Consider the following 230686-nt stretch of genomic DNA (forward strand, 5'->3'; position numbering starts at 1 on the left):
TATTTTTACCCATCGTTATTTGAATTTTGCAACTCTAAATTACGATTATTTTAAGAAGCCATTAATTTGGCTTCTTTTTTTATCGGACAACAATGATTCATTACTTATTTGTTCCAAATAATTATCAGCCTATCCTTTTTCTTAATCTAAAATAAATTCAAGAAAAGAATTAGTAAGACTGTTACTTTTAACCTTTATGCTATGCTTTATTGACTATCAAATTAATCTTTTCAATTAAGAAACAACCACAATAAGAACCCCAGACAGTCAAAAAGAGTTTTTTATTAATCAATAAGAGTAATCATGTCCTCTTTACTTTTTCTTACTTTAACTAGGTTCACTAACCAGTCATTTTCAGCGTCTCTGTAACCTATTGGTAGAATAACACAACTTCTAAGACCTTTTTCTCTAAGGTTTAAAATTTTGTCTAATTCATCAGGATCAAAACCTTCCATTGGTGTGCTATCAACTGCTTCAAAAGCTGCAGCTGCTATTGCTTGAGAAAAAGCAATATATGCTTGTCTTGCTGCATGTTCAAAATTAACTTGCGGATCTCTTTGTGGATAGGTACTCAATAACATTTGACGGTAATTTTCCCATCCTTCATTTGTTCCACCACGTTGTTCATTTGTAAGATCAAACATGGTATTGATGCGTTCTGCAGTGTAAGTATCCCAAGCAGCAAATACTAATAGATGTGAACAGTCAGTAATCACTGATTGATTCCATCCAATAGCTCTAATTTTTTCTTTAATCTCTTGATTGGTTACTACCATAATTTCAAAAGGTTGCAATCCGCTAGATGTAGGAGCTAAAATTGCGGCTTCAAGAATGTTATCTACTTTCTCTTGTGCCACTTTTTGTCCGTTCATTGCTTTTGCAGCATAACGCCATCTTAATTTGTCTAATAATTCCATTGTTCTTTTTATTTATGTTTTGATTTGTTATTCTAATCTCTATTCTAATTCTAAAATCGCTGCTCTGTTTGTTGTTTTATAAATCAAGCATTTAATCGGATACTGTCCCAAGCGGCTTGTAGCGCTTCATTTATAATTTCTCTATCCAAAGGGCAAACCCCTCTACTTTCCATATTCATTAAAAAAGACATGGGATAAACCGTGTAGGCATACAGCAAATACGGAGAAATATTCTTTATGATTCCGTATTTTTTTCCTTGTTCCCACAAATCAAAAAGCGGTACCATCTCTTTCAAGCCTTTTTGCCTTGTTACTTCATCAATCATGGGCGTGTTATCGCATTGTGATAAAAAGGAAGCGTCTTCTTTATAGTTCAGTTTATAATCAGCCATGGCTAACCATATCTTTTCAAAGCTTTCCTTAACTGGATTTTCTGGTTTATATTCTTTAAAAGCTGCTTTAGCAAAAGTAGTTTTTACATCTAAATACAATTGATTCACTAAATCTTGCTTGCTTTCAAAATAGAGATAAATTGTTGCAGGCGAAACATTAGCTATTTTAGCCACTTTTGCCATTGATGCACTTTGGATTCCGCCATTATTGACCAAGCCTAAAGTTGCCTTCAAGAGTGCAGTACGTTTGTCTTTACTTTTTTGTAGCAATGCCATAATTAATGCTTATTTATAATAAATTGATTTCAGTTTCCAACTTATTCCAATGAAAATAAATTGTATTGGTAAACGAATTAATGCTGCTTGATGACTTCCTATTGCAGGAGCATCTGAAAAAACATCCCAAACATGTATGGGTAAAAAAACAAGCATTAAAATTAATAACCCTAGCGCCCCCATACCTTCTGATTGTTTGAATAATAACATTAAACCAATGGCAATTTCGATTATTCCAGAAATATAAATTATTGCAACTTTAAAAGTCAAAAAATCAGGTACAAACGGACTATAAAATGCGGTATTTGTAAAATGTTGCACTCCGCCGTAAATCATAAAAATTGCCATCACTATTTTGATTACTTTCCAAAACACCACTGCTTTACTATTCATTTTCTTGTTATTTTTAGAATACAAATATATTTAAAAAAGAATGAACGTTCATAAATTTACAGTTAATTAGCATTTATTTAATATTGAAGATCATTTTAATAATAAGGATAGTAAAACATACTAGGATTAAGTATTTCTTTGGCTTAGCCAAAAAAATAACCACAAAATCATTTACTTAATTAAAATACTTAAGCACTACATTACAGGCTGATACAACAATAATCCTTTTTAACAATCTGCTTAAGTATTTATTGAAAGATTAAACTTTTAACGTGATATTTTTAGATCAAACCATGCCTAACAGGAAATTAACATCAAAAACCCAAATACTATTTATGTTAATTTTTTGTTAAAGGAAAATTAAACAAGCGTTTAAATTAAACAGTTGTTTAATTTTGCACTGTAAATAAAATATGATGGCTAGTACAACTGATTTTACCGACAAACAAATTCATATTCTCCAAGTAGCCGAAACGCTATTTGCTGAGAAAGGGTTTGATGGTACTTCTATTAGAACGATAGCTAAGGCAGCTAAGATCAATATTGCCATGGTATCGTATTATTTTGGATCAAAAGAACGTCTCTTAGAATCACTAGTGATCTTTAGAACGACTAATTTAAAATTGTTAATTGATAATTTATTAGCGCAGGAAGGGAAACCTATTGAAAAGGTAAATAAGTTGATCGAAATTTACATTCATCAAATAAACGCCAACAAAGGGATTTATAGAATATTACATTTTGAAGTTGCTACTAAAAAGCGTGATTTAAACATCAAAGCCTTTAATGATTTAAAGAAAAGTAACCTTAAATCTTTAGAGATAATTATCAAGCAAGGACAAGCAGAAGGCGCTTTTAATAAAGAGGTTTCTATTCAATTAGTAACTCCAACAATTTTAGGTACTTTTTTTCATTTTCATATGAATAAAGAATATTTTGTTGAAATATTAAACCTAACAACCGAAGAATTATACAACAATTACATATTAACCAATCTGACAAAACACATTCAACAAACAATCAAAGCACTTCTTATATATGAAAGTTAGTCAATTCATGCTTTTTGGAATTTTCTTCATTGGAATTTCCTCAGTACAAGCACAAGAGAAAACAAGTTTAACATTAGATGAAGCCATTCACTTAGCTTGGGAGAAAAGCAACCAAGTTTCGCTGGCCAATACTAAAGTAGAAACTAAAAAACAGGAGTTACAATCCGTTAAAAATAGTAGCTATCCAGATTTAAAAATTTCTGGGCAATACCAATATTTAACTAATGCATCTGTAGATTTTAAATTAAATAACAGTGCAAGCAGTACAACTGCTGGTAGTCCGTCTATTAATCAATTATTAGTAGGTCAAGTAAATGCTAGTTTGCCTGTCTTTGCTGGTTTCAAAATTCAAAATAGCATTAAAGCTTACCATCATTTATATGAAGCTGAAAGTGCTAACGCATTGCAAACTAAGGAAGATATTGCGATGCAAGTAGTGAATTATTATGCTGCACTTTATAAAGCAGAAAAAACCGTTGAATTATTAAAAGAAAATCAAAAAAGCGCTGAACAACGTGTTACTGATTTTTTAGCTTTAGAAAAAAACGGAATTATTCCGCGTAACGATTTACTTAAATCGCAATTACAAGCTTCTAAAGTGCAACTTTCATTAGATAATGCAAAAAGTAATTTGAACGTGATTAATTTTGAATTAGTGAACCTTTTAAAAATGGATCCTAGTACCCAATTAACAATCAAAGAAAGTGACTTTGCTGACTTTCAAATGAACAACATCCCTACTACTGATGCTAGCGCATTTGAGAATCGTAAGGATTTAGAAGCGGTTCGTTTACAACAACAAGCAAGTTTAGATTACATTAAAGTTGCTAAAAGCGGATACTATCCTTCTATTGCAATCATAGGTGGTTACACTGCTTTAGACCTTAAAAATGTCATTACAGTTCAAAATGCGATGAACATAGGTGTAGGAATATCTTATGACTTAAGTGGGATTCTTAAAAACAGTACAACAGTAAAAATTGCAGAGAGCAAAGCATTAGAAGTTAAAAATCATGAAGCTTTGTTAACGGACCAGATCAAAATCCAAGTTCAAAAATCAATTGAAGATTATGACTTAGCTTTAAAGCAAGACATTGTGTACAACCAAGCTGTTGAACAAGCATCAGAAAACTACCGAATTATTAAAGACAAATACGATAATGGATTATCTGACACTAATGATTTATTAGAAGCAGATGTTGATCAATTAGAGTCAAAAATTAATAAGACATTGTCAAAGGCAAATGTTATTCAAAAATATTATGAACTGCTTACTGTAAGCGGACAATTAAACCAAACCTTCAATCTTTCAAAAATATAATCAGTACCAAAATGGAAAAGAAAAAAACAAATAAAAAGTTTATCATAATTATTACTTCACTAGTTTTATTAGGTGTTGCTTATGGTTCTTACAAATACATTCACTCCCTTTCTCACGAAACTACTGATGATGCTCAGGTTGAAAAAAACATGAACCCAATTATCCCAAGAGTATCAGGGTATGTGTCTAAAGTATATATCAAAGACAATGATTTTGTAAAAAAAGGAGATACTTTGTTTACAATTGACAAGAAGGATTACCAATTAAAAATTGACGAAGCAACAGCGGCATTGGCTGCAGCCGAAGGAAATTTTCAAGTTTCAAAAGCTGATGCAGGAAGTATTTTAGCCTCTGTATCTGTATCTGACGCAAATGTAAGATCAGCAGCTGGAAATATCGAAACTGCAAAAATTAGACTGGGTCGTGCCACTAGTGATTTTGCTCGTTATGAAAACTTATATAAAACGCATACCATTACTAAACAACAGTATGAGCAAGCTTTAGCCGCTAAACAAGAAGCAGAAAGTCAAGTACGTATTTTACAACAACAAGAAAAAGCAAGTTCTTTTCAAACGTCTGTAATTAAAGCTAAAGGAAACGTTTCTAACAAACAAACAGATGTTGCTGCTGCAAATATTAAAAGAGCACAAGCAATGCTTGAAACTGCTCAATTGAATTTGACATATACAGTAATTACCGCTGCAATTGATGGTCAGGTTTCAAAAATTGATATCCAACCAGGACAACTTGTTCAACCAGGGCAATCTCTTTTTTATATCATCAATAATACTGAAGCTTGGGTTGTAGCTAACTTTAAAGAAACGCAATTGAATAAAATGGTTACAGGTCAAAAAGTAACTATTAAAGTAGATGCTTACCCTGATTATGACTTTAAAGGAACACTTACTTCATTCTCACCTGCAACAGGATCACGTTTCTCTATTTTGCCTCCTGATAATGCTACAGGTAACTTTGTAAAAACAATTCAACGTTTACCCGTAAAAATTAGCATTGATGCTGATAATGATATCGAAAAAATAAAACTATTGCGTCCAGGTATGAATGTGGATGTTGATGTACATATAAAATAAAATGGTACAAGGACAAGGACAAGACGATTTAGTAGAATATGGCTTTAGAAGGGTTATTATTACAATTACTGCTGTACTATGTGCATTGCTAGAAATTGTTGATACCACTATTGTTAATGTTGCGCTAACAAATATGAGAGGAAGTCTTGGGGCTACACTTACAGATGTTGCTTGGGTAATTACTGCCTACGCTATAGCAAATGTTATTGTAATTCCTATGACGAGCTGGTTGTCACAACAGTTTGGTCGACGTAATTATTTTGCGGTTTCTATTATTATATTTACCGTTGCCTCTTTTTTATGTGGTAATGCAACAAATATTTGGGAGCTAGTAGCATTTAGGTTCATACAAGGTCTAGGTGGAGGAGCATTACTTGTAACCGCACAAACCATAATCACCGAAAGTTATCCCATGGCAAAACGTGGAATGGCACAGGCTATTTACGGTATGGGGGTTATTGTTGGGCCTACATTAGGACCACCATTAGGAGGTTATTTAGTAGATCATTTTTCATGGCCGTATATTTTTTATATCAACATTCCTCTAGGAATTATAGCTACACTTTTAACATTAAGCTTTGTAAAAAGTCCTAAATATGGTGAAAAACTAAAATCAAATCAAGTAGATTGGTACGGTATTATATTGTTAGCTTCATTCATTGGTTCTTTACAATTTGTTCTAGAACACGGGCAACAAGACGACTGGTTCAATAATAATTTGATTGTCGCACTAAGTGTGGTATCGGTTTTTGGATTAATATTATTCATCTGGAGACAGTTAACCTATAAGCACCCTATTGTAAATTTAAGCGTTCTTAAAGATGGTAATTTAAGAATAGGAACTTTAATGAGTTTCATCTTAGGATTTGGTCTCTACGGTTCTACCTTAATTATACCTATTTATACACAATCCATTTTAGGATGGACTGCAACAGATGCTGGTTTATTATTAATCCCAGGATCAATAACAACTGCGTTCATGATGCCTATCATAGGTAAATTGATTCAGCGTGGTGTACCACAAGGGTATATGGTTGGTGGTGGTTTTTTTGTGTTTTTTCTCTTTACTTTGATGATGCACAATGCCATGACACCTGATACTGGTGTTGAACATTTATATTGGTCATTAATATTAAGAGGAATTGGACTGGGACTATTATTTGTACCTATTTCAACCTTAGCATTATCAACACTTTCTGGTCAAAATATTGGTGAAGGTGCTGCTTTCACTGGAATGATGCGTCAATTAGGAGGTTCATTTGGTATTGCAATTATCACCACATTTATCACCCGTTTTAATCAAAAACATCGTGTAGATCTAGTTGCTCACCTTGACGGTACAAGATACCAAATTCAAGAACGTTTGAACTTGTTGCAAAAAGGATTCATGTCTAAAGGATACACTGCTAATGAAGCTTTGAAAAAAGCATACCAAGCAATTGATTATACTGTAATGAAACAAAGTGCCGTTTTATCATATATGGACATTTTTTATTATTTAGGAATTATGTTCTTATTTTGTATTCCTATTATCTTTTTAATCAAAAAAGGAAAAAATAAAATCGACCCTGCTGATGCCATGCATTAATTAAATAGCTTAAATTCATAAAAAAACTTCGCTAAAAACATTCTTTAATAGAGTGTTCTTAGCGAAGTTTTTATTTATAATAGTTTTTTATTTTTTTTATCGAAAACCCTACATTATCGTGTGAAGACAATATGATTTCCCTTAGAAAGATTAGCATCAAATTGATAACCATCATAGTTAAATCCTTTTAAGTCATCAATAGTTTTAGCATTTGTATCAATAATATATCGCACCATCATTCCGCGTGCTTTTTTTGCATAGAAACTAATTATTTTAAGTTTTCCATCCTTATAATCTTTAAAATCAGGTGTAATTACAGGAACTTTTAGTGCTTTTACATCTACTGCCGAAAAATATTCATTACTTGCAAGATTTACAAACAGCTCGTCATCTTCCAACTCTTTGTTTAAGCTATTAGTAATTGTTTTTTTCCAAAACTCATATAAATTTGCTGCTTCATCAATAGGCAATTTGGTTCCCATTTCTAAACGGTAAGCTTGGATTAAATCCAAAGGTTTTAAAACACCGTACAAACCCGATAAAATTCGTAATTGATCTTGTAGTAAATCAATTTTATTGGAAGGAATAGAATATGCATCTAAACCAGTATAAACATCTCCATCAAAAGTATAAATTGCAGGACGTGCATTTTCAGTAGTAAAAGGCGTTTTCCAGTCTTGATTACGTTGCCAGTTTAAGTCAGCTAACTTATCAGATATATGCATTAATTCAGACAATTGTTTTGGAGATTCTTTCTTCAAAACCTTCTGGATTTGTCTGGATTCTTTCAAAAACAAAGACTCCGTATATTTAGTGGTAGGCAATTCTTTATCAAAATTTAAAGACTTAGCCGGTGATATTACAATTTTCATAGTCAGAATATTTCTGGTTGTTTTAATATAAGCCAAAAATACAAATTGAAAACTAAAAAACAGGAAGCCTTAAATTGAATTGTTCAATAAGGCAATAGAAATTTTAAATATAAGCTGCTTAATTGTAGCATTTCAGCCTGGTTCTAAAGTTTTTATTAATAAGACAAAATAATATTTTACTACAAAAAAAGAGCTTTGGCTACAGCCAAAAAAAACTATTCTTCATTTCTTTAACCAACATTGAAAATTCTAAAAAGTCATTACTAATCTTAATCAAGCCTTAAGAATAATGACACTATTTGAATTACATAATCAGCTACTTTTATCCCTATTTTAAAATGAATAATTAAAGCATAATTAGCTGTCTTTTAAACCTATTAATTTCAAATAAAAATAAAATGATTCGTATAAAAAATGTTGTAGTACTATTGCTAAATCTTATTTTTATAAATACGATCCACGCACAAATGCAAGTAGAAAAAGACACTGTAAACGTTGCTATTTCTAAAAAAAGTAATTTCAGCTACAAGCAACTTATTGTTCCTGTCGCACTTATGTCTTATGGACTTATTGGGATAGAAAGTGACTATATTAAAGGGGTTAATAGCGAAATCAGTGAAGAAGTGGTTGAGAATATAGATCGCAAAATATCTATTGATGACTTTTCACAATACGCTCCTGCAGCAGCTGTTTATGGCTTGAATGCAATGGGAATTAAAGGAAAACACAATTTAAAAGACCGAAGTATTATCCTAGGTTCTTCATTTTTACTAATGTCGGCTACGGTATTAATTTTAAAATCTTCCACAAAAATTGAACGTCCTGACGGAAGCAGTAAAAACTCTTTTCCATCTGGTCACACGGCAACCGCCTTTGCAGGAGCGGAGTTTTTATGGCAAGAGTACAAAGATGTTTCTATCTGGTACGGAATTTCAGGGTACATTGTAGCTTCAGGTACGGGTATTTTCAGAATTTACAACGATCGTCACTGGCTGACAGATGTAGCCATGGGTGCTGGAATAGGAATTCTAAGTACTAAAATCGCTTATTGGACCTTCCCTCTATTAAACAAAAAAAATAAAAATCCCGAAATAAATACCACTACTACTAACAACAACACAACCATGATTGTTCCTTTTTACAATGGCAAACAAGGCGGATTAAGTATGGTAATAAATTTAAAATAAATATAATTTACACTATTCTAAACTACCTCTTGTAGGTTTAAAATAGTTTGTTTTCCTATTTCAAAACTGCCGCTTATTAACAAACAATTAGGGTTCTAACAACCCAATAAAAGCAGCCTTTATGTATCTTTGTACTACTACATAAATTCTTTTTTCATTCTCTAAAAAAGGAACTCTTAAAGTAACACAGACTGGCCGTAAATAGTAGTTAGCATAGTCTTTAGAACATACAAATATGAAAAATAATTTCAATACAATCCCATTATCCATATTAGATTTAGCTGTAGTTCTTGCAGGTAAAACACCAGCACAATCTTTTAAAAATAGTGTGAGTTTAGCACAAAAAGCAGAGTCGTTAGATTACCACCGTTTCTGGTTAGCTGAACACCACAACATGCCGCACATTGCCAGTTCAGCAACGAGTATTTTAATCGCTCATGTAGCCGAAAATACTAAAAAAATCAGAGTAGGTTCTGGTGGAATCATGTTGCCTAATCACTCCCCGTTAATGATCGCAGAACAATTTGGCACCTTAGCCACATTATTTCCTGGAAGAATTGATTTAGGAGTAGGAAGAGCACCTGGAACAGACCAATTGACCTCTAGAGCATTGCAGCGAAACGATCAAGCTGCTTATGAATTCCCAAAAACGGTTCAAGAACTTCAAGAATACCTTTCAGCAGAAAATAGCCATGCGGCTGTACGAGCAATTCCAGGAGAGGGATTAGATATTCCTATTTGGATTTTAGGTTCTAGTACTGATAGTGCTAAACTTGCTGCAGCAATGGGACTTCCATATGCGTTTGCTAGTCATTTTGCTCCGCAACAATTAAAACAAGCATTGTCTATCTATAGAAATAATTTTAAGCCTTCAGTACATTTAAAAGAACCCTACGTTATTGCTTGCGTTAACGTAACTGCGGCTGAAACAAATGAAGAAGCTAGAATTCTAGCCACCTCAATGGAAAAAATTTTCTTGGGAATTCTAACAAACAACCGCCAACCATTACAGCCCGCAGATCCTAATTTTAAAGTTATTGACGAAGCTAAACAAGTGATGCAACAGTTTTTAGAATATTCTTTTGTGGGAAGCCCTACTGAAATAAAAGAGGCTTTATCAAACTTTGTAAACGATACCCAAGTAGATGAATTGATGATTGTATCCCACATTTATGATCATGATGCCCGCTTAAAATCGTATGAAATTGTAAAAGAATTACAAGAAAAATAATAAAACATACAAATAAAAACCTAATACATTAAGCACTAATTATTTATTTGGTTTTTAATATAGCACAACAGAAAAATTAGAGTTAAACTTGATGAAAATTCAATAAAACAAAATTTCTGTTGTGCTATTGTTATATAAAAAAGCCAAAAATTGGTTAATATTTATGAATAACTACGGGTGGTTTACTAACAATTTGCCTATTTTTGTAAATCGGGTAATTATCCCGCATAACCTAATACTAATTGACATCATCTGTCAAAAATAAATACATAAAGACCGTGCACATGAAAAGAAAAATGAAGAAGACCATTAAGAAAATTTACAATGGAGACTTATTTAAAGAATTTTTTGATAATGAAAAAGCAACTGGATTAATCTTAATCGCATGTACTTTAGTATCATTAATCATGGCAAATTCTATATTTGGGAACCAGTATTTACACACTTGGCACAGCAAATTTGCAGGAGAAAGCCTTGAGTATTGGATTAATGATGGTTTAATGACTATTTTCTTTTTATTGATAGGTCTTGAATTAAAAAGGGAGATTAATAACGGAGAATTATCAAATATTAAAGATGCTTTATTACCAATATTTGCAGCAATAGGCGGAATGTTTATTCCTGCAGGATTGTATTTACTGTTTAATTACGGTACTGTTACCCATTCAGGAGCCGGAATTCCTATGGCTACAGATATTGCTTTTGCATTAGGAATTTTATCCCTTTTAGGAAATCGTGTGCCACTTTCTTTAAAAATATTCTTAACCGCTCTAGCTGTAATTGATGATTTAGGAGCGATCTTAGTAATTGCTATTTTTTATACAAAAACAATCGTATGGTTGAATTTATTCATTGCATTAGCTGTATTTGCTGGTTTACTTGTAATGAACCGTATGAAAGTACGTAGCTTAACTCTTTACCTACTTGGTGGAGTTGTTATGTGGTGGTTTATGCTACATTCAGGTATTCACGCTACAATTACAGGAGTATTACTTGCCTTTACAATTCCGTTTTGCAATGGTGAAAAAGACTCTATTTTTTCACAATTAGAAAGAGCTTTACACAAGCCAGTAGGTTTCTTTATCTTGCCTCTTTTTGCTTTAGCAAATACCGCAATAATTGTTAGTTCTGATATTGGAGAAACATTAGCGCAGCATTACAGCATCGGAATCGCTTTAGGATTAATAGTAGGAAAACCACTAGGTATTTTCTTCTTTAGCTTTTTAGCAGTTAAATTAGGTGTTTGTAAACTGCCAGCTGATTTAAACTGGAAAACCATTGCTAGTGTTGGATTCTTAGGTGGAATAGGGTTTACAATGTCAATTTTTATTACCCTACTAGCTTTTGATGATCAAACTATCATAAATAATGCTAAATTTGTGATCTTATTATCTTCATTAGTAGCTGGTCTTTTAGGATTCATGCTACTAAAAAGTACCTTAAAACAGGAAAAAATTGAAAGCACTAATTGATAAATTACTTGATTACATCAACTTAAACGCGGGAGAAGATGATAAATACAGGGTATTAGAAAATGTAACATCTAATATTTCCTTTAGAGGTTCAAACCTTTGGATTTTAGCGTGTGCTATTGTTATTGCTTCTATTGGGTTAAATGTTAACTCAACAGCCGTAATTATTGGTGCGATGCTTATTTCTCCATTAATGGGACCAATTATTGGTGCTGGTTTTGGACTGGGTATTTTTGATTTTGATTTGCTAAAAAAGTCTTTAAAAAACCTTTTAGTAGCAACCGTAGTTGGTCTAGTTGTATCAGCAGTTTACTTTTATATTAGTCCGTTTAAGGAAACGCAACCTGAATTACTATCTAGAACAGCACCTAATATCTATGATATTCTAATTGCTTTCTCAGGTGGTTTAGTAGGGGCAATTGCAATTACTAGAGTCGAAAAAGGGAATCCAATTCCTGGTGTTGCTATTGCGACTGCATTAATGCCTCCGCTGTGTACAGCAGGATACGGTATTGCAATAGGAAGTATGAAGTTCTTTTTTGGGGCAATATACCTCTACTCTATCAATTGTGTATTCATTTGTATTTCAACCTTTTTCATTGTTACTTTCTTAAAATACCCTAAGAAAAAACAATTAGAGGAAAAAAATGAGAAGAAAGTAAAATACATTATTACTACGTTAATCACTATTTTGATATTGCCAAGCATCTATTTTGCTTACCAATTATTCGAACAAAAAAATTACCAACATCAAATAGATGTTTTTATCGAAAATGAATTCTCTAACAAAGGAATTGCCATTTTATATAAGAAAACAAAATTTACCGAAAGTCCTAAAAAATTAGAGCTTGGTTTTTTAAGTAAAAAATTTACCGACAAACAAATTAAAGGCTTTAATGAGAAGTTAAAAGAGTATAATATTCCAAATACTAAACTGACTGTACTTCAAGATACAACCGACTTAAAAACGGATATATTAAACGAAATAAAATACAACAAGTCTGTATTGAGTGAAAAAGATGTTGCCATTTTAAGTCTTAAGAAAGAAATTCAAGCCAATAAATACGATAACAAAGCGTTGCTTGGAGAAATAAGAATTTTATTTCCAGAGGTAGAAAACATTGCGGTTTCTAATCATACTTTTAATGAAAGTACTGACAGCACAAGTACCATTCCGGTATTGATTTATAAAAGTAAGCTACCTTTAAATGACCAAAACACCATAAAACTTACTAACTGGTTGCAGCAACGTCTTTCTAAAAAAGAAATAGAGCTTTACAGACAACCACTAAAAGTAGTCAAAAAGCTAGAAACTGTAACTAAAAAGCCAGTCGTTAAAAAGAAATAACATTTTTACTAAACATAAAAAAGTCCGCTCTAGAGCGGACTTTTTGTATTCTAAAACTGTATTATCAATAATACATCAGCTTATTTAGGATCTAATACTAATGCAATACGTGCTATGCAATCATCATAATGGTAACGCGTTTCAGTATTCAAAGCTCCTTTTTTAGCGGTTGCTAATTGTGTTTTCAAAGCTTTTAATTCTCCTCTAACTAAAGCTCTCACATCAGATTGTGACACATTATAATAATCATCTCTCCTGCCTGTTGATTTGATTTCTTCTTGCATTAAATACGCCATTCTTTCTATGTAAGCCCTTTGTAAATTTCTACGATAAATAGTCACATTTGCTACAGCACTAGCCTCTTTCCAAATTCCTTGACGCATATCGCGAAACAAATCTAAGGCTTTGTAATTAGCCGTCCCCTGAACTTCTGCGTCTATTAAGCGACCAATACGGTCAAAACTTAATAATGAATTTAAGTGACGTGCTTGTAAACTCCTAAAACGTTCTGTATATCCTGCATAATCAATATTCTGTAAAGTTTGCATGTTGATTAACCAGGTAGGTGATGCAAAAGCATTTTCTTGCAACCAAGCCATTGCTTCTTGCTGTTGCGCTTTAGGGACTACTGAATAAACAGCTCCTTTTTGGTTTGGCTTTTTAGTATCTTCATGTACCCCACCTATATTAGTCACAACATGACCTATATAACGGCTCCATACACTTAAAAACTCCCCATACAATTCGCTTAAATCTTCATAATTATTGGTTGCATCACTCGTCCATTCTGATAAATGTTCTCCTACGTAGCGCAAGTTTTTCAAACCGTAAGTACTCGCTTTCATCGAATTACTTCCTATGTCTTCCGTTTGTGAACTAGGATCAAAACTGCTGCTTTGTTTTCCGTATTTATAAATTGGATCACCCGCTTTTTCTAGAATCCATTGATCAAGTGTTGCTACTTCAGCTTCTGGAGATGTAACATCAGGAATCATACGATATCCCCAATTAACAGCATAATGGTCGTAAGGTCCCATCTGGCGAATAAATCGCACACCTTTGTCACCTGGCTGGGCAATATAATTAAAACGAGCATAATCCATTAAACTAGCTGCTATTCCGTTTTTTTGCGTGAATTCGCCATCTCTATAACTCTCCACATCATAAGCGCAACTTGCACCCATATTGTGCGGAAAACCAAGCGCGTGTCCTACTTCATGAGCTATCACAAAACGCATCATTTCGCCCATTTCTTCCTCACTGGTATTTAACGTTCTTGCACTTGGGTTTGCTGCTCCAGTTTCTAATAAGTAACGATTTCTATACGAACGTAAGTGGTTGTGGTACCAGATAATATCACTTTCTATAATTTCACCTGTTCTTGGGTCAGAGATACTTGGTCCAACTGCATTTCGAGTAGTACTTGCCACATATCTTACAACAGAGTAACGCATATCTTCAGGGCTAAAATCAGGATCTTCCTCTTTAGTAGGAGGATCTTTAGCTATAATAGCATTTTTAAAACCTGCTGTTTCAAATGGCTTTTGCCATTCTTCAATTCCTGCTTTGATGTATTTTCGTAGTTTTTCAGGCGTTGCAGGATCAATGTAATAAACAATTGGCTTGATTGGCTCTACCAGCTCCCCTTTTGCGTAAGCGATAGGATCTTTAGGCTCTAACCTCCATCGGCGAATGTACGTTTTGTTATCTGATTTTAGTTCTTCACTATTATAATCGTACTGACTCATTGTAAACCAGCCTACCCTAGGATCAGCTAATCGTGGTTGCATTAATTTTTCGGGCAATAAAATCATCGATTGATTCATTTGCACACTTATCGTTTCTGAGTCTTGTAAAACAGGTGGTTTGGCCGCATTGTAAGTAAAATCTTGAATCACTTCAATATTCATAGGAAAACTACGCATGGTATTGATAAAACTACGTGATTCATCTAAACCTTTGACCTTGTAAGATTCCCGCATATTTGCCGAAATTCCGCTGATTGATTTAACATCAGTACTGTAAAACTTAGTCACATCAATTACTGTATTCAAGGAATCTTTACTAAAAGCCACAATATCAAAAGCAAATAATGTAGGCTCGTAATTGTTGTTCTTTACCGAAATGCTAATAGGCAAACTATCATTTGCAACAGCGGCATAGGACTTTATTTTTATTAAAATCTTATCTTGAAAACGCTGCCAAACAATCAATTGCTCATTCGTTTCTGAACCCGCATTTACATAACCTCCACCTAAATTAGATGGTAGTTTAGACAGCCTACTTACCAGCAACATGTCTTTATCAAGTAGTGCATTTGGGATCTCAAAAAAGTATTTTTTATCAACTTTATGCACCGTAAACAAACCCGGATCAGAGATTGCATCCTTAGTAATCACCTTGCTGTATTCCTTAATTGTGGTCTCAGGTTTTTTTTCTGCAGGAGCAACTACTTCTGTTTTTTTGTTCTTTTTCTCGCGTTTATGCCACTCTTTTTGGGCAACTGTTATGTTTGGCACAAATAAAAATCCAGCCAAAGTCGTCAAAATGAATATTTTTCTCATTTATTGGTTATTAATGATTAATCAATCTCAAAAATAAATTTAAGCTAGGCTATTCTGCATTTTTTGCAGTTATTTAACGTATAATTAACGATTATATTTAATTTTACTACCTCTTTTATCTTAGTATTTGGGCGTGCCCTTACAGGTCGGGTTTTTCGCTACAATCTCCCGAAAAAACGGGAGGATTTTCACTACACCCCCTCACGCAAATCGCGTTTAAAAAGAAATAAAATTGCAACTACAGCTCCTAAAAATTCAAAACATTTTCCGAACTTTGATTTTTAAAAACGAACAAGCATAATGGATTTATTCAGTACCCAACCGGATCAAGACATCAATTTATTACCACATGATGGCACCGTAAATTATTACGGCACATTAATGACAGTGGCAAAGGCAAATGAATATTTGAAAGCCTTACTCGAAACTATTGATTGGAAAAATGATGAAGCAATTATCTTTGGCAAACTAATTATTACCAAACGAAAAGTAGCTTGGTATGGTGATATTCCGTTTAAATACACTTATTCAAACACCACAAAACAAGCCTTGCCGTGGACAAAGGAATTAATAGAATTAAAAAAAATAGCCGAAGATAAAACGGGTGAAACTTATAATTCATGCCTACTCAATTTATATCATGATGGTAATGAAGGTATGGCTTGGCACAGTGACGCCGAGAAAGATCTAAAAAAAAATGGTGCAATTGCTTCGTTAAGTTTTGGTGCTGAAAGAAAATTTGCTTTTAAACACAAAACAACAAAAGAAACAATAACTAGAGTCTTACAAAACGGAAGTTTACTCGTCATGAAAGATCAAACACAAAGCCACTGGTTACATCGCCTGCCTCCTACTAAACTGATTACTAAGCCTCGCGTTAATCTTACTTTTAGAACTATTGTTGTTGGTTCATAATAGTTTATTTTTAAAAACGTTACATTAGGTATTGTTAAAGTAATTTTTTAATTGGTTATTTGTCTTATCAAATTATAGCCAAAAGTCATTTATAAACCAGCAACAAAAAATAAAATGAAACTAAATTTTATTAAAACCATATTACTAGTATTTATAACGATATTCTTCTTTTCTTGTTCAAAACAAGATGACACAAATTCACCCGAAGCTTACTCTCCTGAGACAACTTTAGAACCAGGTACAAATGCAAATACCGAAGTAAGCCTAACAGCAATTACAATAACGGGAGCTGTAAAATCAGGTTATAAAATTGTAATGTTTGATACACAACCTATAAATGGAGCAAGTTTACCACCTACAATAATGGAGGTTACAACTGACGCAAACGGATTTTCATTTTTTGATTTGACTGCATTAATCACAAATAAAATTGCTCAAACTTACTATTTTGAAGTTTTTGAACAAGTTGGTACAGATTATGTTTGGAAAAGTCAATCCCACTATACTGTTGATTTATCTAAAGGTACCATAGCAAAAAGCGCTATTATTGTAGATTAAATAACTTCAGTAGCAAGTGCTATTAAATATAAAAAAACTTATGCTCGATTTTATCGAGCATTTTTTTTGTTTATAAACATACTTAACCTCAGTTTAGTATTTTAAAATTATAATTTATTAGTGCAGTACGGAGCTGTTTTAAATTTTTCTTATACTTTTAAAACAAGAAAAAAGAGTTACTATTAAAATCACGTTTACACTATTGCAGTCAAAAACAATTGTAAAGCAGTACACCTTGATAGTGGCTCCTTTAGAACAGAAGCTCATACACTTTACTTAAAAGAAGGCTTTACCATAAGTGCCTCTCATTTTAGTAAAATTATTAGTGAATCTTAAAATCACGAAATTTAAATATAATCTACTATTGCTAAAAATTGACAAACCTAAATATTATTTAGAAATGATTGCATTGTGCTCTTTTTTAATTATAATTTCTGTTGTTCTATGAATCGAAATTTCCACTAATAATTGTAATAATTCCTTATTTATTGTTAGTATTAATTCCTATTTTTGTACAAATTACATCATTATGCTGAAAATTGGAGTATTAGGTGCTGGTCACTTAGGAAAAATACATTTACGACTATTACAACAATCTGAAAAATATGAATTAGTTGGTTTTTACGACCCTAATCAAGAAAATGCCGATAAAATATCTAAAGAATTTGGTTACAAACACTTTAGTACAATAGCCTCACTTATTCATGCTGTTGATGTTATCGACATTGTTACTCCTACATTATCGCATTATAAATGTGCTAAAGTAGCCATCAAATCAGGGAAACATGTTTTTATTGAAAAACCCATTTCGAATACTATTGAGGAAGCTGATGAAATTATTGCGCTAGCTAATGAGTATAACGTTAAAGGACAAGTAGGACACGTAGAGCGTTTTAACCCTGCCTTCATTGCTACAAAAGGCATGATTGAAAACCCAATGTTTATTGAAACACATCGTTTGGCTGAATTTAATCCCCGTGGTACTGATGTACCAGTTGTATTGGATTTAATGATTCACGATATTGATGTGATTTTGAGTGTAGTAAAGTCAAAAGTAAAAAATATTAGCGCCAGCGGAGTTTCGGTAATAAGTGATACGCCCGATATTGCAAATGCTCGTATCGAATTTGAAAATGGTTGTGTTGCTAATTTAACAGCAAGCAGAATTTCAATGAAAAACATGCGAAAAACACGTTTCTTTCAAAAAGATGCCTACATCTCTGTTGACTTCTTAGAGAAAAAATGTGAAGTTGTAAAAATGAAAGATGCACCTGAAGTACCTGGTGATTTTGATATGATTTTACAAAATGCAGAAGGAGTCAAAAAACAAATCTATTTTTCTAATCCTGATGTAGAGCAAAACAATGCAATACTAGATGAATTAGAAACTTTTGCAGATGCAATTACAAACAACACAACGCCAGTGGTGACTTTAGAACAAGCAACAGCCGCTTTAAAAGTAGCCTACCAAATTATTGATTGTTTTGATAAATAAAAATACAATTCGGATTTAAAAGTTAAACGAGAAAACTTTAAAATTAAACATACTTTAAATGAAAATAATAGCAGTAATAGGTGCAGGAACAATGGGTAACGGAATTGCTCATACGTTTGCACAAAGCGGTTTTACCGTAAAACTAATCGATGTTTCAGAGAAATCATTAGATAAAGGAATGGCAACTATTGCCGCAAACCTTGACAGAATGGTTACAAAAGGAACTATTTCTCAAGAAGATAAAGCAAAAACAATAACTAATATTATCACTTACACTGATATCAAAGATGGTGTTGTAGGTGCTGATTTAGTTGTTGAAGCGGCTACTGAAAATGTAGCATTAAAACTGGAGATTTTTAAGCAATTAAATGAAGCTTGTGCTCACAATACTATTTTAGCAACAAATACATCTTCTATTTCAATAACTCAAATTGGTGCAGTAGTTACACATCCTGAACGCGTTATTGGAATGCATTTTATGAATCCGGTGCCCATCATGAAATTAGTCGAAATCATTCGTGGATACAATACAAGCGATGAAGTAACTAAAAATATCATGTCTTTATCCGAAAAATTAGGAAAAACTCCTGTTGAAGTCAACGATTATCCTGGTTTTGTGGCTAATAGAATATTGATGCCAATGATCAATGAAGCGATTGAAACATTATACAATAAAGTAGCTGGAGTTTATGAAATAGACACGGTTATGAAATTAGGAATGGGACACCCAATGGGACCTTTACAACTTGCTGATTTCATTGGTCTAGACGTATGTTTAGCTATCTTGAATGTAATGTATGATGGTTTCAAAAATCCAAAATATGCCCCTTGCCCATTATTAGTAAATATGGTACGTGCAGGAAAATTAGGAGTGAAATCTGGTGAAGGTTTTTATGACTACGCCGAAAGCAAAAAAGCGGAAAAAGTTTCTAAACAATTTATATAGTTTAAAATGTCCAAAAGTAGTCTGACTTAATTTAAGTCTCCTACTACTTTTGGACTTTTATTCTTGACCCATTATGGCAAAAATAATTCCTTTTAAAGCCGTTCGTCCTACTCGTGATAAGGTATGCTTAGTAACTTGTCGTTCTTATGAAGAGTATGTCACTGCAGAGCTGGCAGCACAATTAGATTTTAATCCATTGTCTTTTTTACATGTTATAAAACCAGCGTATAACAATCAAGAAACGGTTACTTTTGAAAAAAGATACCGACAAGTCCATCAAAAATACCAAGATTTTAAAACTGAAAATATATTAGTAAAGGATAAAAAACCCGCAATATACATTCATAAAATTGTAACTAAAACACAATCTTTTACCGGAATAATTGTAGGCGCTAATATTGACGATTACCGCAATAATAAAATTAAAAAACACGAAGAAACCTTGGCTTTTAGAGTGCGATTACTCAAAGAGTACATGAAATATTCAGCGTTTAATACGGAGCCCGTTTTAATGACTTATCCGGATAATAAACAAATTGAGGAATGGATTTATAATCAAACGCAAAAATTAGCTGATCTTGAATTTTCGACTACAAAAAAAGAGATTAATTATTTATGGAAAATAGATGATTCGTTAGAAATCAACTGGATTCAAACTATTTTTTCTAAGATTGACTCGCTTTACATTGCTGATGGACACCATCGTACTGAAGCAGCGCGATTATTATCCGAAGAAAATCCAAATGATGACAACAAAGCACATCTATTGAGTTATTTAATTTCTGAAAACAACATTAAAATCTACGAGTTCAATCGTTTAGTTAAAGATTTAAATGGATTAAGCAAACTGGATTTTATTACCGCATTAAATACAAATTTTATTGTCGAAAATAAATACCAACAGCCGTATCAACCTGCTGCAAAACATGAATTTGGGATGTATCTTGATGATGAGTTTTATAGTTTAAAACTTAAAAACGAAATTAAAAATACTGCTGACGCTCTAGAAAGCCTGGACACACAAATAATTTACAATATGGTTTTGTTACCTCTTTTAGCAATAAAAGATTTGCGTAATGACGAGCGCATTGAGTATGTCTCTGGTAAACAATCTATTCTAGAATTAAAAAAGCAAATTGACGAAGGCGATTTTGAAGTAGCATTCACTCTATTCCCTTCTAATATTAATGAAATAAAGGCTCTGGCAGATAATAATTTGATTATGCCACCAAAAAGTACGTATATTGAACCTAAGTTTAGAAGCGGAATCGTAGTTTATGAACTTTAGAAAATAACAATAGCATAAAAAGCATCTCATGGCAATAGCAAGTAATTTACAAAATATAAAAGCAACACTTCCTGAAAACGTAACCCTTGTTGCTGTGTCAAAAACAAAACCTGTTTCTGATTTAATGGAGGCTTATGATGCTGGTCAACGTATCTTTGGTGAGAATAAAATTCAGGAAATGGCTGACAAATGGGAGCAAATGCCCAAAGACATATTATGGCACATGATAGGACATGTACAAACCAATAAAGTGAAGTTTATGGCACCGTTTGTGCAATTAGTTCATGGTGTAGACAGCTTAAAACTATTACAAGAAATAAACAAACAAGCAGCAAAAAATGACCGCATAATTGCTTGTTTATTGCAAATACATATCGCTGAAGAAGAAACTAAATTTGGCCTTGATAAAACCGAACTACAAGCTATTCTAGCATCTGATGCTTTTCACGAAATGAAAAACATTAAGGTTATTGGATTAATGGGAATGGCAACATTCACAGATAACAAAAACCAAGTTAAAAAAGAGTTCTTGCATTTAAAAAGTCTCTTTGATGAATTTAAAAATCAACCTACTGAAAACTGCCAATTAAGTACTGTTTCAATGGGAATGTCTGGTGATTACCAACTAGCTGTTGAATGTGGGAGCACCATGGTTCGTGTAGGAAGCAGTATCTTTGGAGGAAGAAATTGATTTACGATTAAAGCGTTTCTGATTTATAATTTCAATTGACTATAAGCCCAAGCAATAGTCTAAAAGCGTCGCTTTTGAAAATTAAAAAAAACTAAAAATGGAACACTTTAATCCTCAACTTTAAACAAAAAAATTTGTACGCAATATTAGACATAGAAACAACTGGAGGCGCATTTAACGAGGAAGGAATCACTGAAATTGCCATCTATAAATATGATGGCCATGAAATCGTGGATCAGTTCATTAGTTTAGTGAATCCTGAAATTCCTATTCAGCCCTTTGTAGTCAAACTAACCGGAATTAATAATTCAATGTTGGTATCTGCCCCAAAGTTTTATGAAATAGCCAAACGCATCATTGAAATCACTGATGATTGCGTTATTGTAGCCCACAACGCCGACTTTGATTATCGTATTTTAAGAACTGAATTTAGACGTTTAGGATATGATTTTACCATGAAAACACTTTGCACTGTAGAGTTATCAAAGAAATTATTACCTGAACAACCCTCACACAGTTTAGGCAAATTAGTGCGGGCTTTAGGAATCCCTATGGCTGACAGGCACCGTGCAAGTGGCGATGCATTAGCGACAGTCAAATTGTTCCAAATGTTGTTAGAAAAAGATGTTGACAAGGAAATTGTAAAAGACTTTATCAAACTAAAAATTGAAAAAGGAATTGCGCCTAAATTACTAGACATCATTAATAGTCTTCCCACAAAAACGGGGGTTTACTATATTCACAATGAAAAAGGGGATCTTATTTACATTGGGAAAAGTAAAAACATCAAAAAAAGAATCAATCAGCACTTTACTGGAATAACCACTAGTGCTAAAAAAATTCAAGCCGAAGTTTTTACCGTGACTTACGAGGAAACTGGTAGTGAACTTGTTGCACTATTAAAAGAAAGTCAAGAAATTAAGATTCATAAACCCAGATACAACCGTGCACAACGAAAAAATATTTTTCAATGGGCTCTATATCCAGAGATGGATAAAAACGGTTATCTAAATCTAAAATTACTAAAGGCCGACGGTAGAAAAAAAGAAATCACCTCATTTACGACACTTAATGAAGGTAAGAATGTACTTTTTAAAATCACCGAAAAATATAAATTATGTCAAAAACTTACTGGTTTATACGAAAGTAAAGCCGCCTGTTTTCAATATAAAATTAAAGAGTGTGACGGCGCTTGTATTGGTGAAATCACTCCACAAGAATATAATGCTAGAGTAAAAGATTTTATTACTAATAGTGAGTTTGAAAGCCAAAACATGGTGATTATTGACCGCGGTAGAAAAGTGAGCGAACGCAGTGCTGTACTTATCGAAAACGGAATCTATAAAGGCTATGCTTTTTATGACTTAAACTATCAAATTAATAAAATCGATATTCTGAAAAATATTTTGATCCCAATGCAAAATAACCGCGATACTAAAAATATTATTCAAGGTTACCTAAGGAGAGATAAAAGCCATAAAATTATAAAGTTCTAAACTAATTTCATTGCTATAAATGAACCAAAGCAAATCACAATACGAGATCTTTAGGCAAAAAGTGCATATCATTATTTATGGTACAAGCACTAAAGCGGGACGTTTATTTGATTTAATACTGCTAGGACTCATCCTACTCAGTGTGGTTTTAGTAATGATGGAAACCGTAGCTTCTTTTGATCTAAAATACCATTCCGAACTCGTTTTTCTTGAATGGGCAATTACCATTTTCTTTACTTTAGAATATTTTTTGCGCATTATTTCAATAAATAAACCCTGGAAATATATCTTTAGTTTCTACGGTATTATTGACTTACTCGCTATTTTACCCATGTATATGTCCATTTTCTTTGTAGGAACCAGTATTTTTAGTGTGGTTCGCTCCTTGCGATTGTTGCGATTATTTAAGATTTTGAACCATCCACAGTTTACAAATCAGTCGGTGCAATTAAAACAAGCCATTAATGCAAGTCGAGGCAAAATCGTAGTATTCATCTATTTTGTGCTTATTATAACCATTATAATCGGCTCAATTATGTACGTTGTAGAAGGTAAAGAAAGTGGTTTCACAAGTATTCCTGCTAGTATCTACTGGACCATTGTAACGCTCACCACGGTGGGTTACGGAGACATTTCACCTGTTACCCCTTTAGGTCAATTTATTGCCTCCTTTGTAATGATTTTAGGGTACGGTATTATCGCGGTGCCTACCGGTATTGTAACAGCCGAAATCGCTAAAAACAGTCAGAAACCCTCAACTAACTCTCAAAATCCTTGCGTAGGTTGTGGCGCTGAAGATTATCCCATTAAAGCAAATTTTTGCCATAATTGCGGACACGAACTTTAAATTACAACCCAAACAAATACATCTAATTAGGAGCTATTTCCAGCTATCCATTACAACTCCTCCTTTGCAATTTGTATTTCTAAACCATAAAAGGAGCTTCTAAAGGCGCTCTTTTTCGGTAAGAAATACTAACTTGCAGGCGTCCGGGGTTTCCATTATTATCTGGGCTAAAAAAAGATATGAAACACTTAATAACCATCATTGGACCTACAGCTATTGGTAAAACTGCCCTGAGTATTCTTGTGGCAAATCACTTTAAATGTGAAATAGTTTCTTGCGATAGCCGACAGTTTTTTAAGGAAATGACCATTGGTACTGCAGTTCCCTCTACATCAGAATTAGCTGCTGCACCACATCATTTTATCCAGAATAAATCAATTTTCGAGAATTATACTGTAGGTGATTTCGAGAAAGAAGCCATTGCAAAAATTGATGCATTATTCTTAACTAATGATTATGTAGTTCTGGTAGGCGGATCTGGACTGTATGTCAACGCCGTTTTAAAAGGCTTTGATGAATTTCCAGAAATTGATGGTACCATCAGAGAAACGGTAACTGCCCAATATGAAAAATTGGGAATTCATTATTTACAAGAGCAGTTAAAAACTCTTGATAATAATTATTACGAATTCTTGACTGTAGACAATCCACAAACCTTGCAAAACCCACAACGTATGATGCGTTTTGTAGAAGTTTGTTTGGGTTCAGGAAAACCATATTCCTCTTTTTTAAACCAAAAGAAAAACAGTCGCAACTTCACTCCTATTGTTATAGGTTTGGAAGCCGATAGGAAGGTAATGTACAACCGCATAAATGAGCGTGTAAATATTATGCTGAATGAAGGCTTGCTTAACGAAGCCAAAATATTATATCCAAATAAGGCTTTGAATGCTTTGCAAACGGTAGGTTATCGGGAATTATTCAGTTATTTTGACAAAGAAATTACTTTAGAATTTGCGATTGAAGAAATCAAGAAAAACACTAGACGTTTTGCTAAACGCCAATTAACATGGTTCAAGCGTGATGAAGAAACCGAATGGTTTGATTTTGAAACACCTTACCAAACAATATTTGATTATATTAAAACGAAAATCTAAACACAACACCTTACTACAAAACAATATTATTTCATGCCAATAAGTCCAAATTTCACCTCAGTTTTAAGTAAAGACTGGGAGATCAATTTTTCGCAATGCATGCCTAATGGCTATTTAAAATACACTGATTTATGCAATATTTTACAGTTAACTGCTGCTGCACATTCTGACATGGGTGGAATAAGTTTTTCGGATATGCAAGAATTTAATCAAGCTTGGGTTTTAAGTAGAATGCGTGTAGAAGTTGCGGCTTTACCTAAATGGAGAGATATTGTAACAGTAACTACATGGATCAATACTTTAGAAAACTCTCGTTCTATACGTGCGTTAGAAGTTCATGTTAACGGAAAAAAAATTATAGGATCAGAGACTTTTTGGGCTGTTTTCAATACTGAAAGACGTCGCCCAGAAGCGTTGAGTCTTCCTCATGAACACTTTGAGTTATACCCTGAAAAGAAAGCAACTGTAGCAGGTTTTTCTAAAATAAATATTAGTAGTGAGAAAGAAGAACTTTTTGAAAAAACAGTAAGCTTATCTGATTTAGATATTGTCAATCATGTCAATAATGTTAAATATCTAGAATGGTGTATTGATCTTATGGATGCAAAGCTAATCTTAGGTCAGAAGATAAAAAGTTTTGAGATGAATTTTTTAAAAGAATTATCTTTAAAAGACAAAGTTGTTATTCATGAAAATGTGGCCGATGATGCTATTATCTTTAGTATTTCTAAGGAAGACAAAAACAGTTTTGCATTACAACTTAATCTTAAATAGCAGGATTGCATTAACCCTGACTGCAATGAAAAGCATTTTGAAATAAAAAAAATGAATTTCCTGATTAAAAAAAGCGACCAGCGGAAGCTCTTTTTTAGTCATTGGAAATTCTTTTTTTATGAGAAATCTTGTAATGTAAGGCAGGAATAGTTACAAAAAAAAAGGCTCCAATTTCTCGAAGCCTTTATTCTATTTATACTGTTTTGATTATACAGTTTTGTTTTTTACAACTAATCTAAATCCTTCACCGTGAATATTTAGCACCTCTACATTTTCATCTAACTTAAGATACTTTCTTAATTTAGCAATGTAAACATCCATACTTCTTGAGGTAAAGTAATTGTCGTCTCTCCAAATTTTAGTCAATGCTAATTCTCTTGGCATTAAGTCGTTTTCGTGAAGAATCAACATTTTTAATAATTCATTTTCTTTTGGAGACAATTTAATAGGCTCTTGATCCATAAAAGTCAAGAATCTTAATTTAGAATTCAGGTGGAATTTACCAATATTGAATTCAAACTGTACTTGCTCTGTTTTAACGTCAGAAGATTTTCTTTGAATAATTGCTTTGATTTTCATCAACAATACTTCAGAGTCAAAAGGTTTATTCAAGTAATCATCAGCACCTGCTTTGTATCCTTTTAACACATCTTCTTTCATTGATTTAGCCGTTAGGAAAATAATAGGCACTTCGCTATTTTTCTCTCTAATTTCTTTAGCCAATGTGTATCCATCTTTGTAAGGCATCATTACATCAAGAATACATAAATCGTAAGTATCCTTTTTGAATTTTTCAAAACCTTCCATTCCGTTTTTAGCTAAAATAACTTCAAAGTCATTAAGCATTAAATAGTCTTTTAATACTGCCCCAAAGTTAAGGTCGTCTTCTACTAGAAGTATTTTTTTATTTATAGTTTCCATATTTCTTAATTTATTAGTGGTATTTTTATTATGAATGTGCTTCCTTTTCCTTTTTCGCTTTCTACGTAAACTTGACCATTGTGGTCTTCTACAATTCTCTTTACATAAGCTAATCCTAAACCGTGCCCTTTTACATTGTGAATGTCACCAGTGTGTTCTCTATAGAATTTTTCAAACACTCTTTTTTGAGCTATTTTACTCATTCCTAACCCATTATCCTTAACTTTTATAAGAATCATGTCTTTTATATTTTCTGTAAAAACTTCAATATGTGGCACATCTGGCGAATATTTAATTGCATTTTCAAGAACATTAACCAGTACATTTGTAAAATGTACTTCATTGATTAAAACCGTTGTTCTAGCTGCATTGAAGTGGCTTACTATTTCTCCTCCTCTATCTTCAAGAATTAAATTAACGTGCTCTATTGCATCATTAATCACTTCTACAACATCACTCGATTCTTTTTCAATATCTAATTCTTTTTTCTCTAGTTTTGAAATTCGCAATACATTTTCTACTTGAGCATGCATGCGTTTATTTTCATCCCGAATCATTTGCAAATACTTCATTACCTTCTCTCGGTCATCAATTATTTTTGGGTTTTTTATAGCATCTAGAGCAAGATTTATTGTTGCAATAGGTGTTTTAAACTCATGTGTCATGTTATTAATAAAATCTGTTTTGATTTCAGAAATTTGACGCTGACGTATTAATTGATTCAATGCACTCGAATAAGCAATGAGGATAATTAATGTGAAAATAATTGAAAGAACGCTTAAACTTATTAACTCTGACAATAAGAATTTCTTCTTATGCGGAAAACTAACCAATAACTTGTATTTTTCGTTCCCTTCATTATCAGTATACACTGGAGTAGAATAGGTTGTCTCTTTATCATATTTAAAATCGGCTGACTTAATTGCAGTGGCGATACCATTACTATAAATTCCGAATTCAAATTTTGTCTTAACACCAAATTGTTCTAACTCCTTTTTTATTAATTTCTCTAGTGTAACTTTAGAAACTCTTTCATCTAGCGGCATTGCAGCTGCAATATCTTTGTATGAAATTTCAAACTGTACTTTGTCTAATACATCCAGATTACCTGATTTTTCAATAGTAACGTCAGGAAGTAAATTCTGCTGTAAATTAGATTTATCAACTCCGTTATTATTATAAACTTCAGTTACTCTTTTAGAACTAAAATTTTTAAATTTCTCATTACTGAACTTTTTATTGAACAGTGAGGCAGAGATATCAAAATCTTCGGATATAATACTATTAGAATAAACAATTGTCTTGTTTGTCTTTGTATTTCTTTGAACGTAATAAAATTCAGTCAGGTCCTCTTTTTTAGGAATTTTACCCGTACTGTCCTTAATTCGATTGTATCTATCGTAAAATGTATAAGCTTCTTGTTTTTGCAATTTATCAGCAACGTTACCAATAACTTGCGTTACATGAAATTTAAATTGTTCATCATTATTCTTGAACGAATTATTAAACCAATATACTTGTACAAGTATTATCCCAATTAAGGATAAACTCATCAATAAAACCAGTAACCTAAAAAAAAGTTTATTCATCAGAACAAAATTAACATTTTAACAGTATGAATGATAATCTATTAACCAAACATTAACATCTAGTTGCTGTTTTGTTTAATCAATAAAATTTTATGAATTTCTTCGACTTTTAACATTGCCGACTCCAGATCTACATTTTCTATAACAAAATCACTTTTTGCGACACGCATTTCGTCCGTCCATTGCGAATTAATGCGTTTTAACACTAATTCCCTATTAGAATTATCTCGATCAATAACACGCTGAATTCTAGACTCTAAAGGTGCTGTAACACAAATAATTTGATCACAGTTTTTATAATTTCCACTTTCAAACAATATAGCCGCTTCATAAATTATATAGGGCTGATTATGATGTAACAAAAGCCATTCGTCAAAATGTTCTCTAACAGCAGGATGAACTATTGCGTTCAACTGCTGTAATTTATCTGGATCATTAAACACAATGTCGGCTAACATTTGTCGGTTAAGGGTATTATTTTCAAAAATGTGTCCTCCAAAAGCCTTTTTTAGTGCTTTTATTAAGATTTCTGACTGCATAACTGTCCTAGCTTCATCATCGGCAATGTAAATAGGAACACCTAACGACAAAAAATATTTTGCAATTGTTGTCTTACCACTACCAATTCCTCCTGTTAGTCCAATAATTTTTGTCATACTATAATTTAAAAAATAATTCAGGAAAAGCTTCTTGTGGCTTTTGCTTTAAAAGGATCACTTTACCATACGATTCTATAAAACCGGTACCGTAACCAAAAAACTGTTTCCACACAGCAACTACTGATAAATAACCAATCTTGACACTTTTATTTTGAAAACTAGCAGTAAGGAAGATAATTATAAAATAGATGAAATACAATTTCAATAAAATGTCATAGGTGAAAACCAATAATAAAACCGCTAATCCAAATCCAAGTATAAATACCGATGGAAAGAAAAATGTCAATTTATTGTATTTAGGATACCAACTATTTAATATTGGTCTTGCTTTACCAAATTTATTTACTTGCACTGAGAACTTTCCCCAATCTATCCTTCTCTTATGATATACATACGCATTCAGGAAGAGTTTGGTTTCAAAACCAAGATTCCATAAACGTATGGATAAGTCTGGGTCCTCTCCAGGATGAATATTTCCAAATCCATTTGAGGCTTCAAAAGCTTTTCTTGAAATCCCCATATTGAAACTTCTGGGTTGGAATTTATCAATTTTTTCAGATCCACCGCGAATTCCGCCCGTAGTTAAAAAGGAGGTCATCGCAAAATTAATTGCTTTTTGAATATCCGAAAAACTATCCAAAGCTTTATCAGGACCACCAAAACAGTCTACATAATTATTCGCCAAGGCTTTATCCACTTCTGATAAATACTGTTGCGGAATAATGCAATCCGAATCAAAAATGATAAAATAGTCTCCTTTTGCTTTTCGCATTCCGTAATTTCGTGAATCACCAGGACCTGAATTTTCTTTAAAATAATAAGAAATAGACAAGCGATCTGTATATTTTTGAACAATATCTTCGCAACGTATTGAGGAACCGTCTTCAACAAGTACAACTTCAAAAGCGGCTTTATAATCAGTTTGCACTAAACTTTGTAAAAGCTCATCAACTTCATCTGGTCGATTATAAACAGGAATAATCAAAGAAAACAACATAAATACTATGTGGTATTAGTTAAAATAAAAGGGATAAATAAGGGCGCAAAGATATACTTTTTAACAATATCAATAAAAAAACCACCACTAATATAGTGATGGTTTTACTAAACATTATATATAATTTTCATTACTACTCAAACATTTCCATGACATGTTGACTAACGCCTACATTAGAAAATCCGCCATCATGTAATAAGTTTTGCAACGTAACCATTCTAGTCAAATCAGAGAACATTGAAACGGTGTAATTAGCACAATCTAGCGCCGAAGCATTTCCTAATGGAGCCATTTTATCAGCAAAAGACAAGAATCCATCAAAACCTTTCACTCCCTGTCCTGCTCTTGTAGGCGTAGGAGATTGTGAAATTGTATTGACACGTACTTTTTTATCTCTACCAAAAAAGTAACCAAAACTACGAGCAACCGATTCTAAAAAAGCTTTATTATCAGCCATGTCGTTATAGTCTGGAAAAACTCGTTGTGCCGCCATATAGGACAAAGCAACAATACTTCCCCATTCATTCATGGCGTCTTTTTTATACAAAACCTGCATTACTTTATGAAAAGAAACCGCAGAGACATTCCACCCTTTTTCAGTAAAATCATAATTTTGATTCGTATAGTGATTCCCCTTACGAACATTCACTGACATCCCGATAGAGTGCAAAATAAAATCAATTTTACCCCCAAGAATATCCACCGCTTGATCTACTAAATTCTCTAAATCAGCAACTGATGTTGCATCAGCATCAATAATTTGGGAACCTGTCTTTAAAGCCAATGCGTCGATATTACCTAACCTTCTTGCAGCAGCTGCATTTGTCAAAACAAACACACCGCCTTCTTCATGAACACGTTCGGCGGTTTTCCAAGCAATTGAGTTTTCGTCCAAGGCACCAAAAATGATTCCTCTTTTTCCTTTTAATAAATTATACATAGTTCACTATTTTATAAAAACATCCAAAAGTACACAATCCATTATTGGCTTGCAAACAGCTTTCCTTTTTTGCTATTAGGACCACAATAGTTATAGTTTGCAGAAACAGTCGTCCCGCCATTCGCTATATTTCCAATTAACAAAAACTACGGCACAAAAGCCTTGTTTTTCTAAATTGCAAGATGCCACTACTGTCGGGGGTAGTTGACAAATTCTAATTATTTATTAATTTACAAAGAGTAGCTGCTAATTAATAAATTGATTAAGATGTCCTTTTATAAAATACAACCTACTTTTAGTCAAATCGCTAATACGACCAGCCATAATATTACTCTGAATTGTTCCTCCTCCTGAATATTCTGTTTTTGTGATAATACCAATTAACTCGTCTTCACTGTCCCTGAATTTTATCCAATTTCTTTGAGAAATTTTTAATTTCTCTTGATCTTTAGGCTGTAATTTTTTCATCAAAATAGCGTAATACTTATTTAGCAACTTATCGTAATCCTTATTAAGATCCACTATCGCTGAAGTCATTCCTGCAGTAGAGTAATCAACTTCTACTTTTTTATCTGCCAATTTTTCAGCACGGTAAATATCTGTTTCAAATTCGTTGTCTAATGAAAAATCAGCACCTGCATTTCTTTTAATTAATGAATCTTTAAATTTAAGGGCTTGTTTATCAACTTGGGCTTCAATTTCGGCAAGTTTAGCGGGAGTAAGTCCATCTTGCGCATTGACAAAAGTTGCTGATAATAATAAAAATAATAGCAATCTAGATTTCATAAGTATCTTTTAGAGGTGATTTTATAATTTATAGAGCAAAAGCAATTTTTTAATCGAAGTGAATTAAGCTTTATGCTAACAATGAAACTAAAGTAGTAAAATGATCTAAAACAGATACCTAAAATTATATTAAAAAAAACAGAAATTACCTTTTACAAGTTACTTCTGTTCAAATAATTTATTTATCAACGTACTTTGTAATCACTTGAGAAAAACAATTACGCAAAATAATTCTTCTTATTATTTCAAATAAAGATTAATTCCAATTACAATACCAGCCCAAAATCCTAATCCAAGTGAAATTAAAAATAAGTTAACTACTTTTTTAGTATTTATATTTTCCATAATTCTATAGTTTTTTTTTTTTAAATAATATACATTTAGCAATAGCATTTTTCAGTACTCAATACATAAAATCTATAGATGTGAAGTTAGATAAAATTACCTAAAAACAAAATCCTAAAACATTATTAATTCACAAATCTCCGTTTTTAGCCGTGACAGCAGTGTTATCCTTGTGGCGGTGGCACTTATGCCGCCACAAGATATAACGAATGGCGCGATATTGCTTATTGAATTACTTATTGTTGATGCTCCTAAAAAAAAAACCTTACTTTAATTGGTTTGAACCGCATAAAATAAGGTGTTTATATGAATGAAAAAATGGTATTACTTAATACTTTCTACTGCTACCATTTCGTTTGCATCTGCTTTGTAATCTACTCCTTCAAATCCAAACCCGAATAAGTTATGAAAATCACTTCTGTACCCTTCTAAATCTCCTAATTCGGCTAAATTTTCAGTTGTAGCTTCTTGCCATAATTTGGCTATTTTTTCTTGAACATCTGGACGCATTTCCCAGTCGTCAATACGAATCCTACCTTTTTCATCTGTAGCAATTTCTTTTCCAGAGTACAATCTATCTGCGTATAAACGTTGAATTTGCTCGATACATCCCTCGTGAATTCCTTCTTCTTTCATTATTTTGTACAATAAAGAAATATACAACGGAATAACTGGAATCGCAGAACTTGCTTGAGTTACTAATGCTTTATTTACAGATACGTATGCTTTACCATTAATATCCGCAAGGCTATCAGTGATTGTAAAAGCGGTAGCTTCCAGGTCGTCTTTTGCACGACCAATAGTTCCTTTTCTATAAACAGCCTCAGTCAATGATGGCCCAATATAAGAGTAAGCAACTGTTGTAGCACCTGGTGCTAGTAAATTTTCTGCTTTTAAAGCATCGATCCACATAGCCCAGTCTTCACCTCCCATTACCTTAACCGTATTTTCAATATCATCACCTGCAGCAGGCTCTATAGATATTTCAGACACTTTTCCAGAATGGAAATCAACTGTTTTATTTGTAAATTTATCTCCAATAGGTTTTAAAACCGAACGGTGTAAAACTCCTGTTTTTGGGTCTAAACGCACTGGCGAAGCCAAGCTATAAACAATCAAATCCACTTGTCCTAAGTCGGCTTTAATTAAATCTAAGGTTTGTTTTTTTACTTCATCAGAAAAAGCATCTCCGTTAACACTCTTAGCATACAAACCTGCTTTGTGCGCTTCTTTTTCAAAAGCAGCAGAGTTGTACCAACCTGGAGAAGCAGTTCTTCCTTCAGTAGGTGGTTTTTCAAAAAACACTCCAATAGTTGCAGCATTTGATCCAAAAGCACTTGAAATTCTTGAAGCCAAACCAAAACCTGTAGAAGCACCTATAACTAGTACTTTTTTTGCTCCGTTTATTGCTCCTTTTGATTTAATGTATTCAATTTGATTTTTTACATTTTGTTCGCATCCATCAGGGTGGGCTGTCAAACAAATAAATCCTCTCATTCTAGGTTCTATAATCATTTTGTATATTTTATTCGGTGAATTTTTATTTTATGTGGTATTTAATGTAATCAATTTAGATTATTTGTTAAGAACAAATATAATCAAAATTCTAGTTCAGCAAGGCTTTTGCATGATTTAGAGCAGAATCAGAAACGACAGTTCCCGATAACATTTGCGCAATTTCTACAATACGTTCTTCATTAGATAACAATTTAAGCTCTGATTGTGTATCCTCACCTACTGTTGATTTAAAAACCTTAAAATGTACATTTCCTTTGGCTGCAATTTGTGGTAAATGGGTAATGGCAAAGATTTGCATTGTTTTACTCATTTCTTTCATGATCTCACCCATTTTAATAGCGATCTCACCAGAGACTCCTGTATCTATTTCATCAAAAATTAATGTTGGTAATTTAGAATAATGAGCTAAAATTGCTTTTACCGCAAGCATGATTCTAGACATTTCCCCACCAGAAGCCACTTTTCTAAGCAAACCAAAATCGGTACCTTTATTTGCTGCAAAAAGGAATTGCAATTCATCTTTTCCATTAGCAAAATAAGATTCTCCTTGCGTTACTTGAATGTCAAAACGCACGTTAGGCATTCCTAAAGTATCTAATATTGTAATTAATTTATTGGTCAAAACAGGAATAGCAATTAGTCTATTATCATGGATACTTGTAGCATAATTATCTAAAATAATTGCTTTTTCTTGTATCGAAAGTGTCAATTTCTCAATATCAGATTCCAAGTTTCCTAGCTCAGATATTGCATCGTCTAATTGCGATTGAATTTCTAACAAACCATCTACAGAATCTACTTGATGCTTTTTTTGTAAGTTGTAAATTAGTTGTAATTTTTGATTAATAAATTCCAATTGTTCTGGGTCATTAATCAGTTTATCAGTACAACGATCTAATTCTTCGGTAATATCGTCCAATTCAATTACTAAACTTGATACACGCTCTAACAATACGCTGTAATCAGGTGAATAAGCTGCTATTTTTTGCATAGCCACCTTGATTTCCTTTAAATTATGAAGCACTCCTATTTGTTCCTCATTGGCTATAGCCAATGATTTATCTAGCGCTTCCTTAATTATTTCGACATTGTTTAGTTTTTCAAATTCCTCTTCAAGAAGCTCTTGCTCTCCTGATTTTAAATTTGCTTCAACAAGTTCATTCAGCAAGAAGGTTTTGTACTCCTGCTCTTTAATCGCTTCTGCTTGTTTTTTTATAAAGCTATTTAGTTTTGATTTATCTGCTTTATATCCATTAAGGGTTGATTGGTATTCTTGAATACTATCTTGATTTTTAGCAATAGCATCAATAATTTCAAACTGCACATTTTCATCAGATAATTCTCTAGTTTGCTGTTGCGAATGAATATCAATCAAAAATATGGTTAGTTCCTGCAATAATTGAAGGTTTACAGGACTGTCATTAATAAACGCACGAGATTTTCCAGAAGGAAGAATCTCACGTCTAATAATTGTATCTGACTCGTAATCTAAATCGTTATCCTTAAAAAAGGAAGCTAACTTGTATTTTGAAATTTCAAAATGTGCTTCAATAACACATTTATCGTCTTTATTTTTAAGCGAAGATAAGTCGGCTCTTTTTCCTTGGATTAATCCTAAAGCACCTAATATAATAGATTTTCCAGCACCAGTTTCTCCAGTAATAATTGAAAATCCTTTTGAGAAATCAATACTTAACTTTTCAATTAGCGCATAATTTTTTATAGATAATGAAGTAATCATGTGGCTGTTTTTGAAGTAATAAAATTATAATTGTAAAGGTACTGAAATTTAAAATTTAATAGCGGCCCATTTTGTTGAGTTCAACGGCGACACTCTATTTAAATTTTCAGTTAAATCAGCAATGTTTATGGAAGGACCTCCTGAAAAAATAGATACAATCTCATCCGACTTAGAGTCAAAAAACACACGTGTTAAAAAAGCATTAGGCTTTACTGAATTTAGTTTTCCTATGTTAAAAAGGGATGCTTTTATTTTTTCTTTGGCTGTTTTTAAATCTTGCGCCATCATATCTAAACCACTATGATACTCAAAAGACGTTTTACGTATATCAGTATAGGTAGGCGATAATAAATCATTAATTAAAAAATACCTGTTGTCATTACCGTCAATTTGACTCCATCCTTTGTAACCACTTTGTTGTGCCACGCTAGCAATGTTTTGGGCAATTTCTAGGTTATCACTACCAGACTCTAATACAAAAGTATCAGCATCTAACCCTAGAATAACATAGCTATAAAACGAAACTATAGAAACTAAATTAGAACTAAAACTATTTTGATTGAAAATCAAGTTCTCAAATTCTGTATAATTAAACGAGAAATTCTTGTCATTAAAGTTTAAAACTGGCGAAGAATAAGATGAATTATAAATTGGTCTCGCTGATTGTACTTGTATTGTTGCACTAAACTGATCTGAATTGTTAGACAAAATAGTAATATACATTGAGCAATTAATTTTCTCGTTTTGTTTTAAATTTTGTCCTGTCCAGTCGGTTTTATTCACAAACTCCGTAAGTGAGGTTTGTAAAGTTTTAAAAACCTGTTGGTTTGTATTATTTATTTTTTGCGAATTGACAGTAACAGTACAATTTAACTGTTGCGCATTGACAGTTCCAAATAAAAATAACACGAAAAGTACAAGTAGTTTATTCATTAAAATAGGCTATAACTTTGTTTAAAATATCATCTGCAACCGCTTCTTTTGATTTTAATTCCATAGGTTCTATCTTGAAATTTTTATCAATAAAAGTAACTTTATTTGTTGGTTGTCCAAAACCTGCTCCTAAATCTTGTAACGAATTAAGAACAATCAAATCTAAGTTTTTTTTCTGGATTTTACCCTTTGCATTTTCAATTTCATTTTCGGTTTCTAAAGCAAAACCTATTAAAAACTGCTTTTGCTTGATTGCTCCTAGTGAAGCCAAAATATCTTTTGTTTTTTCTAGCTCAACTACAAAGTTATCAGGTGCCTTTTTTATTTTTTGAGTAGCGACTGTTTTAGGCCTATAATCTGCAACCGCAGCAGCAGCAATAGCAACATCTACATCATTAAAATAGTCATGGCAAGCATCATACATTTCTTGTGCTGTTATCACATTAATCACTTTCACATTAGCATTTGTAGCCTTAAACCTTGTAGGTCCAGCAACTAACACTACTGAAGCGCCTAATTGTGCGGCAGCATTTGCAATGTCAAAACCCATTTTTCCAGAAGAATGGTTTCCTATGAAACGTACAGGATCTATTGCTTCGTATGTGGGACCTGCAGTAATTAGTATTTTTTTTCCTTTTAGAGGTAATTTACTTTCTAAATCGGCTTCCAGAAAGGCAATAATATTTTCTGGCTCAGCCATTCTACCTTCTCCAGAAAGACCGCTAGCTAATTCTCCACTTTCGGCAGGAATTATGGTATTCCCAAATTGATGTAATGCTTTAAAACTAGAAATTGTAGAGGGATGCTTGTACATATCTAAGTCCATTGCAGGTGCAAAATATACTGGACATTTTACTGATAGATACGTAGCTATAAGTAAGTTATCACAATTCCCGTAAGCCATTTTAGATAATGTATTTGCTGTTGCGGGCGCAACAACCATTAAATCTGCCCACAGGCCTAGCTCAACATGATTATTCCACTTTTCATTTTCATCATCTTGATTAAAAAAACTAGAATGAACTGGATTTTTAGATAAAGTAGATAATGTAAGTGGGGTGACAAAATCCTTAGAAGCAGGTGTCATTATCACTTGGACATGTGCACCTGCTTTTATAAAAAGTCTCACTAAAGATGCCGTTTTATAGGCGGCAATTCCACCAGATACTCCTAGTAAAACTTTTTTACCGCTTAAAACTGACATAGTAGTGTTATTTAGTTGAATCTCTATGGTAAATTTTACCGTCTAACCATTCTTGAACCGCTAATGCGTGTGGCTTAGGTAATTTTTCGTAGAATTTTGAAACTTCAATTTGCTCTTTGTTTTCAAAAACTTCCTCAAGACTATCATTATATGTAGCAAACTCTTCTAGCTTCTCTGTTAATTCTTTTTTGATTTCAGAATTAATTTGGTTTGCTCTTTTAGCCATAATGGTTATCGCTTCATACACATTACCAGTAGGTTCTTCAATAACAGTTTTATTGTATGTTATTGTATTTACTGGAGCATTCGTCTTTTTTAAATCCATGACTTTATTTATTTGTAAATTTTTGTAAATCTTGTTCCACTCTAACTAACATTTCGTCAGCCTTTTCTTTATACTTAGTATCAACCTTGTATTTAACTAAATTAGCATATGCTGTTTTAGCTACTAATAATCTTTCTTCTTTTTTACTTTCGATACTATTGATCCCTAATTTATAAGCAGAATCTAATCTATAAAACAAAGCATCTTCTTTGTATACCGTACCTGGATAATCAGCAACAAAATTGTCCAAAGCTACAATAGCCGATTTAAAATCAGAAATTGTATTGTATCCTTTAGCGTTTTCATAAACTTTTTTCTCAATCTTAGCTGTTAATGATTGAAGTGTTTTATTTGCTTCCTCAGTATATTCTGAGTTAGGGTAATTATCTATAAACGCTTGTAATTTATCAATTGCCTTGAACGTATCTACTTGGTCTAAACTATAAACCGGAGATAACATTGAGTAACTTTTTGCTCCTAAATAAGCTGACTCTTGCAGTTTTTCACTTTTAGGATAACTAGAAACAAAACTTTCAAACTGATATCCTGACAAATTAAATTGTTTTGTTTTATAGTAGGACTGAGCAAACATATAAAACAATTTCTCCGCTTGCGGTTTCCCTCTATATGCAGGAGCAATTTGTTCGAAAAGACGAATTGCTTTAGTATACTTCCCAGCTTCGTACATTTCTGTTCCTATTGCAAATTTTGCTGCAACGTCATCTTTTTTAAGCGCTTTTTGGTATTCATTACAAGAAGCAAAAAGGACTGCAAGAAGCAATAGAGATATAAATTTTTTCATTTTTTTGTTTTTTTTATCTATGAATTGCAAACAATCCACAAAAAACCTTACCGAAGTTTCGGTGGCAAATTTAGTTATTAATTTAGCTACTACAAAATATTTCTTTATTTAAAAAAAACTCCTGTTTTATGGTCTTATTTATCTATGTTTTCAATAAATTGTGCAATTCTTTTTGCGAGTGATGCATCTACTTTTACTAATGGCAAACGAACAAAACTATCAGCTATTCCTAAAGCTTCAAAAACTTGTTTAATTCCTGCTGGATTTCCTTGTTCAAAGATCATATCAATGCAGTCTGCTATAAGATAATGCAATTTGTACGCTTCATTTACTTTGCGATTCAATCCTAAACGAATCATTTCAGAGAATTCTTTTGGAAAACCTTGCCCAATAACTGAGATTACTCCTGCTCCACCAGCAAGAACCATTGGTAATGCAATCATATCGTCTCCTGATATAACTAGAAAATCTTCAGGTTTGTCTTTAATTATTTGCATTGCTTGTACTAAGTCACCAGCAGCTTCTTTGATTGCTACGATATTTTTAAAATCATTAGCCAAACGCAAAACTGTTTTTGGCAACATATTGCTTGATGTTCTACCGGGTACATTATAAATGATAATTGGAAGAGGTGAAGCTTCTGAAATTGCTTTAAAATGCTGGTAAATTCCTTCTTGTGTAGGTTTATTATAAAATGGAGATACTGATAATATTGCAACAAAGTCAGAAAAATCTCTTGTGTTCAATTCTTCAACAATTTTTCTAGTATCATTCCCTCCTACTCCTAAAACTAAAGGCAATCTTCCTTTATTTGCATCAACAACAGTTTTTATTACTAACTCTTTCTCTTCTTGAGACAGCGTAGCATTCTCAGCGGTTGTTCCTAAAACGACTAGATATTCAATTCCGCCATCAACAGAAAAATTAACAATTCTGCTTAATGCATCTGTATCGATTGAAAAATCTTCTTTAAAAGGCGTTACAAGGGCAACACCAGTTCCTATTAATGATTGCATGTAGATTATATTTTATTTAATATTTTTAAATACCTGAATAATTCTTGAATAAAAACCAAGTAGTTTTCTGTTTTAGTATTTATTGTCAAATCATTCAAGTGTTTGTTACTGTTTGCAAATCCAACTTTAAAATGGGCTTTAGAAAAAAGCGTTGTCGCTAACAATGTTGGCCGCTCTTGTTCATAATAACTAATCAACAAATCAAATTCTTTGTTCATAAAAGAGCTTGCAGCGGCACCGTTTAGTTCGCCATTCCAATTTAAATTTTTAGATCCAAAAGTGGGATGCGATGCACTTACACTTTTTTTATTGCTAAAAATTAATACCGATATATTCTCTTTTAAAACTCCTTGACTCGTTAAAGCATCCAGTATTTTTTGTATTTCAAAAAAACAATTTAGATCTAAAAGTAAGCCAACTGTTTTTACGGTACCAGCAACAGTTTTGCCTTTTACATTTTGCAAACTATTTTTTAATATTCTTTTTACCGAAAAATCTTTTATAAAACTTAAAAACATACTATTTTTACTCGCTTACAAAATTAATTAATTAAGTCACATTATAAATGGTAAATCTAAAAAAGTATAACGACGTTTTAAAACTTTTTGTTATATTCTTAACATTTTTTTTTATTCTCTCTTGCAGTAACAAAACACTTCACTTAACTAAAATTGAAGGCAAACAACTTCCTATTACTGAATCAGCAGCTTCAAACGCTAATAATGAACTCAGTAACACTATAGAAAACTATATTGCTCCCTATAGAGATCATATCAATAAAGATCTTGATAGCATTCTTGCTTACTGTCCAGTAACACTCGATAAAAAGTCAGTTAATTACCAATCAACCATAGGAAATATGATGGCTGATGTTGTTTTAAGGAAAGGAAACGTAGTTTTTGAAAAGAGAGAGAACAAAAGTATCTCTATTTGCATCTTAAATAACGGCGGAATTAGGGCTATTTTACCTAAAGGAAACGTAACTGCTCGAAATGGTTTTGAAATTATGCCTTTTGAAAACAGCCTTGTAGTTATTGCATTGAGAGCTGCTCAAATTCAGGAATTGATTGCGTATTTCATTAAAGAAAAACAAGCGCACCCTCTAGCAGGTTTGACTTTTACAATTGATAAAAACAGTAAACCACAAAATATTTTGGTACAAGGGAAACCTTTAGTAGCTAATCAATTATATTATGTAGGTACAAATGATTACTTAGCAAATGGAGGTGATAACATGACTTTTTTTAGTAAAGGAGAACATACTTACGATTTAGATTATAAATTAAGGAATATCCTTATTGATTATTTTAAAGAAGTGGATACAATTACCGCTAGACAAGATAACAGAATACTTGTTGAATAACAAATTATTATTAAAAAACGATTTTTATAGCCCCGATAGTAATGAAAATCCTTTTTTATCTCTTGTTTTGAGATAAAAAAGATTGTAATGGATAGCGGGAAATAGCTCCAAATAAAACAAAAATGAAAAGAAGAGATTTTATAGAAAAAACAGCTGCTGGTACAGCAATGGTAGGTTTAGGGTTGTCATTGAGTAGTTTTAAAACTGTTGATATTAAGCATTTAACTATTTTACACACTAATGATGTACACAGTCATATTGATCCTTTTCCTGCTGATGATCCTCGAAATGCAAATATGGGTGGAGTTGCTAGAAGAGCGGCTTTGATTGAAACGATTAGACAAGAAAATCCGAATGTTTTACTGCTTGATGCTGGGGATATTTTTCAAGGAACGCCTTATTTTAATTATTATGGCGGAGAATTAGAATTCAAGTTAATGAGTATGATGAAATATGACCTCTCTACTATTGGGAATCATGATTTTGATAATGGGATACCAGGTTTATACGCTCAAATGCCACATGCTAAATTTGAATTTATATCAGCCAATTACGATTTTAAAAATACATTGATGGACGGGCTCGTAAAACCCTACAAGGTGTTTATGAAAAACGGAATTAAAGTGGGTGTTTTTGGTCTTGGTGTTAAGCTTGACGGTTTAGTAGACAAGAAAATGTATGGTGAAACGGTTTACAATGATCCTGTGGAGACTAGCCATGAAATGGTACGAATCTTAAAACAGGAACAAAAATGTGATCTTGTGGTATGTTTATCGCATTTAGGTTATGAGTACAAGAACGATAAAGAGATGATTTGTGATTTAAACTTGGCTGCACTTACACAAGATATTGACTTAATCATAGGCGGACACACACATACTTTTTTAGACAAACCTACCGTTGTTAAAAACCTTGTAGGAAAGGACGTTTTAGTAAACCAAGTAGGTTGTTACGGAATTAACTTGGGTAGAATTGATTTTTATTTTGATTCTAATAACAATAAAGCTAGCGAAGGAGCAGCAATTCTAGTCTAATTTCACCATTTCTTTTTTATGCGAAATAAAGAAATTAACTACGAAATAATAGGTAAAAACTTGTGTAAATATTTGGATGAAGTCGAAAAGGTTAAACGCTAAATAAAATTTATTGATGATATAAAAGCAGTCAGAAAACACAAAGAAAATTACTGACATCAATAAGTTCACAGTAACATTTGTAGCTTTTCTGCTGTATTCAACAATTGCAATACAAAGCAAGGTTTCTAATATGATGCTATAAAATACTAAAAACGACATATTAGTTTGCATTTTCTCAAACTTTAAACTGAGAATGAAATAGGCTAAAGTCGTCAAAAGAAATACAATTAATGCTATCAAAAGTACATTATACTTGTGTTTTAGATTAATTTTTATAAAACTAGGGAATATGTAGTATAATAACAGAATATAGGAGACTAGGAAACATATTATTTGCCCAGTCTCAAAATTATTTGGCGATATTAATCTATAAATATCGCCTATAAAACTAAAACCAAAAAAACCAGCTTTTACAAAATCTATTTTATAATTAGTCGTGCTTAAATAGTACAATGCTATTGATGGCACGATAAAAATTTTAGACCATAACATATAGCCATCTTGACCTACTGTATTGAATAAGATTGTAGCAATACAAGCCGAAAAATATAAAACGATACTAAGCGTATTAATTTTCATTTAAAATTTTTATAAAATCATCTTCTGTTAAAATAGCAATATTCAATTTATTTGCTTTTTCAAGCTTTGCTGGTCCCATATTATCTCCTGCAATAACATAGTCTGTTTTTGACGAGATAGAACTCCCTACTTTACCACCATTGTCTTCTATTGCTTTTTTTAACTCGTCACGAGAAAATTTCTCAAAAACACCCGAAACCACAAATACCTTACCCGTTAATATAGTTGTTGCATTAGGATTTACTTTTTCGACGATTTCAAACTGAATTCCGAACTGCTTAAGTTCGTTAATAATTTTTACATTTTCTTCATTAGCGAAAAAATCTATGACGCTTTGTGCAATGCGCTCTCCAATTTCATCTACTAAAACCAACTCCATTAAGGTTGCTTGACTTAAGGCTTCAATATTCTTGTAATGTTTCGCTAATTTTTTAGCCACAGTTTCTCCCACAAAACGAATTCCTAAAGCATACAACACGCTTTCAAACGGAATATCTTTAGATTTTATTACACCATTGACTAAGTTTTCTGCAGATTTTTGTGCCATTCTTTCCAAAGGAAGAATTTGCTCCACGGTCAAACTATATAAGTCGGCGTAATTATGTACTAATCCATTATTATAAAGTAGTGCTACCGTTTCACCACCTAAGCCTTCAATATCCATTGCTTTTCTCGAAATATAATGCTGGATTCTACCAATTATTTGTGGTGGACAGCCATAGTAATTAGGACAATAGTGGTTTGCTTCACCTGGGTTTCTCACCAACTCTGTGTTGCACTCAGGGCAATGCGTTATATAAACCGTTTTCTCTGTATTTAATGGTCGTTTGGTTAAATCAACAGCGATAATTTTAGGAATAATCTCCCCTCCTTTTTCTACAAAAACGGTATCGCCTACGCGAATGTCTAACTTTTCTATTTGATCAGCATTGTGCAACGAAGCGCGTTTTACAATGGTTCCAGCAAGTTGTACAGCTTGTAAATTTGCCACCGGAGTAATAGCTCCAGTGCGACCTACTTGGTAAGAAATAGAATTTAAAATAGTCGAAACCTGCTCCGACTTGAATTTATACGCCATTGCCCAGCGAGGGGATTTAGCAGTATACCCTAATTCCTCTTGGTACTGAAAGCTATTTACTTTAACAACTACACCATCAGTTTCATAAGGTAAATCATGTCTATGTATATCCCAATAATCTATAAATTGAAAAACTTCCTCTAAATTATTAGCAAGTTTAGCTTCATTAGGAACTTTAAACCCCCAATCTCTAGCTGATTTTAGTCCGTCATATTGCGATTGGAAAGGCAATTTAGTACCAATTAAAAAGTAAAGTAAACAATCTAAGGGTCTTTTAGCTACTTCTGCACTGTCTTGTAATTTTAAACTTCCTGAAGCAGTATTTCTTGGATTAGAATAAGGTGTTTCACCAATTTCGATTAATTCTTGATTCATTTTTTCGAATCCTGCAAAAGGCAATATAATCTCCCCTCTTACATCAAACTTATCCGGAAAATCTCCTTTTAATTCTAATGGAATTGATCGTATTGTTTTTATATTGTTAGTCACATCGTCACCTTGAAAGCCATCGCCACGTGTAACAGCACGTTTTAACTTTCCGTTTTCATAGGTAATACTTATTGATGCTCCATCATATTTAAGTTCACAGGTGTAGGATAACGCAACTTCACCTAATACTTTTTGAATACGTTTTTCCCACTCCATTAAATCCTCTTTAGAGTACGAATTATCTAATGAATACATGCGGTATTCATGAGGAACAGTTTTGAAGTTTTTAGTAATACTCCCTCCAACTCGTTGTGTAGGTGAGCTTTCATCAAAATATTCAGGGTATTTATTTTCTAAATCTTGAAGTTGCTTTAATTTGGTATCAAAATCATAATCAGATATTGTGGGGTTGTCCAGAACATAGTAATTATAATTATGAAGATTTAACTCTTCACGTAAAGATTGAATGGTTTTTATGCTATCCATAAAATAAAAAATTGGCTATTTTAGTGCTTTAAAATTGCGCACTAAAATAACCAATTAATAATGAATTCTATCAATATTACCCTTCAATAATTGAATTAATTTGTTTGTATAATTGTCCGTCACTTAAAAAAGCTCCTTGCTGAATTAATGCAAAAAGAGAACTGTTACGCTCTTCAGAAAATTCTTTCTTACCAGTTTTCATTTCAATTGTTTCTGTAAACATATTATCACTTAACCATTGTAAACCCTCTTTAGTCAAGAAATCAACTTCTGGAACTAATGATTTTAAAACAATTGAATTTACATAGGTATCAAAGCTCTGAAAAAGAAAAATATGATTTTTAGAAAAATGCTCTAAATATTCAGCTCTAGAAAGCACGCCTTCCCAAATCAAATCAGAAAAAACATCTAATTCTTGCTCAGCTACTTCTGGTTTATCGGCTTTTATTTTATCCCATTCTGCTTTATCAATTGCTTGAGTTGCTAAAAAATTAGTAAATTCTTGTGTTAACTCTTCAAATTGTTCTTTTGTTAATCTTGTATATTTCATGAAATTTATTTTTGCTGCAAAGCCTGCAAAGGCACAAAGTTTTAAATAGTTTAATCTTGTGCAAATTTATAATTTTTAAACCAAAAAAAAGCCTTCTTTTTCAAGAAGGCTTTCATTATATATTCCTTATTACTAGAAAATATATCTAATTCCAAATTGCGCTTGCCATCTTGATAATAAACTTGCGTCGTAATTGAATGTTTTTGTTTGTGTACCGTTAAAAGTATAAGTAGGTATTTTTGTTGTTTGATCAACACTCACCCCTATTGGCTGTACACTTGTAGGTACTTGAACTAATCCCCAATCAGAGTTAATTAAATTCCCTACATTTAATATATCAACACTAAACTGGATTGTATTTGTTGTTTTAGAACTTGAAGAAGGTTTGAAGTTATAATCTTGGATTAATTTCATATCCCATTTTCCTCTCCATGGGGACAAAGCACCATAACGCTCTGCATATTGTCCTCTTCTTCCACTTAAATAATCATCTTGATTGATGAATTTATCAAAAGCAGCACCTTGCGAAGCACCTCCTGTAAAGGTCATAGTGGTGATTTCTGCAGATGTTGGTACGTATAGTAAATCATTTCTATCAGCGCCATCATTATTGATGTCACCACCATAAGTATAATTAAAACGTCCTCCTTGAGCATATTCAAAAAAGGTAGAAACTGTGGTAGTCCATTTATTGTTTGCACCGTATTTCCATTTCTTTGTTCCAACACCAATGATTCTATGCTTATCCCCATATTTAGAATTGGATAAAGTAGCATTATTTACATTTCCTAATACAGGGTTAAAGTTAAATGCATCACCTGCAATTTCAGCTTCAATTGAATTAACATCTAGTGCTTTCAAATAATTATAAGCTAGACTTGCATACAAACCGTTATCAAAAGTTTTTTGTAATTTGATCGATGTGTTAAAGGCACTTCCTTTATTAGTATTCGTCAAAACGTAAGCATTAGAAGCTGCTGGAAAACCATAATCAGTCCAAACACCTTGGTCACCCGCTCCGTATATAGCTCTCTTATCAGCTCCAACCAATTGACTTGTTGGTGTTTTCAGTCCCCAGTTTTGAACTTGTACGCCATTGATATCCTTATTGTATGAGGCATCTAGAGTTACAATAAAGTTATTTTCGAATCTATGATCAAATCCAAAACTTGTTCTCCAAACTTGAGGAAACTTAAAATCTGAACTAACAACTTGATAGAAGAAAGGATCAGTCCCACCTACTTGGTTCCCTATCCATACAAAAGGTAATCTTCCGGTAAAAACACCAGAACCTCCACGAATTTGTGAAGTTTTCGCACCGTTAATATCCCAGTTAAATCCAACTCTAGGCGACCAAAGTATATTATTGCTTGGCATAACAGTAGAATCAAAATTCACAACACTACCATCCTTAGGATTGTAGTAATCAATAGCAGGAACATACCCCTCTGAATTTTGAGTGTCAATAAATTTCTGAGCTAAATCTGAAGTATTAAAGTACATCGGTTTATCAGCTCTCAAACCATAAATTAATTTAAAGTTATCAGTAACATTCCATTCATCTTGAATATACAAAGCTAACTGACCAACATTTAATTCAGACAGATTCCAACCACCATCAACTCCATCTCCTAATGCATTTTTAGTAGTAAATGTATTTTGCGCATCAGCAATAGCTTGTGCATAATATCCATTCGCAATGCTTGTATCAAATTGACTTAAAGTAACGCTACTAAAAATATCAAAACCATATCCTTTTAAATTAAAAGAGTTTTTAAACATAAATTTTTCGAATGAAAAACCTGCAGTGTACGTATGATTACCTTTGACGATATTTAAGTTATCCGTGAATTGAATCACTTTTTGATCCAATTTATTATTTATAGAAAAAGGCTCGTGACCCGCAATGATATAAGGCGATCCATCTTTTGTAATGTTTATAACAGGTGCTGGAGATGAAAACGGATCTCTAAAATCATTGAAGTGAGTGTATCCAGCTTGAATTTTATTAGAAACTGTTTCGCTAAACTTTGAATTAAGTTCAACCAGAAAAGAACTAATTTGATTGTTTATTTGATAACCAGAATTTGCAAACTGCAAAGTATTAGCATCAGGTCCTCTACGAATAAGTGCAGTAGGATGTGCGGCGTTGTCTTTTGATGCGTCTAAGAAATTATATATAAAAGCTAATTTATGATTGTCATTAATATTCCAATCAAACTTTATTATACCCTTATTTGACCCTGAATTAAACGTAAAACCTTGATAAGCTCCAGTTTGGTAACCCAATTTACCTAATTCGGTAGAAACATGAATTAAATCTGAAGTTAGAACTCGAGATTCATTGATTCCCGTAACAGCATCACCATTATTTCCGACGAAGTTAGAACCTAAATCACTTCTTTTATCAACCTCGTAGTTAGCAAAAAAGAACAATTTATCTTTTATAATTGGACCACCAATACTAAAACCAGCTTGTGTTTGCTCTAGCGAAGGAACAAAGATTTTTTCGCCTTTGATTTTGTTTCCCGTAAGATCTTGATTTCTAAAGAATGCATAAGCAGTACCATGAAATTCATTAGTTCCTGATTTAGTAACTGCATTTACTGAAGCTCCAGTAAAGCCAGATAAAGTCACATCATAAGGTGCTGTTGCTACTTGAATTTGCTCAATTGCATCCAGTGAAATAGGCTGAGAACCTGTTTGCCCTCCTGGTGTCGCAGCATCCAATCCGAAAGGATTGTTAAAAACAGCTCCGTTTAAAGAGTAACTATTGTATTGATCGTTTCTACCTCCAAAAGATCCACCACTTGCTGAAGGCTCTAAACGTGTAAAATCCTCTGCAGATCTTGAAATTGTTGGCAAAGCAGTCAATTCTTTTCTACCAATTGTAGTTTCGGCACCTGTTCTACCGCTTCCAAAAACCTTGTTTTTAGAACCTGTAATTTTCACTTCATTTAATTGTTGACTTTCATCGTTTAATAAAGCGTCAATTGTAAATGGTTTTCCTAATTCAAGGTACACTTCATTATACTCATGTGATTCGAAACCTATATAAGATACTACCAGTTTATAAGGACCACCAATACGCATATTGAGCATATTAAATCTACCGTCTTCATTTGTAAGTGCAGAATACTTAGAACCTGTTGGCGTATGTATTGCCAGAATCGTTGCTCCAGGAAGCAACTCCGAAGTGGAACTTTTTACAGTTCCCTTTATGCTTGAAGTAGTAGTTTGTGCAATTGAAAACTGCAATCCTAAAACTACAAACAAGAAAGTAATAAAATTTTTCATTTGTTTGGTTTTGTGTTGTTTACTACAAAACTAAACAAAAAAAAATCACTCCGAGGAGTGATTTTTATAATTTATTAACGAAAAGTTAACTATACGTTATTATTCTGCAATAATTTCATAAGGTAATTCAACGATAACATCTCTATGTAAACGTACAGTAGCTGTATATTTACCAGTACGTTTAACAATACCACTAGTGATGAATTTTCTATCAATTGTTTGACCACCTTTAGCTAAAACAGCAGCGATATCAATATTCGTAATTGAACCGAATAATTTTTCACCACCTGCTTTTGCAGATATTTTAATTTCGATAGCTTTTAAGTCTTCAGCCAATGCTTGTGCATCTGCTACAACTTTAGCTTCTTTGTGCGCTCTTTGCTTTAAGTTTTCAGCTAATACTTTCTTTGCAGAAGAAGTAGCTAAATGAGCAAATCCTTGTGGGATTAAGAAATTACGACCGTATCCGTTTTTTACAGTTACTACGTCATCTTTAAATCCTAAATTTTGAACGTCTTGTTTTAAAATCAATTCCATGTTGTTGTCCTTGTGTTATAGAAGTTAGTCCCGATAGTTATCGGGACAACAACTTTATTTTTAATATTATTTTAATAAATCGGCCACATATGGCATTAAAGCTAAGTGACGTGCACGCTTAACAGCTACAGACACTTTTCTTTGGTATTTTAAAGAAGTTCCAGTTAAACGACGAGGAAGAATTTTTCCTTGCTCATTTACGAATTTCAATAAGAAATCAGCATCTTTATAATCGATATACTTGATACCTGATTTTTTGAAACGACAGTATTTCTTTTGTTTGTTAGTTTCTATGTTTAAAGGAGTAAGATATCTGATATCTCCGTCTTTTTTTCCTGAAGCAGATTGTTGTAATGTTGCCATAATAATTAAGCTTTTTGAGATTTAAGTTTTGCTCTTCTTCTTTCAGCCCAAGAGATAGCATGTTTATCAAGACTTACCGTTAAAAAACGCATAATTCTTTCGTCACGTCTGAATTCAGTTTCAAAAGCGATTAAAACCTCTCCTGATACGTTATATTCAAACAAATGGTAAAATCCAGATTTTTTGTTTTGGATTTCGTAAGCCATTTTTTTAAGACCCCAGTCTTCTTTAGATACAAAAGTAGCACCTCTACTAGTAAGAAAATCTTCAAATTTGCTTACTGTTTCCTTTACCTGAACATCAGATAAAACGGGATTTAAAATGAAAACAGTTTCATAATGATTCATAAAAATTTATTTTATTGTTAATTTGGGTGCAAAAGTAACGTTTTTTTTATAACCATCAAGCTTTTTTTTTAAAATTATCGATGAAATGCAAAAAATCACACTAAATGAGTAGTGTATATTAAAAAAATAAATTAAATTTACATTACAAATCTAAAATCGAAATATTATGAAACTAAACTGTGTCGTTGTAGATGATAGTTCTATTCAAAGGATGATCATTGCAAAGTTAGTGAATAATCATACTAATTTACACTTAGTAGGTGATTTCTCTAATGCAATCGAAGCTAAAAGTTGCATGTCAGTAAATGACGTAGACTTAATATTTCTAGATATTGAAATGCCTGTAATTAGTGGTTTTGACTTTCTTGATGGATTAAAAGTAAAACCTCAAATCATATTCATTACTTCTAAGGCTGAATATGCCATGAAGGCTTTTGATTATGACGCTACTGATTACCTTCAAAAACCTATAGCATTAGATCGTTTTAACTCTTCGGTTAGAAGAGCAATGGACATGCACCTACTTAAAACAGACAATAAAGACGAAGAAGGAGAACATATTTTTATTAAAAGTAACCTTAAAAAACTTAAAATATTTACTTCTAAAATTAAATGGATTGAAGCTTTTGGTGATTACGTAAGAGTCGTTACTGAAGATGACAGCAACTTAGTACTTTCTACGATGAAATCTTTTGAAAAAGAGCTACCTACTAATAAATTTGTTCGCGTTCACAAATCGTACATTATTAATATCGATAAGGTAGAACGTTTCAATAGTAAATTTGCAGAAATCGGTCTTACTAAAATTCCTTTGAGTAGAAACAAAAAAGAAGATCTTGTAAAAGCATTATCTGTTGCCTAATTAATAAAAGTCAACATTAACACTTACTTTAATAGCTCTATATTGAGCAACAGCATCAAAACTATTCAACATTTTCTGGATAGTTTTTTTTATACCTCCTACTGAAGCACTCTGTGGAATTTTAATAATTATTGTTCGGATATATTCATTTCTGATTCTATTTATAGAAGGCTCCTCTGGCCCTAATACCGGAATATCTAAATTTTGATTCATTACTTGGTACAACCACATAGCCCCTTCCTTCAACTTGTCATAATCACGCTGTTTTAATGTTAGCTTTATGATTCTAAAATAAGGCGGGTATTTATATATCTGGCGATCATACAATTGCTCCTTATACATGCCCAAATAATTATTATTTGTCACCTGCTGGATCGTATTGTGATCTGGATTATAGGTTTGAATTATTACTTTACCTTGCTTTTCAGACCTTCCTGAGCGGCCGGAAACTTGAGTCATCATTTGGAAACTTCTCTCAAAAGCTCTAAAATCAGGATGAAACAACATATTATCAGCATTCATAATTCCAACTAAGGTTACATTATCAAAATCCAATCCTTTAGCCAGCATTTGAGTACCTACTAATATATCTATTTCTCTATTTTTAAAACTGTCAATGATTTTTTCAAAACCAAACTTACCTCTTGTAGTATCTTGATCCATTCTACCAATCTTACTATCCGGAAAAAGCAATTCTAGTTCTTGCTGAATTTGCTCGGTACCAAAACCTTTTGTAGTCAAATCAATACTTGAACAAGCATGGCAATGTGTAGGTTTAGCTATAGAATACCCACAATAATGGCAACGCAGTTGATTTTTATGCTTGTGATACGTTAAACTCACATCGCACTGTTGGCATTGTGGCACATGTCCGCAAGTCATGCATTCTAATAAAGGAGAATATCCCCTCCTATTTTGAAATAAAATAACTTGTTCACCAAGTGCTTTGGCACTAGTAATACTTTCGATCAAAGTATCACTAAAATGTCCCTTCATTCTTTTTCGGAAATATTTATCCTTGAGGTCTACTAATTGAATCTCCGGCATGGTCACATTACCATATCGCTCTTTAATTTCAACCAATCCATATTTACCCTTCGTTGCGTTAAAGTAAGTCTCAATACTAGGTGTAGCAGATCCTAGCAATACTTTAGCTTTATGAAAATTAGCTAATACAATTGCCGTGTCTCGCGCATGATAACGTGGTGCAGGATCAGTTTGTTTAAAGGTTCCCTCATGTTCTTCATCAACAATTATAAGTCCTAAATCAGAGAAAGGTAAGAACAGTGCTGAACGAGCTCCTATAACAATCTGGGCTTTATCAGAGTTTTGCAATACTTGTCTCCAGACTTCTATGCGTTCATTGTTATTGTATTTCGAATGAAAAACAGCCACTTTATTTCCAAAATAAGCACTTAATCGAGACACTAACTGAGTGGTTAGCGCAATTTCAGGCAATAAATAAAGTATTTGCTTCCCTGTTAAAAGATACTCTTCAATGAGTCTAATATAAATTTCTGTTTTACCACTGGCTGTTACACCATGGAGCAAACAGACTTCTTTTTCAGAAAAAGCAGTATTTATTTGGTCAAAACCTAATTGTTGTGCTGGACTTAATAGTAATTCTTTAGCTGTTCTATTTTTGCTAAAATCTACCCTATCTTCTTGAATAAGGTAATCCTCAAACACCTTTTTATCAATCAGCGCTTTTACTACAGCCGATGATGATTGAGCTTTTTCAATAAGTTTTTTTACTGTGATGGGTTTCTTTTCGGAGGCGTGCAGTTGAAAATAACTTAACACCAACTCCTTTTGCTTGTTGGCGTTTTTTAAAACTTCCAGTAGCTCACTTAACCCTTCATTAGAGTTGTAGTTTTCGCTCAAGCGAATATAACGTACCAATTTAGGCTTGTAACTATCCTGAACTTCTTCCTGAAGTGTTACTACGTTTTTATCAATTAATTTTTGAATAACTGGAAATATGTTCTTTTTATTCAAGATACCAATAATATCTTGAACCTTCAATGAAGATTGAAGTTGCAGGGCTTGGTATATTAAGAACTCCTCATCAGATAGCGAATTCTCATCAACTGTAGCATTTACTTTTTGAGAAATAATAGTTTCGCTTTCCAGTAGTAATCCGCTAGGCATTGCACCCCGATAAACATCGCCTATGGCGCACATATAATAACTAGCAATCCATTGCCAATGCGCAATTTGAATGGGCGTTACAATAGGGGTTTCGTCAAGAATTTGATTGATTTCCTTTGCATCATATAACGAAGGTTTGTTTTGATGCGTAGCAATAACTAATGCTGTGTATATTTTACTTTTACCAAAAGGGACCGATACGCGCATCCCTTCTTTGATAAAATTATATTCTGCTTCTGAAACACTATAAGTAAATGTTTTAGCAAGTGAAAGCGGTAAAATTACTTCGACAAAAAACAGCATTTATTTAATTTATAGATTTTTGGTAATATGCTAAATAAACCAAACGCTTATTTAACTCTATACCAGTATTGTGTTCTTCCTATTATTGCCCAACCAATGTAACCACGAACTTTTAGTTTATCGCTATTTTCAAGCTCTAATAAACATCTGTAAACTTTTCCGCTTTTAGGATCTAGAATACTCCCTCCGTCATATTCATTTCCGTCTTTCTTTAATCCTTTAATAACGTTTAATCCTAGAATAGGTTTTCTAGCATCATCGCCAGGACAATCTTTACATAAATCTTTTACATGAGCAGGGTCTAAAAGCTCTACTACTTTACCGTAATACCTTCCTGAACGCTCATAAATTTCGACAATTGATTTTGCTTTTCCTGTTTCATCATCTATAGTTTTCCATTTTCCTACTACTCCTTGCGAATAGAAAATTGTGGTCATAAATAATAATGCAAATGTGGTGATGGTTTTTTTCATGATTTTTTTTTTAGCCCTGATAGTAGCGGCATCCCACGCTTTTTTGCGTGGATACAGCGGATAGCAGGAATAGCTCCTAATTTTTTTCCAAACATAATATAAAATTAGTTAAACTATCTAAGTTATTTGAGGAATATTTTTCTTCTTTAGTTTATTTATGGTTGCATTTAGCTCAAATCCTAATAAAAGGATCATACAATTAATCCAGATGTAAAACATAACGATTAAAAGCGTTCCTATTGAACCGTAAAGTTCGTTGTATTTTGAAAACCTAATCACCCATATACCAAAGAAGTAAGATATAATAATGGTGAAGATTGTGGTAAAAACAGATCCTATTGAAATAAAAGAACGTGTTTTATCATGTTTGGTTCCAAATTTAAATAGTATTGATGTTGTAATAAGTATCATTAAGATTAAAAACACGTATCGTCCTAAAACAACTAACGGAATTTGCTCACTTAGAAATTCTCTTGCAGTTAATTTTTGAATAAAAACCTCAAAAACTACTATGGTGGCTACCGTTACGATTAATAAAATTGATAATACAAGCGACATTCCCACTGCAATAAAATATTGCTGAAAAAAACCTCTTTTTACTAATACATGCTTAGAATTTTGAAATCCTCCTAAGATCGCATTCAGTCCATTTGCCATTAAAAATATAGACAATAAAAATCCAGATGATAATAATCCAGAATGACTATTGTGCAAAATATCATTGACAATATTAGAAATAGCATAGAATGTATTGGGCGGCACGCCATCTTCTACAAATTTTAAAAAATCATCTTGAAATCCCTCAATTGGGATGTACGGAATCAAATTCAGAATAAATAATGCAAAAGGAAACAGCGCCATAAAAAAACTAAAAGCAATAGATCCAGCCCTGTTTGATAACGCTCCTTCGGCAATACCTACTCCATATATTTCTAATAAATCATATAGCGTAAGACCTTGTAACCAAGGAAGCTTTACTTTTTTTAAAGGCCGAACTAAACTCCTTAATATGGGTATTTGCTCAATTCTTTCTTCTATTTCTACAGACATTAATGACACTTTTTTATTAGAACGTTTTAAACAAAAAGAGCTTTTTATTTTTAAAGGCAAATCCGGATTTACTCTTACAAACTTACACTCAATAGGCATCAATACCTATAGATACACTGCTAAAACCTTGCCAAAATAATTAAATCGCTTTCAAACTCAAATCCATGTTATAAATAGAATGCGTCAATGCACCCGAAGAAATATAATTTACACCACAATTAGCATAATGCCTTATGGTTTCCTCATTAATGTTTCCTGATGACTCTGTTAAACATTTATCACCTATTATTTGCACCGCTTCTTTGGTCATTTTATAATCAAAATTATCTAATAAGATGCGATAAACACCACCTGCTTCAAGGATTTCCTTTACTTCAGTAAGGTCCCTGGCTTCAACAATAATTTTTAAATCTCTATTTGTTTCTTTAAGATACGCTTTAGTTTTGGCTATTGCCAATGCAATCCCTCCAGCAAAATCAATATGATTATCTTTAAGCATAATCATGTCATAGAGCGCAAAGCGATGGTTCTCGCCTCCTCCTAATGTAACTGCCCATTTTTCAGCAACACGAAATCCTGGTGTTGTTTTACGAGTGTCTAAAACTTTTGTTTGAGTTCCTTCAAGCAATTTCACGTAGCTATTTGTTTTTGTAGCAATGGCTGACATACGTTGCATTGAATTCAATACCATGCGTTCTGCCTTTAAAATAGATTGCGAACTACCCGAAACATGAAAGACAATATCACCATATTTTACAGCAACCCCATCTTCAATAAAAGTTTCAACAACTAGTTCAGGATCAACATAATTAAAGATCATTTTAGCAAAAGCTACTCCTGCAATTATCCCGTTATCTTTGACTAAAAGTTTTGCTTTTCCTTGTGCCGTTTCTGGAATACAAGCTAACGAACTATGGTCGCCATCGCCTACATCCTCACGGATAGCATTAGCAATTAATAGTTGTAACTCGGTTTCAAATTGTTTTTGACTAATCATTTTATAAGAAGTTTATATACTGCTAAAGTAGTCGTTTTTTAACGTATTGAAAAATTTGTTTTCTAAAAATATTCGCATGCTAGAAATTCAAATTGCTAGGCTTTCGCCAAAATAAAACGCAACAAACTAAAACAGAATGCTAAAATTTAAATAAAAAACGAACATTTAATCTAGTAATGTTTACTTTTATTCTTTTTAAAAAATTACAGCAGCACAAAAACATTTTACATCACAAAAAACATCTCTTAAATCACTTATAATGCCGATTTCAAAAATCATTCTTTATTTTTTTAGTTTCTTACTAACCGTTACTGTGTTGCTGCCTTTAGTAAAAAAAGATTTTTGGGTTTTTAGAGTTTTTGACTACCCTCGTTTACAAAAATTTGTCATTACAGCAATACTCATAACGGCATGGTTACTATTTTTTAGAGATAGTAAATTGCTCCTTGATTGGGCTATAATTGTTTTTCTAGGACTTACCTTTATACATCTATTTTATGTCATTTTACCTTTTACTTTTTTAAGTAAAACCATGATTAACAAAGTAAAAGTGCCTAATAATGAAACATTAAAACTACTGGTAGCTAATGTTTATCAATACAATGAAAGTCATCATAAATTACTTGACCTAATTGAGAAAAAAGATCCTGATATTATTTTTTTGCTAGAAACCAATCAAAAATGGCTTGACGCGGTAAAAAATCTTAGAGAAACCTACCCTCATTATATAGAAATCCCCCAAGAAAACACATATGGTTTGCTTTTTTACAGCAAACTACCTTTAAAAAAGCAACAAATTAATTACTTAATTGATGATGAAATCCCATCTATCATTGCTGATGTAATCTATAATAATCAAACAGTTAGAATTTACGGTTTGCACCCCACCCCTCCTGTTCCTCAAGAAAATAAATTTAGCACTGAGAGAGATGCCGAAATTTTAATGGTTGGTAAAATGGCTAAAGAGTATAAAAATCCTTGTTTAGTTATGGGAGATATGAATGATGTGGCATGGAGCTATACAACTGAATTGTTTTTAAAAACTAGTGAATTAATGGATCCTCGTCGTGGTCGCGGCATGTATAGTACTTTTCATGCTAAAAAGATTTTACTGAGATGGCCATTAGATCACTACTTTTTAAGCAGTCATTTTAGATTGGTAAAAATGAACGTCGAGAAATCTATTGATTCTGATCATTTCCCTATCAGTATTAGTGTCGTTATTGCGCACAAAGACGAGGCGGATAAAGAGGACAAGGCTTTAGCCAATGAAAAAATTGCGGCTGGCATCAACGGAGAACCCTTATAACAATAAAATTCAATTGCCACCACGCTAAATCTTTTACGATACTAATTTTAGCTTTTTCAACAATTTTGTACTAATTTGGTTCAAAACCTCTACGCTATGAATGAAAACATACTCTTTGTTATTCAACGCATAAAAGAAAAATTATGGTTCCGACCAGTAATTTTCTGTATCCTTTCTATTCTAGGAGCCCTGGTTGCACAATTAGCAGATAGTACTCGTTTACACGAATTGGTTCCTGAAATAAAAAACGAATCGCTATCTGAATTACTGAATGTTATTGCTGCCAGCATGCTTGTAATTGCTACATTTACAGTAGGATCTATGTTATCTGCTTTTGCGGCAGCAAGCAATACGGCTACTCCCCGATCTTTAAAACTAATCATTACAGATGACGTTTCTCAAAATGCGCTTTCCGTTTTCATTGGCTCATTTATCTTTAGCATCGTTGCCTTAGTTGCTTTAAAAAATGGTTATTATAGCAAGGCAGGTCTCTTTACGTTGTTTGTATTTACTTTACTCTTTTTTAGTTTAGTAATCCTTACCTTTTTACGTTGGGTAGAACGTATTTCTAGATTAGGTAGAATGGGACATACCATAAAAGTAATTGAAGACGCTACTGCAAATGCAATCAACAATCGGCTAGCTTCGCCTACGCTACATGGAATAAAAGTAAACCCAAATCAAGAGAAAGGCATCCCAATTTATAGTGAATTAACTGGCTATGTCGTAAAAATAAACATGGCTGAATTACAAAAAATAGCTGCAAAAATTGATGCTGTTTTCACCATAAATGCCCTTCCTGGAAAATTCATTTCATTAGACCAACCTTTACTGTATATCGTTTCTCAAACTAGCAATACAGCAGTAGTTGATTATCAAACCTTAAAAAAGGCTTTTACAGTTTCACACATGCGTTATTTTGATGAGGATCCACGCTTTGGACTTATTACGCTAAGCGAAATTGCCAGTCGAGCACTCTCTCCCGCTGTGAACGATCCTGGAACCGCAATCCAAATCATCAGTAGTCATGTGCGCCTATTTACATTATGGAATATTACCGTCAACACTGCTCCATTAAATAAAGTTCTTTATGATCGAATAGCTGTTCCTGAACTTGTTATATCTGATTTATTTGAAGATGCTTTTAGACCCATTGCTAGAGATGGTGCTGCAAATATTGAAGTAATGATCCGACTCCAAAAAGCATTTTGCTCCCTCACAAACATCGCTCAAAAAGACATTCAAGCAGCATGCTCACATAATTCTATTCAAGCATTTGAAAGAGCTAAAACCGTAATGAAACTCGAAGCAGACATACTCCTTTTAGAAAAAGAAAGTTTATTTACAAAACAATTTAAACAAAGCGCATTACTTTAGGCATTTTATTTATTTTTACGCTCTTGTTAACGCCTACATTTTATCTCATAATACTAATTTTATGTTTTCATATAAAAAATATTCAGCAATTTTAATTGCTATGAAATCACTTGTTTTTAGCTTTTTATTGTTCCTTTTAACACTAAATACTACCGCACAAGAAACGGTAAAACAAAAGGATACTACAACCGTAAAAAATGATTCGGTTAATACCGCTATTATCAAGAATTTTAATCAAAAAATTGCAATTATTGAATCACAAAGAGTGAGTGATTCTATTAAGAAAGCAACTCTTGAAGCACAAATATTGTCTTTAAAAACTACAGATAATCTAAAAAAAGACGAACTACAAAAACAATTACAAGAATTATATTCTAAAGAGAACAAACGCTTAGAGCAAAAGAAAGCGCAAATTGATTTATTGCGCCTTACGGCAAAAGGATACCCTGTTATGGGGTTCTTCAATGATACACTTTTTACTATTTACAGTAAATTAGGAAGCTTTTCAGCAAAAGATAGAGCGGATGCCATTTCTAGCAGAATAAAAAAACTAGGAAACGATTACGGATTTAAAAGTGATTCTCTAAAAGTGATCGAAGCAGAAACTACTGAGGATTTAATGTACAAAGAAAGCATTGTGATTAGTATCTCTGAGAATGATATTCTATGGAACAACACTACTAAAAAAGACTTGGCCGCAAAATATAAAAAAATAATTTCTGACGCTGTAACCACCTACAAACAAGAAACTGACATTGCAACACTAGCTCAAGAAATAGGACTTGCATTATTAGTACTAGTCATCATGGGAGTACTGATTTTCTATTTGAGGAAATTTTTTAATTGGATTGCTATTAAAATTCAAAATGAAGAAAACAAACGAATAAAAGGAATAAAAATTCGGAATTTCACACTTTTCGACGCCAAGCAACAAGTAAACGCCTTGTTGAATGTCAATACGGTCTTAAAATGGATCTTCATTTTACTAATGGTTTACATTGCTTTACCAATACTTTTTGGAATTTTTCCTTGGACAAAGGATTTTGCCGGAACCCTCTTTGGATACATCCTAAATCCGCTTAAAAAAATAGCTATTGGTTTTTGGAATTACCTTCCTAATCTAATTACAATACTGGTTATCATTTTTGTTTTTAGGTATGTTCTAAAAGCAATTAAATTCCTTAAAAATGAAATACATACGGGTAATTTAGAAATCCCTGGATTCTACGCAGATTGGGCAAATCCCACTTACCAAATAATCAGAGTAATCGTTTTTGCATTTATGGTGATCGTAATTTTTCCGTATTTACCCGGTAGTGATTCTCCTGTTTTTCAAGGAGTTTCGGTTTTTCTTGGTTTTTTATTTACCTTTGGATCTGCAGGGTCACTTTCGAACATTATAGCTGGTTTGATTTTAACATATATGCGTTTGTTTAAAATTGGTGACCGCGTAAAAATTGGGGAAGTTGTTGGTGATGTTATCGAAAAATCACTACTCGTAACTAGAATACGAACTATTAAAAACGAAATAATTTCTATTCCAAATTCTACTGTAATGGGGAGTCACACCATCAACTATAGCAGTGATGCACCAGAAAAAGGGCTCATTATTCACAGCACTGTTACGATAGGTTATGATGTTCCTTGGAAATTAATGCACGACGTTTTAATTGAAGCCGCTTCAAAAACACCGCTTGTACTCCCAGATCCTAAGCCATTTGTACTTCAAACGAGTTTAGATGATTTTTATGTTTCTTACGAAATTAACGCTTACGTAAAAGAACCAAATAAACAGGCCATAATCTACTCTGACTTGCACCAGAATATTCAAGATGTATGCAACGAAAAAGGAATAGAAATCATGTCTCCACATTATCGTGCCGCAAGAGATGGAAATACATCAACCATTCCTGCTAGTTATTTAGGAAAAGAATATAAGGCGCCCTCTTTTAATGTCAATTTTAAAAACCAAGCAGAAAAAGAGTAAAAACGACTCATAAATAAATTATAAACGGCTTGTATAAACTAAATTATACAAGCCATTTTGTACAACAATGAGCCCTTGCTTACTCACTCTATTTTTTTTTAATCTCATAATCTATTATCTTTGCTCAGTTTTAGAGTAAAATGTAAGCCATCATACAAATGATTAAACTTCAAATCACTTGAAAGCTTACTAAAAAAACATCTCATTACCCATACTAAATTCAACTTATGAAAATATATATTACCCTGATACTTTCGGCTATAATAAACTTAAGTCAAGCTCAAAATGCCAACAACTATTTTGAAAAAATAAGAAATAACGAAGCCGAATTAACTGCTTTTTTTGCACAAATGCCTAAAGGTGGTGACTTGCACCATCATTTTAGTGGTTCAATTTATGCTGAACCCATGCTTGAAGACGCTATAAATGACGATTTTTATTTGAATACTACCACAATGGAAGTGCTTAAAGAAAAACCTGCTACAGGAAATTGGGAGCAATTTTCAAGTATTAGTAAACGTGGTGAATTATATGCTTACAAGCAAAAAATAATGGAAAAATGGTCTGCTAAGGATTATAACGGCGTGAGCTATCCTTCTGACAAATTATTTTTTGAATCTTTTGGAAAATTTAGTCCTGCTATTCCTGGCCATTTTGGAGAAGGTTTATTGGAACTAAAAAACAGAGCCATCTCAGAAAACTTAAGTTACATTGAAACACAATTATCTACGATTCCGTCAGACATTAATACAGCTGACTTGACTGATTTTAATGCACAACTAAGACAAGCAGCTGCAAATAAAGATGAGAAAGCCGTAAAAAAAATATTAGAATCACTTTACAAAACTTTTCAAAAAAGAGAAGCTAAGAAAGATGCGCAAAATTTCAATACTAATTTTGTTGCAAAAATGCACAATGATTTAAAGATTGACGATGCTAATTTCACTATGCGTTACCAGAATTTTGTTTTGCGTTTCATGGAACCGGTTGATTTATTCAAAAACTTAGTTGTCGCTTTTATCTCTGCTGATTCAAGTGATTTAATGGCTGGGGTTAACATTGTCTCTCCAGAAGACGGCGAAACATCAATGAAAGATTACTGGTTGCACATGGTTATGTTTAACTATTGCCACAGTGTTTTTCCTAATGTAAAATACACGCTACATGCAGGTGAATTGACTTTAGGTTTAGTTCAACCCGAAGATTTAACATGGCATATTAATGATGCTATTTATGTTGCTGGAGCAAACCGTATAGGACACGGTGTAGATATGGCGTATGAAAAAAACTCGTATTCCTTATTGCAATACATGGCAAAACAGCATATTCCTATTGAGATAAACCTGGTAAGTAACGAGTTTATTTTAAGGGTTAAAGAAAATCGTCATCCTGTTTCACTATACAAAGAATTTAATGTACCTATTGTTATCAGTACTGACGATGCTGGAATACTACGTACAAATATGACAGAACAATATGTTTTATTAGCTAAAAGATATCAAGATGTGAACTACGCTGACATTAAACAATACGTGTACAACAGTATCAATTATAGTTTTATAAAAGATACTAAAGTAAAGCAGCAATTATTGAATGATTTAGATCAAAGATTTGCTAAATTTGAGGCTAATTTTCCTTTAAAATAAAAATAATGATTCTAGAAACCGCTATTCTCTATGTAAAAAAGGGAGAAGAGAAACAATTTGAGCGTGATTTTAAAATTGCAAGTCAATACATTAGCACGATTAATGGTTATCTAGGACACAGTTTAAGGAAATGTTTAGAGCAAGAAAATAAATATTTACTTCTTGTAGATTGGGCAAAACTAGAAGACCACACCGTAGGTTTTAGAACATCAAAAGAATATTTAGAATGGAAAAAATTACTCCATCACTATTATGATCCATTTCCTGTTGTTGAACATTATGAAATAGTACAACAATATTAAATTATCAAAAAGTAAAACCGTTACATAACTGTTTTGTTATCCAGAAAAACTTAAATAATGAACATCAAACTTATTGCTATTGGTAAAACCGATAATAAAGCATTACAGACTTTAATTGACGATTATACAAAGCGTTTGTCATTTTATATCAAATTTGATTTAGAAATTATTCCGGATATAAAAAATGTAAAAAACTTATCAGAAAGTCAACAAAAAGAAAAAGAAGGCGAGCTAATTTTAGCAAAAGTTACTGCCACGGAACAACTTGTATTATTAGATGAAAACGGAAAGAACTTCTCTAGCGTAGGTTTCTCAGAAGAATTGCAAAAGAAAATGAACTCCGGGATCAAGACATTAGTTTTTGTAATTGGTGGCCCCTACGGTTTTTCGGATACGGTCTACGCCAAAGCACAAGGAAAAATATCACTTTCATTAATGACTTTTTCACATCAAATGGTGCGCTTATTTTTTATCGAACAATTGTATCGCGGATTTACAATATTAAGAAACGAGCCGTACCACCATCAGTAATTTTTTATCAATATTCTGTTTTCTATATTTAGTTTAATATTAATAGATGAATTCCTCAGGGGTTTCTTTAGTAAAAGAATCTAATTCTCTAATAATAACTTTGGTGCTTACATATTCCTGAAAACTCATGTTTTTATCAAAAGCCAAAACAATTGTAGGCGAAACTTCAAATTTTAAGCGGTTCATGTAATTTAAAATCTCTGTTCTTTTTATATTAGTACTATTAACTAAAACAGAATCTGATCCTTTTTTAAAATAAAAAATCAAACCTTCTTTTAATGGCTTTTCCATATTATAATACACATTTGTAAAAGGGATAAAAGCCATGTTCCTACCAATGCTATCAGCGTAAGCGTAATAATTTTCGGCTAGTTCATTTTTATGCGCAACTTCCTCTCGTTTTTTAGTTTGCAATTTAATGACTTCTGGAACAACTAATTTAAGAGGCAGACGCTTGTCGATATTTAGAATCCAATTTGTCGAAATAATGCTGTTCTTTCTATTGAGTTCTGCTATTGTATCGCTGTCTTTAGTTCTAAAAAAAATATAAATAGGCGAATGATCTTGAACATCACCTACGATGGTATGGTATGCTTTTGGCAATAAAATATCTTCTTTATTTCCGCAAGAAAACAAGAATAAAAACACTATTATAATACTATATTTCATCTTAATTTATTTATTTGATTATATAATTTTACACATTCGACTGCTTCTTTAACATCATGAACTCTTAAAATAGCAACTCCTTTTGTAATTGCTATGGTATTCAAAACAGTCGTACCGTTTAAAGCTTCATTTGCCTTAACTCCTAAAACTTTTTGAATCATCGATTTTCTAGAAACACCCACAAGAATAGGCAATTCTAACATTTTAAACAACCCTAATTTTTGTACTATTTCATAATTTTGCTCCACTGTTTTTGCAAAACCAAAACCAGGGTCAATAATTAAATCATCAATACCTAAGCTTCTTGCCTTACGTACTCTTTCAGAAAAGTAAAAAAGCATTTCCTTTACAATATCGTCATAATTTGTCAATTGTTGCATGGTTTGAGGAGTCCCGCGCATGTGCATCATAATGTAAGGCACTTTGTATTTTGCAATCACCTCTAACATTGTTTCGTCAAGATGTCCTGCCGAAATATCATTAATCAATGCTGCACCATTTTCTAAACAAGCTGCAGCCACTGCTCCTCTAAACGTATCAATAGAAAGTAGGACGCTTGGAAAATGTTTTAAAATTAATTTTACTACGGGGACAATTCGCTCTAATTCCTCTGCTTCTGATACAAAATTAGCATTTGGTTTACTTGAATATGCACCTACATCAATAAATGTGGCACCATCAGCAATCATTTTCTCAACTTGGTTTACAATAGCATTTTCATTGCTGTAATTTCCCCCATCAAAAAAAGAATCAGGTGTAGTATTCAAAATTCCCATTACCTTAGGAACGGATAAGTCGATAAGTTGTCCTTTACAATTTATTGTCATTAATTGGCTGTTTAAAGATTCTTGTTTGTTGTTTAATCCTCTTTGTACGCTAAACGAAGGTATTCGTGTAACTTTAGACTTTAAACTTTAAACTTTTTTAAAATTTATCCCTATTTTTGAGCAAATTTTAGACAAATATACACCAATAATGAAGAATACTTCTCAAGAATATGATTCGGTGATCGCGATATGTCGCACACTATATATCAATAAAATGACCGATTATGGAAGTGCGTGGCGCATTTTGAGATTGCCATCACTTACAGATCAAATTTTTATCAAAGCACAACGCATCCGTAGCTTACAAGAAAATGAGGTCAGAAAAATTGATGAAGATGAAAGAGGAGAATTTATTGGGATTATCAATTATTCGATAATGGCTCTAATACAATTAGAATTAGGTGTTGTGGATCAACCTGATTTAAATGTAGAAAAAGCAACCATTTTGTATGATACTAAGGTTGCACTTACTAAAGAACTAATGGAAGCTAAAAACCATGATTATGGTGAAGCTTGGCGCGAAATGAGAATCAGTTCTTTGACTGATTTAATTCTTCAAAAACTACTGCGCGTTAAACAAATAGAAGATAATAAAGGAAAAACAATCGTATCAGAAGGAATTGACGCCAATTACCAAGACATGATAAATTACGCGATTTTTGCCTTAATATTAATGGATACAAAAGAATAAATTTTAGATATGAAAAACGTTATTACTCAATTCTCAAGAATATTTGTTGGATTACTTTTTATAATTTCAGGATTAATAAAATTAAATGACCCAGTAGGTTTCTCTTATAAATTAGCCGAATATTTTAGTGAACCTGTTTTCAACATGCCTTTTTTAGTGCCTTTTTCACTTGCATTAGCTTTATTTTTAGTGATAATTGAAGTAGTTCTTGGTGTTATGTTACTCATTGGATACAAATCCAAATTCACTATTTGGAGTTTGCTGCTTATGATTGTATTCTTTACATTTTTGACTTTTTACTCTGCTTATTTTGATGTGGTAAAAGACTGTGGTTGTTTTGGAGATGCTTTAAAACTAACCCCTTGGCAGTCATTCACTAAAGATGTGGTATTATTATTCTTCATTCTGATATTATTCATAAATAAAAAATTAGTTACACCGCTATTCAATAAAAGTATTCAAAATATTATTGCTTATGCAAGCATCTTTTTATGCATGCTAATGGCTGTTTGGGTACTAAATCACTTACCTATTATTGATTTCAGACCTTATAAGGTAGGAACTAATATCGAAAAAGGAATGGAAATTCCTGAAGGTGCACCTAAGTCAGTAGTTGAAATGGTTTTTATTTACAATGTAAAAGGAGTGAATACTGAATTTAAAGAAGCTGATTTAATGGCAATTCCAGAAGGAGCTACTTTTGTTGATAGAAAAGACAATGTACTATCTGAAGGTTACGTGCCGCCAATTCATGATTTCACGATGATGAAAGACGATTCTGACTATAAAGAAGAATTGCTGCAAGAGCCAAAACTAATTATGGCGGTAAGTTATGACTTAACCATTGCTGATGAGGCTGGAATGTCTCAGCTTAAAAAATTAAATGATGCGGCTGTAGCCAAAGGATATAAAATGGTTGGAATGACCAATTCATCGCAAGAAGAAATTGCTAAAGCCAAGAAAAAATACGGTCTTGATTTTGAATACTACACTTGTGATGCGATTACTTTAAAAACAATTGAAAGAGCCAATCCAAGTCTTATTGTACTCGAAAAAGGAACGATTAAACAAAAAGTACATTACAACGATATTACCGATTTGAAATTGTAATCTACCCCACTTTTAAAAGCCTTAAAAGCACAATTTGTTTTAATTATAAGGCTTTCAATCGTTTTATACCCAATAAAAATGCTAAAATACTTTTTCAATAAACTAGGATATGCGCTGCTTACTCTCTATGGAGTAATTACGGTTATTTTCTTTTTATTTAATGTTTTACCTGGTGATCCTGCCAGAATGATGTTAGATCAAAATGAAAACTCTGAACAACTGGCGTTAATCAAGAAAAAGTATGGTTTTGATCAACCCATTGCCACACAGTATTTATACTATTTGAATGACCTCGCTCCTATTTCATTTCACAGTACAAATGATAATGATTATACTTTTTTAAGTGAAGGAAAATACAATGCTGCCTCCTTATTTACTATTGGCAATACAACCACAGTTATAAAAACACCTTATTTAAGAGAGAGTTTTCAAAAAAGCGGAAAAAAAGTATCTGAAATTATTGGAAACACCTTACCGAGTACAGCAATTCTAGCTCTTTTTGCCATTGTAATTGCCATTGTATTCGGGATTATATTAGGCATTGTATCTGCACTGAATAAAGATACTTGGATTGATAGAATTATCGCTCTGGTGAGTACATTAGGAATGAGTATTCCGTCCTTTTTTAGTGCTATATTATTTGCTTGGTTGTTTGGATTTGTGTTGCAAAAATACACACATCTTAATATGACCGGAAGTTTGTATGAAGTAGACGATTTTGGAAACGGAAGCTATATTCAATGGAAAAACATTATTCTACCCGCTATAGTTTTAGGGATTAGACCTCTTGCAGTTGTGATTCAGCTAATGCGTAATTCACTGCTAGAAACTTTTGGACAAGATTATATTCGTACGGCTAGAGCCAAAGGGTTATCAGAATTCCAAATCATTCGTAAACACGCTTTAAAAAACTCATTAAATCCAGTAATTACAGCCATATCTGGCTGGTTTGCTTCCATGCTTGCAGGAGCTGTTTTTGTCGAATATATTTTTGGATGGAACGGTTTAGGCAAAGAAATTGTTGAAGCTTTAAATAATTTAGACCTACCCGTAATTATGGGATCTGTTTTAATAATTTCAACCACTTTTGTCATAATCAACATTCTTGTAGATATTATTTATGCCTATTTAGACCCTAAAATTCGTCTGTCTTAATCCAATATTCTTCTTTTTAATGGTTTTTTCTACATAAAGAAGCTCTTTTTTTAAGAATATCATTATTTTATATTCCTACTATTACGTTTTCATTTTGTCATTTTAGCACTAAAACATTGTTTTTACTGCATTTATTTGCTTAAAATCAAAAAAAAACAATCTTTGATTCGCATTCAAATTGTTTGTTTAACTTTGTTAAAAATAAAAGAAATGAAAAAATTAATAGCCGTACTTGCAGCTTTCGTAGCAATATCATGTGCCGACTCTAAAGTACAACAAACTTCTTTTTCTAAAGAAGCTTTATCAGAAACCTTATTAGATACCCAAGACCAACAAATTGCTTTTCAAGATATTTTAAAGAAATATGAAGGAAAAACTTTAGTTATAGAGGTTTGGGCATCTTGGTGTGGTGATTGTATAAAAGCAATGCCTAAAATCAAAGAATTGCAAGCTAATAATCCTGATGTAGCTTATGTATTTATCACTATGGATAAAACTGCTGACAAATGGAAAGAAGGCATTCAAAAACACGATTTAAAAGGAGAACACTTTATGGCTAATGACCAAATGAAAGGTGTTTTTGCAAAAGCAATTGATCTAGACTGGATTCCAAGATACATCATTGTTGACAAAACAGGAAAAATAGCTTTATACAGAGCCATCGAAACTGATTTTGATAAAATCAATGCAACTTTAACGCATTTAAAATAATCTTAATAAAGAACTAAAAAACAAATACCCACCACATTAAAAAGACTAAAATGAGAAAAAAAATAGTAGCTGGAAACTGGAAAATGCACAAAAATTCAGAGCAAACAGAAGATTTATTGAATGAATTAATTGCAAAGATTCCTACTGATACTGAAACACAAATAATCGTTGCTCCTACTTTTGTAAACTTGGCCTCAGCAGTTGATCACTTAGAATTTATTAATATTGATGTTGCTGCTCAAAACATGCATCAAGCAGAAAGTGGTGCTTTTACAGGAGAAATTTCGGCAGACATGCTAAAAAGTATTGGAGTAAATACCGTTATTTTAGGTCACTCTGAACGTAGAGCGATTTTTAATGAATCAGATGCATTGATTGCAAATAAAGTAGATACTGCTTTAAAGCATGAAATGACAGTTATTTTCTGTTTTGGAGAAGAATTAAAAGACCGACAAGAAAAACAACATTTTAATGTAGTTGAAAATCAATTGAGAGACGGATTATACCATATTGAAAAATCAGCTTGGAAAAATATTGTTTTAGCTTATGAGCCGGTTTGGGCAATTGGGACTGGAGAAACGGCATCACCAGAACAAGCGCAAGAAATGCATGCGTTTATTAGAGAAAATGTTCGTAAGAATTTTGGAGCTGATGTCGCTGACGAAGTGAGTATCCTTTATGGTGGTAGTGTAAAACCTGAAAATGCAAATGAAATTTTCTCTAAACCTGATGTAGACGGTGGTCTTATTGGTGGAGCTGCACTAAAAGCAGATGATTTTGTAGCAATTATCAATGCTATTTAGATAGTATTTTATTATATTTTAAAAAGCGGTAAAGTAAATTTACCGCTTTTTTTATTTTTATAATATTCCATAAAAGAGAAATACTACCTTTGCAAAAAAATTAAACATGTCAAATATTTATATTGGATACCATTTTAACATAGTACCAAAAGACACTAGCGATAACGAACAAGCAATGCAACTGGGTTCAGAAATACTAATTGCTGAATTAGGTGAAACTGCATTTGAAAGTTTCACAGAGACAGAAACTGGCGTTTCTGCTTTTGTACAAAAGGATTTGTGGGATGAGAAAATTCTTGAAGATATTCATATTTTAAAATCTGAAGAATTTAAAATTGATTATACTTTTGAAGAAATCGATCAAGTAAACTGGAATGAAGAATGGGAAAAGAATTTTGAACCTATTGATGTAGATGGAAACTGCCATGTGCGTGCTCCATTTCACCCAAAAACAGAGGCAGAGTTTGACATTGTAATTGAACCAAAAATGAGTTTTGGTACCGGTCATCACGAGACTACTCACATGATGATTCAGCATTTATTAGAAATAGAGGTTACCGGAATGAAAACACTTGACATGGGTTGTGGAACTGCTATTCTAGCTATTCTTGCCGAAATGAAAGGGGCACAACCTATTGATGCTATTGACATAGACAACTGGTGTTACCTGAACTCTATAGAAAATGCAGAACGCAATAATTGCAAACACATTACCGTTTATGAAGGTGAAGCTGCTTTGTTGAAAGATAAAAAATACGACCTAATCATTGCAAACATCAATAGAAATATTTTATTGAATGATATGCAAGCTTATGTTGATTGCTTGAACCCAAAGGGAACTTTATTATTAAGTGGCTTTTATGAAGAAGACATTCCGTTTATAGATGCTTCTTGCGTTGAAAAAGGATTAACTTATGTTAAAAAGTTTCAAAGAAACAACTGGGTTTCATTAAAATACGTAAATTAGTATCTAAATTAATAATTACGAAATCAAAACGTACAAAAATGAGTACTAAAGAAAAAGTAAGAGAAAAAGTCAGCCGAAAGGAAGCGCCTACCTTTAACAACGAAATTGTAGTTTATAATGATGATGTGAATACTTTTGACCATGTAATTGAAACTTTAATTCGCGTTTGTGACCACACTCCTGAACAAGCTGAACAATGTTCATTAATTGTTCACTATAACGGAAAGTGTACGGTAAAAACTGGCCCCTTAGATAAGTTGAAGCCACAATGTACTAGATTACTAGAAGCAGGAATAAGTGCTGAAATTATCTAAACACTAATAATATCGTTAATAAAGTGCATTAATTTTATTTATTAATCATTAAAACATTCTAATTTATTCTATATTTGGATAAATTAGAATGTTTTTTTTTATGGAAGAATATGGTAAAATATTAATAATTGCCATGCCGTTATTTGCGGTATTAATTATTATCGAAAAGCTTTACGGAATCTACAAAGGTGAAGATAATGTTCCTGTCATGGACGCCGTCTCTAGCATTAGTTCCGGAATAACAAATGCTGTAAAAGACGTTTTGGGCTTGAGTATTACTTTTATCTCATACGATTGGATGGTTTCTAAAATAGCGCTATTTACTTTAGAACCTAATGCCGTTACCTATATTGTTGCCTTTATAATCATTGATTTCTATGGCTATTGGAATCATAGAATAGCCCACCAAGTTAATTTTTTCTGGAATAAACACGCCATACATCACAGTAGTGAAGAGTTTAATCTTGCTTGTGCATTAAGACAGTCAATCGCTACTTTCATAAACTTATTTACCTTTATATTAATTCCTGCAGCGCTTATTGGCGTTCCCGCCAAAGTGATTATTATTACCTTACCGATACAGTTGTTTTTACAGTTTTGGTACCATACAAAACACATCAAGAAAATGGGGTTTTTAGAAAAAATACTCGTAACGCCTTCCCATCACAGAGTTCATCATGCCATTAATCCCGAGTACATAGATAAAAATCATGCACAAATTTTTATAATTTGGGACAAATGGTTTGGTACTTTTCAAGAGGAATTAGCTTCAGTACCGCCTGTTTTTGGAATTACAAGACCAGCAGAAACTTGGAACCCAATAAAAATTAACTTCCAGCATCTTAATTTATTAATTCTTGACGCATGGCGATCTAATAATTGGAAAGATAAATTTACTATTTGGTTCAAACCAACAGGATGGAGACCTGAAAATTTTGAAGAAAAATATCCCGTTAATAAAATCATCAATGTGTACGACTTTCAAAAATATGGTACAGAAAATTCTAAAGCATTAACTTACTGGGCCATTACCCAAACAGTTTTCACCCTTTTAATCGTTGGGTATTTGTTTGATTCTATTGGTTCGATTAGCTTGACAAATACTTTGATCTACGGTTTTTTTATCTTGACAACAATTTACAGCTATACAGAGCTTATGGATAAAAATAAGAATGCTATTTATTGGGAAACTATCCGCATGATTTTAGGAGTAGTGATTCTTATTTATTTAGGTGGTTGGTTTGGCTTAAATACTATAGCTCCCATAAGTACCTATATCATTATTACTTACTTGCTATTGTCTTGGGCAATGTCCATTTATTTTGTTTCCTTCGAATTTAAAGTTTCTAAACCCGAATTTATCAATTCCTAAAGCTATTATGAAAACCAATACATTATTAAAAAGTTACCTCGCTTTCAGTGCCTTATATTTAGCAATCCTTCTTTTAGAACTTGAAACTATTGCTGGATTCATGAAACCGGTATTGATTTTGCTTTTAATTGCGGCAGTCTATTTAAGTGCCTCATTTACATCAAAAAAACTGCTTTTAATCGCATTATTGTGCTCTTGGATAGGAGATATTATTTTACTTTTTGCAGATCGTGGAGAGTTGTATTTTATTTTTGGACTTGTAGCCTTTTTAATTTCACATCTGGTTTATATTTTTCTTTTCAACAAACAACTAAAACCAAAAAAAGATCACAATAGAGCCATCTATTGGTCTGGAGTCACAGCAATCATTGCTTACTTAATGATTTTCTTGTCGATATTATTACCTAGTTTGGGTGAATTGACCATTCCCGTATTTGTATATGCTTTAGTAATATCAACTATGTTACTGTTTGCTTTGAAAGGTTTTTTAATTTGGCAAAAGCCCGCAAGTTGGTATGTATTATTAGGGGCAATTGTTTTTGTAAGTTCAGATAGCATCCTCGCTTTTGACAAGTTTTACAGTCCCATTATGTACAATTCATTTTTTATAATGGTCACTTATATTCTTGCCCAATACCTGATTGTAGTAGGAATATTAAAATTGAACCAAAAAAAATAGCATCCTCAACTAGAGAATGCTATTTAAAATCTTTACCTAATACTAATTTTAGTGAGGTAATTTATCTTTAAAAACTCCATAGAGGTAAGTTCCTAGCAACGCACCAAATAAAACGATAAAAACACTCCAAAAACCAGCACCAATCAAGATATAAATAGGCCCAGGACAAGCACCAACAAGTGCCCAGCCAAGTCCAAATAATATTCCGCCAATCCAATATCTTGCATTACCCGGTTCTTTATCGGCAATTTCGATAGGCAAGCCTTTGATGTCTTTAATCTTATTCCTTTTTATGATTTGGATACCAATAACTCCCGTTACCACCGCAGTCATTATGATTCCGTACATATGGAAAGATTGAAACTGAAACATTTCATAAATACGGTACCATGAAACGGCTTCTGATTTTGTAAGTACGATTCCGAAAACGAAACCAACAAGTAAATATTTTATTATTTTCATCATTTAAAAAATTAAGGGAAAAATTAAATATGCCATGATCAATCCACCAATAAAAAAACCTATTACGGCTTTTAATGAAGGAATTTGTAGGTTGCTTAAACCTGAGATAGCATGACCAGAAGTACACCCTCCAGCATAACGCGTACCAAAACCAATGAGAAGACCACCAACTAAAAGTATCGCAATACTCTTAGGTGATTGAAATGCTTGCAAACCAAAAAGTACATCAGGAGCTAATTTACCATTAGGCGCGTCGATACCAAATGCTGCTAATTGCGCAATTGTTTTTGGGTTTATGGTCACATTAGACGGATCACTCATAAAATTCACAGCAACAAATCCGCCAAGCATAGCGCCTAAGACAACAATTAAATTCCAGCGTTGTGATTTCCAGTCAAAGTCAAAAAATTTTGTACGCTTACCTGCTCCCATTATCGTACACATCGAACGAAGGTTAGAGGACATTCCGAAAGATTTTCCGAAATATATCAGTGATAGCATTATTAAACCGATAATAAACCCCGAAATATACCAGGGCCAAGTTTGAAAAAAAATAGTCATAGTTTATTTATTTGTCGCAAAAATAGGGATTCTAGTATTTAGAATTCAAAGGTTTTCATCACAATTTTATATTTTGGTAGTAATCGTGTTTATAGTTCTGTTTATATTTGTAAGTAAAACTAAAAACCGTTCAAAATAACTCCATTATGAAAAAAATAATAGTTGCTCTTACTTTTCTTTTATTTATGGTTTCTTGCGTGAGTACTAAATCTACTTTAAAAAACGTAGATGATAATGCTCCTATTCCAAGATTATCAGTCCATAATACCTTTGTATTTACTGAGTACAGTACAAATAAAAAATATGGATATGATAAAGATTACCCTATCAACATTTTTTATTACAGCACGCGAAACGACACTATTAATCAAGAGCGTTACCTGAATGCATTGTGTGGTCCTAAAGGCGAAAAAATAAGTTTTACAAAATTAGAAAGTTGTTGTCCGTTTCCTACTAAAAGAAGCGATATGGGCGCTGGATTTCTAGATGTATACGAAGTGAAATGGGAAGGTTTAAAAAAACCTATCTTACTGTATATGAATATTTATGAAAAAGGATATTTAAAAGTTCCTGTAGGTTTTGGTTTAAAAAAACAGGATTAACAATCTAAGTCCTAGCCCTGATAGCAGCGGTATCCTTATGGTTTTTTCTTTAAAAACCATAAGATACAAGCGTATAGCAGGAAACAGCTACTAATAACACTTAATAATCTCTATAAAAAAAGTTAAATCGTAAAGGGGAAATCGCAAATCATAGCTACCTTTGCAACTTTAAAAAACAACACACTATGAACATACACGATATACCACAAATCAAACACACTGATAGCGGAAATTTCTTTTTATTAGCTGGTCCTTGTGCCATTGAAGGAGAAGAAATGGCGATGAGAATTGCCGAAAAATTAGTAGGTATTACTGATAACTTACAAATTCCTTTTATTTTTAAAGGATCTTTCAAGAAAGCAAATCGTTCTAGAATTGATAGTTTTTCAGGAATAGGAGATGAAAAAGCGTTAAAAATATTAAGAAAAGTTTCGGAGACCTTTGGCGTTCCCACTGTTACTGATATTCATACAAATGAGGATGCTGATATGGCGGCTCAATATGTTGATGTTTTACAAATTCCGGCGTTTTTAGTTCGTCAAACGGATTTAGTTGTGGCTGCTGCCAATACTGGAAAAGTGGTCAACTTGAAAAAAGGACAATTTATGAGTCCTGAAAGCATGAAACATGCCGTACAAAAAGTATTGGATTGCAACAATCAAAAAGTTATGATTACAGATCGTGGAACTATGTTTGGCTACCAAGATATGGTTGTTGATTTTAGAGGAATTCCTACTATGCAACAATATGCATCTACGGTACTTGATGTAACACACTCTTTGCAACAGCCTAATCAAACTGCTGGTGTAACTGGAGGAAGACCTGATATGATTGAAACCATTGCAAAAGCAGGTATTGCAGTAGGTGTTGACGGTATATTTATCGAAACACATTTTGATCCAGCTAACGCAAAAAGTGATGGAGCAAACATGTTGCATTTAGACTATTTTGAATCATTAATGACCAAATTAGTTGCCATTAGACAAACGGTTAATAATTTTTAATTTTATATATACACCAAGTGAAAAAGATAATATTATTTACAGCTTTTTTAGCATTTAGCTTTGCTAATACTGTAAATGCACAAGAAGATATTAAAGTTCAAGACAGATATACTGCACACAATAAAGGAAAATTCTTTGTTTCGTGGGGAGGAAATAGAGACAGTTACACAAAGTCAGATGTGAACTACAAAGGTAAAGATTACAATTTTACTGTAGAAAACATGGTTGCAAAAGACAAACCAAAAGGATGGCATGTAGATTATATAAATCCTTCAAGAATGACCATCCCACAAACGAACTTTAGACTAGGTTATTTTATTAGTGATCATTACAGTGTTACCATAGGTGTAGATCATATGAAATATGTAATGACACAAGATCAAACAGCTAATATTACAGGTACGATTAACTTGCCTGCTGGAGAAAGTGGCGCAATTTACAATGGTGTCTATAACAATACACCGGTGAACTTTGCACAAGGTACAGAGGTAGGTGGAATTCCTTTCCTAACGTACGAACACACTGATGGTTTAAATTATGTAAACACTGAAGTTTCTAGACACGATGATATTTCATCACTATTTAAAATAGGAAATACTGATAAAATTCAAGTAAACCTTACTGAAGGCGTGGGTGTAGGAGTATTATATCCAAAGACTAATACTACATTATTAGGAAAAGAACGTCACGATGACTTTCACGTTTCTGGATATGGAACTTCACTGAAAGCAGGATTGAATGTTACTTTTTTCAAACACTTTTATGTTCAAGGAGAATTAAAAGGTGGGTACATCAATATGCAAGACATTCGTACTACTAAGAGTAGTGAGGACAGCGCTTCACAAGATTTTTTCTTTTTCCAAAGAATAATTGCTTTTGGAGGTATTTTTAGAATCTAAAACATAATAATACTATTTAAAAAAGGGTTTGTTTTTAATTAAACAATCCCTTTTTTTATGCTAGTGCCAATAAAAAATTTACTTTTTGAAGTCATTCAATCCTTTTTTTGATTAATTTTAGAAGCCGATTTTATTTTTCAGTGATTTAGCCTACATAAATATTTCATTAATAAAATTAAATCTTAATAATTTTTAATGATACGAAGTAATCAAAAAATAGCCGATCAAGAAATCAACACATTCATAAAATTTAAACAGTTTTTTGAATTGTCTCCTGATTTATTGTGCGTTGCAGGTTTTGATGGTTATTTCAAACAAATAAACCCTGCTGTATCTAATTTATTAGGCTATAGCCAAGAAGAGTTACTTGCAAAACCTATTAGTTTTTTTGTGCATCATGAAGATAAAAAGACGACAATAAATGCTCAAAACGACCTAAAAAATAAAATTCCGTTACTTAATTTCGAGAACAGGTATTTAACTAAAAATGGTACAACAATTTGGCTTTTATGGACTTCTTTACCTATAGAAAGCGATAGTCATGTTTATGCTATAGCAAAAAACATTACGTATCAAAAAGAACTTGAAAAAGAACGGAATCAAAACTTGACGGATCTTATAAACATCAATAATAATTTCAAGAAGCTAACCTATACCGCAGCGCATGACTTGAGATCTCCTGTGAACAACCTATTGACAATTTTTGATTTATTAGAAACGGATACTATTAATGATCCAGAAACAGCTGAGTTTATAACACTTTTAAAAACAACTTCATTAAATTTAAAAGACACACTCAATGAATATGTGACAATGCTTGACAAGCAAAATGAGATCAACGAACATCTAGAAGTAGTTCATTTTCAAGAAACATTAGAAGACACAGTACTATCTATTAATGCGTTGATTGAAAATTCACAAGCAAAAATCGATTGCAATTTTACTGAATTAAAGTGTATTGCTTTTAATAAATCCAACCTGAAAAGTATTTTTCTTAATTTGATTACCAATGCTATAAAATATGCTAATCCAGATTATTTGCCTCGAATTTCTATTTTTTCAAAAACGAGTGACGATCAAAAGCAATTGATTGTAACTGATAACGGAATTGGTTTTGATATGGAAGTCGTGAAAGATAAAATTTTTGGTTTACACCAAAAATTCCATGATCACGAAGATAGCAAAGGCATTGGCTTATATTTAGTACACAACCACATCACGAGTCTTGGAGGTAACATTACAGTGGATAGTAAAGTAAACCATGGAACTACTTTCACAATAACTTTTAAAGACTAATTTTAGAAGTTATTCCTTAATAAGTAATAGCCCCACTAGTTTAAACTAGTAGGGCTATTTGTTAAAATCTATTTGGATTAAATCTTATTTTAAAATCCCTTTTTGATCCATTAAATACATCAATGAAGTCATTGTTCCCGTTCCTAATTCCAACTCTCTTTTATCCACAGCATCAAATTTATCATTTGCTGCATGGTGATAATCAAAATAACGTTGTGAATCTGGTTTTAAACCTGCTTTTACGATGTTTTTAGAGGTTAATGGACCAATATCTGACCCACTGTGCCCTTCTACAAAACTATGGATTAAATAAGGTTCGAATAATTTACTAAACTCAGCAATTTGGTTAAAATTAGCTTTATCACATTCTAACGAAAATCCTCTTGGACTAAATCCACCCGAATCGCTTTCTAAAGCAAAAATATGGTTTTCTTTATTTTTTAAAGACAGTTCCTCATATTTGTTACCGCCTCTTAAACCGTTTTCTTCATTCATGAAAAGCACTACTCGTATTGTATTTTTAGGTTTGTACCCTATATTCTTGAAAATATTAGCGACGTCCATACTTTGTACTACTCCTGCTCCATCATCATGTGATCCATCAGCAAGATCCCAAGAATCAAGATGTCCGCCTACAACCATAATGTTTTCTGGCGTTACTGAACCTTTAATTTCTCCCACTACATTGTAAGAAAGTACGTCGTCAAACTGCTCGCAAGACTGCTTGAAGTAGAAATTCAACTTTGGATTTTTCTTCAAAGTTTTACTCAACAATTCTGCACCATTAGTACTAATTGCGGCAGTAGGGATGTATTTTGACTTAGGTAAATCTCCGTAACTTTGCGTTCCTGTGTGTGGAAAATCATCTAATCTTAAATTTAGCGAACGTACAATAGTTCCCACTGCGCCAAGTTCTGCTGCTTTTTGTGCTCCTGCATAACGCTGATCTACAGCTCCTGAATACGCATGAAACGATTCTATCTGTTCATTATCCATGGGTCTATTAAAAAAGACAATCTTTCCTTTTACTTTCGCTGCTCCTAATGCTGTCAGTTCATCAAAATTCTGAACTTCTATAACTTCTGCAGTTAGACCATTTTTGGCTGTAGCCACTGATCCTCCTAAGGCGCAAATAGGCACCACGGTTTTTGTTTTATTATCTAAAATATAGGCCGTCTCTTTTTCGCCTCTTACCCATTTAGGCACCATTACTTCTTGTAAGTACACTTTATCAAAACCTAATTTTTCCATTTCAGCTTTGGTATATTGCACCGCTTTCTCAGCATTTGCAGAACCTGACAAACGCGCCCCAATATCATTCGATAAATGATCTAACCATGCGTATGATTTCGAGTTGGTTAATGCTTGTTTATAGATTTCCTTTAATACTTGCTCGTCTGTTTTTTGTGCAAAAAGCGAACTAGTTCCTAACAGAAATAATGCGACTACCGTTATTTTTTTCATTGGTTCTTTGAGTTAATTTTGTATTATCTAATGTAAATTGTAAGCAATTTAAATCATCAGTTCTTAACTAAATTTAATTGATGCTAAAATAATAAAATGAAGCTTTAAATTACTTAAGCAACTCATAAACTTGATTCGCAATTTCTAATTCTTCATTAGTTGGAATTACCATAATTTTTGTCTTTGAATTTAAAGTGTTGATTTCTCTCATTTCTTTAGCGCGCACTTCGTTCTTTCGATCATCTAATTTAAGTCCAAAATAATCCATATCTACACAAACTAATTTCCTGATATAAGAAGAGTTTTCTCCTATTCCAGCTGTAAAAATAATTGCATCAAGTCCATTCATGACTGCAGTATAGGATCCAATATATTTCCTAATTCGGTACGCATTCATTGCTAGAGCTAATTGACAGGCTCTATTTCCTTCCTCTGCATGTGACTCAATATCTCTTAGATCGCTATAACCTGTTAGTCCAAGCATACCACTCTTTTTAAGTAAAATATCATTTACTTCCTTACTAGTATACCCCAAAGTGTCTATTAAATAAAAGATAAGCGAATGATCAATATCACCACTTCTCGTCCCCATTAACAATCCGTTTGATGGGGAGAAACCCATGGAGTGATCAATGCTTTTCCCGTCTTTAATTGCCGTAATACTACAGCCATTTCCTAAGTGAATACTAATTAAATTAGCACTTTTATCTAGATACTCAATAGCTTTTTCTGACACGTATTTATGGCTAATTCCGTGAAATCCATATACTCTTATTTTATTTTCATTATAAAAATGATCTGGTATTGCAAATTTATGTGCTACCACAGGTATGGTTTGATGAAAAGCAGTATCAAAAACAGCTACTTGCTTTGCTTTCGCAAAAATCTCTTCGGCAACATTTATCCCCAATAAATGCGCTGGATTATGCAATGGCACAAGTGCAAAAAGCTCCTCTATTTTATCTTTTACCTCTTGATCAATAATCGTTGTGTCCGAAAAATAAGTCCCTCCATGAACTACACGATGCCCTACAGCATCAATTTCTTCAGTACTTTTAATTACTCCTATATTTTCATTCATCAGTAATTCGGCTATCTTAACCAAACCTATTTTATGATTTAATATTGGCATGCTTTCTTCTAACTTTGACGTACTAGTTACGTACGTAAGATTTGAGGATTCTAATCCTATTCTATCAATCATGCCGCTACAAAGTACTTCCTGAGTTGGCATATTGATTAATTGGTATTTTATTGATGAACTTCCTGAATTGATTATGACTATTTTCATTGAACTAAAATTTAAAAAATGAAAGATTAAAAAGATTGAAATAGAAAACAAATAGTTTTAAATTATTAAATATTTCAATCTTTTAATAAAACGTTACAACCCTTGCGCTTGAATGGCTGTGATTACTACAGTATTGATAATATCATCAACGGTACAACCGCGACTTAAATCGTTTACGGGCTTGTTTAATCCTTGCAACATTGGTCCTATCGCTAATGCTCCTGTTTCTCTTTGAACTGCTTTATAAGTATTATTACCTGTATTTAAATCGGGAAAAATAAGCACACTTGCTTGTCCTGCTACTTCAGAATTAGGCATTTTACTTTGCCCAATTTCCATATCTACTGCTGCATCATATTGTATTGGGCCTTCAATTTTTAGGTCAGGACGTTTCATACGAACAATCTCAGTTGCTGTACGCACTTTTTCAACTTCATCTCCTTTGCCAGAAGCTCCAGATGAATAGGATAACATGGCTATTTTTGGTTCAATTCCAAAAGCCATACTTGTATCAGCAGATGAAATGGCTATCTCAGCTAGTTGTTCTGCAGTTGGATTTGGATTAATAGCACAATCTCCAAAAACAGAAACACGATCTTCTAAACACATAAAAAACACCGAAGAAACCACACTTGAATTTGGTTTTGTTTTAATGAACTGCAAAGCCGGTAAAATAGTATGTTGTGTGGTATGTGCCGCTCCAGAAACCATTCCGTCAGCATCCCCTTTATAAACCATCATGGTTCCAAAATAAGAGACGTCTTCCATTAAATCTTTGGCCATAGCGATAGTAACATTTTTATTTTTACGCAATTCGTAATACGTATTTGCGTAATCTTCATAATGTTCAGACTCTATAGGGTTAATAATTTTTACTTTCGAAAAGTCCAATGTAATTCCTAATTCTGCTACCTTATTTTCTATTTCTTTCTTGTTTCCAATGATCGAAATATCCACTACATTCATTGTTAATAGTCGAGAGGTTGCAATAAGGATACGCTCATCACTTCCTTCGGGTAAAACAATGTGTTTGCGGTGTTTTTTAGCGCGTTTAACTAAATTATACTGAAACATTTTTGGGGTCATTCCCTCAGCTTCAAAAGCGCTTAATTTTTCTGATAAATTATCTATATCAACATACTTTTCAAAAGTACTGATTGAGGTTTCAATCTTTTGTGTATTATCAGCATAGATTTGTGATTTAATATTCCCTATTCTGTTTGTAATACCGTAAGTCCCTCCTGCTACAGCAAGTATAGGAACAATGCTTGTTAAACCTTCAATCAACTTTATAATACTTTCTTCAGGAACGATATTACCCGTCAAGACTATTCCAGATATTGCGGGATAATTAGCCGATTCATTGGCTTGTAAAACTCCCAATATAAGGTCTGCTCGATCTCCAGGAGTAATCACTAAAGCATTTTCTTGCAGGTGTAACAGGTAATTATGAAGCTGCATCGCACCTACACTAAAATGACCTATTTCATTGTTTAAAAAGGAATCCCCAAAAAGGATTTTAGCATCCAATACATCTACGATTTCCTTAATAGTTGGATTATTTAAACTGGGTATTAACGGAATCGCATTGACCAAAACCTCTTGTGGCAAGGTAGCTTTCAACCCATCAGCAACTACATTAATATTTTGCCCCAATACTTTGTTCACAATAATAGCTAGCACCTCAACCTCTTTTTCTTTATACGAATTGTAGGTTAAATACAAACCATCAATAAGTTCCTCGAGTGTTTTATCTATGCCTGTACCTACAATAATTGTTGGAATCCCTAAATTTTTAGCAATCAAAACATTCATATCTAATTCGATAACCGTTCCTTCGCCGCTAAAACTAGTTCCTTCTACTAGAACAAAATCACATTGTTCCTCTAGGCGTTTGTATTTTTCGATGATAAGGTCTAAAACTTCGCCTAATTTTCCTTTATTTTTCTTCTTGATCAATTTACTTTTAGTGATGGCATAAGCATCCTCAAAAGCAAGGTCTAATTTAAAGTGCGAGATAACGGTTTCAATATGATTATCCACCTTTCCATCTTCAAAATCTTCTATAATAGGTCTAAAATACCCTACTTTGGCTGTTTTCCCAATTAACATACTCATTAAACCTAGCGTAATAATTGACTTACCGCTATTGTGTTCAGAGGTTGCTATATATATGGCTTTATTCATTTTGCTTACTTTTTTGATATTTTATAAACGTATTTTTTATTGTCTTTAACTATTTCAAACATGTTTAAGATTACGATTTTTAATTCTAAAACCATTTTCTTTTTTTAAAGTAGAAGATCATGATAATCCCTATGAGAACCATGACTGCTATAACGGTATAATAGCCATTTTGATATTTTAATTCAGGCATATGTTCAAAGTTCATTCCGTAAACTCCTACGATAAAGGTAAGTGGAATAAATATTGCCGAAACAATTGTTAGGGTCTTCATAATCTCATTCATTTTATGCGATTGAGATGAAAAGAAAAAACTAGAAGCACTTTCTAACATCCCCATATCCGACTCTATTTGCTCTAAAAGCTCTAGACTTTTTTGATGTAATCGAGAAAAATAACCAAACGACTCTGATTCAATCACACAAAAATCTTCGTCTTCTTTTAAACTTTTTATGGCGTATAAGGAGTCCCTGAGCGGAATAATAGCTCTTTTTAAAAAATTAAAGTTGTCCCTATGTTTCTCAATCCGAATCAAAATATTGGGATCGGCACTATTTTTAGAAAGATTAATTAACTCTTCTACTTTATCTTCTTCATTTTCGATAGTAACATAAAAATTTTCCATCACAGCATCTAATAATAAATAGAGTAAGAAGTCGGCTTTTTTATTTCTAACATTTCCAGAATGCGTGCGAATACGCTCTCTTATGTGTGAGAAGAAATCACTTCTTTTTTCCTGAAAAGAGATTAAGATATTATTTTTTATCAAAAAACTGATTTGCTCCACACTAATATTATCGGAATTTTCCGTTGGCAGCATCGACTTTATATTAAAGAATAAAGTCTCCGGTGATTCTTCTAACTTGGTTCTACGCGTTGTATTTAAAATATCCGAAAGCAAAAAATTATCAATTTTGAAAAAGGCTCCAATGGCTTCAATAATTTCCATTTCATTTAAGCCATGTAAATTGAGCCAGTTTATCTTTTGATCATTTATTGTAGCTTTTAAATCAGTTGTTTCTATATCAGCATATTCAATAAAATCAACAGCGTCATAAACAAATAATTGCATCTCTGACTCCATTTTTTTGTGACTTCCGGTGTACTCAAGTTTATTAGGTTGTAGTTTTCTGTTCTTTTTGAATTTAATCTTTCTCATTTAAAATAATATATACAGTAATATTACAAAAAAGATTTTGTAATGAATAACGCATTAACAAATATGAAGTTCATTATAAATGAAACACTCTTAAATTAATTATTTAAACAAAGATATCCCTAAATAATAATTCCGTTTATGAGATAAATCATGTTTCATTTATAAATAGCAAACTACAAAAAAAAACCGTTCACATAAGTGAACGGTTTTAATATAATGTAAGATCAATGACGAATCACTTCACTAAAAGAAATTATTTTACTTCTTCGTAGTCTACATCTTGAACATCATCTCCTTGCGCAGCAGCTTGTGGCTCTGTAGCAGCTTGACCTTGTTCTCCTTGTGCGTACATTGCTTCAGTAGCAGTTTTCCAAGCAGCGTTGATGTTATCAAGTGCAGTTTGGATTGCAGGAATGTCTTGAGATTGGTGTGCCATTCTCAATTCAGTCAATGCATATTCTACAGCAACTTTATGATCATCAGCTAATTTATCTCCAAGATCTTTTAATTGAGTTTCAGTTTGGAAAATCATTCCATCTGCTTCGTTCAATTTTTCAGCTCTTTCTCTTGCAGCTTTGTCAGACTCAGCGTTAGCTTCAGCATCTTGTTTCATTCTTTCGATTTCTTCAGAAGTTAATCCCGAAGAAGCTTCGATACGGATATCATGAGATTTTCCAGTTCCTTTATCAGTAGCTGAAACTTTGATGATACCATTTGCATCAATATCAAAAGATACCTCAATTTGAGGAACTCCTCTTGGTGCTGGTGGAATACCGTCTAAGTTAAAACGTCCAATTGTATTGTTATCTGCAGCCATTGGTCTAGCTCCTTGAAGAACGTGTAGTTCAACAGTTGGCTGAGAATCTGCAGCTGTAGAGAATACTTGTGATTTTTTAGTTGGGATAGTAGTATTAGCTTCAATTAAGATAGTCATAATTCCACCCATAGTTTCGATACCTAAAGATAAAGGTGTAACGTCTAATAACAATACATCTTTTACATCTCCAGAAAGAACTCCACCTTGAATAGCTGCTCCAATTGCAACAACCTCATCAGGGTTAACTCCTTTAGACGCTTTTTTACCAAAGAATTTTTCAACTTCTTCAGCAATTTTTGGCATACGTGTAGATCCACCAACTAAGATTACTTCGTCAATATCAGAAACAGATAAACCTGCATCTTTCAACGCTCTAGCAACTGGTGCCATAGAACGTTTCACTAATGAATCAGTTAATTGCTCAAATTTAGCTCTAGTTAATTTTTTAACTAAGTGTTTTGGTCCTGAAGCTGTAGCCGTTACGTAAGGTAAGTTGATTTCAGTTTCAGTAGAAGATGACAATTCAATTTTAGCTTTCTCAGCAGCTTCTTTTAAACGTTGTAATGACATTGGGTCAAGACGTAAGTCAATACCTTCTTCCGTTTTAAATTCGTCAGCTAACCAGTCAATAATTTCATGGTCAAAATCATCTCCACCTAAGTGAGTATCTCCGTTTGTAGATAATACTTCAAAAACTCCGTCTCCTAATTCAAGAACAGAAATATCAAATGTACCTCCACCTAAATCGTAAACAGCAATTTTTTGATCTGTTCCTTTTTTGTCTAATCCGTAAGCTAATGCCGCAGCAGTTGGCTCATTGATGATACGCATAACTTTAAGACCTGCAATTTCTCCAGCTTCTTTCGTAGCTTGACGTTGTGCATCATTAAAGTAAGCAGGAACAGTAATAACCGCTTCAGTAACTGTTTGACCTAAATAGTCTTCAGCAGTTTTTTTCATTTTTTGAAGAGTCATTGCTGACAATTCTTGTGCAGAATATAAACGACCATCAATATCCACACGTGGCGTATTGTTATCTCCTTTTACAATCTTGTAAGAAACTCTTTTTGCTTCAGCCGAAACTTCACCAAAACCACGTCCCATAAAACGTTTAATAGAAGCAATAGTCTTAGTTGGATTAGTTACCGCTTGTCTTTTAGCAGGATCTCCCACTTTAATTTCTCCACCTTCTACAAAAGCGATGATAGATGGTGTAGTTCTTTTTCCTTCTGCATTAGGAATAACAACTGCTTCATTACCTTCCATTACAGAAACACAAGAGTTTGTCGTACCTAAATCAATTCCGATTATTTTACCCATTTTTAATATATTTTAATTTAATGTATATTCGTTTTTATTACTTGATGACTGTAAAGCAATCTTTGTGCCAACCCAAAACACTCCAATTAATTGTCAGTTTTTGTTAAAATGGCGGAAAATAATCTGACAACATGACATTTTACTCCCACTGTCATTGGTTCTACTAAAAGCAAATTGACAGTTTTTTTAATTAAGGAGCTTTTTCCCGCTATCCGCTCTATCTTTATGTTCTTAAAGAAAGAACATAAAGGATGCCGCTCCTATCAGGGCTATGCGAATTACACAATTAATTTACAGCAGTAAAAACAAGAAAACTTTAATCCCAACCATTTTGACTACCTAAAAAAAGTTGACTAAATTTGGGGATTAAGTTTACAATTGTACGTAAATAGCAATAACCCAATATAATTAATTAAATGAAAAATACCTCTATACTCCCAAGCAGCATTACTTTTTTAAAAAATCTGGAAAAGAACAATAATAGAGATTGGTTCGCAGATCATAAAGAAAGCTATCTTGAGGCACAAAGTAACATGATCAATTTTGTAGAAGAGCTTATTACTTGCATGAACTCGCATGACATACTCGACAATCAATCGGCTAAAAAAAGTCTTTACCGCATTTATAATGATGTTCGTTTCAGTAAAGATAAATTACCTTACAAGCCTAGATTTGCTTTTAGCTTGCAACGTGCCACTAGTTCCAAAAGAGGAGGCTATTATGTCAACATCCAACCCGGTAACAACTTTCTTGCTTGTGGTTTTTTCTCTCCCAATCCAGTCGATTTAAAACGAATTAGGCAGGATATTGAGATAAACTACAAAGAATGGTACGCTATTTTAGATTCTAAAATCATAAAAGAAAATTTCGTAGTATTAGCAGGAAGCAAAGTTTTAACCTCGCCAAGAGGATTCTCTAAAGATCATGAAGCCATTGATTTAATCCGACACAAACAATTCATTTTAAGACACGTTTTCACAGATCAGGAAGTACTGCAACCCGATTTTCTTCATAAAGTCGATACCTTATTTAACTCCGTACGTCCTTTCTTTGATTACATGAGCTCAGTGCTAACAACCGATTTAAATGGAGAAACTCTGGTATAAATTCACAGTAATAACCACAACATTTAAGTCTTTATTATTCAATCAGCAATACAATATTAACAGATGTTAACATTCTATTGCGTACAATTTAACATTAATCAAGAAACACTTCCTCATCTAAATTAATATTGTGACACTATTAATGTTTAATTTTACAACATAATTTAAAAAATTAAAAGCAAAATGAAAAACTTAAAACTGATTGCTCTAAGTATAATTATGATCTCAGCGATTAGCTGTAAAGATTCTAAAAAAAGTACTGAGGAAACAACTACTGATGTAGAAGCTACAACACCTCAAACTACTGAAGGAACCTATAGCGTTATCAATGACTCTACTAAAGTAAGCTTCGTAGCTTACAAGACTACTGATAAAGTAGCCGTAGGTGGAACATTCAAAGAAATTACGTTAACAAACACTGGAGAAGGAAAAACAGCTCTTGAAGCTTTAAACGGAACTAAATTCAACATTCCTGTAAGTAGTTTATTCACAAACGATGTTACTGGAACTAGAGATCCTAAAATCCTAAAATTCTTTTTTGGAGCAATGAAAAACACTACGCTTATTGATGGTGAATTTAAAGTTGCTGCAGACAACACTTGTTCAATTGATGTAACACTTAACGGAAAAACAGCTAATATTCCTTTAAAATATACTGAAAATAGTGATACAAATGCATCCTTTGATGGTGTAATGAATTTAGAAAACTGGGATGCTTTAGCAGCTGTAGCTTCTATAAATAAAGCTTGCGAAGCTTTGCACACTGGTAAAGATGGTGTTAGTAAAACATGGAGCGAAGTAGCAGTACACGCTGACGTTTTATTTAATAAAAAATAAGCTAGAATTACGAACACTTCTTTTTAAAATTTCTAAAATATAGTGCGAAAAAAGCGACCAACTTACGGTAAGTTGGTCGCTTTTTTTGTCTAAACATATGCTGTATTTATTAGAAAAATCAGTATCATAAATAGTTGCTTTTTTAGTAATAATTTAATTTTAAAATTATTGCAAATTATATTTATCTAAAGCTGATGTTTTATTTAAAAAAAGAAAATAAAGTATAAATCATCCTAATATTTAGCTGATTTTTTATCTTTGAAACCAGAACATACCATTACTTAAAAAGCCATGATTTCAAAAGCAATACTTACCGATATCCCGTTCTTGAATATATTGATCAATTCAGCTTACCGTGGTGAAACCTCCAAAAAAGGATGGACAACAGAAGCCAACATATTAGAAGGCAGCCGAACAAATGAACAAGAACTAATCGGAATTTTTGATGATCCTAAAAACACATTCTTAAAATTCACTGAACAAAATCAAATTTTAGGCTGTGTGTTATTAATCCAAAAAGAAAACAAACTCTACTTAGGGATGCTAACCGTTTCTCCAACATTACAAAACAGTGGTATTGGTAAAAAACTATTAACTGCTGCCGAAAATCATTTGCAAACATTAGGTTTAAAAACAATTGTCATGACCGTAATTTCACTGCGAGAAGAATTAATCGCGTGGTACAAACGCCACGGCTACGTAGACACTGGAGCGAGAGAAGCTTTTCCAGTGGGTGACATTCACATTCCAATCGTTACTACTCCATTAGAATTTATGGTATTAGAAAAAACAATAAGCTAAAAAAAACGGCACGAAATTCTTACCACATATACTATATAACTTAATACGGCAATCCATTATTAAGTTTCTAATTATAAAAAGCATGAATATTTCACAAATTTTAGCAGAATAATCATAACTGATTTCCTTAAATATTCAAATCTACATGCCAATTTTTTTTTCATCCTTAAAGCGTAAAGTCCTATAATTTAAAGTACCAGTTCTTGAAACAAACGCTGCGCTGTTTTATCTAAGTCATCACAAAGTCCTGGATGTGGTCTTGAGGTTTGAATAACAGAACTTCGTAAAGCAGTCAACCAACGAAAACGAGACGGAATGTCCATCATAGCGATAGGACCGCCATCTTTAGCTCCTTGTCCCACTTTTTCAAAAGCAATAATATTTGCTTGAATTTGCTCCACATCGGCTTCATGTGATAATGCTAGGATTTTTTCAAGAGGTACTAAATGAAGTACTTTTATAAATTTGGCTTTTTTGCAAAAAAGAATAATCCCCACATTCAGAAATTCTTCGCGTTCTACCCTAGGTACAACCCGAATTACGGCGTACTCATATAAGTTTTTCTCTTGCATTTTGTGCTTCCTTAATAAAAATTTCTGAATGATTTAATCGGGTCAACAAGAACTGCAAGTATACATTTCGCAACTCTTCAGGTGTGGCTTCAACGTCCTCCCACTGTAACCAATCTATTGGAATAAGATTGACAATTTCAGTCAATACTTCGGGAGTTAATATTGCATTAAAGGCAGCATCTATAGCTATTAATTCACTTGCTTGTGGTAACAATACATGATCTTTAATTAGTGCAAACGGACTTTGAGCATGTTTTTCCCAATTGGTCCAAGAGTGGTGAAAGTACAAACTTGCACCGTGATCGATGAGCCATAATTCCTTATGCCAAATCAACATATTGGTATTTCTAAAAGTGCGATCAACATTAGTTATGTAAGCGTCTAACCACACAATTTGTGAGGCTAAAACAGGATCAACAGTGGTTACTACGGGATCATAATTAATTGCGCCTGATAAAAAATGCAATGCTAGATTTAATCCTTGACTGCCTTGCAGCAAATCTTGAATTTCTTCATCGGCCTCAGTACGTCCAAAGGCTTCGTCTAGGTTGGCGTACACTAATTCAGGAATTCTAAGTTTTAGCGCGCGGGCAATTTCACCTCCTATTAACTCAGCTATCAAGGCTTTTACACCGTGACCTGCTCCTTTAAATTTAAGGACATATTTAAAATCATCATCGGCTTCCGCCAAAGCGGGTAACGAACCACCTTCACGTAAAGGAGTGATGTACCGTGTAACATTTACGGTGCGAAGATTAATATTAGTTTTCATAATCGAAATTTACTGAGGTACAAACTTACAAATAAGTACGTTTATATATTGTGGTTATTTACTAGTATTTTCAAGGGATAGAAAGGCTTTTCCAATATTATCAATGCAACTCGAAGCGATAAAAGATTGGTAACCGGTTTCAGGCAAAGCAATATTAGCAGTTAATCCATGAATATAGACTCCCATAATTGCTGCATCAATAGCTTCATAACCTTGTGCCAAGAAACTTGTAATTATTCCGGTTAGGACATCGCCACTTCCTGCTGTTGCTAGAGCGGCGTTTCCCGTTGTGTTTTGATAAACAGTTTCACCATCAATAATATGAGTTGGCGCACCTTTCATTACAATAACCAAATTGTATTGTTTTGAAAAGGCAATTGTTTTATCCATTTTCTCTTCCTCCCCACTCCACTTGCCTATTAATCGTTCCAGTTCTTTGGGGTGTGGTGTTAAAATTGTTTTGGGTTTTAATAATGCCAACCAATTTTTATTGACCGACAAAATATTCAACGCATCAGCATCAATTACTAATGGCGTTTTATTAGTTTTTAAAAATTCCTGAAATGCTTTTTGAGTTTCCATTGCTTGTCCTAAACCAGGGCCAATACCAATTGCTTGTGGTTTTATATCGAATATAATATTAGTAATATACTGCTCGTTTTCATCAGTAAGCGTCATGACTTCGGGATTTGAAATCTGGAGAATCTCGTAACCACATTTAGGAACTAAGGCAGTAACTAGTCCGCATCCTGTCTTTAAGCATGATTTTGAAGACAATACTGCCGCACCCATTTTACCATAACTCCCAGCTATAATTAAGGCGTGGCCTTGAATTCCTTTGTGTGTATGAGAATCTATAGGTTTGTACCGTTTTAGGATTTCGTTTTTATTGACAACAACAGCCTGTTTCATTTTATTAGTTTGCTTAAAAATACAAAAATTATAGTATAACGAGCAGCCTTAGCCCAGATAGCAGTGGAAATCCTTTTACTTTTTTCTTTAAAAAGTAAAAGATTGCAACGGATAGCTGGAAATAGCTCCTAAAAAGTACTGAATAAACATAAATGATACTTTAAATATGATAATTTTTCAATAAATTAGCCACTTAAATTTTATACTTACACACAATGAAAAATACTGCGCTTACGCACATACACGAAAGTTTAGGAGCAAAAATGCTTCCGTTTGCTGGATACAATATGCCAATTACCTATGAGGGAATTAATGCCGAACATGAAACGGTACGTAAAGACGTAGGAGTTTTTGATGTATCGCACATGGGAGAATTTTTACTTTCGGGTCCAAATGCTTTGGCTTTGATCCAAAAAGTAACTTCAAATGATGCATCAGTTTTAACAGTTGGTAGAGCGCAATATTCTTGTTTACCTAACAATGACGGTGGTGTTGTGGATGATTTGATTATCTATAAAATGAAAGAAGAAGAGTATTTATTAGTAGTAAATGCTTCAAATATTGAAAAAGATTGGAACTGGATTTCGTCTCACAACGATTTAGGTGTTGACATGAAAGACCTATCTGAGGAGTACTCTTTATTAGCAATTCAAGGACCAAAAGCGGTTGAAGCAATGCAGGCCTTATCATCTATTGATTTGAGCGCGATTAAATACTACCACTTTGAAGTTGCTGATTTTGCTGGAATTGATAATGTAATCATTTCTGCGACTGGTTATACGGGTTCAGGTGGTTTTGAAATCTACTGTAAAAACAGCGATGCTGAGGTGATTTGGAATAAAGTTTTTGAGGCTGGAGCAGCATTCGGAATCAAACCAATAGGTTTAGCAGCAAGAGATACATTGCGTTTAGAAATGGGTTTTTGTTTGTACGGCAACGACATTAGCGACACAACATCTCCACTGGAAGCAGGTTTAGGATGGATTACTAAATTCACTAAAGAATTTACAAACTCTGAAAACTTAAAAAAACAAAAAGAAGCGGGTGTTACTAGAAAATTAGTAGCCTTTGAAATGCAAGAACGCGCAGTACCTAGACATGATTACGAAATCGTAGACGCATCTGGAAATGTGATTGGAATTGTAACCTCAGGAACAATGTCACCTTCTATGAATAAAGGAATAGGACTAGGTTATGTAACTATGGATAATAGCGCTCTTGAAAGTGATATTTATATTAGAATACGTAAAAAAGATGTTGCTGCTAAGGTGGTAAAATTGCCTTTTTACAAAAAATAAAAAAGAGTTACTGAGATCTTGAGTTACTAAGTTAGTTTTCAATTTTAAGAGAATAATAAATTGTTGCGCACATTCAGGCATTTATTGTCAAGAATTTGCAGTAAACCAACTTAAAAACTTAGCGACCTAGAATCTTTGAAACTTACAGAATAATTGTATTTTTGCACCGCATTAAAAATAAAAATCAGAAATGGGAAGAGCGTTTGAATTCAGAAAAGGTAGAAAAATGAAACGTTGGTCAGCAATGGCTAAAGCATTTACCAGAATTGGAAAAGACATTGTAATGGCCGTTAAGGAAGGTGGACCAAATCCTGATGCCAATTCAAGATTAAGAGCCGTTATTCAAAACTCTAAGGCAGCTAATATGCCTAAGGAAAATGTAGAGCGTGCCATTAAAAAAGCCACTGATAAAGATACAGCTAACTATAAAGAGGTTTTATTTGAAGGGTATGCACCTCACGGAATTGCTATTCTAGTTGAAACTGCTACTGATAATAACAATAGAACAGTTGCTAATGTTAGAAGTTATTTTAACAAATGTAACGGTACCATGGGAACTCAAGGATCTGTAGAATTCATGTTTGACCACACTTGTAATTTCAGGATTCCTGCTGAAGGACTTGATGCCGAAGAATTAGAGTTAGAATTTATTGATTTTGGTGCTGAAGAAGTTTTTGAAGACGAAGACGGAATTTTAATCTATGCGCCTTTTGCAAGTTTTGGAACAATCCAAAAAGAATTAGAAAATCGCAATCTTGAGATTTTATCTTCTGGTTTCGAAAGAATTCCGCAAATTACTAAAGCGATCTCTGAAGCTGAAATGGCTGATGTAGAGAAACTAATCGAAAAATTAGAAGAAGATGATGACGTTATGAACGTTTATCACACTATGGAAGAGGCATAAAACCTACTCCCAACTATAATAAAAACTCTAGCTTAGGCTGGAGTTTTTTTATGTAAACGATATTTTAATTAAAATTATACGCATGTTATTTCTTATTTTAAGCATTTTATGTAGCGTTACAGTAGGCGTGATTTTTAAAGTGGGTCGCAAGAAAAACTTAATCATCAGCCAAGTTGTGGCCTGGAATTATGTCATGGCAATTGTACTTTGCTTTTTATTTTTCCAGCCAGAGTTAACGGCAATTGATCACACGGCGCCTTGGGAAATATACATTCCGTTAGGGATTTTATTGCCCGTGATTTTTTTAGTACTGGCTGCCTCTATAAAACACATGGGAATTGTAAAAACAGATGCCGCTCAGCGCTTATCACTCTTTATCCCCATTGTTGCCGCTTGGTTATTATTTGATGAAGAGTTCAATAGTTACAAGCTAGTTGCTTTTTTAATCGCACTGCCTGCCCTACTGCTCATCCTTTCTAAAAAAACCGATAATAAGAACAGCAATTGGATCTACCCAGCGATTGTCTTAGTTGGGTTTGGAGCAATCGATATTTTGTTCAAGCAAATCGCTTTGGCAACAAGCCTGCCATTTACTACATCACTACTTATCACATTCGTGATTTCGTTACTCGTTATACTTACATTTGTGATATACGAAATCATTGTAAAGAAAACCAAAATACAGTTACAAAACCTTCTCTTTGGGTTACTGGTAGGTTTATTCAATTTTGGGAATATCTTGTTTTATCTAAAAGCACATCAGGCTTTCGCCAAAAATCCATCGACAGTGTTCGCTGCAATGAATATGGGTGTAATTGTCATGGGAAGTATAGTAGGTGTTCTCGTTTTTAAAGAAAAACTGAATACTAAAAATTACATAGGACTTGTATTTGCATTACTAGCAATTGTGCTGATTACGTATTCGCAAATGATGCTTACCTAGATAGCTTAAGTGTTTTAAATATAAAGAAGTCCAAATATATTGTTTGGACTTTTTTTTTAGACCAACTGCGATTAGTGAGAAGTTTTTATCGAAAGAGTTATTTACGAAGCGCTTTACCTAAACAGGTTTTTATTCGCCAGTTGCCATGCTATTGTTTTTTATATTTAGTTAGTCTAGAAATGAATGTTTTTTTTCTCTTATTCAATAATTCACCTTAAATAAAAGTACCTATTAACATATTATTTACATTATATCAAAGTCTACTAAACTGTTCATAAAACATTTATTTTCTACATCTCTAGAAGTTCCTTATATTTGCCTAATTTTTGACACAAATTATTGGCATAAAAACAGTAGATTTCAAACTATTTGTTTTAATATTATTTGTTAAAAATTAATTTATCCTACAATAGGAATAGCTATCCTTGTTGAAGAGAGTAAGTTGAAATTTGGGGGAAATCGCCATCAATTCAAAAGATATTTCAAATTAATTAGCGGCTTTAAAAATCATTAAAAAGTACTATATTGTCATTTTTATAACAGTGGCCAAATAGTAAATTTAAATGACTGAGCTATGCTTAATTTAGTTATGATTAAACGCTTGGTTCAGGAAACAATAAAAAAGATTTATTTAACTGAATATTGTGCTTAAAGAATAGCGTTCTACCGAACGTTTTAAATTATAATACCTATGACAAACAACATTCTAATTGAAAATCAATACAAAAGAAGTAGTCTATTTGAGAAAGAGAATGTAAACTATTTAGTTCGTATATTAAAAAGATTTAATACCGTACCTAAAATAAATAACATCAATATTATCACTTCTACTAGTGAGCCTACTATCTTTAGAATTGTACCTAACAAGTCAATTATTATTGGTTCGTCATTTTTAGATAAACCCATTTTAGCACTCCTTTATTTAAGATATGGTATTGAGTGGCAATTGTGGTACAAAGCATTGAATAATGAGAAAGAAGATGCCGTTTTATGCGATATTGCAGCACTAGAAGTGACGCGCATATTTTATAACCTACTGCCTAAAAATGATAAAGAAAAATTAGAAGATCTTGATTATCTTTTAATCAATTTAATTAAAAAGGATGTCGATTTAAGCACGGAATCATTATTTAAAAACGAAGAGTTACAATCTTTTCATAGAGTAAAAACTTCAAATAATGTGTTTAAAGAATCTTGGAAGCCAATTATAGAAAATCTAGCTAGACCTACAGAATATTTATTGATGTCTGGAGGAGATTTAAGATTGAATATTGACGAAATTCACTTACTAAATAAATATGGTTGCCGCCCATTTCCAAGACCTGACGCATTTACTTTTGCCTCATCAACAGCGTCAAGTGTTTCTAACTTTGCTTTTGACAAAACAGATAAAGTAAGAAGCATATTAATTAGAAATAGCTTAAAAAATGGTTTCAAAAAGGCCACAATCGAATTTTCGGAATTACTAAAAAGTAATCTTAGAAAAATATTCAAATTAAATGAGGAATGTGAAATCATTTTTTCACCATCAGGTACTGATTCCGCACTTCAAATTGCAGCGATAACTCAAATTATTTCTGATAAAGAAATTACACATATTTTAGTAGCCTCTGATGAAACTGGTAGCGGTGTTGCTGCAGCATTAAAAGGATGTCATTTTGAAAACACAACAGCATTAAATATTCCTATTAAAAAAGGCGATAGAATTGAAGGTTTTAGAGATGTAGAAGTAATAAAAATCCCTTTTAGAGATGAAAATGGTGCCTTAAAATCGCCAACACAATTAGATAAAGAAGTTTTTGACGCAGTTGCTAAAACCAAAGAATTAGGTAGACACGTAGTTTTACACACTATGGACCAATCAAAATTAGGGTACCAAGCTCCTACTGATGAACTTATTAAAAAACTAAACACACTAGAGGATTTATCAATGCAAATAATTGTTGATGGTTCACAACTTAGACTGGATCCTAAAGACATACAGCATTATTTAAACAAAGGCTACATCGTTACCATAACAGGAAGTAAATTCTTTACTGGCCCTCCCTATTCTGGGGCATTAATTTTACCTAAGGGCGTTAATAAATTAATTCAGTCAGTAAAAAATACATTGCCTGCAGGTTTAACTAAATATTATAATCATTCTGATTGGCCAACATCATGGTTTTGTTCAACTGAATTATCTGATGGTTATAATTATGGTTCTTACATGCGCTGGAATGCTGCTATAGTTGAAATGAGTAGGTACTACAAAACACCTATTTTATATCGAAATATGGGTATCGAAATGTTTTGTAATTTTGTTGAAGACTCTATAAATGATGCTAGTTTCCTTGAGCCTATTTACAGCGATGAAACTAAAACGAATAGTTACACTAGTAAGGAATTTGGAATTAGAAACATTCGTACCATATTTCCTTTTTTCATCCTTGATAATAATGAAGCACTGTCTGTAGATAAAGTAAAAAAACTCTATACGTTATTGAATTCGGATTTATCAGATCTGTTTGAAGATTCTTCGCTTGAAATCATTAGACTTGCTGCGCAAAAATGCCACATTGGTCAAGCAGTAAACGTAAAATATTCTAATGAAATCGAAAGTGCTATCTTAAGAATTAGCTTAGGATCAAGAGTAATCTCTGAGAGTTGGGTAAATAGAGACATTAGTTTATTCTTTAGAAACATCGAATTACAAATGAGTCAAATCACCATTACTATCAAGAAAATTGAACTGATATTAAGTCGACCAGAATTATTAGAAGACTAAATTATATACTCATTACACATAAAAAAGTCCCATTTACAAATTTGTAAATGGGACTTTTTCTATAAGTACAATTAAAGTAATTTTATTACTTGATCATTTCAATTTTTTGAGCTTCTTCTTGATTCACACTATCAAAGAACCCTTGTTCATTCATCCAATCATCGCTAAATACTTTACTCATATATCGAGAACCGTGATCTGGAAAAATAGCAATAACATTACTATTAGCATCAAATTCACCTTCTTCAGCATATTGCTTGATTGCTTGTAAAACAGCTCCTGAAGTATACCCAACAAACAACCCCTCTTTTCTAGTAATCTCTCTAGCAGAATGAGCGCTTTCTTCATCAGTTACCTTCATAAACTTATCGATCATATCAAAATCAGTCGCTGATGGAATCAAGTTTTTACCTAAACCTTCAATACGATAAGGGTAAATTTCGTCATTATCAAATTCTCTCGTTTCGTGGTATTTTTTCAATACTGAACCAAAAGCATCTACTCCTAAAATTTTAATGTTAGGGTTTTGTTCCTTTAGATATTTAGCAGTTCCAGAGATTGTTCCTCCAGTACCACTACAAGCGACAAGGTGTGTAATTTTACCATTCGTTTGTTTCCAAATTTCGGGACCTGTAGATTTATAATGTGCATCAATATTTAACTGATTAAAATATTGATTAATATATACTGATCCTTTAGTTTCCTCATGCAGTCTTTTAGCAACATTATAGTAAGAACGTTCATCATCTGCTGATACGTGCGCTGGACATACATATACTTTAGCACCTAAACTACGAAGCATATCAATTTTATCTTTAGACGATTTAGAGCTCACAGCAAGAATACAGTTGTACCCTTTAATGATACTCACCATAGCTAAGCTAAAACCAGTATTTCCAGAGGTTGTTTCAATAATAGTATCTCCAGGAGATAAAATTCCTTTTTTCTCTGCTTCTTCAATAATATATAAAGCAATTCTGTCTTTTGAGGAATGTCCCGGGTTAAAGGCTTCTACTTTAGCATAGAAATTACCTTCAAACTTTTCGGTGACTTTGTTTAGCTTAATAAGAGGTGTATTACCTATTAGTTCTAAAACATTGTTGTAAGCATTTATTTCTTCTTTCATAAAAAAATAGTTAAACGAGATCTATTTTATTAGACCTCGAAACGTTGCAAATTTAACAAAAAAATTCTAATTACTTTTTAATTTTTTCTAAATCTAACAAAAAGCTAAATTCCTTTGCTAATTCTTTTAATGCTTCAAATCGCCCCGAAGCCCCGCCATGACCAGCATCCATATTCGTATCGAGGTATAAAACAGTATTGTCTTTTTTTAATGTTCGCATCTTAGCTACCCATTTAGCAGGCTCCCAATACTGAACTTGAGAGTCATGAAGCCCTGTAGAAACGTAAATATTAGGATATTTCTGTTGTTTTAAATTATCATAAGGCGAGTACGATTTCATGTACTTATAATATTTTTTAACATTAGGATTACCCCATTCATCATATTCTCCAGTTGTTAAAGGTATAGAATCATCAAGCATTGTTGTAACTACATCTACAAAAGGAACTTGCGCAATTACTCCATTGTACAACATAGGCGCTTTGTTAATAATCGCTCCCATTAATAAGCCACCTGCTGAACCTCCTTCGGCATATAAATGCGCTGCTGAAGTATATTTATGCTCGATTACATATTTTGAACAATCAATAAAATCTGTAAAAGTATTTTTCTTTTTAGCCAGCTTTCCTCCTTCGTACCAAGGCCTTCCTAAATCTTCACCTCCACGAATATGTGCAATAGCGTAAACAAAACCTCGATCTAAAAGCGACAAACGCGTAGATGAAAAATAAGCATCCATAGAATGCCCATAAGAACCGTAAGCATAAAGCAATAATGGATTAGTGCTGTCTTTTTTCATATCTTTATGATACACCATAGAAATAGGCACTTTTGTCCCATCTTTAGCGGTAGCCCAAACCCTTTCTTCGATATAATTATTTTTGTCAAAATTCCCACCAAGAACTTCTTGCTCCTTTTTAACTTCTTTTTCTTTAGTTTTCATATTGAAATCAATCACTGATGACGGTGTCGCCATAGATTGGTACCCATAACGAAGAATATCTGTGTCAAAATCAACATTAGCCGTTGTATAAGCTGTATAGGTTTCGCTTTCAAATGGTAAAAAATACTCTACACCACCATTCCAAGGCATAATACGAATTCGGTTTAAACCGTTTGTGCGTTCCGAAACAACTAGAAAATCTTTAAAAATATCAATATCCTCAAGTAAAACATCTTCACGATGCATAATCACGTCTTCCCAATTTTTTCTGTTGGTCGCCTTTTCAGGAGTTTTCATCAGTTTAAAGTTGGTTGCCTTATCTTTATTGGTAACAACATAAAAATAATCTCCATAATAGGAAATGCTATATTCTAGACCGCGTACTCTTTTTTGGAATATTTTAAACTTTCCATCAGGCTTGTCTGCTAATAAAATTCTAAACTCAGTAGTTAATGTACTTGACGAACTTATTAAAATATACTTTTTAGACTTTTCTTTACCAACGGCCACATCAAAGGTATCGTCTTCTTCAAAATAAACCAATTCATCAGTTGCTGTTTCAGTGCCTAATTTATGCTTCAATACTTTATCTGATCGTAACGTTTTAGGGTCTTGATTGGTATAAAACATGGTTTTATTATCATTTGCCCAAGTAGAGTTTCCAGTAGTGCTTTCGATCTTATCTTTTAAAACTTCACCTGTAGTAAGGTTTTTTACATGCAAAGTATAAATCCTTCTCCCTACAGTATCTACTGCATAAGCTGCTAATTGATTGTCTAAACTAATACTCAAACCACTTAATTGAAAGTATTTATGGTCTTTGGCCAATTCATTACAGTCAAACATGATTTCCTCATTGGCCGAAAGGCTGCCTTTTTTTCGAGAATAAATAGGATAATCTTTCCCTTTTTCAAAACGCGTAATATAGTAGTAACCATTGTATAAATAAGGAACCGACTCGTCATCTTCCTTAATTCGGGATTTCATTTCGTCAAATAATTCTTTTTGAAAATCCTTAGTATGGGCTGTCATTGCCTCATAATATTCATTCTCTTTATTTAGATAATCAATTACCTCAGGATTTTCGCGCTCTTTTAACCAGAAATAATTATCGATTCTAATATCTCCAAATTTCTCTAATTCAGTGGGGATTTGCTTTGCAACCGGTGGATGTATATTTTGTATCATTTTTTTATCTTAGTTGTTTTTACAAAAATAGCACAAAGGCTTTTATTAACACAACAGCTTTTCAAGTTATTTAACATTGGTTATTGCGCTAAAAATAGTAATTTCGTATTTCAATAACTTAAAAAGAACAAAAATGGATTTAATGGGAATGATGGGTAAATTGAAAGAAACCCAAAATAAAATTGAAGAAACAAAAAAGCGTTTAGATTCTGTTCTTGTTGATGAACAAAGCACAGACGGATTATTGAAAGTAACCATTACTGCCAATAGAAAAATAAAAACATTAACAATTGCTGATGAATTATTAGAAGACAAAGAGCAATTAGAAGATTACATGATCCTAGTAATGAATAAGGCAATCGAGAAAGCGACAAAAGTAAACGAAGCTGAACTTGATGCTGTTGCAAAAATGGATATGCCAATGATTCCAGGAATGGATAATTTGTTTAAATAATAAAAAAGGATTAGCGTTATTATGATGCTAATCCTTTTTACTTTTTAATAAACTACAAATCCAGCTTACTCAACGTTTCTAAAACGTAAGTATGCATTACTTCGCGATAATCTAAGTGGGTAACCATTCTTAATTTACCTGGTCCCATAGCGCTTATTGAAATATTTTTTTGCTTTAATTTTTCTATTAAAAGCTTATCACTATAATTACTTGCTAAAGTAAAAATCAAAATATTAGTTTCTACAGGTTCAACTTTTGCAACCCATACTCTTTTACTTAAAATTCCAGCTATCTCTTTGGCTCTGCGGTGATCCTCAGCAAGACGAGTAATATTGTGGTCTAAGGCATATAATCCGGCTGCCGCCAAATACCCTACTTGACGCATTCCGCCACCTAATATTTTACGAATTCTTAGCGCACGATGAATGGTTGCTTTGTCTCCTAACAAAACGGAACCTATTGGTGCACCCAACCCTTTGGATAAACAAACAGAAATAGTATCAAATATTTCTCCAAACGATTTCGGATTCTGTTTTTTAGCGATTAATGCATTCCAAATTCTAGCACCATCAAGATGGAATTTTAAATTATTGGCAACACATACTTCTTTAATTCTTTTTAAATCATCAATTTCATAACAAGCGCCACCTCCTTTATTGGTTGTGTTCTCTACACAAACCAAACTCGTTAACGGACTGTGGTAAAACTCAGGATCGTTAATCGCACCTGCTACTTGCTCAGCCGTAATCATTCCGCGGTCGCCATCTAGCAAACAAAAAGAAACACCGCTGTTAAAAGAAGCACCACCACCTTCATAGAGGTAGACGTGGGCATATTTATCAGCAATAATTTGCTCCCCTGGTTGGGTATGTAGTTTTAAAGCTGCTTGATTTGCCATTGTTCCTGATGGGAAAAACAAGCCCGCTTCCATACCAAAAAGTTGTGCAATAGTATCCTCTAACTCAATAACAGTAGGATCTTGCTTGTACACATCATCACCTACTTCGGCATTAAACATGTACTGTAACATTTCGTATGTGGGCTTCGTAATTGTATCGCTAATTAAATTTATTTCCATATAGTGCTTATATATTTTATTAAAAAGACAAGTCGCAACTTGCCTCTTCCTATTTTTTCTTATTTTTGTCCAACAAAATTACACAATTTATGACAACTACCGAACAAATTAAAGGTATTGTAGAGCGCCTTGGTGCGTTGAGGAGGTATCTTTGACGTTGATGCCAAGCTTATCGAGATTGCCAACGAAGAAGAAAAGACTTTTGCACCTGACTTTTGGAATAACGCCAAAGAAGCAGAGAGTATTGTAAAGAACCTTCGAAATAAGAAAAAATGGATAGAAGACTACGACCGAGCCGTTGAAATGACTGACGAGTTACAGCTCGCTTACGAGTTTTATCGTGAAGGAGAGCTAACTGCCGAAGAGCTCGATGAACAGTATGCCCAAATAGAAAAGCACATTGATGCCATCGAATTTAAGAACATGCTTTCGGACGAAGGCGATACTTTAAGTGCAGTTGTCCAAATTACAGCTGGTGCCGGTGGTACCGAAAGTTGTGACTGGGCATCGATGTTGATGCGTATGTACATGATGTGGGGCGAAAAATACGGTTATAAAATAAAAGAACTGAATTTTCAAAAAGGAGATGCTGCAGGTATAAAAACTGTAACGTTAGAATTTGAAGGAGATTATTCTTTTGGCTATTTAAAAGGGGAAAATGGAGTGCATCGATTGGTGCGTATCTCTCCTTTTGATAGTAATGCCAAACGCCATACATCATTTGCTTCTGTTTATGTGTATCCGTTAGTGGATGATAGTATCGAAATTGATATTAATCCTGCTGATATCGAAATCACAACTTCACGCTCTAGTGGTGCTGGAGGACAAAATGTAAATAAGGTAGAAACTAAAGTGCAGCTTTTTCATAAACCAACTGGAATTCAAATTCAGTGTTCAGAAACACGTTCACAACAAGACAATAGACAGCGTGCCATGCAAATGCTACGTTCTCAATTGTATGAAATTGAGCTAAAAAAACAACTAGCACAACGCGCCGACATTGAAGCAGGAAAAATGAAAATTGAATGGGGTTCCCAAATAAGGAATTATGTTATGCAACCGTATAAATTAGTAAAAGACGTACGTACAGGCTATGAAAGTAGCAATGTTGACGGCGTGATGAACGGGGAAATAGACGAGTTTCTAAAAGCGTACTTAATGATGATGGGACAAAGAGACGAAGACGAATAGTATTATTTTACTGTTAACATCTAATCCTACAGGAAAAACTTATTTTTCTGTAGGATTTTTTTATCAATTTTTGTGATTATTAAAATACTACACGCCATGAAAAACACTATTTTATTAGCTTTCTTTTTTTTATCACTTACATTTTATGCCCAAAAGAAAGTCTATTTTAACGAAGATTTTAAAGAACTCCCTACAGCCCAAGACGCAACTTATTACAGCACTTACGAAGACACTAAGAAAGGAACCAATAGGGTTACCTATTATATTGACGGAACAAAACGAAACAGTAATCAATTTTCGGATATAAAAAAAGGCATAAAAAATGGTAAGTCTGAATACTGGTTTAAATCTGGTGTCAAAGAGTCTGCTGAATTTTATGTGAATAACAAACTAGAAGGCAAGCAAACACGATACTATGAAAGCGGACAATTAAAACGTTCTGAGAATTATAAAAACAACGAGTTTATAGATGGAAAATGTTTTGACGAAAACGGAACTGAAATTACCTTCTTCCCTTATTTTGTTCACCCGGAATATCCAGGAGGACTAAGTGCTTTTTATAAACATGTTAGCAGAAATTTTAAAGCACCTAATGAGGAAAAAGGAAGAATCAAAATTAATTTTGTTGTCGAAAAAGACGGAACAATAACTGATTGTAAAATCAAACAAGGAATCAATACAGCAATGAATGCTGAAGCAATACGTGTTTTAAAAAGCAGTGTATTATGGACTCCTGGAAGAGTTGATGGTAAAGATGCTCGGGTAAAATTTAGTATTCCCATAACTATTCGCTAAATTAATTGCGTCTCAATTAATAAAGACTCCTTAAAACAAGTATTATCTAAAATCACTAATCATTATTTTTTTTACATATATTTACTAAAACACAACTCTACAAGCCAAAATATTTCATTTTATGATCAAAAAACAAGTCGTATTAATCGCCATTCTTATTTCGGCAATTTCCTTTGCTCAAAAACCTATTTTTACAACTGCTAAAATAAAAGCAGCTACCGTATACGCTAATGCAGCTGAGTTGTCTCAAAATACTTTGGTTACTCTTCCAGCAGGAACGAGCGAAATTGTAATAAAAAACGTTGCTAATAATCTTAATGAAAGTACTGTTCAAATAGGTTCACCAAGTTCGGTTACTATTTTATCTGTTCAATTTACTAATAATTATATTTCAGAATTCGAAATTGACGAAAGCAATCCTGCTATAAAAAAAGTACGTGATAGCATTACTTTGGTTAAACGAGAAATCAAAAAAATCCAAATTTTGAGTAATTCCAATACCCAAACAATTGCATTATTAGATGGAAATAAAATAGCTTCGGGGGCAAATACCGGACTGAATGTAGCCGAATTAATAAAACTTATTGATTATTATAAAAGTAAGAGAAACGAACTTGAAAATGCCGTTGTTGACTTACGTGAAAAAGAAGTAGATTGGAACACAAAACTATTAGCATTAAATAATAAATTAGATTTCAATACTAAGAATGAGGAGAAATATTCTTCAGGAAAATTAGTTTTGCAAGTGATGAATGAGACAGCAGGAAATATTCCGCTTGCTATAAGCTATATCACCAATTCGGCTACATGGAAACCTTTTTATGACCTTCGCGCCGAAAGCGTCAAAGAACCTATTAATATGATGTACAAAGCACAAGTAATGCAAACTACTGGACTTGATTGGAAAAATGTTAAACTCACTTTATCTAGTGGAAATCCAAATCAAAACAATCAAGCACCTGAATTACAGCCTTGGTTTTTAAGATACAATATGCCAGACAACATGGCTAATATTGTTAAAAGCAAAATATCTAGAGTTAAAGCAGAAGAAAGTAGTTTTGACGAAGTTGCTGCACCAGCCTATGAAGCAAAAGAAAAAAGAACATTAGGCTACGCAATACAAAACGTCAATGCAACCGACTTTCAAAACCAATTGAATGTTTCTTTTGACATCCCAATTCCCTACACTATTCTATCAAATGGAAAAGCGCATAGTGTCGCTTTAAAAGAGATTAAATTACCCGCAACTTATAACTATTTTGCTGCTCCTAGAGCGGATAAAGAAGCCTTTCTATTGGCTGAAATTATTGATTATTCTAAATACAACTTGTTACAAGGTGAGGCTAATATTATTTTTGAAGGAATGTACGTAGGTAAAACCTTGATCAACCCAAACCAAACTGTTGATACCTTGAAACTAAGCATGGGAAGGGATAAAAACATTGCCATTACGAGAGAAAAAGTTAGTAACAAATCTGGAACAAAATTTTTATCAAGTTATAAAGAACAAACTTTCACTTATGATATTAGCGTTAGAAACAATAAAAAAGAAGCTGTTGAAATACTCTTAAAGGACCAATATCCTTTATCAACTAACAAAGATATTACCGTAGAATTATTAGAAAACGACAGAGCTAAAGTAAATGAAGAAACAGGACTACTAAGCTGGGAATTAAAACTAGATTCTAATGAAACTAAAAAAATCAGAATAAGCTATAAAGTCAAATACCCAAAGGATCAAATTATTGATAATATGTAATTTTTAAAACGATATTATCATCCCTTTTTATAAAAATCAAACCCAATAACTCAAAGAATTATTGGGTTATTTTTTTTACTTATATCAAAAATAATCACAAAACGCAGACAATATAACCGCTATTTTCTTCGTTTTTCATAATGTTTTATATCAAAATAGAAAAACATTTGGAGGATAACATCTAAATGATTTTATTTGAACTATATTAATTTCCCAAACTAATAAATACTTAATGAAATCTTACTCAGTAAACGAAATCAATGAAATTCTTAATGGAGTTATTGTTGGTACTACTTCTCAAAATATTACAGCTCCGGAACAATTAGAAGTTGCTACAGAAACTGAAATCACCTTCATTGGAAATAAAAAATATGAAAAACTTTGGTTTTTATCAAAAGCTGGAATTGCAGTAGTAAACGAGGATATTTCAATAGAACCAGGTGAAAACAGGGCTTTTATTAAAGTTAAAAATGCTGATTTAGCAATGTCGCAAATACTAGCACTTTTTGCTCCACCAGCACCCGTTTTCCAGTCTGATATTCACCCTACTGCAGTTATAGACATCACAGCTACAATTGCCAATGGTGCAAAAATAGGAGCATGTTGTTATGTGGGTCCCAATGTGAAAATTGGAGAAAACAGTATTATTTACCCTAATGTTACCATCCTAGATGAGTCAACTATAGGTAATAATACTATAATTTGGTCAGGAAGTGTTGTTAGAGAGCGTTGCCATATAGGGAACAATTGTATTATTCATCCTAACGCAACAATTGGAGCAGATGGATTTGGTTTTAGACCTTGCCCAGAAAAAGGATTGGTAAAAATACCGCAAATAGGAAATGTAATTATTGGGAATAATGTAGAAATAGGTGCTAACTCATGTGTAGATAGGGGTAAATTTAGCTCTACTGTTTTAGGTGATGGATGTAAAATTGATAACCTAGTTCAAATAGGACACAACAGTAAACTAGGTCGTTTTTGTATCATGGCTGGACACAGCGGACTTGCAGGATCAGTAACTCTAGGCGATGGTGTTATCATTGGCGGAAGCGCATCTATAAAAGACCACACTACTTTAGGCAGCGGATCAACTGTGGGTGCAGGATCAGGTGTTACCTGTGATGTTCCTGCTGGTAAAACAGTTTTAGGATATCCAGCTGTTGAAGCGCGTGACGCTTTAAAACAATGGGCTATATTAAAGCGACTTGTTAACGATTCTAAAAAATAATCAACTAGATTTTATCATATTCATAAAAAAAACAGAGGTTCGCTTCTGTTTTTTTGGTTTTATATCGAAAATAATTTGCGATAGAATCAAAATAGTAATTTTTATTTCGATTGATTTTGTATTTTAGCACCAACTATTTATAACACTATTACAACATGGATTTAAACTTCAACAAAAACGAAGATCACAATAAACTTTTATTATCGCAGTTAAAGCACAACCTTTCTAAAGTGAAATTAGGCGGTGGTGAAAAAAGAATTGAAAAACTTCATGCTGAAGGAAAAATGACTGCTAGGGAACGCATTGACTATTTACTTGACCCCAAGGCAAAAGCAATTGAAATAGGCGCTTTTGTAGGTGAAGGAATGTACAAAGAACATGGCGGATGTCCTTCTGGTGGAGTTGTTGTAAAAGTAGGATACATTAGAGGGAAGCAATGTGTCGTTGTTGCTAATGACGCTACTGTAAAAGCAGGTGCTTGGTTCCCTATTACAGCTAAAAAGAACTTAAGAGCACAAGAAATTGCAATGGAAAATCGCCTGCCTATTATCTATTTAGTAGATAGTGCAGGAGTGTATTTACCTTTGCAAGACGAAATATTTCCTGATAAAGAACACTTTGGTAGAATATTTAGAAACAACGCTCAAATGAGTAGCATGGGAATTACACAAATCTCTGCTATCATGGGAAGTTGTGTTGCCGGTGGTGCTTACTTGCCTATCATGAGTGACGAAGCAATTATCGTTGAAGGCACTGGAAGTATTTTCCTTGCTGGAAGCTATTTAGTAAAAGCAGCTATTGGCGAAAGCATCGATAACGAAACATTAGGTGGAGCGACAACACATTGCGAAATTTCAGGTGTAACTGATTATAAAGCTAAAGACGATAAAGACGCCTTAGACAAAATAAAAAATATCGTTGATAAGATTGGTGACTACAACAAAGCTGGTTTTAGCCGTGTGAAGTCTGAGAAACCAGCATTAGACGAAAAAGAATTGTACGGTGTTTTACCAAAAGCGCGTAACGAGCAGTATGACATGATGGACATCATCAACCGTTTAGTAGACAACTCAGAGTTTGAGGCATACAAAGATGGTTACGGTCAAACGATCATCACAGGTTACGCACGCATCGACGGTTGGGCTGTAGGAATTGTAGCTAACCAAAGAAAAGTAGTAAAAACTAAAAAAGGCGAAATGCAATTTGGAGGTGTTATCTACTCTGATAGTGCTGACAAAGCGACTCGTTTTATAGCAAATTGCAACCAGAAAAAGATTCCATTAGTATTTGTTCAAGATGTTACCGGTTTTATGGTAGGATCAAAATCTGAGCAAGGAGGAATTATTAAAGATGGTGCTAAAATGGTGAATGCGGTAAGTAATTCTGTAGTGCCTAAATTCACCGTTATTGTAGGAAACTCTTATGGTGCTGGAAATTATGCTATGTGCGGAAAAGCATACGATCCACGATTAATTTTTGCTTGGCCAAGTGCAGAACTTGCCGTAATGGGTGGAACGCAAGCTGCAAAAGTGTTGGCTCAAATCGAAGCCTCATCATTAAAGAAAAGTGGTGAAGTAGTAGATGAAGAGAAAGAAGCTGCCCTTTTTGCAAAGATAAAAGCACGTTATGACGAACAAGTTTCGCCTTACTACGCTGCGTCACGATTGTGGACAGATGCTATTATTGACCCGCTAGATACCCGAACATGGATTTCTATGGGTATCGAAGCTGCAGACCACGCTCCTATCGAGAAACAATTTAACTTAGGAGTGATCCAAGTATAACAAGAATATTTCTATTATTGGGAGCAAGACACTCTCATTTTCATAATAACTTATGTCCCGCTATCCGCTGTATCCCTAAAAAGGGGATGCCGCTGCTATCGGGGCTATTTTTTTACGACTGTTTTTCATAAATACTTCTACAGATTTATCTTGCAAACCAAAGTTTATTTTCAGGATTTAATGTTATATTTGGCTATATAATAACTAATTAACCTCTTTACAGAAAAAAGTTATTAAATCACTAAGTTTTCAAAAATAATCTCTTCCTATCTCATGAAAATTGACTTTATAAAAATTAAAAACTTCAGAAAACTAAATTCATGTAAAATTGAATTTTCTGAAAAAGAAACAATATTTGTCGGAGCAAACAATAGTGGTAAAACTACAGCTATGGATGCTTTAATCACTTTCTTGAAGAGGAAGGAATTTAAAACACAAGATTTCACAATATCTAATTGGACGAAATTAAATAAAATAGCAGAAACATGGGTAACAAAGTCGGACTTAATAGAAGAAGACAAAAGCCTTAAGTTATTAGAGCCATACTTACCTTCATTGGATTTATGGATTCATGCAGAAAACTCAGAATTAAGATATGTAAGTCATTTAATTCCAACTCTAGACTGGAAAGGTGGATTATTAGGTATTAGGCTAATTTTACAGCCTAAAAATATAGAAATACTTATCGAAGATTATATTATAGCTAGAAATAAAGTAATAAAACTTAATGCTGATTCTGGTAAAAAAATTGATTTATGGCCTAAAGATTTTTGGCAATTCTGTGATAGAAAGTTAAATACTTTATTCGAAATTAAAACATATATTCTAGATCCAACAAAATATAATATTGACCAAGAATTGACAGATTATAATATTGCCTTTGAAGGAAATCCGCTTAATGGGTTAATTAAAATTGATACTATAAATGCTCAAAGAGGATTTAGTGATGTTAATTCAGATAATCTAGAATCACAGAATGCAAAAAATTTATCTTCACAATTACGGTCTTATTATGATAATCACCTAAATCCTACTACAGACCCTACAGGTAATGACTTAGATGCTTTAAATTCATTAAATAAAGCTCAAGCAGCATTTGATAAAAATCTACAAGTTCGATTTAAGGAATCATTAGGAGAATTGGAAGGTTTAAATTATCCAGGCTTCGGTAATCCTCAAATAACATTATCCTCACTTATTAAAGCTTCTGATGGATTAGATCATGATTCTGCAGTAAGGTATCAAATAGATAAAGGCATAACCTTACCCGAAAAATACAATGGCTTAGGATATCAAAACTTAATATCAATAATTTTTAAACTAATTCGCTATCGAGATGAGTGGATGCGTAAAGGAAAACTAACTAATGATAAAATTGACATAATAGAACCATTACATCTTGTTTTAATTGAAGAACCAGAAGCACATTTACATGCTCAAGTACAACAAGTATTTATTAAGAAAGCTTATAGTGTACTGAGAAAGCATTCTGATTTAGAAGAAGAAAAACATTTTAATACTCAATTAATTATAAGTACGCATTCAAGCTACATAGCACATCAGAAATTTGAAAGTTTAAGATATTTTAAAAGGAATAATTCTTTGAAAATTCCAACTTCTGAAGTCATTAGTTTAAAATCAGTATTTGATGGCTCTAAGTCATTAGAAAAAGAAACAGAAAAATTTGTCGTTAGATATTTAAATACAACTCATAATGATTTATTTTTTGCTGATGCGGCAATTTTAGTTGAAGGACCAGCTGAGAGAATGCTAATTCCACACTTTATAAAAAATAAACATGAAGTATTGGATAGCTGTTACATTACAATTTTGGAAATTGGAGGTAGCCACGCTCATCGTTTAAAAGCATTAATTGAAAAACTAGGATTAATTACATTGATAATTACGGATATCGATGCTGTAGAAAAAATTATTGATAATTACAAAAATGCCCCAAAGGAAGTTTTTGTAAAATGTCAACCTAAAAAAGGATTCAATCAAAAAACCAATAATGACACCTTAAAAGAGTGGAACCCTAAATTACATGATGTCAGTAAATTATTAGAATTAGAAAGTAAAGGTAAAGTCCTAAAGAATAATCCAATTCGAGTTGCATATCAAACTGAGATAGACATAAATGGTACTAAGACTTACCCTTATACTTTTGAAGATGCGCTTGTTTTAGAAAATGTTGAATTGTTTAAGAAAATAATTAAACCAAAAGGTTTGTTGAAAAAAATGGTAGAAGCAGCTAAAGAAACTAAAATGGAAAATGTAGCTGTAGAAGCATTCAAAGCAATAAATGCTGACGGTGCTAAAAAAGCAGAATTTGCATTAGACGTTTTATATTTCGAAAATCCTGAAAACTTAAACACACCTAAATATATCGAAGAAGGTTTAAATTGGGTTGAAGAAAAATTGACATCTAATAAAAATTTGAAATTCCCTAAATCTTAAGCATTATGGAGAATAATGATATTGATAAAAATGTTGATGTAGAAATATACGATTGTATAACAGCTTCAAATCCTAAAAGTTTTTTCCTATTTGCAGGCGCAGGCTCAGGAAAGACAAGGACGTTGGTAAATGTATTAACTCAATTTAAAGAAAATCATGGTAATGAGTTTAAGTTAAAAAACAAGAAAATTGCAATCATAACATTCACCAATGCTGCAGCTGACGAAATAAGTCACAGACTAGCTTATGATGGTATTTTTTCAGTTAGTACAATTCACAGTTTTTGCTGGGATTTAATCCAAAACTTTACAATAGATATAAAAGAATTTTTAGTGGTTGATTTAAAAAAGTCAATTACAGAATTAAATGTACAATTATCAAAAAGTAGAGATCCTAACAATAAAACATCTGTTTCTAATAAGAGAAAAATTGAATCAAAAACCAAAAGACTTGAATTATTTCCTAAAATCTCTAAGTTTATCTATAATCCTAACGGCGATAATTTAACAAAAGATTCATTAAATCATACGGAAGTGATTTCAATTGCATCACACTTTATAGCTTCTAAAAAATTATTTCAACAAATCTTAGCAAATAAATATCCTATTGTTTTAATTGACGAAAGTCAGGATACCAATAAACATTTAATTGATGCTTTATTTTCACTTCAATTAATTAATGCTGATAAAATATCGTTAGGCCTTTTTGGTGACACTATGCAGCGTATTTATAGTGATGGTAAAGAGAAATTAGGAGAAAAGTTACCTCCTGATTGGTTGACGCCAGCAAAACAAATGAACCATCGTTCTAAATCAAGAATAATTGAACTAATCAATAAAATTAGAAAAGATATTGATGGTCAACACCAAATCCCCAGAATTGAAAAATCAGGAGGTGTTGTTAGATTTTTTATTGTTAAAAGGGGAATAGATAAACCATCTAGTGAAGAATCAATTAAAGAAAAAATGTCGTCCATCACCAAAGATATTACTTGGATAGACAAAAGCAACCCAAAGGACAAAATAAATATTCCTGTAAAAACTCTTATTCTTGAACATCACATGGCAGCTGCAAGGATCGGATTTTCAACATTTTTTAGACCTCTATATGCGGTCGATAAAATGAAAACTGGTTTATTAGATGGTAGCTCTGCCTCAATTAATTTTTTTATTAAAATAATCTTACCCCTAGTACTAGCATATAAAAGCAACAATAATTTCGAAATTGCCAATATTGTTAAAAAGCATTCACCTCTTTTTGATAAACGAAATATTGAAAAAGAAAGTGACATATTCATTTTATTAAAAACTGCAAAAACCAGTACTGATAAACTTCTAAAGCTTTGGAATGAAGACAAGTCACCTACTTTATTAGAGATACTAAATAACATAAACGAATCGAAATTATTTAACTTACCTTCTGACTTAAAACTATCCATTGAACGTTCTACAATTACTAACATTGAAGATGGTAATGAAGAGCTGAAAGATAATGAATCATTACTTGCATGGGATGCTGCATTAAATGCAAATTTTAACGAAATAATAAAGTATAATGAATACATTTCTGAAAACTCGGGATTTGGTACACATCAAGGGGTAAAAGGATTAGAATATGACCGAGTAATGGTTATTATCGATGATGATGAAGCGAATGGATTTATGTTTAGTTATGATAAATTGTTTGGTATAAAGTCACTAACCACTGGAGATAAAAAAAATATTGGAGAAGGTAAAGAAACAGGAATAGACAGAACATCTAGGTTGTTTTACGTTGCGTGTAGTAGAGCTAAGGAAAGTTTAGCAATTGTTGCGTATACAGATGATACGATAGCGTTAAAAAATAATTTATTGAAATTTGGTTGGTTTAAAGAAGAAGAAATTGAAATTTTACCTTAATACCTTGTTAAACAATTAATCAACAACAACTATTTTAAAAAGACCACTATTAATATGACAACTGCAATAATAACACAAGCTAAATAGTACTTACATTAAATTTAAATTTTCAAGAAAACTGCGGACTTCTGCTATTTTTTTTGTGAATCTCTGAGAAACAAACCATAACAAACAAACAATCCACATTCATCATTCGATTATGACCAAAAAAATCCACTTTACACTTTTGACGCTACTATGCAATTTTATAATGTTGAGTCAAACCAATGAAATTGTAAAAGCCATCAACGAAAATGCATTCGGAATCAAAGATGTTAATCCAAATATTGAATTGGAGAAGAATTCAACTTTAGACAACATTTTTAAAGATGTGATAATTTTTGGTTTTGGTGAGGCAACACACGGCACTAAAGAATTCTTTGACTTAAAAGTTAAATTCTTTAAATATGTTGTAAAAAATCAAGCTGTAAAAAACTTTGCAATTGAAGCTAACTACGGAAACTGCATCGCAATTAATGATTATATACACGGCAAAAACGTTGATCCTAAAGTCGCGTTGAATAACATTGGGTTTTGGATATGGAACTGCACAGAAGTATTAGATCTTATTGAATGGATGAAGGTTTACAACAGGGGCAAAAACACTAGTGAGCAATTAAGTTTTCATGGTATAGATAGTATGGATTGTGCTACTGCAGCCAAAAAAATGTATGATTACATAAAAGAGATTAACATAGAAAATAAAGAAGAATATTTAAAAATCATTGCAATTTACAGCAAGACACAGAATATAGAAGAAGCGAAAAAGAAAGAATTAAAAAATCATTTAGTATTGATGACAGATTTAAAAACCGTCTTAAATAAGAACGCAATAGATAGCAACGATTTTTATGTAAGAACACAAGAAGCTATCATACAATACATTGAATATAGTTTGAATCACAATCAAACAACTAGAGACAAACAAATGGCAGAAAACGTCAATAAAGTATTGACTTCAGCTGGAGCAGAAGGTAAAGTTTTCCTTTGGGCTCATAATTTACATGTGAATAAAGATAAAATACAGTTTAATATCCCATCGATGGGAAACCATCTCAAACAAAAATATGGTAATCAATATTACAGCGTAGGATTTGATTTCGCCACTGGGAAATTTAACGCATTAGACCTTTCTAAAAATCGTCTCACCACAATTGTAATCGATAACGTAATGAAAAATACGAGCAGTGAAATATTTGATAAATGTACCTTTGACACGTACTTACTAGATTTTAATACGGCAATAAAAACATCCGTTTTAGCTGATTATCTTAACTCTAAAGTAAAACATCAAGGAATTGGATCTACTTTCGATCCTAAAATGGTAGTAGAGGAAAGATTAATAAATTCTTTTGATGCTATTATTTTTGTAAAAAATACAACAGAATCTACTTTGCTCCATAATTAAAAATAGGGTACAAATAAGTTTAAAATAGACCCATAAAGAACTATTTTAGTACTTTTAATACAAATTTTCAGAATGATTTTAGATTTCAAAAAAGCAGTAGTTGCTCAAATTCCTGAAATATGGATTATTTTGCAGCAAGCAATTGCAAGACGCAAAGCTGATGGAAGCCAGCAATGGCAAGACGGTTACCCAAATCCTGAAGTTATTTTAAATGACATTAATAAAGACGCAGCATATGTCTTAACTGAGGGAGAAATAATTCTAGGGTATGTAGCATTGTTGATCAACGACGAACTTGAATATGACAATATAGAAGGGAAATGGTTGACAAATACTGATTTTGTTGTTTTTCATAGAGTGGCTATTTCTGAGGTGTATTTAGGAAAAGGTTTGGCTAAAAAAATGATGCAATTCATAGAAGATTTTGCAATCCAGAACAACATTTATAGCATTAAAGCAGACACCAACTTTGATAATCACGCCATGATGGCTATTTTTGAAAAATTAGGTTACAGCTATTGTGGTGAAGTCTACTTTAGAGGAAGCGTTAGAAGAGCGTATGAAAAGGTACTTTTTAAAAAATAATTAAATGAAAAAAATAATACTTCTAGGTTTTGTGATTTTACTTTTTGTCCAATGCAATTCGGTTAAAAAACAAAATGCTCATTATAATGCTTTAATTCCTGTATCAAAATTACAGGAAGATATTGATTTTACATACAAAAAACTACAACAATTACACCCCAATTTATACGATTATATAACTAAAGCCGCTTTAGATTATAAATTTGACAGCCTCAAAACTACCATTACAACCCCATTAAAGCCACTTGGTTTTTACAAAAAAATTAGTCCGATTGTAGCTGCTGTAAGGCAAGGACACTTATATGTTTATGCCCCTGTGGTACAAATGACTAAAAAAGAATCAAAAGCTTTACTTAATAAAGGTATTGGTCCCTTCTCTCAATTTGATTTTGAATATCATAACAGCAAATTGTACATCCTCAACAATAAATCTACTGACAGCACCATACAAGTGGGCTCTGAAGTCATTCGTGTCAACGGAATAAATACTAGCGATTTAATAACTGAACATAGTAATTATTATGCTTCTGATGGGTTTAACACCACTTTTAAAACTAGAGGAAACAAAGACCGCTTTACTACTTTTTTCACTATCGAAAACGGAATCAAAGATAGTTTAGTATATACGTTAAAATACAACGATACCATTGAAAATCACACTATAAAAAGATTCAAAAAAGAAACTAGCGAGAAGAAAAAAGAGGACGTTATAAAACCTAAAAAAATAGCGATTGACCATCAAAAAGATAAAGCACTAAGAAGAAAGAAAAGAATAAATGGGTACAATCAAGCAACAAAAGATTATACCCGTAACATTCGTTTTTTAGAAAAGGACAGTAGTATTGCAGTGATAAAAATTAGAGGCTTTAAAAATAGAGGTTATAAAAAATTCTATAAAGAAACTTTTGAAAAAATCAACGAATACCATTCTAAAAATCTAGTTTTAGATTTAAGAGACAATACGGGCGGGCGTTTAAACGAAATCAACTACCTCTACTCTTTCCTTGCGGATACCTCCTATATTTTTTTAGATAAAACACAAGTTGTTTCTAAATCAAGCATTATAGCTGGAGATTACTTAGATAAGGTTCCCTTTTTATTCAAAGCAGTCAAAACTATAGTATTCCCACTTTCCTACACTTATTCATTTATTACCACACATAAAGATACGAAAGGTAATTATTATCAAAAACTAATGTGTAGAGAGCAAAAAATTAAAAAAAATGCTTTTACCTCTAAAATCTATGTTCTGATAAACGGAAAAAGCTTTTCGGCATCAAGCATTATAGCTTCTAACTTAAAGGGATCTAATAGAGCTACTTTTGTAGGTGAGGAAACGGGAGGCGATTATAATGGCACCGTGGCAGGTATAATGCCAAATATTGAATTACCTAATTCAGATTTAAAAATAAGAATGGGATTGATGCACATCGTACCACATTACAAAACAACCACCATAGGCCACGGAATTTATCCTGATAAAGAGATCATACCCACCTTAAATGACTTAATCAATAAAAAAGATCCAGAAATGAACTGGATTTTGAATGATATTAAAAAGACTATTCCTAAATAATACTTTATGCATTCACGAAATAATTGTGTCAAATCAAGATCAAGCCCAAATACTATCCTTATTTTAAAAAAAATAAACAAAATCCATAAAAAAACAGATTTAATAAACGCTAGCTAGCATTTATTAAATCTGTTTTTTTTTTTATTATTATAGAAATTATTCTAAAGACTTTCTACCGTCTCTTTCCTTTTTACTTTACCATTGTCGGTTTCTAAAAATTGAGTGACAAAAAAAACTTCTTTCGGTTTTTCATACTTATCTAAACCCTTAAAAATTGCCTTATCAACTTCATGTTTTTCGCCCTCAATTACTAAAATTAATTTCTCTCCTAAAGAAGCGTCTGCCATGCCAGCAATAAAAAATCGTGACGGAATCAATGCTGCCAACTTCTCTTCGATTTGTTCCGGAATCAACTTTATTCCGCCACTGTTAACCACATTATCACTGCGTCCTAAAAACACAAATTGATTGTCGTTGATGATTTCGATCAAATCATTAGTAACAATTAATTCCTCTGAAATTTTGGGAGCATCAATCACTAAACAATGATTTTCATTTTGAGAAATATGGATATTTGGCAAAATAGAAAATGCCTTCTCCCCTATTTTTTTTGCAGCGATATGAGTAATCGTTTCTGTCATTCCATACGTTTCATAAACAGCAATATTTTTTAGTTTAAGCAAACTTTTTTCTAGCTCTTTACTCATTTTAGCACCGCCTACAATCAATTTTTTAACATTTTTTAATGCCGCTAAAGAGTTTTGCGCTTGCAAAGGAACCATTGCAACAAAATCATATTTAGTTTCATTGCGCGCTAATGGATTTGAAGTTGGTTCAACAAAATCAATATCTAAGCCTAAAATAAAACTTCTTACCAACATCATTTTTCCAGCAATATAAGCTGTAGGTAAACAATACAATGCTTTATCTCCAGGACTTAGTTCAAAAAAATCTCCTGTAGCTAAAGCTGAATTCACCATTTTTTGTTTATCCATTCGGATAATTTTTGGAGCACCAGTAGTTCCTGATGTTTTTAAATCAACATATTCTTTATTATCAAACCAATCTAATAAAAAGTCTCCAATAGATTTTTCAAATGCATCACCTTCTTTTATCAAACAGTAGGAAACCCGACATAAATCATCCTTATCGAGATGAAATCCGTTAAGTTTAAAACGATTGTGTACATTTTTGTACGTTACTTCATTTGTCATTATTTAGCTGTGTTAAAAGTGTTATGAGTATCGATTTTTACTATTTTACCAGTAAGTTTTTCTTTCCAATTTGTCCAATTGTATTTCTTACTAAAGATATATAAAAGTATTGGGTAAACTACTATTACTGGTAGGATAACATCAAGTCCAGCCTCAGGCTCTGCAATGTCTTTTAATATAGAATGCGTTTGAAAAGCAGTCCAGTCAGAAGTAACTAATAAAGCACTAACCAAATTGTTAGCAGCATGAAAACCTAGAGCAAGTTCCATTCCTTCATCCATTAAAGTAATTATTCCTAAAAACAATCCTGTACCTATATAATAGACAAATATAATATTCCCCATTTTAGCAACCTCAGGATTTGCAGCATGTAACCCACCAAAAATTAAAGAAGTCATTAGTAATGGAAACCATTTGTTTTTAGCCAAATTAGCAAATCCTTGCATTAAATACCCTCTAAAAATATATTCCTCAGTACTTGTCTGAAAGGGTAGCAAAACAACACTGATGAAAACCAAAATAGCAAAAGGTATCGGTTTAAAATTCCAAACAAAATCAGTTGGGTTCATTTTATAGGAAATCAAAGTAGTAATAATGGTAAATAGTGCCCAAAGTCCAAAGGAAAAAAATATTCTTTTCCAATCAACTGATTTTCTTGAAGTGGTTACTGATAAAAAAGTTTGATGGTGGAGTTTTGTAACAACAAAATAGATTCCAACCATTGCTACAACAAATGAAATCAACATTAAAAATAACGTCAAATTAGGTTCAAACTGATTCATTAACGATTGACTAAGTGAACCAATACTTTCGTTTTCATCAAGTCTATCGTAGGACACTGCAAAAACTAACGGAAGTTGACCAATTGAAGAAGCCAAGATTATAATAATTGAGCCTACTATATATTTCCAAAAGTGATTTTCGGTTTTAATCCCTTGTTCTATAAACATCTATTATATTTTTTAAATTATTCGAGTAAAAATAGTGACTCATAGCCTATTTTTGTGATTCTAAAAATACTTTTTTTATTTCAAATAAAACCTATTAAAAAATTAAAATGATACAAATATATCACAATCCACGTTGTGGAAAATCGAGAAACTGCCTGGCTTTTCTTGAAGAAAAAAATAGTGACTATAAAATTATTAAATATTTAGAGCACCCGCCTACTTATGCTGATCTTGTTGAGTTATTAAAAATGCTGGACTTATCGCCAATAGCATTAGTGCGTCAAAAAGAAAAAATTTGGATAGAAAAGTTTAAAAATAAATCCCTTTCTGACGATGAAATTATAAAAGCCATGATCGATAATCCCATCTTAATAGAGCGCCCTATTTTGATAAAAGACGGTAAAGCCATCATAGCTAGAGACCCCGAAAAATTGAAAAAAATCATGTAATTTTGTGCGATTTTTATTTTAACATTTTTTTATGATTCACCGATTAAACCTTATCTGTTTTTTGCAATCATACCCAAGTAATCAAAAACAATTATAATGCATCAACAATTAAAAAACTATTTGACTCTTATTTTATTTTTCAGCATTTTGTTCGGATTTTCTCAGCAAAGACCTGGTAGACCTGGAGGTCCAGGCGCAATGGAAAAAATTAAAATAACGGGAACTGTTATTGAAAAAATCAGTAAACAGCCTCTTGAATACGCAACGGTTACATTCATTAGTAATAAAAACCAAAAAGTAGTTGCTGGAGGAATAACAAACCCTAAAGGAGAATTTAACATTGATGTTACTCCAGGAATGTATACTATAAAGATTGAGTTCATTTCTTTTAAATCAATCGAATTGAAACAAGCGCTAAAAGAAAGCACCAATTTAGGTACTATTGCTTTAGTTGAAGATGCTGCTCAATTGAATGAGGTGGTTATTCGTGCAGAGAAATCTACTGTTGAGATTAAACTTGATAAAAAAGTCTACAATGTAGGCCAAGATATGCTTGTAAAAGGGGGAACTGTAAGTGATGTTTTAGAAAATGTACCTTCGGTATCTGTTGATGTAGAAGGAAATGTTAGCTTAAGAGGTAGTGATAATGTGCGTATTTTTATAGATGGTCGTCCTTCTAATGCCTTAAATATGGCTGAGGCTTTACGCCAAATTCCAGCTGACGCTATTGATAAGGTTGAAGTTATAACCAACCCATCTGCACGTTACGATGCTGAAGGTGGTGCCGGAATCTTAAATATCATTCTTAAAAAAGGAAAAAATCAAGGTTTTAACGGAACATTTATTGCGTCTACAGGATATCCAGAAACATACGGTTTAAGTGCCAACTTGAATTACAAAACTGAGAAGATGAATTATTTCACTTCTACAGGATATAGCTATAGAACAAATGAAGGTGCTGGTAAAACAAATTCAGAGTATTACAATCTAGATGGTTCTACTAGTAAATTCATAGATGAAACTCGTGATACACAACGCACAAGAAAAGGAATTAGCACAAAAACAGGTGTTGAGTGGGAAATAACACCTACAACGTTCTGGACAAATGCAATTAGTTATAGAGACAATCGCGGAGACAATGAGGATCTTGTTACTTATAGAAATTTTGATCAAGCACGCCAATTCACTTTCGATAATTACCGTTTGAATAATGGATATGACAGCGGAAATGACTTTGAATTCACTTCTAATTTCATTAAAAACTTTAATGACAAAGGCCACAAATTAACAGTTGACGGTTCGTACTCAAGAAATAACGATAAAGACAATTCGATTATTACTGCTGTAAACGAGACCTTCCCTGATCAATCGTCGTTTAGTACTACAATGAATGATGAAGTTCAAAAACAATTTCAATTTCAAGCAGATTACGTATTACCTATAGGTGAAGGAAGTCAGTTTGAAGCTGGATACAAAGGGAATTTTAATAACCTCAATAAAGGCTATGACATTTTCTCAAGTGAAAACGGAAATAGTATTGGTAATCTGTTATCGAATACGCTAGAATACAAAGAAAAAATCAACGCACTTTATACGCAATATGGTTTTAAAATAAATAAATTCTCTTATTTGTTTGGTTTAAGATGGGAAGACACTAATATTGATGTTAACCTATTAGGAACTAATGAATACAACAATAAAAGGTACAATAAGTTTTTTCCAAGTGCTTTTATCAATTATGAAATATCTGACGCTAGCGGTGTTTCGTTGAGCTACAGCAAACGATTATCAAGACCTAGAGGACGTTTCTTAGACCCTACTCCTAATATTTCAAGTAACATTAATATTTTTAGAGGAAACCCAGATTTAGATCCTTCATTAACTGATAAATTTGACTTAGGTTATATCAAACGTTGGGATAAAATCACTTTTAATACTTCTATGTACTTTGAAAGAACCACTGATGTATTCTCATTTGTACGTTATGAAAGTGGTGATTTTGTAGGTGGCACTACAGATGTAAATGGAGTAAACACAGGCGGAACTCCAGTGGTTTTAAGCACTCCTATCAACATTGGAAAAGAGCAAAAATTTGGATTCGAATTTACATTAAATTACTCTCCTTTTAAATCATGGAAAATAAATAGTAGCTTTAACTTGTTTGATACTAAAACAACTGGAGATTTTACTTATATCAATTCACAAAATATTGCAGTGACCACAAATCTTGATAACAAAGCTGTTTCTTGGTTTACTCGTGTGAACTCTCGCGTAACGTTACCCTACAAAATAGAATGGCAATTAAGCGGAATGTATTTTGGACCTAGCAATACAGCACAAGGAAAAAGTTTGGGTCAATACATGATCAATACTGCTTTAAGTAAAGATATCTTAAAAGACAAAGCAACGATTGCATTCAACGTAAGTGACATATTTAACTCACGCAGGATGAGATCAGAAACTAATTTGGCTTCAGTAAGTAATTACAGTGAGTTCCAATTTAGAAAAAGACAATTTAATTTATCATTCACGTACCGCATCAATAAGAAAAAATCTGATAAAGATAGAGAAGCTCCTAAAGGTGGTGACGAAGATGGCGGTAGCTTTCCGGGATAAAACAGAAATTGATTTGGTTAATTAATTCGATAAGTACGGGTTCGTTTCAATACGAGCCCGTATTTTTTTTACGTAAAAAAAGGCATAAAAAAAAGGACCCGTTATCGAGTCCTTTTATTGGTAACAAACTAATTATATAGCTTGTTGCTCTTGCTTCTTTTTAGCTTTTTTTTCTTTGTATGCTTCCCAAGTTGCGCCACCTATCCAATAAGATACGAAACTAACTAAAAAGAACATTAACCAAAACCCTAATGTAAGGATGGTTAGAAAAAGTAAAAAGCCTAAATACTGTGAAAATTCAAACATGTTTTCCGGAATTTTTGAATGTAGCCACAAATGTAAGTTTAATATCCAACCCTAGCAATAAAAAATTATAAAAACTATCCACCAATTTTCATAAAATGGTATTTATCCGTATTTTTGATGAAAGTTTAGGAGCTATTTCCAGCTATCCGCTATATCCACGCAAAAAAGCGTGGGATACCGCTACTATCTGGGCTAGGCCACAAAAACATAATAACGCATCAATTTCACAATAAAATAATAACACAAACAAATTATAAAATGAAATTCAGAATAGAAAAAGACACCATGGGTGAAGTACAAGTACCAGCCGATAAGTATTGGGGAGCACAAACTGAACGTTCTAGAAACAATTTTAAAATAGGTCCTTCTGCTTCTATGCCAAAAGAAATCATAGAAGGTTTTGCATACTTAAAAAAAGCAGCTGCTTATGCTAACTGTGACTTAGGAGTACTACCCGTTGAAAAACGTGATGCAATTGCTGCAGTTTGTGACGAAATACTTGCTGGTAAATTAGCAGACCAATTTCCATTAGTTATCTGGCAAACAGGTTCAGGTACACAAAGTAACATGAACGTTAATGAAGTAGTTGCAAACCGTGCTCAAGTACTTAAAGGTTTTGAAATTGGAGAAGGCGAACAATTCATCAAAGCTAATGATGATGTAAACAAATCACAGTCATCTAACGATACTTTCCCAACTGGAATGCACATTGCAGCTTACAAAGCAATTGTAGAAGTAACGATTCCTGGTGTAGAAAAATTAAGAGACACATTACACGCAAAAGCAACCGAATTTAAAAACGTGGTAAAAATAGGTCGTACGCACCTTATGGATGCTACACCACTTACATTAGGACAAGAACTGTCTGGATATGCAGCACAATTGACTTACGGTATAAAAGCAGTAAAAAACACCTTAGCACATTTATCTGAAGTAGCTTTAGGTGGAACTGCAGTAGGAACCGGATTAAACACTCCTGCTGGTTATGATGTAACTGTGGCAAAATACATTGCTGAATTCACAGGACATCCATTTGTAACTGCAGAGAATAAATTTGAAGCATTAGCTGCTCACGATGCTATCGTAGAATCGCATGGTGCTTTAAAACAATTAGCCGTTTCTTTAAATAAAATAGCTAATGACATTCGTATGTTAGCCTCTGGTCCTCGTTCAGGAATTGGAGAATTAATTATTCCAGAAAATGAACCAGGTTCCTCTATCATGCCAGGAAAAGTAAACCCTACGCAATGTGAGGCTTTAACTATGGTTTGTGCTCAAGTAATGGGTAACGATGTTGCGATCACTGTAGGCGGTATGCAAGGACATTATGAGTTAAATGTTTTCAAACCAGTTATGGCTGCAAATTTCTTGCAATCTGCTCGTTTATTAGGAGATGCTTGTATGTCATTTGACGAGCACTGTGCTCAAGGTATTGAACCAAACTACAAACGTATTAAAGAATTAGTTGATAATTCATTAATGTTAGTTACTGCATTAAATACAAAAATAGGATACTACAAAGCTGCAGAAATTGCTCAAACAGCTCATAAGAACGGAACAACTCTTAAAGAAGAGTCAGTACGTTTAGGATATGTAACTGCCGAAGATTTTGACGCATGGGTTAAACCTGAAGATATGGTGGGAAGTTTGAAATAAATTCCAACTATTATAAAAATCAAAAAAGCCCTGCAATTCAAAAATTGCAGGGCTTTTTTATTTCAAGTTTAAAACAAAAAATTAAATTCTTGCTTTAAGCGCGTTATATTCTACTATTAAATCCATTGAGCGATATAGCTTAAGTAATAAATCAGATACCTTTTCATTTTTGGGTTCAATAGCATTTGCTTTTTCTAAATATGAAATAGCCTCTTTTACATCAGCATCCATTTGCACTTTTAATTTATCATAAGTTTCCATATCACTTGGTGATGTTCCTAAAACACTCATTTTATCACTTAATTCTTTCTTCTTATCAAGATTTAAATAAGCTAAATCTAGATAAGGTTCTATAAATTTAGGATTAAAAACAATCATTTGCTTATACAAATTTTCAGCAGCATTCAAGTTCCCTTTTTCACTATATATGTAAGCTAAATTACGATATATTTCAGTCTTCTTAGATGTAGCTCTAACATTCCTAGGTTTTTCATGAGACCCTGCTTTAACATAAGCATCTCTATCTATTGGTGAAGAAAAAAGTTCTTCAACATTACTTTTTTTATTAACGGCATAATACTCCATCCCTAGGCCGGTATAATTCATACTTTGTAGTTCCTTATAATTCTTTAATGCCGAATCATAATCTTTAACTGTCATAAAATAAGAGGTAGAGAGATATAAATTTATCGTATCGGTTTTATCTACTTCATATAAGCTATACATCTTTCTAGCTGCATCAGCATATTTATCCGCTTTTAAGTCTTTTGAAGCACTTGTTTGAAAATCATCTTTAATTTGCTTTATACCATCTCTTGCTTTTACAATATATTTTAACTTCCCTGAAAGTGTTTCTGCTCTTATTAACTCTTTATAAGCTCCTACTGCAGCAGTCAAATTTGCTGCTGTTTCAATATTTTTAGCAGCAAGACCTCTAAAAACGTCTGCTTTTAAATCATAAAAATCAGATTGATCTTCATACTCTGCATTAACAATTAAATATTCACTTTTTTCTAAAATGGCTAAAGCTCCTTTTAAATTGCCGTTTTTAAATTGACTTTGCGCATCTTTAATTTGGTCTTTTTGTGCAAATCCTGCAAATGAAACAGATAGGAATAGTAGCAATATAAAGTTCGTTCTCATAGGTGTATTTGGGGTTTATTGGTTATTATATTCTAAGTATAGCGGTAAGTTGAATTTATTTTAACATTTAATTAAGCTTTAGAGACGGCAAAATAGATTAATATTTTGATTTTTTAAAGTTATTACGTGAAAAAATTTTAAACAAAATCTAAAATAGCCTCTAAAAAAGCAATAAAACAGCCAAAAACAACGAATAAAACCTCTATTTATACAATTTTATGTTATTATAAAATTATTAAAACGAAGCCTAGATTATGATATTACAAATAAAACTATCTCTAAAAATTAATACTTGAAAAATTTAACATACTTGCATTATATTTTAATTACCCCAATGAATCAAATACAAAAAATCGTTAATAGTAAATACATTTTTACTATTAACGATTTTTTCATTTATATTTCGAACTTTACTTTCGATAAAAACCGAAATCAGCAGGAAAATTATATTTAAAACATTTGCATAATTATTCCTCTTCTTTTTTAATAACTTTTCTAGCAACTTCAATTTTGAATTTCTTGCCTTTCATTTTTTGATCTTTAATATTATGCAATAAATCTTTTACTTTTGAAAATTTAACTGCAGCAAACGAAATAAAATCTTTTACTTCTATCAATCCTAAATCTCCTTTTTCAAGTTGCCCTTTCTGAGAAAAGAAACCTACTATGTCAATTTTATTTAATTTATTTTTCTTACCACCACTAATGTATATCGTTTGATATTGCGGTGGCTTCGGCAAGCCTGTGGCATTTTCGATACTTACAGAGGTCATTCCGTAATCAATATAATCCATTTTTTTCTCACTTTCATGAGTTATAATATAAGCTGTTCCAGAAGCAGTCATACGCGCTGTACGACCATTTCTATGCGTAAACTCATCTTCTTTTGAAGGTAAATGGTAATGAATCACGTGGTTCATCTCAGGAATATCTAATCCACGTGCCGCAAGATCAGTAGTAATCAAGTAACTTACACTACCGTTTCTAAATTGAATTAATGCACGCTCACGCTCATCTTGGTCCATACCACCATGATAATAGGTAGCATAAATTCCTTTTTCATTCAGCGTATCACTAATGCGCTCTGCAGCATCTCTATGGTTACAAAAAACAATAGCTGATTCTGACTTTAAAGAACAAATCAAGTTGAATAAGGTACCCATTTTATCCTTTTCTTTAGAAACAACCAGCTTCATCGCTAAATTTGTTTCTTCAATATGTTCCGGAATAAAATCAAGAATGGTTGGGTTCACTACCCTAGTGTATTTGGGAATCTCAATATCAGAAGTTGCCGAAACCAAAACACGTTTATTTAACTTGCTTAATTTGCCAATGATAAACGACATTTGCTCATGAAAACCCAACTGCAATGATTTATCAAACTCATCGAGAACTAGCGTTTGTACTTTATCTAATCTAAAAGTTCCTCTATCAATATGGTCCGCAATACGACCCGGAGTTCCTATTAATACTGCTGGAGGATTACTCAAGTTTTTTATTTCAGTATCAATGGAGTGACCTCCATAACATACGTTGACTTTATAAGTAGTTCCCATTTTTTTCCAAACCTGCTCTATCTGTAATCCTAATTCTCTTGAAGGAACTAATATTAAACATTGAACAGATAAAATTTCAGGCTGCAATAACTCTAATACAGGTAATAAAAAGGCTAAAGTTTTACCTGAACCTGTAGGTGATAATAACAATACATTATTATCATTTAATATGGCATCTTGGGCTACTTCTTGCATTTCATTCAAGCTTTCTATGCCTAAATTTAAAAGTATGTTATTGGAATGGTGTGTAGAATTCATTTTTATAATTTGCGCAAAGGTAGTCAAAATTGTTAGACGAGGGTTGGCATGATTTTTATAATATAAAACACAAAAAAGGTTAATAATCTTTACGACTACCAACCTTTTTAAGAAATAAGCTACGTGCTAAAGCTATCTATTTTTATTCCGAAGGGTGTTTTATACCTTCTTCTTCTTCAAATAATAATTTAATATTCTCATAAGAGTTTTTTAAAATCTCTGGAATTTCCTCTGGACTAAACCAAGCCACTTTTTCTATTCCCTCATCTAATTGTCCTTGTGGCGTGCCTTCAAAGTCTGAATGCATTTCGAACCAATGAGTAATTTTCAGCTTATGAACTCCATTACGTTTAAAAACGTGATAGGTTTTTTGAAGTTTCCTCACAATCCTAAGTTGGTTAACACCAGTCTCCTCCTCTACTTCACGCATAGCAGTATCCTCAATTTCCTCCCCTTTTTCTATTCCGCCTTTAGGCAAATCCCATTTTCCATTTCTAAAAATAAATAAGACTTCTCCTTTTTTATTATATACCAGGCCACCTCCCGCTTTATTAACAGGAATTTTTGACTTCAAAGTTTTCATAATCTCCTTATCATCAGGATGATACAGGTAGGCTTTTTGAATTTTATTTTGAAACATTTTTACGATAAGTTGCTTTATATCAATGCTTTCCAATAAAAACAATTGAAAATCTGTTTCTTTTGAAATTTTATTTGTCAAAAAAAGTGGTTTGTCGTTCACAAAAACTTTATACATTTGTACTATGATTTTTAATAAAGATACTGCCGAAAAAACAGCCGAATTGCTTTTGCAAATAAATGCAATTAAATTGAATCCAGGAAATCCTTTTACATGGGCTTCTGGATGGAAATCACCTATTTATTGTGATAACAGGCTAATTCTCTCATTTCCACCGATAAGAAATTACGTTAGAGATGAATTTTCTAAACATATAGAAAAACAATTTGGAAAACCAGATGTTATTGCTGGAGTTGCTACTGGAGCAATAGGAATTGGTATGCTTGTTGCAGAGAGTATGGGACTACCTTTTGTGTATGTGCGTCCAGAAGCAAAAAAGCACGGTCGCCAAAATCAAGTGGAAGGTTTTTTACAAAAAGGGCAAAACGTTGTTGTCGTTGAAGACCTTATTAGCACTGGAACTAGTAGCTTGAATGCCGTTGAAGCTTTGCGTGCAGCTGGTGCAAATATTAAAGGTATGGCAGCAATATTCACTTATGGCTTTGAGATTGCAGAAAAAAACTTTAAAGATGCTAAAATTGATTTGTATACTTTAAGCAACTATCAAAATTTACTGAATTTAGCTGTAGCAAAAAGTTATATTACTGAAAAAGAAGAAGAAACTCTTAGAGAATGGAGCGTAACTCCTTCTACTTGGAATAATGAAACAAAATAAATAATAAAAATATGAACTTACAAAGTCCAAAAGTTACTGTTCAAAAATCAGCAGAAGAATTATTTGATTTATTGACTGATGTGAAAAACTTTGAAAAATTAATGCCGGACAATATCGCTAAATTTGAAGTAATTGGAGCCGATGCTTTTATTTTTGGATTAAAAGGAATGCCAGAAATCAAATTAAAAATGAAAGAAAAAGTAGCTCCTAGTAAAATCACTTTAGGTGCAGCTAGCGATAAACTACCTTTTACATTAGTTACTAACATTGATCGCTTATCAGATGCTACAAGTGAAGTTAAACTTGATTTTGAAGGAGATTTCAATCCAATGATGGCCATGATGATTAAAGGCCCTATTGGAAAATTCATTGAAACACTTGCAACAAATATGGGGAAATTATAATTCCCTCCATTAAAATAAAAGCCCCTTTTAAACAAGTTTTAAAAGGGGCTTTTTTTTTAGTATAACATTTGAATTTCTTTGATATTATATTCTGCTACCGTATCGTCTTCGAGAAGCAACTGCAATTTTCCAAATTCCGATACGCCTTGAATGATTCCCATAAAATTTTTATCTAAGTTATCTTTAAAAGGCATCGGCAATCCTTTTTTAAACAAAAGCTTTAAATATTCCTTCCATAATAAATCAGGTTCTTTATTCAACAAGACTACATTATCCTTTAGTACATTTATAATTTTTAATAAAATTTGATGCTTATCAAATTGGCGGTTACATAATACAGCCAAAGAAGCTCCTTTAGGGAGGTTTTCAAAATTAATTTGATTAATATTTAATCCAATACCAATCACTGAACTTACAGAACCGTCATTTTTAATGCTATTTTCAATTAATATTCCGCCAATTTTGTAATTATATGACATTATGTCGTTTGGCCACTTTATGCTTAATTGCGGAATATCAAAAGTTTCTAATGCCTGAACTACTGCTAATGCTACAGCAATATTCAAACTATATATTTGGTTTAAAACAGTCAAACTATCTTTAACAAAAACACTCATTGTTAGATTTTTACCTTTTTCGGATATCCATACTGACCCCATTTGACCTTTACCTTTTGTTTGACTTTCGGCAGTTACAATTGTAAAATTTTCTAGGTATTGCTTATTAGCTAACCCTTTTAGAAAATCATTTGTAGAATCTATGGCATCGAGTTTGATTAGTTTCATTGACTATAATTTGTGAAACAGAATTTAATATTTTGTTAAGGGGCAAAAATAATCACAAAAAATGGTAACTTTACCAACTTATATAAAAAAATTTCATGGCAAAAAAGACGATAAATAATGATGACTTATTAGCAAACATCATTAAGGGGATAGAAGAAGTAAAAGGAAATGACATTAGCATTCTAGATTTAAGAGAAATAGATACAGCTGTTTGTGATTATTATGTTATTTGCAATGGTAATTCAAATACACAAGTAAACGCAATTGTTAACTCTATACAAAAAACAGTATCAAAAGAATTAAAAGACAAGCCATGGCATGTTGAAGGATCAGACAATGCTGAGTGGGTTCTTATGGATTATGTAAATATCGTAGTACACGTATTTCAAAAACAAATTAGAGAATACTACAATATTGAAAGTTTGTGGGGAGATGCAAAAATCACTACAATAGAAAACAAATACTAAAGAAAAACATACCTAATGGCTAAAGATAATAATCCAAACCCTAACAAGTTTAAAGTAAGTCCGTGGCTAGTTTATACTGCTATCTTACTAATTTTTCTATTCATAAGCTTCTTAACAGGTAGCTCAAGTTTACAAGAACCCTCTCAATTGACTTCTTCTAAATTTAATGTTTATTTAGAAAAAGGGCAAATTGAAAAAGTAATCGTTTATAATAAAGTTGAAGCCGAAGTTTTTTTAAAACCTGAATCTTTAAAACTTAAAGAACATCAAAAAGTTGCAAAAGATATTTTTGACCGTCCTAACAAAGGACCTCAATATACTTTTGACATTGGTAATGATGAAATTTTTCAAACTAAATTAGAGAAAGCAGTTACTGAAGGGAAATTAAAAGAATTTAATTTTCAAGCAAAAAGCAACTGGTCTGACCTACTTATTAGCTTGTTACCAATTATTATCATTATTGGAGTATGGATTTTTATCATGCGCAAAATGTCTGGCGGAGGCGCTGGAGGTGGTGGGCAAATATTTAATATTGGAAAATCAAAAGCAAAACTTTTTGATGAGAAAACCGATATCAAAACCACTTTTAAAGATGTAGCTGGATTAGAAGGTGCCAAAGAGGAAATACAAGAGATTGTAGAATTCTTGAAAAATCCTGAAAAATACACCAATCTTGGAGGTAAAATTCCAAAAGGAGCTTTATTAGTAGGACCTCCTGGAACAGGAAAAACATTATTAGCTAAAGCCGTTGCTGGTGAAGCACAAGTACCTTTCTTTTCATTATCAGGTTCTGACTTTGTTGAAATGTTTGTAGGTGTTGGAGCGTCACGTGTACGTGATTTATTCAAACAAGCCAAAGAAAAATCTCCTGCTATCATTTTTATTGATGAAATTGACGCTGTAGGTAGAGCAAGAGGAAAAAGTAATATGTCAGGTGGTAATGACGAAAGAGAAAACACGCTTAACCAACTACTTACTGAAATGGACGGTTTTGGGACTAATTCTAATGTAATTGTACTTGCTGCAACCAATAGAGCCGATGTTTTAGACAAAGCATTAATGCGTGCCGGTCGTTTTGACAGACAAATTTTTGTTGACTTACCAGACATTCGCGAGCGAGCTGAAATTTTCAAAGTTCACTTAGCGCCATTAAAAAAAGTAGAAGGCTTAGATTTAGACTTTTTAGCAAAACAAACTCCAGGTTTCTCTGGTGCTGATATTGCCAACTTGTGTAATGAAGCAGCGCTTATTGCAGCACGTTATAACAAAACTGCTGTAGACAAGCAAGATTTCTTAGATGCTGTTGACAGAATTGTTGGTGGATTAGAAAAGAAAAATAAAATTATCTCTCCTGATGAGAAAAAAGCAATTGCTATTCACGAAGCAGGACACGCAACTGTAAGTTGGATGTTAGAGCATGCTGCACCATTAATTAAAGTAACTATTGTTCCTAGAGGTCAAAGTTTAGGTGCTGCATGGTACTTACCCGAAGAGCGTCAAATTGTTCGTCCTGATCAAATGCTAGACGAAATGTGTGCTACTATGGGTGGAAGAGCTGCTGAAAAAGTAACTTTTGACCGTATTTCTACTGGTGCATTGAGTGATTTAGAAAAAGTAACCAAACAAGCAAGAGCGATGGTAACTATTTATGGATTGAATGACAAAATAGGAAACGTTACTTATTACGACTCAACAGGTCAAAGTGAGTATAACTTATCTAAACCATATTCTGAAGAAACAGCAAAAGTTATAGACACTGAGATTTCATTACTTATTGAAGGTCAGTACCAAAGAGCGATTGCAATTCTAGAAGAGAACAAAGATAAATTAAATCAATTAGCTGATATCTTAATCGAAAAAGAAGTAATCTTTAAAGATGATCTAGAAGCTATTTTTGGAAAACGAACTTTTGATGACAATCTAGAAGAAGTAGTGTCTTAAAAAATACATTATAATTTAAATATTTATAAAATCTTAATTCAAAAGTCTCTTTTGAATTAAGATTTTTTTATCTTTGGACGTTTCAAATAATATATAAAGTACCTTCAGGATATATGAGTCTTTTTAGAAAATTTTTCGGTTCTAGTAGTTCGGCTTCAGATGAGGAAAGAGAAAGAGAAGAACAAGAAACTTCCACTTTTAATAACATGTCTATAGATGAGCAATTTATCTATCATTTTAAAAAGAACGGTGGTAAATTTTTATATTGTGAAAACATTGAAGAATTAAAAGAACAGTTTGAAAATATCTTAGCAGAGAATGATTGGTTTGAAAGCCAAGTCCTATGCTATGATCCAAAGCTTTATGGTTTACTAGACGAAAACAAACTTACCTACGGAATGGCATCTAATCCTAAGTTTCTTTTTACTAGTTGCGAAAGCTTAATTGCTGAAGAAGGTTCTATACTTTTTTCATCAAAGCAAATTAAGCAACACAAACCAAACGAATTACCCACAAACATTGTAGTTTATGCTACTACAAGCCAAATGCTTGCTATTAAGAGCGATGGCCTTACTGCTATAAAAAAGAAATATGAAAGGGATTACCCTACCAATATAACTGCAATAAAATATTTTGAAAAAGCAAAAGAGGAAGACTTTACTCAGTACGGTAGCTCCCCTAAGAATCTTTATTTATTGCTTTTAGAAGACCTTTAGAATGAATGAAACTTTAAAGAGATCTATATCAGGAGCAGTATATATTATTTTACTAATCGCTTCTATTCTATATTCAACTGATAGCTTTTTTGCTCTTTTCGGGGCGTTCTTACTTATAGCAACTTATGAATTTTGTAATTTAGTACAAATCAACAAAGTTATCCCTATACTGTTAGCTGCAGCTTCTTTTGGATTGTTTTATATGATTAGCTTCGCTACTAGCAGTAGTCCTTTGTTTGAATTTCGCTTTAGCAAAACATTTGATTTAACACTATTGTTTTCAACTTTGTTTGTATTTATAAAATGCATGCACTTTCTTTTCGATAATAAAGCCATAAAGATTGATTCCTTTTCTAAATATGTCTATTTAATAGGATACATCATTCTTCCTTTTATTATTATCACTAAAATCCCTTTTGGAAAAGACGGATACAATCCAAAAATACTAATAAGTATCTTTATTCTTATTTGGACAAATGACACCTTTGCCTATATTGTGGGTAAGTCTATTGGAAAAACAAAGTTATTTGAACGCATTTCTCCTAAAAAAACTATAGAAGGCTTTGTAGGCGGAGTATTTTTTGCAGTAGTAGTAAGTTATTTCATTTCTAAGTATTACATCGAAATTGCAGAAGGAAACATCTATATTTGGATTGTTATTGCCATAATTGTTGGTGTTTTTGGAACAATTGGTGATTTAATCGAATCCAAATTTAAAAGAGTAGCTGGCGTAAAAGACAGCGGGAAAATAATGCCAGGCCACGGAGGCGTACTAGATCGACTAGATAGTGTTATATTTGTAGCACCAATTGTATTTTTATTTTATCAAATTTTAAATTATGTTTCATAAAGAAGGAACCAAGACTATCTTATTAGGAATTATTTTTATGGTGGTTGCACTATTAATTTCTGATTATTTCATTGACAATAATTGGCTTAAAATGGCAATTCAAATCGGTGCGCTGTTAATTTTGATTATCATTTTACAATTTTTCAGAAATCCGAAAAGAGTAGCGATAATAAATGAGAACCAAATTTTAGCACCTGTAGATGGTAAAGTTGTGGTAATTGAAGAGGTTTATGAAGGAGAATACTTTAAAGACAAACGCATTCAGGTTTCTATTTTCATGTCTCCTATAAATGTACACGTTACTCGTTACGCAATAAGCGGACTTGTAAAATTCAGTAAATACCATCCTGGTAAATTTTTGGTTGCTTGGCACCCAAAAGCAAGTGAAGAAAACGAAAGAACTACTGTAGTGGTTGAAAACAATACTTTTGGCGCTATTTTATACCGTCAAATAGCTGGTGCATTAGCGCGTCGTATTGTGAATTACGCTCAGGAAGGAATGCAAGTTGTTCAAGGTACTGATGCCGGTTTTATTAAATTTGGTTCACGAGTTGATATCTTTTTGCCATTAGGTACACCCATTGATGTGGTACTTAACCAAAAAGCCATTGGTGGAAAAACAATTATTGCAACTAAAAAATAATGAATGAAATAGATTTAAACACTCAATTTCAAGAGGCCGTAAATAGCGCTTCATTGATGACTCAAGCATCTTTACCGCAAGATGTGCAACTGCGTCTCTATGCTTATTACAAACAGGCTACTTTGGGTACTTTAGAACCAAGACAGACATCTAACTATCATTTGAGAGATGCGTTTAAAACTAATGCATGGATGCAAATAAGTCACCTATCTGCCAATGAAGCTAAAGAGCATTACATAGACTTAATAAATTCCATTTTAAAAAAATAGCACTATCCATGAAAAATAATGCTTATATATTATCCGCTTTAGCAACTATGACTGTTTTATTTTCTTGTCAAGACAAAAAACTAACAGAAGTAGTTGAAGTTCCATTGCCCACTGCTCAAGAAAAAGTATCTATAGGTTTTCCTGAAGATGTAAAAGCAGCGCAAGGTTCTTTTCAGGTAGAAAAATTGGAATATAATTATGACGCCTTAGCTCCTACTGTTTCTCCACTAACTTTAGAAACACACTATTCTAAACATTATTTAACCTACACTAATGACTTAAACAAAGCCATTGCAGGAACGCCATATGAAAATCAGTCTATAGAAAACATTCTAGCAAAATTAGACTTAAAAGACACCGAATTAAGGAATAACGCTGGTGGTTATTACAACCATAGTTTGTACTGGAAATCAATGGCACCCGATACAGGTGGTGTTGCAATTGATACGCTTGCAGGAGTAATTAAAAGAGATTTTGGTTCTTTTAGTAACTTTGAAAATGCTTTTAAAAACGAAGCTACGAGTCAGTTTGGTTCTGCTTGGACGTTTTTAGTCGTTGATAAATACGGGAAATTAAAAATAACCAGCACTCAAAATCAAGACAATCCCTTAATGAGAAATGCTGTTGTTCCTGGAACACCTATTCTAGCTTTAGATTTGTGGGAGCATGCTTATTATTTAGGATACCAATACCGCCGAAAAAACTATATTGATTCTTTCTTTACCGTAATCAACTGGGAAAAAATCAATGCTAATTATGAAGCCGCAATGAGAAAGAAATATTAAACAATAATTTTATATTTAAAAATGCTGATAGAAACCTCAAAGAGGAATTTATCAGCATTTTTTTTGTATTTGTAAATTCCAGCTAAGTTACTGTAATTTATAGATAAAAGATTCCAGCGGGGCTATTGTAATGGCTACATTTCCTATGCCGTTTTTTACAACAAGCGTTGTTTTATTCTGGTTGTACAATTGATCAATAAGTGAGTAATTTCCATCCTTCATATTCCACTTCTTAATAACACTTGATGGAATCTCAAGATTGAAATTACTAGTTTTGCTATCCGAAAAATTAGTGACTACAACTAATTTTTCATCTACTGAACAACGAGTAAAAGCATAAATTTTAGCATCAAAATCCTTTGTGTTTTTTCTATTACTAGTTTGGATTTCTCCAAAATCTCCCATTAATGCAGTACTATTAACTGAGAAGTTTAATAATCGTTTGTAAAAATCACGCAGTTCTTTTTCTTTATCCGTCAGTTGACCGCCGTCAAATTTACCTTCATTCATCCAGCGTTGGTGACTTGGAACACCTACATAATCAAAAATCGATGTTCGAGAATGAGTTCCAAAACCTCCATTTTCATTCCCCGATTCCCCTACTTCTTGACCAAAATAAATCATTGTGGGTGATGAGCTTAATGTGGTAGAAACAACCATCAACGGCTTTCCTCTTTCGGGAGATTTAGCAAATTCAGCACTTGCTAAACGTTGCTCATCATGATTATCCAGAAAATGTAACATGTGATGTTCAATATCTTTCATTCCGTTTTGAATGCTAGAAAGTGCATCAGGCGATGCTTTATCTTGAATTATCTCCTTCAGCTTATCATAAGTCTCCACTTTATCATATAAATAATCCATTTTACCTAAATTAATGTAATTTCTATATTCTTTTGGGTTATACACTTCGGCTAATAAAAAGGCATTAGGATTTGCCATTTTTATCGCTGAATTCATGTAACTCCAAAACTCATATGGAACCATTTCAGCCATATCGTATCTAAATCCATCGACACCTTTAGCAGTCCAGTACAAGGCAATATCACGGAATTTTTTCCAAGAATCTGGCACCTCTTTATTTTTCCAAAATTCAAAATGAGCAGCATAAGATTTCGATCCATAACGTTTGGGTAATTCAGGAAAATCCTTAGTTCCATCAGGACGGATTCCGTAATTTACTTTTACGGTTTCGTACCAATCATTCTTATCAGGTTTTGACAATTTAGAACCGTTACCCGTCCATTTAGCAGGAATTTCGTCAAATTTACCATCGCTTAAAGGATTTGCTTCTCCGTTTAAAGGTTTGTCCGTATCCGGAACCTCAAATTTAGAATTTGGAATATAATAGAAATTATTATCTCTTTTATACTCCACAGTCACATCATCATCTGCACCAAAGTCGTTAACACCCTCTGGGTTATTTTTCCCTTCATATTTTCGAGCAATATGATTGGGAACAATATCAATAATTACCTTCATTCCCGCAGTATGCGTTCTTCCAATCAAAGCTTCAAATTCTTGCAATCGATGAGCTGGATCAACAGCTAAATCAGGGTCTACATTATAATAATCCTTGACAGCGTATGGAGAACCTGCCCGCCCCTTTACAACATCAGGATCGTCATTTGAGACTCCTATTGCAGTATAATCTCCCACTAAGGCATGATGTGGAACACCAGTATACCATATATAAGACACTCCTAAATCTTTGATTTCATGCAAAGCAGTATCCGTAAAATCATTGAACTTCCCTACTCCATTTTCTGAAATTGTTCCCCAAGGTTTGTTAGTGGTATTTTTATTCCCAAATAAACGCGTAAAAACTTGATAAACTACTATTTTACGCTCTCTTTTCTCGGTATCTATATCTTGTTTTGATTTTAACTCCGTTGTTTTACAAGCTGCAGTTAGTAAAACTAAACTAAGGCCTATAAATAATTTTTTATTTTTCATTATTATTGGTTCGGTTACACTATTTTAATAGCTCGTGATTGTGCTTTATTATGAATTATAACTTTCTAAATTTACTATAAAATTCAAAACTACACTATACTCCAATTTTATCTAAGCGTTAAAACAAAATCAAAAACAACACTACAACGTGAGAGTTGGGTTTATTGTTGATAAGTTATCCCGCTAACTAAGAGTAGGATGCTGGTCTAAAAGCTTTTAAACCTATAAATAAATGCTAATATCGATTAGGATTGTTTCCTTTTTCTTAAATTTGACAAAAAATTAATCCATTGAATAAATCACTATTCTTCATAGGCTGCTTATTGCTGATTTTTAGTACTAAATCAACTTTGGCGCAAGCACCAAAAAAAATTATTGTTGAGCATTCTGATTTTGCTGATATTAATCAAGTCGAAAATCCAGATGCTTTTTTACTGACTGGAAATGTACGTGTTAATCATGACGGAATTGTATTAACATGTAATAAAGCCTATTATTTTCAAAAAGAGAATTACATCAAAGCTTTTGGAAATGTACAAATAGTACAAGGAGACACTTTATTTTTAAATAGTAAATATGCCGAATATAATGGAAATGTTAAAAAAGCATTTGCCTCTGGTGAAGCGTATATGAGTTCTCCAGATGCAACTTTGGTCACAGATACTATTAATTTTGATCGAAATGTACAACAAGTGTATTACAACACTCAAGGAACCATCACGAATAAAGACAATACGTTGCGTTCTAAATCAGGAAGATATTACGTAGCCGAAAAGAAATTTCAGTTCTTAACAGCCGTTACCATAACAAATCCTCAATATGTAATAAAATCGAATCATTTAGATTACTATAGTAATTCCGGGCACTCTTATCTCTTTGGTCCATCAACAATTACTAGTAAAAACAATTATATTTATACCGAAAAAGGTTTTTACGACACCAAGAAAAATCTAGCACATTTCCTTAGGAAATCCTATATAAAATACGATGACCGACTCATAGAAGGCGATAGTTTGTACTACGATCGCAACAGAGAATTTGCCTCAGCAACACGGAATGTAAAAATTACAGACTCAATCAATCGAGGTGTAATTAAAGGACATTACGGAGAAGTTTACAAAAAGAAAGACTCTATGTTTGTAACTAAACGTGCATTAGCAATTAACTTTGTCGATAATGACTCTGTCTACATACACGGAAAAAAACTCATGGTAACTGGAAAAGAAGGTGATAGAATCATTAGAGCTTTTAATAATGTTCGGTTTTTAAAGAAAGACATGAGCGGAAAATGTGATTCGATTTATTCGAACTCAAGAATTGCCTTGACAAAATTGATAGGAAATCCTGTGTTATGGAATGGTGACAACCAGATTACTGGTGATGTAATGCATTTAATAGGAAACAATACCACCCGAAAATTAGATTCGCTAAAAGTGCTAAACAACACCTTTTTAGTCTCTCGGGACACCTTAGGAACCGGTTATAATCAGGTCAAGGGACTCAATTTATTTGGTAAATTTAACGATGGTAAACTCCGTGATGTTGACATTATAAAAAATGCCGAAGTAATTTATTACATGCGTAATGATAGTAACGAACTCATTGGAATCAATAAAAATGTAAGTAGTAAAATTAATCTTATTCTCGAAAATAATGCTATCGAGACCATTACATTTTATGACCAAGTTGATGGCGATATTTATCCAGAAAAAGAGTTACCCGAAAATGCTCGAAAATTACGCGGACTTGTCTGGCGTGGTGAGGAGCGCATTTTTACTAAAGAAGACCTTTTTTCTGCTGAAGAAAATGAGTATAACGAAAAGATGATTTCTGCTGCAAAAAAAGACGATGCTAAAGAAAACGTTCCGATGAAAATCAGGAAAGAAACTTTAGATTATGACAAAAAGAAGCCGAAAAAGAAACCCAAAAAGAAATAGTTTTTTTATTAATTGTAATTTCTGATTTACAGTAAAAAGAACTATTTTTAATATACAAAAGATACCATAGATTGAACGAAGATTTTATAAAATACCAAGCACAAACATCACCATATCCATTAGGAATGGAAGTTTCATACGCTAAAGGCTCCTATATTTATGACACTAATGACAAAAAATATTTAGATTTTGTTGCAGGTGTTTCAGCTTGTACTTTAGGGCATCAACCCGCAAGAGTCAACCAAGCCATAAAGGATCAATTAGATAAATATTCACACGTGATGGTTTATGGAGAGTATTCTCAAAGCCCAGCGGTTGCCTATTGTAAATTAATGGCCTCACTCCTACCGGCTCCACTTGACAAAACGTACTTAGTAAATTCAGGTACTGAAGCAATTGAAGGCGCTCTAAAATTAGCTCGAAGAGTAACTGGTCGCAGTGAATTAATTTCTTGTCACAATGCGTATCACGGGAACACCATGGGTTCTTTGAGCGTTATGGGGTTTGAAGAACGCAAACAAGTTTTTCGTCCGCTTATTCCTGACGTAGCATTTATTACCTTTAATAATGAGGCTGATTTAGATAAAATAACGACTAAAACAGCTGGGGTTTTATTAGAAACCATTCAAGGAGGTGCTGGTTTTATTCAGCCCGAAAATGATTTTCTAAAAAAAGTAAGAGCCCGTTGTAACGAAGTAGGTGCCATTATGATTCTTGATGAAATCCAACCTGGTTTTGGTAGAACAGGAAAATTATTTGGATTTCAAAACTACGATGTTGTTCCAGATATAGTGGTTATGGGAAAAGGAATGGGAGGCGGTATGCCCGTAGGTGCTTTTACAGCTTCATCAGCAATGATGGATTTATTGAGTGATAACCCAAAACTGGGTCACATAACAACCTTTGGTGGTCATCCTGTCATTGCGTCAGCTTGTTTAGCTACTTTGCAAGAAATAACTGAGACCGATTTAATGCAGCAGACGTTAGAGAAGGAAAAATTGTACCGATCACTTTTGGTACATCCTTTGATAAAGGAAGTGAGAGGAAAAGGGTTAATGCTTGCCGTTATGACCGAAAGTGCAGCAATAACAAATGAAGTGATTTTAAAATGTCAAGACAAAGGACTTATCTTATTCTGGTTACTATTTGAGGGATGCGCAATAAGAATCACACCACCATTAACAATTTCTAACGACGAAATTAAGGAAGGATGTGCCATAATGAAGGAAGTTATGGATGAAGTTCTACTATCAGCTACCCTTTAAATACAATAATTACTAGTAGCGATTAAACAATACTGTGTATTGTTAATTAAATTGTTCACAACAATTCTAATTTTTCTTCACATCAATAGTAATGATACCTAATTTTAAATAGGTCAAATTCAAAAAAACAAAGCATGCAATTAAGCAACGAAGAAGAAGACTATAACTTATCATTATCCAAATTTGAGTCTATGTTGAAAACCAACAAAGTACTCTTTTTTGACTCAGAAGAATTTGAAGAAATCATTCTTCATTATCTCGATATGGGTAAGGCGGCTTTAGCCAAAAAAGCATTAAAATTAGGACTAGATCAACACCCAAAATCAACTGGTTTAAAACTAGTTCAGGTAGAGATGCTCGTATTTGACGATAAATTAGACATCGCCGAAAAATTACTCAATGAACTGTATGCAATTGAGCCCAATAACGAAGAGATATACATACAAAAAGCCAATATTTATTCTAAAAGAGACCAACATGAAAAAGCGGTTGAGTTCTTAAAAATAGCCCTTACTTATACTGATGATTATGCTGATGTCTATAACTTAATTGGTATGGAATATCTTTTTATGGACAATCTAGAGCTTGCAAAAGAGAGTTTCATAAAATGTCTAGAGGAAGATCTTGAAGATCAATCGGCTTTGTATAATGTGGTGTATTGTTTTGAATTTTTAGATCAAAATCTAGAGGCGATAACGTATTTAAATAAATACATTGATAAAAATCCCTACAGCGAAATTGCTTGGCATCAAGTAGGACGCTTGTATTATGATCTAAAAGATTATGAAAATGCCATTCGCGCATTTGATTATGCTACTTTAATTGATGATGAGTTTTTAGGCGCCTTTATGGAAAAAGCCAAAGCCTATGAACGTCTAAAAAGATACGAAGAAGCAATTGAAAGTTACAATAGAACCATCGCGCTTGATGACGCTACCTCTTATGCGCTGTTGCGAATAGGGAAATGTCACGAACGTTTAGGAAATACTGTTTTAGCATTAAAATATTATAATGAAACGGTACACGAAGACCCCCTTTTAGACAAAGGTTGGATTGCGATAACTGATTTTTACTTGCGTCAAAAGAATTACCAAAAAGCCTTATTTTTTGTCAATAAAGCATTAGCAATCGACAATCAAAATCGTTTGTACTGGAAGCGCTATGCTACAATCAACAAGGAAATGAATTTCTTTGAGGAAGCTGAATTTGGTTTTAGAAAAGCAGTTGAGTTTGGAGATACTGCATTAGACACTTGGTTATTTTGGGTTGATATTTTGCAGTTTTTGGGCGAGTTTGATAGTGCAATACAAACGTTATTGCAAGCGTCAGAATATTTTCCTGAAGAAAACGAAATTGAATACCGTTTGGCTGGATTGTATTTTATGACCCAAGAAAACACCAAGGCTAAATTTCATTTAAGCAATGGGTTGCGTCTAAAATTTGATAACTATGTATTGATTGAAGACTTATTTCCTGTAGTATGGACAAAAAAAATCGTTCGCAATTATATTGATAAATACAAAAAAGAATAATGGCTGTAACTAATAAAAAACGCTTTGGTTTACTAGGAAAAAATATTAGTTATTCTTTTTCAAAAGGATATTTCACTGCTAAATTTGAAAAAGATGCCGCTATCAATTATAGTTACGAGAATTTTGACTTAGACGAAATTAGTGAATTTGAGGATTTAATAAAAAACAATCACGAAGAATTAGCTGGTATCAATGTTACGATTCCGTATAAAGAAGCAGTGATGCCTTATTTAGATAAATTATCAAAAAAAGCAAAATTAATAGGTGCTGTAAATACCATTAAGTTTACTGCAAAAGGCAAATTAAAAGGATACAATACTGATTATTATGGTTTTAAAAAAGCAATAAAACCATTATTAAAATCACACCATAAAAGAGCATTGATTTTAGGTACTGGTGGTGCATCAAAGGGCGTTTGTTTTGCTCTTGATGAGCTAGGAATAACCTATACTTTTGTGTCTAGGATAAAAAACGAAAACACTATCTCCTATGAAGATCTTGATAAAGATACATTTGAGAGTCATACAATAGTAATTAATGCCACACCAGTAGGCACAAGCCCTGACATAGCTGCTTTTCCATTAATTCCGTATGAGTTTTTCACCCCTCAGCACATTGCATTTGACCTAATATATAATCCCCCAATTACGCAGTTTTTAAGTAAGGCTTCCGCCAAAGGGGCACAAACTAAAAATGGTTATGATATGCTTGTCTACCAAGCAGAAAAATCATGGGAAATATGGAATAAATAAATAATTGAAAAATATAGAAAAAGCTTTCAGTCTTGAATTAGATTGAAAGCTTTTTTTATGCTCAATAATAATTATACTAAAAGCGTCCCTACGATTTTTTAATACTGTAGTCTATTCTCTATTTTTTTATGAGTTTAATATCAAAACTTAAGTTTAAACCAAAAAAAAAGCGACCCTTGTGAGGCCGCTTTGAATGTTTTCACAACGGAATAATCCTTATTGTGAATTGCTTCAAAATTGTAAGACAATATTACGATAAAATTTTTAATATCCAATTACGGTTTCCCGTAAGGTTCTTAATTTTCTTATATTTATATTTAGCAATTGATAAGAATAATAAGAAAATCATCATACAATGAAGAAAATATTAGGATTGGATTTGGGGACTAATAGTATTGGCTGGGCGTTAACAACCAATGACTTTGATACTAAAACTGGAAGTATCGAAGGTTTAGGAAGTCGTATAATCCCTATGACTCAAGATGTATTAGGGAAGTTTGATAGTGGTGTTTCTTTATCCCAAACTGCTGAAAGAACAAAATACAGAGGAACAAGAAGATTAGTACAGCGCTTTTTATTAAGACGTGAACGATTGCATAGAGTCCTAAATATTTTAAAATTTTTACCTGAACATTATTCAGAAGCAATTGATTTTGAAAAAAAGTTTGGACAATTCAAACCCGAAAGGGAAGAAAAGTTCTCTTTTTATAAAATTGAAAACGGTAAAAATCAATTTATTTTCAAAGAAAGTCATCAAGAGATGCTGGCTGAGTTTAAAACTTTATTTCCAGCTATAAAAAACATCCCTTATGATTGGACAATTTATTATTTGAGAAAAAAAGCATTGACTACAAAAATTTCTAAAGAAGAACTGGCTTGGATTCTGCTTAATTTTAATCAAAAAAGAGGCTATTATCAATTGCGTGGAGAGGAACAGGAAGAAAATAAAAATAAAAAAGAAGAATTTCATACGCTATTGGTATCAGATGTTATTGAAAGAGATAAAGGAAAAACTGGAACTTGGTACAATGTTATTCTAGAAAATGGATGGATTTACAAAAGAGAAAGTAAGATTTCTTTATCTGATTGGATTGGAAAGTCAAAAAGTTTTATTGTCACAACGGAGTACAATGACGATGGAACAGTAAAATTAACTAAAGATAATGAAGAAAAAAGAAGTTTTAGATCGCCAAAAGATGATGATTGGGCCTTAGTAAAAATAAGAACTGAACAAACGATTAATCAAAGCGGAAAATCTGTTGGAACATACATTTACGAAGCATTATTAAAAAATCCGAATCAAAAAATAAAAGGCGAATTAGTACGTACTATAGAAAGAAAATTTTACAAAGACGAACTTAGAGAAATTCTAAAAAAGCAACTAGAATTTCATTCTGAAATTTTGAAGGATAAAAAACTATATAAAAACTGTATCGACGAATTATACAAAAATAATGAGTCTCATATAAATAGTATCAAAGACCGAGGTTTTGATTACTTATTTTTAGATGATATTATTTTTTTTCAAAGACCACTTAAAAGTAAAACATCCTTAATAAGTGATTGTAGTTTAGAATTTCGCCCAATAAAAGATAAAAATGGTGTTTTGGTAAAAGATACTAACGGAAAACAAATTGTAAAAGCACTCAAATGCATTGCAAGGTCAAATCCTATTTTCCAAGAATTTAGATTGTTACAATTTGCCAAAAATCTAAAAATATATAAAAGAGGTGTTCTAGATGATATTGAGGTTACCAATGATTACCTAAAATCAGAAGAAGATGTTGAAGAACTTTTGAATTGGTTGAATGATAAAGCAGAGATTAGTCAAAAACAGTTTTTAGCAAATTTCAAATTAAAAGAAGACAAATACAGATGGAATTTTGTTGAAGACAAAAGTTATCCATGCAATGAAACCAGAAACCAATTTTTGAATGCTATTGCAAAAATTGACGTAGACAAATCTTTTTTCAATACCAAGAATACCCAAGATTTGTGGCATATTTTATATTCGGTTACAGATAAAATTGAAATTACAAAAGCAATAAGCACTTTTGCCAAAAAACATAATTTGCCCAATGAATTCATTATAAACTTTTCTAAAATAAAACCGTACAAAAAAGAATATGGCTCTTTTTCAGAAAAAACCATAAAGAAATTATTGCCTTTAATGCGTTGTGGTAGTTACTGGGATACAAAAAATATTGATACTAAGACTCTTGATAGAATAGATAAAATTCAAACAGGCGAATTTGATGAAAAGATTAGAAATCGCGTACGTGATAAAGCAATAGGCTTGCATAAAATTGAAGATTTTAAAGGCCTGCCCTTATGGTTAGCCTCTTATATTGTTTATGACAAACATAGCGAAGCCAGCGATGTTTCTAAATGGAAAACTCCTGCGGATATAGAAAAATTTTTAAAGTATGAATTCAAACAACATTCTTTAAGAAACCCAATTGTAGAGCAAGTAATAACAGAAACTTTGAGAGTAGTTAAAGATATTTGGCAACATTTTGGAGAAGGGAAAGAAAATTTCTTTAATGAAATTCATATTGAATTAGGGCGCGAAATGAAAAATAGTGCTGCTGATAGAAAAAGAATTACAGATAATATCAGTAAAAACGAGAATACAAACTTAAGAATAAAAGCTGTTTTGACCGAATTGAAAAACGATGGCGTTGATGATGTACGTCCCTATTCACCAAGTCAACAAGAGATTTTAAAAATTTATGAAGAAGGAGTTTATAACAGTGAAAATCGTAAAGAAAAATTAGAGGAAGTTGATAAAATCAGAAAAAATTCAAAACCAACTACTTCTGAAATAAACAAGTATAAATTGTGGTTAGAACAAGGTTATGCATCCCCATATACTGGAAAACTCATTCCGTTGAGTAAATTATTCACAACCAAATATCAAATAGAACATATAATCCCACAATCCAGATTATTTGACGATTCGTTATCAAATAAAGTAATTTGTGAATCAGAAGTTAATGAGCTGAAAAGTAATATGACGGCTTTAGAATTTATAAATAATAATGAAAATAGAATAGTGACACTAACTGGTGGCGAAACCGTTAGAATTTTTACAAAAGAAGCTTACAAACAGCATATCATTAGTTATTATTCTAAAAATAAAAACAAACAAAAAAGATTGCTAACCGAAGAAATTCCAGACCAATTTATATCAAGACAACTAAACGATACCAAATACATTAGCAAAATAGTAAAAAATCTATTGAGCAAAATTGTTCGTGAAGATGATGAACAAGAAGTAACCTCAAAACATGTTGTTTCGCTAAACGGAAGTATAACCTCAAGAATGAAACAAGATTGGGGGCTAAATGATGTTTGGAACAATATAGTAAGTCCTCGTTTTGAACGTTTAAATGCGATTACAAATTCGAATGATTTTGGACAATTTGAATTGAAAAAAGATGCTTATGGTAATGAAGGTAAAAGGGTTTTTCAAACCACAGTACCAGATGCCATTGCAAAAGGGTTTACCAAAAAAAGAATTGACCATAGGCATCATGCTTTGGATGCATTGGTAATTGCTTGTGTGACAAAAGACCACATCAATTATTTAAATTCGATAAATTCACAAAGAACAAATTATTCTTTGGTCACTAAATTGAGAAGAACGGAGGAAATCCAAATTAATGGAAAAACTCAAAAATTTGCAAAAGAATTTCATAAACCTTGGAAGAACTTTACAACAGATGCCGAAGACAAATTAAATACAACCATCACAAGCTTTAAGCAAAATACTAGAGTTATCAATAAAACGGTAAACAAGTATGTGAGTTATAAAGATGAAAACGGCAATTTGAATGTTGACGCAAACGGATTAGCGCAAAAGAAAGTTATTACGCAAACCAAAGGAGACAATTGGGCAATTAGAAAATCAATGCATGCCGAAACGGTAAGTGGAAAAGTATTTTTGAAACGAATTAAACAAAGTCATATCACCATAGCAAATGCTATTGAACAGGTTGACTTAATTGTTGATAAAGAGGTTAAAAAGCAACTAAAGGCTAAAATTGAATTATATCCAAACAATATAGTTGGCTTGAAAAAACATCTAAAAGCATTTCTTGTAACAATCAACGGTAAAACCACTGATAAAATTCAAATTTATGAAACGCTAGAAGCAACTGCCACAAGAAAAACACTCGACATTACTTTTGACGAAAAAAGAATTGAAAAAATAACAGATACTGGCATTCAAAAAATTCTATTGAATCATCTTAAACAACTAAAATATCAAAACACATTTGATGAAAACGGTAAAAAGGTAGCTCCACATGAAATAGCTTTTTCTGAAAATGGTCTAGAAGATTTGAATAAAAATATTACTTTTTTAAACGATGGTAAAAACCATCAACCCATTAAAAGAGTGAGGATTTTTGAAGAAAGTAATAAGTTCCCTTTAGGTGAAACAGGAAATAAAATAAATAAATTTGTTGAAACTGCTAAAGGTACAAATTTGTTTTTTGCAATTTATAAAGACGAACTAGGTAAAAGAATTTATAGAACTATTCCTTTTAATGTTGTAATTCAAAACCTTAAAGATGGATTATCGCCAGTTCCTGATAAATATTTAGATGATAAAACTAAAATAGAATATAAATTAAATCAATTTCTGTCTCCGAATGACTTGGTGTATTTACCATCAAATGAAGAGTTAGAAAATTCAAATTATATAAATTTGAATAACTTAAGTAAAGAACAAGTGCTTAGATGTTATAATGTTAATGATTTTTCAGGCTATACTATTTATTTTACTCCAAATCATTTTGCCAAAAATATAGCTCCAAAAGAGCTAGATACAAGTTTTGATTCTAAACTCTCTAAATCGTTTGAAGGAACAACTATTAAAGAAAATTTTTGGAAATTAGAGATTGACAGATTAGGGGAAATTAGAAATATCATTAGATAATATATTGATTCAATAGGATTGGGTTTTAACCCAATCTAAAATAGACAAACACAAGGAAGAGGCTTTAGCCAAAATAATTCGGCTAAAGCCAATACCTATAATAATTAACATTTTACCTCCAGCTAAAGCTGGAGGCAATTGATTGACAATGAATGTCGATTTTTATTAATTCAATAGGATTGGGTTTTAACCCATTCGGCACAATAAAAACAAATAGTGAGGGCTTTAGCCAAAAAGAGTACAACAATAATTATTGATCCATCACATTCAATAGGATTGGGGGAGCTTTGGATAAAATTAATCTAATACTCTTGATAAATAAGCATATTCACTAAATACAAATAATTATGTCCTACATCAAAACCTATATTCATTTTGTTTGGAGTACAAAAAACAGATTTCCCTTTCTGGATAGTAAAGAATTGCGGCAGAAAGTATGGCTTCATATTAAAGAAAACGCCAAAGAGAAAGGAATCTTTGTTGATTTTGTAAATGGATATACAGATCATTGTCATTGCTTGGTTTCTTTGGGAGCCGATCAAACCATTCAAAAAACAATGCAGCTAATAAAAGGCGAGTCTTCTTTTTGGATAAATAAAAACAATTTGTGTAAAGGTCAATTTCAATGGCAAGATGAATATTTTGCTGTGTCCGTTTCAGAATCTATGATTGACAGAGTGCGCAACTATATTAAAAACCAAGAACAACATCACGCCAAATACACATTCCAAGAAGAATATGAGGAGTTTATTGTTAAATATAATTTACCAAAAGAATAGATTTTGGCTAAAGCCAATTTATAAATATCAATTTGTTTTCCTCCAGCTAAAGCGGGAGGCAACTCAATAGCTGGAGATAGTCTAATCCTAAAGTCATTTAAAAATGATGACAATATAAATTTTCAATAATAATGGGTTTCAACCCATTCAACAATAAAACATTCCAAATTGGCTTTAGCCAAAAGATATTGTAAGTCATTAGAATAGGATTATTAATTTAAAACCAAAAAAATGATCAAACGAACGCTTTTCTTTGGCAACCCAGCCTATCTGAGTACCAAAAACGAACAAATAGTGATCTCTTATCCTGATAAAGAACAAGAGACTAAAACAGTTGCGATTGAAGATATTGGTGTCATTGTATTAGAAAATCAACAAATAACAATCACCAATGGCTTACTTGAAAAATTGACTAACAATAATGTAGCACTAATTAATTGTGACCAGTACCATTTACCTATAGGGTTATTAATGCCACTGAATGGTCATACAGAGCAAAGCGAACGATTTAAAAACCAAATTAACGCTTCTGCCCCACTTAAAAAAAATTTATGGCAACAAACCATTAGCGCCAAAATTAGAAACCAAGCAGGTTTATTGAAAGAAAAAGGAATTCCGTGTCGTAAAATGGAAATTTGGGCAACAGAAGTGAGTTCGGGTGATGCGCTTAACCATGAATCAAGGGCAGCCGTATTCTATTGGCAGAATCTTATTAAGGTTGAAAATTTCACACGTGGTCAAAAGGGTGTGGCGCCAAATAATTTGCTCAACTATGGATATGCTATTCTAAGAGCCATAACCGCCCGCGCCATTGTAAGCTCAGGAATGTTGCCTACACTGGGGATTTTTCATCGCAATAAATACAATGCTTACTGTCTCGCTGACGACATTATGGAACCGTATCGACCCTATGTTGATTTAATAGTATGTCACATTATGGAAACTCAAGATTGTTATGACGAATTGACTACCGAAATCAAGAAACAATTATTGAGTATTGCTACAATTGATGTACTTATAGATGGTAAAAATAGTCCCTTAATGGTTGCCATGAGTCGCACTACGCACTCCTTACAAGAATGTTTTGAGGGAACAGCACGTAAAATATTATATCCTGTCTATAGTTAACCCATTTTAACTTTAAGAATTAGACCTATAAAACATGCATGAAGAACATTATACAAGATTAAATCAATATAGAAGTTTGTGGATATTAGTTTTTTTTGACCTACCTACAGAAACGCGAAAAGAGCGTAAAATTGCCAGTGGATTTCGCAAGAAATTATTGGACGATGGCTTTTCTATGTTTCAATTTTCCATCTATATGCGTTTTTGTGCTAGTAGAGAAAATGCCGAAGTACATACAAAGCGAATTAGAAACAGTTTACCCGAACACGGCAAAATTGGCATAATGCAAATTACCGACAAACAATTTGGGATGATGGAGCTTTTTTATGGAAAAAAAGCGGTAGAACCAGATAAACCTTCGCAACAATTGGAGCTTTTTTAAAAATTAGGATTCTAAAAACCAACAACTGATTGACATTCAATACTAATTAACAATCAATTTTTACTTTCTAAACAAATCGATAACTCACAACATATCAAACGATTGAATCGCGGTATGTTGGGAATTATAAGTAAAAATACAATTTTGAAAGCAATTCACAACCCTGATGGATTAACTGCACAAAGAACATTTGTTGGGAATTATAAGTAAAAATACAATTTTGAAAGCAATTCACAACCCATGGTTTAATTATAATCTGTTGAGTAATGTTGGGAATTATAAGTAAAAATACAATTTTGAAAGCAATTCACAACCCTGATATACTAATCAATGGTTCATACGGGTTGGGAATTATAAGTAAAAATACAATTTTGAAAGCAATTCACAACGCATGATGGCGTGAATATCTACAATAAAGGGTTGGGAATTATAAGTAAAAATACAATTTTGAAAGCAATTCACAACAAATTTCCTGAACATTATCCCAAGTCATTGGTTGGGAATTATAAGTAAAAATACAATTTTGAAAGCAATTCACAACAAAGCACATGGTTGTTTACATCTGGAATAAGTTGGGAATTATAAGTAAAAATACAATTTTGAAAGCAATTCACAACCTGTTTACCCTATTTCCCGCACTACACTGCGTTGGGAATTATAAGTAAAAATACAATTTTGAAAGCAATTCACAACCACCCACTACATAATAAGTCCCATCTTTGTGTTGGGAATTATAAGTAAAAATACAATTTTGAAAGCAATTCACAACAGTAGATGTTTTACCCATATATCTTCGTAGGTTGGGAATTATAAGTAAAAATACAATTTTGAAAGCAATTCACAACACCTGGATAACGAAAAAGCGCGCACAATCGGTTGGGAATTATAAGTAAAAATACAATTTTGAAAGCAATTCACAACTGTAAGAAGACCCGTCTACTGCGAGTACTGGTTGGGAATTATAAGTAAAAATACAATTTTGAAAGCAATTCACAACCTTAACTGCCATGAATAAATGGCTTGAACGGTTGGGAATTATAAGTAAAAATACAATTTTGAAAGCAATTCACAACGAACTTCGAGAGCTGATTTAAAATCATTAGGTTGGGAATTATAAGTAAAAATACAATTTTGAAAGCAATTCACAACAGTTTCCGAGCCTGATTTATATGAAGAACGGTTGGGAATTATAAGTAAAAATACAATTTTGAAAGCAATTCACAACAATTCAGCTAATGCAATAAAATTATCTTGGGTTGGGAATTATAAGTAAAAATACAATTTTGAAAGCAATTCACAACATTATACCTCTTTCTCCATTTCACGAACGGGTTGGGAATTATAAGTAAAAATACAATTTTGAAAGCAATTCACAACGACAACTATACTAAAACCTAAAATTAAAAAATTTCATCATTTTATTTTATGTTTCCTTATATCAAATTACTACAATAGTTCATGATTAACTCTAAATTCTTTAGCCCCGATAGTAACGGCATCCTTTTATGGCTTTTTTTTAAAGCTATAAAAGATATAGTGTATAGCGGGAAATAGCTCCAAAAAAAAGAAATTATTAACATAAAACCACTCTAAATTAACGATTTGTTTTGTTATTCAGTACTGCTTTACTATCTTTCGAGTTCAATTTATTAGCAACCTTACACATTGAACCAATGTTAGAAGAAAAGAATGATAACCTGCAAAATGCAGATGGAAAATTAGCCGTTGCGTCTCAAGAATTAAACGAGACCGTATCAGAAAATCAAGAAACTCCTGTTACTCCTACTGAAGAGCCAGTTACAGCGAAACCGCAAGAGAATGACAATCAAAAAGCCCTAAATTCTATCGATGACTCTAATGCTGAGGAAAGCGAAGATGAAACTTTAAAGGAACGTCACGAAATACCTATGCAAGACTACGACACTTTGTCTATGGAAGAACTTGTTGATGCGTTAAAAACTATTGTGGAAACTGACAAAGTAATGTCTGTAAAGGAGCATGTTGATGAGATTAAGAAATCTTTTTTAGCAAAATACAACCACTTTATTGAAGAGAAAAAAGAAGAGTTTCAAGCAGAAAACCCTGATAGTACGGAAGATTTTCAATATCATTTGCCTCTAAAAGCGCATTTTGACGAATATTACACCTTATATAAAGATAAAAAAAATGTACATTTCAAGAGTTTACAAACAAACTTGAAAACAAATCTAGAGACTAGATTGGCCATTGTTGAAGAATTAAAAGAGTTGATTAATCCGCAGGAAAATATCAAAGACACCTTAAAACATTTTAATGAATTAAGAGACCGATGGAAAAATGCAGGCTCTATTCCTAAAGATAAATACAACCACGTTTGGAATAACTACCACTTTCACGTTGAGAATTTCTATGACTATTTACACCTTGATAGAGAGGCTAGAGACTTAGATTTTAAACATAATTTAGAGCAAAAACAAAAAATTATTTTGCGTGTTGATGAATTGCTTCAAGAGGAAGATGTAAATAAAGCTTTTAGAGAGTTACAAGATTTACACCGCATGTGGAAAGAGGATATAGGTCCTGTTTCTAAAGAACACCGTGAGGAGATCTGGAATTTATTTAGTGATCTTACTAAAAAAATGCACGATAAAAGAGAGCTTTTATTCGAAAAATTAAGAGGTGTTGAAGCTGAAAATTTAGAGAATAAAAATGCAATTATAGCTGGTATTGAAGATTTGGCTACCATTAAAGTAAACTCTCATTCACAGTGGTTAGTACAAATTGAAAAAGTTGAAGCTTTAAGAACAGCCTTTTTTGCCGCTGGAAAAGTACCATCAGAAATAAATGAAGCTACATGGAGTAAATTTAAAACTGCTGTAAGAGACTTTAATTCTTTTAAAAACTCCTTTTACAAAGAAATTAAAAAAGATCAAAACGATAACCTCAATAAAAAGAATGCGCTTGTAGCAAAAGCCCAAGAACTTCAAGACAGCACCGACTTTGAAACGACTACGGCTGTAATGAAACGCATACAGGACGACTGGAAAAAAATAGGTCATGTACCTAGAAAATATTCTGATAAGGTTTGGGCCGAATTTAAAGCAGCTTGCAACCATTATTTTGATCGTTTGAAAGAACAAAAAAACGAAAGTGACGCTGAGGAAATTGCTGCCTTTGAGAATAAAAAAGCTTACTTAGAATCTTTAAGAGCATTTGAACTAACCGGTGATCATAAAACAGATTTAGATGCGATTAAACTGCACATCGAAAGCTGGAAAAAACTAGGTAGAGTTCCTCATGCAAGAAGACACATTGAAGGGAAATTTAACAAAATATTAGACGCCCTTTTTGACAAGTTAAGCTTGAGCAAAAAAGATACTGATATGATGCGTTTTGCCAATCGTATTGATCAATTAGCTGAAGATAATGATACTCGAAAACTTGAAAATGAAAAGATTTTCTTGATGAGAAAAATTGATGAAGTTCAAAATGAAATTTTCCAGTTAGAGAATAATATTCAGTTTTTTACAAATACTAAAAATGCAAAAAAAGAAAATTCTATTGTATTAGAAGTTCGTAAAAACATTGCTATCCACAGAGAAAGTCTTGATACTTGGAAAGAAAAACTAAAACAAATTAGAAATTTGAACCAAGAATAACTTCTGATTTTCTTAAATTACAAACCTCATTCTAGTACTAGTTTGAGGTTTTTTTATGAAACAAAAACACAAGCTAATTTCATTTATAAAAATTAGGCTTACCACTTACAATTACATAAGTTTGCATTATGAATTGGATTAGGAAAACGATCAGTTTTATTGTACTTCTTGTCATTTTTTTAGTTGCTTTTTCAGCGACTGGAAATGCCATGCATACTAAGATTGAAAAGCAATCGAGTCCAAAATTCTCTCTAGAACATATTCAAAATAAGGCTTTCATACAGCCCCAACCAGTTTATACGGTTACTTTACAACTAGAAAAAGAAAGCAATCCAGTAATAAAATGGCAAAGTGCGTTTTTGACACTTAATACAAATGTGGCTAAACTTAGTTGCTTTAACTCTTATTTAAACCAAGATATTAATAGATGCGAAAAAGTATCTATATTACTCTTTCCGTTCCATTTTTTCTGGTGATTTAAATTCATTTATACTTACACAATACTATTTTATACAGCTTAATCAATTGCATTGAGCTGGTCTTGTTCTATAAACTAATTTAAAAATAAAAAATGGATACATCCGTAACAATTATAGGTCTTGTCATTACATTATTAATTGCAACTCCTCTTTTCTTTGTTTTTCGCTCTAATATGATAAGCAAAAATAAAATTAAAACCATAAAAGAAGCCTACAGTAAAAACAATACTTACAACTATGAGCTAACCGAAATACTCAACAATAAAGTGATGAATATTGACGAAAATAAAAAAGCGTTTCTATTTATGGACTTTAATTATAAGGAAGAATACACCGCATTTGTTGATCTCAATACTATTTCGTCATGCGATTTAGTAGTTACAACCAAAAATCCAAAAGAAACGATTGTAAAAATTGAGTTTGAATTTAAATATAAAAATACCGATATAAAAGAATTCATCCCAATCTACACCATTGAAAACGATCAAATAAATCAAATTCGTTTGTATGAAGAACACCAATTAGCAAAAAAATGGAAAGCAATTATTGACAACTGCATTTCTAAATAATAATCATTCACAACTTTAAAGAGGCTTTTTATAAGCCTCTTTTCTTTAAAAAAACTACTTCGTGTACCGTATGACATTTATCATTTTAATTTTCAAGCATTGCCATTACTTTTGAAGTATCGCTAAAAAACAATACGATGAAAAGTGCTTTAATTCAAAAATACAATGTTCCAGGTCCTAGATACACTAGTTATCCTACTGTTCCTTACTGGAATGAGAACGATTTTTTATATGAAAATTGGATTGATACTTTACAAAAATCATTCATTGAGAGTAACTCAAGTGAGGGAATTAGTTTGTACATACATCTCCCCTTTTGTGAAAGCTTGTGTACTTTTTGTGGTTGCAATAAACGCATTACAAAAAATCATACTTTAGAAAACCCTTATATTGATGCTGTATTAAAAGAATGGTCATTATATTGTGAAATTCTAGGCGAAAAACCATCGATCAAAGAAATTCATTTAGGCGGAGGAACACCCACTTTTTTTTCTCCACAAAACTTAGAACATCTAATTAATGGAATTTTCAGTACCGCTGTAAAAGCTAAAGATTATGAATTTAGTTTTGAAGGACATCCAAACAATACTACGCACGAACACTTGCGAAAATTATATGATCTAGGCTTTAGAAGAGTAAGTTTTGGCGTTCAAGATTACTCTCCAAAAGTTCAAAAAGCAATTCATAGAGAGCAACCGTTTCATAATGTAGCCAAAGTAAGTTTTTGGGCCAAAGAGATTGGTTATACCTCAATAGGCCATGATATCATTTTTGGTCTACCTTTTCAAAATATTGATGATGTTATTGACACTATCGAAAAAACCAAATCATTACAACCGGACCGTTTAGCATTTTATAGTTATGCTCATGTACCATGGATTAAAGGAAACGGTCAACGTGGCTTCAAGGATGAAGACATTCCAAAGGACAAAGAAAAACGACAATTATACCAGGTTGGAAAAGAATTATTACTAAAAAATGGGTATCACGAAATAGGAATGGATCATTTTGCACTTAAAACTGATAGTTTATACGATGCTTTTGAAACCAGAAAGTTACATCGTAATTTCATGGGATACAGTTCTTCTAAAACAAAATTAATGATTGGCTTAGGTGTATCTTCAATAAGTGACAGCTGGTATAGTTTTGCTCAAAACGAAAAGAGCTTAGAAGATTATTATAAACAATTAGAATTAAACAAACTGCCTATTTACAGAGGGCATTTATTAACTGCAGAAGATCTTATCATTCGTCAACACATTTTGAATTTAATGTGTCAGTTTGAAACTTCTTGGACAAACGAGAATGAATATTTTCAAGAAATCCCTGAAATATTAATTCAGTTACAAGAAATGGAAAAAGACGGTTTAGTACTACTGCATAAAGATAGCATTCAAGTTACCGAAGGAGGAAAACCTTATGTTCGTAATATATGTATGGCATTTGATTTACTGTTAAAAAGAAAAGCGCCTGAAACAGCCTTGTTTTCTATGACAATATAATGATTGATTAGTTATAACATTTTTGTCACATCCAGCCACTGTAAAAAATTATTATGGTTCTCGATTCCGCTCGAATTGACAAATTCCTGCTGGCTCGAACTGATTATTGAAGTGTGCTCGAACTAACAAATGGAGTATATTCGAACTGACAATTGGACTTCGTTAAAAAAACGAATGTTTAAAATTAGATTTCAAAACTAAAATAAAAAATTCGCAAATTAAGATTTTAATAAGATCTCAATTTGCGAATTTTAGTTTTCTATAGGTAATAAATTACGGTTCTATTCCTTAATTAACATAGCGTATAGCTCATCTTTCAAGAACAATAATTTCGCCTTTAATTCGTGTGCATGACCGTCAGTAACTACCTCAGTATCTGTATTTACACGATGTACTTCATGTTCCATTTCATTGTACTCATCAAATAATTTTTTAAAATGAGCATCATTGGTTTTTAATTCGTGTATTTTTTCCTGATATTGAGGAAACTCGTGTAATAAATCGTGTCTTTCCATTTTAATGTATTTATGAGTTAGTAATAAAATTATGGTTATTATTTAATGACAATTGGGTTCAGCTTGAACAAACAAACTCATATTAGAAGGGGAAACATAGGGAATCCCTAATCCTAAACCTCTTAAAATAAACAAACACCCTATAAAAACAGCAACGTACGGAATTGCTTTTTGAATTTTGTTTCGAATGCGCAATGTTATAAACGAATTTGCATATACCACGGCACTCATCATAGGCACTGTTCCTAATCCGAATAAGATCATATACAATACCCCTAAACTAGCGCTTTGCATCGCTATGGCACCAAATAAGGCTACATAAACCATTCCGCAGGGTAGAAAACCGTTGAGTAAACCAATCGTAAATAAGGACTTGTAACTTTTGTTTTTAAACTGACTTCCTAGATGTTGCTTAATTTTTGATATTAATCGAAAAACAGGTTTTGAGAAATTATATTTTGCAAATGACCTTTCCGGAATTATGACGATTAAAATCATTGCCACACCAATAAAGATGGACATCTTTTGTTGTAAACCAGCCATAAAAAAACCCTTTCCTACTAAACCAAAAACTAATCCTATCGTACCATAAGCAGTCAATCTGCCCAAATGGTACGTCATAATTTGAATCGTTTTTTTGGCCTTGTTATTACGATCTACAGGAAGCATCATAGCTATAGGACCACACATACCAATGCAGTGCAAACTACTAATCAATCCAAATATAAAAGCGGTGTATAACATTTTATTAATTGTGAATTCTACATTTCTCGTTTAGCAACACTATTTCACTAAGAAACTTTGAAACTCAGAGAATCAGAAACTTAAACAATCTAATTAATATAAATAGTCTCCTTAGTCAAGTATGCTTTTCCTTCATACTGCCATTCCATATTAATATCCCATCGACCGCCTACCAATTTTGATTTAGGTATGAGCAAAGTTGGCTTAGACAGAGAAATAGGAATTTCAAAATCTAAATTTTTCATAGACGGTCTATATAGGGATACTTTTCCTTTAATCTTTTCTGGTGCAAAAACAGTTGGGAATTCAATGGTAACCCCGTCCTTAGTTTTGGTAATTACTGGTTTTTGAGCTAAATCATGTGCATTTTGCACGCGAACCATTTCGTCACCAAATTTAGCATCGTGCTTGTAATATTCTTCAACAACTAATTCGTTGTCATATTTAGAATTCATCTGCACTTTAATGACAAAATACAATATGAATGCCATAAACAACCCCATAGCTATGACAATCCCTGCTCCCCAATTAATTTTAAACCCTTTTTTTTCTGAAGAAACTCCAGCAGGTTTACTTGTATTATCTTCCATTTTATTTGGATTTTTTAATTGAAATTATGAAATAGCATTTTATAATTAATCAAAACTACGCGGACTTAAAAAGCTCGTTGTACTTGTTTCAATTTTTTTATTGCCATCATAAACCTCAATTTTCAATTTAGTTTTGTCGCTTTCTAACAAATATTGGTTGATTTCTATAAACATCGTACCACTACTCATCCCTTGTTTCACCACTTTTAAATGTTGGTTACCCACAAGTTTTAGTGTTCCTTTTATTCCTACCAATTCAAAATGAATGTCTTTAAAGTCATTATTTGTTTTATTGATCACTTTGTAGGTGTAAATATTACTAATATTATCTCCCTTATGTTCAAATAATTGTCCTGGTAATCTTAAAATAACCGCTTCAACTTCTGTACGTAAAAACAATAATCCTGTCAAAATACCCACTAATATTAATAAAATAGCGGAGTATCCTTTCATTCTCGCAGTAAATTTGAAAGGCTCTTTTTTCTCAATTTCATCTTCAGAAGCATAGCGAATCAATCCTTTTGGTAAGCCTACACTTTCCATAATCACATCACATTCATCAATGCAAGCGGTACAGTTTACACATTCTAATTGCGTACCATTACGAATATCGATTCCTGTAGGACAAACATTTACACATTGTTTGCAATCGATGCAATCTCCTTTTCCAGTACTTGCTCTATCCTCTTGTTTATTGAATTTAGCTCTTCCTTCCTCTTTTTCTCCACGTACAAAATCGTAAGCAACATTTATCGATTTATTATCTAATAATACCCCTTGCAATCTTCCGTAAGGACAAGCTATAATACAAACTTGTTCTCTAAACCATACAAATATAAAATAGAAAACTCCAGTAAATATAGATAACGCTATTAAGGTACTTGTATGCGTTTCGGGACCATCTTCTATCATTTGAATTAGCTCATCACTGCCTACTAAATAGGCTAAAAACACATTTGCAATAGCAAAAGATATAATTAGAAAGATAAACCATTTGATCCCTTTCTTTCTAATTTTTTCGGCATTCCATTCTTGTTTTGACAACCTAATTTGCGCACCACGATCACCTTCGATCCAATATTCTATCCTTCTAAAAACTAATTCTAGAAAAATAGTCTGCGGACAAATCCACCCACAAAATATACGTCCAAAAATTACCGTAAACAAAATCACAAATACCACACCTACTATCATAAATAGTACAAAAATGTAGAAATCTTGCGGCCAAAAAGGAAAACCAAAAATATTAAAACGACGTTCTAATATATTAAACATCATAAATTGATTGCCATTTACCTTTATAAACGGATTGGCAACTAAGATGATTAGTAAGAAATAACTAACCCACTTACGGTAATCATAAAACTTCCCTGAAGGTTTTTTAGGAAAAATAAATTTTCTTTTACCTTCTTCGTCTATAGTTCCAATGGTATCTCTAAACGCTTCGTTTGGCAATTTTGACATTTTATATGGTATTTAAATGCTACCCTTTGAAGCCTTTTATTTGACATCAAAACATAGTAAATCAGTGCTGTTATTTTGCTGCAGGAGCTACTGCTGCTTCGTCTACCCATATTTCACCATCTGGTGCTTTTGGGTCTACAGGATTACTTCCTTTAAGAGAGATAACATAACTTGCTACCTTTTGCATTTCTTTAGGTTTCAAAGTTCCTTTCCAAGAAATCATTCCTTTACCATCACGACCTCCATTAACAAGAGTGTGAAAAATATTTTTAATTCCGCCACCTAAAATCCAGTGATCATCAGTTAAGTTTGGACCAATTTGACCACCTGCATCAGCTCTATGACAAGCAGCACAATTAGTAGTAAAAATTGTTTTTCCCTCAGCTAAATCAGCTGGTTCTGTTAGTAAAGTAACTGTTTTTTCATCCATTAAATCTGGAGCAGTCTTCATATACTCTGCTACATCAATTTTGGCTTGAGCCAATTCTTTCTTCAGTTCCATTTCTTGGTTGTCTCCACCCATCATCTCAAAATGAACAAAATACACGACCCCAAAAACGATACTAGCATAAAACAAATACACCCACCATGGTGGTAAATTATTATCTAATTCCTTGATACCATCATAATCATGATCTAATAAAATATCAAGTTCATTTTCAATAGGTTCCGTTTTAGTTAATTTTTGCATTAAATTTTTGAACCATTCGCTTTCTTTGTAGCTAACTGTACTTGCTACTGCTAATTGCTCTTTTTGCTCCTCGGTAAGCATTTGATACGTAATATTATCAATCGCTTTAATTGTTATTTCGATCGCTATTAAAAGAAACAGGAATACAAATAAGAATAAAGAAACCATAGGGTACCTTATAAATGCGGGCTGCGAACCTGAATCTATGAAATATTCCATTGCGCCAAACACGAAAAAGAAAATTACGGGTACTCTTACGTATGCTGGGATTAATTTTTTCATTTTAATTATTTTGAAATTATACTTTTATTTATCGTTCAATGGCATTTGACTCAACTCTTCTATCTTTTCCTTTTTATAAGAGAAAACCCAAATTCCTAATCCTACGAAAAAGAAAAAGAAAATCAATAATGACAGAATTGGATAAATCGCAACACCTGCGATGGTTTCCATGTTGTGTTTTATTTGTTCGAACATATTTTTATTTTTTAAGTTACTTAGATTCTGAGACTCTAAGGTTCTAAGGTTTTGCAGATAATTAGCGACTCACCACCTTAGAGTCTTAGAACGTTTAGTAAATTACTTTTTATCTTTTACTTTAATATCAGTACCTAACCTCTGAATGTATGCTATTAAAGCAACAATTTCTCTTTGGTGCATTGGTACAAATTCTTCTCCTTTTGCAGCTGCTTTTTTCTTGCTGTTTTCATAGCTTTTTACAAAGTCAGGATCAGCATGCAAATTATCTTCAATTTTTTGAGACTGAATTTTAATAGCATTTTTAGCATTTGCTACTTCAGCATCACTGTAAGGAACTCCAAGTGTTTGCATCACTTTCATTTTTCCTTCAATATCTGAAATATCTAACGGTTTATTATCAAATAACCATTTGTAACCTGGCATAATAGATCCCGGTGAAGTACTTTGTGGACTCCACATGTGGTTAAAGTGCCAGTTATCATTGTACTTACCACCTACTCTAAGTAAATCTGGTCCTGTACGTTTTGATCCCCATAAAAACGGGTGATCGTAAACAAACTCTCCTGCTTTAGATTGTGGCCCATAACGTTCCACCTCTGAACGGAATGGTCGTACTGATTGCGAGTGACACCCTACGCAACCTTCTCTAATATATAAATCACGACCTTCTAATTCTAAAGGAGTGTATGGTTTTACACTTGCAATTGTTGGTATATTAGATTTCACCATAATTGTAGGTACAATTTGGATCACACCACCAATTAAAATAGCGATAGTAGCTAAAATTGTTAATTGAATTGGTTTTCTTTCTAACCAAGGGTGGAATTTTTCACCTTTAATACGACTACTACTAATTTTTTGTAATTCAGGAGCTTCTGCTAATTCATCTTCAATTGTTTCATTAGCCATGATCGTTTTAGTGATGTTATAAACTAAAACAAGCATTCCTGTAAGGTATAAAACTCCTCCTATTGCACGCATCCAATACATTGGCATAATTTGCGTTACAGTTTCAAGAAAGTTACCATAAGTTAAGGTTCCATCAGGGTTAAATTGTTTCCACATAGAAGCTTGTAAGAAACCTGCAACGTACATTGGTAATGTATACAATATAATTCCAAGTGTTCCTATCCAGAAATGGAAGTTGGCTAATTTAGTAGAAAACAAAGGTCCTTTAGTCATTCTTGGAACCAACCAATAAATCATACCAAAAGCCATAAATCCGTTCCAAGCTAAAGCTCCTACGTGAACGTGAGCAATAATCCAGTCTGTAAAATGCGCAATAGCATTTACGTTTTTAAGTGATAACATAGGTCCTTCAAAAGTAGCCATACCGTAACCTGTAATCGCTACAACAAAGAATTTAAGTACTGGTTCCACACGTACTTTATCCCAAGCACCACGTAAAGTCAATAATCCATTAATCATACCTCCCCAAGATGGAGCAAGTAACATGATTGAGAAAGCAACTCCTAAGTTTTGAGCCCAGTTAGGCAAAGCAGAATATAATAAGTGGTGCGGTCCAGCCCAGATGTAAATAAAGATCAAAGACCAAAAATGCACAATAGACAATCTATAAGAGTATACTGGACGATTAGCTGCTTTAGGCACAAAGTAGTACATCAACCCTAAGAATGGCGTAGTTAAGAAAAATGCTACTGCATTATGACCGTACCACCATTGCACTAAGGCATCTTGAACTCCTGCATAAACAGAATAACTTTTCATTGAAAACAATGAAACAGGAATTTCTAAACTATTAAAAATATGTAAAACAGCAACGGTAACAAATGTTGCTAAATAAAACCAGATTGCTACATATAAATGACGCTCTCTTCTTTTTATCATGGTTCCAATCATATTGATACCCATCACTACCCAAATAAAAGTAATGGCAATATCTATAGGCCATTCTAATTCTGCATACTCCTTTGATGTAGAGTATCCTAAAGGCAAGGTAATGGCAGCGGCAACAATAATTAATTGCCATCCCCAAAAGTGAAGTTTACTTAAAAAATCACTGTACATTCTTGCTTTCAGCAATCGTTGCATAGAATAATACATTCCAGCAAAAAAAGCATTTCCTACAAAAGCAAAAATAACTGCATTAGTATGTAAAGGTCTTAATCTCCCGTAACTCAACCATGAAATTCCATCAGTTAAGTTAGGAAAAAGAAACATTGTAGCTAGCGTAAGCCCTACAAGCATTCCCACTACACCAAAAAGAATGGTAGCGTAAATGAAATTCTTTACAATTTTGTTGTCATAATAAAACTGCTGCATTTCCATAATTAAATTTGTTTTTCTTTTATTGTTTGTATTTCTTTTTTTGGTGTTTTCTTGATTTCATCATCGAATAGCATTCGTACTGACGGCGTATAATCATCGTCGTACTGACCACTTTTTACAGCAATTATGAACGCTACAAAAAAACCAATAGCAACACATATGCTGATTCCGATTAATAAATAAATGACACTCATACCTTAAAATTATGTTAACAAAATTACTTTATTGGTTCCTTATTAAATATGATATATATCATATTTACCTATTTTATGGTAAAATTATTAATGCTTTTTTCCTCTTAAATTTTTTGCATAATAATTACTCATAATCGTTACAAAACTTACAATCGTTATGGTGCTCAAAGGCATGATAATAGCGGCTATCAGCGGTTTTAAATTTGCTGTGACCGCAAATGTTAATCCTACCACATTGTATAATAATGATAAGGCAAAACTCATTTTAATAGTCAACATTGCTTTCTTAGACAACTTCAAGAAATAATCTAATTTTTCGAATTGTTTTGCTTCTAAAATAGCATCACAAGCCGGCGAAAAAACGTTGACATTCTCCGAAATTGAAATTCCAACATTACTTTGTGCCAAAGCACCCGCATCATTCAAACCATCACCCACCATCATCACATTTTTACCCTCTTCTTGTAGTTTTTTAATAAATTTCAGCTTTTGTTCTGGTTTTTGATTAAAAATAAGTGCTGTTCCTTTGGGTAATAATTCCTCCAGAATTTCTCGTTCTCCTTCGTTATCTCCAGATAATACTTTGATTTGGTAATCGCCTTTAAGATTTTTAAATAACAATTCTAAACCTTCTCTGTATTGATTATTGAAAATGTATTTCCCCAGATAAATGCCGTCAATTTTTACATGAACAGCTGTTTGTAGATTATTACTTTCAGCTTTATTTTCAACAAAAATACCCGAACCTATTTGCACCTCAACTCCATCAATTGTTGCCACAATTCCTTGCCCTGTGATCTCTTCAAAATGAGTGGTTTTTATTTTTGTGCTGTCTGGCAAATAATCATACAGCATTCTGCTCAATGGATGATTACTCGCTCGAAGTACATTTTTTAATTGTATTGTATTTTGGTTCGAAAGCGCCGCTCCTTCGTACACTATATTTGATTTCTTATTGGTTGTTATCGTTCCTGTTTTATCAAAAACAATCGTATCTACTGCGGCTAATTGCTCAATCACCAAGGCATTTTTAAGATAAAACTGCTGCTTACCAACTATTCTAAGTACATTTCCCATAGTGAACGGAGCAGTCAGCGCCAGCGCACAAGGACAAGCAACAATAAGCACTGCCGTGAAAACATTAAAAGCGGTATTAGTATCAATAAAAATCCAATAACCAAAAGCTAAAAATGCAATTGATAATAATGCGGGAGTAAAATACCTGCTAATAGTATCGGTTATGGTTTTGTGTTTGCGTTCTACATTTTTTTGAAAAACATCGTTGCTCCACAACTGCGTTAAGTAGCTTTGTGAAACCGAATGTAAGACTTCCATTTCAATGACTTTGCCCATTTGTTTTCCTCCAGCAAATACTTTATCGCCAGAGTTTTTAGTTATAGGGTCTGCTTCTCCAGTGACAAAACTATAGTCAATGGCGGTTTTATCACTAATTAGTATTCCGTCAACGGGAATTAGTTCTTGATTTCTAATTAATAATCGGTCACCTTTTTGAATATCATAAATAGGAACACTTTCTTCAGAAGCATCGCTATTGATTCTGGTGATTGCTATAGGGAAATAGGATTTAAAGTCTCTTTCGAAACTTAAAAAACTATAGGTTTTGATTTGGAACATTTTACCTAGAAGCATGAAAAAAATCAAACCCGTCAAGCTATCAAAAAAGCCTGATCCATAATCGAATAAAATATCGACTGCACTTCTAACAAACATGACGATAATTCCCAAGGCGATAGGAATATCAATATTTAGCATTCTTGATTTTATACTTTTGTAAGCCGAAACATAATAATCTGAAGCAGAATAGAAAAATGCAGGAAGTGATAATGCAAAGATTAATCCTCTAAAAAAAGGTTTGAAACTATCCAACCAAAACTCTTTTACCTCAAAATATTCCGGAAATGAAAGCAACATAATATTCCCAAAACAAAAGAATGCTACTCCTAACTTATAAGTTAAACTTCTATCGACATTGTTTTTTCCGGTCTCATAATTCTCCAAGCTGATGTATGGCTCATAGCCAATAGCACTTAGTAAATACACTATTTGTTTAAGAGAAACCACTTCGGGATTGTACGTGATTCTAACTTTCTTTTCAGGAAAATTAACCTGCGAAGTACTTATTCCTTGTTGAAGACGTTGTAAATTTTCCAGAATCCAAATACACGAACTACAATGTATGTGAGGAATACTAAGTGAAACCACAGCGGTTGCAGCTTCTTGAAAATCCAATAATTTTGCGACGATACTTTCATTTTCTAAGAAATCATATTTCCCATTAATATCTAATGGTGTTGCTCCTGGGGCATTTTCAAAATCATAATAGCACGTCATATCATTGACACTAAAAATCTCGTACACCGTTTTACAACCGTTGCAACAAAAATTTTTTTCGTCAAAAATAATTTCTTCTGATTTTATAATATCTAACCCACAATGGAAACAGTTTTGTGTGTCCATAACTTTGCTCATTTTACCTATTGCAAAGGTCTTAAATGATTGTGATCGAAAATATGATATATGTCATACAGAATAACTAAATTTGCTAATAAATCATAACCATCAAGCCATGAGTAAATGCGAACAATGTATCGTTAGAGAGTTTAGTTCACTCAAAGCACTAAAAAAAGACGAATTACTTAAAATTGCAGACTGCAAGACTTCGTTTACTATAAAAAAAGGCGACACTATTTTTAGTGAAGGCGAGCAGGTAAATGGAATCTTTTGTATAAAAGACGGTGTTTGTAAATTAAGTAAACTCAGTCAAAACGGGAAAGAGCAAATCATTAAATTAGTTACAAAAGGCGAATTATTAGGTCAGCGTTCCATGATTAGTGACGAAGCTGTGAATTTAAGCGCTGTTGCTCTTGAGGATATGGAGGTTTGTTTTATTCCAAAAACAGATGTGATGGGTTTTTTTGATACCAACAATGAGTTCTCTATGAATGTGATGAAAAACATTTGTGGTGATCTAAAAGAATCCGAAACACATACCATTTCTATGGCTCAAAAAACTGTAAAAGAAAGATTAGCCGAAACCTTAGTTTATCTTGAAAGTACTTTTGGTAAAAGCGAAGATGGCTCGTTACAAATCCAATTGTCTCGTGAAGAGCTATCAGGAATGATCGGTACTGCAACCGAAAGCTGTATCCGTTTATTATCTGACTTTAAAAAATTAGGACTGATCGATTTATCAGGAAAGAAAATCACGATTTTAGAATTAAATAAACTAAAAAAATTAGCTGAATAAATTATTATTTTTTATTCATTAAAAAGTAATACACAGGAATTCCTAACAATACAATCCCTAGGCCTAGACCTGTATTAACCGTATCATACACCAATAACGTCAAGCATATCCCTGTAGTAACCAAAACATAAAGCGCCGGTACAAATGGATAACCAAAAGCTTTGTACGGTCGTTCTGTGTTAGGCTCTTTTTTTCTCAAAATAAAGACTCCTAGGATGGTTAAAATATAAAACAGTAAATTTGCAAAAGTAGCATAGGTTAATAAATCTCCGAATTTACCAGAAACTGCTAATACGCAAGCCCAAATACATTGAACCCATAACGCTTTAGCAGGAACTTGATTCTTATTCAGCTCCGTAGCTTGTTTGAAAAACAATCCGTCTTTCGCCATAGCAAAGAACAATCTACCTCCAGATAATATTAATCCGCTATTAGCACCAAAAGTAGAGACCATGATTAAGGCTGCCATTACAAAAACGCTCACATTTCCCATAATCATACCTGCTGCTGCTGCTCCTACTCTGTCGTTACTGGCAAACATGATTCCGCTATCAAAAGCTGTCGCAGCTTCTGGCGTACCTTGCATGGGTAACAACGCTAAATAAGCTACATTAGCTAGTACATAAATAATAGTAACGATCAACGTACCAAGAAACAAACTTCTGGGGATATTCTTTTTTGGTTCTTTAATTTCTCCAGCTATAAAAGTAACATTATTCCAAGCATCACTTGAAAACAAAGAGTTGATCATGGTTGCAGCTGCAGCACCTAGCAATGCCATACCTGTTAATTTAGTAACTGTAATGGTACCGTTGGGGTCAACCACTGTTTTACTAGCTTCCCACATATTAGTAAAGTTATCCGAAAGGATATTGGTTTGTAAACCCACATACAACCCTAATATTATTAAAGCAAAAAGCGCAATTAACTTAGCTGAAGTTAAAATCAGTTGAACTATTTTTCCGGATTTTACTCCTTGTGTATTGATATATGTAAGGAGAATAATGCTCAAAATAGCTAATAGTTTGCTATTTGTAAAACTAAAATTAGTACCGATGGTAAAAATAACGTCGTCTAAAGTTGGGAAAAATATTGCCGAATAATTTGCAAATGTTACGGCTATAGCTGCAATTACACCTGTTTGTACGACTGTGAAAACGGTCCAACCGTATAGAAAAGAAACTAACCTTCCGTAAGCACGCTGAATGTAAACAAATTGTCCACCGGCATTGGGCATCATTCCCGCTAGCTCACCATAACTTAAGGCTGCAGCAACTGTAATCAAACCTGTAACCAACCAGATTACTAGCAACCATGCAGCCGAACCTATGTCACGCGCCATTGCTGAAGTTACTATAAAAATCCCTGAACCTATCATTGAACCCGCTACTAAACTAGTAGCATCTATTAATCCTAACGAGCGTTTTAACTCCGTTTTATTTTCTGACATAGTTGTGTGCTATTGACTTGTATTTTGTTTGTTTTTTGCTTTCGCCAAAAATAAACTTAGATTTTGTTCGTTTCTTCCCAATTTAGAATATTTGAAAATCAAAGATTTTCTAATTCCTATTTTGGAAGCCGCTTCGCTTCTTCCCAATTTAGAATATTTGAAAATCAAAGATTTTCTAATTCCTATTTTGGAAGTCGCTTCGCTTCTTCCCAAAAAACATCCATTTCAGCCAGGGTCATGTCCATTAGGGGTTTTCCTAGCTCGCCTGCTTTGCTTTCTAAATATTGAAAACGTTTAATAAATTTTTTATTGGTGCGTTCTAACGCATCCTCAGGATTTATGTTTAAAAAACGGGCGTAGTTAATCATGGAGAAAAGTACATCACCAAACTCGGCTTCCATTTTATCCTGATCGCCAGCTTTAACCTCAACTTGAAGTTCCTCTAACTCCTCTTGCACTTTTTCCCAAACTTGATGAGGCTCATCCCAATCAAATCCTACTGCTTTTACTTTATCTTGTATTCGGCTTGCCTTTACAAGTGCAGGCAAACTTTTTGGCACACCTTCTAAGACTGATTTCCTACCTTCTTTCAGTTTTAGTTTTTCCCAATTTTGCTTTACTTCTTCTTCGTCTTTTACAACAGTATCGCTGTAAATATGCGGATGACGGTGAATTAGTTTTTCGCAAATTTCGTTACACACATCAGCGATATCAAAGTTTTTTGTTTCGCTCCCTATTTTAGCATAAAAAACAATATGCAACAATACATCTCCCAACTCTTTCTTGACTTCATTTAGATCATTATCTAAAATAGCATCACCCAATTCGTAAGTTTCTTCAATAGTTAAATGTCTTAACGATTGCATGGTTTGCTTTTTATCCCAAGGACATTTTTCCCTTAGATCGTCCATGATGTCTAATAATCTTTCAAAAGCTTGCAGCTGTGTTTGTCTTGAATTCATAGCAATAGGTTTTGTGTAAAATTAAGAAATCCTGTAATCTAAAAAAGTAGATTACAGGATTTATTTGTATGTATTAAGAATATTTATTCTTTAACTTTTTTTTCTTTTTTTGGTTTTTCAGCAACTACTTCCTCAGTAACAGCTTCAACCGCTTCTTCTACTGCTGGAGCATCAACAACTAAACCTTTACCGTGAAGAATGTTGTACCAATTTAAAATTTTCTTAACATCAGATGGATATACTCTATCTTCATCAAAATCAGTTAATACTTCTCTAAAATAAGCTAATAAAGTAGCATTGTCTTCTTTATGAGAAATTGCAGGACCATTGTTTTCCTTTTTTGCAATATTGTTCATAATTTCAGTTAATGGCTTCTCTCCTTCGTAAGTATAAATTGAAATCTCAGATAATAAACTTACGTTACTTTTTAAATTTACTGTAATCTTTTTTCCATCTGCTAATGATTCTGCAACAAACCCTGAACGTGTTTGTACTCTAAGAACATATAAACCTGGCTTTCCAGAAATGGCTAATATTTTTTCTAAATTCATTTTTCGTTTAATTATTATTTAAGAATTTGATTTGTGTTATGTTTTTTTTCTAAGACCAAAGACCATACCAAAATAAGACTGTAATACCCAATTACCTACCCTTTTTGGCAACGAATCTCATTCTATAATCTTGAAAAGTCTTTCCTTCTGTAATATTCTTTAATTTCTTCTGAATTAATCTCTTTTTTAAAGACGAAATTTTATCTGTAAATAAAACACCTTCAATATGATCATATTCATGCTGAATTACTCTTGCAATCAAACCTTCAAATACCTCCGTTTTCATTACAAAATCTTCTTCGCAGTATTCTACAGTTATTCTTTCGTGTCTAAAAACATCTTCACGAACATCTGGAATACTTAAACAACCTTCGTTAAAACTCCAAATTTCTCCTTCCTCAAGGATTATTTTAGCATTAATAAATGTCTTTTTGAATCCTTTTAATTGGTTTTGTTCGTCTAGTTCTAAATCTTCATCATCACTAAAAGGAGTAGTATCAATTACAAACAAACGAATTGCATTTCCTACTTGTGGAGCAGCAAGACCAACACCGCATGCATTATACATCGTATCATACATATCAGCAATTTTCTGCTTCAATTCTGGGTGCTCTTCTGTAATATTTTCCCCTACTTTTCTCAAAACGGGGTGACCATATCCTACAATCGGTAAAATCATTGCTTTTTTGTATTAAATATTATAATCTACAAGTTTAGAATTTTCATTCTTCAGTTGCAGTTTGCAAAAATAGTAAAAAATTAGAGAATGAATAATTCCAACCTCATAAATAGTCTTTTTTTATAATAATCTATTAAATGCCCCTTTAATATGAGCGTCTTAAGTCGTACAATCCTTACCTTTGCTGGTAAGTGCTATAATCTATGATTTCTAAAATACAAAAGTTTACCGACTCTACTTATTTCACAAATGCTATAAAAGTAACCATTGCTTCTGTTACTCCTGTGCTGTTTTTTATCTATCTAGGTCATTTTCAGATGGGTTTTGCTATGGCTTTAGGAGCTTTCTTTACCTATCCCAGTGATATTCCTAGTAATCTAAAACATAAAGTTAACGGAATTTTAGTTACTGCTTTTATTGTTTCAGGCGTCAACCTTGTAATAAATTTAGCCTATCCTTATCCTATTCTTTTTTACCCTTTATTGATCGTACTGATTTTTAGTTTATCCATGATTTCAGTTTATGGACAACGTGCCACTATGGTTTCTTTCTCGGCATTATTAGCTTTGGCTTTAGCTTTTGCCCATATTCAAACCGGTTGGGAAATCTTAAAGTACTCTGGACTCATCCTTAGCGGAAGTTTATTCTACTTACTAATCTCCTTACTATTTCACTATTTACGCCCCCATCGTTATATTGAATTGCAACTGGCACAATGTATCCAGCTTACCTCTAAATACTTAAAACTTAGGGGTGATTTATGGAAATTAAATTCTGATAGAAAAGCGATTACTAAAAAGCAACTTGACTTTCAAGTGGAGCTGAATGTAATTCATGAAAACATTAGAGAAGTATTGGTTAGAAATAGAGCTAATACGGGTTCTTCTAATCAAAATAGAAAAATGTTGATGACCTTTATTTCCCTTGTAGAAATAATGGAATTAGCTGTTTCAAATTCATTTGACCATAATAAACTACATCAAAAATTTGATGCACATCCTAATGTTTTAGGCACTTACCAGAAACTAGCTTACAATTTAGCAAAAACATTAAAAAAACTAGCCATAGCTCTTGAAGAAAGCAAACCTTATACAGCCAAACACGACTTAATTAATGACCTTCAAAAATTAGAAATTGCAATTTCTGATTATGAAAATGACACTGGAAAAGAGCTAGCAGATGAAGGCGTTTTTATGCTAACAACTATGTTGCATTACGCCGAAAAACAAGTGGAGAAAGTCAAAGTCTTAGAACGCACCTTTACTTCTAAAAAAGTAATATCCGACTTTAAAGATAAAGACAAAGACCTTGAAAAATTTATTACGCCGCAATACTACCCTTTAGAAACATTGATTGAAAATTTTAGTTTTTCATCGACTGTTTTTAGACATTCTTTGCGATTAACCATTACATTACTCGTTGGTTTCATCATTGGTCAAATTCTTCCTTTTCAAAATACCTACTGGATTGTCTTGACAATTGTTGTGATTATGAGACAAGGTTATGGATTGACTAAGCAACGTACGTATCATAGAATTTTTGGTACTTTTCTTGGCGGAATAATTGCTTTTGGGTTACTATCTTTTATTCATCAACCAGAAGTTATAGGTGTTTTAGCAGTATTATCAATGATTTTAGGTTTTTCGTTTACACCAACGAATTACAAAATAGGCGCTACTTTTATTACTATTTATGTGATTTTTATCTACGGAATTTTAACCCCTAATATTCAAGACGTAATTCAGTTTCGTGTTTTAGATACCCTTGTAGGTGCGCTACTTTCTTTTTTAGCAAATAGTTTTATTTGGCCCTCTTGGGAGTTTTTAAATGTTCCAGCTTATTTAGAAAAATCATTTATAGCAAACCGCAACTACTTGCAAGAAATCTCTCTTTTTTACAATAAAAAAGGAGAAGTACCCAGCTCTTATCGTTTGGCTCGAAAGCATGCTTTTGTTGATATAGGAAATTTGATGGCTTCTTTCCAAAGAATGGTACAAGAACCCAAGTCCAAACAGAATCAGTTGCCACAAGTTTATAAATTAACGGTGCTTAACCACACCTTACTTTCCTCTGCGGCTTCATTAGGTACTTACATACAATCTCATAAAACATCTGAAGCTTCAGAAGCTTTTAATGCCGTTGTAGACAGAGTGATTCAAAATTTAGATTATGCCATTTTAATTTTAACTGAGAATGATGCCGCTGTAGCAAACCGAATTACTAGTGAAGACATCAGCAAACGCTTTACAGAGCTCAAAAATATCCGCATCAAGGAATTAAAAAATAGAAGTGAAATAAATGAAGAGGAATTTCAATTAAAAATGCAAGAAGCGTATTTAATTATTGAACAATTGATTTGGCTCAACAACTTGTCAGAGAATATTGTTAAGTCGACACAGTTGCTTATGACAATAAAAAAAGAAGCCCAATAGCGAACTATTGGGCTTTATAATTAATCTTTCAACTTTAAAATTGTTGAAGTATGTTTTCTTATTTCGTTCGAAAGTTCTGGTTTGTCATTCAAAGTTTGACCGTAGGAAGGAATCATTTCTTTAAACTTAGCTTTCCACTCAGGAGAAGCTGCTTGTTCTTTAAAGCATCTTTCTACTAAATCAACCATAATGGAGACTGCTGTAGAAGCCCCTGGAGACGCTCCTAGTAAAACAGCAAGAGAACCATCTGCAGTGGTAATAACCTCTGTTCCAAACTCTAATATTCCGCCTTCTTTTTCATCTTTCTTGATTACTTGTACACGTTGTCCTGCGCGCTCAATAACCCAGTCTTCTGATTTTGCATTTGGTACATACTCTCGTAACGCATCCATTCTGTCTTCCATAGATTGACGTACTTGGTCAATCAAATATTTGGTTAACGGAATGTTTTTAATTCCCGCAGAAATCATTGGCCAAATATTATCTGTAGTGATTGATAAAGGCAAATCAGAGTACGAACCATTTTTTAAGAAACGTGTTGAAAAACCAGCAAACGGACCAAATAACAATTGCTCTTCGCCATTAATCATTCTTGAATCAATGTGTGGTACAGACATAGGAGGCGAACCTACACTAGCTTTACCATATACTTTAGCGGCGTGTTTTTTAATAACTTCAGGATTGGTACATTTTAACCATTGTCCACTAACTGGAAAACCTCCATAACCATCTCCTTCAGGAACATCTGCTTTTTCTAATAAGGGTAAAGAACCTCCACCAGCACCAATAAAAACAAACTTTGTATATACTTTCCTTTTTTGACCTGTAGCCAAATCAGTGACTTTTATTCGCCACGTTTTGCCATCACGTTGTTTTAATTTATCAACTTCATGGTGGTAATGAATGTTAACTCCATCAAGAGTTCCTAAGTAATTAAAAATACTTCTTGTTAGTTCTCCAAAATTAACATCAGTACCCATGCGCATGTGCGTAGCTGCCACTTCTTCAGATGGATCTCTACCTTCCATAACAAGAGGCATCCATTGCTGCATTTGAGAAAAATCAGTAGTAAAAAGCATTTCTTTAAAAAGTTGATTAGGCTGTAAAGCTTCAAATCTTGTTTTTAGGAAGGCTACATTTTCTTTTCCCCACACAAAACTCATGTGCGGAATGCTTTTTATGAAATTCTCAGGTGAGGGCACTTTGTTTTGTTCTACTAAATATGCCCAAAATTGCCTTGAAACTTCAAACGATTCTGCAATACTGATCGCTTTTTTAGGATCGATGCTTCCATCTTCTTTTTCAGGAGTATAATTCAGTTCACAAAAAGCAGAGTGACCAGTTCCAGCATTATTCCATGCGTCAGAACTTTCAGCAGCTGCAATATCTAATCTTTCAAAAATCTCTATTTTAATATCAGGTTGTAGTTCTTTTAGAATCAAACCAAGAGTGGCACTCATAATTCCAGCTCCTATAAGAACTACTTCAGTATTTGATCGAATTGTTGTATCAGGCATAGCAAAAAAATTTAAAACACAAAGATACTTTTTATAATTGCAAAAAAAAGTATAAATTGAGGTAGAAAAGTTACAAATTAAGAAAACATTATATTTTTTATATTTCGTTCATTCTGACAGCTTAAAATCTTTTACTCGATAAATAATCCTGAAGCATAATTGTTGCCGATATTTCGTCAATTAATGCCTTATTTTGACGGTGTTTCTTACTCAATTTAGTGTCAATCATGGATTGAAATGCCATTTTAGAAGTAAAACGCTCATCAACCCTAATGACTTTCATCTCTGGAAAATGATTAGTGAAATGGGTTACAAAACCTTTTATCATAGAAGCGCTCTCTGACGGTTGCCCATTCATTTGTTTGGGCTCCCCAATTAGGACTGCTTCTACTTTTTCTTTGGTAAAATAGTCCTTTAAGAAAGCGATTGCTGTTGCGCTAGGAATTGTAGTTAATCCTGAGGCAATAATTTGCATTTCGTCAGTTACAGCAATTCCGGTACGTTTTTGTCCATAGTCAATAGAAAGTATTCTAGGCATAATGAGGTTTTAAGATTGCAAAGATACAGGAATATGCTTTTAAAATAATGTTGAACCAATTATCTACAGTTGATTTACTTTCATTAGCATTACAGTTCGTTTTTTATAAATAGATTAGAGAATGATAGCAGTATTATTCTGCGTAAGGGATAGCAGTGAAAAGCCCACAAGCGGGTGATGCGATAGTTTCACTCGCTGAGGACTTGTAGCGAATAGCCCGACAGTAGTAAAAAAGGCAGCACTATATCGTTAATAGGTAACCAACTCTTTCTTACCTTTTTTACTACTGATACGCCCAAATACAAATGAGATAGCGAATGTTGATTCTGAAACAATAAAAACAAATATGTTACTATTAAGAAAAGACTTCCCTTTTATAAAAAATCGAATTATATTTGCTAAAAATATTCAAACATGGAGTCATTACAGATAATTATAGAGAAAGCCTGGGAAAACAGAGCTTTGTTACAAGAAGAAACTACAACAAAGGCAATTAGAGAAGTAATTGAATTAGTTGACACAGGAAAATTACGTGTTGCAGAACCTAAAGGAGATGCTTGGCAGGTGAATGAATGGGTAAAGAAAGCGGTAGTAATGTATTTCCCTATCCAGAAAATGGAAACTTGGGAGTCGGGTATTTTTGAATACCACGATAAAATGTTACTAAAAACGGGCTATGCTGAAAAAGGAATTAGAGTTGTTCCTAATGCTGTGGCGCGTTACGGTGCTTACATATCGAGTGGTGTTATCTTGATGCCTAGTTATGTAAACATAGGTGCTTATGTTGATGAAGGAACTATGGTGGATACATGGGCAACCGTAGGAAGTTGTGCTCAAATAGGTAAAAACGTTCACTTAAGTGGTGGTGTAGGTATTGGTGGTGTATTAGAACCATTGCAAGCGGCTCCAGTTATTATTGAGGACGGTGCATTTATAGGTTCGCGTTGTATTGTGGTTGAGGGAGTTCATGTAGGTAAAGAAGCGGTACTTGGTGCTAATGTTTGTTTGACTGCATCTACAAAAATTATTGATGTTACAGGAGACGAACCAGTTGAAATGAAAGGCTTCGTTCCAGCTCGTTCTGTTGTTATTCCAGGTAGTTATACTAAAAAGTTTGCTGCAGGTGAATTTCAAGTGCCTTGCGCTTTGATCATTGGACAAAGAAAAGCATCGACTGATTTAAAAACATCTTTGAATGATGCTTTACGTGAATATAACGTTGCGGTGTAATTTGTCGGTATTATAACTAATAATAAAACAAATATAATTAAATGAATATAGGATACGAAGCGAAACGAATTTTCCATAATAAGACAGGACTTGGTAATTATAGTCGCGACATAATACGTATTCTTAGTAATCATTATTCAAATAATAGTTATTTTTTATATAATCCAAAAAAATCAGATCAACTCCTTTTTGAAGCAAATAACAACAACGTTTTTGAAAAACTACCAAGTACTAAGTTTACGAAAAAGTTCAAAAATTATTGGCGTCAAAAAGGAATTGTGAATGATTTAAAAAAAGACAATATTGTTTTATTTCACGGTTTATCTGGAGAACTTCCTGTTGGATTAAAAAAGAATAATATTAAGAGTATTGTGACAATACATGACTTAATATTTATGCGATATCCTAATTTGTATTCTTTTTTTGATCGCAAAATTCACTACCTTAAATTTAAAAAAGCAGCTGAAGCAGCTGACAAAATTATTGCAATCAGTCAACAAACAAAAGAAGATATTATTACCTACTTAAACGTTGACCCTTGTAAAGTAACTGTAATTTACCAAGGATGCCATTCTGTTTTTAAAGAAAACTACAGTGAACTAGAAAAAGATGAAGTATTAAAACGTTACACCCTTCCAGCTAACTTCATACTAAACGTAGGTACGATTGAAGAACGTAAAAATGCTTTGACAATAGTAAAGTCAATAAAAGATATTGACACCACACTTGTACTCATTGGTAAAGAAACAAGTTACTCAAAAAAAATAAGAGATTACATTGAAGATAATAATCTAGGTAATAAAGTATTATTCTTAAAAGGTTTAACAAATAAAGAATTAGCAATAACTTATCAGCTGGCCACTCTCTTTATATATCCATCTATTTTTGAAGGTTTTGGAATACCTATTATAGAAGCATTATACTCTAAAACCCCAGTTATAACTACCAAATTTGGCGTATTTCCAGAAGCCGGAGGACCTAATAGTTTATATATTGATCCTAACGACAGTAATGAATTGAAAGAAAAAATAGAGTTATTGCTCGAAAATCAAAGCTTAAGAACTGAAATGATTGAAAAAGGCTTTACATTCGTTCAAAAATTTAATGATGATGTTATTGCTCTATCAATGAATGAAATATATTCAAAAACGTTAAACCTCAATCTTTAATTATCTGAATTAGATTTAAAATGACAACAACCCTATTAATAACGACTTATAATTGGCCTGAAGCACTGAATTGTACTCTGGAAAGTATTAAAAATCTAAACTTAATGCCTGATGAAATCGTTATTGCTGATGATGGTTCAACAAAAGAAACAGAAGTACTAATAAAAGAATGGCAAAAGAAAATTAAAACACCAATTATTCATTCTTGGCAAGAAGATATAGGTTTTAGAGCAGCTGCCTCTAGAAATAAAGCAATTGCCAAATCATCTGGAGATTACATAATTATGATAGATGGTGATTTAATTTTACACCCTAACTTCATAAAAGACCATATTAAAAATAGTCAAATAAATCAATTCACTATTGGCACAAGAGTTCTTTTAAACGAAGCCTACTCTGCTGAAATACTCCTGAAAAAGCCTGTTAATTTTCAAGTAAAATCAAAAAATATTTTAGCCAATTCAAAAAACAAAATAAACAACTCATTATTATCTAGATTAATTAGCTATAAAACAAATAGCTACAAACAAGTACGTTCTTGCAACATGGCCTGTTTTAAAAGCGACCTGATAAAAGTAAATGGTTTTAATGAAGATTTTATTGGCTGGGGCCGAGAAGACACTGAACTTGTTGTACGCCTATTAAATGCGAAAATAGCAAGAAAAAATATCAAATTTAACGCTAATGTATTACATATTTTTCATCCAGAAAACAGTAAGAAAATGCTTCAAACAAATGATTTAATTCTAGAGAAAGTGATTAAGGAAAAACTTAAAAAGTGTGAAAACGGTTTAAATAAGCACTTATAAATTGAATCTCTCTTTCCATTGAAGCACGATTTTTTCATTAGTGAATTTTTGCAATACCTTATAAGACTCCTCTATATACTGATTTCTTAGTGCATCATTTGTCATTAAACGCTCCATACTCCTTCCAAAGGCTTTATGATCATTCCTTGGAACTAATAAACCTGAAATTTCATTTTCAACTAAATCAATGATTCCTCCATTGCTCATAGTTGAAATAATCGCATTTCTATAGCAAATAGACTCAACAATTGACGTTGGTAAACCTTCGCAATTAGATGACAAAATTGATATTTTACTAGAAGAGAGATGAGTTGCAATATCAGTAACCATTCCGTGAAAGACAACATTATTTATTTTTTTTTTAATTACATAGTCCTTCATTTTATCACTTATCGATCCATCACCAAGAATGTGTAACTCCCAATCAGGATATTTATAAGCTATTTCATTCCAAGATTTCACTATCAAGAACGAATTTTTATGTTTGTCTTCTAATCTGGATAGATAAACAATTTTTTTTTTTTTTGCAGCAACATCGCAAGAAATACTATCTATATCAATATGCGAAGGATTATAGATAGTAAAAACATTTTTAGTAATTCTAGGTGAATTCTTGTAAATTTTTTTTATTTCCTCAGCAGATCCTTTGCTAACGCATGCCAAACCGTGCTCTGCTAACAGCAAATATTTTTTTAATTTCAAAATTTTAAAAGGGCGAAAAATTTTAGCTATTGCATATTTAAAAAATAAAATTGGTTTATTTAATATATCGTTAAACGAAATATATTTATCTAAATAAGCATGTGGCGAACCATGATATTGAGGAATAGCCTTCACACCAGCTGATTTTGCGGCCTTAAGTAAAGCTATAGAAACTGACATATTATCACCCGAAAAAATTAAATTTTTAATTTTTAATTTCACAAATTGCTCATACAATCTTTTCTCTAAATCTTTTGTTGAACAATTTAAATTTATATACTTAACTTTATCAGAATAAGGGAAATTTGGTTTTTCATAATTATTGCGTTGAGAAATTAAATAGTCAACATCAATACCATTTTGTAAAAAAAGATCGATTAAAGAACAACTTACTCTCTGAACTCCTCCAATAGGCGTATGGTCAACAATAAAAAAATTAATTTTAGAAAAACTCATATTTGTTATAATTACAGAGTACAAACATATTAAATAAAAAGAATATATTTGTTCAATAAAAAAAGGAAATGAGCACTCAAAAAATATCGGCAGCAATTCTTACTTATAATAATGAAAGGCATATCGAAGAAGTACTAAAAAAACTATATTGGTGCGACGAAATAATAATTTTAGATTCTTTTAGTACCGACAATACAATTGCCGTATGTGAAAAATATACTACGAAAATTTTTCAAAATAAATTTGAAGGATTTGGAATTCAAAAAAATATTTTAATGTCTAAATGCAGTAATGATTGGATTCTTTCAGTAGATTCTGATGAAGTACTAACCGATGAATTAATTACTAGCATTTCAAATCTTGATCTTATAGATTTTGAAAAAAACTCAGGCTTTTTAATAAAGAGAAAACATATTTTTCTAAACAGACAATTTCAATACGGTAAAGAAAGTAACTCTTGGATATTAAGATTATTTAATAAAAATAAAGGCGGAGTTACTGAAAACATCGTACACGAAACCATAGTCGTAACTGGAAATACTTCAAAATTAAAAGGAGAAATATTACATTATACCATTGAAAAAATTAAAGACGCTATTTATAAAATGGATAGTTATGCACAACTTAAAGCTGCCGAATATTTTAAGAACGGTAAAAAAGTCAATTGGGTAAAAATCTATTTAAATTTCCCGTTTACATTTTTTAGAGAGTATTTTTTAAATCGTAATTTCATGAATGGTTATCAAGGTTATATTTGGTCTTTACTTGTAGCACAAGGCGCAGGATTAAAATATCTTTATTTAAAAGAATTATATAATAGGTAGACAATTAACAATATTATTATTTATTGATTGTACTTTTCAGTACTAGAATAACTGACATTTTAAACCCAATTACTTTGATTATTTAGAATTTAATTACCTTTATATAATGTGCTGTCTTCACTAACAATAGATTACAAAAACTACTTCTTCCAAAATTTTAACTTTTTCTTCAATTTCCTTTTTTTCGCATAATCATGTTGAAATTGATTCGTATAGCTTAGCATTTTATCCAAGACTAATTCTTCTGATTTACCTGAAACTTTTGCATATTCATTACTCATTACAATGATCATTTCCTGTCTTAGAGCCAACCTACTAAAATTTTTCATCCTCAAATCAAAGTCCATTACAACATGAAAATTCATTCTATTTAAATCAACAAGATAAAAGCTATACTGATCATTTACTTCTTTTTTTATCAATGTATTTCCTGGAGAATGATCTAAAAACTCAATACCCTTCTCATGTAAATTAAAAGTAAATCTTGTAAATTGCCTTAAAATATTTTCTAAATCTGGATAATTATTAGTTTCTATAAGATCTCTAAACATCAAATCGTATTCTAAGTGTTCGCTTACATAATAGCTATCTAACAAGCCTAATTTGTTAAAATTCTCAAAATAAGCTATTGGTTGTGGGGTACCCACACCTTTTTCTAACAAAATAGTAGCATATTCAAAAGAACGTTTGGCTTTAGATTTTCTAAAATATTTGTAGGCAATTTTATTAACAATATTTGGTATTTTAAAAGACTTAATATTAATAGTCTGACCGTTAAGATTAAAAAGTTTAATCATATTTCTGTCACCATTACCCAAAACTACACCCTCAGACTTGAACTCTTTAATAAAGTGAAGGATTTCTTTAGAATTTTGAACTGTTTTAGAAAACATCAATTTTATGGTCATTTTTATTATTTTAGAACTTTTAAAGCTTTTTTTTTACACTATTGATTTTGACTTTTTTCTATAAAGAAAATGAATTAACACTTTAATTTATTAATTTCTACCATTAACCAAAATCATCTGTAAGCCAACAAAAATACACATACAATTTTAGACTTCAAATTAATATTGTAATTTCGTCAAATATTAGCATATAATAGACTCTAGTAATCTTGAAACAATAATTACCTGACATATTATGACAAAATCGATTAGTCAATATAACACTATAATTATGGCTAAAATAACATTAGAACAATATAAAAATAGTATTGATGGAAAATCTTAACGACGAAGTTCTTAAAGCTTACGAAATTATAAAAAATGGCGGAATCATACTCTACCCTACTGACACCGTTTGGGGAATAGGTTGTGACGCAACAAATCCTGAGGCTGTAGCTAAAATATATAAGTTAAAAAAAAGAGCCGAAACACAAAGTATGATTGTACTTATGAACGGTGAAAAAATGATGTATAATGTATTCAAGGATATCCCTGAGGTGGCTTGGCAAATTTTAGATTTTTCTGAAAATCCAACTACTTTAGTTTTAGACAATCCTAGAAATGTTGCCACAAATTTAATTGCAACTGATAAAACTCTGGGTGTACGAATCATAAAAGAACCTTTTTGTTTCAAATTGTTAGAGCGTATGAAAAAACCATTAGTTTCTACGTCAGCAAACATATCAGGGCAAGCAACTCCAAAAAGTTTTAAAGAAATTAACCCTGAGATTATTAAAGGTGTGGACTATGTTGTAAATTTGCAACGCGATAAAATTGCTGGAAAACCATCAACCATTATAAAATTAACGAATGACAGCCAGGTAAAAGTGATTAGAAAATAACTTTTTACCTTAAATTCATTTCTGTTAATAGTTATACTAATGTAAAAGGTAGTATTCTCAGACTGCTATTTAAAGTTTGAAGATATAACAATTTTATAAATTTAATTATTTTATAATATAAACGCAGTATTAGTTCCAAAAGTGATTTTTGAGCTTGCGGTAAAAGAACATGAATTACAAAGAAGCATTACAAAATAAAATATTTGAAGTTATCTCTAAAGCCTCACAAGAACTTAACGTTGACAGTTATGTCATTGGTGGTTTTGTAAGAGACTTAATCCTAAAAAGAGACTTTAAAAAAGACATTGATATTGTAGCCGTAGGTAGCGGAATTAAACTTGCTCTTCAAGTATCTAAACTACTCCCTAACAAGCCTAAAGTTCAAGTATTCAAAAATTACGGAACCGCTATGCTTCGTTTTGAAGACACTGAAATCGAATTTGTAGGTGCTCGCAAAGAGTCATACCATTTTGAAAGCAGAAATCCTGTAGTTGAAAATGGCACTTTACAAGATGATCAAGACCGTCGTGATTTTACTATAAACGCTTTAGCGATATCATTAAATTCAAAAAATTACGGTGATTTACTAGATCCTTTTGAAGGATTGAAAGACATCGAAAAAAAGATTTTAAGAACGCCTTTACAACCAGATGTAACCTACTCTGACGACCCATTGCGTATGATGCGAGCAATACGTTTTGCTAATCAATTGAATTTTGAAATTGAAGCTTCTTCATTGGCATCCATTACAAAAAATGCTGAACGTATTAAAATTATTTCTGGAGAGCGCATCGTAGATGAATTAAACAAAATACTTTCAACCGAAAAACCTTCGATTGGGTTCCTACTATTATATAAAACAGGACTGCTAGATATACTTTTACCCGAATTGACAGCATTGAATAATGTAGAAGAGATTGAAGGACAAACACATAAAAACAACTTTTATCACACCTTAGAAGTAGTAGACAACATTTGTCCAAATACTAATGATGTATGGTTGCGCTGGTCAGCTTTATTGCACGATATAGGAAAAGCACCTACCAAAAGATTCAATAAAAAACAAGGTTGGACTTTTCACGGACACGAATTTCTTGGTGGTAAAATGGTCAAAAAAATATTTGAGCGTTTACACATGCCTTTAAATCAAAAAATGAAATTCGTTCAAAAAATGGTTATGATGAGTTCACGACCAATTGTTCTATCACAAGATACTGTAACAGACTCAGCTGTGCGCAGATTGGTTTTTGACGCAGGAGAAGACGTAGAAGATTTAATGACACTTTGTGAAGCAGATATCACCACTAAAAATCCGAATAAATTCAAAAAATACCATAACAACTTTGTTATTGTTCGAAAGAAAATCGTTGAAGTGGAAGAGCGTGATCAAGTACGTAATTTTCAACCACCAATTACTGGTGAACAAATTATGGAACTCTTTAATTTACAACCATCGCGCGAAATTGGAATCTTGAAGGAAGCTATTAAAGAAGCCATACTTGAAGGTGAAATTCCAAATGAATATGAAGCCGCTTACCAACTTTTGTTAAAAAGAGCAGCCAAATTAGGTTTAAAAATTAACGCTTGTTAAATCAGTACTTGAGCACTAATGAGATAACTTTGTAAATGATTTATTAAAAATCAAATAAATTATATTTCAGAAAATTGATTTTAAAATGAAAAAAGAGAATAGATCTGTAGTAATCTGGTTATTATCCGGTTGTGTGTTATTATTTTTAATGGTTACCGTAGGTGGAATCACTAGATTGACAAATTCTGGCTTATCAATGACCGATTGGCACTTGGTTACCGATACTTTTCCACCGCTGACTGATGCGAAGTGGCAACAAGCTTTTGATCAATATAAAAAGTTTCCTGAGTATCAAAAAATCAATATTCACAATGATTTTCAACTCTCTGATTATAAATTCATCTACTTCTGGGAGTGGTTTCACCGCTTTATAGGACGTATTATTGGAATGGTATTTCTTATTCCTTTTATTTATTTTTTAATAAAAAAGAAACTCGACAGACCCACAATTAACAAATGTATTGTTCTTTTAGGGATGGGGGCTTTTCAAGGATTTTTAGGCTGGTTCATGGTAAGAAGTGGCTTGATTGATAATCCAGATGTAAGCCATTTTAGACTTGCATTACACCTTACTTTTGCGTTCATAACTTTTGCATACACCTTTTGGGTGGCCTTAGATTTGATCTATCCAGAGCGAAATAACAAAATTAAAACCTTACAAAATATCGCTCGTTATGCGTTGGTTTTTTTATTAATCCAAATCATCTATGGTGGTTTTGTTGCAGGTTTAAATGCAGGACTAATACACAATCATTGGCCATTAATGGGAGATGGACAATTCATGCACGATAGTATTTTCATAGAGCAAAAAAACCTGTTTTTGAGTTTCACTGAAGGCAAAAGCGGGGTGCAATTTATTCACCGTACATTAGCTTATTTTGTAGTTACCTTAATGGTTTTTCTCTATTACAAAAGCCGCAAATTTAGTTTAAACACAGGACAATCTACGGGTATAAACTTACTTGTAATTCTTGTCTTTATACAGTTTGCGCTAGGCGTATTTACCTTATTGTATGGCGTACCATTATGGCTAGGACTAACACATCAAATCAATGCGTTTTTCCTTTTATCAGCAATGACTTATACATTACATAGGTTGTCAAAATAACAATTTATCATTACAATTACCACCGACTATATTGTCACATTTCTTTGTTCATTATAAACAAAAATGTCTAAACTTGCATCTCAGGATAGCTTCTTCGACTTATCAGATTACGGAAGATCATTTGGAAAAATGCTTGCAAATCTTTTAAAAAACACACGCTTCACTCCCATACATGTCACGCTTCTTTTTGGCCTTTCTGGTCTTATTGCGGTCTACTGCATATTAGAAAACCAGTATTACTTAGCAGGCTTTTTCATTATTTTAAAGTCGGGTATTGATGCCGCAGATGGTGAACTTGCTCGAATTAAAAACACGCCTTCTTACACCGGAAGATATCTCGACAGCGTGTTTGATATCATCTTAAACTTCCTTTTTTTAAGTGCTATTTGTTACATTTCAGAAACCTCTTTTCTAATGACTTTAGCAGCCTTTTTTTGTATCCAATTACAAGGAACGTTATATAATTATTACTACGTTATTTTACGAAATAAATCAGTAGGAGGAGACACAACAAGTAAGGTCTTTGAATATAAATCTCCGAAAGCTTTAGGTAACGAAAGTCAAAAATCTGTTGATATTTTATTCCAAATATACACCGTTGTTTATGGAGGGTTTGATAAAATTATTCACCTTTTAGACAGTGATGCATATAAGGTAAAAACATTCCCAAATTGGTTTATGACTTTTGTTTCACTCTACGGCTTAGGGTTTCAATTATTACTCATTTCGCTTATGTTAGCAATGAATAAAGTAAACTTCATTGTTCCATTTTTTATTGGATACTCTGTTTTTATTATTATTCTAATAAGCATTAGAAAAACGCTTTTTAGAGTAAAAAAGTCAATATAGATAAAATCTATTCAACATGTATTAAATACTTATTACCAATACATTAAACAAATCAATCTCTTGTATTGATTTAACCTTTACTTAATATCCTAGATAATCCTTTAAAATACAATTTTACAACAATTTATGAAAATATCATAACACATTTTGCGGTGTTTATTCGCAACTTTGCCATAACAACATTATTAATCATATAAACTAAAACGTTATGCCAAATTCAGAAGAAATTAAAGGAAACTGGAATGAGATGAAAGGGAAGCTAAAACAAAAATATGCTGATCTAACAGATGATGACTTACTATTTGAAGAAGGAAAAGAAGATGAAATGTGGGGGAAACTGCAACAAAAACTAGGTAAGACAAAAAAAGAAATTCAATCCTTATTTGAATAAATAAGATGATTGTAAAAGTAAAAACGGTTTCAAAAAGATACTCGTTTTTTGTTTAGAAGAAAACAGAAAACCAGCCTTTTTGAAACCGCTTTTTTTTAGTACTAAAACTAAACATTTACATCAGCTTAACCAGTCTTTAAAATGCGTTACTTTTTCTCTACTTACAATTACATCATCGTTAACATAAGAAGGTAAAACAACTTTTAATCTTGAATTACTAAACACTATAATTTCCTTAATTGCTATCATCGGAATTATAAACTTCCGACTGATTCTATAAAAATGTTTTGGATCTAATTCTTGCTCTAAAATTTCTAAAGTAGAATCCACTAGATAATTTCTATTGTCAAAAGTATGAAGATAAGTTACTTTATTTTCACTATAAAAACATTCGACCTCCTCTACCGAAATCACTTTTAAGTGCTGCCCTATTTTAACCGTAAATCTTTTTTTGAATTCTTTCTCAAATGGATTGCCAAGCATTCTTTTTATTTCGTCAAAATCCAATTGCAACTTTTCTTTTTGTGGCAAGCGTTCTTTAAATTTTAAAACGGCTTGCTCCAGATCGTCTTCATCAATTGGTTTTAATAGATAGTCGATACTGTTTAATTTGAATGCTCGCAGTGCGAATTCGTCATAAGCTGTGGTAAAAATAACAGCACTTTTTATGTCAACTTTTTCAAAAATCTCAAAGGACAATCCGTCTGATAATTGAATGTCTAAAAAGATTAAATCTGGGTGTTCATTTTTAGTAAACCACTCGATCGCTTCTTCCACAGAATGTAACATCACATCGACCTTTATTTGTAGCTTTTCGAGTTTGCGTTGCAACAATCTAGCAGCTGGTTTTTCGTCTTCAATTATTATAGTTTTCAATTTGAAAATTTTATTAATTAGTAGTTAACTTAAAATTGCTTTTCTTACAAAAATCACTCCCATTTTGTAGCCGCATCTTTATCTATAAACTCTTGAATTTTCTTTTCTTCCCAGTTTGCACCAAAAAACAAATTTCCTCCAAAAACAGACAAACCGTGTGCCGCTAGTCCAATCCCCCAAAAGACCAGCGTGCTCCATGTTTCCCATCTTAAGAAGACGCCTTCATTAATACTGCTATGATTAAAAATTGAAGTAAGATTATAACCATTTATTACAACATAAATCAACAAATGAATATAAAACCCTTTAATTCTTTTCATTCTTTTATATGCCATATTGTAACGCGCATCTGGATTATTCTCATCAACTATATAATTATCATATTTACTGCGTCTATATCGTCTCATCTTATTATTATTTATGTTATTGCCAATTTCTTTTTTGATCGTTTTGCTTTTCTTTCTCCATGAATTCTTTGATTTTATTGTCCTGCCAATCTTTACCTAGAAACGGCATAAAACGGAATGTCACCATTCCATGAATAAAAACTCCTACACCCCAACATAGTAAAGGCCAAAGAAACCATAGATACTCAGGTGATGTCGTTAAATTAAGAACTATGAGAAATGAATTAACAGCAACATAACTGATCAAATTGCCATAAAATCCTTTTATCTCATCCACTCGCTTTTTAGCTTTGTAATAGCGATCTTCGTTAACATATTTATTTTCCATCACTATTTCCATTTTTGAGTTTTATTTCTTGCCTTCATAAAATGCGCTAATTTTTGATCTTCCCATTTTTTCCCAAACAATACAAAACTCACCACAGTATCAACCAAGGTTATTAAAAAAGCACCTGTCCAAATAGCCATGACAAAGGAGTTCAGCTGATTGAATGGAAAAATAGTAAATCCAATTTTAAAATATTCTTTCAAAATAAAAAAGCTTAATCCAATCAAATAAATTATAAAATGTATGTAGAAAGTCTTTAATTTTTGGACTTTTTTTCTTGCTAGCTCAAAGCTATGATTTTGTATATCGCTGTTCTGATTTGTCTCTATCATTATTTCCATTTTTTAGTATTATCTGACTTACTTAAAATCTCTTGAATTTTCTTTTCTTCCCAGTTTGGGTTGATCCCAAACACTTTAAAAGCATGCATGATGACTCCAAAACCCCAACCTCCAACAGAAAACCAGAACCAATGAAATTGTGGAGAGAATCTCAAATTAATAAAAATAATTATAGGAACTACGCAACAATAAGATATAAGATTACCATAAAAACCTTTCAGTTCCTCGACTCTTTTCTTTGCTCTGTAATAAGCATTTTTTTCGCTATAATCTGCTGTTGATTCCATGGTTGAAATTTGTTTTGTTAATACTGGTATTTTGACTGCAAAAACTCTATCCGTTTGCTCAATAAGTACTTTTCTATTGGTAACTAAGCCGTATCGATTGATGATATTTTGCAAGCCTACACCTTGTCTATTATGTAATACTTCTTTCTTTTGAAAATCATTTTCGATAATCAAATACCCTTCTTTCAGGTAAATCCTGATGTGCAAAGGACGCTTTTCACTAACCACATTGTGCTTTACTGTATTTTCCAGTAACAACTGTAAGGATAGCGGCACCACTTTGGCTTCTGGATTATTATTATTATCAGGCAATTCGTAAAACAAACTGTTTTCAAATCGCATCTTTAGTAAGTTCATGTACGTTTTGGCGAAAGCCAACTCCTCCTCTACCGAGACTAAATCTTTGTCTTTTTGCTCCAAAACATATCGGTAAATCTTAGACAATGAAGTTGTAAAACGCTGTGCATTTTCGGGATTTTCTTCAATCAACGAACTCAACACATTCAAACTATTAAAAAGGAAATGAGGATCGATTTGATTTTTTAAACTTTCGAATTTAGCCGAAGCCGTTCCCGCAATAATCTTCTGTTCTTTGACCTTGTTTTCATTGTATGCTTTGTAGAAATACAGCGAGTAAATCCCAAGAAAGACAATAAAGGAAGTTACAGCAGCAACAATGTAATTTGAAAGCGTTTCTGATTCAAAAAATGATGCTAAACTCTTATTTTCTATAATAACATCTTCAAAAATTCGAAGTAAAAAAATCACGAACAAAGACAAAAACAAGGAACTACCCAAACTTATAACCAATCTTTTGAGCGTATAACCTTCATTTATAAAAAATAATTTAAGTGTCATAAAAAGAATTGCATTGGCATAATACAATACCATCCCGTACAACATGGTGTACAAAAAATTTACCTTCAATCTGTTATCGAACGTTATCGTTCCGCCATTCAAAACCGGAATAGTTAACAAGACAATAAATATTAAAAACGAAATAAGAAGTGCTCTTGGGAGTTCTTTAAATAGTCTACTTGGATTCATTTTCTAAAATTATTTACATTTTTTTTGAGCTTCTACTGCTCTGTCTAATCCCCAACTTGGAGCGAAAACTGTTTCTGGTTTAAAAGTAGCAAAAAGTGCAATGGCTTTGTCAATTTGTGCGCACATTGGTTTGGTATCTTTTCCCCAGAAAGAAGCACTTCCAATTTCGAACTCAGCTTTTGAAAACACTACTCTTGGATTATTTGGAGCTAATGCTTCTGCTTTTGCATACAATCCCATTGTTGGTCCAGATAATTTTTGTCCGTTTGTCATTGGGTCATACACAATCCAAGCGGTATTAATCATGGCTTGCATCACATAAAGTTCGGCATTGTTCTGGTCTTTTGCCATTTCAAGATCCAGTGCATTTTGTGCTTTTAAAAGCAGTGCATTAATACTCTCCTTGTCTTTGGTGCCAAAAGCTGCAGTTGTATTTACCAAAGCTACGTAATAATTGGGCAACCACTTGGTGGGTTCAGCAGCGGCGATTCTTTCGAAAACAGCCGAGGCTTCGTTGCTTTTACCTTCTTTCCAAAGTCCGAAAGCTTTGCCCATTCCTTGTTCGTATTGTCCTCCAGTTGGAACTTGTTGGCTTTGCGCTGAGATAAATGTAACGATACTTAGTGCGATGGTGATGATAATTTTTTTCATGATTTCTATTTTTTATGATAATTGATTGTGTATTGATTTCTTATTCAAAAATAAGGCTGTTTATTTTCGAATAAAATTTAAAGAAACTGAACTGTTGATTTTTGAGGATGAGTTGTTGTTGTTTAAAGTAGCTGAGATTCTTAGTTTGTGAGTTTATACGATTTTGATTTGTGGTAATTGTGATGACCTGCCGTTTTACTCGCAACCATATTTCGCTCCCTCAATTCTACTTTAGGCCATCTTTCCTCACTTCTCTAATTTCTGTTCTCTATTTTCCCTTAAAGATTTTTCAACTGATTGTCCTTTTTATCATTGCTAATGGTCCAAAAGAAACCGACAAAAAAGAAGCGATCGGCTGTGGGTGTGATGGCGCGTCTCGTATACGTACCTGTGAGATCAGGACTATTCGCATATTCATATCCGAAAACATTTTGCGTTCCTAGAACATTTGAAGCAGAGAAATACAGAATTTTTTGCGGGCTAATTAAGTAGGCCCAATTAAAGCTGAGACTATTGTACGCTTTTGTTTTCCCGTTCATGAACTGTGTTTCATTTGGATTATTGTAGGGACGACCTGAACTAAACGAATTTGTAAAACCCACTTGTGAACGCCAGTCGGTGATAAAATATTTGGTAACCAATGACAAACTGTGGTTGGCCACAAAAGTAGGCGTTACCTTAGAAGGAAAATTTTTGTAATCTCTTTGACTATCAATATAGGAATAGGAAAGCCAGTATTCTAGATTTTTCACACTTTTCCCATCTCTCCAAAACAGATCCAATCCCTTGGCATAACCTGACCCTAAATTATTAAATACCGAATTGTATGCAATTGTTGGCGTATCGTATTTGACCAAATTGTTGTAGCTTTTGTAATAGGCTTCGGCACGTAATGTTTGTTTGTCCTTGCTGTATTGAAAATTAATAATATAATGTGACGCTTTCTCACTTTCAAATTGATGGTATTTTGAATATTTAATATAATCCACACTTGGACTTTGTGTAAAATCTCCGTAGGCTAATGAAAACTGGCTATTTTTTGCCACTTTGTACGCCATTGAAATTCGTGGAGAAAGTGATGTTTCATCAAGTAAATTATTATTTGATACTCGAAAACCGACTTTGGCTGCTATTTTTTTCGAAAACAAAATATCGGCTTCGGTGTAGGCTGCAACAATATTTGAATCGTAGCCGTTTGTTTTTGTTGAACCTAAATTGGGAGTGAAATTTTCACCGAATTTGGTAATAAAATAATCTGCTCCAAACGAAAGCGTAAAGGCATTTGAAAATCGTTTTTTTAGTTTCGTTTTAAAATGAGCTGCATTTTCATCGTTAGCCACTTTGTCCAAGTTTAGTCCTATTTGGTTTTTACTGTAGCCATAACTTAACCCACTCACTATTTTCCATCCCGTTCCAAAATGGCCATTATAAGAGCTATTGAAATAAAAGTTATTGTTATTCAAGTCGATTCTAATTTTATCTGGACCATTTATATTTTCCTGATTGATGTCCATTTTTGAAGCATCGAATGCGCCATAGACTTTCAGAATTCCGTTATTGAAATTATATCGGTAGACGGTTTCTCCCGATAAGGATTGAAAAGGACTGTTCCACTCTACATTTTGCGGAATTACAGCTTGGTAGGGCGCTAAATTCACATAAGAGGTGTTAACACTTAACGAACTTTTGCTCCATTTTTGAGTGTGTCCTACTCCTAACCCAACGGTCATCAAGGAAATCTCGGTTTTGTTCTGATCGGGATTATCCTCGGTGTTTAAAAGTAAAACACTCGACAACGCTTCACCATATTCGGCTGAATAGCCACCGGTAGAAAATGCGATTCCGCTAAATAAAAAGGGAGAAAAACGTCCTCGTGTGGGTACGTTGCCAATGGTCGCGTTATAGGGTTGCGCCACTCTAATTCCGTCAACAAATGTTTGGGTTTCGTTGGCCTCACCACCTCGTACAAATAGCCTACCGTCCTCGCCTACGCTTTGTGTGCCAGGCAAAGTCTGCAAGGCCGCAATAATGTTCCCCGCTGAACCAGCAGTAGTGACAATATCTAAAGGTTTTAGCATTGCAACCCTAGCTTTATCTCCAGATTCCATTACTCCTGCAGAAATCACTACAGCATCAAGAGTATTGGCGTTTTCTTTTAAAACGACAACTTTATCCTGAAAACTTGCAACATCAATTTCCATTTCAACTGTTTCGTATACAAGAAAACTAGCGATTAAAACTTGTTTCCCAGTTACTGTTGTGTTGAACGAAAATTGTCCTTTTGCGTTAGAGGTAGCACCATCATATGCGCCATCGATGTAAATATTGGCACCCGCAATTGGATTTCCTTTTTTGTCAACTACTTTTCCTGAAAGGGTAGCTTGAGCAAAAAGAAAACTACTAAAAAATAAAATGATAGTTGTTGCGATTGATTTCATTTGGTTTGATTTTGATACTCCAAAAGTACTAGCAAGGTAGAAGCAGAAAAATTTAAAGAATCCGAACTGTTGATTTTTGAGGATGAGTTGTTAATGTAATTGGTTGCGAAATAAAACAAAAGTTTTCAGCGCGCAGATTTTGCAAATTTGCGCTGATACTATTGTTAATTAGCTACTTTCTTGAATTAAATACGTAATTGTAACAACTATAATTTTGGTTTATATTTACAGCTAAATACAATTATTTACCAAGGTGTTTTACATGAGGGATAGTAGCGGCATCCTTTTTTGGGGCTTTTTCTGCCCCAAAAAAGATATAGCGAATAGCCCGACCGAAGCTTTTGCGGAGGGCATGCCCAAATAATTACTATATAAAAAGCTAATAAAAAATGATGACAGAAAAAGATAAAATGATTGCGGGTGACTATTACAATGCGGGTGACACAACTCTAGTTAAAGACCGCCGTAGAGCCAAAAACTTGTTGCACCGATTAAATGTTACCGAATATAGGATCACCAAAAAAGCACGCGAAATCATCAAGGAACTAATTCCAAATGCAGGTGCGAACTTATATATTGAGCCACCTTTTCACTGTGATTATGGGTACAACATTTCTTGTGGTGCCAATGTCTATTTCAACGTGAATTGCGTGGTGCTGGACTGTGCACCAGTGATTATTGGTTCGAATGTGTTTTTTGCTCCTGGCGTACATTTGTACACGGCTACTCACCCACTCGAGGCCGAATTACGATGTACACTCGAAAGCGCTTTGCCCATCACCATTGGCGACGATTGCTGGATTGGTGGGAACACGGTGATTTGCCCAGGAATTACTATTGGAAAAGGTTGTGTAATTGGCGCAGGATCTGTGGTTACCAAGGATATTCCTGAAAATTCATTGGCGGTGGGGAATCCTGCAAAAGTTATCAGGAAATTAAACCAATAATATCACGCTATTTTGAAGATATTATTCTATCATAAAACTTTCCTAAAAAAAGCATCTTATGTCTTTGTGACATGCATTGCTGGAATTTAATTCTTTAAATTTGCACTCCTCAAAATCTTAAAATCACCATTTACAATCACTATTGAAATGAATACAACAAGTCGTATTAAAAAAAATATGCCGTTAATAAAACTGCAAAAATTAATAATTGTTTCTTTATTAATTGGTTTCCTTTCGGCCTTTTTAGGAATAACATTGAAAAAGCTAACGGAACATTACGAGGATATTTTTTTCAATCAAGCTAGTTTACATCCTGTTTTTATATTCGTTTTTCCTGTTTTTGGATTGTCTGTTATTTATTTTTTGAGACAATATTTGTTTAACAAAAAAGAAAACAAAGGAATCAATGAAGTTTTTGAAAGCACAAGATCCAAAACTAAAAACATACCTAAATCAAAAATTGCTTCCCATTTCATCAATGGATTATTGACTGTTGTTTTTGGAGGATCTACAGGAGTTGAGGTTTCTACCGTTGTAGCTACTGCAACTATTGGTTCTGTTGCACAGCAAAAAAAAAATGTTTTTAGAGAATACAAAACTGAATTGATTTGTGCTGGAATTGCTGCTGGCATAACAGCATTGTTTAATAGTCCTATTGCTGGACTTTTTTTTGTGCTTGAAGTGATTTCTAGAAAAGTAACCCGTGCATACCTAATTAGTAATTTAATTGCCGTCATAGTAGCTTTTGGGTTGGTTTATTTAATTGATGAAGAACCGCTATTTGCAGTACACATTACGACTTGGTATATTAGAGCAATTCCGTATTTTATTTTGTTAGGGATTATAGCAGGGATTAACTCTGTTTACATGACACGTTGTGTATTGTTTTTTAAAAATAATCTAAAGTTAATAAAGAGTCATTATTACAAAATTTTAATAGGCTCCGTTATATTAAGTACTTCCTTATTTTTCTTTCCTCAATTATATGGAGAAGGATATCATGCCCTCAAAATGATTTTTACAAACCCAAATGAAGCAAAAATATCGGTTCATTTACTTTATACTTTTATCGGAATCATTGTTTTGAAACCTATTGTAACATCGGCGACTTTGTTTTCTGGTGGTGACGGCGGAGTTTTTGCGCCAAGCCTATTTATTGGAGCATTTTTGGGATTGTTTGTAGCATTAATTTTAAATACTTACTTTAATGCAAATGTAATTCCGATAAACTTTATGGTTATTGGGATGGCAGCCGTTTTAAGCGCTAGTATCCACGCCCCTTTTACTGCGTTGTTTTTAATTTGTGGCTTAATCAATGATTACACTTTATTTTTCCCAATCTTACTCGTTTGCCTTATTTCAAAATATACTGCAAAGATGATCTATCCTTATTCTGTTTATTCTTACGCTGCTAGTGTAGCAAAATAATATTATATGGCTACAGAAAAAATTAAAAGAAGTTATCGTAAGGCCAAATACATACTTTATAAAGAAACATTAGTTGACTTTAGAGAGAAATTTTGGTCGTTTGTTGGTTCTTTCATTGGGATTGGGACACTTGCTTATTTGCAATCTCAAACACTTCCAGATGCTGATGTGCTCTTTCTAATTGGTTCTTTTGGCGCTTCCTCTGTTTTGATTTATGGTATTATCCAAAGTCCGTTAGCACAACCACGAAATTTGATTGGAGGTCATGTAATTTCTGCCATTGTTGGAGTTACTGTTGTTAAATTAGTACCCGATATTATGTGGTTAGCAGCAGCATTATCAGTATCTATTTCGATAATTTTAATGCAACTAACTAAAACATTACATCCACCGGGTGGTGCTACTGCGCTTATAGCGGTAACTGGATCCTCACACATTAAAAGCTTAGGGTATTGGTATGCAATTTCACCTGTTCTTAGTGGCGTATTAATTTTATTGATTGTTGCATTAGTTGTCAATAATACAACTTCTAAAAGAAGCTATCCTAGTAATAATCAATTTCATAAAAAATACCACAACTTTAGAAAAAGAATTGTTCAAAAAAAATTGAAGCTGTAGAATAACCTTTTTTGTAAATCTTATTAACAAATCAAGATTCTTAAAATGAATATCTAAAATTAAATTTTACCTTTGACCTTTCAATAAAAACAAAGATTATGGTTTACAAATTCAGAGTAATTCTAGATGCAGAAGAAGATATATTTAGAGATATTGCAATACTTGCTGAAGATACTTTAGAAGATTTACACAACGCAATCTTCAACTCCTTTGGTTTTGATGGTATGGATGTCGCTTCTTTCTACACTTGTGATGAAACTTGGAATCAAGAAGATGAAATTTCGATGTTTGACACAGGTGATGTGTTGGGAGAGCAAAAAATCATGAGTGATTACGTTCTATCAGACTTGCTAGATGATGAAAATACTAAAATTATCTATGTGTATGACTTTATCAATATGTGGACATTTCTTGTTGAACTTGCCGCTATTGAAGAGGAGGAAGCAGGTAATTTATACCCTGAAACATTATTCTCTCACGGAGAAATGCCAGACGAAGCGATGGAGAAAAACTTTGAAGCTGATAACGCCGATGATTATGCTAATGACTACGAAGACGGCCTAGATGAAGATGATCTAGACATGTTTGAAGGAGACGATAGCTTTGAAGATTATGGATCTGAGGATCAGTGGAATTAGTTTCTTTTTAGTCCATAAGTTGCTAAGAATCTAAGTTACTAAGTTTTTCTTTATTGTGATTTTATTTTTTATAACTTGTTTGCTTAAAAACTTACAAATCTATAAATAATGAGCAATTTTAGAAAACTATTAGTTTGGCAAAAATCAATGTCACTGACTACAAAAATTTACACTGGCACAAAAAATTTCCCAAAAGAAGAACTTTTTGGATTAACGTCACAAATAAGACGAAGTACAATTTCTATCCCCAGTAATATTGCCGAAGGACTAGGTAGAGACAGCAACAAAGAACTCATAAGATTTATCAATATTGCGGTAGGTTCACTATTCGAATTACAGACACAGCTAGAAATTGCAAAGAACATTTACTATTTAAACAACGAAGATTTTAACAACCTATATGAGGATAGTCGAGAAGTAGAAAGAATGTTAATTGCGTTCCTTAAAAAATTAAAGGAAAACTAGTAACATAATACAAACTTAGCTACTTAGTCTCTCAGAAACTTTAAAAAAATGATCAACTTATTTAACACGCACATCGAGACGCTTTCTATTCACAGAGTAGGAAACAAAAGTCGTAATGAAGCTATTTTTTTATCAGAGCAACCGTTTACTCTAAATGACGAGATTGTTCCTCTAATGAAAGAATTTTTCTTAAAACCTTTTAGAGAAAAAGAAGAAAACTATTTTCAGTTTGCGCACGAAGTAGATTTAGACTACAACGATATGTATAAATTTGCTACTGAAATTTTTGAAAATCCGTCAAACTTACACGAGACTTCTAAAAAAATTACCAAACATTTATTTGAGCAATCAAATCACCCACACATAAAAAATGGTGAAGTATATGTTACGTATTTAACTAATGTAAATATTGACAATAATCCTGTTGATGCAATTGGAATTTTTAAAAGTGAACTACAAGCTGATTTTTTACAGTTTGAAGAAAAAGGAACACACCTTGAAATGATTTTGCAACAAGGTGTAAACCTGAGTAAATTAGATAAAGGTTGCATCATTTTTAACCATAAAAAAGAAGAAGGATATAAAATTTTAACCGTAGATAGTAACCGTTATGACGCGCGTTATTGGTTAGAACATTTCTTATCTGTAGATGCTTTTGAAGATGAAAATTTCATTACTAAAAAATACTTGAAATTTTGTCAAGGCTTTGCAAAAGACGTAGTTTTTCCTGCAGAAGATAAAAAAGAAGAGGTAATGTTCATGAACCGTTCTGTAAATTACTTTGCAAAAAACGATCAGTTTGAAGAAACAAACTTTTTAAACGAAGTATTAGACAATCCTGATTTGATTCCGGAATTTAAAAATTACAAAGTTGATAAAGGCGAAAAATACAGCATCGAAGATGTAACGTCTTTCCCTATTGCTAATGCAGCAGTATCTGACGCACGTAAATCAATTAAAAACGTTATCAATTTAGATACTAATATCCAGATAAAAATGGACTTTATTAATCCTGAAAGTGCAGAAAAATATGTAGAAAAAGGATGGGACGAAGAGAAGCAAATGTACTACTACCTTGTTTACTTCAATAAAGAACAAAAATCATAATTATTCCTTATAATGTGTAATAATTTTTAAAGTTCCTCATTTACAAGATGTAATTGAGGAACTTTTTTTTCATTTTAAAATTAATCCAGCTTTATACCCTTCAGCCGTCCGTAAATTAGTAATTTTGCAACTTAATACTGTTGCAACATGAACTATAATCTATATACTGAAAGCCCATTTATTACTCAAATTTCTTTTCATCGATTAATTGAATCTATGGAGGAAATCGCTTTAACAGCTATTGATTATCGTGCTAATTATGCAAAAGCCTTACTTAAAGAAATTGCGCCTCTACCACAGTTAAAATCAGGTGTTACTGACTTATCATTTATTAAAGAAAATGAGGTACTTGTCAAAAATTTACTTGTTGACTTATTTCCCACTGCTTTAACGAACAACGAAATAAAAGCAGTTACCATTCCTTTTCAAAATTTAATGTTCAATTACTCGGAGCGTTTTAAAAAAATCATTAAAAATGCAGGTGGTGCTTTTGACATGACTATTCGGGATTTTGACGCAGATCAATATTACATCATGAGCTGTATATTGATATTGAATGTGTACTACAAACAACGTTTTGAAGTAACTAAACCTCTATTTTATGACATTCCTGACGAAAACGGAATTTCGAAACATTATAGAATTTTATACAACGCTGATTTTATCGAAGTGATCCCTACTAAAAATGCTATTGCGTTAACAACTGAAGACATCGACTTGTTAATGGATAATTATAGTAATATCTCCTTATGGAAAGAAAAATTCCCTATTGAGAGTTGGATCCTTAAAGGTTTTGGTATTGTAACTTTATTTGATGCTACCATCGAAAGTGCCATTTCTAACTTAAAAAGTAACCTGCTTAAAAATGAGGAAAATCAACATGATAGTAATCCAAAATTTGAAAAGATATTTCGATCAATATTTAAAATAGCCGATTTGCAAGTAGGTGTTATTCTATACAATGAGGAAGAAAACAAGTTCTCAAAACCTCCTTATAGTAATAATGAAATTGGCAGCTTTATCCTTTTAGAAAAAGAAGACATTGATTGTGAAAAAGCATTATTGAGTTGCTCTATTGATACTATTTTAAATCAAAAAAAACCTTTTGCAATCTCTAATGTTAAACGATTTGCTGAAATACCAGGAAGCGAAAAATTAGGACGCCATTTATTAAAACAAAATATTCAAAGTTGCATACTTGCACCTGTTGTAAAAGACGATAAATTATTAGGGATAATAGAATTAGTTTCCTCTAGTGCGCGAAGTTTAAACACGGTCAATGCTACAAACTTAGACTTAGTACTTCCTTATGTAGTGGACACATTGGAGCGCTATAATAGGGATATTGAAAACCAAATTGAAGCGGTAATTCAGCGTGAATACACTGCCATACATTCTAGCGTGTATTGGAAATTTAAAAAAGAAGTCCAAAAATACTTAAAATCTAACAATAAGAATAAAGACTACATTTTTAAAGAAATTGTATTTAAAGAAGTATATCCTTTATATGGACAAATTGATATTAAAGGCTCCTCTGAACATCGTAATGAAACGGTAAAAGACGATTTAAAAAACCAACTGGAAGCCTTAATCACTATTGTAGACAATTTAACTGCACAGAGTGATTTACCGTTATTAGAGCAACGCAAGTTTGAAATGCAAAGCTATTTTAATGATTTAAAACAAGAGTTAAAAGCAGATACTGAACAGCAAATTCAAGCTTATATTTTGAAGGAAATTCATCCTATATTAACCAATTCAAAAATTAATGAGGAGAATCAAAAACGTATTGCAAATTATTTTGCCGAATTAGATTCAAAGACGGCACTATTTTATCATTCGAGAAAAAACTTTGACAATGCCATGTCTATTATTAATAAAAAAATGGCATCAATTCTTGACAAAGAACAAATCCAAGCACAAAAAATTTTTCCACATTATTTTGAGCGATTTAAAACGGATGGTGTAGAGCACAACTTATATATTGGCGCAAGCATTGCTCCTATGCAAAAATTTGACTTGATGTATTTGAGTAATTTAAGATTATGGCAATTACAAACTTTGTGTAAAATGGAATTAGAGCACCACCGCCTTAAATCGGTTTTGCCATATGAATTAGACGTAACCTCTTTAATTTTGGTTTTTAGTTCCCCAATATCTGTTCGTTTTAGAATGGATGAAAAACGTTTTGACGTTGACGGAACCTACAATGCGCGTTACGAAGTAGTAAAAAAACGCATTGACAAAGCCAATATAAAAGGCACTCAGGAAAGAATCACGCAAAAAGAGAAAATCACCATCGTATATTCTCACGATTATGAAGAAAAAGAATACCTAAAATATATTAAGTTTTTACAATTCAAAAAAATTCTTGAACCTACAATTGAACAATTTGATGTACAAGAGTTACAAGGGGTTTCTGGTTTAAAAGCACTCCGAATTAAAGTATGTAACTCAGATATGCCCGATGATAAATACAGCTACCAAGAGTTATTAGAAGAGTTAAATTAAACATGTATAGAATTGAAAGCGATTACAAAAGCAAGCACTGAAACAATAATCCCGATCATGAATATATTATAGGTAATTCTTAAAAGGTTGTATTTTTTTTCTAAAACAAGTCCCAAATAATACAAATCTTTAATCATCGAGTTGTATAAATAACTGTCGTCTTTCATCATCTCGTTTACCGCCCACTCATACTCATCTAAAGGCATTTTATAAAAATTCCCGAAGAAAAGCAAATTCACTTTTTTATCCTCAATATCTTGTCGCGTAAAAGTTCCGCTAGTTACTTTTGGACGTGTCGAAAGTATTGCAAAAATAATTGAAACTACACTAAACATCAACATAATAAATGTAGGAATGATCAAATAACCATTGCGAACATTATCTAGTTTAGGAATGATAGACGACAATGCAATTGATATAATAATGGCGTTAACTGATAATAATATATTGGCTTTACTATCTGCAATTCCGCTTAAACGAGTGTGATTGCTTAATGTAATTCTGAATAAAGTATCTACTCCTCTACTCGTTTTTCCATTTGTGGGTTTCTTTTTTTTCTTTTTCTTCTTTTTTTCAGTAGGAACAGCACTTTCAAGCTTTTTATTTTCGATATTATTTATATTCTCTTCTATCAATTTTATATTTTTTAATTTAATGGGTTGCCAGTTTTCAAGGGCATATTGTGTGTAATATACATGAAAATTAGAAATTATTTTAAGATTCTCTTGCGCCCATTCTAGGTTCGTGTAAAATTTATGACTCGTAAGCTCCCATTCCTTTCTTAAATTCTCACAAATAGATAGATAATCTTCTCTTCCAAAGTGAGAATAATCAGCATCTCTAATAATTTTTTCGAAAATAGTAACAGGTACATAATTATACGTTGTTGCTTTAATAACTTTAGCAACAGCTATAATAAAAGCTTCGTCTTTATCCTTATCCTTTAAAAAATCTTTTGCAATAGCAATACTCGCATCTTCATGATTATCACAACCTTTAGTATAGCCTGTATCATGAAACCACGCCGCTACTATCATCATTTCTGTCTCTAAAGGCGTTAGATTTTCTCTGTCAGATAGTATGGTAACTGCCGAAACCACATCAAAAGTGTGGTCTAAATTGTGGTAAATAAATGAAATAGAAAGTTTATCTTTGAATAATTTACGGACAAAATCTTCGGCTTGCGCTATAAGGGTCATAAATAATTTTTTATACCACTAAATTATGAAAATGTTTTCGGATAATCGATTTATCAAAAATAAAATATTTCTTTACTTACCAATAGTACTCCTTTTGCTACAATCTTGTGCTACCAAAAAGGCGCAATATGGTAGTAAAGTAGAAACTCCTGTTCCTCAAAACGAAGCTGACACTGCAAAAGTTACGCATACTTTTTTTTTAGTTGGTGATGCTGGAAATGCTGATGAAACTGAACCTCAAAAAATGTTGCAATTGCTTCAGGAACAACTTGTGTTTGCTAATAAAAACAGCACCTTATTATTTCTAGGAGACAATATATACCCTAAAGGATTACCAAGTAAGAAAGACGATGCCAACTATAAAATTGCCGAAGACAAATTATTAGCTCAATTAGCACTTACTAAACAATTTAAAGGGAAAACCGTATTTATTCCTGGAAACCACGATTGGTACAGCGGAATTAAAGGGCTTGAAAAACAAGGAGAATTCATTACTGACTATTTAAATGATAAACACGCTTTTTCACCCAAAAAAACTTGTGCAATAGATGATATAGAAATAAACGATTTAACCACTCTAATTACGATTGATAGTCAATGGTTTTTAGAAGACTGGAATAAATCACCTACAATAAATGATAATTGTGATATTAAAACTCGCGAAGATTTCTTTGCTGAATTAGAAAGTTTACTAAGCAAGAATAAAGACAAAACGGTAATTTTAGCACTTCACCATCCATTATTGAGTAATGGTACGCATGGTGGACAGTTTTCCTTAAAAAAACAACTTTTTCCGCTTGAACAAAAAATTCCGTTGCCTGTAATTGGTTCCGTTATTAATTTTTTAAGAAAAACGTCAGGTATCAGTCCGCAAGACATTCAAAACAAAAAATATAGCGAATTATCAAACCGCATTCAAACCTATGTAAAAGGTTTCACTAATGTAATTGTAGTTTCTGGACACGATCATAATTTACAATATATTGACCATGAAAACATCAAGCAAATCATCAGTGGTGCTGGTTCTAAGTCCGAAGCTGCAAAGGCGGTTTACCCAAATGATTTTTCATACGGAAAAAATGGTTTTGCAACACTATCCCTTTATGATACAGGAAAAGCAATGGTTTCTTTTTACGGAAGAGAAAATGACAAACTCAATTTACTGTTTAAGAAAACCATTTTATTCCCAAAAACAAAAGTAACATTAGATTATCCTACCACTTTTCCAGATACAATAAAAGCATCGGTTTACACTCCAGATATGATCGATAAAAGTAGTGTTCATAATTTTTTATTTGGAAAACATTACAGAGAGTATTTTGGAAAACAAATAGCTGTAAAAACAATAACTCTTGATCAACTTTATGCCGGTGTAACTCCTACAATTGCTGGTGGTGGTCATCAATCTAAATCTTTGCGTCTTGAAGATGCAAACGGAAAGGAATATGTAATGCGTGCAGTAAAGAAAAGCGTTTCTCGTTTCTTACAAAATGTAGCCTTTAAAGACCAATACGTTGAGGAAAGTTTTCAAAATACTATTGCCGAAGATTTTCTATATGATTTTTACACTACTTCCCATCCTTATGCGCCACTATCAGTAGGCAATTTGGCTGAAAAAATTGGCGTAGCACACACTAATCCATTACTTTATTATATTCCAAAACAAAACCAATTAAAAGATTTTAATGAAAATTTTGGTGATGAATTGTATTTAGTAGAAGAGCGTCCGTCTAAAGAACAAAAAAACCTAGCAGGCTTTGGCGATACTCCAATAGATATTATAAGTACCGATGATGTTTTAGAAAATTTACGGAAAGATGAAAAATATGCTGTCGATCAAGATGAGTATATAAAAGCGCGTTTATTTGACATGCTTATAGGCGATTGGGACAGGCATTACGATCAATGGCGCTGGGGCGAATATAAAGTGGGCGATAAAGTGATTTACAAGCCTATTCCTAGAGATCGCGATCAAGCATTCTCTAAATATGATGGGACACTACTTTCTATTTTAATGAATATCCCGGCTTTGAGACACATGCAATCATTTAAAAAAGATATTAAAAATGTAAAATGGTTTAATCGCGAGGCTTACACGCTTGATTTAGCATTTCTAAAAACTGCTACTGAAAAAGACTGGCTGGCACAAGCTAAATACATTCAAGATAACCTATCAGATGATGATATCGCACATGCATTTGATAATTTACCCACTGAAGTCAAAGACCACACAATTGAAGAGATTAAGGCAAATATTAAATCCCGAAGAGCAAAATTAACACAATATGCAGCAAGATATTACCATGTTTTACAAAAAACAGTTTTATTAGTTGGTACCAATAAAAAAGATCGTTTTGTAATTGACCGTACTGCAAAAAAAGAGATTGTAGTAACTGTATCAAGATTAAAAAAAGAGGGAGAACAATTTATGTATAAAAAGACTTTTACTCACAAGTCTACTAAAAACATTTGGGTTTACGGGCTTGATGATGATGATGAATTTGTTGTAAAAGGAACTCACAATAACGGAATTAACATTCGATTAATTGGAGGGCAAAACAATGATATTTACACCATAGAGAAAGGTAAAAACATTGAAATTATTGATTTTAAATCAAAAGACAACACTTACGCGATCGACTCTAAAACGAAGAAATCTTTGACTGATGATTATGAAACTATTCTTTATGATTATCGAAAACCAAAATACAACTTCTTCTCTGGGCTACCTATCTTAGGTTTTAATCCTGATGACGGAGTAAAAATTGGAATCATAGCAAACTATACTGTTAATAGGTTCAAGCAAAATCCGTATACACGCAAGCACCTACTTAAGGCCAATTATTATTTTGCTACGGGTGGTTTTGAATTATTGTATAACTTAAGTGTACCTAAGTTAATTGGTGATTTTGATTTTAATTTAGATACCCAATTTACGAGTCCCAATTTTGCTATTAACTATTTTGGTTATGGTAATAATACCATTAATAATGATGAAGAAGATGGAAAAGACTTCAATCGTGTTCGAATTCGTATTTTAAAAGCTGCTCCACAACTTACCCGAATTGGTAAAAACGGAAGTATCATTAAATTTAAAACTGAAATTGAGAACATTGATGTAGAACGTATAAATGACCGTTTCATTGGATTGTCAAATAGTATCAATCCAGCTGTTTTTGATAATCAGTTATTTGCTGGAGCGAGTATAAAATATAGTTTTGATAATAATGACAACACTGCCTTCCCTACAATAGGAATGGGCTTTTCAATAACGGGTAGCTGGAAAATCAATCTAGAAGACACAAAAAGAAACTTCCCAACGATTGAATCAAAATTGAATTTTAATCATAAAATTGATGCTAACGGTAAATTAGTTTTAGCCACTTTATTAAAAGGAAAAGCAATTTTAAACAATAATTTTGAGTTCTATCAAGCAGCTGCTTTGGGTGGCGATTATGACTTAAGAGGTTTTAGAAACGAACGTTTTATAGGAAACCAATCGTTCTTTCAAAGTAGTGACATTAGATGGAATATAGGTCAAATAAAAAGAAACATCATTCCGATGACTTACGGTATTCTTGGAGGTTTTGATTATGGAAGAGTGTGGCTTAATGGTGAAAACTCATCCAAATGGCATCAATCAGTTGGTGGCGGATTATGGCTTAATGGCTTAGATATCTTAACGGCAAGGATAACTTATTTTAAAAGTGCTGATGATCAAGGTCGTTTAACTTTTGGATTAGGGCTTGGTTTCTAATTTAATTTTATCCAAATTTAATTTATAAACATTACCGCCTGTTTTTTTTACTTTTTCATCAGCAATGAATATTGTACTAGCGTCTTTAAAAGCAATACTTTCTTTTTGGGAGTAATGCTTTAAGTCGCCCATTTTAAGATCTCCTGATAAAAAATTATCTGATTTAAAATCTTTAAAAATCCAAATTTTACTGTGACTTAAAAGAATAACTTTTGAATTATCAGGACTAATTGTTGCACTAGTAATTGCTGCATCATCGTAGTTTTTACCCAGTTTTATACTTCCTAATAATTCTGCTTTATGATGCCCTGCTTTATTGGGAATCTTATATAATGAAGTCATCCCTTTAAAATCTTTACTTCTGTCTTTGGTAAACAAATAGAAATAATTATTAAATTCAAAAAAACCTTCTACATCATAAAATAACTCCTTCTTTTTGGGCGGAAAATCCTTTTGTTCAGGATAATAAAAAGTCACTTTATAGTCTGGTGTAGCCTCTTTGGCGTTAAGCACCTTTTTATTTATCTTGTAAATACACAGGTTTTTTCTATCATTATGATTGTTTCCAAAATCACCAATATATAAATTACCTTGTTTGTCTTTAGCAATATCTTCCCAATCAACATTAGCAGTATTAGCAATTGTAATTTCGTTTACAATCACTCCATCGCTATTTAGGCTGTAAATTTTATTATCGTTTCCGCTATCTTCAAGTGTCCATAACAAGTCAGTTTCTGGCAAGTAAACTACTCCCGAAACTTCTTTTAAGTTATTTGGCAGAGAAAAAAAGGGTTTTAATTTACCTAAATCTTGCTGACAAGAAAGAATTAATAAAGTGAGTGAGTATATCGAAAAGTAATTTTTCATGCGTAATAATATCTTATTTGTAATTTGTTTAATTGATTAAAAACCCGGTTTAAATAAATTAGCATTTTTATAGTTTCGTGTTACAAATCTAAAAGCGGCACTTAAAACATTACCCATACGTTTAGCATTCTTAAAATTCACATCATTCGTATAGCGATACAAGTCCATTTTAAGTTGTGTTATATGCTCTTCTGGGGCAATATTATCTTGTCCCATTATTTTTAAAATACGTTTAATACGTGTTTCCGCAGATAGAATTCTTTTGGCTAATACGGCGCGCTCTTCATTTTTATATTGTTCTATTGAGCTCTCTTGCAATTTCTCTTTTACTAAGCGTACCATAGGGTAGTTTTCTTTAAAAAACTGTGGTCTGTACACTTTAAAATTCCCTTCATAACATTGTTGATCAAAATCAATTGGTCGGATTTTGTATACAACTTGATCAAAATCGTGAATAGGAACAATAACATAATTATATGCCCTCATGTCTCCTAAGAGTCTAATCATGCAACGTTCATTGAACTTCACAAACTCTTTAGCTATTTGTGCTTTTTCAGTTTCGGTACAGTTTTTTAGTAAAGTATCCATAAAAACATCACCTGGGATACCAATAATATGCTCTTCAATCAATGTGTCTTCATAAACCAAAAAATTGATTTTATCAGGTGATAAAATATGCTCTAATTCTAAACCATAAATACGCGAAGCATCAGCTTTTTTCACATAAAAATGCGTGTAGTTATCATTTAAAATATTTCGAACTTTTATTCGAAAAGGTTTTGAATTCCCAAAAGTGCAATAATCAATTGAATCTACATTTAAGAACTTTATAATATCAAGGTTTCCATCAGAATGTAGTAGCGAATAGATTTTTTTTAGATTCAAATCAATTTCATTCCTTTCAAATTCATTATAGAAAACCCTTGCCCACAAGGTATCATTATCCTGTTTATCATAAACATTGATAGAGCCTGAAAAACGCAATAAATCATCATAACATATCTCAACTTTAGATATACGGTCAAAACGTCCTAAATATTCAAATAACGATTTGTTAATTGGGTAGGACGGTTTTTTAAATTGTATGAAGGTATCTTCCATGTATTGCTTGTGTTTTGTACAAATTTACATTAAATTAAAGCTTAAAATAAATATTGAAAATTATTAAAACGCATTTGTATTCAAAAAAACACGTTTTCCTACAATTTAATAAATTTGAAACGATAATCAAAGATAATTGTACTTTATTAACGCTTTATAGCAATTGTTTAACAGCAGATAGTGGCATTAAAAAAAGGTTCACTTTACTTAAAAAGTGAACCTTTATATTTTAATAAACTACTTTAAATAGCACAAAACAATTTTCTAAAATAATATTGCTTGTCCATCTTCATCAAGCTGAACATCAGGATTATCATCATCGCCAGAATTATTTCTAACTGGAACAATTTCCTCCGGAACCTCATAAGGCAATGGATCTAGCATATTAACTTGTTTCAACTTATCAGTTGTCAACTGATTCCCCAGAGCTTTAAAACCTTTTACAGCAATAAAATCCTCGATATCAATTGTTACACTTTCTTTTTGAACTCCTTTAATTTTTGGAAAAACTAATTCTGCCACAGGACGATAGTCTGTTGATATAATTTCTAATTGTGAATTAGGGTGTTCAGTTATAAATATTTCTTCTTTGTTTTCTGTTTCTACTAAAAAACGTTTTAGATAATAACGCTCTTTCTCCCCATCATAATAAATTGCCGAAATTGGTTTTTTAGGGATCCATTTTTCTAGCACAACCATATCTGTTTCAAAATGCGTTGTTAGTTCAGGGACAACAACTTTTAACTTACCTGATTGTTGTACTATTAGAATTTTATCACTCGGTCTAAACTCTCCTAATAAATCTCCTCTGCCGTCAACATTTAAGCGACGAACTGTATCATCATACCACACTTTTCTTGGTAATAATGTAGAGATTCCTTTTTCCTTGATCTCAATCTTTTTTATTGGATATTTACTCGCTAAATTCCCTTTAGAACCACGCCCTTTTATAGCTAGTTTAGCAAAATCAATATCGAATTTCAGTTTTTTAATACTACCTACTTGTCTTAGTATTATTGTTATTACCTCAGCTTCACCATTTGGATTAGAAGTAAAATACAATATTTGAGACCCTTTAGTACCATTAGTTAAATCATATAATTTATCGCGGGTAACTCCAGAGACATTGAAACGTTTTATGTAAGACGGACCTGATTTTCCGTCACGATAAATCACATTATTAATCGTACGCTTATCACTCTTATCAAAAATAGCGATATGGATAATATCTTTCCCTACAAAAGTTTTTGCATCAACTTTAGTAATCATCATATTCCCATCACGTAAAAAAACAATAACATCATCAATATCAGAACAATCAGTTACATATTCGTCCTTTTTAAGACTAGTACCTACAAACCCTTCTTCTCTATTAACGTATAATTTTGTATTTCGCAGCACTACTTTTGTAGCTTCAATATCATCAAAAACACGTAGCTCAGTTTGACGCTCACGCCCTTTACCGTATTTCTCTTTTAATTTTACAAAATAAGCAATTGCAAAATCAATTAAATGCTCTAAATCGTGTTTTACTTGTTCAATACTTCCTTCGAGTGCTTCAATTTTGTCTTGCGCTTTATTACTATCAAACTTAGAAATACGCATGATTCTAATATCTAATAACCTCAGAATATCTTCCTCAGTAATAGCACGTTTTAAATGTTTAATATGTGGTTTTAAACCATCATCAACTGCCTGAATAACATCCTCTCTCGTAGTTTTTTCTTCAATATCGCGGTAGATTTTATTTTCGATAAAAATTCGTTCCAAAGAAAGAAAATGCCATTGCTCTTCTAGTTCACTCAATTGAATTTCGAGTTCGCTTTTAAGCAATTGAACAGTACGCGCTGTCGAAATTTTCAACATATGAGAAACCCCAACAAACAGCGGTTTATTATCTTCAATAACACAACCTAATGGCGCTACAGAAGTCTCACAAGCCGTAAAAGCAAATAAAGCATCAATCGTTTTATCTGGTGAAACACCTGGATACAAATGGATCAATATCTCCACATTTGCTGCCGTGTTATCCTCAATTTTTTTGATTTTTATTTTCCCTTTATCATTCGCTTTCAAAATACTATCAATAAGTGTTGTAGTATTTGTAGAAAACGGAATCTGGGTAATCACTAATGTATTTTTATCGAGCTGCGCAATTTTAGCACGTACACGCACACGACCGCCACGCATTCCATCATTGTAATTAGACACATCGGCAATTCCTTGTGTCATGAAATCCGGATAAATTGTAAAGGGTTTTCCTTTTAATATTTTTACCGAAGCATCAATCAATTCATTAAAATTGTGAGGCAATACTTTGGTCGAAAGACCTACTGCAATCCCTTCTGCACCCGAAGCTAATAATAATGGGAATTTTACTGGAAGATTATTCGGTTCTGCACGACGACCATCATAAGACATTCCCCAATCAGTAATTTTTGGAGAATATAAAACCTCCAAGGCAAACTTAGACAAACGTGCTTCAATGTAACGTGAAGCTGCCGCAGAATCTCCCGTAAGGATATTTCCCCAGTTTCCTTGACAATCAATCAACAATTCTTTTTGACCTATTTGTACCATAGCGTCACCAATACTCGCATCCCCGTGTGGGTGATACTGCATGGTATGTCCTACAACATTAGCTACTTTATTATAACGACCATCATCCAACTCTTTTAGCGAGTGCATAATACGACGTTGCACTGGTTTAAAACCATCTTCAATTGCTGGAACAGCACGCTCTAAAATAACATAAGAGGCATAGTCCAAAAACCAATCCTTGTACATCCCTGTAACCTTAGTTATAGTATCTGCACCATCGTCGTTATTATCGTAAAAATGTCCTCCGTCTGTCGATTTTTCTATTACCTCATCTGATTCTGCTTCTTGATTTTCATCAATAGCATGATCTTCTGAATTAATATTGTCGTTCTCTGGATTTATATTTTCTTCTTCCTCGTCTTTCATATAGTGATTACGAAATTAATTTTATTAAATCTTCTTTACTAGGCAATACCGTTTTGTATTTACTAGCAAAGATTTGTTCGTTATTCTCTGGCAATGTATATTCAACCACTAAATCACTTTTGTTTTGACACAGTACAATTCCGATGGTTTTATTTTCGCCTTCCAAACGTTTTTCTCTATCATAATAGTTTACATACATTTGCATTTGTCCCAAGTCTTGGTGTTTCAATTCGCCAATTTTTAAATCGATCAGTACAAAACATCGCAATACACGATTATAGAAAACTAGGTCAATTCTAAAATGTTTATCGTCAAATGTTATCCGGTCTTGTCGTGCTACAAAAGTAAATCCGTGGCCTAGTTCTAGTAAAAAACTTTCTAATTTGTTGATGATTTCTTCTTCCAAATCCGATTCTGAATATTGATGCAATTCAGGTAATCCTAAAAACTCTAAGATATAAGGGTCTTTAATCAGATCTTTTGGCTTTTCGATTAGCTGTCCTGCTGTAGAAAGTTTCAAAATTCCTTCCTTATCACGACTTAAAGCCAATCTGGTATATAGCGCCGAATCATATTGCCTTTTTAATTCCCTTACACTCCAATTGCATTTCTCAGATTCTATTTCGTAAAAACGTCTTTCTTCTTCATTATCAATACGCAGTAAGAAAGTATAATGAGTCCAAGTTAATTTAAAATAAGACCGAAACAATTCAAAATAAGCATTATTGAATTCCGCAGTCAATGACTGCGGAATTTGATTATACAAAATCGTCGACAGTGATGACGAATTTGAATATGTTTTATAAAACTTTCTTATTTGTTCTAAATTCCTCATTGAAAACCCCTTCCCAAACTCTTTTGTTAAATCTGCAGAGAGTCCTTTTAAAATTTGCTTGCCATACTCCGCTCTTTCTTTTCCGTTCTGCTCTTCTTCAATAATCATTCTACCTATCTCAAAATAAGTATAGGTCATCGTTGCGTTTACCGTACGTAAAACCTGCTGGCGTGCATTTTGCAAAAGCACAACTACCTGTGAAAATAAGATTTTATTTTGAAGACTTTTTGACACTTGTATTTATTCCCAAAAGGTTATTACTCTACTCCTTCTCTACCACATCCAGTTCTACCTTCAAGTTCTTAATAATAAACTCTTGACGGTCCGGTGTGTTTTTACCCATATAAAAAGAAAGCAATTGCTCTACTGATGTGTTTTTATCCATCATCACTGGGTCTAGGCGAATGTCTTCTCCAATAAAAAACTGAAACTCATCTGGCGAAATTTCCCCTAATCCTTTAAATCGAGTGATTTCTGGCTTGGGTTTTAGCTTTTCGATAGCCGCTTTTTTCTCATCATCAGAGTAGCAGTAAATCGTTTCCTTTTTATTTCGAACCCTAAACAAAGGGGTTTGTAAAATATATAAATGTCCTTCTTTGATTAATTCTGGAAAAAACTGCAAAAAGAAAGTAATCAATAACAAACGAATGTGCATTCCATCGACATCGGCATCTGTTGCGATTACAATATTGTTGTAACGCAGGTTTTCCATGTCATCTTCAATATCTAATGCCGCTTGAAGCAAATTAAACTCTTCATTTTCATAAACAATCTTCTTGCTCATTCCGTACGAGTTCAACGGTTTTCCACGTAAACTAAATACCGCTTGTGTATTCACATCACGCGATTTAGTAATCGATCCCGAAGCCGAATCCCCCTCAGTGATAAACAAAGTACTCTCTAGATAGCGCGCATTTTTAATATCGGGTAAATGCACACGGCAATCACGCAATTTTTTATTGTGTAAGTTGGATTTCTTAGCACGATCTTTTGCTAATTTTCTAATACCTGAAAGTTCTTTACGTTCTCTCTCTGCTTGTAGAATTTTACGTAAAAGTAAATCGGCTGTTTCTGGATTTTTATGTAAAAAGTTGTCTAATTTATTTTTTACAAAATCATTTACAAATGTTCGTACCGAAGGCATCCCTTCTTCTGAACCCATGTCAGTAGAACCTAATTTGGTTTTTGTTTGTGATTCAAAAACGGGTTCCATCACTTTTATACTCACGGCACTTACTACCGACTTACGAATATCAGAAGATTCGAAACTTTTATTGTAAAACTCACGTATTGTTTTTACCAGCGCTTCTCTAAAAGCAACTAAGTGTGTCCCTCCTTGCGTAGTATTTTGTCCATTTACAAAAGAGTGGTATTCCTCACTATATTGTGATTTACTGTGTGTAATTGCCAACTCTATATCATCGCCTTTTAAGTGAATGATGGGGTAAACCATATCTTCCTCGGCAATGTTTTCTTCTAATAAATCTTTTAATCCGTTATCCGAAAAGTATTTTTCTCCGTTATAAATTATTGTTAATCCTGTGTTTAAGTAACAATAATTTTTAAGCATTTTAACCACATATTCATTTCTGAATTTATAGTTTTTAAAAATCGCTTCATCTGGAATAAAGGTTACTTTAGTTCCTTTTCGTTTTGTAGTATCAATGATTTCCTCTTCAAGAACTAAATTTCCTGCTGAGAATTCGGCTGCTTTTTGTTTGTCCTCACGAACTGACTCTACTCTAAAATAATTAGACAGTGCATTAACCGCCTTGGTTCCTACACCATTCAAACCCACCGATTTCTTAAATGCTAGCGAGTCATATTTTCCTCCCGTATTCATTTTAGAAACAACATCAATCACTTTTCCAAGTGGAATTCCACGTCCATAATCACGTACAGCTACGGTTTTATCTTTGATCGATACTTCTATCGTTTTACCAGCGCCCATAACAAACTCATCGATACAGTTGTCGAGTACTTCTTTTAATAAAATATAGATACCATCATCAGGTGAAGATCCGTCGCCCAGCTTACCAATGTACATTCCGGGACGCATACGAATGTGCTCTTTCCAGTCGAGTGACCGAATATTATCTTCGGTATATTGATTTTTATCAGACATTGCGGGAGTTTATCGATTTTGTGCTAATATAGCATATCTCGATATATTTTAAAAGCACTACGTCTCAAAATTATTAAAAATAATATTGAGACGTGAATTTTAGTCTAAATAGTAGCGTTTTTTTGATTTTATGAGACCCACTTCTTGACAATCTGCTTCAATTCAGTATCTAAATCGGTGTTTGTAATTTGTCCTTTTTCTATATCAAAATTATCGTCAAAATTAGGTACGGAAAAAGTTGCTTTTATGATTGCTCCATGACGCGGGAAAGCATTTTTAGCTATTTCTAAAACAGTTGCTCCGCCTCTGCCTCCAGGTGAAGTAGCCATTAACAACATTGGTTTTTGTTGAAAAACTTTTCCATTGATTCTAGAACACCAATCCAAAATATTTTTGAAAGTAGCGGAGTAATTCCCGTTGTGTTCTGCCATTGAAACTACCAAAACATCAGCAGATGCAATCTTATCCAAAAAAGCTTGAGCAAGTTTATGTTGACCAATTTTTTCTTCAATATCTACACTAAATATTGGCATTTGGTAATCGTTTAAATCCAATACTTCTACTTGAGCATTTTCAAAAAGCGAAGCGGCATAAGTTGCTAATTTTTTATTGATTGAGTTTTTACTAGGGCTTGCGCCAAAAGCGATTATTTTCATTTTTTTTATAAATGTATAAAAAAAATTCTCAGGCAAATAGTTTCTTACCCGAAATAACTTCACAAAGAGCTAGCTTTAGGATATTTATAATGTACATTACAATTTATTTTTCACTGCAATTCCTATAGCATAAATAATTATCTATAGCACCAAAATTCTCTAACGAAGTTCTGACTCTGTAATTGGATTGTTTTTCTTCTAAGAAATATAAAAAACACAAACCAATAAGTAGTTGTTTTGTTTTGTCAACGTGCAAATTTATAGATGCTTTTTTATTATAGTAGTTTATACAGTAAACAAAAGCTTATTTAGCGCATATTTTGCAGAGAATACAATTTTATTCTCCGCATCTTCTTTGATTTTTTTTTAACAAAAGCCTAAAAAATAACTTTCTAGGCTTTTCTGTTTTCCTGCAAGGTATTTTTTTGACCTTGGAGGTTTTGGTTATGAAATTCTCTTGTATTTAATTAAAACGATTTGTTACTTGAGAAGCCTTTAATAAGGATTTATAAAAGCTAGACATAATATATTTGAGATAGCAATCATTTCGTATTTATAAATAGTTTTATAGTAATTCTCATTGCTATCTCATCCAATTTTCTATTTTCTCTTCTTTAAAATATTTTCTCTTTATCTCGCTTTTTTTTATATCTCCTACTTTATCTATTATATTTGGAATTGAAAGTAATTTCTTTTTAACTTCTTCATCTATTTTATCATTTTCATTAACTAATTTTTCAATTATAAGATAAGAATAAAAAAATCTAAAAGTTTCAAAATCAATGCCATCAATAAAAGTTTCTAAAAACTCAATTCCTGTTTTTTCAATTATTATCTTTGCTGCCAAATCCGGAAAAATGTTTTTATATAAATCATTAAAAATTAAGTCTTTGTCAAAAATATAAAAAATATCCTTTTTATCTGAAGTTTGCTGTAAAACCTCAATTTCATCAGCAATAATATTTATAAATACTTCATATTCATTTCTTTCTTGGTAAGCAAAAATTAAATTTTTCATTATCATCATTGTACCATTAACATTAATTGTACCCTTAGAAATATTATAAACAATTAAATATGTTAAGTAATTTATGTTTTGTGAGTTCAAGCATATTTTTCTCCACAATAAGAAATTATCTGATCTATGCACAAAAATATTACTATGAATAAAATCTTTTATACATATATCAAAAAAGGGTTCAATCTGATAAAATAAAATATAATTTATCATTCTTTTCCAAAAATCCGAAACGTAACTAGGTCTTAAATATTGCAGTTCATAAGGCTTTGCATAAATAATTTTTAAACAATCGTAAATTAATTCCGCAGACATAATTTCAATAACCTTTTGAGGCTTTAAAGAAAATAGATTAACATCTCCTACTATCTTTAACTCAATTTCTCTTGGGACTTCATATTTAGTAAGTAACATAGCCTTAATCCATCTTTGGTCTATTCTATTTGAATTTATGAGCCTTAGTATCAATTTTCTCTCTCTTAAATTTAATACTTCCCAATAACTAGTCATTATCTTTAAATTGTATAAGCAAAAAATTGAATTATTGTTTGATAAAATTCTTTCAATTAAATTCTTTCTTAATTCAACATTCCCTTTTGTAAATTCTATTAAGTCATCAGCGATACCCATTTCATAATCTGAAAATTCAATCTTATTTTTAATTTTCAATTCTATTCTTTTTAACCAGGTATTAAAAACTTCTATACCATTTTCAATAGTCAAATATTTCATCGATGTTTTCATCGTATTTCCAAATCTTCCGTAATTTAAAGAAATATTTGGAGGCAAACTATTTGAAAAAATAGGAAATATTTGTCCCCAAATATTCCAAAGCTCTATAGTTTCTTCTTTAGAAAATATTTTCCAATCAATACACTCTCCCGAATAATCAACTGAAAAGGTTGTCAATAAATTATTTGCTCTAATTGCAATTTCTTGCCTACATAATAATTTTTTAAAAAGGTCAAAAACTATACTTTTCACTTCATCTGTTTGTTTATTCCAACTTAATAAACTGCCCCATATTCCATAAAAAACAACTGTAGGGTGTACATCATTAAAAAATTTTTCTATGAGTAAAACTTCATTTTTATCTATTTTAGATTGAAAAAAAATCTTCGCAACTTGCTTTCTAATAAAAACTTCCTCGTAGGTAAGAAGTGAATTAATTAAATCCTTTTGGAGTTTATAATATACTTTTCCACTAGCTAATAATCTATAGTAATTAACAAAACTCCAAACATCAAACAATTTAACATTTTCGTTATTAAGTAGTTTCATTTTTACTATTTCTACATTTTCTTCAGATATAGTATTTACAAAATAATCCCTAATATTACTCTCTTTACCTATAAATGGAACCTCATGATTGTACCAATTAATTGATCAGTATCCGTGTTCCCTCTATTAATAATGTCAATAATTTTGCTCTTTTCTTTTTCGCTATTGATATCTCCAATTATATTAATTAAATTAATTGAAGAATAATCTTCGACAGATGGGTAAATAGAATTATTAGCTAAAAACATTATTTCTTTAATATTATCTCTAAATCTAATGTCTATTCTATTATAAATTAATGTGAGTTGTTTACAAGAGAATAAAGTTGTGTTCGGACTAATACAAACAATTGATTTTTTTAAATACTTAATATTTTGCATTTGATCATCATAACTTTTCTTGAAAAACAAATTTCGTCCTACTTCAAAATAATTAGGATGAGAAAATAACAATTTGTTATTCTCCATTTTAATAAAACCTCTTTCTTCAAAATAACCTATACTTTTTTTAAACTTCTTTTTTATTTTAGCAATTTTTAAATACTTAGGATATGTAATTTTCTTATTTAAAATTTGAATTATTTTTGTTTGTTTAAATACTGAATACTTCATGTCATCCTCACCTAAAATAAAGCCTAAATCATTAATGCAAATTCCAGTATTATTATCACTACAAGTAGAAAGCACTCCTAATATTTTTGAACACTCATAATTTTCATTTAGTAAGTCATCCGAAATATCCTTCGAATTATGTCGCGCTATGGTAATTAATTCAGCTAATGACTTGGATTTTAATTTATTCGAATCATATCTTGATAAGTAATCTAATTGACCAACTTGTATCTTATGTTGTGTTTCGCTTTTGATATGCTCACTAACAGTTCTAATAATTTCAATATTGATATTTCGTTTACTTGAAAACTTGATCCAAAAATCTAATATCAAATTATTATCATCTTCAGTTAAGCTTATAAAATTTTCAACTATCTTATCCGTAGTAAATACTTCTTCTAAAATTTCGATTTTACTTGTAATGATTAACTTATGATTTAAAGATAAACTATTAGAAATATTAATTATTTTGTTTTTAATATAATTGGACTCACTTTTCGGTTTTATGTGCCCAAAAGGATCTTCAAAAATTATAATTTTATCTTCTTCTTTGTTCTTGTTGAAGAAATTTTCAATTTGAAAAAAATCACTTGAAATAGTTATTGAGTTATATCCTTTATCTATAAAATAATTAGCGGTTTTTTTAGCTAATTCAGTTTTGCCACATTGTGAAATTCCTGTTAACAATAATAAATTTGAGTTTTCTAAAATTTCTATCGCCTGATCTTCTTCTTTTCTATTAATATAATTTTCTGAAAGAGAATATTTACTTACCTTAAATTTTGAAATAAATTTTTTGAAATCTGGAATAATATCAACTTTTAAATCTCTACCTTGTTTTACAATTGTTAATAGCTTTAAATACAAATTATCTGAAAGGGATTGTGGAATAGAAAACTTTTTATTTAAACAATTCAAAATCTCATTATCAATCTTTTTTTCTTCCATTTGTTCCCAAATCAAAGTATTATCTATTAATATTTTAATCTCAGATTTATTTAATTTATTTGAAAAATTATTACAGAATGCTTTTCTTTTGATTCCTAAAGGTGTATCTTTAAATTTCACTACTTTTAATTCCTTTTTAAATTCTGTAGTAACTTCTTGAGAAATAACATTATTATTGGAATTAATTAGAGGAAATTCTTTTAAAAATACCAAAGCTTCATCATTACATCTTGAACGAGTAATAAATAAACATTTGGACTTTTCGTCTTTAATCCTTAATAATAAATTATTAGTACTACTTCTTTCTTGAAAGTGTGATAACCATTCTATAATACTTGATAAACCAATATTATTTTTCTCTCTCTTTATTTGTATCTCAATGAAATTATGATTTTCATCAATGAAAGTAATATCTTCACTTCCTATCTTTTCAACATATAGTTTTGATTTAAAATCATTACAATGTAAGAGCGCAAATAAAACAGTTACTTTATACTGATATTCATAACCTTTAACACCTTCAATAGCTACGCTCATCTTAATTGAATTAAAAACATTAACAAATAAAAACTAAAATTTATTCTGAAATTTTATCATTTTCCCATAAAACAAATTCAACTTCACACTGAACTTCTTCCCACTCCCCAACCCACTAGCATTCCCCTGATTAAACTGCACCATTTCCACCAAAAATTCTGCTATCAAAACCTCTTAAAGATACAAACAGATTTTCCATAATCTAATTTCAAATTTAGTAAATATAAAACCACAAAAATGCATATTTATAAAAAAACAGCGCACGAAAAAACCCGCAAAATCACTTTTGCGGGTTCTCTTTATTTTCTTTATTCTTTTCTCTAAGCTAAGAATTACACGTTAAAACGGAAGTGCATTACATCCCCATCTTTTACGATATATTCTTTTCCTTCTACTTTGAATTTACCGGCTTCTTTACATTTAGCTTCTGAACCGTAATGAACGAAATCTTCATAGGCGATAACTTCAGCACGGATGAATCCTTTTTCGAAATCAGTGTGGATTACTCCTGCTGCTTGTGGCGCAGTTGATCCTATGTTGATTGTCCATGCACGAACTTCTTTTACACCAGCGGTAAAGTAGGTTTGTTGCTTTAATAATTTATAAGCTGCACGAATTAAAACTGATGCTCCTGGCTCAGTTAATCCCATATCTTCAAGAAAAACTTGACGCTCTTCAAAACTTTCTAACTCAGTGATATCAGCCTCTGCTCCTACTGAAAGAATAATAACCTCAGCATCTTCGTCTTTTACTAATTCTTTAACTAGATCAACATATTTGTTTCCGTTTACAGCTGAATTTTCGTCAACATTACATACATACAAAACTGGTTTTGCAGTAATTAATTGAAAAGATTCCATTAGAACCTCTTCATCATTATTTTCAAGTGTAATTGTTCTAGCCGACTTTGCTTGTAAAAGATTTTCTCTAATTCGGTCTAATAGTCCTTTTTCTGTAATTGCCTCTTTGTTTCCTGTTTTTGCAGCACGATTCACTTTTTCTAGACGTTTTTCAACGGTATCTAAATCTTTTAACTGCAATTCAATATCAATCGTTTCTTTGTCACGAATAGGGTTTACATTACCATCAACGTGAACAATGTTATCGTTATCAAAACAACGTAAAACGTGAATAATAGCATTACACTCTCTAATGTTTCCAAGGAATTGATTTCCTAATCCCTCTCCTTTACTTGCTCCTTTTACTAATCCAGCGATATCAACAATATCAACTGTTGCCATTTGTACACGTTCTGGTTTTACTAGTTCCTCTAATTTATTAATACGAGGATCTGGTACGTTTACAACACCTATATTAGGTTCGATAGTACAAAAAGGAAAGTTAGCACTTTGCGCTTTTGCATTTGACAAACAATTAAACAAAGTTGACTTTCCAACATTAGGTAACCCTACAATTCCTGCTTTCATGATATTTATATTTACAAATAGCTTTTACAACTATACGTTTTAGTATTTACTTTAAAATTTTGCAAATATACCATTTAATAAATGCAAGTACTCAAAATCGTTAAATTATTGTTTTGAAAGATTCTATTTCAGGTTTATTTTATTTTAAATTATAAAAAAAAGCAATATTATAAATAGATATCACTTTTTACACCCCATTTAACTAATAAATCTCAAGTTTTTATGAAAAATACTGAATTGCTAAAATTTTGTTAAAAAATTTGTATATTGCAGTCAGAAACGAACCAAAAACCAAATTATTTATGAAAAAAATCACACTACTATTTTTATTACTAAATGTCAGTTTTCTTTTTGCACAAAAAGAAATTACTGGAGTAGTAAAAGACAACTCTGGATCTGGGTTACCCGGGGTAAATGTTGTAGAGAAAGGAACTCAAAATGGCGTTTCGACTGATATGGACGGAGCCTACAAAATAAAAGTAAAAGAGGGAGCTACATTAATTTTTAGCTACATAGGTTTTTCATCTGTAGAGAGAGTGGCGACAAATAACGTCATTAATATCACTCTTAAATCTGAAGGTGGAGAAGTTTTACAAGACATTGTTATTGTAGGGTCTAGGAACGCTAAAAGAACAGTAGTTAATTCTGCTGTGCCAATTGACGTAATTAATGTTAAGGACATCACTACTCAAAGTGGTAAATTAGAAATCAATGAATTGTTACAATATGTTGCACCTTCATTTAATGCTAACAAACAATCTGGTTCTGACGGATCGGATCACGTTGATCCAGCATCTTTAAGAGGACTGGGACCTGACCAGACCTTAGTTTTAATTAACGGAAAAAGAAGACACCAATCATCATTGATTAACCTATTTGGTACTCGTGGTCGTGGAAATACTGGAACGGATTTGAATGCAATTCCTGCTAGCTCAATCAAGCGAATAGAAATTTTGAGAGATGGAGCTGCTGCACAATATGGTTCTGATGCGATTGCTGGAGTTGTAAACATTGTACTGAATGACACTGTGGATGAATTCACTGGATCAGTAACTTATGGCGTGTACAATACTAATGCAAAAGGAGATTTCCCTGCCGGAACAGCTAATACAGATAATAATCGTTTGGACCTGAATGGTAACGGAAATTCTATTGGTAAAAATCAATCCTTTGATGGTGGATCTGTCAAAGTGGGAGCAAATTATGGTGTAGCTATTGGTAACAAAGGTGGTTTTGCCAATTTCACAACAGAATATATAAACAAAAATAAAACATTAAGACCAGGATTTGATTTCAGAAAAGGTTTTGGTGAAGCAGCTATACAAGGATTCAATTTGTTTGCAAACATGATGGTTCCTGTATCTGATAAGACAGAAGTATATGCCTTTGGTGGTCGAAATTTTAGAGATACTGATGCTTATGCTTTTACTCGTAATGACGGGGCGAGAGTTGTAGAATCGATTTATCCAGGCGGATATAGCCCTAGAATCACTTCAAATATACTAGACAATTCAATTGCTGTTGGTTTCAGAACTACAACTACTGGTGGATGGAAACTAGACTTTAGCAACACAAACGGAAAAAATCTTTTTCACTACTACGTAAAAGGAACATTAAATGCTTCCCTAGAGAATGCCTCTCCAACAGAATTTGATGCTGGTGGACATAGCTTAACACAAAATACGACTAATCTTGACATCTCTAAAAATTACGATATTCTAGAAGGATTTAACGTTGCTTTTGGAAGTGAATATAGAACAGAGAAATTCACTATTTTCGCTGGTGAAGAAGGATCTTATGCTACCTATGATACTAATGGGAAAGCAATCATTGATCCAACAACACAAAGCGCTCCTATTGATGCAATCTCTGGTGATGCAAGACCTGGTGGTTCTCAAGGTTTCCCAGGTTATAGCCCTGCAAACACAGTAGACAAAACAAGATCTAATGTTTCTTTGTACTCAGATTTAGAACTGGATGTAACCAAAGCTTTTTTAGTGAGCGGAGCCGTTCGTTATGAAAACTACAGTGATTTTGGAAGTACATTGAACGGAAAGTTGGCTTTACGTATGAAAGTGAACGATAAATTCAACGTAAGAGGATCTGTAAGTACGGGATTTAGAGCACCTTCTTTGGCTCAAGTTTATTACAACTTACGTTTCACAAACTTTAGCGCAAGTGGAGCGTCAGAGGTTTTATTATCTCCAAACAACAGTCCAGTAACTAAAGCTTTTGGTATAAACAAACTAAATGAAGAGCGAGCATTGAATGCTTCTTTGGGATTCACTGCTAATTTTGGTGATTTCACTGCTACCGTTGATGGATATTATATTAAAGTAAAAGACCGTATTGTATTGACTGGATATTTTGATGCAACAGTATTCAATCTAGGAGTTGATAAAGCACAATTTTTTGTAAACGGTGCAGATACTAAAACAAGCGGATTGGATTTAGTTTTTGCATGGAAAAAGAAAATCGGTAGTCAAACTATTGGTGCTACCTTAGTAGGTAACATCAATGACATGAAAATAACCAAAGTAAAAAACGGAACTCTTGACGAGCAAATTTTCTTTGGAGAAAGAGAAAAAGCATTTCTTTTAGCATCTGCTCCCGCAAGTAAATTTGGTTTAAACCTTAGTTATGAAAGAAACAAACTGAACGCTGGACTCGCTTTTACTCGCTTTAGTGAAGTTACATTACTAGATTACCAAGCTATTGAGCCTACTGCAGATTATGCAAGTTTTGATGATAAAATACAACAAGCCGCTGATTTGTATACTGCTAAGATCACAACAGATTTAACAATTGGTTACAAACTATCTAAATCAACAAAATTAAGCCTTGGTGCAAATAATTTATTCAACATCTATCCTGACCAACAAGATGACTGGGTTGAAGGTGGTGGTTATTGGGATGCCGTTCAAATGGGTTTTGGGGGTGCTTACTACTATGCTAGACTTGGTTTTACTTTCTAAAGAAAAGTAAAGCTTTTAAAATAATAAACATCATCCTAATATTATCAATATACTTGTAAAGAAATTGTTTATAATATTAGGATGATTTTTTTATGTCTATCACAATGTACGAGAGCAAATAAACTCTTTATATCTATATCAAAAAAAAAGTAAAGACCAAAAAATCTTCGATAAAACATAACGCTTAGAAGTGGTTGCTAATTACAACAATATAGCAGTAAGAAGATGCAACTTATTACTGAAAAAGGGACTATCTACAATGGCTCTTTAATTATAGTAATTTTACTACTACGCAACTAGGCTATAAATACCATAACCTTTTAACATAAAAACATAATAGATAAATAGCATGATAGTTGTAAATTTGCTTGATACAAATCTTTAAAAACAAAAATTATGAAAACGATATTATTAGGATTGACTGCTTTTTTATTTACAGTAAATATTCAAGCTCAAAATAAAAATGTAAAATCGGAGGTTACTACTAAGATCACTACAATCAAAGATTCTGAAGGTGAAAAAAAATTGATTAAAACACAGGAGATAAATGAAAATCAAGCCATTGAATTAATGGATGCTGACTCCAATGTACTTAATAAAAACACTAAAGAATCTCCTATTAATGTAACCGCTACAACAAAAATCACTGCAGATGGTGTTACTCGATTAATTGATATAGACCGATCAGCTTATTATGATTTAGATGGTCAAAAATACCAAGTAACCACTGATAAAGTAGGATACACAATGACTTTTGCTAATGGAGAGAAAAAAGCTATTCTAAGAAAAACTTCGAATAACAATTATATTTATAAAGCAAAAGATAAAACTTCATATGGTTATTTTAATCAAGAAGGAAATCTAGTATTAGAAAATTATGACGAAGCTACAGATACTGTTACAGCAACAACTTATATATTAAATAAGGAGTAAAACAATACTTTTTACATAAAACTAAAAAATCCTGAATTTTAAAAATTCAGGATTTTTTAGTTTATCATAAATTGTAATTAATAATACTAAAAAAATTACATTTTGTATTCCAATGTACTTACTATTGATTTCTCCTCTTCGCTAGCTACAAATCCAGATAAATCCCAATAATTAGTTAGTATTTTATTCCTTTTATTAAATAGCGATTTTTCTTTAAAAACATCACTATCATCATATGTAAAAGGCTGTTTATTAAAATGAGTTGTTATAAAGCTATTGCGAACTTCAATGTTTTTTAATTCGTCTTTTACAGTAATATCATAGGCAATCTCCTCATTTGCATTTAACATATAATATCCGTCAACATCTACCTTATAAACAACCTTTACTGAAGATTTAGTAATATTTTTAGAGTCAGCTTTCTTTCTTGTGTTTTTAAGTTCAATATCTTTAAAAGCAATTTTAACAGTGAACTCATTAATAATTTTCATCTCAGGATCGTAAATAATTTCAAAAGTATCTAACATTCCCTTAGATTCATCTACTGGGACTATAGACATTATATAAGACTTGTCATTAGACGCATGGGCTTTAACTATAAATTCATAATCCTTACCCATTTTTGTTTCTAAAATAGGCTCTAAATACTTAAACGTACAATAATTCTCCATGATGTTGTTTAAGTTGTAGCCTAATAAATCAGCTGTAATATCTTCATCTAATAAGCCATAAGATCTGTTTTGCTCCACTAATAAAGTTGTCGTTATTTTTTTCTGCTTTTTAGAAAACTGAAAATTAACTAAACCGTCATTGTAATAAGCGTATTTGTGGTTCAATTTAAAAAACTCTCTAACATAAACTTTTAATCGTGCGGGAACAGTTAATTTTTGAATAGAATTTGATACAATCTTTTGAAGTATTTTTTGCGGACTTTCCCTTGATAAAATAACTTCTTCTAATATATTACTTTTACTTTTTAGATAAATTACAAAGCTTTTCTCTACTAGTATATTCCAACGAATATTTTGAGATTCATAATTACTTTCTGAAATAGCAATATTGGAAGGAGCATTAGATACAAAAGCAACTTTACCGTCTCTATTGCTTAACAAAATTTGATTTGTTTTTAATATAATAACGGTGGCATTCTCGATAGGCAAATGCGTATCACTATCTTTAATCAAAATAGAATAAGTATCTTTCTGACTATAAACACTATAACTACAAATCAAAACGAATAACCAAAGTACTTTTTTCATATCATGAAATAAAATTTAACTATCAAATAACATAAAAATAGTTGCAAATCCCTATTAATTAGCTAAATACCCCTTGAAATGCAATAAAATCAGTTAAAATGCACACTTTATCGATTAACATTAAAAAATTGACATAAAAAAACCTGAATATCACTATTCAGGTTTTTAATATATAGGTAATAAAAATTTATTCGTTATGTAAAAAAGCTTGTCTGTTTAACAAAGTTTCTTCTGTTTCAACATGATTATCATCTGGAATACAACAATCTACAGGACATACTGCAGCACATTGTGGTTCATCATGAAAACCTTTACACTCTGTACATTTTCCAGGAACTATGTAATACACTTCATCAGATATAGGAGTTTGAGCATCATCAGCATCAACCTCAGTACCATCAGCAAGGATTACTTTACCTGTTAATTTTGTTCCGTCTTTGTATCTCCAATCGTCAGCACCTTCATAGATTGCTGTATTTGGACATTCTGGTTCACATGCACCGCAATTGATACATTCGTCAGTTATTATTATTGCCATGTTTCTTGTCTTAAAATTGATGTTCTTAATGCAATTAGTCGCTTACTTTAAAAAGACATTACATCTTTCTAGTTGATGCCTTTTGACTTTCGACTTAAATATGCTTATTTTTGTGCAAAATTACAATCAAAACAATTCATAAACAAACATTATGACATTAGAAGTTAAAAAAAACATTTTCATTGAATTAGGCCATTTTTTAAAGCAATTCAATACTAATGAAACAGTTAAGAACGAAAATGTGCTTAAAAATGATTTGTTTTTTGATGAATTTAACAAATTAATTCATTTATCACAATCTCATAACGGTTGGTATACTCCTGAACAAGTATACTTTTCGATTCAATCATGGGCAGAAGCATTAACCGAAGAGAATCTAAACAAATGGTTGTCTAACTATAATTTTGATGTTGTTGTTCCTAAAAATATCGCTTTAATCTTAGCAGGTAACATACCATTAGTTGGCTTCCATGATTTTTTATCGGTATTGATAACGGGACATAATGTAGTGGTAAAAACCTCTTCAAATGACCAACACCTACTCCCTTTTTTAGCAAAATATTTAATTGCATTAGCACCTGAATTTGCAAATAAAATAACTTTTGTAGAAGGTAAATTAGAAAATTTTGATGCTGTAATAGCTACTGGTAGCAATAATACGGCACGTTATTTTGAATATTATTTTAAAGATAAACCTTCAATAATAAGAAAAAACAGGAATTCAATTGCGGTATTAAATGGTAACGAAAGTAAAGAACAGTTAGCGGCATTGGGAGAAGATATATTTAGGTATTTTGGTTTAGGTTGTCGCAATGTTTCTAAGTTATTTGTCCCTAAAGACTATTCTTTTGTTGCTTTTTTTGAAGCTATTTTTGAATACCAAGACGTTATTCATTATGAGAAATACGCTAATAATTACGATTACAATAAAGCGGTGTTTTTAATGAGTAATTTCAAGTTATTAGACAATGGCTTTTTAACCTTAAAAGAGGATAATAGTCACGCCTCCCCTATTTCAAGTGTATTTTATGAGCGCTACGAAAACCTAACTGATTTACAAGCAAAATTAACTACTGAAGCAGACCAAATACAGTGCATTGTTAGTGATAATTTAATTGAATGCAGTATTGCTTTTGGGCAAACACAGCAACCACAATTATGGGATTATGCAGATAATATAGACACTATATCGTTTTTGTTAATAAGATAGCATAAAATTGGTTAATTATTGCGAATAAATTAACAGATATTCAAGTTGTAATGCCGAAATTTGCGTTTTAAATTTTTGGACATAAACTACACCATGAAAAAACACAACTACAGCGCAGGACCATGCATCTTACCACAAGAAGTTTTTGAAAAATCAGCACAAGCTATTTTAAACTTTAATGATTCTGGATTATCTATTTTAGAAATCTCACACCGTAGCAAAGATTTTGTTGCCGTAATGGATGAAGCGAGAACTCTTGCATTAGAATTATTAGGATTAGAAGGGAAAGGCTACCAAGCTCTTTTTCTTGCTGGCGGAGCCAGTCTTGAATTCCTAATGGTTCCTTATAACTTAATGAAAGAAGGCGGTAAAGCTGCTTATCTTGATTCAGGTACATGGGCAAGCGGAGCAATTAAAGAAGCTAAATTTTTTGGAGAAACTGTTGTCGTAGCCTCTTCAAAAGAAGAAAACTATAACCATATTCCTAAAGGATATACTGTTCCTGCTGATGCAGATTATTTTCACTGCACGAGTAACAACACTATTTTTGGAACACAAATGAAAGAATTCCCATCGCTAGACATGCCAATTGTTTGCGATATGAGTTCGGATATATTTTCTAGAGTATTGGATTTTTCTAAATTTGATATTATTTATGCTGGCGCTCAAAAAAATATGGGCCCTGCAGGAACAACTCTTGTAATTGTTAAGGAAGAAATCCTTGGTAAATCAGGAAGAACGATTCCGAGTATTTTAGATTATGAAAAACATATTAAAGCAGAAAGTATGTACAATACTCCTGCTGTTTTCCCTGTTTACGCTTCGCTACTAACTTTGCAATGGTTAAAAAAATTAGGTGGAGTTGCTGCTGTTGAAAAATTAAACAACGCTAAAGCGGCTTTACTTTATGCTGAAATTGATAGAAACCCGTTATTTAAAGGAGCTGCTGCTGTTGCAGATCGCTCTAATATGAATGCTACTTTTTTATTGAATGACGCTGCTCACACTGAAACATTTGACGCGATGTGGAAAGCTGCTGGAATTTCTGGAATTCCTGGACACCGCTCAGTAGGTGGTTATAGAGCATCTATGTACAATGCATTACCAATAGAAAGTGTTCAAGTTTTAGTAGATGTTATGAAAGACCTAGAGTCTAAGGTAGCATAATAGACAATCAACGTACGGATTCCTAGCCCTGATAGCAGTGGAAATCCTTTTTATTTTTTTCTTTAAAAAATAAAAAGATTGAAACGAATAACAGGAAATAGCTCCTAACAAAATAATAAAAAAGTAATATGAGGACGAGATTGCATCGTTCCTCGCAATGACATAAAAAATGAAAGTATTAGCAAATGACGGAATTTCTAAAAGCGGAATTCTAGCTTTAGAAAAAGGTGGTTTTGAAGTAATCACTGCAAAAGTAGCCCAAGAACAAATAGCAAATTATGTTAATGAGAATAACGTAAGTGTAGTTTTAGTGCGTAGTGCAACTAAAGTTCGTAAAGATATTATTGACGCTTGTCCTGGTCTAAAAATTATAGGCCGTGGTGGTGTAGGAATGGATAACATTGATGTTGATTATGCTAAAAGCAAAGGGATTCATGTTATAAACACACCTGCATCTTCATCAGAATCTGTTGCTGAGTTGGTTTTTGCTCACTTATTTTCAGGTGTTCGTTTCTTGCATGATTCTAACAGAAATATGCCCCTTGAAGGAGATACTAATTTTGACGGTTTGAAAAAAGCATATGCAAATGGTGTTGAATTAAGAGGAAAAACGCTTGGAATTGTAGGTATTGGACGTATTGGTCAAGCTACAGCAAAAATGGCTCTTGGATTAGGTATGAAAGTGATTGCTGCAGACAGTTTTATTCCAGAAGTTGCTGTTAAAGTAGAATTCTTTGACGGACAATCAATCACAACTACAATTGTTTCTCAATCTCTTGAATCTTTATTTAAAGAAGCTGACTTTATTACGTTGCATGTTCCTGCTCAAAAAGGATACATCATTGGTGAAAAAGAAATTGCTACCATGAAAGACGGTGTTGGAATTGTAAATTGTGCTCGTGGTGGTGTTATTGATGAAGTAGCATTAGTAAAAGCTTTAGACAGCGGAAAAGTATTGTTTGCTGGATTAGATGTTTTTGAAAATGAACCAACTCCTGAGATGACTATTTTAATGAATTCTAAAATCTCTTTGACACCCCATATTGGTGCTGCAACTGGAGAGGCACAAGATAGAATTGGTACTGAGTTAGCTTCACAAATAATTAGTTTACTAGGGTAATAAATCCTGATTTACAAATAGTTACAATAGCGATTATTCAATTTATTTGGATAATCGCTATTTTTTTAGTATCTTGTAGATGAAACCTAAAATAAATTAAAATATATGTTTGAACAACTAACTCAATTAGCACAACAATTTGGAGTAGACTCTGTAGTAAATAATGCAGCAGTTCCTAATGAAAAAAATGAAGCCGTAATTAATGAAGCTAGCTCTTCAGTAGTTTCAGGATTACAAAAAATGGTTGCAGATGGAGATCTTTCTCAATTGGCTACTCTTTTTCAAGGAGATAATGCTAAGGATACTTCTAATCCTGCAGTGCAAAAATTAACACAACAACTTACAGGAAATTTAAGCGAAAAATTAGGCATAGACAGCAGTGCTGCAGCAGGAGTTGCGTCTAGCATTATTCCTAAAATATTAGCTTCACTTGTAGGTAAAGCAAAAGACCCTAACGATTCAAGTTTTGAAATCTCAGATATCATTGGCGCTATTTCTGGTGGCGGAGACAATGCAGGAATCATGGATGCTATTACAAAATACGGCGGACAGTTTGGTTTAGACCAAAACGGTGATGGAAAAGTAGACATGAGTGACGCAATGGACGCTGTTACTAAAAAAGGTGGTGGAATAGGCGGAATGATAGGTGGTTTATTTGGAAAATAAGCCGTCATAAAAATATCTATAAAGCACTTACGTTGTAGGTGCTTTTTTTATGTTAAAAGGATTTTTAAAGAGAATAAAAAATTGTATTTTTATTATTAAACTATTGATTATGAAAAGCTTTATATCCTTTATTATAATTTTAATTACTTTAGCAAGTTGTACTGCTTCAAAAAATACCGTGATTAAAAACCAAAATACAGCAGCCACTCTAAACGACACTGTACGCATTGCAAATGATGAATTAGAATATGAGGTTACAATTATCGATCCTGGTTTTAGTACGTGGTTAGCATCTAGAGCTTTTCCTAGAAATTACCATAGTCAAGCTTTTTTAGAAAATAAAAACTTATTATGGATTAATGAATGGAATAACCGTGTTCTCCAACCTTACCGTTATGATCCTAATTTATATGAAATGACTATCTCATACAGTCAAAATATTGATTATGGTTATGAAGTGAATTACCTAATCTATAATTACATGGTTTATTTTCAAAATACCTACAAACAAAAACTATTTGGTTATGTTCCTACAAGATAATCTTACTATATTTGTAATCATTATAAATAAAGATGAGAAAATTAAAAGAACGTTGGGGAATAACGTCTAATATACAACTAAGCATTATATTCATTGTATTTGCCATTACAGGATCAGCATCAGCATGGCTATCAAAACCACTTTGTTATTTATTAGGAATTACTAAGGATGATTTAGGTATGTGGTTTATGCCTGTACGATTGCTACTTATTTTTCCAATTTATCAGGTTCTACTAGTATTTATTGGTTTTATTTTTGGTCAATTCAGTTTTTTCTGGGCTTTTGAAAAAAAGATGTTGAAGCGTTTGGGATTAGGTTTTCTTTTTAGGGCATAAAAAAAAGGCTTAAAAGCCTCTTTTTTAATAAATATTATTTCTCTTTTTTAATGATATAAGTATAAATCCAAGTTAATGTAAATGTAGGTATCACATCAGTAAATGGAAAAGCTTCCTCAAGAAAAGCAATAAAACCTCCTACCTTACCTGTTGTCCCCTTGTACATTTTTGTCATTAAATATCCTGCAATAGGAGCCCAAACAACATCTGTATATTCTAAAACCCACGGTATAGAATAGGACAGCATCCCTATACCATCAAAAAAAATCCCTAGAATTAAGTTTCTATTTTTCACACTCGCCTCCGTTACCTTTTTTTCTAATCCCATAGCATGATTTCATTAAGTTAGTTCTTTAATTAAATCAAAAGTAATGCCATTAGTCTTTTAGCTTATCTTGAAAATATTTTTTGAGTTTCTCAATTTTGGGTGTAATCACATAAGAACAATAGCCTTGTGATTTATTTTGATTGTAATAGTTATTGTGATAATCTTCGGCTTCATAAAAATGAGGCGCTTCAGATATTTTAGTAACAATAGGATTGTCAAAAACAGCTTCAGTAGTCAGTAAGTTAATATAATCTAGTGCTATTTCTTTTTGCCCAGTATTCAAATAGAAAATCTCACTTCTGTACTGCGTTCCAATATCATTCCCTTGTCTGTTTAGTGTAGTGGGATCATGTGTAGCAAAAAATATTTGCAACAATTCGCCATAACTAATTTGACTTTTATCAAACGTGATTTTGATTGCTTCAGCATGCCCTGTAGTTCCAGTACAAATAGCTGCATAAGTTGGATTTTCTACTTGGCCTCCTATATAACCAGGCACTACTTTATCTACTCCTTTTAATTCTAAAAAAACGGCCTCTGTACACCAGAAACATCCTCCGCCAAATATGGCTACTTCATTATTATGTGGCTCTATCATTTACTTAATTTTTAAATTATTCTAACATCATTTTAAATAACAACAATGCTATTATTCCAAAATTAAGCTTTTTACAAATCTTAATTAAATAGTTAACTAAAATTTATAAGTTGTGTTAAGGCAATTATTAAGATTATAATTAAAATCTTTGTTTCTTTGTCAAAACAGATTAAAAATGATACAAGCAAAAAATTTAAATAAATACTACGACAAACTCCACGTTTTAAAAGGAGTTGATTTGCATATTAAAAAAGGAGAAATTGTTTCTATCGTAGGTGCATCTGGAGCCGGAAAAACAACTTTATTACAAATTCTAGGTACTCTTGATAAACCAAACTCTCAGGGTAGCACTTCGTTACTTATCAATGGTGAAGACATCTTGAAAATGAATGATAAGAACCTTTCTAAATTTAGAAATTTAAATCTAGGCTTCATTTTTCAATTTCATCAATTACTCCCTGAATTTACGGCTTTAGAAAACGTGTGTATTCCAGCTTTTATAGCTAATAAAGATAAAAAAACGACAGAAATAGAAGCCGAAAAATTATTGACCTATTTAGGTCTTTCTCACAGAATGAACCACAAACCTAACGAACTCTCTGGCGGAGAACAGCAAAGAGTTGCTGTTGCTAGAGCGTTAATTAACAAGCCTGCAATAATTTTTGCTGATGAGCCTTCAGGAAATTTAGATACCGCTTCCGCAGAAAATTTACACCAGTTATTTTTTAAACTACGAGATGAACTTGGGCAAACATTTGTAATTGTGACCCACAATGAAGAACTCGCAAATATGGCCGACAGAAAATTAATTATGGTTGATGGTTTAATTAGTAATTAGGAGCTATTTCCAGCTATACGTTACAATCTTTTTATCTCGTCTTAAAAACGAGATAAAAAGGATTTCCACTGCTATCTGGGCTAGTAAATCCAGTTTATATTAAACCCTTTAGTAAAAATTACGAAATAACAATAAAGCTAAAAATGAATCAAGCAGAGCTAAAAGATTTTCTTGACGAAAAAGTTATTCAATACAACACCCGCGATTTTATAGAAAGCGATCCTGTTCAAATTCCGCATTTATTTTCCCAAAAAGAAGATATAGAAATTGCAGGTTTTTTAAGTGCTACAATCGCTTGGGGAAACAGAACTATGATCATTAAAAACAGTCATCGCATGATGGATTTAATGGGGAACGCGCCTTATGATTTTGTCATGAATCATTCTGGTAATGACTTAGAGCAATTACAATCTTTTGTTCATAGAACCTTTAACGGCATAGATTTTGAACATTTTATTAAGAGTTTACAAAATATTTATCAAAATCATGGTGGCTTGGAGTCCGTTTTTTCTAAAAATACAGCCACGTTAAGCATGCAGGAAAGCATCTCTGAATTTAAAAAAATATTTTTTGAAATTCCGCATCTTAACCGCACACAAAAACATGTATCTGACCCTAGAAATGGATCAGCTGCAAAACGAATTAACATGTACCTTCGCTGGATGGTAAGACA

General features: G+C 32.5%; 202 protein-coding genes and 1 CRISPR repeat array (1 of these 203 cut by a window edge). Of the genes, 111 read left to right on the forward strand and 91 right to left on the reverse strand.

The annotated features are described in order from the left end of the window. Window positions 1-284 precede the first annotated feature (284 nt). The 3 genes from HNP99_RS08730 to HNP99_RS08740 all read right to left on the reverse strand — a co-directional run bounded on the left by HNP99_RS08730 (window position 285) and on the right by HNP99_RS08740 (window position 1978). A complete protein-coding gene (locus tag HNP99_RS08730; protein ID WP_173852995.1) occupies window positions 285-917 on the reverse strand; it encodes a nitroreductase family protein in 633 nt (210 codons plus the stop codon). Between the two features lie 83 nt (window positions 918-1000). Next, window positions 1001-1585, reverse strand: coding sequence for a TetR/AcrR family transcriptional regulator (locus HNP99_RS08735; RefSeq protein ID WP_173852996.1), 585 nt, complete (start codon window positions 1583-1585; stop codon window positions 1001-1003). A gap of 9 nt (window positions 1586-1594) precedes the next feature. Then, window positions 1595-1978 carry a DoxX family protein gene (locus HNP99_RS08740; RefSeq protein WP_254596843.1) on the reverse strand — a complete coding sequence of 128 codons (384 nt, stop codon included), beginning with the start codon at window positions 1976-1978 and terminating at the stop codon, window positions 1595-1597. Between the two features lie 416 nt (window positions 1979-2394). On the opposite strand from HNP99_RS08740, the gene HNP99_RS08745 reads away from it, so the two are divergent. From HNP99_RS08745 to HNP99_RS08760, 4 genes are read left to right on the forward strand one after another with little or no spacing between them, the layout of a single operon-like run. Further along, window positions 2395-3027, forward strand: coding sequence for a TetR/AcrR family transcriptional regulator (locus tag HNP99_RS08745; protein WP_173853317.1), 633 nt, complete (start codon window positions 2395-2397; stop codon window positions 3025-3027). After that, window positions 3017-4348 (forward strand): TolC family protein, encoded by a 1332-nt coding sequence (locus HNP99_RS08750; RefSeq protein WP_173852997.1) that lies wholly within the window; start codon window positions 3017-3019, stop codon window positions 4346-4348. Before HNP99_RS08745 ends, HNP99_RS08750 begins: the two co-directional genes overlap by 11 nt. 11 nt (window positions 4349-4359) lie before the next feature. Next, window positions 4360-5439 carry an HlyD family secretion protein gene (locus tag HNP99_RS08755; protein ID WP_173852998.1) on the forward strand — a complete coding sequence of 360 codons (1080 nt, stop codon included), beginning with the start codon at window positions 4360-4362 and terminating at the stop codon, window positions 5437-5439. A gap of 1 nt (window position 5440) precedes the next feature. After that, window positions 5441-7027, forward strand: coding sequence for an MDR family MFS transporter (locus HNP99_RS08760; RefSeq protein WP_173852999.1), 1587 nt, complete (start codon window positions 5441-5443; stop codon window positions 7025-7027). A gap of 113 nt (window positions 7028-7140) precedes the next feature. On the opposite strand, the gene yaaA is transcribed toward HNP99_RS08760, so the two are convergent. Beyond that, complete coding sequence (gene yaaA, locus HNP99_RS08765) at window positions 7141-7899, reverse strand: peroxide stress protein YaaA (RefSeq protein WP_173853000.1); 759 nt, start codon at window positions 7897-7899, stop codon at window positions 7141-7143. Between the two features lie 398 nt (window positions 7900-8297). On the opposite strand from yaaA, the gene HNP99_RS08770 reads away from it, so the two are divergent. The 4 genes from HNP99_RS08770 to HNP99_RS08785 all read left to right on the forward strand — a co-directional run bounded on the left by HNP99_RS08770 (window position 8298) and on the right by HNP99_RS08785 (window position 13137). After that, the gene (locus HNP99_RS08770; RefSeq protein ID WP_173853001.1) at window positions 8298-9086 is read left to right on the forward strand and encodes a phosphatase PAP2 family protein; all 789 of its coding nucleotides are present in this window, start codon (window positions 8298-8300) and stop codon (window positions 9084-9086) included. Window positions 9087-9321: 235 nt separating this feature from the next. Continuing rightward, on the forward strand, window positions 9322-10317 hold the full coding sequence (locus HNP99_RS08775) for an LLM class flavin-dependent oxidoreductase (protein WP_173853002.1): 996 nt from the start codon (window positions 9322-9324) through the stop codon (window positions 10315-10317). Window positions 10318-10601: 284 nt separating this feature from the next. After that, complete coding sequence (nhaA, locus tag HNP99_RS08780; protein WP_173853003.1) at window positions 10602-11789, forward strand: Na+/H+ antiporter NhaA; 1188 nt, start codon at window positions 10602-10604, stop codon at window positions 11787-11789. Continuing rightward, window positions 11773-13137, forward strand: a complete 1365-nt coding sequence (locus tag HNP99_RS08785) for a TIGR00341 family protein (RefSeq protein WP_217424407.1) — start codon at window positions 11773-11775, stop codon at window positions 13135-13137. The genes nhaA and HNP99_RS08785 overlap by 17 nt, the downstream gene beginning before the upstream one ends. An 80-nt stretch (window positions 13138-13217) precedes the next feature. On the opposite strand, the gene HNP99_RS08790 is transcribed toward HNP99_RS08785, so the two are convergent. Next, a complete protein-coding gene (locus HNP99_RS08790) occupies window positions 13218-15701 on the reverse strand; it encodes a zinc-dependent metalloprotease (RefSeq protein ID WP_173853004.1) in 2484 nt (827 codons plus the stop codon). A 300-nt stretch (window positions 15702-16001) separates the two neighbouring features. Here HNP99_RS08790 and HNP99_RS08795 point away from each other — a divergent pair, with 300 nt between their 5' ends. The 10 genes from HNP99_RS08795 (at window position 16002) to HNP99_RS08840 (ending at window position 25808) form a co-directional block, all read left to right on the forward strand. Continuing rightward, entirely contained in the window at window positions 16002-16616 is a 615-nt protein-coding gene (locus HNP99_RS08795) for an alpha-ketoglutarate-dependent dioxygenase AlkB family protein (RefSeq protein WP_173853005.1), read from the forward strand. Between the two features lie 114 nt (window positions 16617-16730). Further along, window positions 16731-17174 (forward strand): hypothetical protein, encoded by a 444-nt coding sequence (locus tag HNP99_RS08800; protein WP_173853006.1) that lies wholly within the window; start codon window positions 16731-16733, stop codon window positions 17172-17174. A gap of 529 nt (window positions 17175-17703) precedes the next feature. After that, entirely contained in the window at window positions 17704-18669 is a 966-nt protein-coding gene (locus HNP99_RS08805; protein ID WP_173853007.1) for a Gfo/Idh/MocA family protein, read from the forward strand. 58 nt (window positions 18670-18727) lie between these two features. Continuing rightward, window positions 18728-19615, forward strand: a complete 888-nt coding sequence (locus HNP99_RS08810) for a 3-hydroxyacyl-CoA dehydrogenase family protein (RefSeq protein WP_173853008.1) — start codon at window positions 18728-18730, stop codon at window positions 19613-19615. A 73-nt stretch (window positions 19616-19688) separates the two neighbouring features. Then, the gene (locus tag HNP99_RS08815; RefSeq protein ID WP_173853009.1) at window positions 19689-20903 is read left to right on the forward strand and encodes a DUF1015 domain-containing protein; all 1215 of its coding nucleotides are present in this window, start codon (window positions 19689-19691) and stop codon (window positions 20901-20903) included. 28 nt (window positions 20904-20931) lie between these two features. After that, a complete protein-coding gene (locus HNP99_RS08820; RefSeq protein WP_173853010.1) occupies window positions 20932-21594 on the forward strand; it encodes a YggS family pyridoxal phosphate-dependent enzyme in 663 nt (220 codons plus the stop codon). Between the two features lie 134 nt (window positions 21595-21728). Then, window positions 21729-23090, forward strand: a complete 1362-nt coding sequence (locus HNP99_RS08825) for an exonuclease domain-containing protein (RefSeq protein ID WP_173853011.1) — start codon at window positions 21729-21731, stop codon at window positions 23088-23090. Window positions 23091-23109: 19 nt separating this feature from the next. Continuing rightward, a complete protein-coding gene (locus HNP99_RS08830) occupies window positions 23110-23937 on the forward strand; it encodes an ion transporter (RefSeq protein ID WP_173853012.1) in 828 nt (275 codons plus the stop codon). Between the two features lie 179 nt (window positions 23938-24116). Continuing rightward, entirely contained in the window at window positions 24117-25034 is a 918-nt protein-coding gene (miaA, locus tag HNP99_RS08835) for a tRNA (adenosine(37)-N6)-dimethylallyltransferase MiaA (protein WP_173853013.1), read from the forward strand. Window positions 25035-25067: 33 nt separating this feature from the next. Further along, window positions 25068-25808 carry an acyl-[acyl-carrier-protein] thioesterase gene (locus tag HNP99_RS08840; protein WP_173853014.1) on the forward strand — a complete coding sequence of 247 codons (741 nt, stop codon included), beginning with the start codon at window positions 25068-25070 and terminating at the stop codon, window positions 25806-25808. 207 nt (window positions 25809-26015) lie between these two features. Here HNP99_RS08840 and HNP99_RS08845 read toward each other — a convergent pair whose 3' ends face one another. The 14 genes from HNP99_RS08845 to HNP99_RS08910 all read right to left on the reverse strand — a co-directional run bounded on the left by HNP99_RS08845 (window position 26016) and on the right by HNP99_RS08910 (window position 40102). After that, entirely contained in the window at window positions 26016-26729 is a 714-nt protein-coding gene (locus HNP99_RS08845) for a response regulator transcription factor (RefSeq protein ID WP_173853015.1), read from the reverse strand. 5 nt (window positions 26730-26734) lie between these two features. Beyond that, window positions 26735-28318, reverse strand: a complete 1584-nt coding sequence (locus HNP99_RS08850; protein WP_173853016.1) for a sensor histidine kinase — start codon at window positions 28316-28318, stop codon at window positions 26735-26737. A 59-nt stretch (window positions 28319-28377) separates the two neighbouring features. Next, window positions 28378-28974: a dephospho-CoA kinase gene (gene coaE / locus HNP99_RS08855; RefSeq protein WP_173853017.1), complete on the reverse strand. Its 597-nt coding sequence runs from the start codon at window positions 28972-28974 to the stop codon at window positions 28378-28380. A 1-nt stretch (window position 28975) separates the two neighbouring features. Further along, a complete protein-coding gene (locus HNP99_RS08860; RefSeq protein ID WP_173853018.1) occupies window positions 28976-29974 on the reverse strand; it encodes a glycosyltransferase family 2 protein in 999 nt (332 codons plus the stop codon). Window positions 29975-30107: 133 nt separating this feature from the next. Then, entirely contained in the window at window positions 30108-30914 is an 807-nt protein-coding gene (locus HNP99_RS08865; protein WP_173853019.1) for an enoyl-ACP reductase FabI, read from the reverse strand. A gap of 246 nt (window positions 30915-31160) precedes the next feature. Further along, complete coding sequence (locus tag HNP99_RS08870) at window positions 31161-31700, reverse strand: lysozyme inhibitor LprI family protein (protein WP_173853020.1); 540 nt, start codon at window positions 31698-31700, stop codon at window positions 31161-31163. A 669-nt stretch (window positions 31701-32369) separates the two neighbouring features. After that, the gene (fabV, locus tag HNP99_RS08875; RefSeq protein WP_173853021.1) at window positions 32370-33560 is read right to left on the reverse strand and encodes an enoyl-ACP reductase FabV; all 1191 of its coding nucleotides are present in this window, start codon (window positions 33558-33560) and stop codon (window positions 32370-32372) included. A 91-nt stretch (window positions 33561-33651) separates the two neighbouring features. Next, window positions 33652-35304 (reverse strand): DNA repair protein RecN, encoded by a 1653-nt coding sequence (recN, locus tag HNP99_RS08880; RefSeq protein WP_173853022.1) that lies wholly within the window; start codon window positions 35302-35304, stop codon window positions 33652-33654. A gap of 48 nt (window positions 35305-35352) precedes the next feature. Beyond that, window positions 35353-36237 carry a type IX secretion system protein PorD gene (gene porD / locus HNP99_RS08885; RefSeq protein ID WP_173853023.1) on the reverse strand — a complete coding sequence of 295 codons (885 nt, stop codon included), beginning with the start codon at window positions 36235-36237 and terminating at the stop codon, window positions 35353-35355. Beyond that, window positions 36230-37441, reverse strand: a complete 1212-nt coding sequence (gene coaBC, locus HNP99_RS08890; protein WP_173853024.1) for a bifunctional phosphopantothenoylcysteine decarboxylase/phosphopantothenate--cysteine ligase CoaBC — start codon at window positions 37439-37441, stop codon at window positions 36230-36232. Before coaBC ends, porD begins: the two co-directional genes overlap by 8 nt. A gap of 7 nt (window positions 37442-37448) precedes the next feature. After that, the gene (locus HNP99_RS08895; protein ID WP_007138306.1) at window positions 37449-37766 is read right to left on the reverse strand and encodes a DNA-directed RNA polymerase subunit omega; all 318 of its coding nucleotides are present in this window, start codon (window positions 37764-37766) and stop codon (window positions 37449-37451) included. Between the two features lie 4 nt (window positions 37767-37770). Next, window positions 37771-38568, reverse strand: coding sequence for an outer membrane protein assembly factor BamD (locus HNP99_RS08900; RefSeq protein WP_173853025.1), 798 nt, complete (start codon window positions 38566-38568; stop codon window positions 37771-37773). A 134-nt stretch (window positions 38569-38702) separates the two neighbouring features. Next, entirely contained in the window at window positions 38703-39584 is an 882-nt protein-coding gene (gene dapA, locus HNP99_RS08905) for a 4-hydroxy-tetrahydrodipicolinate synthase (RefSeq protein WP_173853026.1), read from the reverse strand. A 5-nt stretch (window positions 39585-39589) separates the two neighbouring features. Further along, the gene (locus HNP99_RS08910) at window positions 39590-40102 is read right to left on the reverse strand and encodes a DUF6913 domain-containing protein (RefSeq protein WP_173853027.1); all 513 of its coding nucleotides are present in this window, start codon (window positions 40100-40102) and stop codon (window positions 39590-39592) included. Between the two features lie 47 nt (window positions 40103-40149). Between HNP99_RS08910 and HNP99_RS08915 the strand changes: the two genes are divergently transcribed. Next, window positions 40150-40947, forward strand: coding sequence for a 5'-nucleotidase C-terminal domain-containing protein (locus HNP99_RS08915; RefSeq protein WP_173853028.1), 798 nt, complete (start codon window positions 40150-40152; stop codon window positions 40945-40947). Between the two features lie 122 nt (window positions 40948-41069). After that, complete coding sequence (locus tag HNP99_RS08920; protein WP_173853029.1) at window positions 41070-41981, forward strand: bifunctional metallophosphatase/5'-nucleotidase; 912 nt, start codon at window positions 41070-41072, stop codon at window positions 41979-41981. On the opposite strand, the gene HNP99_RS08925 is transcribed toward HNP99_RS08920, so the two are convergent. From HNP99_RS08925 to rpsF, 7 genes are all read right to left on the reverse strand, one after another. Continuing rightward, on the reverse strand, window positions 41973-42662 hold the full coding sequence (locus tag HNP99_RS08925; protein WP_173853030.1) for a lysoplasmalogenase family protein: 690 nt from the start codon (window positions 42660-42662) through the stop codon (window positions 41973-41975). The genes HNP99_RS08920 and HNP99_RS08925 overlap by 9 nt on opposite strands. Further along, the gene (gene ligA, locus HNP99_RS08930; RefSeq protein WP_173853031.1) at window positions 42652-44655 is read right to left on the reverse strand and encodes an NAD-dependent DNA ligase LigA; all 2004 of its coding nucleotides are present in this window, start codon (window positions 44653-44655) and stop codon (window positions 42652-42654) included. The genes HNP99_RS08925 and ligA overlap by 11 nt, the downstream gene beginning before the upstream one ends. A 76-nt stretch (window positions 44656-44731) precedes the next feature. After that, complete coding sequence (locus HNP99_RS08935; RefSeq protein ID WP_173853032.1) at window positions 44732-45205, reverse strand: DUF6495 family protein; 474 nt, start codon at window positions 45203-45205, stop codon at window positions 44732-44734. Window positions 45206-45337: 132 nt separating this feature from the next. Beyond that, a complete protein-coding gene (locus tag HNP99_RS08940; protein ID WP_173853033.1) occupies window positions 45338-48502 on the reverse strand; it encodes a TonB-dependent receptor in 3165 nt (1054 codons plus the stop codon). A 99-nt stretch (window positions 48503-48601) separates the two neighbouring features. Next, entirely contained in the window at window positions 48602-49039 is a 438-nt protein-coding gene (gene rplI / locus HNP99_RS08945) for a 50S ribosomal protein L9 (protein WP_173853034.1), read from the reverse strand. Window positions 49040-49105: 66 nt separating this feature from the next. Beyond that, on the reverse strand, window positions 49106-49402 hold the full coding sequence (gene rpsR, locus HNP99_RS08950) for a 30S ribosomal protein S18 (protein ID WP_066077030.1): 297 nt from the start codon (window positions 49400-49402) through the stop codon (window positions 49106-49108). 5 nt (window positions 49403-49407) lie between these two features. After that, window positions 49408-49749 (reverse strand): 30S ribosomal protein S6, encoded by a 342-nt coding sequence (gene rpsF, locus HNP99_RS08955; protein WP_026709513.1) that lies wholly within the window; start codon window positions 49747-49749, stop codon window positions 49408-49410. Window positions 49750-49915: 166 nt separating this feature from the next. Between rpsF and HNP99_RS08960 the strand changes: the two genes are divergently transcribed. Then, window positions 49916-50611, forward strand: coding sequence for a LytR/AlgR family response regulator transcription factor (locus HNP99_RS08960; protein ID WP_173853035.1), 696 nt, complete (start codon window positions 49916-49918; stop codon window positions 50609-50611). Here HNP99_RS08960 and priA read toward each other — a convergent pair whose 3' ends face one another. The 4 genes from priA to nadC all read right to left on the reverse strand — a co-directional run bounded on the left by priA (window position 50612) and on the right by nadC (window position 55585). Next, the gene (priA, locus tag HNP99_RS08965) at window positions 50612-53065 is read right to left on the reverse strand and encodes a replication restart helicase PriA (RefSeq protein ID WP_173853036.1); all 2454 of its coding nucleotides are present in this window, start codon (window positions 53063-53065) and stop codon (window positions 50612-50614) included. It lies immediately after the preceding gene. Window positions 53066-53112: 47 nt separating this feature from the next. Continuing rightward, the gene (locus tag HNP99_RS08970; RefSeq protein WP_173853037.1) at window positions 53113-53538 is read right to left on the reverse strand and encodes a DUF2147 domain-containing protein; all 426 of its coding nucleotides are present in this window, start codon (window positions 53536-53538) and stop codon (window positions 53113-53115) included. 117 nt (window positions 53539-53655) lie between these two features. After that, on the reverse strand, window positions 53656-54588 hold the full coding sequence (locus HNP99_RS08975; RefSeq protein WP_173853038.1) for a YihY/virulence factor BrkB family protein: 933 nt from the start codon (window positions 54586-54588) through the stop codon (window positions 53656-53658). A gap of 139 nt (window positions 54589-54727) precedes the next feature. Continuing rightward, on the reverse strand, window positions 54728-55585 hold the full coding sequence (gene nadC / locus HNP99_RS08980) for a carboxylating nicotinate-nucleotide diphosphorylase (protein ID WP_173853039.1): 858 nt from the start codon (window positions 55583-55585) through the stop codon (window positions 54728-54730). Window positions 55586-55844: 259 nt separating this feature from the next. On the opposite strand from nadC, the gene HNP99_RS08985 reads away from it, so the two are divergent. The 6 genes from HNP99_RS08985 (at window position 55845) to rlmH (ending at window position 62737) form a co-directional block, all read left to right on the forward strand. After that, window positions 55845-56894, forward strand: coding sequence for an endonuclease/exonuclease/phosphatase family protein (locus tag HNP99_RS08985; protein WP_173853040.1), 1050 nt, complete (start codon window positions 55845-55847; stop codon window positions 56892-56894). Between the two features lie 96 nt (window positions 56895-56990). After that, window positions 56991-58271 (forward strand): DUF2254 domain-containing protein, encoded by a 1281-nt coding sequence (locus tag HNP99_RS08990; protein WP_173853041.1) that lies wholly within the window; start codon window positions 56991-56993, stop codon window positions 58269-58271. 61 nt (window positions 58272-58332) lie between these two features. Next, a complete protein-coding gene (locus tag HNP99_RS08995) occupies window positions 58333-60258 on the forward strand; it encodes a mechanosensitive ion channel family protein (RefSeq protein ID WP_217424408.1) in 1926 nt (641 codons plus the stop codon). Between the two features lie 227 nt (window positions 60259-60485). Then, a complete protein-coding gene (locus tag HNP99_RS09000; protein ID WP_173853042.1) occupies window positions 60486-61904 on the forward strand; it encodes an amidohydrolase family protein in 1419 nt (472 codons plus the stop codon). A gap of 5 nt (window positions 61905-61909) precedes the next feature. Next, window positions 61910-62206, forward strand: coding sequence for an antibiotic biosynthesis monooxygenase family protein (locus HNP99_RS09005; protein WP_173853043.1), 297 nt, complete (start codon window positions 61910-61912; stop codon window positions 62204-62206). A gap of 57 nt (window positions 62207-62263) precedes the next feature. Then, window positions 62264-62737, forward strand: a complete 474-nt coding sequence (gene rlmH / locus HNP99_RS09010) for a 23S rRNA (pseudouridine(1915)-N(3))-methyltransferase RlmH (RefSeq protein WP_173853044.1) — start codon at window positions 62264-62266, stop codon at window positions 62735-62737. A 39-nt stretch (window positions 62738-62776) separates the two neighbouring features. On the opposite strand, the gene HNP99_RS09015 is transcribed toward rlmH, so the two are convergent. Both HNP99_RS09015 and folP read right to left on the reverse strand, forming a co-directional pair. After that, window positions 62777-63406 (reverse strand): hypothetical protein, encoded by a 630-nt coding sequence (locus HNP99_RS09015; protein ID WP_173853045.1) that lies wholly within the window; start codon window positions 63404-63406, stop codon window positions 62777-62779. Further along, complete coding sequence (gene folP, locus HNP99_RS09020; RefSeq protein ID WP_173853046.1) at window positions 63403-64233, reverse strand: dihydropteroate synthase; 831 nt, start codon at window positions 64231-64233, stop codon at window positions 63403-63405. The genes HNP99_RS09015 and folP overlap by 4 nt, the downstream gene beginning before the upstream one ends. Before the next feature lie 148 nt (window positions 64234-64381). Here folP and HNP99_RS09025 point away from each other — a divergent pair, with 148 nt between their 5' ends. The 9 genes from HNP99_RS09025 (at window position 64382) to HNP99_RS09065 (ending at window position 72035) form a co-directional block, all read left to right on the forward strand. Then, window positions 64382-64924: a DUF1599 domain-containing protein gene (locus HNP99_RS09025; protein ID WP_173853047.1), complete on the forward strand. Its 543-nt coding sequence runs from the start codon at window positions 64382-64384 to the stop codon at window positions 64922-64924. Window positions 64925-64933: 9 nt separating this feature from the next. Next, the gene (locus HNP99_RS09030) at window positions 64934-66034 is read left to right on the forward strand and encodes a BT_3928 family protein (protein WP_173853048.1); all 1101 of its coding nucleotides are present in this window, start codon (window positions 64934-64936) and stop codon (window positions 66032-66034) included. A 78-nt stretch (window positions 66035-66112) separates the two neighbouring features. After that, window positions 66113-67189, forward strand: a complete 1077-nt coding sequence (locus tag HNP99_RS09035; RefSeq protein WP_173853049.1) for an ABC transporter permease — start codon at window positions 66113-66115, stop codon at window positions 67187-67189. A gap of 210 nt (window positions 67190-67399) precedes the next feature. Further along, on the forward strand, window positions 67400-67900 hold the full coding sequence (locus HNP99_RS09040; RefSeq protein ID WP_173853050.1) for a TlpA family protein disulfide reductase: 501 nt from the start codon (window positions 67400-67402) through the stop codon (window positions 67898-67900). A 50-nt stretch (window positions 67901-67950) separates the two neighbouring features. Next, a complete protein-coding gene (gene tpiA / locus HNP99_RS09045) occupies window positions 67951-68703 on the forward strand; it encodes a triose-phosphate isomerase (protein WP_173853051.1) in 753 nt (250 codons plus the stop codon). Between the two features lie 106 nt (window positions 68704-68809). Beyond that, window positions 68810-69670, forward strand: coding sequence for a 50S ribosomal protein L11 methyltransferase (gene prmA, locus HNP99_RS09050; RefSeq protein WP_173853052.1), 861 nt, complete (start codon window positions 68810-68812; stop codon window positions 69668-69670). A gap of 38 nt (window positions 69671-69708) precedes the next feature. Beyond that, the gene (locus tag HNP99_RS09055) at window positions 69709-69984 is read left to right on the forward strand and encodes an ATP-dependent Clp protease adaptor ClpS (RefSeq protein WP_173853053.1); all 276 of its coding nucleotides are present in this window, start codon (window positions 69709-69711) and stop codon (window positions 69982-69984) included. 100 nt (window positions 69985-70084) lie between these two features. Next, window positions 70085-71356, forward strand: coding sequence for a sterol desaturase family protein (locus HNP99_RS09060; protein WP_173853320.1), 1272 nt, complete (start codon window positions 70085-70087; stop codon window positions 71354-71356). Window positions 71357-71363: 7 nt separating this feature from the next. After that, window positions 71364-72035, forward strand: a complete 672-nt coding sequence (locus HNP99_RS09065) for a lysoplasmalogenase (protein WP_173853054.1) — start codon at window positions 71364-71366, stop codon at window positions 72033-72035. Window positions 72036-72083: 48 nt separating this feature from the next. Here the strand turns inward: HNP99_RS09065 and HNP99_RS09070 are convergent, their stop codons facing one another. After that, window positions 72084-72497 carry a DUF6691 family protein gene (locus tag HNP99_RS09070; RefSeq protein ID WP_173853321.1) on the reverse strand — a complete coding sequence of 138 codons (414 nt, stop codon included), beginning with the start codon at window positions 72495-72497 and terminating at the stop codon, window positions 72084-72086. Between the two features lie 3 nt (window positions 72498-72500). Further along, entirely contained in the window at window positions 72501-73058 is a 558-nt protein-coding gene (locus tag HNP99_RS09075; protein WP_173853055.1) for a YeeE/YedE family protein, read from the reverse strand. 146 nt (window positions 73059-73204) lie between these two features. On the opposite strand from HNP99_RS09075, the gene HNP99_RS09080 reads away from it, so the two are divergent. The 4 genes from HNP99_RS09080 (at window position 73205) to HNP99_RS09095 (ending at window position 76859) form a co-directional block, all read left to right on the forward strand. Further along, window positions 73205-73660 carry a 2-dehydro-3-deoxyphosphooctonate aldolase gene (locus HNP99_RS09080; RefSeq protein WP_173853056.1) on the forward strand — a complete coding sequence of 152 codons (456 nt, stop codon included), beginning with the start codon at window positions 73205-73207 and terminating at the stop codon, window positions 73658-73660. 185 nt (window positions 73661-73845) lie between these two features. After that, window positions 73846-74664 (forward strand): 3-deoxy-8-phosphooctulonate synthase, encoded by an 819-nt coding sequence (gene kdsA / locus HNP99_RS09085; protein ID WP_173853057.1) that lies wholly within the window; start codon window positions 73846-73848, stop codon window positions 74662-74664. A 17-nt stretch (window positions 74665-74681) separates the two neighbouring features. Beyond that, window positions 74682-75563, forward strand: a complete 882-nt coding sequence (locus HNP99_RS09090; RefSeq protein ID WP_173853058.1) for a hypothetical protein — start codon at window positions 74682-74684, stop codon at window positions 75561-75563. A 195-nt stretch (window positions 75564-75758) separates the two neighbouring features. After that, window positions 75759-76859 carry a PAS domain-containing sensor histidine kinase gene (locus tag HNP99_RS09095; RefSeq protein ID WP_173853059.1) on the forward strand — a complete coding sequence of 367 codons (1101 nt, stop codon included), beginning with the start codon at window positions 75759-75761 and terminating at the stop codon, window positions 76857-76859. A gap of 84 nt (window positions 76860-76943) precedes the next feature. On the opposite strand, the gene HNP99_RS09100 is transcribed toward HNP99_RS09095, so the two are convergent. The 5 genes from HNP99_RS09100 to dnaK all read right to left on the reverse strand — a co-directional run bounded on the left by HNP99_RS09100 (window position 76944) and on the right by dnaK (window position 85094). Beyond that, the gene (locus tag HNP99_RS09100; RefSeq protein ID WP_173853060.1) at window positions 76944-78323 is read right to left on the reverse strand and encodes a M28 family peptidase; all 1380 of its coding nucleotides are present in this window, start codon (window positions 78321-78323) and stop codon (window positions 76944-76946) included. A gap of 109 nt (window positions 78324-78432) precedes the next feature. Beyond that, window positions 78433-79614 carry an acetate/propionate family kinase gene (locus tag HNP99_RS09105; protein ID WP_173853061.1) on the reverse strand — a complete coding sequence of 394 codons (1182 nt, stop codon included), beginning with the start codon at window positions 79612-79614 and terminating at the stop codon, window positions 78433-78435. Window positions 79615-79707: 93 nt separating this feature from the next. Further along, window positions 79708-81801 (reverse strand): phosphate acetyltransferase, encoded by a 2094-nt coding sequence (gene pta / locus HNP99_RS09110; protein WP_173853062.1) that lies wholly within the window; start codon window positions 81799-81801, stop codon window positions 79708-79710. An 85-nt stretch (window positions 81802-81886) separates the two neighbouring features. Then, a complete protein-coding gene (gene corA, locus HNP99_RS09115; protein ID WP_173853063.1) occupies window positions 81887-82957 on the reverse strand; it encodes a magnesium/cobalt transporter CorA in 1071 nt (356 codons plus the stop codon). A 253-nt stretch (window positions 82958-83210) separates the two neighbouring features. After that, a complete protein-coding gene (gene dnaK / locus HNP99_RS09120) occupies window positions 83211-85094 on the reverse strand; it encodes a molecular chaperone DnaK (RefSeq protein WP_173853064.1) in 1884 nt (627 codons plus the stop codon). Window positions 85095-85510: 416 nt separating this feature from the next. On the opposite strand from dnaK, the gene HNP99_RS09125 reads away from it, so the two are divergent. The 3 genes from HNP99_RS09125 (at window position 85511) to HNP99_RS09135 (ending at window position 87838) form a co-directional block, all read left to right on the forward strand. Continuing rightward, complete coding sequence (locus HNP99_RS09125) at window positions 85511-86200, forward strand: DUF2461 domain-containing protein (RefSeq protein ID WP_173853065.1); 690 nt, start codon at window positions 85511-85513, stop codon at window positions 86198-86200. A 183-nt stretch (window positions 86201-86383) separates the two neighbouring features. Further along, window positions 86384-87037: a hypothetical protein gene (locus HNP99_RS09130; protein ID WP_173853066.1), complete on the forward strand. Its 654-nt coding sequence runs from the start codon at window positions 86384-86386 to the stop codon at window positions 87035-87037. Between the two features lie 291 nt (window positions 87038-87328). Further along, complete coding sequence (locus tag HNP99_RS09135; RefSeq protein WP_173853067.1) at window positions 87329-87838, forward strand: GNAT family N-acetyltransferase; 510 nt, start codon at window positions 87329-87331, stop codon at window positions 87836-87838. Window positions 87839-88026: 188 nt separating this feature from the next. On the opposite strand, the gene HNP99_RS09140 is transcribed toward HNP99_RS09135, so the two are convergent. Genes HNP99_RS09140 through HNP99_RS09150 form a run of 3 tightly spaced genes read right to left on the reverse strand, consistent with a single transcriptional unit; the run spans window position 88027 to window position 90094 of the window. Then, window positions 88027-88410 (reverse strand): DUF3037 domain-containing protein, encoded by a 384-nt coding sequence (locus HNP99_RS09140; protein ID WP_173853068.1) that lies wholly within the window; start codon window positions 88408-88410, stop codon window positions 88027-88029. Then, window positions 88388-89182, reverse strand: coding sequence for a HipA family kinase (locus tag HNP99_RS09145; protein ID WP_173853069.1), 795 nt, complete (start codon window positions 89180-89182; stop codon window positions 88388-88390). Before HNP99_RS09145 ends, HNP99_RS09140 begins: the two co-directional genes overlap by 23 nt. 54 nt (window positions 89183-89236) lie before the next feature. Beyond that, entirely contained in the window at window positions 89237-90094 is an 858-nt protein-coding gene (locus tag HNP99_RS09150; protein ID WP_173853070.1) for an NAD(P)H-hydrate dehydratase, read from the reverse strand. 215 nt (window positions 90095-90309) lie between these two features. Here HNP99_RS09150 and gcvT point away from each other — a divergent pair, with 215 nt between their 5' ends. The 4 genes from gcvT to HNP99_RS09170 all read left to right on the forward strand — a co-directional run bounded on the left by gcvT (window position 90310) and on the right by HNP99_RS09170 (window position 96006). Next, a complete protein-coding gene (gene gcvT, locus HNP99_RS09155) occupies window positions 90310-91392 on the forward strand; it encodes a glycine cleavage system aminomethyltransferase GcvT (protein WP_173853071.1) in 1083 nt (360 codons plus the stop codon). A gap of 190 nt (window positions 91393-91582) precedes the next feature. Next, window positions 91583-92296, forward strand: a complete 714-nt coding sequence (locus HNP99_RS09160) for a YebC/PmpR family DNA-binding transcriptional regulator (RefSeq protein WP_173853072.1) — start codon at window positions 91583-91585, stop codon at window positions 92294-92296. Between the two features lie 82 nt (window positions 92297-92378). Next, window positions 92379-93239, forward strand: a complete 861-nt coding sequence (locus HNP99_RS09165) for an EamA family transporter (RefSeq protein ID WP_173853073.1) — start codon at window positions 92379-92381, stop codon at window positions 93237-93239. A 691-nt stretch (window positions 93240-93930) separates the two neighbouring features. Then, window positions 93931-96006: a hypothetical protein gene (locus tag HNP99_RS09170; RefSeq protein ID WP_173853074.1), complete on the forward strand. Its 2076-nt coding sequence runs from the start codon at window positions 93931-93933 to the stop codon at window positions 96004-96006. 85 nt (window positions 96007-96091) lie between these two features. Here HNP99_RS09170 and HNP99_RS09175 read toward each other — a convergent pair whose 3' ends face one another. Next, entirely contained in the window at window positions 96092-97132 is a 1041-nt protein-coding gene (locus tag HNP99_RS09175; protein WP_173853075.1) for a PLP-dependent cysteine synthase family protein, read from the reverse strand. A 70-nt stretch (window positions 97133-97202) separates the two neighbouring features. Further along, a complete protein-coding gene (locus tag HNP99_RS09180) occupies window positions 97203-99263 on the reverse strand; it encodes a S9 family peptidase (protein ID WP_173853076.1) in 2061 nt (686 codons plus the stop codon). Window positions 99264-99396: 133 nt separating this feature from the next. On the opposite strand from HNP99_RS09180, the gene HNP99_RS09185 reads away from it, so the two are divergent. Beyond that, complete coding sequence (locus tag HNP99_RS09185) at window positions 99397-99717, forward strand: YbaB/EbfC family nucleoid-associated protein (protein WP_173853077.1); 321 nt, start codon at window positions 99397-99399, stop codon at window positions 99715-99717. A gap of 52 nt (window positions 99718-99769) precedes the next feature. Here the strand turns inward: HNP99_RS09185 and HNP99_RS09190 are convergent, their stop codons facing one another. Further along, window positions 99770-100795 carry a threonine aldolase family protein gene (locus tag HNP99_RS09190; RefSeq protein ID WP_173853078.1) on the reverse strand — a complete coding sequence of 342 codons (1026 nt, stop codon included), beginning with the start codon at window positions 100793-100795 and terminating at the stop codon, window positions 99770-99772. Window positions 100796-100884: 89 nt separating this feature from the next. On the opposite strand from HNP99_RS09190, the gene prfB reads away from it, so the two are divergent. The 10 genes from prfB (at window position 100885) to HNP99_RS09240 (ending at window position 115518) form a co-directional block, all read left to right on the forward strand. Next, window positions 100885-101986, forward strand: a protein-coding gene (gene prfB, locus HNP99_RS09195) for a peptide chain release factor 2 (protein WP_173853079.1) whose coding sequence is annotated in 2 segments (ribosomal slippage) — window positions 100885-100947 and window positions 100949-101986 — 1101 coding nt in all. Because the reading frame shifts where the segments join, the coding sequence is not laid out codon by codon here. A gap of 96 nt (window positions 101987-102082) precedes the next feature. Then, a complete protein-coding gene (locus HNP99_RS09200) occupies window positions 102083-102781 on the forward strand; it encodes an energy transducer TonB (protein ID WP_173853080.1) in 699 nt (232 codons plus the stop codon). 121 nt (window positions 102782-102902) lie between these two features. Next, window positions 102903-104540, forward strand: coding sequence for a DUF4139 domain-containing protein (locus HNP99_RS09205; protein ID WP_173853081.1), 1638 nt, complete (start codon window positions 102903-102905; stop codon window positions 104538-104540). A 232-nt stretch (window positions 104541-104772) separates the two neighbouring features. Beyond that, complete coding sequence (gene lpxD / locus HNP99_RS09210; protein ID WP_173853082.1) at window positions 104773-105771, forward strand: UDP-3-O-(3-hydroxymyristoyl)glucosamine N-acyltransferase; 999 nt, start codon at window positions 104773-104775, stop codon at window positions 105769-105771. A 155-nt stretch (window positions 105772-105926) separates the two neighbouring features. After that, window positions 105927-107555 (forward strand): acyl-CoA carboxylase subunit beta, encoded by a 1629-nt coding sequence (locus HNP99_RS09215; RefSeq protein WP_173853083.1) that lies wholly within the window; start codon window positions 105927-105929, stop codon window positions 107553-107555. Window positions 107556-107828: 273 nt separating this feature from the next. Next, the gene (locus tag HNP99_RS09220; RefSeq protein WP_173853084.1) at window positions 107829-110012 is read left to right on the forward strand and encodes an ATP-dependent endonuclease; all 2184 of its coding nucleotides are present in this window, start codon (window positions 107829-107831) and stop codon (window positions 110010-110012) included. A 5-nt stretch (window positions 110013-110017) separates the two neighbouring features. Next, entirely contained in the window at window positions 110018-111910 is a 1893-nt protein-coding gene (locus HNP99_RS09225) for a UvrD-helicase domain-containing protein (protein ID WP_173853085.1), read from the forward strand. Window positions 111911-112109: 199 nt separating this feature from the next. Continuing rightward, window positions 112110-113357 carry an erythromycin esterase family protein gene (locus HNP99_RS09230; protein ID WP_173853086.1) on the forward strand — a complete coding sequence of 416 codons (1248 nt, stop codon included), beginning with the start codon at window positions 112110-112112 and terminating at the stop codon, window positions 113355-113357. A gap of 72 nt (window positions 113358-113429) precedes the next feature. Continuing rightward, window positions 113430-113942, forward strand: coding sequence for a GNAT family N-acetyltransferase (locus tag HNP99_RS09235; protein WP_173853087.1), 513 nt, complete (start codon window positions 113430-113432; stop codon window positions 113940-113942). Between the two features lie 4 nt (window positions 113943-113946). Further along, the gene (locus HNP99_RS09240) at window positions 113947-115518 is read left to right on the forward strand and encodes a S41 family peptidase (RefSeq protein ID WP_173853088.1); all 1572 of its coding nucleotides are present in this window, start codon (window positions 113947-113949) and stop codon (window positions 115516-115518) included. Between the two features lie 161 nt (window positions 115519-115679). Here HNP99_RS09240 and HNP99_RS09245 read toward each other — a convergent pair whose 3' ends face one another. Together HNP99_RS09245 and HNP99_RS09250 are read right to left on the reverse strand one after the other, a co-directional pair. Continuing rightward, on the reverse strand, window positions 115680-116732 hold the full coding sequence (locus HNP99_RS09245) for an AMP-binding protein (protein ID WP_173853089.1): 1053 nt from the start codon (window positions 116730-116732) through the stop codon (window positions 115680-115682). Further along, window positions 116732-117682 carry a CPBP family intramembrane glutamic endopeptidase gene (locus HNP99_RS09250; protein WP_173853090.1) on the reverse strand — a complete coding sequence of 317 codons (951 nt, stop codon included), beginning with the start codon at window positions 117680-117682 and terminating at the stop codon, window positions 116732-116734. The genes HNP99_RS09245 and HNP99_RS09250 overlap by 1 nt, the downstream gene beginning before the upstream one ends. Before the next feature lie 107 nt (window positions 117683-117789). Here HNP99_RS09250 and arsC point away from each other — a divergent pair, with 107 nt between their 5' ends. Together arsC and HNP99_RS09260 are read left to right on the forward strand one after the other, a co-directional pair. After that, window positions 117790-118131, forward strand: a complete 342-nt coding sequence (arsC, locus tag HNP99_RS09255; protein WP_173853091.1) for an arsenate reductase (glutaredoxin) — start codon at window positions 117790-117792, stop codon at window positions 118129-118131. A gap of 96 nt (window positions 118132-118227) precedes the next feature. Continuing rightward, window positions 118228-120747, forward strand: coding sequence for a TonB-dependent receptor (locus HNP99_RS09260; protein WP_173853092.1), 2520 nt, complete (start codon window positions 118228-118230; stop codon window positions 120745-120747). Between the two features lie 132 nt (window positions 120748-120879). Here the strand turns inward: HNP99_RS09260 and HNP99_RS09265 are convergent, their stop codons facing one another. After that, window positions 120880-121053, reverse strand: a complete 174-nt coding sequence (locus HNP99_RS09265) for a hypothetical protein (protein ID WP_173853093.1) — start codon at window positions 121051-121053, stop codon at window positions 120880-120882. A 258-nt stretch (window positions 121054-121311) separates the two neighbouring features. Between HNP99_RS09265 and fumC the strand changes: the two genes are divergently transcribed. After that, complete coding sequence (fumC, locus tag HNP99_RS09270; RefSeq protein WP_173853094.1) at window positions 121312-122709, forward strand: class II fumarate hydratase; 1398 nt, start codon at window positions 121312-121314, stop codon at window positions 122707-122709. Window positions 122710-122790: 81 nt separating this feature from the next. Here the strand turns inward: fumC and HNP99_RS09275 are convergent, their stop codons facing one another. From HNP99_RS09275 to HNP99_RS09285, 3 genes are all read right to left on the reverse strand, one after another. Continuing rightward, complete coding sequence (locus tag HNP99_RS09275) at window positions 122791-123852, reverse strand: hypothetical protein (RefSeq protein WP_173853095.1); 1062 nt, start codon at window positions 123850-123852, stop codon at window positions 122791-122793. A 467-nt stretch (window positions 123853-124319) separates the two neighbouring features. Beyond that, window positions 124320-125666, reverse strand: coding sequence for a DEAD/DEAH box helicase (locus tag HNP99_RS09280; RefSeq protein ID WP_173853096.1), 1347 nt, complete (start codon window positions 125664-125666; stop codon window positions 124320-124322). A 142-nt stretch (window positions 125667-125808) separates the two neighbouring features. Continuing rightward, a complete protein-coding gene (locus HNP99_RS09285; protein WP_173853097.1) occupies window positions 125809-126423 on the reverse strand; it encodes an NUDIX hydrolase in 615 nt (204 codons plus the stop codon). Window positions 126424-126430: 7 nt separating this feature from the next. Here HNP99_RS09285 and pyrE point away from each other — a divergent pair, with 7 nt between their 5' ends. Then, complete coding sequence (gene pyrE, locus HNP99_RS09290) at window positions 126431-127081, forward strand: orotate phosphoribosyltransferase (protein ID WP_173853098.1); 651 nt, start codon at window positions 126431-126433, stop codon at window positions 127079-127081. 11 nt (window positions 127082-127092) lie between these two features. After that, window positions 127093-127485, forward strand: a complete 393-nt coding sequence (locus HNP99_RS09295) for an SRPBCC family protein (RefSeq protein WP_173853099.1) — start codon at window positions 127093-127095, stop codon at window positions 127483-127485. A 56-nt stretch (window positions 127486-127541) separates the two neighbouring features. On the opposite strand, the gene HNP99_RS09300 is transcribed toward HNP99_RS09295, so the two are convergent. Continuing rightward, complete coding sequence (locus HNP99_RS09300; RefSeq protein WP_173853100.1) at window positions 127542-128270, reverse strand: biotin--[acetyl-CoA-carboxylase] ligase; 729 nt, start codon at window positions 128268-128270, stop codon at window positions 127542-127544. A 95-nt stretch (window positions 128271-128365) separates the two neighbouring features. Between HNP99_RS09300 and rsfS the strand changes: the two genes are divergently transcribed. The 7 genes from rsfS (at window position 128366) to HNP99_RS09335 (ending at window position 133941) form a co-directional block, all read left to right on the forward strand. Continuing rightward, window positions 128366-128737 carry a ribosome silencing factor gene (rsfS, locus tag HNP99_RS09305; RefSeq protein ID WP_173853101.1) on the forward strand — a complete coding sequence of 124 codons (372 nt, stop codon included), beginning with the start codon at window positions 128366-128368 and terminating at the stop codon, window positions 128735-128737. Window positions 128738-128752: 15 nt separating this feature from the next. Then, the gene (ftsH, locus tag HNP99_RS09310; protein ID WP_173853102.1) at window positions 128753-130678 is read left to right on the forward strand and encodes an ATP-dependent zinc metalloprotease FtsH; all 1926 of its coding nucleotides are present in this window, start codon (window positions 128753-128755) and stop codon (window positions 130676-130678) included. 113 nt (window positions 130679-130791) lie between these two features. Then, the gene (locus HNP99_RS09315) at window positions 130792-131394 is read left to right on the forward strand and encodes a lactate utilization protein B/C (RefSeq protein WP_173853103.1); all 603 of its coding nucleotides are present in this window, start codon (window positions 130792-130794) and stop codon (window positions 131392-131394) included. Window position 131395: 1 nt separating this feature from the next. Continuing rightward, entirely contained in the window at window positions 131396-132244 is an 849-nt protein-coding gene (locus HNP99_RS09320) for a phosphatidate cytidylyltransferase (protein ID WP_173853104.1), read from the forward strand. Next, entirely contained in the window at window positions 132234-132887 is a 654-nt protein-coding gene (locus HNP99_RS09325; protein WP_173853105.1) for a phosphatidylserine decarboxylase family protein, read from the forward strand. Before HNP99_RS09320 ends, HNP99_RS09325 begins: the two co-directional genes overlap by 11 nt. Further along, the gene (locus HNP99_RS09330; RefSeq protein WP_173853106.1) at window positions 132887-133156 is read left to right on the forward strand and encodes an acyl-CoA-binding protein; all 270 of its coding nucleotides are present in this window, start codon (window positions 132887-132889) and stop codon (window positions 133154-133156) included. Before HNP99_RS09325 ends, HNP99_RS09330 begins: the two co-directional genes overlap by 1 nt. 8 nt (window positions 133157-133164) lie before the next feature. Further along, a complete protein-coding gene (locus tag HNP99_RS09335) occupies window positions 133165-133941 on the forward strand; it encodes a superoxide dismutase (protein ID WP_173853107.1) in 777 nt (258 codons plus the stop codon). Window positions 133942-134028: 87 nt separating this feature from the next. Here the strand turns inward: HNP99_RS09335 and HNP99_RS09340 are convergent, their stop codons facing one another. Continuing rightward, entirely contained in the window at window positions 134029-135897 is a 1869-nt protein-coding gene (locus tag HNP99_RS09340) for an alpha-amylase family glycosyl hydrolase (RefSeq protein ID WP_173853108.1), read from the reverse strand. A gap of 290 nt (window positions 135898-136187) precedes the next feature. Between HNP99_RS09340 and HNP99_RS09345 the strand changes: the two genes are divergently transcribed. The 12 genes from HNP99_RS09345 (at window position 136188) to hemN (ending at window position 154805) form a co-directional block, all read left to right on the forward strand. Then, window positions 136188-137834 (forward strand): OstA-like protein, encoded by a 1647-nt coding sequence (locus HNP99_RS09345; RefSeq protein ID WP_173853109.1) that lies wholly within the window; start codon window positions 136188-136190, stop codon window positions 137832-137834. Between the two features lie 71 nt (window positions 137835-137905). After that, window positions 137906-139099, forward strand: a complete 1194-nt coding sequence (locus HNP99_RS09350) for an aspartate aminotransferase family protein (RefSeq protein ID WP_173853110.1) — start codon at window positions 137906-137908, stop codon at window positions 139097-139099. 134 nt (window positions 139100-139233) lie between these two features. Continuing rightward, a complete protein-coding gene (locus tag HNP99_RS09355; RefSeq protein WP_173853111.1) occupies window positions 139234-140631 on the forward strand; it encodes a tetratricopeptide repeat protein in 1398 nt (465 codons plus the stop codon). Next, complete coding sequence (locus tag HNP99_RS09360; RefSeq protein WP_173853112.1) at window positions 140631-141383, forward strand: shikimate dehydrogenase family protein; 753 nt, start codon at window positions 140631-140633, stop codon at window positions 141381-141383. The genes HNP99_RS09355 and HNP99_RS09360 overlap by 1 nt, the downstream gene beginning before the upstream one ends. A 355-nt stretch (window positions 141384-141738) precedes the next feature. Next, window positions 141739-146328, forward strand: coding sequence for a type II CRISPR RNA-guided endonuclease Cas9 (gene cas9, locus HNP99_RS09365; RefSeq protein ID WP_173853113.1), 4590 nt, complete (start codon window positions 141739-141741; stop codon window positions 146326-146328). Window positions 146329-146675: 347 nt separating this feature from the next. After that, complete coding sequence (tnpA, locus tag HNP99_RS09370) at window positions 146676-147107, forward strand: IS200/IS605 family transposase (protein WP_173853114.1); 432 nt, start codon at window positions 146676-146678, stop codon at window positions 147105-147107. A gap of 231 nt (window positions 147108-147338) precedes the next feature. After that, window positions 147339-148235: a type II CRISPR-associated endonuclease Cas1 gene (gene cas1 / locus HNP99_RS09375; protein ID WP_173853115.1), complete on the forward strand. Its 897-nt coding sequence runs from the start codon at window positions 147339-147341 to the stop codon at window positions 148233-148235. 34 nt (window positions 148236-148269) lie between these two features. Next, entirely contained in the window at window positions 148270-148617 is a 348-nt protein-coding gene (gene cas2, locus HNP99_RS09380) for a CRISPR-associated endonuclease Cas2 (protein ID WP_173853116.1), read from the forward strand. 115 nt (window positions 148618-148732) lie between these two features. Then, window positions 148733-149994: direct repeats of the CRISPR family, unit length 47 nt; unit sequence GGTTGGGAATTATAAGTAAAAATACAATTTTGAAAGCAATTCACAAC. Between the two features lie 296 nt (window positions 149995-150290). Further along, the gene (locus HNP99_RS09385; protein WP_173853117.1) at window positions 150291-152255 is read left to right on the forward strand and encodes a DUF349 domain-containing protein; all 1965 of its coding nucleotides are present in this window, start codon (window positions 150291-150293) and stop codon (window positions 152253-152255) included. Window positions 152256-152383: 128 nt separating this feature from the next. Beyond that, window positions 152384-152731 carry a hypothetical protein gene (locus tag HNP99_RS09390; protein WP_173853118.1) on the forward strand — a complete coding sequence of 116 codons (348 nt, stop codon included), beginning with the start codon at window positions 152384-152386 and terminating at the stop codon, window positions 152729-152731. Between the two features lie 95 nt (window positions 152732-152826). Continuing rightward, a complete protein-coding gene (locus HNP99_RS09395; RefSeq protein ID WP_173853119.1) occupies window positions 152827-153303 on the forward strand; it encodes a hypothetical protein in 477 nt (158 codons plus the stop codon). Between the two features lie 137 nt (window positions 153304-153440). Then, window positions 153441-154805 carry an oxygen-independent coproporphyrinogen III oxidase gene (hemN, locus tag HNP99_RS09400; RefSeq protein ID WP_173853120.1) on the forward strand — a complete coding sequence of 455 codons (1365 nt, stop codon included), beginning with the start codon at window positions 153441-153443 and terminating at the stop codon, window positions 154803-154805. A 281-nt stretch (window positions 154806-155086) separates the two neighbouring features. On the opposite strand, the gene HNP99_RS09405 is transcribed toward hemN, so the two are convergent. From HNP99_RS09405 to HNP99_RS09445, 9 genes are all read right to left on the reverse strand, one after another. Further along, complete coding sequence (locus HNP99_RS09405) at window positions 155087-155320, reverse strand: YdcH family protein (RefSeq protein WP_173853121.1); 234 nt, start codon at window positions 155318-155320, stop codon at window positions 155087-155089. A gap of 42 nt (window positions 155321-155362) precedes the next feature. Then, entirely contained in the window at window positions 155363-156064 is a 702-nt protein-coding gene (locus HNP99_RS09410) for a sulfite exporter TauE/SafE family protein (RefSeq protein ID WP_173853122.1), read from the reverse strand. A gap of 89 nt (window positions 156065-156153) precedes the next feature. After that, window positions 156154-156654 carry a FixH family protein gene (locus HNP99_RS09415; RefSeq protein WP_173853123.1) on the reverse strand — a complete coding sequence of 167 codons (501 nt, stop codon included), beginning with the start codon at window positions 156652-156654 and terminating at the stop codon, window positions 156154-156156. A 45-nt stretch (window positions 156655-156699) separates the two neighbouring features. Further along, a complete protein-coding gene (ccoG, locus tag HNP99_RS09420) occupies window positions 156700-158118 on the reverse strand; it encodes a cytochrome c oxidase accessory protein CcoG (RefSeq protein ID WP_173853124.1) in 1419 nt (472 codons plus the stop codon). Window positions 158119-158188: 70 nt separating this feature from the next. Further along, window positions 158189-159091, reverse strand: coding sequence for a cbb3-type cytochrome c oxidase N-terminal domain-containing protein (locus tag HNP99_RS09425; protein ID WP_173853125.1), 903 nt, complete (start codon window positions 159089-159091; stop codon window positions 158189-158191). Window positions 159092-159115: 24 nt separating this feature from the next. Further along, entirely contained in the window at window positions 159116-159286 is a 171-nt protein-coding gene (locus tag HNP99_RS09430; protein WP_173853126.1) for a CcoQ/FixQ family Cbb3-type cytochrome c oxidase assembly chaperone, read from the reverse strand. A 102-nt stretch (window positions 159287-159388) separates the two neighbouring features. Then, entirely contained in the window at window positions 159389-161578 is a 2190-nt protein-coding gene (gene ccoN / locus HNP99_RS09435) for a cytochrome-c oxidase, cbb3-type subunit I (RefSeq protein WP_173853127.1), read from the reverse strand. 2 nt (window positions 161579-161580) lie between these two features. Further along, a complete protein-coding gene (gene ccoS / locus HNP99_RS09440; RefSeq protein ID WP_173853128.1) occupies window positions 161581-161772 on the reverse strand; it encodes a cbb3-type cytochrome oxidase assembly protein CcoS in 192 nt (63 codons plus the stop codon). An 87-nt stretch (window positions 161773-161859) separates the two neighbouring features. Further along, window positions 161860-164250 carry a heavy metal translocating P-type ATPase gene (locus HNP99_RS09445; protein WP_173853129.1) on the reverse strand — a complete coding sequence of 797 codons (2391 nt, stop codon included), beginning with the start codon at window positions 164248-164250 and terminating at the stop codon, window positions 161860-161862. Window positions 164251-164359: 109 nt separating this feature from the next. Between HNP99_RS09445 and HNP99_RS09450 the strand changes: the two genes are divergently transcribed. Further along, window positions 164360-165040, forward strand: a complete 681-nt coding sequence (locus tag HNP99_RS09450; RefSeq protein ID WP_173853130.1) for a Crp/Fnr family transcriptional regulator — start codon at window positions 164360-164362, stop codon at window positions 165038-165040. Window positions 165041-165044: 4 nt separating this feature from the next. Here the strand turns inward: HNP99_RS09450 and HNP99_RS09455 are convergent, their stop codons facing one another. The 4 genes from HNP99_RS09455 to def all read right to left on the reverse strand — a co-directional run bounded on the left by HNP99_RS09455 (window position 165045) and on the right by def (window position 168682). Continuing rightward, a complete protein-coding gene (locus HNP99_RS09455; RefSeq protein WP_173853131.1) occupies window positions 165045-166490 on the reverse strand; it encodes an APC family permease in 1446 nt (481 codons plus the stop codon). Between the two features lie 182 nt (window positions 166491-166672). Beyond that, window positions 166673-167452 (reverse strand): nucleoside triphosphate pyrophosphohydrolase, encoded by a 780-nt coding sequence (mazG, locus tag HNP99_RS09460; RefSeq protein WP_173853132.1) that lies wholly within the window; start codon window positions 167450-167452, stop codon window positions 166673-166675. 83 nt (window positions 167453-167535) lie between these two features. Continuing rightward, window positions 167536-168003 carry a DUF5606 family protein gene (locus HNP99_RS09465; RefSeq protein WP_173853133.1) on the reverse strand — a complete coding sequence of 156 codons (468 nt, stop codon included), beginning with the start codon at window positions 168001-168003 and terminating at the stop codon, window positions 167536-167538. A 91-nt stretch (window positions 168004-168094) separates the two neighbouring features. Next, window positions 168095-168682 carry a peptide deformylase gene (gene def / locus HNP99_RS09470; RefSeq protein ID WP_173853134.1) on the reverse strand — a complete coding sequence of 196 codons (588 nt, stop codon included), beginning with the start codon at window positions 168680-168682 and terminating at the stop codon, window positions 168095-168097. Between the two features lie 203 nt (window positions 168683-168885). Here def and HNP99_RS09475 point away from each other — a divergent pair, with 203 nt between their 5' ends. Further along, window positions 168886-171114: an FUSC family protein gene (locus HNP99_RS09475; RefSeq protein WP_173853135.1), complete on the forward strand. Its 2229-nt coding sequence runs from the start codon at window positions 168886-168888 to the stop codon at window positions 171112-171114. 20 nt (window positions 171115-171134) lie between these two features. On the opposite strand, the gene HNP99_RS09480 is transcribed toward HNP99_RS09475, so the two are convergent. Both HNP99_RS09480 and ruvX read right to left on the reverse strand, forming a co-directional pair. Further along, on the reverse strand, window positions 171135-172631 hold the full coding sequence (locus HNP99_RS09480) for a malate:quinone oxidoreductase (protein WP_173853136.1): 1497 nt from the start codon (window positions 172629-172631) through the stop codon (window positions 171135-171137). Window positions 172632-172752: 121 nt separating this feature from the next. Beyond that, on the reverse strand, window positions 172753-173169 hold the full coding sequence (gene ruvX / locus HNP99_RS09485; protein WP_173853137.1) for a Holliday junction resolvase RuvX: 417 nt from the start codon (window positions 173167-173169) through the stop codon (window positions 172753-172755). A 414-nt stretch (window positions 173170-173583) separates the two neighbouring features. Here ruvX and HNP99_RS09490 point away from each other — a divergent pair, with 414 nt between their 5' ends. The 3 genes from HNP99_RS09490 to HNP99_RS09500 are packed head-to-tail and all read left to right on the forward strand — an operon-like array spanning window position 173584 to window position 176377. Then, window positions 173584-174399, forward strand: coding sequence for a 2,3,4,5-tetrahydropyridine-2,6-dicarboxylate N-succinyltransferase (locus tag HNP99_RS09490; RefSeq protein ID WP_173853138.1), 816 nt, complete (start codon window positions 173584-173586; stop codon window positions 174397-174399). A gap of 41 nt (window positions 174400-174440) precedes the next feature. Next, window positions 174441-175568, forward strand: coding sequence for a glycosyltransferase family 4 protein (locus HNP99_RS09495; protein WP_173853139.1), 1128 nt, complete (start codon window positions 174441-174443; stop codon window positions 175566-175568). A gap of 20 nt (window positions 175569-175588) precedes the next feature. Then, a complete protein-coding gene (locus HNP99_RS09500) occupies window positions 175589-176377 on the forward strand; it encodes a glycosyltransferase family 2 protein (RefSeq protein WP_173853140.1) in 789 nt (262 codons plus the stop codon). On the opposite strand, the gene HNP99_RS09505 is transcribed toward HNP99_RS09500, so the two are convergent. Then, window positions 176372-177535 carry a glycosyltransferase gene (locus HNP99_RS09505; RefSeq protein WP_173853141.1) on the reverse strand — a complete coding sequence of 388 codons (1164 nt, stop codon included), beginning with the start codon at window positions 177533-177535 and terminating at the stop codon, window positions 176372-176374. The two genes, HNP99_RS09500 and HNP99_RS09505, sit on opposite strands and share 6 nt — an antisense overlap. Window positions 177536-177603: 68 nt before the next feature. On the opposite strand from HNP99_RS09505, the gene HNP99_RS09510 reads away from it, so the two are divergent. Then, window positions 177604-178359, forward strand: coding sequence for a glycosyltransferase family 2 protein (locus HNP99_RS09510; RefSeq protein WP_173853142.1), 756 nt, complete (start codon window positions 177604-177606; stop codon window positions 178357-178359). Between the two features lie 140 nt (window positions 178360-178499). Here the strand turns inward: HNP99_RS09510 and HNP99_RS09515 are convergent, their stop codons facing one another. Further along, on the reverse strand, window positions 178500-179267 hold the full coding sequence (locus HNP99_RS09515) for a lipopolysaccharide kinase InaA family protein (RefSeq protein WP_254596844.1): 768 nt from the start codon (window positions 179265-179267) through the stop codon (window positions 178500-178502). A 311-nt stretch (window positions 179268-179578) separates the two neighbouring features. On the opposite strand from HNP99_RS09515, the gene HNP99_RS09520 reads away from it, so the two are divergent. The 5 genes from HNP99_RS09520 to HNP99_RS09540 all read left to right on the forward strand — a co-directional run bounded on the left by HNP99_RS09520 (window position 179579) and on the right by HNP99_RS09540 (window position 184087). Then, window positions 179579-180148 (forward strand): L-threonylcarbamoyladenylate synthase, encoded by a 570-nt coding sequence (locus HNP99_RS09520; protein ID WP_173853143.1) that lies wholly within the window; start codon window positions 179579-179581, stop codon window positions 180146-180148. A 169-nt stretch (window positions 180149-180317) separates the two neighbouring features. Then, complete coding sequence (locus tag HNP99_RS09525) at window positions 180318-181739, forward strand: CCA tRNA nucleotidyltransferase (protein WP_173853144.1); 1422 nt, start codon at window positions 180318-180320, stop codon at window positions 181737-181739. Between the two features lie 85 nt (window positions 181740-181824). Continuing rightward, window positions 181825-182847 carry a COX15/CtaA family protein gene (locus HNP99_RS09530; RefSeq protein WP_173853145.1) on the forward strand — a complete coding sequence of 341 codons (1023 nt, stop codon included), beginning with the start codon at window positions 181825-181827 and terminating at the stop codon, window positions 182845-182847. Window positions 182848-182910: 63 nt separating this feature from the next. Then, window positions 182911-183696, forward strand: a complete 786-nt coding sequence (locus HNP99_RS09535) for a CDP-alcohol phosphatidyltransferase family protein (protein WP_173853146.1) — start codon at window positions 182911-182913, stop codon at window positions 183694-183696. Between the two features lie 208 nt (window positions 183697-183904). After that, window positions 183905-184087: a CsbD family protein gene (locus tag HNP99_RS09540; RefSeq protein ID WP_173853147.1), complete on the forward strand. Its 183-nt coding sequence runs from the start codon at window positions 183905-183907 to the stop codon at window positions 184085-184087. A gap of 120 nt (window positions 184088-184207) precedes the next feature. Here the strand turns inward: HNP99_RS09540 and HNP99_RS09545 are convergent, their stop codons facing one another. The 7 genes from HNP99_RS09545 to HNP99_RS09575 all read right to left on the reverse strand — a co-directional run bounded on the left by HNP99_RS09545 (window position 184208) and on the right by HNP99_RS09575 (window position 190462). Then, window positions 184208-184963 carry a LytR/AlgR family response regulator transcription factor gene (locus HNP99_RS09545; protein ID WP_173853148.1) on the reverse strand — a complete coding sequence of 252 codons (756 nt, stop codon included), beginning with the start codon at window positions 184961-184963 and terminating at the stop codon, window positions 184208-184210. Between the two features lie 53 nt (window positions 184964-185016). After that, window positions 185017-185370 carry a 2TM domain-containing protein gene (locus HNP99_RS09550; protein WP_173853149.1) on the reverse strand — a complete coding sequence of 118 codons (354 nt, stop codon included), beginning with the start codon at window positions 185368-185370 and terminating at the stop codon, window positions 185017-185019. 16 nt (window positions 185371-185386) lie between these two features. Further along, window positions 185387-185710: a 2TM domain-containing protein gene (locus HNP99_RS09555; RefSeq protein WP_173853150.1), complete on the reverse strand. Its 324-nt coding sequence runs from the start codon at window positions 185708-185710 to the stop codon at window positions 185387-185389. Then, the gene (locus HNP99_RS09560) at window positions 185701-186030 is read right to left on the reverse strand and encodes a 2TM domain-containing protein (RefSeq protein ID WP_173853151.1); all 330 of its coding nucleotides are present in this window, start codon (window positions 186028-186030) and stop codon (window positions 185701-185703) included. The genes HNP99_RS09555 and HNP99_RS09560 overlap by 10 nt, the downstream gene beginning before the upstream one ends. Further along, the gene (locus HNP99_RS09565; protein WP_173853152.1) at window positions 186030-187373 is read right to left on the reverse strand and encodes a histidine kinase; all 1344 of its coding nucleotides are present in this window, start codon (window positions 187371-187373) and stop codon (window positions 186030-186032) included. The genes HNP99_RS09560 and HNP99_RS09565 overlap by 1 nt, the downstream gene beginning before the upstream one ends. A 9-nt stretch (window positions 187374-187382) precedes the next feature. Further along, window positions 187383-188024, reverse strand: a complete 642-nt coding sequence (locus HNP99_RS09570) for a hypothetical protein (RefSeq protein WP_173853153.1) — start codon at window positions 188022-188024, stop codon at window positions 187383-187385. Window positions 188025-188302: 278 nt separating this feature from the next. Then, a complete protein-coding gene (locus tag HNP99_RS09575; protein ID WP_173853154.1) occupies window positions 188303-190462 on the reverse strand; it encodes a TonB-dependent receptor in 2160 nt (719 codons plus the stop codon). 389 nt (window positions 190463-190851) lie between these two features. On the opposite strand from HNP99_RS09575, the gene HNP99_RS09580 reads away from it, so the two are divergent. The 7 genes from HNP99_RS09580 to HNP99_RS09610 all read left to right on the forward strand — a co-directional run bounded on the left by HNP99_RS09580 (window position 190852) and on the right by HNP99_RS09610 (window position 198176). Continuing rightward, entirely contained in the window at window positions 190852-191409 is a 558-nt protein-coding gene (locus HNP99_RS09580) for a sugar O-acetyltransferase (RefSeq protein WP_173853155.1), read from the forward strand. 147 nt (window positions 191410-191556) lie between these two features. Beyond that, window positions 191557-192837, forward strand: a complete 1281-nt coding sequence (locus HNP99_RS09585; RefSeq protein WP_173853156.1) for a chloride channel protein — start codon at window positions 191557-191559, stop codon at window positions 192835-192837. Between the two features lie 6 nt (window positions 192838-192843). Next, on the forward strand, window positions 192844-193455 hold the full coding sequence (locus HNP99_RS09590; protein ID WP_173853157.1) for an HPP family protein: 612 nt from the start codon (window positions 192844-192846) through the stop codon (window positions 193453-193455). Window positions 193456-193553: 98 nt separating this feature from the next. Further along, entirely contained in the window at window positions 193554-194093 is a 540-nt protein-coding gene (locus HNP99_RS09595; protein ID WP_173853158.1) for an IS1096 element passenger TnpR family protein, read from the forward strand. 108 nt (window positions 194094-194201) lie between these two features. After that, entirely contained in the window at window positions 194202-194558 is a 357-nt protein-coding gene (locus tag HNP99_RS09600; RefSeq protein WP_173853159.1) for a four helix bundle protein, read from the forward strand. Window positions 194559-194606: 48 nt separating this feature from the next. Then, on the forward strand, window positions 194607-195665 hold the full coding sequence (locus HNP99_RS09605) for a nucleoid-associated protein (protein WP_173853160.1): 1059 nt from the start codon (window positions 194607-194609) through the stop codon (window positions 195663-195665). Window positions 195666-195812: 147 nt separating this feature from the next. Beyond that, a complete protein-coding gene (locus HNP99_RS09610) occupies window positions 195813-198176 on the forward strand; it encodes a GAF domain-containing protein (RefSeq protein ID WP_173853161.1) in 2364 nt (787 codons plus the stop codon). Here the strand turns inward: HNP99_RS09610 and HNP99_RS09615 are convergent. Further along, window positions 198173-199375: a Pycsar system effector family protein gene (locus tag HNP99_RS09615; RefSeq protein ID WP_173853162.1), complete on the reverse strand. Its 1203-nt coding sequence runs from the start codon at window positions 199373-199375 to the stop codon at window positions 198173-198175. The two genes, HNP99_RS09610 and HNP99_RS09615, sit on opposite strands and share 4 nt — an antisense overlap. Before the next feature lie 25 nt (window positions 199376-199400). Here HNP99_RS09615 and HNP99_RS09620 point away from each other — a divergent pair, with 25 nt between their 5' ends. Beyond that, window positions 199401-203132 (forward strand): metallophosphoesterase, encoded by a 3732-nt coding sequence (locus HNP99_RS09620; RefSeq protein ID WP_173853163.1) that lies wholly within the window; start codon window positions 199401-199403, stop codon window positions 203130-203132. Here the strand turns inward: HNP99_RS09620 and HNP99_RS09625 are convergent. The 9 genes from HNP99_RS09625 to ychF form a co-directional block, all read right to left on the reverse strand. Beyond that, the gene (locus tag HNP99_RS09625) at window positions 203115-203999 is read right to left on the reverse strand and encodes an NHL repeat-containing protein (RefSeq protein WP_173853164.1); all 885 of its coding nucleotides are present in this window, start codon (window positions 203997-203999) and stop codon (window positions 203115-203117) included. The two genes, HNP99_RS09620 and HNP99_RS09625, sit on opposite strands and share 18 nt — an antisense overlap. Window positions 204000-204035: 36 nt before the next feature. Next, window positions 204036-205100 carry a hypothetical protein gene (locus HNP99_RS09630; RefSeq protein WP_173853165.1) on the reverse strand — a complete coding sequence of 355 codons (1065 nt, stop codon included), beginning with the start codon at window positions 205098-205100 and terminating at the stop codon, window positions 204036-204038. 264 nt (window positions 205101-205364) lie between these two features. Then, window positions 205365-208067, reverse strand: coding sequence for a DNA gyrase/topoisomerase IV subunit A (locus tag HNP99_RS09635; protein ID WP_173853166.1), 2703 nt, complete (start codon window positions 208065-208067; stop codon window positions 205365-205367). Window positions 208068-208074: 7 nt separating this feature from the next. Continuing rightward, a complete protein-coding gene (locus tag HNP99_RS09640) occupies window positions 208075-209136 on the reverse strand; it encodes a PDDEXK nuclease domain-containing protein (protein ID WP_173853167.1) in 1062 nt (353 codons plus the stop codon). A gap of 28 nt (window positions 209137-209164) precedes the next feature. After that, window positions 209165-211027: a DNA topoisomerase IV subunit B gene (locus tag HNP99_RS09645; protein WP_173853168.1), complete on the reverse strand. Its 1863-nt coding sequence runs from the start codon at window positions 211025-211027 to the stop codon at window positions 209165-209167. Window positions 211028-211155: 128 nt separating this feature from the next. Further along, a complete protein-coding gene (locus HNP99_RS09650; protein WP_173853169.1) occupies window positions 211156-211683 on the reverse strand; it encodes an NADPH-dependent FMN reductase in 528 nt (175 codons plus the stop codon). 583 nt (window positions 211684-212266) lie between these two features. After that, window positions 212267-213982 carry a hypothetical protein gene (locus tag HNP99_RS09655; protein ID WP_173853170.1) on the reverse strand — a complete coding sequence of 572 codons (1716 nt, stop codon included), beginning with the start codon at window positions 213980-213982 and terminating at the stop codon, window positions 212267-212269. Between the two features lie 68 nt (window positions 213983-214050). Beyond that, window positions 214051-216078 carry an nSTAND3 domain-containing NTPase gene (locus tag HNP99_RS09660; RefSeq protein ID WP_173853171.1) on the reverse strand — a complete coding sequence of 676 codons (2028 nt, stop codon included), beginning with the start codon at window positions 216076-216078 and terminating at the stop codon, window positions 214051-214053. Window positions 216079-216410: 332 nt separating this feature from the next. Next, window positions 216411-217505 (reverse strand): redox-regulated ATPase YchF, encoded by a 1095-nt coding sequence (gene ychF, locus HNP99_RS09665; RefSeq protein ID WP_173853172.1) that lies wholly within the window; start codon window positions 217503-217505, stop codon window positions 216411-216413. 302 nt (window positions 217506-217807) lie between these two features. Between ychF and HNP99_RS09670 the strand changes: the two genes are divergently transcribed. Then, window positions 217808-220480 (forward strand): TonB-dependent receptor, encoded by a 2673-nt coding sequence (locus HNP99_RS09670; protein WP_173853173.1) that lies wholly within the window; start codon window positions 217808-217810, stop codon window positions 220478-220480. Between the two features lie 396 nt (window positions 220481-220876). Further along, window positions 220877-221413, forward strand: coding sequence for a hypothetical protein (locus tag HNP99_RS09675; protein ID WP_173853174.1), 537 nt, complete (start codon window positions 220877-220879; stop codon window positions 221411-221413). 95 nt (window positions 221414-221508) lie between these two features. On the opposite strand, the gene HNP99_RS09680 is transcribed toward HNP99_RS09675, so the two are convergent. After that, entirely contained in the window at window positions 221509-222672 is a 1164-nt protein-coding gene (locus HNP99_RS09680; protein ID WP_173853175.1) for a hypothetical protein, read from the reverse strand. A 187-nt stretch (window positions 222673-222859) separates the two neighbouring features. Beyond that, window positions 222860-223210 carry a 4Fe-4S dicluster domain-containing protein gene (locus tag HNP99_RS09685; RefSeq protein WP_173853176.1) on the reverse strand — a complete coding sequence of 117 codons (351 nt, stop codon included), beginning with the start codon at window positions 223208-223210 and terminating at the stop codon, window positions 222860-222862. Window positions 223211-223361: 151 nt separating this feature from the next. On the opposite strand from HNP99_RS09685, the gene HNP99_RS09690 reads away from it, so the two are divergent. From HNP99_RS09690 to HNP99_RS09715, 6 genes are all read left to right on the forward strand, one after another. Then, a complete protein-coding gene (locus HNP99_RS09690) occupies window positions 223362-224420 on the forward strand; it encodes an acyl-CoA reductase (protein WP_173853177.1) in 1059 nt (352 codons plus the stop codon). Between the two features lie 93 nt (window positions 224421-224513). Next, window positions 224514-225587, forward strand: coding sequence for a 3-phosphoserine/phosphohydroxythreonine transaminase (serC, locus tag HNP99_RS09695; RefSeq protein WP_173853178.1), 1074 nt, complete (start codon window positions 224514-224516; stop codon window positions 225585-225587). A 169-nt stretch (window positions 225588-225756) separates the two neighbouring features. Beyond that, window positions 225757-226707 carry a D-2-hydroxyacid dehydrogenase gene (locus HNP99_RS09700; RefSeq protein ID WP_173853179.1) on the forward strand — a complete coding sequence of 317 codons (951 nt, stop codon included), beginning with the start codon at window positions 225757-225759 and terminating at the stop codon, window positions 226705-226707. Between the two features lie 105 nt (window positions 226708-226812). After that, entirely contained in the window at window positions 226813-227373 is a 561-nt protein-coding gene (locus HNP99_RS09705; protein ID WP_173853180.1) for a DUF937 domain-containing protein, read from the forward strand. A 109-nt stretch (window positions 227374-227482) separates the two neighbouring features. Next, a complete protein-coding gene (locus HNP99_RS09710; protein WP_173853181.1) occupies window positions 227483-227914 on the forward strand; it encodes a DUF6146 family protein in 432 nt (143 codons plus the stop codon). Between the two features lie 32 nt (window positions 227915-227946). Next, window positions 227947-228249 carry a DUF6787 family protein gene (locus tag HNP99_RS09715; RefSeq protein WP_173853182.1) on the forward strand — a complete coding sequence of 101 codons (303 nt, stop codon included), beginning with the start codon at window positions 227947-227949 and terminating at the stop codon, window positions 228247-228249. A gap of 34 nt (window positions 228250-228283) precedes the next feature. Here HNP99_RS09715 and HNP99_RS09720 read toward each other — a convergent pair whose 3' ends face one another. Both HNP99_RS09720 and msrA read right to left on the reverse strand, forming a co-directional pair. Next, window positions 228284-228577: a hypothetical protein gene (locus HNP99_RS09720; RefSeq protein WP_173853183.1), complete on the reverse strand. Its 294-nt coding sequence runs from the start codon at window positions 228575-228577 to the stop codon at window positions 228284-228286. Window positions 228578-228626: 49 nt separating this feature from the next. After that, window positions 228627-229175, reverse strand: coding sequence for a peptide-methionine (S)-S-oxide reductase MsrA (gene msrA, locus HNP99_RS09725; protein ID WP_173853184.1), 549 nt, complete (start codon window positions 229173-229175; stop codon window positions 228627-228629). Between the two features lie 175 nt (window positions 229176-229350). Here msrA and HNP99_RS09730 point away from each other — a divergent pair, with 175 nt between their 5' ends. Further along, window positions 229351-230013, forward strand: a complete 663-nt coding sequence (locus HNP99_RS09730) for an ABC transporter ATP-binding protein (RefSeq protein ID WP_173853185.1) — start codon at window positions 229351-229353, stop codon at window positions 230011-230013. 143 nt (window positions 230014-230156) lie between these two features. Then, window positions 230157-230686: the 5' portion of a TIGR02757 family protein gene (locus HNP99_RS09735; protein WP_173853186.1), read on the forward strand. The gene runs 235 nt beyond the window's last position; 530 of the gene's 765 nt are visible here — the first part of the coding sequence; its start codon is at window positions 230157-230159; its stop codon lies beyond the right edge, outside the window.

Source organism: Flavobacterium gelidicaeli, from assembly GCF_013294005.1.
In the GTDB taxonomy this organism is placed as follows: domain Bacteria; phylum Bacteroidota; class Bacteroidia; order Flavobacteriales; family Flavobacteriaceae; genus Flavobacterium.

Bases quoted from the DNA above. Each gene is read 5' to 3' on its own strand.
- HNP99_RS08730 (WP_173852995.1), bottom strand. From the start codon at position 917: ATGGAATTATTAGACAAATTAAGATGGCGTTATGCTGCAAAAGCAATG.
- HNP99_RS08735 (WP_173852996.1), bottom strand. From the start codon at position 1,585: ATGGCATTGCTACAAAAAAGTAAAGACAAACGTACTGCACTCTTGAAG.
- HNP99_RS08740 (WP_254596843.1), bottom strand. From the start codon at position 1,978: ATGAATAGTAAAGCAGTGGTGTTTTGGAAAGTAATCAAAATAGTGATG.
- HNP99_RS08745 (WP_173853317.1), top strand. From the start codon at position 2,395: ATGGCTAGTACAACTGATTTTACCGACAAACAAATTCATATTCTCCAA.
- HNP99_RS08750 (WP_173852997.1), top strand. From the start codon at position 3,017: ATGAAAGTTAGTCAATTCATGCTTTTTGGAATTTTCTTCATTGGAATT.
- HNP99_RS08755 (WP_173852998.1), top strand. From the start codon at position 4,360: ATGGAAAAGAAAAAAACAAATAAAAAGTTTATCATAATTATTACTTCA.
- HNP99_RS08760 (WP_173852999.1), top strand. From the start codon at position 5,441: ATGGTACAAGGACAAGGACAAGACGATTTAGTAGAATATGGCTTTAGA.
- yaaA (WP_173853000.1), bottom strand. From the start codon at position 7,899: ATGAAAATTGTAATATCACCGGCTAAGTCTTTAAATTTTGATAAAGAA.
- HNP99_RS08770 (WP_173853001.1), top strand. From the start codon at position 8,298: ATGATTCGTATAAAAAATGTTGTAGTACTATTGCTAAATCTTATTTTT.
- HNP99_RS08775 (WP_173853002.1), top strand. From the start codon at position 9,322: ATGAAAAATAATTTCAATACAATCCCATTATCCATATTAGATTTAGCT.
- nhaA (WP_173853003.1), top strand. From the start codon at position 10,602: ATGAAAAGAAAAATGAAGAAGACCATTAAGAAAATTTACAATGGAGAC.
- HNP99_RS08790 (WP_173853004.1), bottom strand. From the start codon at position 15,701: ATGAGAAAAATATTCATTTTGACGACTTTGGCTGGATTTTTATTTGTG.
- HNP99_RS08795 (WP_173853005.1), top strand. From the start codon at position 16,002: ATGGATTTATTCAGTACCCAACCGGATCAAGACATCAATTTATTACCA.
- HNP99_RS08800 (WP_173853006.1), top strand. From the start codon at position 16,731: ATGAAACTAAATTTTATTAAAACCATATTACTAGTATTTATAACGATA.
- HNP99_RS08805 (WP_173853007.1), top strand. From the start codon at position 17,704: ATGCTGAAAATTGGAGTATTAGGTGCTGGTCACTTAGGAAAAATACAT.
- HNP99_RS08810 (WP_173853008.1), top strand. From the start codon at position 18,728: ATGAAAATAATAGCAGTAATAGGTGCAGGAACAATGGGTAACGGAATT.
- HNP99_RS08815 (WP_173853009.1), top strand. From the start codon at position 19,689: ATGGCAAAAATAATTCCTTTTAAAGCCGTTCGTCCTACTCGTGATAAG.
- HNP99_RS08820 (WP_173853010.1), top strand. From the start codon at position 20,932: ATGGCAATAGCAAGTAATTTACAAAATATAAAAGCAACACTTCCTGAA.
- HNP99_RS08830 (WP_173853012.1), top strand. From the start codon at position 23,110: ATGAACCAAAGCAAATCACAATACGAGATCTTTAGGCAAAAAGTGCAT.
- miaA (WP_173853013.1), top strand. From the start codon at position 24,117: ATGAAACACTTAATAACCATCATTGGACCTACAGCTATTGGTAAAACT.
- HNP99_RS08840 (WP_173853014.1), top strand. From the start codon at position 25,068: ATGCCAATAAGTCCAAATTTCACCTCAGTTTTAAGTAAAGACTGGGAG.
- HNP99_RS08845 (WP_173853015.1), bottom strand. From the start codon at position 26,729: ATGGAAACTATAAATAAAAAAATACTTCTAGTAGAAGACGACCTTAAC.
- HNP99_RS08850 (WP_173853016.1), bottom strand. From the start codon at position 28,318: ATGAATAAACTTTTTTTTAGGTTACTGGTTTTATTGATGAGTTTATCC.
- coaE (WP_173853017.1), bottom strand. From the start codon at position 28,974: ATGACAAAAATTATTGGACTAACAGGAGGAATTGGTAGTGGTAAGACA.
- HNP99_RS08860 (WP_173853018.1), bottom strand. From the start codon at position 29,974: ATGTTGTTTTCTTTGATTATTCCTGTTTATAATCGACCAGATGAAGTT.
- HNP99_RS08865 (WP_173853019.1), bottom strand. From the start codon at position 30,914: ATGTATAATTTATTAAAAGGAAAAAGAGGAATCATTTTTGGTGCCTTG.
- HNP99_RS08870 (WP_173853020.1), bottom strand. From the start codon at position 31,700: ATGAAATCTAGATTGCTATTATTTTTATTATTATCAGCAACTTTTGTC.
- fabV (WP_173853021.1), bottom strand. From the start codon at position 33,560: ATGATTATAGAACCTAGAATGAGAGGATTTATTTGTTTGACAGCCCAC.
- recN (WP_173853022.1), bottom strand. From the start codon at position 35,304: ATGATTACTTCATTATCTATAAAAAATTATGCGCTAATTGAAAAGTTA.
- porD (WP_173853023.1), bottom strand. From the start codon at position 36,237: ATGAATAAACTACTTGTACTTTTCGTGTTATTTTTATTTGGAACTGTC.
- coaBC (WP_173853024.1), bottom strand. From the start codon at position 37,441: ATGTCAGTTTTAAGCGGTAAAAAAGTTTTACTAGGAGTATCTGGTGGA.
- HNP99_RS08895 (WP_007138306.1), bottom strand. From the start codon at position 37,766: ATGGATTTAAAAAAGACGAATGCTCCAGTAAATACAATAACATACAAT.
- HNP99_RS08900 (WP_173853025.1), bottom strand. From the start codon at position 38,568: ATGAAAAAATTTATATCTCTATTGCTTCTTGCAGTCCTTTTTGCTTCT.
- dapA (WP_173853026.1), bottom strand. From the start codon at position 39,584: ATGCAATCATTAATAGGAACTGGTGTTGCCCTTGTAACGCCTTTTAAA.
- HNP99_RS08910 (WP_173853027.1), bottom strand. From the start codon at position 40,102: ATGTTTTTAAGTTTTATAAAAGATTTTTCGGTAAAAAGAATATTAAAA.
- HNP99_RS08915 (WP_173853028.1), top strand. From the start codon at position 40,150: ATGGTAAATCTAAAAAAGTATAACGACGTTTTAAAACTTTTTGTTATA.
- HNP99_RS08920 (WP_173853029.1), top strand. From the start codon at position 41,070: ATGAAAAGAAGAGATTTTATAGAAAAAACAGCTGCTGGTACAGCAATG.
- HNP99_RS08925 (WP_173853030.1), bottom strand. From the start codon at position 42,662: ATGAAAATTAATACGCTTAGTATCGTTTTATATTTTTCGGCTTGTATT.
- ligA (WP_173853031.1), bottom strand. From the start codon at position 44,655: ATGGATAGCATAAAAACCATTCAATCTTTACGTGAAGAGTTAAATCTT.
- HNP99_RS08935 (WP_173853032.1), bottom strand. From the start codon at position 45,205: ATGAAATATACAAGATTAACAAAAGAACAATTTGAAGAGTTAACACAA.
- HNP99_RS08940 (WP_173853033.1), bottom strand. From the start codon at position 48,502: ATGAAAAATTTTATTACTTTCTTGTTTGTAGTTTTAGGATTGCAGTTT.
- rplI (WP_173853034.1), bottom strand. From the start codon at position 49,039: ATGGAATTGATTTTAAAACAAGACGTTCAAAATTTAGGATTTAAAGAT.
- rpsR (WP_066077030.1), bottom strand. From the start codon at position 49,402: ATGGCAACATTACAACAATCTGCTTCAGGAAAAAAAGACGGAGATATC.
- rpsF (WP_026709513.1), bottom strand. From the start codon at position 49,749: ATGAATCATTATGAAACTGTTTTCATTTTAAATCCCGTTTTATCTGAT.
- HNP99_RS08960 (WP_173853035.1), top strand. From the start codon at position 49,916: ATGAAACTAAACTGTGTCGTTGTAGATGATAGTTCTATTCAAAGGATG.
- priA (WP_173853036.1), bottom strand. From the start codon at position 53,065: ATGCTGTTTTTTGTCGAAGTAATTTTACCGCTTTCACTTGCTAAAACA.
- HNP99_RS08970 (WP_173853037.1), bottom strand. From the start codon at position 53,538: ATGAAAAAAACCATCACCACATTTGCATTATTATTTATGACCACAATT.
- HNP99_RS08975 (WP_173853038.1), bottom strand. From the start codon at position 54,588: ATGTCTGTAGAAATAGAAGAAAGAATTGAGCAAATACCCATATTAAGG.
- nadC (WP_173853039.1), bottom strand. From the start codon at position 55,585: ATGATTAGTCAAAAACAATTTGAAACCGAGTTACAACTATTAATTGCT.
- HNP99_RS08985 (WP_173853040.1), top strand. From the start codon at position 55,845: ATGCCGATTTCAAAAATCATTCTTTATTTTTTTAGTTTCTTACTAACC.
- HNP99_RS08990 (WP_173853041.1), top strand. From the start codon at position 56,991: ATGAATGAAAACATACTCTTTGTTATTCAACGCATAAAAGAAAAATTA.
- HNP99_RS08995 (WP_217424408.1), top strand. From the start codon at position 58,333: ATGTTTTCATATAAAAAATATTCAGCAATTTTAATTGCTATGAAATCA.
- HNP99_RS09000 (WP_173853042.1), top strand. From the start codon at position 60,486: ATGAAAATATATATTACCCTGATACTTTCGGCTATAATAAACTTAAGT.
- HNP99_RS09005 (WP_173853043.1), top strand. From the start codon at position 61,910: ATGATTCTAGAAACCGCTATTCTCTATGTAAAAAAGGGAGAAGAGAAA.
- rlmH (WP_173853044.1), top strand. From the start codon at position 62,264: ATGAACATCAAACTTATTGCTATTGGTAAAACCGATAATAAAGCATTA.
- HNP99_RS09015 (WP_173853045.1), bottom strand. From the start codon at position 63,406: ATGAAATATAGTATTATAATAGTGTTTTTATTCTTGTTTTCTTGCGGA.
- folP (WP_173853046.1), bottom strand. From the start codon at position 64,233: ATGACAATAAATTGTAAAGGACAACTTATCGACTTATCCGTTCCTAAG.
- HNP99_RS09025 (WP_173853047.1), top strand. From the start codon at position 64,382: ATGAAGAATACTTCTCAAGAATATGATTCGGTGATCGCGATATGTCGC.
- HNP99_RS09030 (WP_173853048.1), top strand. From the start codon at position 64,934: ATGAAAAACGTTATTACTCAATTCTCAAGAATATTTGTTGGATTACTT.
- HNP99_RS09035 (WP_173853049.1), top strand. From the start codon at position 66,113: ATGCTAAAATACTTTTTCAATAAACTAGGATATGCGCTGCTTACTCTC.
- HNP99_RS09040 (WP_173853050.1), top strand. From the start codon at position 67,400: ATGAAAAAATTAATAGCCGTACTTGCAGCTTTCGTAGCAATATCATGT.
- tpiA (WP_173853051.1), top strand. From the start codon at position 67,951: ATGAGAAAAAAAATAGTAGCTGGAAACTGGAAAATGCACAAAAATTCA.
- prmA (WP_173853052.1), top strand. From the start codon at position 68,810: ATGTCAAATATTTATATTGGATACCATTTTAACATAGTACCAAAAGAC.
- HNP99_RS09055 (WP_173853053.1), top strand. From the start codon at position 69,709: ATGAGTACTAAAGAAAAAGTAAGAGAAAAAGTCAGCCGAAAGGAAGCG.
- HNP99_RS09060 (WP_173853320.1), top strand. From the start codon at position 70,085: ATGGAAGAATATGGTAAAATATTAATAATTGCCATGCCGTTATTTGCG.
- HNP99_RS09065 (WP_173853054.1), top strand. From the start codon at position 71,364: ATGAAAACCAATACATTATTAAAAAGTTACCTCGCTTTCAGTGCCTTA.
- HNP99_RS09070 (WP_173853321.1), bottom strand. From the start codon at position 72,497: ATGAAAATAATAAAATATTTACTTGTTGGTTTCGTTTTCGGAATCGTA.
- HNP99_RS09075 (WP_173853055.1), bottom strand. From the start codon at position 73,058: ATGACTATTTTTTTTCAAACTTGGCCCTGGTATATTTCGGGGTTTATT.
- HNP99_RS09080 (WP_173853056.1), top strand. From the start codon at position 73,205: ATGAAAAAAATAATAGTTGCTCTTACTTTTCTTTTATTTATGGTTTCT.
- kdsA (WP_173853057.1), top strand. From the start codon at position 73,846: ATGAACATACACGATATACCACAAATCAAACACACTGATAGCGGAAAT.
- HNP99_RS09095 (WP_173853059.1), top strand. From the start codon at position 75,759: ATGATACGAAGTAATCAAAAAATAGCCGATCAAGAAATCAACACATTC.
- HNP99_RS09100 (WP_173853060.1), bottom strand. From the start codon at position 78,323: ATGAAAAAAATAACGGTAGTCGCATTATTTCTGTTAGGAACTAGTTCG.
- HNP99_RS09105 (WP_173853061.1), bottom strand. From the start codon at position 79,614: ATGAAAATAGTCATAATCAATTCAGGAAGTTCATCAATAAAATACCAA.
- pta (WP_173853062.1), bottom strand. From the start codon at position 81,801: ATGAATAAAGCCATATATATAGCAACCTCTGAACACAATAGCGGTAAG.
- corA (WP_173853063.1), bottom strand. From the start codon at position 82,957: ATGAGAAAGATTAAATTCAAAAAGAACAGAAAACTACAACCTAATAAA.
- dnaK (WP_173853064.1), bottom strand. From the start codon at position 85,094: ATGGGTAAAATAATCGGAATTGATTTAGGTACGACAAACTCTTGTGTT.
- HNP99_RS09125 (WP_173853065.1), top strand. From the start codon at position 85,511: ATGAAAAATACCTCTATACTCCCAAGCAGCATTACTTTTTTAAAAAAT.
- HNP99_RS09130 (WP_173853066.1), top strand. From the start codon at position 86,384: ATGAAAAACTTAAAACTGATTGCTCTAAGTATAATTATGATCTCAGCG.
- HNP99_RS09135 (WP_173853067.1), top strand. From the start codon at position 87,329: ATGATTTCAAAAGCAATACTTACCGATATCCCGTTCTTGAATATATTG.
- HNP99_RS09140 (WP_173853068.1), bottom strand. From the start codon at position 88,410: ATGCAAGAGAAAAACTTATATGAGTACGCCGTAATTCGGGTTGTACCT.
- HNP99_RS09145 (WP_173853069.1), bottom strand. From the start codon at position 89,182: ATGAAAACTAATATTAATCTTCGCACCGTAAATGTTACACGGTACATC.
- HNP99_RS09150 (WP_173853070.1), bottom strand. From the start codon at position 90,094: ATGAAACAGGCTGTTGTTGTCAATAAAAACGAAATCCTAAAACGGTAC.
- gcvT (WP_173853071.1), top strand. From the start codon at position 90,310: ATGAAAAATACTGCGCTTACGCACATACACGAAAGTTTAGGAGCAAAA.
- HNP99_RS09160 (WP_173853072.1), top strand. From the start codon at position 91,583: ATGGGAAGAGCGTTTGAATTCAGAAAAGGTAGAAAAATGAAACGTTGG.
- HNP99_RS09165 (WP_173853073.1), top strand. From the start codon at position 92,379: ATGTTATTTCTTATTTTAAGCATTTTATGTAGCGTTACAGTAGGCGTG.
- HNP99_RS09170 (WP_173853074.1), top strand. From the start codon at position 93,931: ATGACAAACAACATTCTAATTGAAAATCAATACAAAAGAAGTAGTCTA.
- HNP99_RS09175 (WP_173853075.1), bottom strand. From the start codon at position 97,132: ATGAAAGAAGAAATAAATGCTTACAACAATGTTTTAGAACTAATAGGT.
- HNP99_RS09180 (WP_173853076.1), bottom strand. From the start codon at position 99,263: ATGATACAAAATATACATCCACCGGTTGCAAAGCAAATCCCCACTGAA.
- HNP99_RS09185 (WP_173853077.1), top strand. From the start codon at position 99,397: ATGGATTTAATGGGAATGATGGGTAAATTGAAAGAAACCCAAAATAAA.
- HNP99_RS09190 (WP_173853078.1), bottom strand. From the start codon at position 100,795: ATGGAAATAAATTTAATTAGCGATACAATTACGAAGCCCACATACGAA.
- HNP99_RS09200 (WP_173853080.1), top strand. From the start codon at position 102,083: ATGAAAAACACTATTTTATTAGCTTTCTTTTTTTTATCACTTACATTT.
- HNP99_RS09205 (WP_173853081.1), top strand. From the start codon at position 102,903: ATGATCAAAAAACAAGTCGTATTAATCGCCATTCTTATTTCGGCAATT.
- lpxD (WP_173853082.1), top strand. From the start codon at position 104,773: ATGAAATCTTACTCAGTAAACGAAATCAATGAAATTCTTAATGGAGTT.
- HNP99_RS09215 (WP_173853083.1), top strand. From the start codon at position 105,927: ATGGATTTAAACTTCAACAAAAACGAAGATCACAATAAACTTTTATTA.
- HNP99_RS09220 (WP_173853084.1), top strand. From the start codon at position 107,829: ATGAAAATTGACTTTATAAAAATTAAAAACTTCAGAAAACTAAATTCA.
- HNP99_RS09225 (WP_173853085.1), top strand. From the start codon at position 110,018: ATGGAGAATAATGATATTGATAAAAATGTTGATGTAGAAATATACGAT.
- HNP99_RS09230 (WP_173853086.1), top strand. From the start codon at position 112,110: ATGACCAAAAAAATCCACTTTACACTTTTGACGCTACTATGCAATTTT.
- HNP99_RS09235 (WP_173853087.1), top strand. From the start codon at position 113,430: ATGATTTTAGATTTCAAAAAAGCAGTAGTTGCTCAAATTCCTGAAATA.
- HNP99_RS09240 (WP_173853088.1), top strand. From the start codon at position 113,947: ATGAAAAAAATAATACTTCTAGGTTTTGTGATTTTACTTTTTGTCCAA.
- HNP99_RS09245 (WP_173853089.1), bottom strand. From the start codon at position 116,732: ATGACAAATGAAGTAACGTACAAAAATGTACACAATCGTTTTAAACTT.
- HNP99_RS09250 (WP_173853090.1), bottom strand. From the start codon at position 117,682: ATGTTTATAGAACAAGGGATTAAAACCGAAAATCACTTTTGGAAATAT.
- arsC (WP_173853091.1), top strand. From the start codon at position 117,790: ATGATACAAATATATCACAATCCACGTTGTGGAAAATCGAGAAACTGC.
- HNP99_RS09260 (WP_173853092.1), top strand. From the start codon at position 118,228: ATGCATCAACAATTAAAAAACTATTTGACTCTTATTTTATTTTTCAGC.
- HNP99_RS09265 (WP_173853093.1), bottom strand. From the start codon at position 121,053: ATGTTTGAATTTTCACAGTATTTAGGCTTTTTACTTTTTCTAACCATC.
- fumC (WP_173853094.1), top strand. From the start codon at position 121,312: ATGAAATTCAGAATAGAAAAAGACACCATGGGTGAAGTACAAGTACCA.
- HNP99_RS09275 (WP_173853095.1), bottom strand. From the start codon at position 123,852: ATGAGAACGAACTTTATATTGCTACTATTCCTATCTGTTTCATTTGCA.
- HNP99_RS09280 (WP_173853096.1), bottom strand. From the start codon at position 125,666: ATGAATTCTACACACCATTCCAATAACATACTTTTAAATTTAGGCATA.
- HNP99_RS09285 (WP_173853097.1), bottom strand. From the start codon at position 126,423: ATGTATAAAGTTTTTGTGAACGACAAACCACTTTTTTTGACAAATAAA.
- pyrE (WP_173853098.1), top strand. From the start codon at position 126,431: ATGATTTTTAATAAAGATACTGCCGAAAAAACAGCCGAATTGCTTTTG.
- HNP99_RS09295 (WP_173853099.1), top strand. From the start codon at position 127,093: ATGAACTTACAAAGTCCAAAAGTTACTGTTCAAAAATCAGCAGAAGAA.
- HNP99_RS09300 (WP_173853100.1), bottom strand. From the start codon at position 128,270: ATGAAACTAATCAAACTCGATGCCATAGATTCTACAAATGATTTTCTA.
- rsfS (WP_173853101.1), top strand. From the start codon at position 128,366: ATGGCAAAAAAGACGATAAATAATGATGACTTATTAGCAAACATCATT.
- ftsH (WP_173853102.1), top strand. From the start codon at position 128,753: ATGGCTAAAGATAATAATCCAAACCCTAACAAGTTTAAAGTAAGTCCG.
- HNP99_RS09315 (WP_173853103.1), top strand. From the start codon at position 130,792: ATGAGTCTTTTTAGAAAATTTTTCGGTTCTAGTAGTTCGGCTTCAGAT.
- HNP99_RS09320 (WP_173853104.1), top strand. From the start codon at position 131,396: ATGAATGAAACTTTAAAGAGATCTATATCAGGAGCAGTATATATTATT.
- HNP99_RS09325 (WP_173853105.1), top strand. From the start codon at position 132,234: ATGTTTCATAAAGAAGGAACCAAGACTATCTTATTAGGAATTATTTTT.
- HNP99_RS09330 (WP_173853106.1), top strand. From the start codon at position 132,887: ATGAATGAAATAGATTTAAACACTCAATTTCAAGAGGCCGTAAATAGC.
- HNP99_RS09335 (WP_173853107.1), top strand. From the start codon at position 133,165: ATGAAAAATAATGCTTATATATTATCCGCTTTAGCAACTATGACTGTT.
- HNP99_RS09340 (WP_173853108.1), bottom strand. From the start codon at position 135,897: ATGAAAAATAAAAAATTATTTATAGGCCTTAGTTTAGTTTTACTAACT.
- HNP99_RS09355 (WP_173853111.1), top strand. From the start codon at position 139,234: ATGCAATTAAGCAACGAAGAAGAAGACTATAACTTATCATTATCCAAA.
- HNP99_RS09360 (WP_173853112.1), top strand. From the start codon at position 140,631: ATGGCTGTAACTAATAAAAAACGCTTTGGTTTACTAGGAAAAAATATT.
- cas9 (WP_173853113.1), top strand. From the start codon at position 141,739: ATGAAGAAAATATTAGGATTGGATTTGGGGACTAATAGTATTGGCTGG.
- tnpA (WP_173853114.1), top strand. From the start codon at position 146,676: ATGTCCTACATCAAAACCTATATTCATTTTGTTTGGAGTACAAAAAAC.
- cas1 (WP_173853115.1), top strand. From the start codon at position 147,339: ATGATCAAACGAACGCTTTTCTTTGGCAACCCAGCCTATCTGAGTACC.
- cas2 (WP_173853116.1), top strand. From the start codon at position 148,270: ATGCATGAAGAACATTATACAAGATTAAATCAATATAGAAGTTTGTGG.
- HNP99_RS09385 (WP_173853117.1), top strand. From the start codon at position 150,291: ATGTTAGAAGAAAAGAATGATAACCTGCAAAATGCAGATGGAAAATTA.
- HNP99_RS09390 (WP_173853118.1), top strand. From the start codon at position 152,384: ATGAATTGGATTAGGAAAACGATCAGTTTTATTGTACTTCTTGTCATT.
- HNP99_RS09395 (WP_173853119.1), top strand. From the start codon at position 152,827: ATGGATACATCCGTAACAATTATAGGTCTTGTCATTACATTATTAATT.
- hemN (WP_173853120.1), top strand. From the start codon at position 153,441: ATGAAAAGTGCTTTAATTCAAAAATACAATGTTCCAGGTCCTAGATAC.
- HNP99_RS09405 (WP_173853121.1), bottom strand. From the start codon at position 155,320: ATGGAAAGACACGATTTATTACACGAGTTTCCTCAATATCAGGAAAAA.
- HNP99_RS09410 (WP_173853122.1), bottom strand. From the start codon at position 156,064: ATGTTATACACCGCTTTTATATTTGGATTGATTAGTAGTTTGCACTGC.
- HNP99_RS09415 (WP_173853123.1), bottom strand. From the start codon at position 156,654: ATGGAAGATAATACAAGTAAACCTGCTGGAGTTTCTTCAGAAAAAAAA.
- ccoG (WP_173853124.1), bottom strand. From the start codon at position 158,118: ATGTCAAAATTGCCAAACGAAGCGTTTAGAGATACCATTGGAACTATA.
- HNP99_RS09425 (WP_173853125.1), bottom strand. From the start codon at position 159,091: ATGAAAAAATTAATCCCAGCATACGTAAGAGTACCCGTAATTTTCTTT.
- HNP99_RS09430 (WP_173853126.1), bottom strand. From the start codon at position 159,286: ATGTTCGAACAAATAAAACACAACATGGAAACCATCGCAGGTGTTGCG.
- ccoN (WP_173853127.1), bottom strand. From the start codon at position 161,578: ATGGAAATGCAGCAGTTTTATTATGACAACAAAATTGTAAAGAATTTC.
- ccoS (WP_173853128.1), bottom strand. From the start codon at position 161,772: ATGAGTGTCATTTATTTATTAATCGGAATCAGCATATGTGTTGCTATT.
- HNP99_RS09445 (WP_173853129.1), bottom strand. From the start codon at position 164,250: ATGGACACACAAAACTGTTTCCATTGTGGGTTAGATATTATAAAATCA.
- HNP99_RS09450 (WP_173853130.1), top strand. From the start codon at position 164,360: ATGAGTAAATGCGAACAATGTATCGTTAGAGAGTTTAGTTCACTCAAA.
- HNP99_RS09455 (WP_173853131.1), bottom strand. From the start codon at position 166,490: ATGTCAGAAAATAAAACGGAGTTAAAACGCTCGTTAGGATTAATAGAT.
- mazG (WP_173853132.1), bottom strand. From the start codon at position 167,452: ATGAATTCAAGACAAACACAGCTGCAAGCTTTTGAAAGATTATTAGAC.
- HNP99_RS09465 (WP_173853133.1), bottom strand. From the start codon at position 168,003: ATGAATTTAGAAAAAATATTAGCCATTTCTGGAAAGCCAGGTTTATAT.
- def (WP_173853134.1), bottom strand. From the start codon at position 168,682: ATGATTTTACCGATTGTAGGATATGGTCACCCCGTTTTGAGAAAAGTA.
- HNP99_RS09475 (WP_173853135.1), top strand. From the start codon at position 168,886: ATGATTTCTAAAATACAAAAGTTTACCGACTCTACTTATTTCACAAAT.
- HNP99_RS09480 (WP_173853136.1), bottom strand. From the start codon at position 172,631: ATGCCTGATACAACAATTCGATCAAATACTGAAGTAGTTCTTATAGGA.
- ruvX (WP_173853137.1), bottom strand. From the start codon at position 173,169: ATGCCTAGAATACTTTCTATTGACTATGGACAAAAACGTACCGGAATT.
- HNP99_RS09490 (WP_173853138.1), top strand. From the start codon at position 173,584: ATGGAGTCATTACAGATAATTATAGAGAAAGCCTGGGAAAACAGAGCT.
- HNP99_RS09495 (WP_173853139.1), top strand. From the start codon at position 174,441: ATGAATATAGGATACGAAGCGAAACGAATTTTCCATAATAAGACAGGA.
- HNP99_RS09500 (WP_173853140.1), top strand. From the start codon at position 175,589: ATGACAACAACCCTATTAATAACGACTTATAATTGGCCTGAAGCACTG.
- HNP99_RS09505 (WP_173853141.1), bottom strand. From the start codon at position 177,535: ATGAGTTTTTCTAAAATTAATTTTTTTATTGTTGACCATACGCCTATT.
- HNP99_RS09510 (WP_173853142.1), top strand. From the start codon at position 177,604: ATGAGCACTCAAAAAATATCGGCAGCAATTCTTACTTATAATAATGAA.
- HNP99_RS09515 (WP_254596844.1), bottom strand. From the start codon at position 179,267: ATGACCATAAAATTGATGTTTTCTAAAACAGTTCAAAATTCTAAAGAA.
- HNP99_RS09520 (WP_173853143.1), top strand. From the start codon at position 179,579: ATGGAAAATCTTAACGACGAAGTTCTTAAAGCTTACGAAATTATAAAA.
- HNP99_RS09525 (WP_173853144.1), top strand. From the start codon at position 180,318: ATGAATTACAAAGAAGCATTACAAAATAAAATATTTGAAGTTATCTCT.
- HNP99_RS09530 (WP_173853145.1), top strand. From the start codon at position 181,825: ATGAAAAAAGAGAATAGATCTGTAGTAATCTGGTTATTATCCGGTTGT.
- HNP99_RS09535 (WP_173853146.1), top strand. From the start codon at position 182,911: ATGTCTAAACTTGCATCTCAGGATAGCTTCTTCGACTTATCAGATTAC.
- HNP99_RS09540 (WP_173853147.1), top strand. From the start codon at position 183,905: ATGCCAAATTCAGAAGAAATTAAAGGAAACTGGAATGAGATGAAAGGG.
- HNP99_RS09550 (WP_173853149.1), bottom strand. From the start codon at position 185,370: ATGAGACGATATAGACGCAGTAAATATGATAATTATATAGTTGATGAG.
- HNP99_RS09555 (WP_173853150.1), bottom strand. From the start codon at position 185,710: ATGGAAATAGTGATGGAAAATAAATATGTTAACGAAGATCGCTATTAC.
- HNP99_RS09560 (WP_173853151.1), bottom strand. From the start codon at position 186,030: ATGATAGAGACAAATCAGAACAGCGATATACAAAATCATAGCTTTGAG.
- HNP99_RS09565 (WP_173853152.1), bottom strand. From the start codon at position 187,373: ATGAATCCAAGTAGACTATTTAAAGAACTCCCAAGAGCACTTCTTATT.
- HNP99_RS09570 (WP_173853153.1), bottom strand. From the start codon at position 188,024: ATGAAAAAAATTATCATCACCATCGCACTAAGTATCGTTACATTTATC.
- HNP99_RS09575 (WP_173853154.1), bottom strand. From the start codon at position 190,462: ATGAAATCAATCGCAACAACTATCATTTTATTTTTTAGTAGTTTTCTT.
- HNP99_RS09580 (WP_173853155.1), top strand. From the start codon at position 190,852: ATGATGACAGAAAAAGATAAAATGATTGCGGGTGACTATTACAATGCG.
- HNP99_RS09585 (WP_173853156.1), top strand. From the start codon at position 191,557: ATGAATACAACAAGTCGTATTAAAAAAAATATGCCGTTAATAAAACTG.
- HNP99_RS09590 (WP_173853157.1), top strand. From the start codon at position 192,844: ATGGCTACAGAAAAAATTAAAAGAAGTTATCGTAAGGCCAAATACATA.
- HNP99_RS09595 (WP_173853158.1), top strand. From the start codon at position 193,554: ATGGTTTACAAATTCAGAGTAATTCTAGATGCAGAAGAAGATATATTT.
- HNP99_RS09600 (WP_173853159.1), top strand. From the start codon at position 194,202: ATGAGCAATTTTAGAAAACTATTAGTTTGGCAAAAATCAATGTCACTG.
- HNP99_RS09605 (WP_173853160.1), top strand. From the start codon at position 194,607: ATGATCAACTTATTTAACACGCACATCGAGACGCTTTCTATTCACAGA.
- HNP99_RS09610 (WP_173853161.1), top strand. From the start codon at position 195,813: ATGAACTATAATCTATATACTGAAAGCCCATTTATTACTCAAATTTCT.
- HNP99_RS09615 (WP_173853162.1), bottom strand. From the start codon at position 199,375: ATGACCCTTATAGCGCAAGCCGAAGATTTTGTCCGTAAATTATTCAAA.
- HNP99_RS09620 (WP_173853163.1), top strand. From the start codon at position 199,401: ATGAAAATGTTTTCGGATAATCGATTTATCAAAAATAAAATATTTCTT.
- HNP99_RS09625 (WP_173853164.1), bottom strand. From the start codon at position 203,999: ATGAAAAATTACTTTTCGATATACTCACTCACTTTATTAATTCTTTCT.
- HNP99_RS09630 (WP_173853165.1), bottom strand. From the start codon at position 205,100: ATGGAAGATACCTTCATACAATTTAAAAAACCGTCCTACCCAATTAAC.
- HNP99_RS09635 (WP_173853166.1), bottom strand. From the start codon at position 208,067: ATGAAAGACGAGGAAGAAGAAAATATAAATCCAGAGAACGACAATATT.
- HNP99_RS09645 (WP_173853168.1), bottom strand. From the start codon at position 211,027: ATGTCTGATAAAAATCAATATACCGAAGATAATATTCGGTCACTCGAC.
- HNP99_RS09650 (WP_173853169.1), bottom strand. From the start codon at position 211,683: ATGAAAATAATCGCTTTTGGCGCAAGCCCTAGTAAAAACTCAATCAAT.
- HNP99_RS09655 (WP_173853170.1), bottom strand. From the start codon at position 213,982: ATGAAACTACTTAATAACGAAAATGTTAAATTGTTTGATGTTTGGAGT.
- HNP99_RS09660 (WP_173853171.1), bottom strand. From the start codon at position 216,078: ATGAGCGTAGCTATTGAAGGTGTTAAAGGTTATGAATATCAGTATAAA.
- ychF (WP_173853172.1), bottom strand. From the start codon at position 217,505: ATGAAAGCAGGAATTGTAGGGTTACCTAATGTTGGAAAGTCAACTTTG.
- HNP99_RS09670 (WP_173853173.1), top strand. From the start codon at position 217,808: ATGAAAAAAATCACACTACTATTTTTATTACTAAATGTCAGTTTTCTT.
- HNP99_RS09675 (WP_173853174.1), top strand. From the start codon at position 220,877: ATGAAAACGATATTATTAGGATTGACTGCTTTTTTATTTACAGTAAAT.
- HNP99_RS09680 (WP_173853175.1), bottom strand. From the start codon at position 222,672: ATGAAAAAAGTACTTTGGTTATTCGTTTTGATTTGTAGTTATAGTGTT.
- HNP99_RS09685 (WP_173853176.1), bottom strand. From the start codon at position 223,210: ATGGCAATAATAATAACTGACGAATGTATCAATTGCGGTGCATGTGAA.
- HNP99_RS09690 (WP_173853177.1), top strand. From the start codon at position 223,362: ATGACATTAGAAGTTAAAAAAAACATTTTCATTGAATTAGGCCATTTT.
- serC (WP_173853178.1), top strand. From the start codon at position 224,514: ATGAAAAAACACAACTACAGCGCAGGACCATGCATCTTACCACAAGAA.
- HNP99_RS09700 (WP_173853179.1), top strand. From the start codon at position 225,757: ATGAAAGTATTAGCAAATGACGGAATTTCTAAAAGCGGAATTCTAGCT.
- HNP99_RS09705 (WP_173853180.1), top strand. From the start codon at position 226,813: ATGTTTGAACAACTAACTCAATTAGCACAACAATTTGGAGTAGACTCT.
- HNP99_RS09710 (WP_173853181.1), top strand. From the start codon at position 227,483: ATGAAAAGCTTTATATCCTTTATTATAATTTTAATTACTTTAGCAAGT.
- HNP99_RS09715 (WP_173853182.1), top strand. From the start codon at position 227,947: ATGAGAAAATTAAAAGAACGTTGGGGAATAACGTCTAATATACAACTA.
- HNP99_RS09720 (WP_173853183.1), bottom strand. From the start codon at position 228,577: ATGGGATTAGAAAAAAAGGTAACGGAGGCGAGTGTGAAAAATAGAAAC.
- msrA (WP_173853184.1), bottom strand. From the start codon at position 229,175: ATGATAGAGCCACATAATAATGAAGTAGCCATATTTGGCGGAGGATGT.
- HNP99_RS09730 (WP_173853185.1), top strand. From the start codon at position 229,351: ATGATACAAGCAAAAAATTTAAATAAATACTACGACAAACTCCACGTT.